Origin of the sequence: Frankia alni ACN14a, assembly GCF_000058485.1 — a bacterium.
Taxonomy (GTDB): Bacteria; Actinomycetota; Actinomycetes; order Frankiales; family Frankiaceae; genus Frankia; species Frankia alni.
On the sequence record NC_008278.1, the window covers coordinates 2,475,216 to 2,705,901 of the forward strand.

Genomic DNA, 230,686 nt, shown 5'->3' on the forward strand with positions numbered 1-230,686 from the left:
CGTGCGCATCACCATCACCGACCGGCTGGCCGGCGGCTCCGGCGGCGCAGACCCCCGGGTGTCGGCGTCCGGCACCCCCCGACCGCGCCAGACCGGCCCGACGACCGCCCCGGGCGTGGTCGCCCCGGGACGCATCCAGGATCACGACCTGGCCGACCTGGTGAACGTGCTGTGGATCTCCGGAGCCGAGGCGATCGCGATCAACGGAGTGCGGCTGACGGCGCTCAGCGCGATCCGGGCGGCGGGGGACATCGTGCTGATCAACTTTGTCCCGGTGCTGGCGCCGTACGCGGTCGAGGCCGTCGGTGACCCGCTTCGGCTGGTGCGGCGGGTGGATCAGTCGGCGGTGGTCGACCGGCTGCGCCACCGTCCCGGCTCTCCCGTGACCTCCCTGACGGCGTCCGCCGCCGCGTCCCTGACCCTGCCCGCGGCGCCGTCACCGGTGCTGCGCCATGCCCGACGGAGCGGATCATGATTGCCCTGCTGGCCCTCGTGCTCGGTGTGGTGGCCGGACTGCTGCTGGGACCGAGTGCCCCGGACTGGTTGGACCCCTATCTGCCGGTCGCGGTCGTCGCGGCGGTCGACGCCGCCCTCGGCGCCGCGCGATCGCTGGTCGAGCGGACGTTCGACGACCGGGAGTTCATCGTCTCCTTCCTCTCCAACGTGGTGATCGCCGTTCTGCTCGTGCTGCTCGGCGATCTGATCGGCTTCGGCGGTGCGCTGTCGACGGCGGTCGTCGTCGTGCTGGGCATCCGGATCTTCACGACCGCGACGGTCCTGCGCCGTGCGCTGATCAGGCTCTGACGATGACGGCGAGCGCGGCGCAGCCCCCGCGACCCGAGTCCGCCGGCGAGTCCTCGGCCGAGCCGCCTGCCGGCGCCCGCACGGACCCGGCGCCGCCGGCGTCCGGCGAGCCCGCCGCCGCACAGTCCGACGCCGCACAGCCCGCTGTCCCGGAGTCCGCCGTCCCGGAGCCCGACAGCCCCGAGTCCGCCGTCCCGGAGCCTGACAGCCGAGAGCCCGCCGCCCCCGAGCCCGCCGCCCCCGAGCCCGCCGCCCCCGAGCCCGCCGGCCCCGAGCCCGCCGGCCCCGAGCCCGCCGGCCCCGAGCCCGCCGGCCCCGAGCCCGCCGGCCCCGAGCCCGCCGGCCCCGAGCCCGCCGGCCCCGAGCCCGCCGGCCCGGGGCCTGAGCCGGGCATCGGCGACGTGGCCGCGGCGGCGGCTGCCGCGCCGTCCGGGGCGGGACCGAGGCCTCGCGGGATGCGGCTGAGCCGGGCGGTGACCCTCGTCCTGCTGGCCGCGCTCGGCTTCGGCGGGGTCGTCGCGGCGCGTTCGGCGGACCCCTCGTTCTCCCTGGCCACGGCCCGCCCGGACGAGCTCGCCGCCAGCCTCGGCGCGATCGGCGCCGAGGATCGGGCGCTCGCGTCGCAGGAGGCGCGCCTGCGCCGCGAGGCAGCCGGCGCGGGTGGGGCGGCATCGCCCGGGGCGTCGCCGGCACCGGGCGGGAGCTCGGGGCCGGGCCGCGGGCCGGGGGCCACAGCGGATGCGGCGTCGGGCGCCGGGGCCGGCGCCGGTGCCGCTGGCGGGGCGGACGCCGAGCGTGCGCGGGCCGACGAGCTGGCGATCCTGGCCGGGACGGTGCCGGTCGGCGGGCCCGGGCTGGAGCTGACCATCCGGGACCCCCACCGGGCGGTCGACGCCTCGGTGCTCGTCGACGCGCTGCAGGAACTGCGCGACGCGGGCGCGGAGGCCATCGAGATCGCCGGGGTGCGGGCGATCGTGTCGACCTACATCGCCGACGAGCCGGGGCACGGGCTGATCGTGGACGGGACGTCGGTCGCCGCGCCGTACGTCCTGCGGGTGGTCGGTGATGCCCACACCCTCGACCAGGCGCTGCGGATCCCGGGTGGGGTGCTCGATACGGTAGCGGCGCGGGACGGGGCGCAGGCCAGCGTCCGGACCTTCGGGCACCTGGAGATCCGTGCGCTGCGGCCCGCGCCCAGTCCCCGCTACGCTCGCCCGGCCGGATAGCTCCGCCGCCGCGCGGGTCGTCTGGCGACGGGGCCGGCTCCACGGCTCCCGCCGGCGCTGGTCGGAGTGATGCGGATCAAGGGGAGGCGATCTCCGGTGTACCCGGACGACCTGAAGTACACCCGTGAGCACGAGTGGATCCGGCTCACCGGGAGCACGGCCCGGGTGGGCATCACCGCCTACGCGCAGGAGGCGCTGGGCGACATCGTGTTCGTGCAGCTGCCCGAGGTCGGCACCACCGCCGCGGCGGGGGAGCCCTTCGGCGAGGTCGAGTCGACCAAGAGCGTCTCGGAGATCTACGCGCCGGCCGGCGGTGAGATCACTGCCTGCAACGAGGCGTTGGTGAACGCGCCCGAGTTGATCAACTCCGATCCGTACGGGGACGGCTGGCTGGTCGAGTTCACGTTCACGGACACCGGCGCCCTCGAGGGTCTGCTGGACGCCGGCGAGTACACGGAGCACGTGAAGGAGCACTGACGGTATCGGCTGTGTCCCGATGGCGGGCGGTGGGTGACGCCACGCCGAACAACACGGGTCGCACCCTTTTCACGAGCGTGCCCCCGATGCACTAGCCTCGGGGTGCACCGGGGCACGGTCGTGGACGGCCCAGCCGTCGGCATGTGATCATCCCGGTGGTGGGGGTGGGCTGAGGACGTCTGGCTACCACCATCGCAAGTGCTGGTAGAGACGTTCCCGCCGCCTGTCCGGCGGCGGCCGAGGCGGCTGGCGAACCTCGCTCACGCGGGGTCCCGGCAGGAAGCGGACGCGACTGTGTTCTGCACGAGGTGCGGACAGCAGAACCCGTCCGACGCGCTGTATTGCGCGCGGTGCGGGTCCCCTCTGGTACGTCCGGGTGAGCCCGTGGCGCCGGAGCGGCCCGCCGAACAGACATCGACGCTGAATCTGGCCGCCGCGCTCTCCGGGATCGAGGGCGATCACGTCGACGAGTCGACGGAGCGCGACGCCGTCGCCGCCGTCGACGCGCTGCCGCCCGGTTCGGCGCTGCTGGTCGTCAAGCGCGGGCCGAACGCCGGCAGCCGGTTCCTGCTGGACGCCGACATGACCACCGTCGGGCGTCATCCCGAGAGCGACATCTTCCTCGACGACGTCACCGTCTCGCGCCGGCACGCGGAGTTCCACCGCTCGCCGTACACCAAGGGCTTCTCGGTGCGCGACGTCGGCAGCCTCAACGGCACGTACCTCAACCGGGAGCGCATCGACTCCGCCGAGCTGACCAGCGGCGACGAGGTGCAGATCGGGAAGTTCCGGCTGGTGTTCCTGACCGGGGCGAGCTACGGGGGGTCAGCGGCGCGGTGAGCGGGAGGGACCCACGGTGAGCGGCTTCGCTGCGGCGTCGCCGGCCCCGCGCCCGAACGGGCCCGGTCGGGACCGGTCCGGTTCGGGCGCGAAGGTGCTCAACATCGGCCAGGTCCTGGAGCGGCTGCGGGCCGACTTCGCCGACATCACCCTGTCGAAGATCCGTTATCTGGAGGCGGAGGGGCTCGTCGAGCCGGCTCGTACGAGCGCGAACTACCGCAAGTACTCGGCCGACGACGTGGCCCGGCTCCGGTACGTCCTGCACGCGCAGCGGGAGCGGTTCCTCCCGCTGCGCGTCATCAAGGAGGAGCTGGCCTCCCTCGACCGCGGGGAGACGCCGGTGCACCGCCCCGGCCCCCGTGCGGTGCCCCCGCATCCGGCTCCTGGCGGCCTGGACGCCATCCTCGGGGTGGAAAGGGTCAGGATGTCCCGCCGGGAGCTCCTGGCGGCCGTGGGGCTCGACGAGGAGGAGCTGGCGGACCTGGAGCGCCACGGCCTGGTCGCCCCGATCGCGGGCGGCGGGTACTACGACTCCGACGCCGTGGTCGTCGCGCGCACGGTCGCGCTGCTCGCCGGGCACGGCGTGCAGGCCCGGCATCTGCGGGCCGCCCGGACGGTGGCCGATCGTGAGGCTGGTCTCATCGAGGCCGCCACCGCTCCGCTGCGGGGCCAGCGCGGCTCGGACAACGCCGGGCGGCAGGCGGAGACCGCCGATGAGCTGGCGGCCTTGCTGGTCCGGCTGCATGCGGCCCTGCTGCGGTCCCGGCTGGCGGCCGGTCGGTCGAGCTGACCGGGTGGTCGGGGCCGGGGCCGAAGTGCCCTGCCGGGCAGCGGAACCGGTGGGCGCGCTGACGCCGGGCGGATGCGGGGATACTGTCTCCCCTGTGGGGTTTTCTGGCTCCGGTCACATCATCCCGCCCTGCCCCACCTGCGCGAGGAGGTAGATCGGTGCATCGGCTGGACATCGTCGGCGTGCGAGTCGAGCTTCCGTCGAAGCAGCCGATCGTCCTGCTCAAGGAGGTGGGCGGTGAGCGGTATCTGCCCATCTGGATCGGCGCCGTCGAGGCGACCGCGATCGCCTTCGCCCAGGAGGGCATCACGACGGCTCGACCCATGACCCATGACCTGATGCGGGACGTGTTGCGGGCGCTGCAGACGGACCTGACCCGGGTGACGATCACGGACCTGCAGGACGGCGTCTTCTTCGCCACCCTCGTGTTCGGCAACGGGGTGGAGGTCTCCGCCCGCCCGTCCGACGCGATCGCGCTGGCGATGCGGATGGGGGCGCCGGTCTACGGCGTCGAGGCCGTCCTGGCGGAGGCCGGGATCACGGTCCCCGAGGAGCAGGAGCAGGAACAGGAGAGCGAGCTGGAGAAGTTCCGGGAGTTCCTGGACACGATCTCTCCCGAGGACTTCAACACGCCCGGCTCCTGAGCCCGCCTCCGCCCCGCGGCGACGAGCTGCCGCGGGGCGGCGTCAGCATGCCTGCGGTCACCTCGGCGCCGGTCCCCGTCCCTGCGCGCCCTTGACCTGCCCTTTCAGCAGCTTCACGGCGGCCCTCGTGGCGCGGGTGGCCCGAACCGGGTGCCCCGTCGGGGGGATGGAGGCGCGCGCCGCACCCCGTTCGCGGGCCCACCGCACCCCGTTCGCGGGTCCACCACGCACGGGGGCGGGTGTGGTCCCGCCCGGGCCGGACCGCGGGCTCCTTTCCCCTGGCCTGGTGGGTTTCGGCGGCCCTTCGCTCCGGGCGGGCGGGCCCGGTGTGGGACGAGTCCGGCCATGACCGCTCCGATGCGATTCCTTTTTGTCCGATCTGGCCAGTGATGTCCGCTGGACTACGGACACGCCGGCTTAGATCATTGAAGGAACCGCACGTCGCTCCTACGGTCGGAGGAACCCGATCCCGGAGCTCGTGGCCGCCCGTGCCCGTGGTGGACGCGTCAGCGGACGAACGTGCTCCGGCACTGACCCTTGCCGGGGAGGTGGTGACGGCGGTCCGTGCCCGGACCTGTGGACCCGCGCCGCGGGAGGCCGGGGCGCGTGCGTCGCGCGCGTCTCGGGCCGGTCCGGGGTCACGTCGCTCGATGGCGACGTGCCGGCCCGCTCGCTCGCGGGCCGGCGGTGGGTGCCGGTGCGGGCTGGTGGCGTCTGGTCGGGACGATCCGGACGTGGCCGTGGAAGTGACTCGACCGGGCTGGGCGTCCGGGATGGCGGGACCGGGTGACCGGCCGCCTGGACCGACCCGGATCGATCCGGAGGATGGGGCTGGCATGGCGGCGAAGTGCGTACGACGATGATCGAACAGGGCCAGCTCTTTCCGGACGAGATCCCCGAACCTCCTGGGGACGATGTCGGATACCGCGGGCCGACAGCATGTGCCGCGGCGGGCATCACCTACCGCCAGCTCGACTACTGGGCGCGGACCGGCCTGGTGGTCCCCAGCGTCCGCGGCGCGTCCGGCTCGGGCAGCCAGCGGCTGTACTCCTTCCGGGACGTCCTCGTTCTGCGGGTCGTCCGCAAGCTGCTGGAGGCGGGCGTCTCGCTGCAGAACATCCGGGTCGCCGTGGAGCACCTGCGCACCCGGGGAGTGGACGACCTGGCCCAGCTCACCCTGATCAGCGACGGCTCGACCGTCTACGAGTGCACCTCGGACGACCAGGTGATCGATCTGGTCCGCGGCGGCCAGGGGGTGTTCGCGATCGCGGTCGGTCGGGCCCTGCGCGACATGCGCGGCCAGCTCGCCGAGCTGCCCTGCGAGCGCCCCGGCCAGCCGCCCGCCACCCACCCGGGCGACGAGCTCGCCAGCCGGCGCACCCGGCGCAGCAGCGCCTGAGCCCCGCCGCGCGTTTCCCCCGGACGCATGAATGTCCGGGATTTGTCGGCCGCGGATTATGTCGGCATCGCTTTTCGCCGATTTCCGGCGAGGGCGAGCCGGTGCGCCGCTGATGGGCAGGAGTCCGGCAGGGGCTGGGCCCGGACAATCACGGGAACTGTCGGTGGGGTGGCATACGGTCCGCACTGTGGCAGACGAACCCGCGGTCCTCGCCGAAGGCCTGCAGAAGAGTTACCGGGGCAAACCGGCGCTGGCCGGGCTGGACCTGCGGGTCGCCTCGGGCACGGTCCACGGCGTGCTCGGTCCCAACGGCGCCGGTAAGACGACGGCGGTCCGCATTCTGTCGACGCTGCTGCGCCCGGACGGCGGGCGGGCCCGGGTACTCGGCGTCGACGTCGTGCGCGAGCCCGACGTGCTGCGGGCTCGCATCGGGCTGACCGGCCAGTACGCCGCGGTCGACGAGCGGCTCACGGGGCTGGAGAACCTGGAGATGTTCGGCCGGCTCTACCGGCTGCGGGCCGGCGTCGCCCGGGCCCGCGCCCGGGAGCTGCTCGACCGGTTCGACCTGGCCGACGCCGCCGGCCGCCAGACGCGCACCTATTCGGGTGGGATGCGCCGCCGGCTCGACCTCGCCGCCAGCCTCATCATCAACCCGCCGGTGCTGTTCCTCGACGAGCCGACCAGCGGCCTGGATCCGCGCAGCCGGGCCGCCCTGTGGCGGGTCGTGGAGGATCTGGTCCGCGACGGCACGACGGTGCTGCTCACGACGCAGTACCTGGAGGAGGCGGATCGGCTCGCCGACCGGATCTCCGTGATCGACGGTGGCCGGGTCATCGCGGAGGGCACCGTCGACGAGCTGAAGGCGCGCATCGGGGGAAGCCGGCTCGACCTCGTCCTCGCCGGGGACGATCCCGCCCAGGTCGAGGCGGCTCGGGCCGTGCTCGACCGGTTCGGCACGGGGCCGGCGACGGCCGACCCGGCGACGCGGCGGGTGGGCGTGCCGGTGGCGGGCGCCGGCGTGCTGTCGGACGTGGTCCGGGCGCTCGACGAGATCGCCGTGCGGATCGACGACGTCGCCCTGCACCGGCCGTCCCTGGACGAGGTCTTCCTCAGCATGACGGGTCGCAGGGCCGGCGGTGCGCAGCCGGCCGTGGCCGGCTCCGCCGTCCCGGCCGCGCGCGACGGCGCCGGCCGCGGCGGCGACGATCGGGACGAGCGGACGGTGGCGGCACCATGACCATCCTGGACACCGGCGACCCACGGGCGGGATCCGTCGAGCTGGTGCCCGTGCGCCGCGGGTCGCTGGCGTGGGCGGTCATCGACGCCTGGGTCATGGCGCGGCGCAACCTCGTCCAGACCTGGCGGATCCCGGAGCTGACCGTCTTCGCGACGGTCCAGCCCGTCCTGTTCGTGCTGCTGTTCACCTACGTCTTCGGCGGCGCGATCAACGTCGGCGGCGGGCTGGACTACGTCGACTACCTGATGCCCGGCGTGTTCACGCAGACGGTGATCTTCGGCGCGATGGTCACCGGGCTCGGCCTGGCGGAGGACCGCCAACGCGGCCTGATGGACCGGTTCCGGTCGCTGCCGATGACCCGCTCGGCGCTGCTCACCGGCCGGACCCTGTCCGACCTGCTGCGCAACGCCTTCATCATCGTGGTCATGCTGGCGGTGGGGCTGGCGGTCGGGTTCCGGTTCGGCGACACGACCGTGCCCGCGGTGCTCGCCGGGTTCGGCCTGATCCTGCTGTTCTCCTACGCGTTCTGCTGGCTGTCCGCGGTGATCGGCCTGTCGGTGCGCAGCGCCGAGGCGGCCCAGTCGGGGGGCTTCGTCTGGATCTTCCCGCTGGTCTTCGCGAGCTCCGCCTTCGCGCCGGTCGCGACGATGCCGGGCTGGTTGCAGGCGTTCGCTCGCCACCAGCCGGTGTCGGTGACCATCGACGCCGTCCGGTCGTTGTTCCTCGGCGGCCCGGTGTCGTCGTCGCTGCTGCAGTCCCTCGCCTGGTGCCTGGGCCTGCTGGCGGTGTTCGCGCCGCTGGCCGTCGGGATCCACCGCAGGTCGGCGTCGGGCTGAGCCGAGCCGTGCCGTCCGGCATGCGGTGCCCCGACCGGTGCCTGCCGTGCCGTGGTCGGCTCAGGTGCGGCCCTCGGACTCCTGGGCGTTGCCCAGGGTGGCCTCGTAGGCGAGCCATTCGGCCCGCAGCACCGGCCAGCCGTCGGCGCGCAGCAGGTCCACCACGGCGGGGTCGTCGTCGACCACGACGGCGACCTGCCGTCGCGCGCCGAGCTGGCGCAGCTCGGCGCGCTTGAACACCCGGGCCGGGCGGCGGTCGTCGTCGGGGCGCATCCGCAGCTCCCCCAGGGGCAGGCCCTGCTCGCCCAGCCAGCGCCAGGTCGCCGCCCGCGACCGTTCCGGCCGGCCGGTCAGCCATACCACCTCGTGGTCGCGGGCGAGCCGGTGGACCAGCTCGACCCCCTCGGCCAGCGGCGGGTCCGCGGGCGCCGCGGCGAAGAACGCCTCCCAGTCGCCGGGGCTCGCCCGCAGGAACCGCAGCCGGTGACGGACGTCGGCCACCACCCCGTCCACGTCGATGACCGCGAGCGGCCGCTGCTCCGGCACCATCGGCTCCCCCCGACCGCCGGCTCTCGCCGCGGCGGAGTCGGCCGGGCCGCCGGGCGGTGAGCCGCCCACCGTGCCGCCGGTCCGGTCGGCCGTGCCGCCGGTCCGTTCGGCCGTGCCGCTGGTCCGGTCGGCCGTGCCGGCGATTCCCGCCGCTTCAGCCGCGTCCGTCACCTGGATCCCCTTCCCGCGTGGCCATCGACGCTGCGCGCCCCCGCCGGGCGGCTCGTCGACGACCCGCCGGGGACGTTGCCCTCGCCCGGCCATTGAACACGCGCCCGGTGCCGCATATCGGTCCCGGTCGTGCGCTGTCTGCCGGATCGCCTCGAACATCGCACCTTCCACCCCGTCGTGGGCGCCACCCGTCGCGGGCCGCGGCGGCCCTGTCATGGTCATGGATCGGCGAAACCGGTTCGACGCCTCGCGACGGTGTCGGGTGGCCCACAGGCCGCAGCGCGCGGACACCCGACCGATCGGGTCCGCGCTGGCGGGCGGGGGTGGTCTCGGCGTCGTCCGTGCGGTGGCGGCGGGTGTGATCCGGGTCCGAACGGCCACGTCGGCGCCAGGTGAGTCGCTAGCGTGGCCATGGTCAGCATCCGGTGCCGCTCGGTGACGGCGCCACCCCCACGGCCGCCCGGCGGGTACGCCGGTTCGGCCGGTCGGCGGGTTCTGGGATGTTTGCTCCCTCGGACGTGTCATGGTCGTCGGGGGAATTGGCGTCGCCGGGTGCCCGACGCGGCGGCGGTCGCCCGGCGCTCCCGGTACTCCCGGTGTGGTGCGGAGATGGTGTGGGGAGGTCGACGATGTCGGGTACCCGGCGGGCGCGCACGCTCGTGGCCGGTATTCAGTCCTCGCTGGGAGCGGCGCTGGCTCTTGCCGACCGGCTGGAGGAGCAGGCGGCCGAGCTCGAACGCGGCGGAGCGCCGGCCGCGACCACGGCGGCGCCGGGCGCCCCGGGGCGACCGGGCACGGCGACCGGGTCGCAGGGCGTCGACGCCGAGCTGGCGCAGGCCAGGATGATCGCTCGCAGCGGGGCCCGTGGTTTCGCCGGTGCCTCCTGGGCCGCGCCCGACTGGCGGCACGGCCCGTTCGGTGCCGCCCCCGCCGCGGCGGGTGGCGCGCGCGGCCGCTTCCGCCCGGGCCTGTGGCAGGTCGGGCAGGTCGTCATCCCGCCGGACGAGCCCGGCGCGCCGCACAGCACGGTGCCGCTGGCGGTGCCCCTGCTCGACGGCCGCAACCTGCGGATCGAGACCACCCCGGCGCGGCGCGCCGCCGCGGTCGATCTCGTCCGCGGGCTGCTCACTCGGATCCTCGCCGCGGTGCCCGCCGGCCGGGTCCAGCTCGTCGTCTACGACCCGCACGAGCTCGGCGCCGGCCTCGCGGGCTTCGCGCCGCTGCGGGCCGCCGGCGTCGCGTCGGCCACCATCACCACCCGGGCCCGGCTGGAGGAACGCCTCGCCGAGCTGTCCGCCGAGGTGGGCCGCATCACCGTCGAGCGGCTCGCCGGCCGGTTCGACTCGCTGCGCGAACGCGAGGACGCCGGCCACGGCCGGCCGGAGCCGTGGCTGCTGCTGGTGCTGCTCGGCGATCCGCGCCTGTACGAGGAGGGCGCCCGGTCGCTGGCGGCCGTCGCCGCGCAGGGGCCCGCCTGCGGCGTCCACGTCCTGTCCATCGTCCAGCTCGTCCCGCAGCCCCACCCGGGCGGCCTGGACGCCGGCGACGACCTCGACGACGTGACCCCGCCCGATCCCGACTTCGAAGATCCGCGCCCGGACGAGGCGGCCGACTCGGTCGCCGAGGCGCTGCCGAACTCGGTGGTGTTCACCGCCGTCGAGCTGCTCGCCGACCGCCCGGACTGGCGCGGTGCGCAGCCCGGCCTGTGGCGCACATCGCTGACCGGCCTGCTGGCCGTCCAGCTCGACCCGCCGCCGCCGGCGGCTCTCGTCACCGCCGTCACCAGGCAGGTCGCCGACGCGGCCGCCCGCGAGGCGTCCCGCCCCCCCGGCATCGCCGAGCTGCTGCCCGGCGCCCTGTGGGAGTCCGACAGCGCCGCCGGCATCAGCGTGCCCGTCGCCCAGGGCCCCGACGGCCCGGTGCGGCTCACCTTCGACGACGACACCGTCCACGCCCTCGTCGGCGGTCAGGCCGGCGCCGGCAAGTCGACCCTGCTGCTGGACATGGTCTACGGCATCGCCGCCCGCTACGCCCCCGACCAGGTCCGCTTCCACCTGCTGGACTTCAAGGAGGGCCTGGAGTTCGCCCAGTTCGCCGCCGGGGCCACCGACCCGTTCTTCCTGCCACACGCCGACACCGTCGGGATCGAGAGCGACCGTGAGTTCGGCGTCGCCGTCCTGCGCGCGGTCCGCGAGGACATGCGGCGGCGCTCGGTGGCGATGCGCGCCGTCGGCGCGCGGGACCTGCGCGGCCTGCGCGCCGCCGACCGCAGTTCCGCCTGGCCGCGGGTCCTCGTCGTCGTGGACGAGTTCCAGGTGATGCTCACCCCGATGGACGCCATCGCCCGCGAGGGCGTCGCCCACCTGGAGGTCCTGGCCCGCCAGGGCCGTGCCTACGGCGTCCATCTGCTGCTGGCCAGCCAGACGCTGTCCGGCATCGACGCCCTCGACTCCACCGCCGGCAAGCGTGGCTCGATCTTCGGCCAGTTCGCGCTGCGGGTGGCGCTGCGCACCTCGATCTCGGAGTCGCGGGTCCTGCTGTCCACGGCGAACGAGGCCGCGGGCGCGCTGTCCGGCGTCGGCGAGGCGATCGTGAACCGGCGCAACGGCCATCCGGCCGGCAACGAGCTCGTCCGGGTCGCCTTCCCCGACCCGGACGTGATCGCCCGGCTGCGGGACCGGCTGGCGACCACCACGGCGCGCAGCCTGCCGTCGGCGCCGCGGCCGCGGGTCTTCGTCGGCCACGCCCCGGCGATCCTCGACGACAACCCGGTCTACCGCGCGTTGGACGGGCGCCCCGCGCCGCCGGCGATCGAGTCCACGGCCGCGCCGATCGGAGACGACCAGCCCATCGCGATCGGCGCGTACCCCTCCGCCGGGTCGGCGTCCCTCGCCCCCACTCCCGACCGGTCCGCGTGGCCCGGCGCCGCCACGTCCGCCGCAGCGATGCCCGGGGTCGGGATGCCCGGGACGGAGACAGCCGGGGCCGAGCTGCCCGGCGTCGAGCTGCCCGGCGTCGAGGTGGCCGGCAGCGCGATGCCCGGCGTCGAGGTGGCCGGCAGCGCGATGCCCGGCGGCGACCCGCTCGCACTGGTCGGGGTGCCCGTCGACCTCGCTCCGGCGGCGGTCGGGGTTCGCCTCGCCGCCTCGCCCGGGCGCCATCTCGCCGTGCTCGGCCCGCTGCGCCGGGAGGCGGTCGGCATGGTGCAGGCGGCGGCGGCCAGCGTCGCCGCCCAGCTCCCGGCCGGCGGCCTCGTCGCGGAGATCGTCGCCGCGGAGCCGACCGCGCTCGGCGCGGCGGAGATCCTCGCCCAGCGGATGCGGCGCGCCGGCCACCCCGTGCGGGTCGTCGACGTCACCGGGCTGCGCGCGGTGCTGGCCGCCGCCGCGGACGCCTGCCGGGCCCGGGAGGAGGCGGCGCTCGCCGGCGCCGGCGGTCCGTTGCCGCCCCTGCGGCTGGTGGTGGTGTTCGCGATGGACGCCGGGCGGGCCGCCCTGGAGGTGCGTGATCCGGCGTCGCGCCGCACCGGCCTCGACGATCTGCGCACGGTCACCCGCCGTGGCCCGGCTACCCGCGTCCACCTGGTCGGCTGGTGGCGCGGGGTGTCCCGGATGGCGGAGGACCTGGGGCCGGTGAACCGGGACGACATCGCGGCCTGGGCGGCTGCGGGCGTGCCGGGCAGTGACCTGTTCGCCCTCGCCGGCCACCGCCCGGTGGCCGGCGGGACGATGCCGAACCGGGCGGTGCTGTTCGACCGGCACACCCAGTCCGAACCGCGCACGGTGGTGCCGTTCGCGCCGATGGTGCGGGGGTAGGCCGGTGGCGATCGGGCAGGAAGATCCAGACGGCGCCGGCTGGGCGGGTGCCCGCCGCGAGGCGGGGCGCGCCCGGCCGGCCGGAGCCGGGGGAGAACGGAACGCGATGATGGCGGGAGCTGAGCCGTTGGACCCCGAGGCCTGGTCCATCGCCGGGTCGTGGCAGCGCGGCGCGACGGCGACGCCGGACCCGCCCGCGATCACGGCCGTACCCGCCCCGGGCCGGCCGCCCGCGACTGCCGACCCCGATCCCGACAGCGATCCCGATCCCGGTCTCGGTCTGGGCCCCGACGATCCGCTGCGGGCGGCGATGCAGTACCGCCGGCTGCTCGGCGCCTCCGACGCCGCCCGCGCCCGCGCGGACCGGGACGCCTACCAGCGACGTCAGGGCGGCCGCGCGCAGGCGCGCCGGCACCGTGAGGCCGCCGCCGACATCCGGGCCCGGGTCGAGAGCGTCTGGGCCCAGGTCGCCGAGCCGCTGGCCCAGTACGGGCTCACCGACCTCGACCAGCTCAGGCCGGCCGCCGCCGAGCCCGCGGTCGCGCTCACGAAGAAGGCCGCCCCGCGTCGCGGCGCCGACGCGCCGGCCCAGCGGCGGGCCGGTCGGCCGCTGGCGAGTTCCGGACGGGACCTGCGCGGCGGGCCGGCCGTCGGCGATGCCGCCGGCCGCGAGGGCCGCCGGCCGGCGGGCGACGGGCGCGAGGCGCGTGGTGCGGGCCGGTCGGGGCGCGAGGGTCGGTCGGGGCGCGGGGAGCTCGGCGCCGTCGGGCAGCCGGCGGCGACCGCCCCGGTCGATCCGCGTACCGCTCCCCGCCAGGCCTACGACCTCTGCCTGGAGGCGATGAGCAAGGCCGCCGAGCTGCGCGCGGTCTCCAAGGCCGCTGGTTCGGCCTCCGCCGGGCTGATGACCGCGCTCGCCTGTCTGCTCAGCCTCGTGTTCGTGGGGGTGCTGCGGGTGTTCACCGAGGCGCCCGGGCTGCCCTGCATCATCGGCGCGGCGGTGCTCGCGGCGGCGCTGGTGGCCGTGGCGGCCGGCTCCGAAGACGGGGTGAAGGCGGTGTTCCGGGCAGGCATGCTGGGAGCGGGCGCCGCCGCGGTGGCGGTGCTCGCCACGTTCCGGCTCGCGCCGATGGCGCCGGTCGACGTGGCCGCCGCGTTGCTCGCGCTCGCGGCCGCGGCCCGGTTCGGCCTTGGGCTCGGCTCGGGCGTCGAGCAGGCGCCGGCGTCCGGCTCGCGGGCCGGTGGCTCCAGGAAGGGATGAGGACGGGTGTCAGGCACGATCGCCGACGTCAAGGCGCAGCTCGACGAGGCGTTCCGGCGCACCGAGGAGGTCGCCGGCCAGCTCGAGGGCGCGCTGAGCATGATCGAAGAGGCGCAGGCGATGGTGATCGCGGCGACCGACGGCAGCGAGCATCGGGCCGTCGAGCAGCTCACCAGTGCGCTCGTCGAGACGCGTGACACATTGCAGATGTCGCTTGCCTCCCTGGGCTCGGCCGTGCAGGAGGTCCGGGACTACCGGGACGGCCTGTAGCCCACCTGTCGTGATCGTCGGCACACTCGATGTCGCCGGGGACGGCCGCCTCTCCACAATGGTGGTACGTGTTGGTTACGGACGGAAATCGCGTCGGTGGCAACAGTGACCAGATGAAGGTCTGGGTAACAACGCTTCAGGCACCCCGCAACGCGGTGCATCCGAAAGCGGGGCTCACTACAGTCCGGATTGTCCCCGTGCGCCCGGGCGCCCGAGCGATCAGGGGCACCGGACGCCGAGTACCGCCCGTGACCAGGAGGCTGCATCCGCCGTGTCGGACTTCATCCCCCTCGACCTGCCTCTCGTACTCCTGTCCAACCGCGGTCCTGTCAGCTTCGACCGGGACGCCTCCGGGCGCACCGTGAACCGGGGCGCGGGGGGCCTCGTGTCCGCCCTGTCCGGACTCGCCGAACACCTCGACGACGCCGTGTGGGTCTGCGGCGCCGCCGGCGAGGAGGACGCCGCCGTCGCGGCGGAGAGCGCGGGCGGGTCCATCCTCGTCCAGACGCAGCCCCAGCCCCACGTGGTGGACGGCGAGCCGGACGGCCCGGCGATCCGGGTCCGTCTCGTCGTCACCGACCCGACCGCCTACGCCGACTTCTACAGCGTGTGGTCCAACCCGATCCTCTGGTTCATCCAGCACGGCCTCTACGGCCGGTCGCTCGCGCCGGTGCTGACCCGGGCCGAGCACGACGCCTTCGAGAACGGGTACGCGGCGGTCAACCGCGCCTACGCCGACGCGGTGGTCGACGAGGTGCGCGCCCGCGGGGGCAAGGCCCTCGTCCTGCTGCAGGACTACCACTTCTACCTGGTCGCCGACTGGGTGCGCGAGCAGTGCCCCGACGTCGTGCTCACCCACTTCGTGCACATCCCCTGGCCGGGCCCGGACGAGTGGCGCATCCTGCCCGGTGACATCCGCGAGCGGCTGCTGCGTGGGCTGCTCGGCAGCGACGTCGTCGGCTTTCACACCCGCCGCTACGCCCGCAACTTCGTCCTGTGCGCCCAGGAGCTCCTCGGCCTGCCCGTCGACCTGGAGAAGCTCACCGTCACCGTCGGAGACCGGGTCGTTCGCGCCCGCTACTACCCGATCTCGGTCGACGCGGCCGCGCTCGACGCCACCCAGGCGTCGGAGGAGGTCGCCGCGCACATCGCGATGCTGCGCTACATCTTCCTCGACGACGATCGCCAGCTCATCCTGCGCGTCGACCGCACCGACCCGAGCAAGAACGTGGTGCGGGGCTTCCTCGCCTTCGGCACGCTGCTCGACCAGCATCCCGAGCTCGTCGGCAAGGTCAGCTTCCTCGCTCTGCTGCAGCCCAGCCGCACCGACGTCCCGGAGTACGCCGACTACATCGCGCTCATCGGCGCGCTGGTCGCCGAGATCAACGCCCGGCACACCAAGGAGGGCCGCCAGCCGATCGACCTGCGGATGGTGGAGGACTTCCCGCTGGCGGTGGCGGCCTACTCGATCTGCGACGTGCTGATCGTCAACGCGATCGCCGACGGGATGAACCTCGTCGCGAAGGAGGTGGCGGTCGTCAACCGCCGCGGCGGCGTGCTGGCCCTGTCCGAGATGGCCGGCGCCCACGAGGAGCTCGGCGAGTTCGCGGTGACCCTTCAGCCGTTCGACGTCCAGCAGATGGCCGACGCCCTCTACACGGCGCTGACGATGCCGATGGAGGAGCGCCACCGCCGGCTCGCGGCCGCCGCCGAACAGGTCCGCACCCACGACGTCCGGCGCTGGCTCGACGACCAACTCGTCGATCTGCGCCGGATCGCCGGGTTCATCTGAGCCGCCATGGTGCCGGGATGAAGGCGCGATGGCGGCGGGACGGGGTCGGACGGGCTGGCGGACCGCGGGCCGAAGGACCCGGTGCGGTCCGGATATCACCCTGCCGACCCGCCCGCCCGGACGGGTCGGAAGAAGGGGCGAATGCACATCGGCCCCGGGCATCCGCCGTCGGTGTTCGCAGGTAGTCTCGCAGCGGGAACGAGGCGCGTCGCGCCGCCGGCCGGCGGCGCGATGACAGGGACAGGAGTGGACGTGAGTGAGACCGGTCACCACAAGGCCAACACGGGTTCGTGGCTGGCGGTGCTGCTGCTGATCGCGGGCTCCGTGATCGGGTGCTTCGCGCTCATCCTTGCCTCGGTGCCGCTGTGGATCGTCACCGCCGTGCTCCTGGTCGGCGGCGGCATCATCGCCCTGGCCTCCCGGATCATGGAGCAGGCGTACTGATCCCGGCGAGCCGCAACCCCGGCGGCCTGCAACCCGGCGAGTCGGGCGGTGCCCGGCGCGCTCAGCTCGAGGCGGCCGGGGGGTCGGCCTGCGCACGCAGCGCGCGGGGAGTGACGTAGGAGACGAGCCGGGTCGAGTCCTGGCCGAGCTCGGCCCACCGCGACACGGCAAGGTCCTCGACCGCGAGCGCGGCGGTGGGAAAGGTGGGGATCCGGAAGCGTTCGTCGGGGGCGAGCAGGGCCACGGCGAGCGTGTGGATACCCGGGTTGTGCCCCACGAGCAGGACGCTCGGCACCCCGTCGTCGACCTCGTGCAGCCGTTCCAGCAGGGCCTGTGCCTCCGCCAGGTAGAGCCGGTCCTCGACCAGCACCGGCACGCTCGCCGGCAGCGCCTCGGCGATGCCCTCGACGGTCTGCCTGGTCCGCAGGGCGGCGGAGCACAGGATGAGGTCCGGGGCCAGCCCGTTGTCGGCGAGGTGGCGGGCGATGAGCCGGCAACCGCGGCGCCCGGCGTCGGACAGCGGCCGGTCGACGTCCGGCAGCGATCCGTCGGCCCAGTCGGACTTGGCGTGACGCAGCAGCAGCAGCCGGCGGGGCGGCCTCACCCGGCACCACCGAGCAGTCTGATACCGCGCGTGGAGAACATGAGGTCACCCGCATTCCGTGCATGGCCGTGGATGGCCGTGTAGCGCTGTTCTGGAATGCGGAAATGTACCAGCCAGGAACCTTGACGGCGAACGGCCCGGCCCCGCGTGGGGGTCGGGCCGTTCGCCGTCAGCAAGCGTCGAGGGTCAGCTCGCGACCGAGGCCGACAGCAGCAGGCGGTCGGCGAACACCAGCGCGTCGTCGGCGCTCAGGCGGCCGCGGGGAACGACGGTGGCACGCTCGTCCGAGGTCAGCCCACCCCACACGCCGTGCTCCTCCTGCCGGAAGATCGCGGTGGCCAGGCAGGGACGCTGCACCGGGCAGTCCGAGCAGATCTTGCGGGCGCGGGTCTCGGCGGCGGCGCGGGCCTTGGTGTTACGGCCGTCCGGCGGGAAGAACGCGTCTGGGTCGCCGTCGCGGCAGGCCGCGTCCTGGCGCCAGTAGGCGGGCCAGCCGGCGCCGAACGGCTGCGGCGGCAGGTCACGACCGGGAAGAACGGGTACCCCGGCGCTCATCGGGCATCACCGCAGACGCAGAGGCACGCGGCGAACAGGAAGATGGGTGCGGCGGAGCTTCTGGCAGATAGCACGCTGGGCTGACTGGGCATACCGTCTCCTGCTGACGTTGCAAAGGCGGACACATGCTTTTGCAGACCGCCAAATCCGGCGTAGCGCGACACCCCAGACAGGCAGGTCAACCTTGTTGCGGCGAGAAGCCCCCTGGGGCTCCGGGAGGAATCCGCCGACGGCGCCATTCGCGTGGCTTACCGGGGGTGGGCTCCGCTCGGAAACGATCCCGTCTCGTCTCGTTAACCGAGGAACGTAGACGTCTCTCGACCGGATAGCAAGGGTTCCGGAACGCGGACGTCCGGAGTGCTCCCGCGGGCCGTCAGGAGGCGCGCCGGGAGGCCGTACGGGCGATCCGCGGCGACGCGAGCCCACCTGAACGATCGTGGCCGGACTGGCGGCCGCGGGCGGGGCGAGGCTGTCCGTCAGGAGAGAGTCGCTGGTGGGCAGCGGAAACGGGCGCCCGGGAGATCGCTGTCCGGTGGCCGACAGGGAACACGGGAGTCCCCACCGAGAGGACTACGATCGCCCACTCGGCGCCGCGCGCGGCCGCGTTGCGGGCAGATGACGAACGGGGGAACCCCGTCCGGGGGGCGCTACCGAGCCGGATTCGGCCGCGAAATGTGCGCAGAACCACATTCGGCGCCTTTGCTGATGCACGGGCCGCTGGTGGGGCCCGGGTACGCGAAAAGTCCCGGTGGCGTACCACCGGGTGGGGCGGTCGGCGTCGGACCGGTCACCCACCGCCGCGGATCGGCAGGCCCGCGGCGGCCCAGGCGTGGTATCCGCCGATCACGTCGGTGGCCCGCCGCAGGCCCAGCTGGCGCAGCGCGTCGGCCGCGAGGCTGGAGGTGTAGCCCTCGGAACAGATCACGATGACCTGCAGGTCGTCACCGGTCGCGATCGGTAGCCGGGCGTCGCTGGTGGGATCGAAGCGCCATTCGAGCACGTTGCGCTCGACGACCACGGCGTCGGGGATCTCGCCCTCGGCGGCCCGTTGGGCGGCCGGCCGGATGTCGACGAGGACACTGCCCGAGCCCTCGGCCAGTGCCTGCGCCGCCTCGGCGGGTTCGAGGCGGCGCAGCCGCGAGCGGGCCGCGGCGAGCATCGCGTCGATCCTGCTCCCGCCGGTGGTCACCGGGCGGCGCCGACGGCCTCGGCGTCCCGCCCGGCCGGGACTGCGGATGCCGGGACTGCGGATGCCGGGACTGCCGGCGTCGGCGCGAAGCGCATCGGCAGCTCCGGCGGGGAGTACGCGTGGATGGTCGTGGCGACCACCTGCCCGCGGTTGGCGACCCGGTGCACGTGCTCCGCGCCGAACCCGACGGACGATCCGGTCAGGTGCTCGCGGACGCGCGTGATCGTCCAGTTCCGGTCGTACCGGTCCTCCTCGACGCGGCCTTCGGCGACCGTCATCGCCCCCAGCGCGCCGCCGTGGTCATGCACCTCGGTCTGCTGCCCCGGATACCACCCGATCAACCACACCTCGACCGTCGCGGAGAGCAGCAGCCGGGTGTACCAACGACGGTCGGGACGGTGGTGGATCACCGGGCGCCAGATCTCCGGCACGCCGGCGAAGGCCGCGGTCAGGTCCCGCAGGGTCGCCAGCTCGACGGTGCCCGGCTCGTCGCTGAGGCACTCGGCCGGCAGGAAGGGCGCCGCCCGCAAGGGGGCCGCCCGCCATGGTGCCGCCCGGAAAGGCGTCGGCAGCGCGGGTCCGGCGTGACGGGCCGGGTCGGCGACGAGCGCCGGGTGCAGAAGAGGCACGGGGGACTCCCAGGGCGGTGGAGGCGAACGGTGCCACCGGGTCGGCCGGGAGAACGGCGGCCGGCGGGGGCGGGTATCGCGCGGGCGACCGTCCGCCCCACCGGGGACGCCGCGAGCCGGGCGGCGGGCGGGGCACGCTCACGGCAACGCGTGGGGGGCGGTCGGCCGGGCCCGGCGCGAGGCGGGACCGGAAGGCGGCGGCGGACGGGGCTGGGCGCGCACCGATCCGCCGGCGACGACATGGCCAGGCGGTGACGGGACTCGTCAGTCAACCCACCCGGGTGGGAACCCGGCGCGGGAGCGGCCGATCGACCGCGGACTGCACCGCGGTGCGCTGGGCACCCGCGGAGACGGCGACGACGAGGCGCCTCAGACCCGCCCGGTACACGCCGCGCTGACGGCCCGACCCAGGTCCGTCACACGGTCGCGGTGCAGGAGAGGACGCAGCACTGCCATGCAGGACACTGTACTTCTGCTGGCGGTCCGCGCTCCACGTTGCGCCCCGTGCAGTGGCGTGGAGAGGCGGACCCGGGCGCCGGCGGCGGAAGGGACCCGGGCCGCCGCCGAGGGTATTCCCCGCCATCGCCGGGGTGGATATCCTGCACGCCAGAGTGATCCCACCTTCGGGTGGCCGCTCTTCGCGAGGGGCCCCGCCTGGGAGCCGCGCGGAGCGAGGAGGAATCACCCGCGATGACCGTTGTGCCCTCCGGTGGACGCCCATGGGCGGTGCCGATCGCGAGCGAACCCTCGCCTCTCGACGACCTGCGCACCCGCCTGTCCGCGCAGGTCGACGAGGTGGCCTCCATGCAGTCGCGGATGCAGGGCCTGCTCGACGCGGTGGTCGACGTCGCCCGCGAACTGAGCCTGCCGGTCACGCTGCGCCGCATCGCGCAGGCCGCCAGCCAGCTCGTCGACGCCGAATACGGCGCCCTCGGGGTCATCGGCGAGGCCGGTGAGATCACCGAGCTCATCCACGTCGGTTTCGCCGACGGCGTGCCCGGGACGATCGGCCGGCTGCCGTTGGGCCGCGGTCTGATCGGGGAGAGTCTGCGCCATCCCCGCCCGCTGCGCGTCGCCGACGTGGCGGGCCATCCGGCCGCCGTCGGCTTCCCGCCGGGGCATCCGCGCTTCGACACCTTCCTCAACGTCCCGATCATGGTGCGCGGGGAGGCGTTCGGCACCCTGTTCCTCGGGGCCAAGCGGGGCGGCGGCGAGTTCAGCCGGGAGGACGAGAGCCTGGCCTGCGCCCTGGCCGCCGCGGTCGGCTTCGCGATCGAGAACGCCCGCCTGTACGAGGCGACGCGTCGCCGCCAGGCCTGGCTGTCCGCCAGCGCGGAGATCACCACGGCGCTGCTGTCGGTGGCCGAACCCGAGGAGGCCCTCGAGCTGGTCGCCCGCCGTGCCCGGCAGGCGACCGCCGCGCGCCTCGCGGCGATCCTCGTTCCCGACGCCGCCGGTCTGGTCGTCGGGGTGGTGGACGGGCCGGGGCAGGAGCACCTGCGTGGCCGGGTCTTCACCGGCAACGAGCGGATGACCGAGGCGATGCGCACCGGGCGGGCCGTGCTCGTCGGCGCCGGCGCGCCCGGCGGCCCGCTGCTCGGCGCGCAGACCCCCGACGCGGCGGCCACCGTGGGGATGGTCGTGCCGCTCATGGCGGGCGGACGGGCGCTGGGCATCCTCGTCCTCGGCACGAACGGCCCGTTCGAGACCTTCAGCGGCCTCGACCTGGAGATGGCCGCCGCCTTCGCCGGTCAGGCGGCCCTGTCGCTCGAACTCGCCCGCATCCACCGCGACCGGGAGCGTCTCGCGGTGTTCGAGGAGCGCGACCGGATCGCCCGCGACCTGCACGACGTCGTGATCCAGCGGCTGTTCGCGACGGGCCTGCAGATGCAGAGCCTCGCCCGCGTCCTGGACGGTCCGGCGGCGGGGCGGCTGCACGCCGCCGCCGACGAGCTCGACCACACCATCGCGGACATCCGCCAGACCATCTTCTCGCTGACGGTCGCCGACCTCGACGGCGCCGACCTGGGCGCCGAGATCCGATCGATCGCCGCCCAGACCGAGCGCGCGCTCGGCATCAGCCCCACGATCCGGGTGGACGGGCCGATCGACCGCCGGGTGCCCGCGGCGATCCGCCCGCACATGCTCGCCGCGCTGCGGGAGGCGCTGTCCAACATCGCCCGCCACGCCCGGGCCACCCGCATCGACGTGCTGCTGCGGGTGACCAGCGTGGACGTCCTCGTCGAGGTCCGCGACGACGGCTGCGGTCCCGGCGGGGCCTCCCGCAGCAGCGGCCTGGCGAACCTGCGCCGCCGGGCGCAGGACCTGGGCGGCCGGATGGGGTTCGGCCCCGGCGAGAACGGTATCGGCACGACCGTGACCTGGCTGGTCCCGCTCATCACCCCGCCGGGAGTGCTGCCCGCGTACTCGCCGGCGGACGACGCGGTCGCCCGCTGACGCCCGCCGGCCGGCGGGCGTCAGGTGTTCAGGCGGGTGGCGAAGACGGCGGCCTGGGTTCGGCTCTCCAGGCCGAGCTTGGCCAGCATGCTGGACACGTAGTTCTTCACCGTCTTCTCGGCGAGGAACATCCGGCTGGCGATCTGACGGTTCGTGAGCCCCTCCGCGATCAGTCGCAGAATGCGCCGTTCCTGATCGGTCAGACCGGCGAGCCGCTCGTCCTCGGCCGGCCCCTCCCGCAGCCGCACCAGCACCCGCGGCGTGACCGCGGGGTCGAGCAGGGACTTGCCCGCGGCCACCTGGCGGACCGCGTCCACCAGGGCCGTGCCCCGGATCTGTTTGAGGACGTAGCCGGCGGCGCCGGCCATGATCGCGGTGAAGAGCGCCTCCTCGTCGTCGAAGGAGGTGAGGATGAGGCAGGCGATGCCGGGGTCCGCCGAGCGCACCTGGCGGCAGACCTCGATGCCGCTGCCGTCCTCCAGGCGCGCGTCGAGCACCGCGACCTTCGGTCGCAGCGCGATGATCTGGCCGAGCGCCTCGTCGGCCCGGCCGGCCTCGCCGACCACCTCCACGTCGGGCTCCTCGGTGAGGAGATCCCGCAACCCGCGTCGTACTACCTCGTGGTCGTCAAGAAGGAACACCCTGATGATTCCGGTGGTCGACGGTGGGGACGCGGCGTCACCGACACCGGACCCGACCGCCACTTCGTCTGACACCGTTGACTCCGCCCGACCTCGCTGTCGTAGAAGACCGTCGCTGTATGTCACGTGCGGCAAGCAGAATATAACGCTCGTGGTCCAACGCCCGGGCTGGCTTGGCGGAACGAACGGGGCGGCGAGCCGCGCCGCGGGCGCCTCGGCGGGGCCGGGAACACCGTCTGCAGAGCCATCCCGAACGGGGTGGCCCGTTGAGGTCGCCACCGACGTGGAACAGCTAGGTAATCATTTAACTGCTATGTGTAGTTTCCGTGTGTGATCATGACCTGATTGTCGCGGCGGAAATCCGCGCCACGCCTCCGGCGATTTTCTGGGGCGGGGCGGCGGGCCCCGCGCGCGCGGTGATCCGTGCCGATGTCCGCGCCGCACCGATCGTTCGCTCCTTGGCGTGCGTCAATCATGTCCGACCTCCCACTAGTTTGCGCCGATATGTCGCCGCTGTGTCGGAACACACCCCGATGCGGAGCGCATCCGGTCTGTCCGTCAGAATGCGGGTCTCGCCCACGCCGACGGCCTGTTGGCCGGGCCGTCCCCGGGGCCGGGGGACGCCGGCGCTGCCGAACGGGCGTGCGGACGATGCCGACTTCGCGAGGAAAGGACGTGCGCGCGTGCGATGGGGTAGGAGCGACGACCCGGTGCCCATGACGGCCGGGGCGAAGATCGCCACGCTGTTGGCCGCCCAGACCGAGAGCTCGCCACTCGAGCCGCCCGCCGGCCGGATCGCCAGCCGGTCGTGGACCGTGACCGAGACGGTGAACCCCACCGTCTCGGCAACCACCTATCGGGTGTCGGCGACGGTCGCGACGTTCCCGGACGCGGATCCGGCCGTCGGTCCGGACGACGCGCACAGCGCGCAGGATGCGCCGACGGCCGTCGCCACGCCGGATCTGACGCTGTCCTACCAGCTGCTCGTTCGCTTCCGTGACGCGCTGAGCGCCGATGGCTACACCGTCACCGAGGTCTTCGAGGGATGGCGCACGGTCGCGCTCGACGTGACGCCGACCGCCGCGGCCGTCGCCCCCACCTCCCGTGGCCGCAAGGCCGCCGCCGAGCCGGTCGCGTCCCACCCGGTCGCCGCCGCGCCGGCCGAGCCCGCGCCGGCCGAGCCGGTCGCCGCGTCGTCGATCGAGCCGGCAGCGGTCGAGCCGGAGGCTGGCCCGGCGCCAAGCGGAGCCGCGGCCGGCGAGACCGTCCCCGGCGCCGCCGGAACCGAGGTCCCGGTCGGCACCGACGAACTCGTCGCACCCGATGGATCCACCCCGGCGACCTCGACGGAGACCCGTACCACCGAGGTGCTGCCCTCGGCGCCCACCGCCGAGACGCCCGTCGCCGAGACGCCCGTCGCCGAGACGCCCACCGCCGAGACGGCCGTTGCCGAGACGGCCGTCGCCGAGACGGCCGCCGATGCCGGTGCCGCCGAGCCCGCCGCCTCGGAGCCGGCTCAGGTAGCCGAATCCGCCGGCGCGGCGGAGCCTGACGACCGGGCTGCGGCGGCCGACATCGCGAAGGTCGTCGACGAGGCTGTGGCGACCGATGTCGCTGTGGCGACCGATGGCGCTGTGGCCGTCGACGGGGGCGAGGCTGCCGACGCGGCCGAGTCTGCGGAGAAGGCCGAGTCTGCGGAGAAGGCCGAGGCGGCTGATTCCACCGAGAAGGCAGCGCAGAGCGGCGGGGACGACCCGACCGTGGTCGCCGCGGCGGGTCGCAAGGGCCGCAAGCGGCGCGGTGACGCCGAGGCGCCCCGTTGCGGAGCCCGGCGCGGTCTGCTCCGTCGCCGGCCCGCCGAGGTCGCCACCGCCGCCGCCACTGCTGCGCCCGCCGCCACTGCTGCGCCCACTTCCGCTGCTGCGCCCGCCACTTCGGGATCGCCGGCGCCCACCGCGGAGATCGCCAGCCCCGCCGACGCCGGGACCGAGGAGGGGACCGCAGGCCAGACTGGCGACGACACCGCCTCCTGAGCAACCTCCAGCGAACCGCCGCCCGGTCCCGACGGTCCGCGGCGAACCGGCCGCCCGGCGAAAGGTCGCCGGGCGGCGGTCGCCGGGTGCACCGTCTCCTGGCGCCGTGAACCGGAACGGTCAGCCGGCGGGGTCGACCGTGGTGATCGCGGGTGCGGTGGTGCTCTCGGGTGCGGAGGCGGGGCGCGGGACGCTGGCCGGGGCGGGGCCATGGGCGTCGACGTCGGGCAGGTACAGGCGCCTGAGCAGGGCCGTCAGGCCGGCGAGCAGGCCCGCGCCCGCCGGCACGAGGTAGCCGAACCGGGCGCCGCCGGCGTCGATCAGCCGGCCGGCCAGCGGGGAGCCCACGGCGAGGCCGCCGACCACCGCCATCGTGAGCCAGGCGAAGCCCTCGGTGCGGGCGTGCGGCGGGACGATCCGCTCCATCATCGCGTTCGCGTTGATCATTGTGGGGGCCACCGTGGCGCCGGCGAGGACGGCCAGCGGGATCATCGTGGCCACGCCGACCCCGGCCAGGGGGAGTGCGAGGCCGGCCGTCAGCAGCGCGATCGAGCGCAGCAGCCGGGCCCGCAGCGGGCGGTCGTGCCTGCGGGCGCCGGTGATCAGACCCGAGATTCCCGACCCGGCCGCGAACATTCCCAGCAGCAGCCCGCCGATGGCCGCCAGCCCCTCCTCGCGGGCGAAGGCGACCATGGCCACATCTATCCCGCCGAAGCCAATCCCGATCGCGAACACGATCGCGACCAGGGTGCGGGCGTCCGGCCGCCGCATGATCCGCTCCGGTGGCGCGGCCGACGCCGGCCGGGGCCCCGGGTCGGTGCCGTGCTGCAGCGCAAGCCCCAGGGCGCCGACGCCGAGCAGGACCGCCGAGGCCAGCAGGCCGGCGGCGGGATCGACGAGGGTGACCAGCGCCGTCACCAGGGTGGGCCCCAGGATGAACACCAGCTCGTCAGTCGCCGCCTCCAGCGCGAGCGCGGCGGGCAGTAGCGCGCCACCACCCAGCAACGCGCTCCACCGGGCCCGTACGCAGGTCCCGACGGGCGGCAGGCAGCCGCCGGCAACCACCGCGGCAAGAAACCACAGCGGTCGGGGGGCGCCGGCCCATACGGTCACCAGCAGTGCCGCCGCCCCGAGCAGGTGCCCGGCGAGCCCGGCGAGCAGCACTCTGGCCTGACCGAATCGATCCAGGGCGCGGCCTACCCGTGGCACGCACACTGCCTCGCTGAGCGCACCGGCGGCGGCGACCGCCCCGCCCACGGCATAGGAGCCGGACCGGTCCTGGACGAACAGCACCGTGCCGAGCGCATGCATCGCGATCGGCAGCCGTCCCACGAACGCCGGCCCGATGAACCGGGCCGCGCCGGGGGTTGCAAGGGTCCGCCGGTAGACGCTTCCGCCCGCGCCGGGTGCGGGGGCCTCGGCACCGCGGGCGGGGGCAGGGGGCGTCGGGAGCAGGTCGGTCATCGCCGGTCAAGCGTGCCGCACCGCAGCGCCGGATTCCAGCGAAATTTTCCCTGGTCAGGGGCGTTCCATGAGCGCTCGGTTGAAGCCCGTCCACCCGGAGTTCCTCACCGCGGTCGGTCCTCAGCCTGCAGCGAGCGGTAGGTGTTTCGAGTGGTAGATCAACATCGCCTGTGGCGTCGGGGAATGCCCTGAACGTCGCGGTGGTGGCGAGGCTCGGATCTGGGTGGGGATCGTCGCGGGCCCGGGGTGCTCCAGACGCGGGCCCCGGTTCCGCGGAACCGGGCGAGCGTCGGGTCCGGGGCGGGTTGGGGAACATCATGATTGCTGGGGCTGGGGCTGGGGCTGGGGCTGGGTGTGGGCTGGAGTCGGTGTGGGGCTGGTTCCGTGGAACCTCGCGGGTGTCGGAGGTGGCTTCGGGTTCGCGGAGCGTCACCCCTGCCAGCGCCGGCGTGCGGTGGGGTTGTGGTCGGATGGTGTGTGGGTGGGGTCGAAAAAGTGTCGGTGGTGGGTGGGAGCATGCCGGTGTCCGATGCTTCCCGACACCCCTGGCCCGGTGATCATGATGGTTGGTTCTGTGGTAGCTCCGACGGCTGTGTCCGGGCCGGTTCCGGACCCGGTCTCCGGGAAGGACCCGGTCTCCGGGAAGGACCCGGTTGCCGGGGAGGGCGCGGGTGGGGAGGTGTCGCTGTTCGAAGGGGATGTGGAGGCGGGTTCGGTGGCGGAGTTGGAGGTGTCGATCTGCCGGTGGGCGGGGCGGCTTGCGGCGGCGACGTGCGGCTGGTTGATGTTGCTGGCGGTGTTTGATCGGCGGGGCGGTTGGTCGGGGGTGGGGGTGCGGTCGTGTGCGCACTGGTTGTCGTGGCGGTGCGGGATCGGGTCGCGGACGGCCCGGCAGTACCTGGCGGTCGCGCATGCGTTGGAGCGGCTTCCCGCGATCCGGGCGGCGTTCGCGGCGGGGACGTTGTCGTATGCGAAGGTGCGTGCGGTCAGCCGGGTCGCGCAGGCCTCGACGGAGCAGGTGTGGTTGACCCATGCCCGGTACTGCACGGCGGGGCAGTTGGAGCGGGTGGTGCGTGCCTACCGGCAGGTGACCGAGGATCGGACGGCCCGGCGGGCGGCGCGCGGGGCGTCCTGGCGGTACGACGATGCGGGGATGTTGCACCTGAACGCGGTCCTGCCCGCCGAGGACGCCGTCCGGCTGCTCGCGGCGTTCGACGCCGCGCACGCCAGCCTGCACCGCACCACACCCCCCACCCCGGCGGCCCAGCCCGGCGAGGTGAGCGGGTCAGACAGGTCCGGCGGGTCGGAGGAGTCTGGCGGGTCGGGCGAGGGGGAGGGACCGCCGGCCGACGGGGAGTCCGTGGCGGCACCGCGGGACCGCCGGCAGGACGCTGATGCGTTGATGGCCCTGGCCGACGGGTTCCTCGACCAGCCCGCGCCCGGCCTGATGACCCCGATCCACACCCTGACCCTCACCGTCGACACCGCCGCCCTGCCGGCTGCCACCAGCCCCGTCCCGGCCCCCGGCGCTCACGAGCCGAGGCCGGCACCGCAGGGAGCAGCGCAGACCGGCAGGGAGACGGCCGGGAAGGCGCAGGGTGAGAGGGCGGCGGGGGAGGAAGCGGGCACCGCAGGGGAGGCGGTGGACGCCGCGGCGACGGGCCGGGTGGGACCACACCTGGTCGGGCTCACCGGCTGGGCGCAGACCGCCTCGGGGATCGAGATGCCCCGCCCGGTCGTGGACCGCCTCGGTTGCGACGGACTACTACGCGTCCTGCTCACCGACCTACACGGCAACCCTCTGAACCTCGGCCGGCGCCGCCGGCTACCGTCCCGCCGGCTCCGAGACGCCGTCTACACCCGCGACCAGGGCGTCTGCCAGTACCCGGGCTGCGACCACACCCACTGGCTGCAGATCCACCACCTCGACCACTGGACCCACGGCGGCGACACCGACGTCGACAAGCTCCTACTACTCTGCTCCGCCCACCATCACATGATCCACGACGACGGCATCACCCTCACCCGAAGCGCCGACGGCACCGTCCACGCCCACACCCCCGACGGCCGCACCCTCACCCCCACCCCACCACTCGACCCCGGCCCCCACCCCACCACCACCCTCGCCCACACCACCCGACACATCGACCCCACCGCCATCCACACCCTCGACAGCGGCCCGCTGAACCTCCACGACTCCATCCACGCCATCCTCCACGGCGACCGACCGTCAAACCCACACGACCAGGCCGCCTGACACCGGCACGGCAACACCAGCGGCCCCGCGGAACCAGGCCATCCCCCTACAGGGAAGGTCAGTAGCTCCGGCGATGCCGGGCGGCGGCGGAGGTTCCGGTCCCGCGGATCCAGCGGTGCTGCGGTATTCGAGGCGGCGTGCCCGGTCCGGCCGCGCGTAGCTGGCGGATGAACGGCGCGACGAGCAGCGCCCCGACGATGAAGCCGACGACGTGCGCGCCGTAGGCGACCGCGCCCCCGTCGGCGACGCCAAATCCGGTGAAGTACACGTACTGCAGCGCGAACCAGAAACCGAGGACGATCCAGGCCGGCAGCCAGAACGGGAGGAAGAACAGCACGGACACCAGGCCGATGACACGAGCTCTCGGGAACAGGAGTAGGTAGGCGCCGAGCACGCCGGCGACGGCGCCCGAGGCGCCGATCAGGGTGCTCGACGACCCGCTTTCGAACAGCGCGAACCCGTAGGTCGCCGCGTACCCGCAGACCAGGTAGAACAGCAGGTAGAACAGCCTACCCATGCGATCTTCAAGGTTGTTGCCGAAGACCCCGAGAAACAGCATGTTGCCGATGAGGTGAAGCCAGCTTCCATGCAGGAACATCGCGGTCAGTACCGAGAGCACCGGAATCTTGTCGAAGCTCGGCGGTGTCTGCACGATGCAGCCGGGACTGCCGGCCGCGTCGACGCCGATGTGGCCGGAGTAGGCGGCCGAGAGCTGCGCGTTGTGCACCAGTTCCCGGGGTATCGCGCCCCACTCCTGGAAGAACCGTTGCTGCTCGCAGACGTTCTGTGGGGTCGAGGTCCCGATCCCGGCGACCGAGCTCACCACGGGCTCGAAGAAGATGAAGATCACTACGTTGGCGGCGATCAGCAGCCAGGTGATGATCGGCCGCCGGCTCAGCGGGTTGATGTCGTGAATCGGGATGACCACGCCGCCCATCCTGCCCGGTGCCCCGGCCGGCGTCGCCGTCGGGCACGCCTGGTGGTCATCGTGGCTGGCGGGCGGCCGGTGGGCCCGGCGGCCGGAGCCCGGTCCGACGTGACCTGCGTCGCGCACGCATCGTCGGGGAAGGCCGCCCGCGTCGCCGATGGACCAGAGTGGGAGGGGTGAAGCACTCCTGCGCCGTCGCCGCCGTGCCAACCTCGACGTCCCCGGGCCTTCCGTCGCCAGCCCGCGGCGGGGCGAGCGGCACGGACGGGGCGGGCGGGGCCGATCTCGTGGCCCGGGACCGGCGGGCCGTCTGGCACCCCTACGCCGCGGCGTCGCACGACGGACCGCTGTTCGCCGTGGCGTCCGCCGCCGGGGTGCGCCTCACGCTGACCGACGGCCGCGAGCTGATCGACGGGATGTCGTCGTGGTGGGCGGCCATCCACGGCTACCGGCACCCCGTGCTCGACGAGGCCGTGCGCACCCAGCTCGGGTCGATGTCGCACGTGATGTTCGGCGGCCTGACCCACGAGCCGGCGGTGCGCCTCGCCGAGACGCTGGTGGCGATCACCCCGGAGCCGCTGCGCCGGGTGTTCCTCTGCGACTCGGGATCCGTCGCGGTCGAGGTGGCCATCAAGATGGCGTTGCAGTACTGGACCGGTCGGGGCCGGCCCGAGCGGACCCGGCTGCTGACCATCCGGCGCGGGTACCACGGCGACACCTCCGGGGCGATGTCCGTCTGCGACCCGGACGCCGGGATGCACCACCTGTTCAGCCAGCTCCTGCCGCGCCACCTGTTCGCCCCGGCGCCGAGGTGCGCCTACGACGAGCCGTGCGAGGACGCAGACGTCGCCGAGTTCGAGCGGCTGTTCGCCCGGCACGCCCACGAGGTCGCCGCGGTCATCCTCGAACCGGTGGTGCAGGGCACCGGCGCCATGAGCTTCTACGCCCCCGGCTGGCTCGCCCGGGTCCGCGAGCTGTGCGACCACCACGGGGTGCTGCTCATCGCGGACGAGATCGCCGTCGGCTTCGGCCGGTCGGGGGAACTGTTCGGCTGCGACCACGCCGGGATCAGCCCGGACATCATGTGCGTCGGCAAGGCGCTGACGGGCGGCTACCTGTCGATGGCCGCGACGCTGTGCACCGACGAGGTGGCCGCCGGCGTGTCCGACTCGCCTGCCGGGGCGTTCATGCACGGCCCGACGTTCATGGCCAACCCGCTGGCGAGCGCCGTGGCGAACGCCAGCGTCGAGCTGCTGCTGTCCTCGCCGTGGCGGGACCGGGTCGCGGAGATCTCCGCGGGGCTCGCCGCGGGCCTCGCCCCGGCGGCGGAGCTGGCGGGGGTGGCCGACGTGCGGGTGCTCGGCGCCATCGGCGTGATCGAGACGCGGGACCCGGTCGACATGGCGGTGATCCAGCCGCTGCTGGTGGAGCTCGGCGTCTGGGTGCGGCCCTTCGGCCGGCTGGTCTACACGATGCCGCCGTTCATCACGTCGCCGGCGGACGTCGCCACCCTGACCGATGCGATGGTCGAGGCGGTCGCCCGCACCACCTGAGGAACTGGTCCTCGACTGGTCCGCGGCTCGGCCGACACTGGTCCCAGACGCGGAGCCATGCCGTTTCCCGGGCGTGTCGTGTGTGGTCTCTCCGCGGGCGTCATGGAGTGGACGGCGACCGGTGGGCCCCGCTGCGGGCCCTTTCGTCAACCCATTCGTCGTCGCAGGTCAGATGCCATTTCCGGAACGAGTTCGGGGCCCGCCGGGGCGGAGGATTGCGGCCGGTCGCCGACGCGGAGCAGTTAGCCGCGCCATTGCGGCGGTTGCGAATGACGCGAACGTCTTCGTACTCTTCGTTCTCAACGATTCACTGTGAGTAGCAACGACGAGGTTGGATTCACCGGGCGGTTCCGGCCCACCACGGCCGCGGACGAGAACGAGGAAGGCCATCCGCCAATGCCGTTACGCCTACGACTGTCACGCCGCCCGGGTCGCGTCCTGCTGGGCGGCGCCCGCCGGGCGTGGCGACGGCTGCGGCTGCGCCCCCCGCGCCCGCCCGCCGCCTGCCCACCGCCCGCCGGTCGGCCCGTCGCCTGTCCGCCGGCGCTGCGCATGGCCGGCCTCGGCCTTCCCGGCGGCTCCGGAGTCGGTGGCTCCCGGGGCGGTGGCTCCCGGGGCGGTGGCTCCCGGGATGAGGGGGGCTCCCGGGGTGAGGCCCCTGGCAACGGCGGCCCGCGGATCGGCCGGGGACGGCGGTCGCGGGCCGGTGGGGACCGACCACCCCGACCACCCCGGCCGTGCCGGGTGCTGCCGCGGCTGGTCGGACGGGGCTGGATGCTGTGGCGTGCGCCGCGGACGGTCGTGCGCCGGGTCGTGGGGGTCACGCTGTGCTGGGCCGCCCTGGTCGGCGTCGCGATCACCGGGCTGCGGCCACGCTGGGTCGACGTGCTCGCGTTCGCCGCGTTCGTCGCCCTCGGGGGGTTCGCGGTGGTCGTGTCCGGGCGGCTGGGAGCCGACCTCACCGTCTCCCCGGCCGCCCGGCACGACCTGCTCGCCACCTGGACCGTGGCCGTCGCCGTCCTGCTGCCGCCGTTCTACCCGACGGTGATCGGCCTGCCGCTGTGCTGGCTGGCCGGCCGTGCCGACCCGATTCGCCCGCCGCACCTGCGGGTGTTCCATGCCGCGGCGCTGGGCATCGCCGGCTTCTGCGCGTCCAGCGTGCACCTGCTGCTCAGCCCGACCACGGGGCCGTTCACCGTCGAAGGCCTGGTCGGCTCGGGTTCCGCGGCGCTGGCGTTTCTGGCCGCGGTGGCCGTGTACCCGCTGGTCGCCAGCCTGCCCGGGGTCGGGATGGCCCGAGCGGGCCGGGGCGACGGCCTCGACGCGTGGCTCGGGGGAGCGCCGGCCGGCGCCGGCGTCCACGGCCCGGCCGGGCTGCCCGGCGCCGGCGTCCACCGCCCGGCCGGGCCCCCCGCGCGGGCGCCGCGGCGCGCCCGACGCGAGCTGGTGCCGGCGCGGGCCGCCGAGATCTGCTCGTCGATCGTGGTGGCGGTGCTGTGGGCGGCGAGCCCGTTCCTCATGCTGGCCGTGACCCCGCCGGTACTGCTGCTGCAACGCAGCCTGCTGCACGCCGACCTGCTGCTCGCCGCCCGCTCGGACGCGAAGACGCGCCTGGCCAATGCCGCCTACTGGCGCCAGGTCGCCGAGCGCGAGATCGGCCGGGCGGCCCGCGCCGGGCGACCGCTGTCGGTGCTGCTCGTCGACATCGACCATTTCAAGCGGGTCAACGACCGTTTCGGCCACCTCATCGGGGACGTCATCCTGCTCGCCGTCGCGGACACGCTGCGGGCCACGGCCCGGCCGCGGGACCTCGTCGGCCGCTTCGGCGGCGAGGAGTTCGTCATCCTGCTCACCGAGGCCGGACGGGAGCACGCCCTCGACATCGCCGAGCGGATCCGCAGCCAGGTCGCCGGCACCCGCTGCCGGTTCGACGGGTGCCCTCCGCTGTCGGTCACGGTGTCCGTGGGCGTCGCGACCCAGGACGGCTCGTCCGGCGACCTGTCCGCGCTCATCGCCCGCGCCGACACCGCCCTGTACCGGGCGAAGGCCGATGGCCGCAACCGGGTCCGCCTCGCCGACCCGCTGTGCGCCCCGGCGTAGCCGTGCGGAGCACGCCGTCAGTCGGCGCGGGCGGCTCGGATCGTGTTGCGCAGCAGCAGCATGGTGGTCACCGGGCCGACTCCGCCCGGCACCGGCGTGAGGGCACCGGCGACGGAGGCGATGGCCGCGGCGTCGACGTCGCCGACCTGGCCGGCGGCGGTGACCGCGGTGCCGACGTCGATGACCGTCGCCCCCGGCCGGACGAACCCGGCACCGACGAGGCCCGGCACCCCCGTGGCGGACACGATGATGTCGGCCTCGTGCGCGATCGTCACCAGGTCCTTCGTGTGGGAATGGCAGACGGTGACGGTCGCGTCCTCCGCGAGCAGGAGCAGCGAGACCGGCTTGCCGACGACCGGCCCGCGGCCGATGACGCACACCCGGGCGCCGGCCATCGGGATGCGGGCGCGGGTGAGGATCTCCACCACCGCGGCGGCGGTCGCCGGGGCGAAGCCCGGCAGTCCCAGGGCGAGCCGACCCAGGCTCTCCGGGTTCATCCCGTCGACGTCCTTGGCGACGGGGATGTGCTCGCCGACCTCCCGGGAGCTCAGCTGCGCGGGCAGCGGCGTCTGGACGATGATCCCGTCGACCAGCGGGTCGGCGGCCAGCGCGTCGACCATGTCGAGCAGCGCCGCCGGCCCGGCGGTGGCCTCGTGCGGCTCGCAGCGGACCCCGACCTTGCCGGCGGTCCGTTCGATGATGTGGGTGTAGGAGCGGGCGGCCGGATCCGCGTTCGGCAGGACCACGGCCAGCGTCGGCGTCTTGCCGGCCAGCATCAGCCGCTCCGCCTCGTCGATCACGTACCGGCCGATCTCGGCGGCCATGGACCGCCCGTCGAGCAACCTCATCCGGTGCTCCGATCTCGTCGTCTTCGTTCGTCGTCGTCGGCGTCGTCGTCAGGCCGGCCCGCGGCGCCGATCGCGCGACCCGCCGCCGGCGCCGGGGGCGCCCGCCGGCGGGGCCGCCGACGTCCCGCCGTCCGCGGTTCACCCGCGGGTGGCGCCGCGGCGGCCCACCGTGAGAATCTGGGGCTTTTTGCGCGGGCGGCTCGGGGCCACGGGCTCGCTCGTACCGTAGCAAGGCCGCGCCGGCCCGTAACCGTCACGGGGTACCCGCCGCGGGGTAGGCCGCCCGTGCCCGGGACGTCCCGCCGCCGATCGTGGGCCCGCCGTGAGCCCGCCGCCACGGCGGAGGGCGACGATCGGGGGACGCCTATCGGGGTAGGTCGCGCAGGATCAGGTCGAGCCCGGCGAGGAACTGCGCCTCGTTGTCCTCCCGCAGGTGCGGGGCGACGTCGGACAGGTCCGGATGGAGCTCCGCCGGCGGGCGCACCTGCGCCACCGGCCCACCGCGGGCGCCGGCCCCCTCCTTCTCCACCGCGCGGGCGAGCTGGCGGGCCTCCGACAGGGTGTGGCCGAGGGTGTAGAACAGCAGCGTCTGGTAGACGTTGGCCGCATCCGCCGGGTCCATGCCGGCGCGGTGGAGCTGGGCGACGGCGTGGTCGGAACGCTCCCAGTAGGCGCCGACGCCCGGCGGGCGGCGCAGCACCAGCGGGGCCAGCGTCGGGTGGGCCAGCAGCGAGCGGCGGAGCTGGCGGAAGTTCGCGCGGATGTCGGCGCGCGGGTCGTCGCTCTCCGGCAGGTCCGCGACCCCGTCCCGGACGACGCTGTCGACGAGCGCGTCGAGCAGGGCGTTCTTGGTGGCGAAATGCCGGTACATCGCCGTCGGGTCGCAGTCGAGGAACCCGCCGAGCGCCCGCATGCTGAACGCCCCCGCGCCGTTGGTGTCGACGACCTCCATCGCCGCCGCCATCAGCACCTCCCGCGACAACGTCCCCCGCGGCGTCCGCCGCGACCTGCCCCGCCGGCCCCGCCGCGCTCCGTCGGCCGGGGCATCGTCGGCCGGGGCATCGTCGGCCGCGGGGTCGCCGTCTTCGGCCGCGCTGTCCTCATCTGCCGGGCCCTCGGGCGGCGTGGGTTCATCGCCGGGTTCCGCCCCGCCCGGCTGATCCTGCTCGATGTCGTCGATGCCACCATGATAATCAACGATGTTGACGTGCTCCCGCGGCGCGCCGAAACAGTCAGGACCATCCGATCAGGGGTGGTTCCGCGGAACCCACCGCCGATCGAGCCGCTTGCGGCCTGTTTTGCCTGCATCTCCCGGCGGGTCACATCGGCGGATCACACCGAGTCGAAGGCCTCGGGATAGCTGAACCGTCCGCGTGGCGAGGGGCCGTGCGCGGTGAGGGTCCGTATCTGGAAATGCGCACCCCACGCGGGTTGCGGTGCGGTGATGCCGCAGGCGTCGCTGGGACGGAAACCGAAGCGGGAGTAGTAGCCTGGGTCGCCGAGCAGACCGACCAGCGGCTCGCCGAGGGCGTCGGCGGCGCCGAGCATGGCATGCATGAGCGCGTGACCGACGCCGCGTCGCTGATGGTCGGGCCGGACGCTGAGCGGCCCGAAGGCGAGTACCGGGCTGAGGTCGACCGCGGCGCGGGTGCACAGGACCTGGCCGATGATCTCGCCCGCGGCGGTGGTCGCGACGAGCGAGAGCGCGGGTATCCACGCGGCGCTGGCACGAAGCTCGTCCACGAGGGTGACCTCGGCCGGGAGCAGGTCCTGTTCGACCGGTCGGGCGAACGCCGTGCCCACCACGGTACGAATCGCTGCCGCATCCCCGGCGATCTCCCGGCGAACCATCATCGGAACACCCTCGGCCGGCGCCCACGGTCCCGGCAACTACTTTTCGCGGTGGTGGTGACGGCTGCGCAGGCCTCGGCCGACCCGGGAGGCCGACCCGGGAGGCCGACCCGGAAGGGGCGCCGGCCAAGCTGGTCAGGTGTCTGCTTCTGCCCAGCTGTCGAGTATTGCGGCGGGGCCGTTGCCGCGGCGTTGGAGGCGCAGGGCCGGGTAGCCGGGGCGCCAGCTTGTCAGGATGATCTCCTCGGCGGGTTCGTCGACGGTGGTGCGGACGATCTCGGTGAGCTCGACCCGGAACAGGTCGAACGGCTCGGGGGGCGACACCTCGGCGGCGAAGTGGGCCAGGGTGGCCGGGTCGTCGACCCAGCGGGCGAGGCCGGAGATCCGGACGTCGCCGCCGGCCATGTCGGTGCCGGGGCCGGGGTTGGCGCACAGCGCGAAGCGGGGGTCGCGGCGCAGGTCGCGGGACTTGCGGGCGTCGGGCATGCTGCCGAGCCACAGTTCGCCGGCGCGGAACGTGACCTCGATGCCGCTGGTGCGCGGGGAGCCGTCCGCGCGGATCGTCGCCAGGATGTGATGACGGAACGCCTCGAAGCGGGTGCGGACGGCGTCGGCGAGGGTGGGGTGGGCGGTCTCGACGTCGCGCCAGGAGTTCGTGGATGAGGTCGTGGATGAGGTCGTGGATGTCGTCACCCGGCCATCCTGCGGTGCAACCCTGCCATCCGCCGTCATGGTTTTCGGCCTAGCATCCCGGGGTGCGATCGAGCCGGTTGACCGCGTTGCTGCTGCATCTGCAGGCCGTGCGGCGGGCGACGGCGGCGCAGCTGGCCGCCGAGCTGGAGGTGTCCGTCCGCACGGTGCACCGTGACATCGCGGCGTTGCAGGACGCCGGCGTGCCGCTGTGGACCGAGCCGGGGCGGGCCGGCGGGGTGCGGCTGATGGACGGCTGGCGGACCAGCCTCGACGGGCTCACCGGCGACGAGGCGGCGGCCCTGCTGCTGATCGGCGCCGGGCCCGAGGTGCTCGCCGGGCTGGGGCTTGCCGGGATCGCCGCGGCCGCGCGCACGAAGGTCCTGGCCACGCTGCCGCCGCGGCCCCGCGTCCAGGCGGGGCAGGTCCGCCAGCGGTTCCTGCTCGACGCGCCGGGCTGGTTCCACCGCGAGGAGGCCGTGCCGCACCTGGCCACGCTCGCCGAGGCGGTGTGGGCCGGGCGCCGCGTCGATCTGCGCTACGCCCGCGTCGGCGACGATCCGGCGGGTGCGGCGGGTGCGGCGGGTGCGGCGGGTGCGGCGGGTGCGGCGGGTGCGGCGGGTGCGGCGGGTGCGGCCGGCGAGGAGGCGGGGCGGGGGGTGGCGCGGCGGGTCGATCCGCTCGGGCTGGTCTGCAAGGCGGGCACCTGGTACCTGGCGGCCCGCCACCGGGGCGACGTCCGCAGCTACCGGGTCGGGCGGATCTCCCAGGCCAACCTGCGGGCCGAGACGTTCGACCGGCCGGACGGCTTCGACCTCGCCGCCTGGTGGCGGGCGGGCAGCGACGAGTTCGCCCGCTCCCTGCTGCGCTGGACCTGCCGGCTGCGGCTGTCCCCGGCGGGGTTGCGCGGCCTGCGGCACGCCGTCGACCCGGTCGCCGCCCGCGCTGCCCTCGCCGGCGCCTCGCCGCCGGACGGCGACGGCTGGCGGGTGGTGGAGCTGGCCACCGAGGGTCCGGAGGTGGCGCTGTCCCAGTTGTCGGCGCTCGGCGACGGGGTCGAGGTGCTCTCGCCGGCGGAGCTGCGCGCCGCCCTCGCCGCGACCGGGCGGCGCATCGCCGCCCGCAACGCCCCGGCTTCCGGCGGCGCGAGTCGGGGTGAGGTCGGGGATCGAGGTCGTGACGGGGAGCGGGGGGAAGGTGGGGAACGGGGCGGCGATCAGGGCGAAGGTGACGAGAACTGCGTGGTCGCACGTTTGTCAGGCGGGCCCGGGGAGGTCGCGGGACCGGTACCTTCTCGGAAAGGCAGTTCGAGGGAGGTCGCGCCATAAGTACCGGTGAGCTGCTCGCCGTGGCCGTGGTGATGGCCGTGGGCCTGGTCGGGATCGTCCTGCCGGTCCTGCCCGGTCTGGTCCTCGTCTGGGGCGCGGGGCTGTGGTGGGTGATCGCGGACGGCGGCGGGGTGGGCCGCTGGATCGTGCTGGCCCTGATGACGGCCCTGTTCGTGATCGGCGCACTGACGAAGTACGTCCTGCCCGCGCGGGCCACCGCCGGGCGGGGGGTGCCCTGGCAGAGTCTGCTCCTCGGCGCCGTCTGCGCGATCATCGGCTTCTTCGTCGTGCCGGTTCTCGGGCTGCTGATCGGCGGGGTCTTCGGCATCTACGTGGCGGAGCTGATCCGCCTCGGCGACTACCGCACCGCGGGCGGCACCACCTGGGCGGCGATCGTCGCGTTCGGCATCGGCGTGCTCGTCGAACTCGTCGCGGGCGTCGCCATGGCGGCCGTCTGGGCCGTCGGCGAGCTCGTCCTCTGAACTTCCCGGTCGGCGGTATCCCGCCCTTGTTCTTCGTGTATTCCGTACAAGGAAATTCCGCTATCTCGGTCGCGGTGCGGACGGGCGTTTGACCGGGTGGGCCGTCGCGGTGACGTGACGAGCTGGCGGGCATCGGCCGCCCGGCCGTTCCCGGCCTTGCATAATGCCGAAATGAAATGTGGCGGCGCGCGGTGAGCGGACCGATGGTGCTCATCCAGAATCCGACCGTCGTGCAGCCCGTGGAGACGTCGGTGTTCCGGCTTGGGCGGCCCGCCTACGATCCGGTCCGGGCCGCGGCGGAGTCGGCCGCCGTGCGGGCGGCGCTCGTCGACCTCGGGGTCGAACCCCGCGCGCCGTCGGAGATTCTCGCCGCCCTGCCCCGCGAGGTCCTGCTCGAACTGGCCGCCCGCGCCGTCAGCGCCGACGACGACGGCCGGCTGTCGGCGGCCCGCGACGTGATGCGCGACTGGTCCGTCCCGGCGCTCGCCCCGGTCGTACTGCGCCAGCCCCGGCTACTGCTCGACCCCGGCGCCGGTGGCGGCGTGATCGGACCCGACCAACCGGACGAGAGCTACGCCCTGCGCCCGCTCGCCGGGCTGATGTTCCCCCGCGACCATTACGTCGACCTCGGCGGGGCGATCGCCGTCGGCCGGCTGCGCCGCCGCGACCGGGCCCGGGAGACGGTCGTGATGGCGGCGGTCCTGCGCGGCCTGCGGGGACGCTCGGCGGAGGTGCGGGTGCCCGAACCGCTGTTCCTGGCCGGCGGCGATGTCGTCAGCTGCGACGGCGTCGCCGTCCTCGGCACCGGCGCGCGGACCAGCCCGGCGGCGTGGGGACTGCTGCGCCCGTACCTGCTCGCCGCGTTCGGCCGGGTCGTGCGGGTCCGCGACGAGCTGCTTCGCGCCGGCGAGCCGCACCTGGATCACTGGCTGGGGCTCGGTCCCGGGATCGCGCTCGTCGCCGCGGACCGGCTGCACGCGCCCGCCGTCGTCGAGAGTCACGGCGCGGCCAGCCGGGAGACGACCCTCGTCGACGCGTTGCGCAGCATCGAACTGGCCGTCTGCCCGCTGGCTCCGGAGATGGTCGCCGCGTTCGCCGCGGGGGTGTTCTTCCTGCCGGGCCCGCGCTCCGGGGGTTGGGCGGCGGGCGGCGACGAACCGGCGGCGCTGGTGTCGACGGCCAGCGCGCCGTGGACCGAGCCGGTGCTGTCCCGGTTCGGCGTGCACACCGTCGCCGTCCCGTTCGACGAGCATCACAAGCAGCTCGGCAGCCTGCACCGCGCGCTCAACACCGTCCCGGGCACGGCCGTCGGGGAGGATCTCGGCCGGGCGATCAGCCGCTGGTCCTCGAACGCTGTCGCCTGAGGCGGCGCGGCAGCCGGCCGGCCAGTCGACCGCGCCGGCTTGCGGCCCGCTCGCCGGCGACGTCCGGCGGCATCGACGTGGTCGCAGCCGCGGTGTCGGGCGAGTCGGGGGGCGTCGGGGGTGGCGCGCTCGCGCCGAGGGCCACCCGGGCCTGGAGCCGGGCGCGAATCTCGTCGGGGGAGTAGGCGCCGCGGTGGCGATGGTCGCGGGCGACCAGGACGCCGGTCGCCGCCACCCCCGCGAGCCCGGCGACGCCGAGCACCTTCCCCCACCGGGCCAGATGCAGCCCGCCGGGCTGACGCGTCCTTCCAGGCTGCTGCACCTCGTCAGGCTACGGCGCGCCCGCCCGGATGGGGCATGCTTGTCGGCATGCCCGATGCGCGGATCGGCCTGACCGACGCCCTGGAGCTGGCCCGCACCGGTGACCTGTGGCTGTTCCGTGGTCGCACGGCGGCGGACCGGGCCATCCAGACGACGACGAACAGCCCGGTCAACCACGTCGGCATGGCGATCGCGCTCGACGACCTCCCCCCGCTGCTGTGGCACGCGGAGCTGGGCAAGGCGTTGCCCGACGTCTGGGCGGGCACGCACCACCGCGGGGTGCAGCTGCACGACCTGCGGGCGGCCGTGGAGGTCTGGGCGCGCCGCTACGGCCAGCGGGCCTGGCTGCGCCAGCTCTCACCGGTGGTGGGCGCCGAACGGGAGGACGCCGCGCTGCGGACGATCGCCCGCCTCGACGGCACGCCGTTCCCGTCCACCGCCCAGCTCGCGACGCGCTGGCTGCGCGGACGGTTCCCGCGCCCGCGCCGGGCGGTGTCCTCGCAGGCGCTGCGGACCGCCTACTGCGCCGAGGTCGTCGCCGTCACCTACGAGGCGATGGGTCTGCTTCCGGCCGGCCGGGCGCCGAACTGGTACGACCCGGGCCGGTTCTGGAGCGGGGACGCGCTGGAGCTGCGCGCCGGCTTCACCCTCGGCGGCGAGATCGCCGTCGACCTCACCGCCGGACCCTGACCCCACCCACCGGTGACGGCCCGCGGTCGCGCGCGGGAGCGCGTTGCGGTGCGGCGGTGCGGTGCGGCTCAGTGCGGCTCGGCTGTACCTGGCTCAGCGGCGGGCCGCGGCGGCGGCGCGGCCCAGGGCGCGGCGGGTCTCGACGACGGCGGTGCGCGCTCCAGCGATGTCGCGGCGCGCGGCGGGGCCGGGTGGGGTGCCGCGGGCGTCGAGCTCGCGGGTCAGCGCGCGTAGGGCCGGTCGACAGGCGAGCAGGGCCTCGACGGCGTCGTACCGATCTGGCCGCAGGGCCCGGCCGGGCCGGCGGTGACGGCGGAGTCGGTGGGGTGGGCGGGTCAACGCACGGTGCGCCCGCAGCGGCGGGGCGACCTGGGCGAGCTGGTCGAAGGCGGACTCCAGCCGGTCGTACGCGTCGGCGAGGGCGGCGCGCATGATCTCCGGTGACGTCCTGTTCGGGCCGGGTGGAGCCGGGCCGCGTGGGCGTGGCACGTGACTGCGGCCCGTCTGGCAGACGACCAGATAGTCCGTCAGGGCGGCGAGCAGGTCGGCGATCCGGCGGCGCAGGACGTCGCCCGTGCGCACGGGCAGGACGACCCAGGCCGCGGCCAGACCGATCGCCGCGCCCAGCGCCACCGCGGCCAGCCGCTCCCGCAGCAGCCCCGTTCCGGCCTGCCCGTAGTACCCGTAGAGCAGGGCGAGCACGCCGGTGACACATGCCGTCCAGTAGGCGTAGGACGCCGAGCGCAGCCACACCCCGAGCGCGAGCAGGACGAAGACGAGCACGATCGACGTGTCGTCGCCGCCGGGGAAGCGGCCCGCGACGACGGTGGCCGCCGCCGTCCCGACCGCCGCGCCGGCCAGCCGCTGCGCGCAGCGGTAGGCGACGTCGCCGCGGCCGCGGTTGCCGCTGTGGACCAGATAGGCGGTGAGAACGAGCCAGGACCGGTGCTCGCCGAACACGTGGCGCCCCACGGCGAAGGCCGTCCCGAGAGCCACCGCGAGCTGGATCGCCATCCTGGTGCTCGCCGGAAGTCGCCGCCTGCGCCCCGCCGGCCGATCCCGCCGGGGCGACGGGTGGGGCGGGCGGTAGGGCGGGCGGGGCGGGCGGGGCTGATCTGGTGCGAACAGGCGGGCCTCGGCGTGTCGACCGATCGTCACCCAGCCGATCGCGACCAGCGCGATCGCGACGAGATCGAGCCGTGACGCCGCGCCCTGCCCGGGCGGCACCGGGGTGACGAGCAGTGCGATGAACGGCAGCGTGGCGAGGCTGCCGGCCCGGGTGCCCACCGGCCCGAACCGCCGTGTCCAGACGGCGCCGCTGACCGCCGCGGTGAACAGGACCTCGCCCACCGTCCGATGCCGGCGGGACAGGTCGGCGACCTCGCTCGCGAGCAGCGCCACCGACGGCGTCACGAGCAGCGGCAGCAGCCACGTGGCCCGCGGGCCGGGCTGCCCGACCCGGCCGCCCTGACCGCCTCGCCCGACCCGGCTGAGCGTCAGCGCGAGGACAACGCCGATGACGGAGAGACCGGCGGACGCGCCGGTCAGGGCACGCAACGCCAGTGACGTGCCGAAGGTGGCCAGCACAGCGCCCATCGTCACCACCGCCGCCCGCAGGTCGGCTCGGCGATCGACGGACCGTGATCCCGGGGCGCGAGCCGCCTGGCGGCCCGCGACGATAGTCGTCACAGCGAACTAATCTCCGTCTCTCGCCAGCGCGAGCCGCATGGTCAACGCATTCGACGGTCCCCCTGAGCCCAAATAATGGTAAGTGATAGCGTGCTAACTGTGCGAGCAGGAGAGGTGGCAGGACAGGTGGAGAGCGCGGCGGCGATCCGGCGGGCGGTGACCCGGCTGGGCCGCCGGCTGCGCGCGGAGCGGCCGGCCGGCGCGCTCAACGGGACCAAGCTGAGCGTGCTCGGCCACCTCTATCGGCTGGGCCCGAGCACCCCGGGGGCGATCGCCGCGGCCGAGCGGCACCAGCCGCAGTCGCTGTCGCGCACGTTCGCCGAGCTGCAGGCCGCCGGGCTGATCAGCCGGCGCCCCGGGGAACGCGACCGGCGGGCCGCGGTCCTGACGATCACGTCGGTCGGGCGGGAGGCGCTCGTCCGTGACATGGCGGACCGCGACGCCTGGCTCGCCCAGGCCCTGGACGACTGCACGGCGGCCGAGGTGAACCTGCTGCGGATCGCCGCCGGCCTGCTCGAATCGCTGGCGGATCGCCCGGTGGACCTGCGCGACCTCGCGGGCGGCACCGACCCGGGCACCGTCGGTGAGCAGTCGGCATGACCACCCACCGGCAACCGCCACCGCCCCACACGTCCCCGTCTCCCGCGTCCCCGTCTCTCGCGTCCCCGTCTCTCGCGTCCCCGTCTCTCGCGTCGGGGTCTCCCGCGTCGTCGAGCGGTGAGCCGGGCTGGGTGCGCCACGCGGTCTGGTGGCAGGTCTATCCGCTCGGGTTCGCCGGCGCCGACACCACGGGAGCCGACCGGCGGCCCACCCGCGGGCTCGCCCGGATCGGCGACTGGCTCGACTACGCGGTGCGGCTCGGGGCGTCCGGCCTCGCCCTGGGACCGATCTTCGCGTCCTCGACCCACGGGTACGACACGGTCGACCACTTCCGGATCGATCCGCGGCTCGGTGACGACGCCGACTTCGACGATCTCGTCGCCCGTGCCCACGACCGAGGGCTGCGGATCCTGCTCGACGGTGTGTTCAACCACGTCGGCCGGGAGCATCCCGCCTTCGCCGCGTCGCCCGGCGGCGGGGACGCGCCACCCCGCCCGGACTGGTTCGTCCCCACGGGCTCGACCGGACCGGAGGGCCGGCCCGAGTACGCCACCTTCGAGGGCCACGGGGGCCTGGTCACGCTGCGGCACGACAACCCGGCCGTCGCCGACCACGTCACCGAGATCATGACCCACTGGCTCGACCGTGGCGCCGACGGCTGGCGGCTCGACGCCGCCTACGCGGTCCCCGCCGACTTCTGGGCGCGGGTGCTGCCGCGGGTGCGTCACGCCCACCCGGACGCCTACCTGGTCGGCGAGGTCATCCACGGCGACTACCCGGACATCGTCCGCCGCACCGGCCTGGACGCGGTCACCCAGTACGAGCTGTGGAAGGCGATCTGGAGCTCGCTGAACGACGCCAACCTGTTCGAACTGGCCTGGGCGCTGAGCCGGCACGACGGCTTCCTCGACACGTTCGTCCCGCTCACCTTCGTCGGCAACCACGACGTCACCCGGCTCGCCAGCCGGCTGCGCGAACCGCGGCACCTGGCCCATGCTCTCGTCGTGCTGTGCACCGTCGGCGGCACCCCGAGCGTCTACTACGGCGACGAGCAGGCGTTCGTCGGCGTCAAGGAGGACCGCATCGGCGGTGACGACGCGGTTCGTCCCGCGTTTCCCGCCGGCGCGGACGAGCTCGCCCCCTACGGCTGGCCGATCTACCGGTTGCACCAGGACCTCGTCGGCCTGCGGCGGCGTCACCCCTGGCTGCACGCCGCCCGCACCCGTCCGCTGCACCTGGCCAACGAGCAGCTCGTCTACGAGGCGAGCGCCGAGGGCCAGCGCCTGTTCGTCGCGCTCAACCTGGCCGACGACCCGGCCGACTGCCCCGCACCCGGCGCCACGCGGCTTCTCGCCGGCCCGGCGGACCTGGTCCACCCCGGCACCGAGCAGGCCCTCGCCCGCCTACCTTCCCTCGGCTGGGCCGTCCTCGCCCCCGCCGACCACTGACCCTCAGCCGCCACTGACCCTCAGCCGCCACTGACCCTCAGCCGCCGCGGGTCGCGGCGCGCCGGCCGCGGGCGCCCAGCGGAGCGTCGGACAGGTCCTCGGCCAGCGACCGGAGGTTCTTGTGCCGGTAGCCGCGCTCGGCGAGCCAGGCCTGCGCGGACGCCTGCGCGCGGGCGGTCGCCGCCGCCAGGTCCTCGGCCCGCTCGCCGTGTGCCAGGAAGCGGAACGTGAAGAACGGCCGGGCGGCGATGTCGTAGGTCAGGCTGCCCTCGGGTGTGAACGCGGCCTGCAGGATGTCGTGCTCCGCCGCCCGGGCCAGCAGTTCGGCGCGCTGGTCGGCGCTCAGCCCGTCGAAGGCACCGCGCACGGTGATGCGGAAGGTACGGGAGCTCACGGGCCGATCCCACCACATCCCGCCGGGATGTCCAGCGCATTCCTCGGCGCCCGGGCGGCGCGGGGAAAACAGGGCGCGGGCGTAACGCACAGGTCAGGAGAACACGACCGTGCGACGGCCGCTGATGAGGACGCGGTGCTCGACGTGCCAGGTCACCGCGCGAGCGAGCGCGCGGCACTCGACGTCGCGGCCGAGCGCGGCGAGGCGGTCGGGACCGTCGGCGTGATCGACCCGGATGACGTCCTGCTCGATGATCGGGCCGTCGTCGAGCTCGGCGGTCACGTAGTGCGCGGTCGCGCCGATCAGCTTCACCCCGCGGGCGTGTGCCTGGTGATAGGGCCGGGCGCCGGAGAAACTCGGCAGGAACGAGTGGTGGATGTTGATCGCCCGGCCGGCGAGCGACGCGCACAGCTCGGGGGAGAGGATCTGCATGTAGCGGGCGAGGACCACGAGGTCGATCCGCTCCCGTTCGATGATCTCCCGGATCCCCTGTTCCTGCCGGTCGCGGGTGGTCGGGTCGACCGGCAGGTGATGGAACGGGATGGCGTAGGAGCCGACGAGGTCGGCGAAGTCGGGATGGTTCGACGCGACGGCCGGGATGTCGACGTCGAGCAGCCCCGACCTGTGCCGGTAGAGCAGATCGTTGAGGCAGTGTCCGAATCGGCTGACCAGGATCAGCACGCGGGGGCGGACCGCCAGGTCATGGATCGCCCAGTCCATCGCGAACGGGTGGGCGACGCGGGCGAAGCCGGCCCGCAGCGCCTCCAGGGTGAGCCCCGCCTCCTCGGCGGCGACGTGCACCCGCATGAAGAACCGGCCCGAGTCGGGGTCGCCGAACTGGGCGGCGTCGGCGATGTTGCCACCGACGCCGGCGAGGTAGGCGGAGACCGCGGCGACGATACCGAGCCGGTCGGGGCAGGACAGCGTCAGGACGAACTCGCCGGCCGCCGTCCGGGCGGAGGGGCCGGTCGGCGGGCCGGGGGAGCGGCCGGGATCGGCGACAGGCGGCGTCACGCCGCGGTCTTCGGGGATGGGCACAGCCCCTTCCTACCTTGGCACGACCGGCCACACCCGGCGCGGCGCACCGGCCCCCGCGCACCGGCCGGAGCCAGGGCGGCGACGACGGCGCCGGCGGAAGGCCGGGCGCCCTACCGCGGCTTGCGGCCCTGCAGGCCTCGGGTGCGCGGCCGGCGGCCGGCGGGGAAGGCGCCGGGGCCGGTGCGCACCGCGGGGCGGCGTCGTCCGGCCGCGAGCGGGCGGCGCCCGCGATGGTGCCTCACGGTGCGGCCTGCGCCGGCGGCACCGGCGTGCCGTCGAGGTGCGGGACGGTGACGGCGGTGAGCAGCAGGCCGCGGTCGGCGAGCCAGTGGCCGTCGAAGCCGGTGAGCTCGCCGCCGTCGAGCGTCGGCCCGGTCACCAGCAGCTTGGCGGTGAACGTGCCGCGGGCCGGGGTGGCGGTGGTCGCCGCCGTGCCCGGGTCGATGGTGAGGGCGGCGTCCTCGAAGCCGAGCCAGCGCTGGGCCAGCGGGAACCACGCCTTGTACACCGACTCCTTGGCGCTGAACAGCAGCCGGTCCCAGTGCACGGTGGGCAGGGTCCGGGTGAGGGTGGCGAGCCAGCCCTCCTCGGCCGGGACGGTGATCTGCGCCGTGACGCCCTGGGGATTGGGTTCGTTCGGTTCGGCGTCGATGCCGATCGTGCGCAGCCGGCCGGCGAGCGCCACCGCCGCCGCCCGGTAGCCGGCGCAGTGGGTGATGCTGCCGACCACGCCGTCCGGCCAGTGAGGGGCGCCGCGATCGCCCGACAGGATCGGTACCGGCGGTAGGCCGAGGCCGGACAGCGCCCGGTGCGCGCAGATCCGGGCGGTGGTGAACTCCCGGCGGCGCTTGTCCACGGCGCGGGCGAGCAGCGCGGCCTCCTCGGGGAACAGCACGGCGTTCGGGTCGTCCTCGAACGCCTCGACGGCGACGGCCGCGTCCGGCAGCAGGCTGGCCAGCATCGCGGTCAGCTCCGCGCCGTCGACGGCGACGCCGCCCGTTCCTGCGCCCCCGCGGCCGGGGCCGGAGCGGGCTCCGCCGGGTAGGGCAGGATCTGGCGGGGGCCGGCGAAGGGCCGGCCGTAGGCCTCCCACGCGACGCGTTCTCGCGGGTACCCCATCGAGACCTCCTCGAAGCGGACGCCGTCGTACCAGGTCGTGCGGGGAATGTGCAGGTGGCCGTAGACGACCGCCGCCGGGCGGAAACGCCGGTGCCAGTCGCCGGTGGCCGTCGTCCCGCACCACAGCGCGAACGTCGGGTAGCGCAGGATGTCGGTGGGTTCGCGGACGAGCGGCCAGTGGTTGACGAGCACGGTCGGCACGGCCGGGTCGAGGGCGGCCAGCCGCTCGGCGGTGTAGGCGACCCGGGCCCGGGACCAGGCGTCGATGGTGGGATGCGGATCGGGGTGCAGCAGCCACTCGTCGGTGCACACCACCCCGCTCTCCCGGGACAGGGCGAGGGCCTGCTCCTTCGTCGCGGTGCCCGCCGGGCGGAAGCTGTAGTCGTACAGGGCGAACAGGGGCGCGACGACCACCGGGCCGCCCTCGCCCGTCCACACCGGGAACGGATCCTCCGGCGTGACCACGCCGAGGCCGCGGGCGATCTCGACCAGGTGGCGGTACCGTTCGTCGCCGCGCAGCTGGAGCGGGTCGTGCTTCGGCGTCCACAGCTCATGGTTGCCGGGCACCCAGATCACCTTGGCGAAACGCTGGGTGAACAGCTGCCAGACCGCCTCGATCTCACCGGCGACCTCGGCCACGTCACCGGCCAGAATCAGCCAGTCCTCCGGCGAACCGGGCTCGATACCCTCGACAATCAGCCGGTTCTCCGAATAGCCGACATGAATATCACTGACGGCCATCAGCCGACCGGGCGGCGCAGGTGAATCCACGGGGGACACGTCGAAAAGCCTACCGGCGCAACGGGGCAGGTGTCCGGCCGACGGTCGAACCTCCGGTCGTCGCCCCCCCGACAACGCCGGCCCGACACCGCCCGCGGCACCCCCGGGCAGCGTGGATGTTCGTATCGGCCGGACATCGGGCATGCCGTCATGGATCATCGCCCCGGGCCGCCGGCCGGCCGCCGCGGGGACCGACCCGGAGTGGAGTGGATGATGGGTGACAGCTTCGGCACGGCGCTGCTCGTCGTCCTCGGTGTGCTGGTGGCCCTCGGCCTCGCGCTGGCGGTGGCCGCCCTCGTCGTCGTCCGCAGGTACGACCTACCGCTGCGCGGCACCGTGGCGACGCTGGCCAGCCTCGCCTACGTCGTCTCGCCGGTCGATGCGGTCCCCGAGATCCCGCTGGGGCCGATCGGGCTGGTCGACGATCTCATGGTGATCATTGCCGCGGTCGTGTACGTCCGCGGCCTGATCGCCGCCCGGCGCGACCTCGGCCAGGCGGGGCTCGACCACTCCGGCCACGCGCCCCGCGACCTGCCTCGCCAGCCGCCGCCGCGGCTGCCCCGCGGACGTCGCGGCATCCGCCGCTGACAGCGGAACATGCCCGGGGGCGCGTCTGTTGCCTCGGGTATGACCTCCGCCACGTTCGCGATCACCTGGGATTACCGCTGCCCGTTTGCGCGCAACGCGCACGAACACGTGCTTACCGGTCTCGCGGCCGGTGCCGACTGGAATGTCAGCTTCATCCCCTTCTCGCTGGGGCAGGCGCATGTCGAGGAGGGCCAGCCCAGCGTCTGGGAGAAGCCCGAGCAGGATTCCGGCATCCTCGCCCTACAGGCCGGCGTCGTGATCCGGGACGAATACCCCGACCTGTTCCCGGCGGCTCATCGCGCGTTGTTCGCGGCGCGCCACGACGAGGGCCGCCATCTCGAGGACCGCGCCGTGATCAGGGAGACGCTCACCGCCGTCGGGCTGCCCGCGGACGAGGTGCTCGCCCGGGTCGACGAGGGGGGGCTGGCCCGGGTCCAGGCCGAGCACGAGCGCTACGTCGCCTCCCACTCGGTCTGGGGCGTGCCCACCTTCATCGCCGACGACCAGGCGGTCTTCGTGCGGCTGATGAACCGGGCTCCGCTCGGTGCCGAGGCCGCACCGTCCGTTCGGGCGGTGGAACGCGTCGTCGACCAGCTCACCGGCTGGCCGGAGCTCAACGAGTTCAAGCACACCTCCATCCCCCGCTGACCTCCCCGCCGACATCTGCGCGGAGCCCGTCTTCGCGTCGGTGCCGTGCCGGGTGCCGTGCCGGGACGGTCGGGTCGCCCACGGGGCGTCTCGGCCGGGCCGGTCTCGGGGTTCAGACGTCGAGACCGTACCCGCGGGCGATCTGCGCCAGACCGGCGATGCCGCCCTCGCCGAGGGCGCGAAAATGCCAGCCGCCGCTGTCGCGGTGCAGCTCGCCGAACAGCATCGAGGTGTCCCGCGCGGCGGTGCTCGACAGGTCGTAGCGCACCAGCTCGTCGCCGGTGTCGGTGTTGACGACCCGGATGTACGCGCCGTGCACGTCACCGAAACTCTGGTGCCGGTAGTCGGCGTTGTGGATGCTCACCGGGAAAACGATGCGGGTGATCGCGCTGGACAACAGGTCGAGCCGCACGTCGATCTGCTCGTCGTCCCCCGCACCCTCGCCCGTGAGGTTGTCCCCGCGGTGCACGATCTCCCCACGCGGGCTGCTCAGATTGTTGTAGTAGACGAAATAGCTCAGGCTGGGCGCCCGGTCGTTCTCCTGCAGGGCGATGGCGCTCGCGTCGAGATCGAACTCCTCCCCGCCTGGACGATTGGGATCCCAGCCGAGACCGACCGTGATGTGTGTGAGGGTCTCGGTGGCTTCGGCAAGAGCGACGCTGCCGCCCTTGGCGAGATCAATGCCCACTGTTCTCCGTTTCCGCGGCTTTCGCCGATCGCACCGATCGCACCGGCCGGACCGGCCGGCGTCCGATCCACGTGATCAGCCAAGCACAGACGGGCGCCGCCGGGGAGCGCATCCGGCGATACTTCGCTGTCGTCGGGGAGACGGCCGCCGGCGCCCGCGGGCCGACCGCGGCGGACAGGTTCGGCGGCCGTGGTGTGAGCGCGGACGGTCGGTCACCGGATGGTGGTTTCCGGCCCTGCTCCGCGGTGATCCGACAGCCGTCGATCACCCTCTGACGGCCGTCGGTCTCCCTGCGCGTCGGATGGCTGCCGCCCGGCACCGGCGAGCCCGGCGTCGCGGGCGCGGCAGGGCCAGCATTGGCTAACGTCGGCAGACGTGGATCACCTACCACTGCTCGTCGGTTCCGGCGACATCGCCCGCGCCCTGGGCCTCACCCGTCAGGCCATCGATCACCGACTGCGGGTCGATCCGGCCGCGCCGAGCCCCGCCGCGGTCGTCAACCGCACCGCGACCTGGGGTGGTACTCGGATCTGGTGGCGGGAGGAGATCGACCGATGGCTGCGCCTCGAACCCGAACACTGGGAAGTGCACTGACGGGGACGTGTGCCGCAGGAAAGGATCCGCGTCGCCGGTTGACGGGAAGCGCCGCCGGTTGACGAAGAGCGCCGTCGGTTGACGGAGAGCAGAGAAGGCGCGGGGACGGGCCCCGGGCGGTGCGGGGTACGCGGAGTGGCGCCACCCCGAGTGATGGCGTGTTGAGGCATCATTGATACTTCCGTGTCGTGGGCATCGCCATCCGGGCGGTCGGCTGATAGCGTTTGGCGACACCGTCCGTCGGATGGCGGTGGGCCCGGGGGCGCGGTGATGGTAATCGAGTGTGCGCGATGAAGAGCTACTTCTTCGTCTCCTATGCCGCCAAAGAGGACCGTCGCTGGGTCCAGCGCTTTCACGCCGATCTGGAGTATGAGCTGGGCCGGCTCGTCGGCTCCGCGGTCGGCGGAATCCTCGATACCAGGCCGCGGCCCGGCATGGACGCGGACCTCGCCCTCGCGGCGGGGGCCGGCCGTATCCGCTCGATGGTCGCCCTCTGCTCCGATCCTTTTTTCAAGGACGGTTGGTGCGGACGCGAATGGGAGGTCTTCGGCGCCCGCGTCGAGAACTTCAGCAAGGCCGGTGCGACCAGGCTGGAGGACGGTTTCCTGCGGGTGTTGTGGCGGTCGACCCACGACCCGGTGCCGCCGGCGGCACGCCCCGCCCTCGCCGACGCCAGGCTCGGGCTGCCCGAGGTCTACGGCCAGCACGGACTGCTGTGGCTCATGCGCAACATGCTGCGCGGGCCCAGCGGCTACTACGCGTTCGTCCGACTGTTCGCGGCCCGGGTCATCGCCGCCCAGCAGATCGATCTCGACCCTCTGCCCGAGCTCGCGATCCGCGCCGCCGGCCCCGCCTTCGGCTCCCACGGTACCGACGGCTCCGGGCATGCCCCGAACGGCGCCTCCGCGGAACCCGCCGGCCGGCCGTCGGCCGGCGGGGTGCTCCGGCGGCAGGAGCCGCCGTCACCCGCGTGGGCCGCGGCTCCGCCCGCTTCCGATTCGCCTGCTTCGGCTGCCCGAGTGTCGGATCCGCCTGCCTCGGCTCCGCCTGCCTCGGCTCCGCCTGCCTCGGGTCCGCCTGCCTCGGCTCTGCCTGCCTCGGCTCCGCCTGCCTCGGCTCTGCCTGCCTCGGATCCGCCTGCTTCGGCTCCCCCCGCCTCGGATCCGCCTGCTTCGGCTCGCGGCCGTGGGGCACGAGACGCCGCCGCGGGCAATGGCGCTGCGGGCAATGGCGCTGCGGGCAATGGCGCTGCGGGCAATGGCGCCGCGGGGGACGGCGCTGGGGGAGCGGGTGCAGCGGGGGAGGGCGCGGAGCGCGGCGGCGGGGATCGGCGCGGCGGTGATCGGGGCGGGAGGGCTGATCGGCCACGGGCGGGCAGCGTCCCGGCGGGCGACGGTGGGGGCCGCGGGGCCGGGGCGTTCGTGACGGCGCCGGTGGACTCGGTGGAGGCGGCCCCGCGGCGGGTCGTCGTCAGCTATGTCGGGGCCGACCAGCAGTGGGCCGACTGGCTCGAGCAGCTCCTGCGCCGCGGCTGCCACGAGGTCCAGCAGGTGCGGTGGGCGCAGAACCGCGGCGAACGGCTCGCCGAGACCGTGGACCGCATCGCCCGGTGGGACCCGGAGATCACGGTCGTGCTGCTGTCAAGGCACTACCGTGCGCCCGTGCCCGAGGACCCCGGCACCACCGAGACCGAGGCCTGGGAGCGCCTCGGCCTGGAGGGGCCGCTGGCCCGCCGTGTCGTACGCGTCACCATCGACCCCCAGCCGTTGCCCGAGCCGCTGCGCACCCTCCGGACGCTGGACCTCAGCGGTCTGGAACCGGCGGTGGTCAACGAGCTCCTGATGGAGGTGCGGGCCGGGGGCGGCTGGTGAGTACCGTGCCCGCCTTCGGTCGCCCGGGCCGCCTGCCCGGGCAGTCCCCGCCCGTGTGGCGCAGCCGCCGGGAGAACGAGCTGTTCGCGGGCCGCGACGACGAGCTGGAACGCGTCTGGGACGGCCTGTGCCGGCACGGCCAGCTCGTCCTCGTCCCCGAGGGGAACCTGCCCGACATCGGGGAGACGGAACTTGCCGGGGAGTACCAGCACCGTTACAAGCTGCGCTACGACGTCGCCTGGTGGGTGGACTGCGGCCAGGGCGCCGACATCGCCGCCCAGCTCGACGAGCTCGCCGACCAGGCCCGCGCGCGGCTGGCCGACTGCGCCGCGGACGGCGCGCCGGTGCCCGGCGAGGGCTGGCTGCTCGTCCTGGCGGGGGCGGGCAGTCCCGAGGAGGTCGAGCCGTATCTGCCCGGCCGCGGCGCGCACTGCCTCATCGTCGCCGACCGGACGGCGGACTCCTGGCGGGAGCGGACGTTGGCCATCGGGCCGCTGCGCCGGCGCGAGTCGGTCATGCTGCTCACCAGCGCCGCGCCCATGGTCGATCCGGCCACCGCCGCCCGGCTCGGCGAGCTGCTCGGCCACCGGCCCGGGCTGCTGGCCGAGCTCGCCGGCTACCTGATCCGGGAGACGGCCGTGACCCCGGAGCTCTGCCAGCGTCTGCTCGAGATGGCGGCCGCCCGGCCGGCCCCGGCCGCCGTTGATTCACCGCCCCCTGCCTCCAGCGGCACCGAGCCCTCCGGCGGCACCGAGCCCACCGTCAGGGCCGGGCCGGCCGGAGAGGGAGGCCTGGCCGTCGGGGGTCGCCCGGTGGTCAGCAGCGAGCCGATGGGCCCTGACGGCGCCGTCGGCCGCTTCGGCGGCCGCCGTGCCGTCGGTGACCAAGGCGCCGCTGCCGGCTCCGGCGCCGCTGCCGGCTCCGGCGCCGCTGCCGGCTCCGGTGCCGCGGATCGTTCGGGTGCCGCGGACGGTCCCGCCGCCGTGGCCGCCAACCCGGCCGTCGGCGGCGGCGGCTCTGCGCACGCTGACGGCCCCGCGCACGCCCAGGCGACGGCCGCCCGGGAGGTCGACGCGTTGGTGGCGGCGCTGATGCGGGTGGAGTACATCGCCGATCCCGGTGGGTTCGAGCACTGGCTGGACGAGCTGACCCGACTGCTTGGGCGCGCCGTCGCGCTGACCTCGCCGTGGCTCGCCGTTCGGCTGACCACGCTGGTCACCGAGGCGGTTCGCGAGCCGGGTCGCGGGATGCTCGACGCGCTCGTCCAGTCGCTCGACCTGGTCGCCCCTCGAGACGATCGGGCGCTCTCCGTCGTCCGCCGGCTCGTCACCGAACTGGTCGCCCGGCGCGCCGGCGGGCCCGAGCCGGCCGCCGATGCGAGGGTCCGGGCACCCGCTCCCCCGTTCGTCTCCTGGCCGCTGGGCGACGGGGTCGCGCCGTCGGCACCGCCGCCGCCCCGCGGGCCGGCCGGCGCCGCCGCGTACTACTTCTTCACCAGCCACGCCCACCGCCATGACCGGGACCGCGTCGTCGCCTTCCACCGGGAACTGGAGGCGGAACTGCGACGCAAGGTCCGCCGGCGGGTCGAGCCGGCGGGATTCCTCGACGCCGAACGGATGGGTGGCGGGGAACACTGGCCGACCGCGTTGCGCGACGCGGTGCGGACCGCGCCGGTGCTGGTCGCCCTGTGGTGCGACGACTACTTCGAGAGCGACTGGTGCGGCCGGGAGTTCGGGGTCTTTCAGGAACGGATTCGCCGGGCGACCGCGCCGGGGGGAAAACCGCCGGCGGGCATCATCCCGGTGCCCTGGCTGGTGCGGGAGGCGGACGTGCCCAAGGCCGCGCAGGAGCTGCATCTCGCACGGATAGATCTTGGTCGGAAATACGACAACATGCCTGTCCTGGACCTGATGCGACACCCCGACGCGTTCGCGGAGTATGTGAGCCTGTTGGCCTACCGGGTCATGGACGTCGCTCGCGACGAACTACCACCGCTGGCGGCCGACGCGACCAAGCTCGTGCGTTCCCCGTTCCACCCCGAGTCGTGATGTACCGCACAGGATCGATGACCTGGCCGTCGGCGCGTCGCGGGTCGGGCACGGAATCCGGGACCGTCGAGGAAACAATGCGGTCCGGCCGGAGCTGGTCGCCGTGGATGTGAGAGGCACGGGTGTGATGGTGGGGCGGGCGCGCTGTCGTGGAATGCGACCCGAGGGGTGCTGGTGACCCCTTTCTTCCTCGTGCATCATGCCCTCGCCGGGGGCGACGGCAGCTATGTGCACCGTTTCGCCGGCGACGTGCAGGACGGCGTCTACGAGCGGCTCGGTCGCCGCGAGGCGTTCACGGGCCGGGTGGCCGGCGCGGAGGCGTCCGCGCCGGGCCTGCCGGGACGGTCGAACCCGCAGGTGCTGCTCTCGCCGGTGCTGGTGGCGCTGTACTCCGACGCGTACTTCTCCGACCCGCAGTGCCGGGTCGAGTGGTCGCTGTTCCGGGAGCGGCTGCGCTGGCACCAGCACTTCACCGGGCGCCGCTCGCCGGCGCTGATCGGCCTCCCGTGGTCCATCCGGGCGGTACCGCCCCCGGTGCCGATCCGGCAGACGGACATGATCGACGACGACTTCGGCGCCGAGTTCGCCGCGGGGGGAGCGCTGCGGCTGATCCGCGCCGCCCCCGCCTCACCCGGCTACCGGCACCTGGTCGAGGCCGTCGTCGAGTTGATCGCGCGAGCTCGGGTGGACGAGCCGCCGTCGCTGTCCGAACGCGACGCCGAGCTCGTCCGGCTCTCCGGGCGGACCGCCTGGGCGGGTGGGGCCGCCGCCGGGGATCCGCGGCGGCCCGCGTCACGCACGGCGATACGCCCCGCCGGGGAGCGCCGGTGGCGGATGGCCGATCCCGAGCACACCCGCCGGCCCATCCTGCGTCGAGCCGGCGTCGCGGAAAGGGGCGAGGACGATGACTGAGATCACCCCGACAGCCGAGGTGCAACCGACAGCCGGGGTCACCCCGACAGGCGGGCTCAACCCGACGGTCGAGGTCGCCGGGGGATCGGACCCCGCCGAGCGGCCGGCGCACATCGTCACCTTCTACTCGTACAAGGGCGGCGCCGGGCGCACGATGGCGGTGGCGAACGTCGCCTGGCTGCTCGCCTCGTCCGGCAAGCGGGTGCTCACCGTCGACTGGGACCTGGAATCCCCCGGCCTGCACCGCTACTTTCGGCCCTTCCTGCAGAACAAGGAGCTCGACAGCAGCGACGGCGTCACGGAGATGCTGGAGGGCTTCATCCGGGAGATCGACCGCCTGCAGAACGCCGGGCACCCGGGGCTGGAGCAGGCCGCGGCCCCGCCGGACGCGGCCGCCATCCGCGAGATCACCGCCCATTACAGCGACTTCCGGCACAATGTCGAGACGATCGAGTGGTCGGGTTTCCCCGCCGCCGGGCGCATCGACTTTCTCGGCCCGGGCCGGCAGACCGCCAAGAACGCCGTCGTCGCGGTGGCACTGCCGTGGCCGGCGTTCTTCGAGGACACCGACGGGCGGGCCTACTTTGCCGCGCTGCGTGACCGCATGCGCTTCGCCGGCTACGACTACGTGCTGATCGACAGCCGGACCGGAACCTCGGATGCCGCCGGCATCTGCACCCAGTTGCTACCGGACACCGTCGTGGTCGGCTTCGCGCTGAACAACCAGTCGATCGACGGCGGCGCCGCGGTGGTGCGCCAGATCCGCGGCGGCGAGCGGCCCATCCGCATTCTGCCCGTCCCGATGCGGGTGGAGGACACCGAACAGCGCAAGCAGGAGCTACGCCGCCGGGCGGCCTTCCAGGCGTTCCGTCCGGCGCTGAGCGACCTGTGCGGACCGGACCTCCAGGCGCAGCGGGCGCGTCTGATCGAGCTGGAGGTGCCCTACAAGGCCGCCTACGCCTACGAGGAGGTGCTCGCGACCTTCCTCGAGGACCCCGCGAGCCGGTCGGGTCTGCAGGCCGCCTATCGGGTGCTCGCCGGCGTGATCACCGGGGATGAGCCGCTGTCCACCCGGCCGGTGCCCGCCGAGGAGCGGGAACGGGTACTGCGCGCCTTCGAGCACTACGGGCCGCCCGCCCCGCGCTCCGTGGCCGTCTTCGGCGCGCCGGAGGACCGGCCGTGGGTCGACTGGCTGGTCTCCGTGCTCGTCCCGACCGGTGTGCGGGTTCGACCCGTGGCCCCGACCTCCGTCACCCAGGAGGACTTCCCCGCGGCCGACGCGCTGGTCGTCGTCGGCTCGCCGAACCTCGGACCGGACACGCCGGGAGAGGCGGCGCTGCGCGCGGTGGTGCGCTCCCGGGGACGTGACGGGGCGGCGCGGGCCGCGGCGAGCATCGTCCAGGTCGGCGTGACGCGGCTGGACGACGACTACGCCACCGCCGAGATCATCGGGCTGACGGCGCTCGCCGAGCGGGAGGCGGCGGTCGAGGTCCTCGAACGCCTGGCCCTGCCCGTCCCCGGGATCGGTCTCGGCGACCTCACCGCGGTCACCGCCCGCTATCCGACGCGCCGCCCGCGGGTCTGGACGATGCCGACGATGTTCAGCCAGCCGTTCATCGGCCGTCACGTCCTGCTCGACACCCTGCGCGACCGGTTGCTGCCCGGCGCTCGGGCCGCCGGGCCGACCGTGCTGGTCGGCGGCGACGGGATCGGCAAGAGCGCGGTCGCGGCCCAGTTCGCCCTTCGGTTCGGGGCGGACTACGACGTCGTCCACTGGATCCCCGCCGGGGAGGAGGCGTCCGTGCGGCGCTCCCTGGCCGACCTCGCCGTCCTGCTGCACCCGGACAGCGACGTGCCGCAGGCCCAGCGCTCCCCGTCGGAGCAGCTCGAACGGGTGGCACTGGACGCGCTGCGTCGCGGCGACCCGTCGGCGCGCTGGTTGCTGATCTACGACGGCGTGGGTGACCCGGCGTCGCTGGCCGGGCTGGTGCCGACGGCCACGTCGAACGGGCACGTGCTGATCACCTCGTCCGAGCCGGGGTGGCACGACCAGCCCGGCGCCCTGTGGGTGGAGCCGTTCACGCCCGAGGAGAGCCTGGCGTTCCTGCGCCAGTGGCTGCCCGCGGTCGACGGGGAACGGCTGGACCTGGTCGCCCAACGCCTCGATCACCGGCCGTCCGGTCTTCGCACGGCCGTGGGCCGGCTGCGCCAGCAGTGGCGCGGGGCGGAGATCGACGACCAGGCGGTCGACGCCTACCTGGCCCAGACCGTCGGCGCCACGGCCGAGACGACGACCTGGACGGTGTCCTTCGAGACGCTGCGGTCCGCGGCGAGTCCGGTGCGACGGGCCGCCGCCCGCCTGTTGGAGCTGTGCGCCTTCCTGTCCCCGCAGGGCGTCCCGCGCGGCCTGCTGGAGTCGCCGGTGATGCTGCGCTACCTCGCCGGGGAGGTCGGCGACGACACGATCGCCGACCCGACCGTGCTGCCCGAGCTCTGGGGGGAGATCCGCAGGCCCCGACTCGCCGAGGTCGACGCCGTGCCGGAGGGCCAGCTGCGGCTGGCGGCCCGCTGGCAGCTGCTGCTCGTCGAGCGGATGACCCCGGGCGCTCGGACGGCGGCGCGCGCGGCGGTGCTCGGGGTCTTCGCCGAGATCGCGCTGGCCGCCCCGCGGGCCGCCGACCCGGCAAGCTGGCCCATCTACCGGATGCTGGAGGAGCAGGTCCTGCCCTCCGGCGCGATCGACAGCCCGTCGCCCGCCGTGCGCCAGTGGCTGGTGTCCCAGGTGTATGCGATGTGGCGGTCGGGCCGGCTGGAACTCGGCCGGGACCTGGCCGAGCGCACCCTGGACCGCTGGCGGGAGCTGTTCGGGCCGGACGACCCGCCGACCCTGCGGATGGCCACCCACCTGGCGATGCTGCTGCGGGACCTCGGCCGGTTCCAGGCCGCCTACGACCTCAACACCGACACTCTCGCCCGCCAGCGCCAGCACCTGGGCGTCTACCACCGGCACACGCTGATCACCGCGATGAGCTACGGCATCGACAGCCGCGAGCTCGGACGGTACGCGATGGCGGCGGCCGAGGACAGCAGCACCCTGCTGGGATTCCGGGACACCCTCGGCGACAACCACCTCGACACCCTCATGGCCGCGAGCAACCTCGCGCTGTCGACGTTCCTGGCGGGCCGCGCCCGGGAGGCGCTGAACCTCAGCGTGGACACGATGGCGCGGCTGCGGCTGGTCGGCGCCGAGAACACCTCGCAGTTCTGGTGGTTGCAGGCGCGGGCGGGCATCTGCCAGCGCGAGCTCGGTGACCTGGAGCAGGCGGAGCGGCTGCTGCGGCAGGCCGCGACGAGCCTGGCCGACATCGAGGGGAGCACCACCCACCTGACGCTGCGCTGCAACAAGCACCTCGCGGTCGTCCTGCGCCTGCGCGGCAGCGCGGATGCCGCCGATCACCTGGCGGCGGAGACGCTGCGGCGCTACGTCGAGATCTACGGCGAGGCGGACCTGGGCACGATCGCCTGCCGCCTCAGCCGCGCGGGTCACCTGCACGCCCTCGGCGAGCATCACCGGGCCGTGGTCGAGGCCGAGTCGTGCCTGCGGGAATATCTCCGGCTGCACGGCGGCGAGCATCCGTTCACCAACATCTGCCGGTCCGATCTGTCGATTTACCTGCGCGCCGACGGACGCCCGGCCGAGGCGCTCGAACTCGCCGAGCAGGCCTATCTCGCGCTCGCCGACGAGCTCTATCTGCACCATCCGTTCGCCCTGGCCGCGGGGGTGAACCTCGCTGCCGCGCGGGTCGCGCTGGACGACGTCGAGGAGGCCGGCCGGCTGGCGGAGGAACTGCTGCAGGAGGCCGAGATGTCGCTCGATCGCCAGCATCCCCATCTGGCGACACTGCGTCATAACGTTGCGGTGCTGGCCGCCGGGAACGTGGCTGCCGGGAACGCGGCCGGCGGGCACGGTCACCGGGACATCGACATCGACATCTCCAGTGTCTGACCCGGTGCCCGCTTCGCATCGGACGCATGCGCCGGCCACCATCCGGCGGGTCCCGGCAGCCGGCAGAAGGAGGAGCTGATGGTGACTGTTCCCGACGACTCCCTTGAACCCCACATCTTCACCGCCCGGCACATCGGCGACGAATACAACGGCATCAGGCGCGAATTTCGCCGGGCGGTCGCGATCGCCGGTGCGCAGCACATCGGCTACTACGATCGCGGACTGCCGACGGTGGCGGCGGATCTGCTCGCCCATCCGGTTCTGACCGAGAACTTCCGTGGTGCCCGCACGGTGGAGCGGGCCCGCCGGGACTACGAGACGATCGGCCGCCAGCTCAACCATCGGATGACCGAACTGAATGCCGCGCTGTTCGGGGTGGGCGGCGGTCGCCTGATCAGGACGGTCTTCGCGGCGCCTGATCGGGCGGTGCTGTACTTCGACGTCGACGAGGGGCAGTACATCGTCGGCGTGAGTCTCACCGCGCAGGCGCTGGAGGCCGCCGACCTGGCGTTGTCGGCGGCGGCGGCGCGGATCCGGACGGCCCGGGGCCTCGCCGACCCCAACTACGGCGGGTACCACCAGGGCGGCTACTACCAGCCGCCGACGGAGCCGCTTGCAACGGGAGCGGTCGACGCCCGCCTGCGGGAGGCGGCCCGGGACGCGGCGGGGGACGCAGCCGGCGGAGAGGTCGGCGGAGAGAGCGGGGGAGAGCCCGGTGGATCGGCCGGGGGAGAGGCGCACGTCTTCGCCTCGCTGCCCCGGCCCTCGGTGCCGGTGTTCGCCAGTCCGTGGGCCACGCTGATCCACCGGCGCTGGTCGCCGCTGCGCGACGGCCGCGAGGAGCTGTTCCAGGCGCAGGCGGTGAACATTCTTCAGCCGGCCGACCTTCAGTACATCGCACTGGTGCGCGAGGGCCGCGTGAGCGCCGCGGACGTGCTGGACCACAGCGATCTGAACGAATTCTTCGTCGGTCCCGGACGGACCGCCCGGCGGGACGCCATCGAGCAGGTCGGCGCCGAGTTCCTGGTCCTCAGCGATCTGCTCGACGGGCTGCTGCGCTCGGTGCTCAACCGCCGCCTGACCCGCACCGTTCTCGATGTCGAGAAGGGCGCGCTGTATTTCCATCGGATCAGCCGGGACGAGGTTCTGCTCGGCGTCACCGTCGACCAGCGTCGGGTGGCCGACGCGGATCGGCGGTTCCAACTGCTCGTGCATAGATTCACCGCCGCCCGCGGGGAGTGACAATCGGTCTCGGCGCCGACGGGAACCCGTCGTTGGACGGGATCGCCGCAGATCCCACCGCGCTATTCTTCGTCGTGCAGGTTCCTGCGCCGCAGGACGCGCACCGGCGTGGTGGGAGGCTCCACCGATGGCACACGATCTGACCCCCCTGCCCGGCGGTCTGGTGGACCTCTGCGGGTTCGACATCGACCGGCTGGACGCGCTGTCCGGCCCGGTGTCCGGGGAATGGCTGCGTCAGGTCGCAGCCTGGGTCGGCCAGCCGGCCGCGCCGCTGCCGCCCGCCCTCGCCGTCGCGTTCAGCGGCTCGCTCACCACCGCCGGATACCAGCCCCGCAGCCGCCTGTACGGCGAGGTGTCGGACGGTGAGGTCCGGCGCGGGCGCGGTGTCGCCGAGCTGTCGCGTCCCGGCGACCCGGCCACGCTCCCGACCGACCCGCACTCGACCGGCCCGCACTCGACCAGTGCCCGCTCGGTGGCCGTGCGCCGGCGTCCTCCCCGTGGCCACGTCCCGCCGGCCGCCGCCGGGACGTGGACGGGATTCAGCGGCTCGCGGGCCGAGCCGCTGCCGCCCTCGGCTCGCCATCGTGTCACCTACGGTGACCTCGACGCGGTGGCGCGCGGGCGGGCCGGTCCCGCCGTGCTCACCGAGCTGCGCCGGGCCCAGATCAGCCGGCGGATGCTGCTGCTCTGGGCCGTCCTGCGCAGTGTGGGCGCCGCTGACCTCGACGCCGAGACGCGGGCCTGCCTGGCCACGGCGGTGCGGGTGCTCACCCGGGCCCAGCGGCGGGCGCCCGGGGAGGTGCACGCCCTGCTGCTGCATCCGACGGTCGGGATCTGGCTGGTGGACAGCCTGCGCCGGTGCTGGCGGGCGGCAGCCCGGGTCGACGCTGCTGGGGTCGACGCTGCTCGGGTCGACGGCGTCGGCGCGGCCGGCGTCGGCGGTCCGGGTTACCTCGACGGTCTGGGTTACCTCGGCGGGATCGCGGTCGCCGCCGCCCTGCGCGCCCGGCAGGCGTGCCAAGTGCCGGTCCGGATCGTCGACGGGCTGGTCGCCGTGCCGACCGTCGGCTGCGCCGTCGTGGAGGCGGCGGGCGGCTGGGCGCTCGCCGTCGTCACGCCGGCCGGCGCCGGGGACGACCGGCCGTCCACGCTGCGGGTGATGCTTCCCGACCGGTGCCTCGTGGTGCGTCCCGGCGATCCGTCCCCGCCGACCGGGGGCGCCTGGCTTCCGGCGCGCTCAGTGTTCGCCGCCGCCGGGGCCGGTCCTGCCGGCGGCTCCGGCGGCGTCGAGCTGTCGCTGGAGGACACCGACCCGTTCCGCGGCGGCGACGCCCTCCCGCTGCCCGCCGCGGCGCGCGGCGGTCCGGCCACGACGGCGCGCTGGCGGCGACTGACCGCCGCGGCCGGCGCCATCCTGGCCTCGACCGATGCCGGCCAGGCGGCCGAGGTCGCCGGCACCCTGCGCGCCCTGGTCCCGCTGCGCGAGGCGGCGGACCGACCGAGCAGCAGCGCCACGGTGACCGACGCCCTCGGAACCATCATGACCACTGCGCCGCCCGACCCGATGCGGCTTGCCGTCGCGTTCGTCCACGAGGCGGCGCACAGCCGGCTGGAGATGCTGGGCGACATCACGCCGCTGGTCCGGGCGGTCGAGGGCCCTCGGGTGCACTTCGCCCCCTGGCGTCCCGATCCCCGTCCGCTGGCCGCCGTCCTGCACGGCGCCTTCGCCTACTCCCGGATGGCCGCCTTCTGGGCGGCCCGCTGGGCGCGTCCGCGGCGCGCCGGCGATCTGCAGGCGGCCTACGAGCTCGCCTGGTGCCGCGGCGCCCTGCGCCTGGCGCTGCCGGTACTACGCGCGGCCGGTGGGCTCACCGCGGCCGGTGACCACCTGGTCGCCGCGATGGAGGCCGACTGTGACGTCTGGGACCGCGTCGAGTTGCCGCCCGCGCTGACCTGCGCCGCCCGGCGCGTGCTGCGCGACGTCTGCGTGGTCTGGCGGCTGCGCAACATGCGCCCGGACGCCGATCACATCGCCGGTTGGGCGCGGGACTGGCTGGCCGGCCGACCCTGCGGGCGCCCGGTGCCGCCGCGCGGCCGGGTGGAGTCCCCGCGCGAGCCGTATCCGGTGCACCGCCACGCCCGGCAACTGCTCACCGCTCTGGCTTTCGTCCCGCCCCGCCTCGGTGGGCCTGCGCCCTGCGCAGCCACGGCCGGGGATCTGGCGGCCGTCGCCGGTGACACCACCCGCGCGGCGGTTGAGTTCCGCCGGGAGCTGCGCGAGCGGCCGGGACGGGTGGAGTCCTTCGCCGGGCTGGCGCTGATCCACGCCGCCCGGGTCGGCGGCGGGCTGGAGCGACGGATCTGCCTCGACCATCCCGAGGCGGTGCTGGCGCTCGGCGAGCGGATCCGTGCCGTCACCGGGCGCACCCCCGACCTGCCCGTCCTCACGGCCTGGATCGCCGCCGGCCCCGCCGCGAACCCCGGTCGGCCGGTCGGGCGCATGGTCACCCGCGTGCAGCGAGTACCCGCCGCAGCCACCTGCTGACAGCGGCGAGGAGGTCCCTCACCGCGTCGCTGTCACGGACAGCGTCTGACCTATGGCCTTCTGCATCCCAATCTTCTACGGTTGGTAGAAGTCGAGGCTGAGGGGTGCGCGATGGCAGCGGACGCGACGCTGGATGTGCAGGATGAGGTGAACGTGCTGGATGTGCTGGTGGTCGGGTACGGGCCGGTCGGCGCGGTGCTGGCGGCGATGCTCGGCCGGCGAGGCCTGTCGGTCGGCGTCGTGGATCCGCAGAAGGAACCCTTCCCGCTGCCCCGGGCGGTGGGCCTCGACGAGGAGACGCTGCGGCTGCTGGTCGGGCTGCCCGGCCTGGCCGGCCTCCTCGACCGGGTGCACGCCAGCGGCCGCAGCGCCATCCTCGGGCCGAACCGGCGGGTGCTCATCGAGCTCGGCCTCGGGGACAGCGAGCTCGGCACCCCGGTCGCGGCGTTCTTCCACCAGCCGTCGTTCGAGCGTGACCTGCGCGCCGGCATCGCCACCCTGCCCGGCGTCACCGTGCACCTCGGCCGGTCGGTGACGGCGCTGCACCAGGACGGCGAGCCGGCGGCCGCGGGCGGCTCAGGCGGCTCAGGCGGCTCGGACGGCTCGGACGGCTCGGGCGCACCGGACGGCCCGGTCGTCGCGGAGCTGGACGACGGCAGCCGGCTGCGGGCCCGCTGGGTGGTCGGCTGTGACGGCGCCTCGAGCTCGGTGCGCGCCATGCTCGGCGTCGACTACGCCGGGTCGACCTTCACCCAGCCCTGGCTGGTCGTGGACGTCGAGACGCCGACGCCGCTGGCACACCTGCCGTACTTCTCGTTCGTCTGCGACCCGCGGCGCCCCGCGGTGACCATGCCGATGCCCGGCGGCCACCGCTGGGAGTGGATGCTGCTGCCCGGGGAGGACCCGGCGCGGATGGCGCAGGCCGACGGCGTCCGCGCGCTGCTGAGCGACTGGGTGGACCCGGACTCGGTGCGGGTCGTACGCACCGCCGTCTACACCTTCCACGCCCGCGCGGCAGCACGCTGGCGGGTCGGCCGGATCCTGCTCGCCGGGGACGCCGCGCACAGCATGCCGCCGTTCGCCGGCCAGGGCCTCGGCGCCGGGCTGCGCGACGCCGCCGCGCTGTCCTGGCGGCTCGCCGAGGTCGTCGGCGGGCTCGCCGGCGAGGACCTGCTCGACGACTACGAGCGTGAACGCCGCCCGCACGTCCAGGCGATGACGTCCGCGGCGCTGCGGGTCGGCCGAGTCGTGCAGACGACGAACCCGCGGCTGTCCCGACTCACCCGGTCCGTGCTGGTCACCCTCGACCACGCTCCCGGCCTGCGCCGTGCGCTGCGGGGCGGCGCGGCCCGACCGCGGCCGCGGCTGCCCCGCGGCGTCGCCGGCAGCCGTCCCGCCGCCGGACGGATCCTGCCGAACCCGCGGCTGCGCACCCTCGGCGGCCACATCGTCCGCCTCGACGACCTGCTCACCGACGCCTGGACCCTGATCGGCCACGGGATCGACCCGACCGCCGACATGGACCCCGCCGCGCGGGACTGGGTCGACCGGCGGGCCGCCACCGCGCTCACCGTCGTCGCCCCCGGCGGTCTGCGGGCCGTCAGCGACGTCTCCTGCCCGGCGGTCGAGGACCTCGACGGCACGCTGCTGCACGCGCTGCGCACCCGCCGCCCGCTGCCGATCGCCCTCGTCCGCCCCGACCGCTACTTCGCCGGCCTGGTGGCCGCCCCGTTGCTGGGTTCCGACCTGCTCGACCCCGCCGGCCACCTCCGACCCTGAGCCGATTCCGGTGTTGCGCGCAGTCGCGCCCCGCGACCGGTTCTGTGTGTCGGTTCCGGCTCCGCCGCCGGTGATCCGCGGTTCCGCGCAACCGCGTCGACCCGGGCCGGCGCCGACGTCCTGCGCTCACCTGCGGGGGCTTTGACTTGGAGTGCGCTCCAGGTCCTAGCGTGGACTCATGGCCACGCTCGAAGCACCCGCGACGACGTCCAGCCCGACCATCGCACCCCGACAGGCACCGCCCCGCCAGACACCGCCCCGCGAGGCATCGAACCGACAGGCATCGAACCGACAGGCATCGAACCGACAGGCACCGAACCGCCAGGCATCGAACCGCCAGGCGTCGGCGCGTCCGGCGTCGTCACCGCAGGCTCCGCTTCGCCAGGTGTCGCCGTGCGCGGTCCCGCCGAGATCCGAACCGGTGGGCGTCGTCGGGGTGGATGACCCGGTTCACGCCTCCTGCGGGGAGCCGGTGGTCGACCCGCTGGCGGGCGAGGACTGCGCCGGCACGCTGACGATCGCCGAGGCCGCCGCGGCCACCGGCGTCAGCACCCACACGCTGCGCTACTACGAACGCGCCGGGCTGATGCGGGATCCGGTCGCCCGGGCCACCTCCCAGCACCGGCGTTACTCCGCCGACGACATCCGCTGGGTGACGTTCCTGACCCGGTTGCGGATGACCGGCATGCCGATCCGGGAGATGGCCCGCTACGCCCGGCTGGCCGGCGCGGGCGAGGGTAACGAGGCCGACCGCCTGGCGCTGCTCACCGAGCATCGGCGCCGGGTGCTGGAGCGCCTCGACGAGGTCCAGCGCAACCTCGCCGCCATCGACAAGAAGATCGCCGTCTACCAGGAGAGGATCGACCGCTGATGCGCAGGGTCGCGTTGGGCAGCCAGGGGCTGGAGGTCTCCGTCCAGGGGCTGGGCTGCATGGGCATGTCCGAGTTCTACGGCGCCGGAGACGACGCCGAGTCCGTCGCCACGATCCACCGGGCGCTCGACCTCGGCGTCACGCTGCTGGACACCGCCGACATGTACGGTCCGCATCGCAACGAGGAGCTCGTCGGACGGGCGATCGCCGACCGGCGCGACGAGGTTGTGCTCGCGACCAAGTTCGGCATCGTCCGCGACCCGGCCGACCCCGCCGTCCGGGGCGTCAACGGCCGGCCGGAGTACGTCCGCTCGGCCTGCGACGCGTCGCTGCGCCGGCTCGGTGTCGACCACATCGACCTGTACTACCAGCACCGGGTCGATCCGTCGGTCCCGATCGAGGAGACCGTCGGCGCGATGGCCGAGCTCGTCGCCGCCGGGAAGGTGCGCTACCTCGGCCTGTCCGAGGCGGCGCCGACCACCATCCGGCGCGCCCACGCCGTCGCGCCGATCACCGCCCTGCAGACCGAGTTCTCGATCTGGTCGCGGGAGCCGGAGGCGGAGATCCTGCCGACGCTGCGCGAGCTCGGGATCGGGTTCATCGCCTACAGTCCGCTGGGACGGGGCTTCCTGACCGGCGCCTTCCGCTCGGCGGCGGACTTCGCCGCCGACGACTTCCGCCGGAACCTGCCGCGGATGAGTGGGGACAACCTGGCGGCGAACCTCGCGGTGCTCGCCGAGGTCGACGAGCTCGCCGCCGAGAAGGGTGTGACACCCGCGCAGCTCGCGCTGGCCTGGGTGCATCAGCAGGGCGACGACGTCGTGCCGATCCCGGGCACGAAGCGGCGTCGTTACCTGGAGGACAACGTCGCGGCGGCCGGGATCGCCCTCACCCCCGCCGAGGCGCAGCGGCTCGGCGCCGTCGGGTCGTCGGTGGCGGGCACTCGCTACCCCGACATGTCGTTGGTCAACGGCTAGCCAGCGCGCCGGGGGCCGGCCGGGCCGGCGCGGTGCGGGCGGCGGCACCGGCCGTGGCGGCCGTGGCTGCCGGCGTCGGGGGTGGCGTCGACACCGGGGGCCGGGCCGAGGCCAGGGGCTGGGGCGAGGCCAGCGGCTGGGGCGAGGCGGGGGCCTGGGGCAGGGGCGAGGCCGAGCAGACGCGATAGCCGATGCCGCGCACGGTGAGGATGTGGGTCGGGGCGGACGGATCCGCCTCCACCTTGCGGCGCAGCCGGCGGACGTGGACGTCGAGCATCCGCGCCCCGCCGAAGTAGTTGTAGCCCCAGATCCGTTCCAGCAGCTGCTTGCGGGTGACGGCCCGCCCGCCCGCCACGGCGAGCTCGCACAGCAGCCGGAACTCGGTGCGGGTCAGGTGCTGGTCCTCGCCGTGTCGGCTGACGACCCCCTCGGCCGGGCGGATCTGCAGGTCGCCAACGCTCAGCGCGCTGGCCGTCGCCTGCCCCGGATGAACGCGGCGCAGCAGGGCCCGCAGCCGCGCGAGCACCTCCGGGGTGACCGGGGGAGCGGTGACGTAGTCGTCGGCGCCGGCCTCCAGGGCCGCGATGACGCCGGCGGGGTCCAGCCGGTCGGCGACGACGACGAGGGGGACGTCGCCGGCGGCGCGCAGCCGGCGACAGAACTCCAGCCCGTCCATCGGAGCATCGGGTTCGGACGGATCACCGCCGGCCGGGCCGAACACCAGCTCGTCCAGCCACGGCACGTCGGAGGCCAGCGGCAGGCAGGTCAGCACGAGATGCGCGCCGCGCGCGGCCAGCAGGGCGAGGGCCTGCTCGCCGGTTGCGGCCGTGTCGATGCCGTAGCCCTCGCCGAGCAGGGCGGGCACCAGGTCGCGCCGCAGGGCGGCCTCGTTCCCCACCAGCAGAAGTGTCGTCCGCACCTTGGCTATTTTCCCGGATCCGGCCTGCTTGTCCCCTCCGGGGCCCGTCCGGACCAGGGCACCCGGGCCCCGTCCGTGCCGGGAAACCAGGGCTGACAGGGCCCTCGACTGCTCCCGTCATGCCATTCGGCACATCCGACCGGTGGCCGAACGGCCCCGGACGGGGGTACCGAAGGTCCGCCCGGCGCGGGCGGCCCGGCCCGGCCCGAACGGGTCAGGTCGGCCCGGCGCCCGCGGAGCCGTCCTCCAGGTCGCCCTCGGTGCGAAGGTAGAGCTCCTGCAGGGCGTCGAGGGTGGCCGGCTCGGGATGCTGCCACAGGCCCCGGGCGGCGGCCTCCAGCAGCCGTTCGGTGATGCCGTGCAGCGCCCAGGGGTTGGACTCGGTGAAGAACTTCTGGCTGTCGGCGTCGAGGGCGTAGGTCGCGGCGAGCCGCTCGTACATCCAGTCGGCGACCACGCCGGCGGTGGCGTCGTAGCCGAACAGGTAGTCGACGGTGGCGGCCATCTCGAACGCGCCCTTGTAGCCGTGGCGGCGCATCGCCGCCAGCCAGCGGGGGTTCACCACCCGGGCGCGGAAGACCCGGGAGGTCTCCTCGGTCAGCGTCCGGGTGCGCACGGCCTCGGGCCGGGTGCTGTCGCCGATGTAGGCGGCGGGGGCCCGGCCGGTCAGGGCCCGCACCGTCGCGACCATCCCGCCGTGGTACTGGAAGTAGTCGTCGGAGTCGGCGATGTCGTGCTCGCGGGTGTCGACGTTCTTCGCGGCCACCGCGATGCGCCGGTAGGCGGCCTCCATGTCCGCGCGGGCGGGGGCCCCGTCGACGCCGCGTCCGTAGGCGTAGCCGCCCCAGGTGGCGTAGACCTCGGCGAGGTCGGCGTCGTCGCGCCAGTTGCGGCTGTCGATCAGGGGCAGCAGGCCGGCGCCGTACGCCCCGGGCTTCGACCCGAAGATGCGCAGCGTCGCCCGCCGCTCGTCGCCGTGGGTCGCCAGGTCCGCGCGGGCGTGGGCGCGGACGTGGTTGTCCTCGTCGGGTTCGTCGAGGCCGGCGGCCATCCGCACCGCGTCGTCGAGCATCGCGACCACGTGCGGGAACGCGTCGCGGAAGAAGCCGCTGATGCGCACGGTCACGTCGATACGGGGACGGCCGAGCTCGGCCAGGCCGATCGGTTCCAGCCCGCTGACGCGGCGCGACGCGTCGTCCCAGACGGGCCGGATGCCGAGCAGGGCGAGGACCTCGGCGACGTCGTCGCCGGACGTGCGCATCGCGCTGGTGCCCCAGACGGACAGCCCGACGGACCGCGGCCAGTCGCCGGTGTCGGCCCGGTAGCGCTCCAGCAGCGACGTCGCCATCGCCTGGCCGGTCTCCCACGCCAACCGGCTGGGGACCGCCTTCGGGTCGACGGAGTAGAAGTTGCGGCCGGTGGGCAGCACGTTGACCAGGCCACGCAGGGGGGAGCCGCTGGGGCCGGCCGGGACGTAGCCGCCGTCGAGGGCGTGCAGGACGCTGGCGACCTCGTCGGTGGTCCGCGCGAGGCGCGGCACGATCTCGGTGGCGGCGAAGCGCAGCACCGCCCCGACCGCCTCCCGCCGCAGGTCCGCGGGCGGTTGCGGTTCCTCCCCGGCGCTTGCTGGCGCCGCCGGCAGGACGGCGCCGAGGACGGCGTCGAGGGCGGCGCCGACGGCGGCGGGCTCCCAGGCGCGGTCCTCCATCGCGGTGACCAGGGCGAGGGCGGTCCGTTCGGCGGCGTCGACGTCGACGCGGGCGGCGGTGTCGTCCTCGGCGAGGCCCAGGGCCTCGCGCAGCCCCGGCAGCGTCCGCTGGCCGCCCCACATCTGGCGGGCCCGCAGCATGGCGAGAACGAGGTTGATCCGCGCCTCGCCGGCCGGGGCGACGCCGAGCACGTGCAGGCCGTCGCGGATCTGCGCGTCCTTGACCTCGCACAGCCAGCCGTCGACGTGCAGCAGGAAGTCGTCGAACTCGGCGTCGTGCGGCCGGTCGGCGAGGCCCAGGTCGTGGTCGAGGCGGGCGGCCTGGATGAGGGTCCAGATCTGGGCGCGGATCGCCGGCAGCTTCGCCGGGTCCATCGCCGCGATCGAGGCGTGCTCGTCGAGGAGCTGCTCCAGGCGGGCCAGGTCGCCGTAGCTTTCGGCCCGCGCCATCGGCGGGACGAGATGGTCGACCAGGGTGGCGTGCGCCCGTCGCTTGGCCTGCGTGCCCTCGCCGGGGTCGTTGACGAGGAACGGGTAGATCAGCGGCAGGTCGCCGAGGGCCGCGTCCGTCGGGCAGGACGCGCTCATCCCCACCGTCTTGCCGGGCAGCCACTCCAGCGTCCCGTGCTTGCCGAGGTGGACGACGGCGTGCGCGCCGAACCCGCCGGCCGTCGCCGGGGCGGCCAGCCAGCGGTAGGCGGCCAGGTAGTGGTGGCTGGGCGCCAGGTCCGGGTCGTGGTAGATCGCCACCGGGTTCTCCCCGAAGCCGCGCGGCGGCTGGACCAGCAGCACGACGTTGCCGGCCCGCAGCGCGGCGAGGACGATCTCGCCGTCGGGGTCGCGGGTGCGGTCGACGTACAGCTCGCCTGGCGGCGGTCCCCAGTGCCGCTCGACGCCGGCCCGCAGGTCGGCGGGCAGCGTGTCGTACCAGGCCCGGTAGGCGGCCGCGGAGATCCGCACGGGGTTGCCGGCGAGCTGCGCCGCGGTGAGCCACGCCGGGTCCTGCCCGCCCGCGGCGATGATCGCGTGGATGAGGGCGTCGCCGTCCTGCGCGGCGACTCCCGGCAGGGCGTCCGGGCCGTCGGCGGGGCCGATGTCGTACCCGGCGGCGCGCATCTCGCGCAGCAGCCGCACGGTGCTCGCCGGGGTGTCGAGGCCCACCGCGTTGCCGATCCGGGAGTGCTTCGTCGGGTACGCCGACAGCATCAGCGCGACGCGGCGCCCGGCGGGCGCGACGTGCCGCAGCCGGCCGTGCGCCACCGCGATGCCGGCGACCCGGTCGGCTCGCTCGGGATCGGCGACGTAGCTGGTCAGCCCGTCGGGGTCGACCTCCTTGAAGGAGAACGGCACGGTGATCAGACGGCCGTCGAACTCGGGGATCGCGACCTGGGTGGCGGCGTCCAGCGGCGACAGCCCGTCGTCGGAGTCCGCCCACGCCGCCCGCCCGCCGGTCAGGCACAGCCCCTGCAGGATCGGGATGTCCAGCGCGGCCAGCGCCCCGACGTCCCACGCCTCGTCGTCCCCGCCGGCGGCCGCCCGGGCGGGCTGGCTGCCGCCCGCGGCGAGCACCGTGACGACGAGGGCGTCGGCCCGGCCGAGCGTGGCGAGCAGGTCCGGCTCGGCGGTGCGCAGCGACGCGCAGTGCACCGCCAGCGCCGTGCCGCCGGCCCGCTCGACCGCGGCGCACAGCTCCTCGACGAACGCCGTGTTGCCGGCGACGTGATGTGCCCGGTAGTACAACACCCCGATCACCGGGCCGGCCTGGCCGGCCGCGGACGGCCGAGCCGCGGCGGCGGGCCGGTCGAGCACGCCCCAGGCCGGGGTGGTGACCGGCGGGGCGAACCCGCCGCCGGTGAGCAGCAGGGTGTCGGCGAGGAAGCGGTGCAGCTCGCCGAGGTTGGCCGGCCCGCCCTCGGCGAGGTAGGCATGCGCCTCGGCGCAGATCCCCGCCGGCACCGTGGAGATGGCCATGAGCTCCGCGTCCGGGGCCCGCTCGCCGCCGAGGACGACCACCGGCCGCGGCCCGGCGAGCAGCCTGGCCAGGCCCTCCTCCCACATCCGCCGCCCGCCGAGGATGCGCACGACGACCACGTCGACGCCGTCGGTCAGCGCGTCGAGGGCGGTGGCGCCGGCGGCGTCGGTGACGTCGAGACGGGCCGGGTTGCCGAGCCGGTAGCGGGCGCCGCTCGCCCGCGCGGAGAGCAGGTCGGTGTCCGACGTCGACAGCAGCAGGACGACGGCGTCGAACTCGCCCTCGGCGGACCCGCCCGCGGCGGTGGACTCGGACGGCGTGCTGGACGCAGAGGTCACGGTGCTGCCTTTCCCGGGCTTCCTCGCCGTGTGCCGCTCGTGGGTGCCTCACGATGGCAGAACGGCCGCCGGGTATGTCAAGCGCTGTGCCGATACCGTCACGACCGACGATCAACCGACAGGGGCCGAGTGGGGCACGTATGCTCCGCCGGTGTCCACCAGCCCGCGGGAGCGCGTCCGCGACGCGTGCCCCGGCGTGCTGCGGACCCATCCGGCGGCGGACGGCGCGCTGGCCCGGCTGCGCATCCCCGGCGGAGCCCTCGACGGCGCCGCGGCCCGAATGCTCGCCGCGTGCGCCCGGGACGTCGCCGACGGCCACCTCGAGCTGACCTCCCGCGGAAACGTGCAGCTTCGCGGGCTCGCCGACGGCGCCGCCGCGGTGCTCGCCGCCCGGGCGCGGTCGGTCGGGCTGCTGCCGTCGGCCACCCACGAGCGGATCCGCAACATCGTCGGCTCCCCGCTGTCCGGGCGCGCCGGCAGGGGCGTCCGCGACATCGCCCCGCTCGTCGACGCGCTCGACCGCGGGCTGTGCGCCGACCCGACACTCGCCGAGCTACCTGGCCGCATGCTGTTCGCCGTCGACGACGGCAGCGGCGACCTGGCCGGCCTGCCCGCCGACTTCACCCTGCGGGCCGAGCCGGCGGGGCAGACCCTGCTGCTCGTCGCGGGCGAGGCGGCCGCGCTGCGGCTGGCGCAGAGCGCCGCCATACCCGCGCTGCTCGCCGCCGCCCGGGCCTTCCTCGACCTGCGCGCCGCCGGGGGCGCCGCGACCGCCGCCTGGCGGGTCGCGGAGCTGCCCGCCGGGCGCGACCGCCTGCTCGCCGCAGCCGCAGCCGCAGCCGCAGCCGTCGACGCCTCTGTTGACGCCGACGCCGACGCGCAGGTCCCGCCCGCCGCCGCGCCCGGCGAGGCCGCCGGCTCGCTCGCCGACGACGGCGGACCGCCGGGCGCCCGGCCGGGTCGGCACCGCCAGCGCGACGGCCGGTGGGCGCTGACGGCGCTGGTTCCACTCGGGCGTCTGCACGCCGACCAGCTGGATCTGCTCGCAACGATCGCCGACGCCGACGGTGACGGCCGGGTGGTGGTGACGCCGTGGCGGTCGGTCGTGCTGCGCGACCTCGACGCCGCGGCGGTGGCACCGGTCCTGGCGCGGCTGGCGGCTGCGGGGCTCGTCGTCGACGCGGACTCGGACTGGGTCGGGGTCACGAGCTGCGCCGGGCGGCCGGGCTGCGCCAAGGCGTTCGCCGACGTCCGCCGCGACGCCGGCCGATCGGCGGGGGCGGGTGGTGCCCCGGGCCGGGCCGGTCCGCCGGGCGGCGGCTCACGGCACCGCCGGGATCGGCTGCCCGTGCACTGGTCGGGCTGCGCCCGCCGGTGCGGCCAGCCGGCCGGCGAGGTCGTCGAGGTCGTCGCCGACGCCACCGGTTACCGGGTTCGCCGCGGCGCCGGAAGTGGCGCCCTGATGCCGTGGTCATCGGGCGGCGCACTGCCCGCAGAGGTGGCGGGCGAGGTGTCGGCCGTCGGCTGGGACGCGCTCATCGACGCGGTGGCGGCGCAGCGCTCGGTTGCCCGCGCGGGTCGGGATGGACGGGAGGCTGGCACATGGAGGTGACGGTGGCGGGAACGCCGCGGCCCGACTACGTCCGGGACGGCGCGGAGATCTACCGTCGCTCGTTCGCGACGATCCGCGCCGAGGCGCGCCTCGACGGGCTGCCCGCCGACGTCGCCCGCGTCGCCGTCCGCATGATCCATTCGTGTGGCATGGTCGACCTCGTCGACGACCTGGCCTTCAGCCCGGGGGTGGTCGCCGCGGCGCGGGCGGCCCTGCTGGCCGGCGCGCCGGTGCTGTGCGACGCCCAGATGGTCGCCGCGGGGGTGACCCGCCGTCGGCTGCCCGCCGACAACGACGTGCTGTGCCTGCTCGGCGATCCGCGGGTGCCCGGCCTCGCCGCCGAGCTGGGCACGACCCGCAGCGCCGCGGCGGTCGACCTGTGGGGCGAGCGCCTCGCCGGCGCCGTCGTCGCGATCGGCAACGCCCCGACCGCCCTGTTCCGGCTGCTGGAGCTCGTCGCGGCCGGCGCGCCGCGGCCGGCGGCCGTCCTCGGCATCCCGGTGGGCTTCATCGGCGCGGCCGAGTCGAAGCAGGCGCTCGCCGACGATCCGGCGGGCCTGGAGTTCCTCGTCGTGCACGGCCGGCGCGGCGGCAGCGCGATGGCCGTCGCCGCCGTCAACGCGATCGCGAGCGAGCAGGAGTGAGCGACGCGCGTGAACCGGCGCAGGTCAGCTCGACGGGCCGGCTGTGGGGCGTGGGTGTCGGCCCCGGTGATCCCGAGCTGATGACGCTGCGGGCGGCGCGGCTCATCCACGACGCCGACGTGATCGCCTACCACAGCGCCCGGCACGGTCGCAGCATCGCCCGGTCGATCGCCGCCGCGCACCTGCGCGGCGACCAGATCGAGGAGGCGCTGGTCTACCCGGTCACCACGGAGACGACCAGCCATCCCGGCGGCTACCGGGGGGCGATCGACGAGTTCTACGAGGACTGCGCCAAGCGGCTGGCGGCCCACCTCGACGCCGGCCGGAGCGTCGTCGTCCTCAGCGAGGGCGACCCGTTCTTCTACGGATCGTTCATCCACCTGCACCGCCGTCTCGCCGACCGCTACCCGACCGAGGTCGTGCCCGGCGTGACGTCGCTGTCGGCGGGCTGCGCGGTGCTCGGCCGCCCGCTCGTCGAGGGCAACGAGGTCCTCACCGTCCTGCCGGGCACGCTGGCGCCGCGGACCCTCGCCGAGCGCATCGCCGGCACCGACACCGCGGTCGTGCTCAAGATGGGCCGGACCTTCCCCGGCGTCCGCGAGGCCTTCACCGACGCCGGCCGTCTCGCCGACACCTGGTACGTCGAGCGGGCGACGACCGCCGGCCAGCGGATCGCCCCTCTCGGCGAGGTCGACCCGGCGACCGTGCCCTACTTCTCCCTGGCCGTGCTGCCGAGCCCGGTGCGCGGCCCGGACGATCCGGCACCACTGCGCGCCGGCCAGGCCGAGTGGGTGCCCGCCGGCGCCGCGAGCCGGCCGGCGCCGTCCCCATCCGCCCCCGCCGGGACCACCGACCGCACCGCGCCGGCGGCCGAGGAGCCCGCGGTGGAGCGGTCCACGGTGGAGCGGTCAACGGTGGAGCGGTCCGCGGGCGAGGTCGTCGTGGTCGGGCTCGGCCCGGGCGCGCAGGACTGGTTGACCCCGCAGGCCGCCGCCGCGCTGGCCGCCGCCGACGACCTCATCGGCTACGGCCCCTACCTCGACCGGGTGCCCGCCACGCCGCGCCAGCGCCGGCACCCGTCGGGCAACACGGTCGAGGCGGAACGCGCCGAGCTCGCCCTGGAACTGGCCGCCGCCGGCGCGAGCGTCGCGGTGGTGTCCTCCGGCGACCCCGGCGTCTTCGCGATGGCGACCGCCGTCGTCGAGGCCGCGGCGCAGCGGCGGTTCGCCCACGTCGACGTGCGGGTCGTGCCCGGGCTGACCGCCGCCCAGGCGGTGGCGAGCCGGGTCGGCGCGCCGCTCGGCCACGACTTCTGCGTGCTGTCGCTGTCCGACCGGCTCAAGCCGTGGGAGGTCATCGAGCGGCGGCTGCGCGCCGCCGCAGCGGCCGACCTCGTCCTCGCGATCTACAACCCGGCGTCGCGGACCCGGCGCGAGCAGCTCGAACGGGCCCGCGCGGCGCTGCTGGAGCACCGCGCCCCGGACACCCCGGTGGTGATCGGCCGTGACGTCGGCGGCCCCACGGAGACCGTCACCGTGACGACCCTCGGCGACCTGGACCCGGCCGGTGTCGACATGCGCTGCCTGCTGCTCGTCGGCTCCTCGACGACGCGGATCGTCCACCGCGACACCGGCCGCGACCTCGTCTTCACCCCCCGCCGCTACCCGGCACCGTGAGATGCGGGGTGCGGAAGAAACAGTAGTGATCTTCCCGCCGGCCGGTTCCGCGGAACCGGCTCTGCAGCCGGGACGAAACCCGACGCGCGACGAACCCCAGCCAGATCTGACCCACGCCGTTACGGCACAGGAGGTGTCCGTGCTGTCACGGCACCGGCGACAGAGCCCGCGCCCGCGTGGCGAGAGGTGGCAAGGTCGGTCAGCCAACGTGTTGCGGGGGCGATGTCGGAGACGACCGGGAATCCGGACGGTGGGGGCGGACGGTCGACCATGAGGACGGGCAGGCCGAGGTCGCGGGCGGCGGTGAGCTTGGCGGCGGTCATCGCGCCGCCGCTGTCCTTGGTCACGAGGACGTCGATGGCGTGGCGGCGCAGCAGCGCGGTCTCGCCGGCCACGTCGAACGGGCCCCGGTCGAGGATCACCTCGAGCCGCGGGGGCAGCGGGCCGGTGGGGGGCTCGACGCAGCGCGCCAGGAACCAGGGGCGGTGCAGGCCGGCGAACAGCGCGAGGTCGCTGCGACCGGTGGTCAGGAACACCCGCGGGCCGGGGTCGGTCGCCGCGCCGCGCCGGAGCGGGACGAACCGGTCGATCAGGTCCGTCAGAGCGGGCAGGGACGGGACCCGGCGCCAGTCGTCGCCGGGCTGGGCCAGCCAGCCGGGGCGACGCAGGACCAGCAGCGGCACGCCGGTGGCCGCAGCGGCCGTCGCGGCGGAGGCGGTCATGCGGGCGGCGAACGGGTGGGTGGCGTCGACCACGGCGTCGATCCGTTCGCAGCGCAGATGCTCGGCGAGGCCGGCCGGACCACCGAACCCGCCGATGCGGACCCGGCAGGACGGCGGCACCCGCGGCTCGCGCACCCGTCCGGCCAGGGAGTAGACGACGTCGAACCCGCCGGCCTCGGTCAGGGCGAGGGCCAGCCGGCGGGCCTCGCCGGTGCCCCCCAGCAGCAGCACCCGCAGTGGCACAGATGCCGCCGCGCGCTGCGGTCCTGCCGCCGGGTCGTCGCCGGCCGTACCGGGCGGCGCGGATCGGGCGGGGTCGGTGCCGGTCACCGTGGTTCGGCGGGGTCCAGCTCGCCGGGTACCGAGGACCAGCCCGTGGCGGGGGCCGGCTGGCAGCCGTCGGGGGCGAAGCGCTGCGGTGAGTAGAGGAAGCTGTCGCGGAAGCCCGCGGCGGCCAGCGCCCGACCGACGATGATGACCGCGGTCTTCGTGAGGCCGGCCGCCCGGGACTGCGCGGCGATGTCGGCGAGCGTGCCGCGCAGCACCACCTCGTCGGACCGGCTGGCCCACGCGACCACGGCCGCCGGGCAGTCCGGGCCGTAGCTGGGCACGAGCTCCTCGACCAGCGTCTCGATGCGGTGCACGGCCAGGTGCAGTACGAGCGTCGCCCGGGACCGGCCGAGCGTCGCCAGATCCTCGCCGGGCGGCATCGGGCTGGACAGCACGGCCGTGCGCGTCAGCACGACGCTCTGGGCGACGCCGGGAACCGTCAGCTCCCGGCGTAGCGACGCGGCGGCGGCGGCGAACGCGGGAACGCCGGGGGTGACGTCGTAGGGGACGCCGGCCGCGTCCAGCCGCCGCATCTGCTCGGCCAGGGCGCTGTAGAGGGACGGATCGCCGGAGTGCAGGCGGGCGACGTCCTGGCCGGCGGCGTCGGCGGCGCACAGCTCGGCCGTGATCGCGTCGAGGGTCATCCGGGCCGTGTCGACGAGACGCGCGCCGGGCGGGCAGTGGGACAGCAGGTCGGCGGGGACGAGGCTGCCGGCGTACAGGCAGACCGGGCAGGCGGCGATCAGGTCCCGCCCGCGCACGGTGATGAGGTCGGCGGCACCCGGCCCCGCCCCGATGAAGTGCACGGTCATCCGCGCTCGCCGCCCCGGGCCCGGCGGCCGGCCGCCGCGGGGGGACGGGCACCGGCGGCGGTGGGCGTGGGAGCGTGGCCCGCGGTGCCTGCGGGTCGTCGCAGGGTGCTCGGCACGACGGGCAACGCTAGCAGGCTGGCCGGGGCGGATCCCCGGATCGTCGCAAGCGGCGTCCAGGTCAGCCGTGGACACGCCAGACGATCCCGGATTCACTACTCAGAGTAATATCTCTGATACAAAAGGCGGGTGATGGTGCCCGGGTCCGGGATCCCCCGTAGCTGGTCCGCGCCGGGGCCGCACGGCCGCCGCACCCTGCACCGCAGCCCGGTGCTCTGGGTGCCGTTGGCGCTGGCCAGCCTGGCGCCCTGGCTCGTCGAGGCGTCCACCGTCCCGTCCGACACCACCCGGGTGAAGCTGCGCTCGGTGGCATTCATGATCCAGAGTGTCGCCTCGCTCGCTCTGATCGGCGCGCGCTACGGGCGTTCGGCCGGGCTGAGTCAGATCCGCGTCGGGCCCTGGTATCTGCTGTGGACCGGAGTCTCGCTCGGCCTGATGACCATGACCTGGCATGCATCGCTGCTCGGCGCCAGATCGCAGATCGACAGTGCGGCCGTGGCCCGGGCGCTCGCGGTGGCCAGCGTCGCACTGCTCTGCTGGACGGCTGGATACCTGCTCGGCCCGGGTGCCGACGCGCTGGCAGTGGCACGGGGGCTTGCGACGGCGGCCGTGCGCGGCGCGGAGTTCCGGGTGCGCAACGCCGCGGTGCCCTGGGTGCTGTGTGGGATCTCCGTCGTCGCCCGTGGCCTCCAGATCGCCCTCGGTCAGTACGCCTACCTCGGCGACGCATCCGCGTTGGTCAGCAGCTCCAGCGCCTACGCGCAGCCCCTCACCCAGCTGGGCAGCTGCGGCCTGCTCGGGTTGCTCGTCGCGGCGGTCGCGCTGGCCCGTGAGGGTGGGCGTCGCTGGACCCTGACGTTCGACGTGCTGCTCGCCGTCGAACTCGCCTTCGCCCTCGTCGGGGGGATGAAAGGCGTGTTCGTGACGACCGTCGGCGCGACGTTCGTGACCTTCGCGGTGGCCCGCGGACGGCTGCCCGTGCGGTGGATCGTCGTCGCAACCGCGCTGCTGCTGCTGGTGATCGTGCCCTACAACGCCGCCTACCGGACCCAGGTTCGCAGCACGGCCGGCCCCATGAGCGGGCGGGCGGCGGTGCTGCTCGCGCCGTCGGTGCTGGCGCACTCCGTCACCGGGGCCGTCGGCACCCTCACCAGGGCCGTCGGCACCGTCACCGACGCCATCAGCACGGGCGCTGCCGGCACCGGCGGGGTCACCTCCGCCTCCGACTCGGCCGACTCGGCCGACTCGGCCGACTCGGCCGACTCGGCCGACTCGGGGGAGTCGAGCTGGCGGTATCTGGCCGATCGGACCGGGGCCGTGGACAGCCTCGCCATCGTCCTGGCGAGGACCCCGGACACCGTCCCGTACCACAGCGCGTCCGAGTTGTTGTTCTCCCCGGTCCGCACGCTGATCCCGCGGGCGCTCTGGCCGGGCAAGCCGCTGCGGATCACCGGGTATGACTTCAAGCAGGAGTATCTCGCCGGCGACGCTCGGGTGTACTCGTCCGCCGCCGTCTCGCCGCAGGCCGACCTGTACCGCTACGGTGGCCTGCTGCCGCTGCTGATCGGTATGACGCTGCTCGGAGCTGGTTACCGCCTCGTCGACGAGGCCTGGCATCCGGCCGTCGACCTGCGCTACGTCGTCCTGTTCGGCCCGCTCCTGCCCAGGATGCTGGGTTCCGAGACCAGTGTTGTGGATCTGCTCGCCGCCCTGCCGATCCAGCTCGCCGTGCTGTTCGCCGTCGCCACGTACGCCTTCGGCGGGGCCGACTCGGGGCCGCGGCGCCCGGGTGGTCGGCCAGGGGCGGGCGTCCGCGGGACCGGGGCGAGACCCCGACCGGATCCCCCGCCGGCCACCGCACCAGAGGCGACGAGCCGGCCGACGATCAAAGTGGCACCTCCCGGCCGTCGCTGACACGGCCCACCAGCAGCCCTGACGCGGCGGAGCCGTGGATCCCGGGCGGTATCCTCAGCACCGGCCGGGCCCGCCTGGACGGGCTCACCCCGGGCGTGGTGCCGGCCACGCCGGGTCGGTCGTCTCCGCTCGGCTGCCCGGCGTCGCCGCTCGGTTCCCCGGCGTCGCCGGACCTGCCGGCGCTGGCCGTCGCGGCTCGGCGGGTGCGCAGGGCCCGAGCCGCCTGCTGCCACAGCAGCAGCGCCACGCCCAGGGTGAGCGCGCCGCGGGCGCTGATCGTGTACAGCACGAGGCCGCCCTCGTACTGCAGGATGCCGGCGACGAGGGCGAGCAGCCCCAGTAGCGCCGCCGGATGGCGTCGGCGCCACAGTGCGCCCTCCGCGCGGGCCAGCAGCAGGCCGCCCAGCCCGGCGAGTAGGACCATCCAGACCGGTCCGCCGATCGGCAGCAGCTCGCCGAGCTGGGTGGGGATCCGGTCGAAGGCGCTGGTGATGCCGTAGGTGCCGGACAGGCGGACCTTCAGCGAACGCGACTCCAGGGCGGTGCTCAGCTTGCCGGGGGCGAGGAAACGCGGGATGGCGATCATCGCATCGTCGCGCAGTGTTACCGGGCCGATCGGCGGTGATCCGGTGCGGAGCTGGTGCAGGATGATCGACGGGTAGGAGTTGCCGTCCAGGCGGACCCCCAGGTCGCCGACGCCGCGCCGGCTGATTCCCCGCTCCGGTTGGGCGAGCGCGCCGCCCAGCGCCGCGACCCGTTCGCCGACGCCGGCCCCGGCGCCGAACGCCTGCCGGCCGGCGTCGGCTCGTGCGCCGTGGATGACGAGGTAGGACAGCAGGATCAGGCCGCTCACCCAGGCCAGTTGCCGGCCTCGCACGGGGATCCCGGTCACGGCGAGCAGGTACAGCACGACCGCCACCGAGATCGCCACCGGCAGCCGCTGACCGGCGAGGGTGTGCAGGGTGCACTGGACGGTCAGCACCAGGACGAGCCAGCGTCCGCGCGTGCGCACCAACACCGCGAAGCTGGCCAGCGCGAGGCCGACGACGAGGAACTGCGTCGCGAACCCGCCGGCGAGGTACTGCCCGCCCGACTCGGCCCCGGGGTCCGGCCCGGCCGTCGTCGCCGCTCGCCCGGCGGCGGTCACGGCGACCGCGGCCACGGCGAAGACGACCAGGAACCGCCAGTCGTAGAAATCCGGAACGCCGGCCCGAAAGGATGCCCGGTCCGGCGCTTCGCGGGTCGCGACCCGATAGGTACCGGCGAAGAAAAGAAGGGCGACGCCGACCAGAATCGCATAGACCGCGACGTCCGAATCGGTCGTCAGCAGCCGGTTGTCGCTGTATACCGGCGCGACGGCCTGGAGAACCTCGGTCGCGCCGTGATAGATGACGGCGATGCCGACGAAAAGCAGCCCGAGACTTCTTTTCGCCTGCTGCCACCGCCGGTACACGAGGAGACCGACGGCGAGCCCCTGCAGCAGCAGGCCCAGGGCGAGCGCAGCCGACACCGATGACCTCTCATCCCCGTTCGCGAGCCTTTCCGGCGAAACCTGACGCCATGCGTCCCGGACGCCGCCCCGAGGTGGTCCGCCGGACCTCGACGAAGGTAGCCGTCGGACACTCCCGGAATGGCGCGGTGGCCGAAGGTCCGGTTTTCGGCGAGTCGGTACAAGGCTCAGGTCGTGCCGGCGGCGCGGTCCACCCGCTGCGACGAGACGTGGGTCGCTCGGCTCCGTTGAAGCGGATTACCAGCCCGATCTGGGTGGTTCGCCCGAAATATTCACCATGCCGTCGATGTGGCCATCCTGGGGTGTCGCGCGGCCGGCTCCGGGATACGCTGGGACGCGTGGACCGGGTCGCCGCGCGTGCCGCGCTCCAACAGCGCAGGGCGGAACTCTACCGGGCGGCCGACGATCTCTTCGCCGATCTCGGCCTGGCCGAGATCTCGCTTCGCGACATCGGGGCCCACGCCGGGGTGGAACCGGTGGAGTCGGTCCGGGACTATCTTGCCGGCACCGTGGAGGGCGAGGTGTGGGAGGTGCCGCTCTCCGTGCTCGTCGACGAATTCTTCCGGGTCATCAACAGCGCGGTGGCGACAGCGGGCCCGTCGGCGGTGGAAAGACTGTCGGCGCTCGTCCGCGGCACCATGAGCTACTACCTTCGTTATCAGACGACCGCATTGTTGCTCCGTTATCGGACGATCATGCGGGTGGGGGAGCGGTTCTCGATCGGCGAGCAGGTGGTCGAGCGCGGCGCCAGCCAGCTTTTCGGCGAGATCATCCAACAGGGGGTGCGGGAGGGCGTGTTCCGCACGCCCTACCCGGCCGACGCGCGGCGCAGCATCGAGGCGGCCGGCACGGCCGCGCTGGAGTGGTACGACCGCACCGGCCCCGTCCAGCCCGACGAGCTGATCGAGCGCTACGTGCGCCTCTCGCTGGCCACCGTCGAGTTCACCGACCTGCGCTGAGCGAGCTTCGGGCTCCGGTCCGCGCCCAGCCGAGGGTCATGATCTCGGGAGCGGATCGCTGGGCCGGAACCTCGACGATGCGCTCGCCCGTCCGGTCGGGCATGATCAGCGGGATCGGCTCGCGGACGGGCATCGGCGCGTCCCCCCGCACCACGACCGTCGCGGCGAGCAGCTCGTCGAGGGCGGGCGCCGCCGCCGGATTCCCGGCGGCCGGTCCGGTGAAGACCGCGCAGAGGAACCAGCGCGAGCCGTCGATGCCGACGATGCGGGCGGGGATCGGACCCGATTCGACGTCGATCGGCAGGTACAGCTCGGGGCCGCGCGGCCCGGGCCGGCAGGCGTCCGGGTCGTCCGGCGCCGCCGCGGCGAGCAGGTCCGCGCGGATCTCGGCCCACAGTTGCTGTCCTCGCGGTGCGGCCAGCACGGACAGCTCCAGGGCGGAGGAGCCGTCGGTCGCGACCAACGCCGGCACCGGCCCGTCGAGTGACAGCCGCAGCCAGGTACCCGTCACGCGGGGAATCAGCAGCGCGCCGAAGTCCGCCCGCTGTCGGCCGTCATCGGGCCGGGTGGCGATGTCGTAAGGTCCCGCGACGTCCGTAGGTCCCGGGGCGTCCGCAGGTCCCGGGGCGTCCGCGTTGTCGACGGAGCCCGGGCGAGGCCCGGTCGGCGGGTCGGCGTCCCCGCGCGTGGCGTCGATCCGGCCGGACGCGCCCGCTCGCGCGGCCTCGCGTCGTCCATCGCGCCTGTGTCGTCCACCGCGCATGAGTCGCCCACCGAGCACCGCCGACCACCTCCTGTCCGAAGCTTGTAGTGATCGGAGCGTGACGTCGGGTAGGCGCGCCGGGATTCTCGTGGGAACGCCGCGCCCCTGCGCCGGCTTCGCCGCAGGCGTGGTCCATCGCCATAAAAATCCGGAAAGGTGCATCCGGCCGGCCCGGATCTGCCAACCTCGGCGTGTGCTCTCGACCTCCGGTCCGCCGCGCTCCATCGAGGACCTGCGGCGTCTCGAACGCCAGGCGGCGCCGCTGCGGTTCCGGTACTTCTGGGGCCAGCGTCAGGCCGTCGCGGACGGCACGGGAGCGGGTTGCCTGAGCCTGCGCTGGCCGGCCCGCTTCGCGGTCGACGGGGTCGACTACCCCAGCGCGCAGCACTACGTGCTGGCGCGCAAGGCCGGGCTGTTCGGCGACCAGGCCGCCGCGGAGGCGGTGCTCGCGCTGCCCGCGCCGATCTCGCTGGCCGCCGTCGGCCGGCGGATCCGCGGCTTCGACGAGGCGGTGTGGGACCGTCACCGCTACGCCGTCGCCCTCGCCGCGAACTCCGCGAAGTTCGCCCAGAACGCCATCCTGCGCACCTACCTCGCCGGCACCGCCGGCCTCGTCCTCGCCGACATCAGCCCGCGGGACCGGGTGTGGGGGATCGGCTGCGACCGCGACGACGATCGGGCCGGCCGGCCGAGCGCCTGGCCCGGGCGCAACCTGCTCGGCTTCGCCCTGATGGAGGTCAGGGACGCCCTGCTGGCGGCGGCCACGGCGAGGTGACCTGCCCCGAACGGCGTGACCTGCCGGCCTAAATCGCGTAACGGGATGGTCGAAACGCGGTGAGTCCGGGACCATCGGAGGCGTGTCAGTTCCCAACCAGAAAGCGTCGCTGCCCAAGTCCTGGACGGTCTCCGAGTCGCTGAGCGGGGGGATGAAGCTCCCGTTCGTCGTCGGCCTCGACGATTCGGACACCCCCTACGATGTCGTCGACGCGCTCGCGCTCGCTCCCTTCACGACCGGTGAACAGCCGTGGGCCCGCAGTGCGCGGGTGGATCGGCTCCGCCCCGGAGCGACCCTGTTGCCTTCCGGAGCGCGGGTGCTGCGCTCCGTCGTGGAAGAGTCCCGTGACTCCCGGCTGGCCGTGGGGGAGGGCTGGACGGTGCGGTCCGTGCGCTGGCGCGGTGGCGGCGGCGAGGTCACCGTGACGGCGGTCAGCGAGCAGCTCGCCCGGGGTGTGCTCGAGGATGTCCTGCGTTCGTCCGCGGCCGAGACCGGCTCGGACAGCTCCGTCAGCATGGGGTTCTGGTACCTGTCCGGCCAGCGTGGGCCGATCCGGACCAGCCGGCGGACCGCGACGACGAGGTGGTCGTCGATCCGGGACAACTACGCCTCGGCGGCCCGGGACTCCCTCGACAAGCTCATGGCGATCCGCCGCGACAACGTGATCGGCCGGCTGATCCTGCTGCACGGGCCGGCCGGGACGGGCAAGACGACGGTGCTGCGCGCGCTGGCCAACGAGTGGCGCTCCTGGTGCCAGGTCGACTGCGTGCTCGACCCGGAGTCCCTGTTCGCCGACCCGGCCTACCTGATGGAGGTCGCGATCGGCTTCGACGACGACGGCGACCCCGACAGCGACTCCGCCGACGCCGACCACTCCGACGCCGCCGGCCACGCTGCCGGCGTCGGTGACGCCGCGGGCGTCGGTGGCTTCGACACCGCCGCGGACGGTGCCGTCGGCGGCGGGCAGGACGGCGAGGGTGACCGAATGGGCCAACCCGCCGTGCGCCGCTGGCGGCTGCTGGTGATCGAGGACTGCGACGAGCTGATCCGCGGGGACGGTCGCGGCGCCGCCGGACAGCAGCTGTCCCGGCTGCTCAACCTCACCGACGGGCTCGTCGGCCAGGGCCGGGAGGTGCTCGTCGCTTTGACGACCAACGAGGACCTGTTCCGGCTGCATCCCGCGGTGGTGCGCCCGGGCCGGTGCCTGGCCCAGATCGAGGTGGGCGCCCTGCCCCACGCCGAGGCCGTCTCCTGGCTCGGCTCGACCGACGGGGTCGGCTCGACGATGACGCTCGCGGAGCTGTTCGCCCTGCGCGACGGCCGCGGTCTGCCCCGCCCGAGCGGCGGTGACACCCGCCACGGCCTCTACCTGTGATCGGACCGGGGGTGTCAGGCCGCCCGGCGTGGCACCCCCGGTGTACCAGGGCCCGTCCCGGTCAGGTCCGCCGGGCCTGGTCCGCGTGGACCAGGCGGCGCAGGGCGGCGCGGGCGAGCGGTGCGTAGGCCAACAGGACGGGCAGGGGTCCACGCAGCCGCAGCCAGGTGGAGGTACCGCCGTCCAGACAGGGCTCGACGCCGTGGTCGAGGGTGAGGTGCAGCGGGCCGAGCGTCACCCGCCAGGACCAGGTGCGGGCCAGTTCGTCGACGGCGGTGACGACGAAGCCGGCCGCCGGCGGTAGGAAGGACCGCACCTCACCGGTCATCCCGGGATGGATCCGGGTCTCCCCTCCGTCGACGCGTACGCCCACGACCTGCGGCGCCCACGCCGGCCAGCGGTCCGGCTCGGCGTAACGCCTCCAGCTCTCCGTCACCGGCGCCGGCCCCGACGCCTGGAGGAACAGCGTGGCCATGGCAGGCAACGTTAGTGTGCCGGCAGGCGTCCTTCACGGTGAGCGCCGCAGATCGCGGCACCCGACGGGCCGGATCGTACCGAGCTACCCGCCGAATCCGGGTACCACCGCTAAGGTAAGCCGCAGTGGGGTCAACCGGTGCATTTCGGGTCGGCGGCGGGTGGTGCCGGTATCGGCGCGTCCGATTGCGCGGCCGGCGTGCCCGTATGCGGCGGCCGCGCAATCGGAGCGGTCGCGGCCGTCTCGGGTTGGAACGCGCCGACCTGGGGAAACGTCGCATTTGGCAACCTTGTGTTCAGCTTTGTGGGGAGTGATTGTGACGGCGGTGCGCAGCGGATCCATCGCCGGGCAGCGGTCCGCCGAGGTGCGCCGCGCCTCGGCGATGCCGGTCCTGGCCAGCCGGGTGGATGCCACCGGCGAGCAGGCCCGGCGCAACGCCGAGGGGCACTGGCACGCCGTGACCGATCTGCAGGAGCGCCTGGCAGTCGCGGCCGTCGGCGGTTCGCAGCAGGCCCGGGCGCGGCATGTCGCCCGCGGCAAGCTGCTGCCCCGGGACCGCGTCGACACGTTGCTCGACCGCGGCAGTCCCTTCCTGGAGCTGTCCCCGCTCGCCGCGAACGGGCTGTACGACGACCCGGTGCCGGGGGCGGGCATCATCACCGGGATCGGCCGGATCGCCGGCCGGGAATGTGTGGTCGTCGCCAACGACGCCACCGTGAAGGGCGGCACCTATTACCCGCTGACGGTGAAGAAGCACCTGCGCGCCCAGGAGGTGGCGCTGCACAACCGGCTGCCCTGTGTCTATCTGGTGGACTCCGGCGGCGCCTTCCTTCCCCTGCAGGATCAGGTGTTTCCGGACCGGGAGCATTTCGGGCGCATCTTCTTCAACCAGGCGCGGATGTCGTCGCTGGGCATCGCCCAGATCGCCGCGGTGCTGGGGTCCTGCACGGCCGGCGGCGCCTACGTCCCGGCGATGGCGGACGAGGCGGTCATCGTCCGCGACCAGGGGACGATCTTCCTGGGCGGCCCGCCGCTGGTGAAGGCCGCGACCGGGGAGGTGGTGACGGCCGAGGAGCTCGGCGGCGGCCTGCTGCACGCGCGCACCTCGGGGGTGACCGACCACCTGGCCGAGGACGACGCGCACGCCCTGCGGATCGTCCGGTCGATCGTGGCGAACCTGGCGCCGCGTGCCCCCCGGCCGTGGACGGTCGAGCCCACCGAGGAGCCCGCCGTGGACCCGGCCGGCCTTTATGCGGCGGTGCCGACGGACTCGCGGACGCCGTATGACGTGCGGGAGGTGATCGCGCGGATCGTGGACGGGAGTCGGTTCGCGGAGTTCAAGCGGGAGTACGGGTCGACGTTGGTGACCGGCACGGCGCGGTTGCATGGTCATCCGGTGGGGATCGTGGCGAACAACGGGGTGTTGTTCGGGGAGTCGGCGTTGAAGGGGGCGCATTTCATCGAGTTGTGTGACCAGCGGGGGATTCCGTTGGTGTTCCTGCAGAACATCTCGGGGTTCATGGTGGGGCGGGAGTACGAGGCGGGTGGTATTGCGAAGCACGGGGCGAAGATGGTGACGGCGGTGGCGTGTGCGCGGGTGCCGAAGTTCACGGTGGTGATCGGGGGTAGTTTCGGTGCGGGGAACTACTCGATGTGTGGGCGGGCGTATTCGCCGCGGTTTCTGTGGATGTGGCCGAACGCGCGGATCTCGGTGATGGGTGGGGAGCAGGCCGCAGCGGTGCTCGCCACCGTCCGCCGGGACCAGGTCGCGGCGGCCGGCGTCGACTGGAGCGACGCGGACGAGGCCGCGTTCCGCGGGCCGGTCCTGGACCGTTACGCGGAGCAGGGTAGCCCCTACTACTCGACGGCACGGCTCTGGGACGACGGAGTCATCGACCCCGCCGACACCCGTATGGTGCTGGGTCTGGGGCTGTCGGTGGCCGCGAACGCCTCGCTGGAGCCGGTCCGCTACGGCGTGTTTCGGATGTGAACGAAGAGGCGAGGACGTGGTCGGCCGGTGGGCGAGGGGACTACAGACGTGAGGATCAAGGGTGTCAGCCGCTGACCCGTCGACCTGGAACCACGCGGGCGCCGTCGCGACCGGTCCGGCCCCCGCACAGCGCCGCGCCGGACCGGGCCCGTCCACCCGGGGCGCCGGACTGCCGGGGCTGGCGTTCTCGTCCGTGCTCGTCGCCAACCGCGGGGAGATCGCCGTCCGGATCATCCGCACCCTGCGCGATCTCGGCATCCGCTCGATCGCCGTGTACTCGGACGCGGACGCCGGCGCCCGCCACGTCCGCGAGGCCGACGTCGCGGTGCGCCTGGGGCCCACGCCGGCCCGGGAAAGCTACCTGGACATCGACGCGATCGTCGAGGCCGCGCAGGCCTGTGGGGCGCAGGCCGTCCATCCCGGCTACGGCTTCCTCGCCGAGAACGCCGCCTTCGTCCGGGCCTGCGAGAACGCCGGCCTGTTCTTCATCGGCCCGTCGGTCGCCGCCGTCGAGGTGATGGGTGACAAGATCGTTGCGCGGCGGACCGTCGCCGAGGTCGGCGTGGCCGTGGTGCCGGGCCGGTCGTCGCCCGCCATGACCGACGACGCCATCACCGAGGCCGCGGGCCAGCTCGGCTACCCGGTCCTGGTCAAGCCGTCGGCCGGCGGCGGCGGCAAGGGCATGCGGGTCGTGCGCGCACCGGGGGAGATGGCCGCCGCCCTCGCCTCGGCCCGCCGGGAGGCCAGCGCCGCCTTCGGTGACGACACCCTGTTCGTGGAACGGCTCATCGCCCGTCCCCGCCACGTCGAGGTGCAGGTCCTCGCCGACACCCACGGCACCGTGCTGCACCTGGGGGAACGCGAGTGCAGCCTGCAGCGGCGCCACCAGAAGATCGTCGAGGAGGCGCCCTCGCCGCTGCTCGACGCGCGTACCCGGGAACGGCTCGGTGCCGCGGCCGTCGCGGTGGCCGGCGCCGTCGGCTACGTCGGCGCCGGCACGGTCGAGTTCATCCTGTCCGCCGACGCGCCCGACGAGTTCTACTTCATGGAGATGAACACCCGCCTGCAGGTGGAGCACGCGGTGACCGAACTGGTCACCGGGGTGGACCTGGTCGCCGAGCAGATCCGGATCGCGGCCGGCGAGCCGCTGCGCTTCGCTCAGGCCGACGTCCGCCTCACCGGCCACGCCATGGAGGCCCGCGTCTACGCGGAGGACCCCGCACGCGGCTTCCTGCCGACCGGCGGGGTCGTCCTCGCCTTTCGCGAGCCCGCGGGGCAGGCCATCCGCGTCGACGCCGGTATCGCCGCCGGCGACACCGTCGGCACTGCCTACGACCCGATGCTCGCCAAGATCATCGCCTGGGGGCCCGACCGGCCGGCCGCGATCGCCCGGCTCGACGCCGCGCTCGCCGCCACCGTGCTGCTCGGCGTGACCACCAACATCGGCTTTCTGCGCGCGCTGCTCGGCCATCCCGACGTCGTCGCCGGCCGCCTTGACACCGGTCTGGTCGAACGCGACCTCGTCGCGCTCACCGTCGACGAGCTGCCCGGCGAGGCCATCCTCGGCTACGCCCTGGCCCGGCTGCTCGCGCTGCAGCCGGTCGGCCCGCTCATCGACCCCTGGGACATCCCCTCCGGCTGGCGCCCCGGCGAGCCCGCGTGGCTGAGCTGGGACGTGCTCATCCCGGGTCGCGGTTCCCACCCGGGCGGCGGCACTGATCTGGTTGGCGGCACTGATCTGGCTGGTGGCACAGATGTGGCTGGTGGCACAGATGTGGCTGGTGGCACCGATCTGGCTGGCGGGTCGGGCCCGGTCGGTGGCGCCGCTGCTGGCGGGTTCGGCCCGGCTGGCGGCGCCGCTGCTGGGGGCGGCCCCGGCGAGGTCCTGGCGGGCGGCGGTGCCGCCGGTGGTGGCCCTGGCGGTGGTGGCTTCGCGGGTAACGGCTCTGTCGGCGGTGGCATCGTCGTCGACGGTGCAGCGCCGGGACCCGGCGCAGGTCGGCTTCTCGCTGGAGCCGTGCCGGCCGTCCCGGTGGGGGAGGGTGATCCGGCGGCGTTGAGGCCGACCGGCGGTGGCGCCCAACCCGGTGGCGCCGCGGCCAATGGCGCCGTGCCCGGTGGAGTCGCGCCGGGAGGTGTCGTGCCCGGTGGTGCCGCGCCGGGAGGCGTCGAGCCCGGCGGTGCCGTGGCCGGGCCGCGGGCGGCGACCGTGCGGGTCAGCGCCCGGGGCACGCCGGGCGCCGCGCGGGTCCGCCTCGCCGACGGGCCACCGGTCGCCGCGTCGGTTCGCCAGATCGGCGACGATCTGCTGGTCACGATCGGTTCGGTCACCACCCGCTGGGCGTTCGCGTGGGCGGCCACCGAGGGTGAGCAGGGTCCGGCGGATCCCCTGCACTCCGCCCCGGCCGGGGCCGGGGCCCGCGGACTGAACGCCGCCACGGGCGGACCCTCCCCCGCCGGGGAGCTGCTCTGGCTGGGGCGGGAGGGACGGGCCTGGGAGTTGGCCGAAGCGGTGCCCGTGGCCGGAGCGGAGGTGGCCTCGGCCGCGGGCGGCCAGGCGCGCAGCCCCATGCCGGGCACGGTGATCGCCGTCCTCGTCGAGCCGGGCATGTCCGTCACCGACGGGCAGTCGCTGGTCGTCGTCGAGGCGATGAAGATGGAGCATCCCGTCTCGGCGCCGACCGCCGGAGTCGTCGCCACGGTACTGGTCCGCCCCGGCGACCTCGTCGCTGTCGACCAGGTTCTGGCGGTCGTCTCGGCGTCACCGGATTCCCCCGATCCGTCCGCCGCGATTCCCTGACCGCTGGAACGACTTCGGACCTGCTCGTTCAGCCTGCCCGGCGCCCGGTGCGTTCGTCGCCGTCGCGCAGAGCGGTCATCCGGTCGACGAGCGTTGCGCGGGCCTCGTCCTCACCGAGCCCGACGAGGTCCACCGACGCGACGAGGCCCAGCCAGCCCGGCGGATCGCAGTGCTCGACCCGGATCGTGACCAGCCGGCTGCCACGGGCCGTGGTCGTCGCCGGAAAGGCCTCCCGCCACTCGGCGCTGCGCTGCACCTCGCGCAGATAGGCGGGGGAGAGCACGACGAGCGTTCGCGGCGCCTGGGCGACGGCGTCCGCCAGGGAGACGGCGGTGCCCGACCCGAGGTCTTCGTCCGCGCCGCCAGGGCTGCCGTGATCATCGTGGTTGGGGTCGTCGGGGCCGTCGGAGCCGGCGTCATCGGGGTCGGTGTCATCGAGGTCGGGGTGCGGCAGGACTCGCCAGCCCGCCGCCTCGAGATGCCAGCTGATCCAGTCCGCCCACGCGGCATCGGCCCGGGCATGGGAGAGGAGCAGGTCGACCGAGGATCCGCCGGCACGCGCGCTGCCCGCGACGCCGTCCGCGCTGGGCGGGGATGAGCGGAATCCGCCGATGGCGGCGCCCTCGGGTCCGCCGTTCGCGGTGCGGGCGACCGGCGGTTCGGGGGTTGGCGGGGCGGCCCCGTCCGCGGCGGCCCGCGGCACGCTGTGCTGCCCCCGATCGATGTTCTCCGGGGCGCAGGGCTGGCGGCGGGAACGCCCGTTACCAGCGTTGCCCGGGTCGGCGTTGTCCGGGTCGGCTGGCTGCGCCTGGCCTGGTAGGTCGAGGGTGTGTCGGTCGGGGCCGGTCGGGGCCGGGCTGGGCTGGTCGGGGCTGGGCCGGCCGAGGGTGTGCTGGTCGAGGGTGTGCTGGTCGAGGGTGTGCTGGTCGAGGGTGTGCTGGTCGAGGGTGTGCTGGTCGAGGAAGGCGGCGGCGGCGTTCGCGGCGAGGCGCAGGAACCAGCCTCGGTCCTCCTCGCGGGTCGACGTCCGGCCGAGACAGGTCAGGGCGCAGGCCAGCAGGGACAGCGGTAGCTGGTCGCGCCACTGCTCGACCAGGTCGGCCGCTCGGGCCCACCGCTGCCCGGCGGCGCGGACCCGGTCGATGAACAGCCACAGCCACTGGGGCAGCAGGGCCCCGTCGAGGTCCGGGTCGAGCAGCACATCGATCGTGGCGGTGCGCTGGGCCGGGGAGAGTTCGACGAGCGTCCGGGCGAGGACGTGCAGCACGAGATGGGTGGGATCGCGGGTGAGCACGGCGTCGGCGGCGTAGCGCGACAGGTCGATGAGTTGGAAGGCCGCGTTCGCGTCGCGCAGGTCGGTCGGGATGAGGATGTTCTCGACGTGCAGGTCCCCGTGGGCGCGGCCGACGAACGTGGGCAGCCGCAGGCCTGCCGTCCGACTGGAGTCCAGGACCAGCGCGAACGGGTTGGGCAGGGGGTGGTCCTCCGCCTCGACGGTGATGGTGGGCCCGGGATGCGCGGCGGCGAGGCGGTGCAGCCGGCTGCCGGGGGCCAGCCGGTCGCCGAGCTGGCGGCCGAGGATGGTCGGCACGTCCATCGACGGCAGGTGCGTCCGTCCCGCCCAGTCGGTGAGAACGGATCCGACGACCGCGGCGCTGACGTCGGCGAAGGCGGCGGCGGCGTTGGCGGCCGGCCGGGGGAAGGCGGGCTGGGGGCCCCAGGACCGGGTCGGCCCCGCCCCGCGGACCGGGCGGGGCGGATGCAGGACGGCGTCCAGCACCGTGTGCAGGGTGATCGGGTCGCGCAGGCTGCCGCCGGCCACCCGCTGGAAGACGAACCAGCGCCCGTCGCCGACCGGGACGGGCTGGTGGACGGGCTGGGTGAGGTGGTTCCGGGCGAAGTCCCGGGATTCGGTCAATGCGCGGCGGTGGCGGGCGAACTCGCCGGGTTGGGGATCCTCCGCGGTGCCCGGCGCCCGGTCCAGCTTCATGATCAGCTGGCGGGCGCCCTCGTGGGGGTCCTCCGCGAGGACGGCGGCGACCAGCGCCGCGGACCGACCGCCGATGAGCCAGCGGACCAGCCGCATGGTGGTTTCGGTCTGGGAGCACCACTGCCGCAGCGCGGTCACGGCGGCGTCGTCCAGCTCGGTCTGCAGTGGCTCGTCCAGCCAACGGGAGGACACCATGACTCCTGGGAACACGTGTTCGCGGATTACGGGATTGCTTCCTGGTGACGCGCCGAGAATACCGCCCGGATTCTCGGTCGCCGCCCCGCGATCGGCGACAGGTCAGTTTTTGGCGCTCATCACGGACGTCCCCGCTGGCCGTTTTTCCGGCGACGGGTGACAGCGGTGGAAGCCAGCCGTGACGGCGGGACAACCGGGCGTGTGGGGTCGGCTCACGTGACCGCCCGCCGTATACGACGGGTTCCCGGTCGGCCGTGATGGTTACCGGCCGCCTCTTCCTGGCGGCCGTCCTTCCGAACTTGTTCGCAACATCGAACCGTCGTGTACGACGTTGTACGGATTTGCCGCCCGGGTCTTTTCGAGCAGTCCGGCACGCGGTTGTCTGGAGCCGCCGAAGGGTCGCTGCCGCCGCAGCCGCATGATCTGCACCTCCGCGGCACCGGAGGTGGCTGGTCGACGGCCGCGCCCTCGGTTCGCCGCCGGAGCGGACCTGCCTTCGGGGGGAGGCCCGCTCCGGCGGTCGGCGTCGACGGTCGCCGCGGCCGCGCTGCGGCGACCGGGTCGATGTTCGCCGTCGCCGCGGACCTTGCAGCGAGACGTCCGGCCGGGACATTGCCAGGCCGGGACACTGCCACGACCCGCGGTCTTCTTCGGTAGCGCCCGTGAACCCGGCGAATGATCGGCGGCGCGTATCGAAGCGGTCACCTTACTGCAATAAGCCTCGGCTCGTCGCCACTTCCGGTGGGACGCACGCGAGGTGTTGCGGCGCGCACTCGCCGCTGTCTGTACGACCTTGTACGGCGATGCGCGACCGCCTTTCCTCGCTGTCCCCAATGGGTTTTCCTCGACAGGCTGCGATCGCCCGTGAGCGCAGTGCTCGGGGGACGCGAGAAACGGTCGTGAGGTCGGATGGGAAGCCGTGCCGCCGGATCGCCGGCGGGCCGGGCAGGGACGGCGCGGCGGTGCCGGCCCACGGCCGGCCGCCTGGCGGACGTCCGGGCGCTGACCCGGCCGGGAACCGCGCTGGCGGACGCCGTCCCGTTCGCCGCCGGCGGCCTCGCGGTGGCGGATCCGCGGGTCGGTGCGGTGCTACTGCTCGTCCTCGCCGGGGTGCTGGTGTCGGTGTGCGGTCGCCTGCTCGACGCGGTCGCCGGGCTCGACGCCGATCGGATCAACCCGGTGCGCCGGGACGGTCCCCTCGTCCAGGGCAGGGTCGCACCCGGCTGGGCCACCGGCTGGGCGGTGCTGGCCGGGACTGCGGTGCTGGGCGGCGGCTGGCTGTGGGCGGCGTCCCTGCCCGCCCGGATCGGCTTCGTGGCGCTCATCGGCCTGCGGGCCTGGCTGGCCCTGTCCCGAGGGCGGTCGCGGTTCGGCCCACCGCTGCGCCGCCCGCTGGTCGCCGCCACGCTCGCCGGCGGGCTGCCGCTGGGCGTCGCCGCCACCGGGGGCGAGGTGGGCGTGGGCGCGGGCGTGCTCACCGCGGGATTCGGCCTCGCGGTGATCGTCGCCGGTTGGACGGTCACCGACCTGCGTGATCTGCCGATCGACCGGGTCTGCGGGCGACGCACGCCGGCGCTGGCCACCGGCGTGCACCTGCGCCGACCTCGCGGTTTCGTCTTCCCGCGGCGGTATGTCGCGATCGTGCTCACCGCGCAGGTCGGGATCGTCGCCGTCGTGTCCACGGTGGGCGGGCTCGCCCTCGCCGCCGCCGCCGCCGCCGACGCCGCCGCCGACGTCGACGGCGCCCCCACGCTGTCGGCGGCCGTGCCCCGAGGGCCGGCCGCGCTCGCCCCGGTGACGCCCGGGCCCTCCGATGGCCACGTCTGCCTGGCCGGCCGAGGGCTCGCCGCGGCCGCGGCCGTCCTCGCCGCGCTGGTCGCCACCGCCGGGCTGATCCGGCTGGTCCGGTCGGGCGCCCCGGGCCTCGATCCGATCCGGTCACCCCGTCCCCGCGGCGGCGGCTTCATCCTGGCGAACCTGCTCGCCTGCCAGCTTGCGAGCGTCGCCTGGCTGCTGACCGAGCCGTCCGGGCTGCCGTTGTGGGCCCTGCTGCCCGCCCTCGGCGGCTGGGCGGTCGGCCTGCCGGTGCGGTTGCTGGCCGAGCGGAACGGCGGCGGGTTCCCATCGGTGCGCGCGGCCGGCACCCCGCAGCTCCCGGCGCTGCCCGCCGGCTCGACCGCGGCCGCGTCCGCCCCGGCCGGGGCGCGTCAGGACGACGGTGAGCGGCCGACGAGCCGCTGAAGCCGCCGGGTGGTCCCGTGCTCCGGGCCCAGCACCCGCAGGCTGCGCCGGTACGCGTCCGCCACGTCGGCGCGCCGCGCGGCGAGCCGGCCGAGCTCCTGCTCGATCTCGCCGTGCAGGCAGATCGCCGCCAGCGTGCGGGGATGATCGGGGCCCAGGACGCGCCGGCAGACCGCCACCAGCTCGGCGGCCCGGCCCGCGGCCCGGGCATGCTCGCCGCGACGGTGGTCGAGCCGAGCGAGGTGGTAGCGGGTCACGAGGGTCGCCGGATGCTCGGGTCCGAGCGTGTCGACCCGATCGGTCCACACGGCGCTCAGCAGGTCTTCGGCCGCAGTCCACTGCTGCTCGTCGACGAGCATGTCCGCGACGTTGTTACGGGTGGTGAGGGTGTCGCGGTGACGGTGGCCGAGGACCCGTTCCCGGCTGGTGAGCGTTCGCCTGAGCCACCCGAGCGCCTCGGGGTGGTGGCCCGACTCGCGCAGGGTGCGGCCCAGGTAGTGCTGCGTCGTCAGGGTGTCGGGGTGCTCCGCGCCCAGGACCCTGGCCCGGTCGTCGAGGACGGCCCGCAGCCCCTCCTCCGCGTCGCCGGGCCGGCCCTGCGCGGCGCGCACCCGGTACAGGTCGTGGGCGGCGGACAGCACGTCGGCGTGGTCGTCGCCGAACAGCTGCCGCCCGGTGCGCAGCACGCCCTCGTAGGCCTCGGCGGCCTCGGCGAGGCGTCCGGTCGCGCGCAGGAAGCGGGCGGCGACGGTGGCGGGTACCAGCAGCTCCGGCGGCAGCCGCCCCTCGGTCAACGCCGGCAGTCCCCACCGGTGCCGGGCGCGCAGCATCGCCAGGCCCGCGTCCGCGTGCCCGGCGAGCATCGTCCAGTGGGGCCAGGTCTCGGGGTCGCGCGGGTCGAGCCGCCGGGCGGCGTGGACCAGCAACGCGGTGATCGTCTCCAGGTAGTCCTCGACCCGACCGGAGACGTGCGCGGCCCGGCCGAAGCTGTCCCGCACCAGGGGATGCAACCAGATCCGGTGCGCGGTGTCCGCCTCGCCGGGCGCCGACGCGTCGGCCCGGGCCGCCGGGCCGGCTGACCTGGTCGGGTCGAGGGTGTGCTCGATCAGGCCCTGGCCGGCGAGAGCCCGGACCAACCCCCACAGCTCGGTCGCCGTCAGGGCGCCGAACAGGGGCGAGGCGGTGAGCACCTCGGCGTTGACAAGCACGTCGACGGGGATCGGATCGCCGCCGAGGCAGGCGAACAGGGTCAGCAGCTGCTGGGCCCGGTCGTGCCCGCGCAGGGCGAGCAGGTTCAGCGAGAGATCCCAGGTCGGCCCGACGAGCTCGCGCTCCCGACGCCGGCCGGGCATCCCCGCCGCCGCCCCGCCGCTCAGGCCCGTGCCGGGGTCAGCCCGGGTGTGGGGATCGGTCGGAGTGCGGACGTCCGGCGGCGTGGCCGGGGGCTGCGGGCGCGGATGCGGGGCCGCGGACCGTGGGTTCGCTGCCGCGAAGTCCGGCAGCAGCGACCACGGCCCACCGGTACGCAGGAACTGTTCGTACGCCGGATAGGTCCGGGGGATGACCGCGCCGCCGAAGCCCGGCGGCATCCGCCGCGCCTCGGCCAGGAACTGGCCGGCGAGCGAGAGCGCCAAGGGCAGGCCGCCGAGGCGGCGGCCGAGGCTCTGCGCGGCCTGCGCGGACCCCGGGCCGTCACCGGCGAGGTCGAGCAGCGCCTGGCCGGCGTCGCGGTCGGTGAGGGGCGCGAGCCGGTGCAGGCGTAGCCAGGGCGGGACCCGATCCCCGGCGGAGCCGAGCGACCAGGCCGCGCCGTCGCGGGTGGTCACCACGACCATCCCCTGCGCCCCGGTGACGGGGCGCAGCCAACCGGTTCCGTCAAGTACATCGCCCGCCGACGGGCCCAGGTCGTCGGCGGGATTGTCGGCGTTGTCGACGACCAGCAACCATGGTTGGTCGAGGGCACCGAGCAGCCGCCAGACCAGGTCGGGCAGGCTTGCCCGGCGCAGTTGATGATGGGTGGCGCCAAGCTCGACGGCGAGCGCCCCCATCGCCGCGGGCACCGCGCCGGGACGGGTGGCGCTGATCCACCAGGTCCGCACGCCGCGATCGAGCGCGGCCGCGGCGAGGGCGAGCGCCACGGTGCTCTTGCCGATCCCGCCGAGCCCGTGCAGGACGTGCACCCGCCCGCGAACCCGCGTGTCGTTGCCCGACCCCGCCAGCCCCGCCGGTCTACCTGGCCCGACCGGCCCAACCGGCCTCGTCGGCCCCTCCCCGGTGGCATGACCGGCGGCGGGGAGCCGTCCGGTCAGCAGGGTGAGGATCTCCTCGCGGCCGCGCACGGCCGGCAGCCGGTCCAGCCGGGCCACGGGTGGTGCGATCGTCAGGGCGGCCGCGTGCTCGTCGCCGCGGACCCGGTCGACGGGCCCCCGCGGGGAACCATGCTCGTCGAGCCTCCGGGCGGCGAGGTCGCCGAGACCCCACCCGCCACGGGCGGCGTCCCGCTCTGGGGCGTCGCGCTCGGTGGCGTCGCGATCGGTGGTGCCCCGCTCGTCGTCGGGCGAGCCCCGGCGGGTGCGCCGGATCCGGCTCCAGGTCTCGACCCAGCGGCGCAGCTCGACGGGGTCGGTGACCCCGCAGGTGCGCAGCATGTTCTCGACGAGGTTCGCCGGCTTCAGCCCCGGCAGGTGCGATCCGCCGAAGTAGCCGCCGACGGTGCTGGGCGGGACGTTCACCCTGCGGGCGACGTCGCGCACGCTGAGCCCCGCCCGCTCCCGGACGACCGTCAGTACACGTCCGAACTCCGCGCAGGTGGTGACGGCGGTCAGGTCGAACTCGTCGGACACGCGCGAACCTCGGTGCAGGGCGGTGAGCGGGGCGGATCGTGATGCAGTGCGCCAATCTTGCCGTGGTCGGTCGATGGCGGATAGACCGCCGGCCCCTCGAACACGCCGGGCGATCGTCGGGAGCGAAAACCGTGGTCGGGCGCCCGCCGGGTCAGCCCTCGTCCCGCCCGGTGAGCCCTCGTCCCGCCCGGTCAGCCGTCGCCCGGGCGGTTCAGCCGTCGCCCGGGTGGTTCAGCCGTGAGACAGCGGTACGACGTCGGCGAGGATCTCGTGCCGGTGCCAGCGCCGCCGCGGGGCCGGGCTGTCGTGCACCACCAGCAACGACGACGGATCGCCGGGCAGCAGCGCGATCCCCTCCGGATGGTCGTCGCCGACCCCGACCGGCAGGTCCAGCACGGGCTCGATCGCCTCGTCCGTGACGACGACGCTTGTGCGCGCGTGCGCGGCGCCCCGCCAGCGGTAGATCCGCACCGGCCCGTCGAGATCCATCGTCGGGCCCGCGAGCAGCAGCAGATCGTCGCCGTGGGCGAGGATGTCCCGCACGCCGAGCCCGTCGAGGTCGAGGAAGTGCTTGCGGTAACGGGGACCGCCGTTGCCGTCATCGCCGTTGCCGTTGCCGTCGCCGAGCGGGGCGAGCACCAGGTCCTGGCCGTCGCCCTCGGTGAGGCGCAGCTCGAGCACCACCGCCCAGCCGCGCAGCACCGGACCGCGCAACCCCAGGTAGATCCGTTCGCCGACGACCGCGAGCCCCTCGATGTCCAGGCCGTTGTCCTTGCTCGGGATCTTCAGGAACAGGCCGAGGTGCTCGTCGTCCCGCAGCGCCCGCGTGAGCCGGTTGCGCTTGGACAGGCCGAGCGCGGCGGCGGTCAGCTTCGCCCCGCTCGGCGAGGCCGGCGCCGGGGCGCTGGGAACGAGGGTCGGCGCCCCGTCGATGTCCACCACCGGGATGCGGCCGAGCAGGCAGCGGTTGGCGTTGCTGCTCACCCTGGCCAGCCGGGCCAGCGCCTGCTCGGTGGCGTGGTGTGGCTTGACCCGCTTACGGGTCCGGGCGTGCGAACCGACGAACCAGAGGTAGTCGCCGTGCCGGTCGATGCCCTCGATGTCGATCTCGAGCTGGCTGCCGTCCGGTTCCGGCGGTTCGGGCAGCGGGAGGAAGTCCGCGACCGAGAAGCTGACATGGTCGACGAAGCCGTCCCCGCTCGGCGACAACGTCGTCCGCTCGATGGTGATCGTCTCGTCGCCGGCGAGCCAGAGATGGCGCCCGTCGCCCTTGAGGGCGGACAGCGACTCCGCGATGTCGGTCACTCCGGCGTCGTCGGTGAAACGGATCGGAATCGTCCTCGCCGTCATCGTTCCCTCGCTGCTGATCTCCACGGGCGCCACGCGACGCCGTGGGGGAGCGTAGTGCGCAACCGCGCCCCGTCGCCGCCGCTGTCGAGCAGCCGATACGCGACGAACACCGCAGGTCGGATCGGACCGGACCGGGCCCGTCGTCCATCAGCCGTCGCGCGTCAGCCGGCGTCCGACGGGCGCCCGTCCGGGGCGCGCAGCAGGTCGTCGATGTGCCCGGAGTTGACGTGGACGTCCGTGCCGGCGGAGCCGACCGCGCAGCCGGCGACGAGGACGGCGCGCCGGGCCGCCGCGTCGGGATCGCCGGTGGTGAGCCAGTAGTGCAGGAAACCGGCGCACAGCGCGTCCCCGGCGCCGGTTGTGTCGAGCACGCCGTGCGGGGCGCGGGCGGGCAGGTGGCACGGCGGACGGTCCCGGACGGCGAGCAGACAGCCGTCGCCGCCCATCCCGACGAGCACGATCTGGGCCGGGTAGCGGCTCAGCAGCGCGGCGGCGGTGTCGGCGGGGCTGGCCGCCAGGCGCTCGGCGGAGCAGAACACGATGGTCGCCGCGGCCAGCCAGGGCCGGCTGTAGGCGTCGTGCGCGTCCACGATGGTCTGCACGTCGACGGCGATCGGCACGCCGACGGCCTGGGCGACGCCGATCAGGTCGCGGACGAAACCGGCGGTCGTCAGCACGGCGAGACGTGCCCCCGCGAGCAGGTCACGGAACACCGACGGCGGATAACGGGCCGTGGCGAGATCAGCGAGGTCGGTGTGCACCTGCCGGGTGCCGCGCGGATCGACCAGGACGGGGGACATCGCGCTGTTCGCCGTCGGCAGCACCCCGGCCCCCCGATCGTCCGGCTCGTCCTCGCCGGGCGCGCCGAGCAGGCCAAGACGTCGCAGCTCGGCCCGGATCACCGTCCCGGCCGGATCGTTCCCGACGAGGGTGGCCAGGGACGCAGGCGTGCCGAGCGCGTCCAGCGTCCGGGCGACGTTCAGCCCGACCCCGGAGACCGCCAGCCGCAGCCGTCCCGTCGCATACCGCACCGGCGCGTAGGCGACGGGAAACCCGTCCACCGGCACCGTCTGCTGCACGTTCACCACCCCGGCCACGACGACATCGGGCATGTGCAAGGCGACCTTTCGAGACGACGTCCCGCGGCGGCGTCAGGCCGGGCGGGCGTAGCGGGCGGGGCTGGTGGCGAGCATGCGGCGGAAGTGCCTGGTCAGGTGGGCCTGGTCGTAGAAGCCGGCGAGCGTGGCGACCTCGGCCGGGCGGTGGCCGGCGAGCAGCAGGCGGCGGGCCAGGTCCACCCGCCGGCCGGTGAGGTAGCGGTGGGGCGGCAGACCAAACTCCTGGTGAAAGGCGCGGATCAGGTGGGTCGGATGGGCTCCGAGCAGCTCCGCGGCGGTGGCCAGCGTGATGCCCTCGGCGATCCGGCTGTCGATGAGGTCGCGCAGCGCGTGGGCGGCGGTCGGGTCCCGGCGGGGTGGTGGCGCACCGTCACGGCGGGCGGGCGAGCTGCCGCGGCGGGCCAGGTGGGCGCGTAGTCGTTCGCCGACGAGGGCGAGGCCGCTCTGGGCGGCGAGGTCCTCGCCGGGGGTCAGCAGGAGGTCGTGCAGCCGCCCGACGCGCCGGCGCAGGGCGGGGTCGGCCAGCGTCGGGGCGTCGACCGCGGTGCCGATCAGCTCGTCGCCGAGGAGGTCCCGATCGAGGTAGAGGACCCGCTTGCGGAAGCCGCCGGGCCGGGCCGAGCGGCCGTCGTGGGGGACGTCCGGCGGCAGCAGCGTCACCTGCGAGCGCAGCGTGCCGTGCTCGTGGCGGTCCAGGCCGTAGCGGACCGCGCCGGTGTCGACGATGAGCAGCGTCCACGAGTCATGGGTGTGCGGCGGGTAGACGTGCGAGATGAACCGGGCGTGGAACACCTCGCGGACGCCCGCCACCGCCGGCCGCCAGGCGGCGACCGTCTGACCTTCCCCGACCCTGCCCGCCGCGGCGAGGTCCGCCGCGGGCGTGTGCGCCTCGGACACGTCAGGAACGTACAAGACCGTCATGCCGGCTGCCGCCGAGACTTGGCGGTGTGGATACTGATCTTCACCGCGACCGCGCCATGGACGGCGACGGGTCGTCGGAGCCTGCCCCGGTACGCTTCACCACCAAGATCGCCGTGCTCCTGCGCGACGACCTGCTGGACTGGCAGCGGCTCAACGTCACGGCGTTCCTCGTCAGCGGGATAGCGGCGAGCAACCCGGAGCTGGTCGGCGAGCCCTACGCGGACGCGGACGGCCACGGGTACCTGCCCATGTTCCGCCAACCGGTGCTCGTGTTCGCCGGCTCGCGCGAGACGCTGACCTCGTCGTTCGCCCGCGTCGCCGGCCGGGGCCTGGCCATGTCGATCTTCACGTCCGACCTGTTTGCCACCGGCAACGACCGCGACAACCGGGCCGCCGTCCGAGCCGTGCCGCGCGACGCCCTCGACCTGGTCGGCCTCGCCCTGCACGGCCCGCGCAACGCCGTCGACAAGGCGCTCAAGGGCGCCCGCATGCACCCGTGACCGGGCCATCCGCGACAACCGGTGGCCAGGACGAAACGGGCGCCCGAGGGTGGTGGCCGGTCCCGCGTCGTTGGTTTCGGGACGCGGTACCCGCGGGCATGGCAGTCCGCCAGGTCCACGGTTTTGTCCTCGACGAGCTGGGGCGGGTCGTTCTTCAGGAGGACGAGGGAGTCTGCAACTTGCCGGGGGGCACCCCGGAACCGGCGGACGCCGACCTGGCGGCGACCCTGGCCAGGGAGTGCGCGGAAGAGAGCCAGCTGCGGCACGGGCCGCCGGTGTTCGTGGGCCTCACCGACTGATCGCGTCAGTTCCCGGTGGCGTCCGTGGGGTCGGCCGCGCGGTCGGACTCGCCCCGCGTGGCCGTCGCGGAGGCCCGTGTCGGTGCCGGGCGGTGCCGCGCCGGGACGTCGACACGCTGGTTGCGCCGAACCATGTCGACGATCTGGGTGACGGGGCCGACGACGAGCAGCTCGTCGCCCGGTCGCAGGCGGGTGTGCCGGCCCGGCCGGTAGTCCGGCTCGACGACCGCCCGGTCATCGTCACGGCGGTCATCGTCACGGCCGTCATCGTCACGGCGGTCATCGTCACGGCGGTCATCGTCGCGGCGGTCATCGTCACGGCCGTCATCTCCGCGGCCGTCATCGTCGCTGCGGCTGTCGTCGGCGCCGAGACTGGCTGTGGCTGTGGCTGTGGCTGTGGTGACGGCGAGGACGCGGGTGCCGGTGGACAGCTCCCGCAGGGTAGGGCCGACGAGTGCCCCGCCGGCGTTGACGGTCATCCGGGCGACGAGGAAGGGGGTGCGCTCCACGTAGAAGGTGCTCAGCACGTCGTAGCCGAGCGCGGCGCCGACGAAGTACGGGGTGGCCAGCGCCGAGGCGCTGCGGGCGGTGTGGATGCCGAACCGGCGCTCGACCTCGTCGGCCATCGTCGTGTCGAAGATCCGCAGCACCACCCGCAGGCCGGCTTGGCGCGGCTGCGCCTCGGGCGACCGGCCCCGGCCGTAGGAGCGACCGCCGGCGCGGCGCGCCGCCTCCCTGGCCGCGCGAGCGCCGCGAAGCTCGACGTGGGCCTCCCGGGCAGACAGCACCGTCTCCAGGTTCGCCACCCCGTCGCTGGTCAGGGCGGCGACCGTGGTCGCGTGGGCGAGGCCGGCCTCCAGCAGGGTGGACCGCACCGTCGCATCCCCGATGATCACCGGGACCCCTTGTTCGCGGGCCACGGGCAGGTACCGGTTGTTCTCGTCCCGTTCGATCACCACCACCTGGCGGCCGGCGCGGACCAGGCCGTCCATCGTCGCGACCCCGACCGAGCCGAGGCCGGACAGGATGACATGCCCGCGTACCGCGCCGGCCCGGCCGCGGCCCAGCGCGCGTTCGAGTCGACGACTGATGATCACGTTGGTGATGAAGGCATAGACGACCGCGATCGACAGCGCGCCGGCCAGCATCAGCCCGATGCCGAAGACCTGCAGCCACTTGTCGGCGGCGCCGAAGTTGAAGTCGCCGTAGCCGACCGTGACCATCGTCTCGACGGTGAGGTAGAGGGCGTCGAGCGGGCCGAAGTCGGGCGGCGCGGCCTGGTTGTGATCGGTGTAGGTCAGCGACAGCACCACGGTGCTGACCAGCAGGATCGCGGCGACGGCGACGAGGGCGAGCCGGAAGGGCCGGTCCAGTTCCCCGCGGATGATGGACCGGAATTCCCGCAGCCGCGCGGTCGTGCCGCGCCGGGCCCGGGACACGCCACCGCGTTCGGCGGTGCCGGCGCCGAGGGTCGCGAACAGGCGTGCGTCGTGCAGACCGGAGACGGTCATGCCGCGCTCGTCGAACTCGGCGAGGCGGCCGAGGACGGTCAGTCGGTCACCCGGTCGCAGCGAGGTGTCCCGCGGCGGGAGCATCTCGGCGTGTCGGGCGCCGGCGCGGCGCAGCGCGATCGGGGTGAGGTCGCCGTAGCGGGCCCGGAAGTCGCCCCGTCCGGTGATCTCCTCCTCGATCACCGCGAACACCTCGGCGTCGGCGCGGGCGTCCATCGTGAAGGCGTGCGTGACGTCGGAGCGCACGCAGGCCTCGACGAAGCTCGGCCCGGCGAGCTCCCCCAGGTTCAGCACCCGGACCTGGGCGAGTGCGTCGGCGAGCTGGCCGCCGAGCTGCGGGTTGTGGACGCTGACGACCAGCCGGACGGCGGGGGCGATATCGGCGGCGAGCAGCGCCGTCTCCAGGTTGTCGAGGTCGGCCTCGTGGCAGATCACCACGGCGAGCGACGCGGCGATGCCGGCCTCGCGCAGCACCTCGGGCAGGTGCGGGCTTTCGCGCAGGACGCGGACCCCGCAGCGTTCCAGTCGGCGCCGCGCGGTGGCGGAGAGCCGGTCGTCGACCGCGACCACCGCGACGCCGGACGCCTGCAACTGCTCGGCGAGGCGCAGCCCCATCGCGCTGAGCCCGGCCACGATCACGTGCTCCGACAGGTCGGCGTGTCCTGTGGGGTCGGCGCGATCGGACTCACCGGAATCCGTCGACATGCCTCCCTCTTCCCGCGGGCACCTGGTCCAGAACGATCCACGGCGACGGAATGCCGCGTTGCACTGGGTCGATGCAACCGATCCCGTGAGGGCTCAGTCTCGCATGCGGGCGCCGACTCGTCCGGGTCGGGAGTTTGTCTGGGTCAGGAGTTGATGTCGGCCGGGTAGGGGGCGAAGGTGCCGCGGTTCTCGTCGAGGGCGAGGCTGCGGCCGATCTGCGGGAAGGCCCGCTGCGCGCAGCCGACGCGCTCGCACACCTTGCAGCCGATTCCGATCGGTACCGCGGCCGCCGGATCATCCAGATTGAGCCCGGTCGAATACACCAGCCGGCTGGCATGGCGCAGTTCGCAGCCGAGCCCGATGGCGAACGTCTTGCCCGGGCGACCGAAACGGCCATAGCCCCGACTGACCGTGCGGGCAATCCAGAAGTAACTGCGTCCGTCCGGCATCGTGGCGATCTGGGTGTGGATTCTTCCGGGGGCGGCGAGCGCCTCGTACACATTCCACAGCGGACACGTTCCGCCGGCGCGGGAGAAATGGAATCCGGTGGCCGACTGGCGTTTCGACATGTTGCCCGCGCGGTCCACCCGGATGAAGGAGAAGGGAACGCCCCGGGCCCGGGGGCGCTGCAGGGTGCTCAGCCGGTGGCAGATCGTCTCGAAGCCCATGCCGAAATGCTCGGAGAGCCGTTCGATGTCGTAGCGGAACCGTTCGGACGTGGTGTGGAACACATTGTAGGGCAGGATGAGGGCGGCGGCGAAGTAGTTCGCCAGCCCGATCCGGGTCAGCGTGCGGGCCGGGGGGCCGCTGAGCATGCCCTCGTCGGTGAGCCGGGTGACCAGGTCGTCGAACTCGGCGAAGGCGAGCTGCAGCGCCATCCGGAAGGCCCGCTGGCCGGGCCGCAGGTGGCTGGAAAGGGTCAGCACCCGGGTCTGCGGGTCGAAGCGGTGCAGCACGTCGACGTCGAGCTCGCGGTCGAGGTCACGCCCGTCCTCGCGCCCGTCGCGCCCGCCTTCGCGCCCGTCGTCGCGAGGGCCGGCGAGGTCGGGGCCGGGCTCGCGGCTGTGCACGCGGATGCCGTGGTAGGCCAGCCGCTCGACCAGCACCGCGTGCACCCGGCCGCGGGTCAGGCCGATCTCGCCGGCGAGCCGCTCGGCGGCGTCGTCGAGCTCGCCGACGTAGTTCTGGCGCTGGTAGAAGAAGTCGCGGACCTCCTCGTCCGGCATCGGCGCCGGTGCGGGCCCCGCCGGTTCCGGCCCGCGGGCGCCGGTGAGCGCGGCCAGGCGCTCGTTGGCCTGGCGGTAGCGGCGGTGCAGCGTGATCAGCGCGTGGGCGGTCTGCGGGAGCTGCTCGGCGAGCTGGGCGGCGTCGGTGGCCGGCACCTTCAGGCCGATCGTGCCGTCGGAGAGGACCTCCCGGACCTCCGCGATCAGCCGGGTCACGTCGTGCGCGGCGAAGAAGCCGGCGTCGACGCCGAATGCCTCGGTGATGCGTAGCAGGACCGGTACGGTGAGCGGCCGGGAGTTGTGCTCGATCTGGTTGAGATAGCTGGGGGAGATGCCGAGCAGGCGCGCCAGCTCGACCTGGCTCATGGCCCGTTCCTCGCGCAGTTCCCGTAACCGGGTCCCGACAAAAGTCTTCTGCATCCGCTCTCCCTCGCTGGTTGGGAGGATAGCCGACCAGCTGCCAACATGCCATTCGCAGGGTTCGCAAAGGCGGCCCGGAAGATTCGCAGGACTTGGCTCGTTGGGCCGCTCGACCAGGCTGAATCGCTGTGACAGCTTCGAGAGGGAGGGCGATCCGCGCTATTCCGACTCCAGGGCAGGGAGAGATCGACATGGCCGAGGCGAAGACGACGACGGCGACGACGGGGACGACTACCGCGGCGAACGGGGCGAACGGGGCGACGCAGGCGGCCGAGGAGCTGGCCGCCCGGTGGGCGACGGACCCGCGGTGGGCGGGCATCGAGCGCACCTACGGCGCCGCCGAAGTGATCAAGCTGCGCGGCAGCGTCCTGGAGGAGCACACGCTGGCGCGCCGCGGCGCGGAGAAGCTGTGGGGCCTGCTGCACGACACCGACTACGTCCACGCCCTCGGCGCGCTGACCGGCAACCAGGCCGTGCAGCAGGTCAAGGCCGGGCTCAGGGCCATCTACCTGTCCGGCTGGCAGGTCGCCGCGGACGCGAACCTGTCCGGCCAGACCTACCCGGACCAGAGCCTCTACCCGGCGAACTCGGTCCCGGCGGTGGTCCGTCGGATCAACAACGCGCTGCTGCGCGCCGACCAGATCACCTGGGCCGAGGGCGTCGCCGACGCCCCCGACTGGCTGGTCCCGATCGTCGCCGATGCCGAGGCCGGCTTCGGCGGCGTCCTCAACGCCTTCGAGCTGATGAGCGCGATGATCACGGCCGGTGCCGCCGGGGTGCACTGGGAGGACCAGCTCGCCTCGGAGAAGAAGTGCGGCCACCTCGGCGGCAAGGTGCTCATCCCGACCGGGCAGCACATCCGCACCCTCAACGCCGCGCGCCTGGCCGCCGACGTCGCCGACGTCCCCTCGGTGATCGTCGCCCGCACCGACGCGCAGGCGGCGACCCTGATCACCAGCGACGTCGACGAGCGCGACCTGCCCTTCGTCACCGGCGAGCGCACCGCCGAGGGCTTCTACCGGGTGCGTGACGGCGTCGAGCCGTGCATCGCCCGGGGCCTGGCCTACGCCCCCTACGCCGACCTGCTGTGGATGGAGACCTCCACGCCGGACCTGGAGATCGCCCGCCAGTTCGCCGAGGCGATCAAGGCGCAGTACCCGGACCAGATGCTCGCCTACAACTGCTCGCCGTCGTTCAACTGGCGGGCGCACCTCGACGACGCCACCATCGCGAAGTTCCAGCGCGAACTCGGCCACATGGGCTACAAGTTCCAGTTCATCACCCTGGCCGGATTCCACGCGCTGAACCACTCGATGTTCTCCCTCGCCCACGGCTATGCCCGCGAGGGCATGACCGCCTACGTCGACCTGCAGGAACGCGAGTTCGCCAGCGAGGCCGACGGCTACACCGCGACCCGTCACCAGCGCGAGGTCGGCACCGGCTACTTCGACCTGGTGAGCACCGCCATCAACCCGACGAGTGACACCGTCGCGCTGCGCGGTTCCACCGAGGAAGCCCAGTTCACCGCGACCGGCGCCGGCGCGGGGCACTGAGATGCCGGCACCGCGCGGCGGTCGGATCGAGGTCATCGGCGAGCCCGGTGAACCTCGGGAGCGTTTCCGGGAGATCCTGACGCCGCAGGCGCTGGAATTCCTCATCGCGCTGGACACCGTCTTCGCCGCGCGGTGGGCCGGCCTGCTCGCCGCCCGGCGCGAGCGGCGCCTGCTGCTCGCCTCCGGGGCGGCCGTCCTGGACTTCCTGCCCGAGACGGCGGCCATCCGCGCCGACGAGTCATGGCGGGTCGCGGGCGCGGCGCCCGGCCTGACCGACCGGCGGGTGGAGATCATCGCGCCGACGCAGCGGACGGCGACGGTCACCGCGCTGAACTCCGGCGCCCGGGTGTGGCTGGCGGACTTCGCCGACACCACGGCGCCGACCTGGTTCAACGTGATCGCGGGCCAGCTCAACCTGCTCGACGCGATCGAGGGCCGGCTCGAGGTCACCACGCCGACCGGCCGGCGCCACCGGGTCGGGCCGGATCCGGCGACGATCGTCGTCCGCCCTCGTGGCTGGCACCTCAGCGAGCACCACCTGCTCATCGACGGCCGACCGATGTCGGCGAGCCTGGTCGACTTCGGCCTGTACTTCTTCCACTGCGCCCGCCGCCAGCTCGCCCGGGGCAGCGGACCGTACTTCTGCCTGCCGAAGCTGGAGGGTCATCGCGAGGCCCGCCTGTGGAACGACGTGTTCGTGTTCGCCCAGCAGCGGCTCGGCCTGGCGCAGGGCACGATCCGGGCGACCGTGCCCATCGAGACGGTCCCCGCGGCCTTCGAGATGGAGGAGATCCTCTACGAGCTGCGCGAGCACTGCGCCGGCCTGAACGCCGCCGGACGCTGGGACTACGTGTTCAGCCTCCTGAAGACCGTCGGCGCCCGGGGCGAGGCGTTCGTGCTCCCCGACCGGGATCAGCTGACGATGACGGCGCCGTTCCTGCGGGCCCACACCGCGCTGCTCGTGCGGACCTGCCACCGCCGCGGCGCGCACGCGATCGGGGCGACGGCGGCGTTCGTCCCCGGCCGGGATCCCGAGGTCGACGCCCGCGCGCTCGACCAGCTCCGCCGGGACACGCAGCGGGACGCCGACGACGGGTTCGACGGCTCCTCGGTGGCCCATCCGGGGCTGGTGGCGGTGTGCGAGGCGGCGTTCGACGCCCGCCTCGACGCCCGCCTCGGCGCCGTGCCCCGCCAGCGCGACCGGCCGCGTCCGGACGACGAGCCGGTGACCGCGGCCGACCTGCTCGACGTCGCCTCGGCCGCCGGCACGGTCACCGAGGCGGGGCTGCGCGGCAGCATCGCGGTGGCGCTGCGCTACCTCGATGCGTGGCTGCGCGGCACCGGCGCGGTGGCGATCTTCGACGTGATGACGGACGCCGCCACCGCCGAGCTCGCCCGCTGCCAGGTCTGGCAGTGGATCCACCACGGCACGCGGCTCGCCGACGGCCGCCCGGTCACCCGGGAACTCGCCGAGCGCCTGCTCGCCGAGGAGCTGACCGTGCTGTGCGCCGAGCGCGGCAGCGCCCCGAACCGCCTCGACGAGGCCCGCGAGGTGTTCGTCGAGACCGCCCTGGGCGAGACGCTGCCCGAGTTCTTCACCACCGTCGCCTACACCGACTACCTGACGAAGCGCCCCCGCGCCCTCGTCCGGCTCTGACCCGCCATCCACCACCCGCCTTGGCCGTCATACCCGTCACACCCGTCGGCCGCGTGTCGCCGGCCTGGGCCGAGGCCGCGCGGAGCCGGTTGCGGTGCGTTCTGCACGGTCCCAGCCGTGAGTCCGGGCAGAACGCACCGCAATGTGCTCCGCGTGCGCCGTGCTCCGCGTGCGCCGTGCTCCGCGTGCGCCGTGCTCCGCGTGCGCCAGCAGGCTGCGATCGACGGACGCGGTCGGGCTCAGTCGCGCAGGACGGTCTTGGTGCGCATCAGGAACTCGCCGAGGTAGCCGTCGTGCGGGACGTCGGGGCGCATCCAGTAGGTGGGGTGGTCGCCGACGTAGACGTTGCTGATCGTCGGATCGGCGACGAGCTGGTCGAGGAGGTGGTCGTCGTCGGTGAGGGCGGTCAGGACGAGGGAGTTGCGCAGCGGGCGGATCCCGTCGGCGGGCGACCAGGGGGCCACCCACACGCAGGGGAAGCCGAGCTCGATGCCGGTCTGCGCCGCGTCCGCCCGGTCGACCTGGAACACCGCCGGGCGCAGCGCGACGCCGCCGCCGGGCACGGGGTCGGTGATGCCGCCGCCGCCGAGGCGCGGCGTCGTCCCCGCCGCGTGGTCGAGCAGGTAGCGTTCCAGCGCCGCGCCCTGCTCGGCCGGCTGGCAGGGCAGCACCGCCCGGTCGTCTTCGGGAGGCAGGGTCGGGATGGCGCCGAGCCGCTCGGCGAGCGCCGCCGCGAGACCGCCGGGGTCGGCGTCGGTGAACACCGCCGTCGCGTTGACGCAGGCGGTGCCGCCCTCGTCGCCGACCGAGTCGACCAGGGTGCCGAGATGGCGGTGCCAGTCCTCGCCGGCGAGCAGGATCTTCGAGCGCCCGGGTCCCTGCACGAGCACCGTGGGGTCCGCGCCGTACTTGGCGACCACGTCGTCCCCGCCGTAGACCATGGACAGGTCGGCGGCGGAGATGATCTCGTCGGCGACGGCGTGGTCGGTGGGCAGGTACGCCACCTGGTCGGCGCCGAACCCGGCCGCCCGCAGCGCCGTGATCAGCCGGTGCGCGGTGACCGGTTCACGCCGCGACGGGCGCACCGCAACCCGGTAGCCCAGCGCCAGCGCCTGCGGCCACAGGGCGTGCACGCCGGGATGGTTGCCGGACGCGTGCACCGCGAAGACCTCCCCGCGCCGCGTCCACACCGCCCGTCCGCCCTGGGTGGCGGGGTCGTGCCAGTCGTCGACGCTCGCCCGGGGCCGGGCCTGGCGCGCGTCGCGGCCGGCGCCGAGCAGCGCCCGCCAGGTCGTCTCGGTGGCGTGGCGCACGACCGAGATCGGCATCCCCGAGATCCGGCTGACCGCGTGGCAGTACTCCTCGACGGACAGCCCGGCGACGGTCTCGGTCGCGAACGCCTCCCCGGCCCGGGCGAGCGCGGCGAGCCGGTCGGCGGCCGGCAGCGGCTCGGCGGCGCGCAGCGCGGCGATGGTGCGGTGCACGTACAGCGACGGCACCAGGCTCAGCTCGGCGAGCGCGACGCCGGCCACGTCGGTGATCGGCAGCCGGTTGCGGGACCGGAAGGGACCGGCGGGGCCCAGCGCGTCGAGCTCGATCAGCTCGGCCCGGGTGGTCGCGGCGGCCGGGCTCCCGGCCGGCATCAGTACACCCCCTCGATCACGGGGGAGTCGCCGAACACGGCGACCGGCGAGACGTCGGCCACGGAGTCGCCGACTCGCCCGGGTGGCGGTGGGATCCGGGTCGCCTCGTCCCGCTCGAGGTTGTTGGGCAGCAGCGCCGACTTGCTGACGTGGTTCATCACCACGCGCCCGCGGCTGCCGTAGGGCACCGGTTCGCCGGTCTCCGGGTCGACCACCCGGAACGTGACGAACGGGGAGAACGAGTCGAACACGCAGGGGTCGTCCGGGGCGAGTCCCTGGCGTTCGACGGCGCTCGCGAGGATCATCGTGCTGCCGTACCGGCCGACGAGCCGGGTGTGGGGGAGAACCTCCGTGCGCAGCAGGTACCGGGTGTCCGGGTCCATGTGCGCGCCGCCCCACTCGACGAGCCGCACCCGGTCGGCGATCAGCCGGCGCAGCTCCTCGTCGCGGACCAGCCGTTCCAGCAGCGGCGGAGTGGTGATCAGCACGCCGATCTCCTGGGTCTCCAGGACGGTGCGGGCCTGCGCCACGATGTGGTCGGCGTACTGGTCGGCCTGCTCGGCCCGCCCGGCCGCGATGCACTTCTTCACCCAGCGGGGATCGAGGTCGACGGTGAAGCTCAGCCGGCCGCGCAGCCGGACCGTCTCGCGGACGATCGCGCCGAACATGTGCGGCCCGCTCGGCGCCACGGCGAGCCAGTCGACCCCCTGCGGGTAGTCGCGTGCGTCCATCTCCTGGTCGGTGTGGACGAGCAGGCGGGTCATCCAGTCCGTCATGACAACCACGCGCTTCGGCGGCCCCGTGGTGCCGCCCGAGTCGTAGACGCCGTACACCGTGTCGTCCTGGCCCGCGTAGCCCCGGGGGATCAGGTCCGCGGCGGGCACGTGCCGCAGCCGATCGACGATGTTGGGGAACCTGGCCAGGTCGTCGACGGTGTGGATGTCCTCGCGCGGGTCGAAGCCGAGGGTGTCGGCCTGCTCCAGCCAGAAGGGCGAACCGGTCGCGGGGTCGAAGTGCCAGCGCATCGCCGCTTCGATCAGTTCGGTCTCGGTCGGGATGAGGTCGACCGGGCCGTCGAGGACCGGATCGCGGTGCAGTGTCGTCATCTGATGCAGCCTCCTGCCGCCTGCGCGTGCCGTGGCGGGCGCCCGTGGCACGGCCCGCGCGGCCGCCCAGCGGCGGACGCCCTGCCTATGAGTGCAGGTCGAACGGGTGCGGCTGTCAACCGCAGTGATCGCGTGGGGGAGCGGTGATCGAGCGGGGAGGCGGGCTGGTCAGCAGCCGGGGCCGAGGGGGCCGGCCTTCACGGCGGCCATCGCGTCGTCGATCAGGGGGGTGAGATCGGTACCGGTGGGCATCGTCGCCCAGGCCTCCAGGACGATGTTGAGCGCCGCCAGGGCGCAGCCGGCGGCCACCTGGGTGGACAGATCCGCGGCGGGCCGGCCGAGGCGGGGCGCCAGGGCCTCCGCCAGGGCGTACTGGCCGCTACGGGACGCCTCGACGAGCAGCCCCCGCATCCGGGGAAGTTCGGAGATGAGCCGCAGCAGGGTGCGGACCTCCTCGGGGTCCTTCTCCATGTTCGACCACATGTGCACCATCGCCCGGCCGAGGGCGTCCGCGGGATGCTCGTGCGCCGGTCGGTCCCGCAGCGCCGCGATGAGCTCGGTCAGCTCGAAGTGCACGGCCTCGCGGAGCATGTCCTCCTTGAACGGAAAGTAGCGGAACACCGTGCGCGGGCTCAGATCCACCGCGGCCGCCACATCCTCGACCGTGGTCGCGTCGTAACCGCGGGACATGAACATGCGCAGGGCCGCGTCCGCAATGGTCGCGCGAATCCGCGCGCGCCGCCGCTCGGCCCGCGTCCGCTCGGCTCCACCGTCGCCGACCTCGGAGGCGACCTCGAGGGAGCCCGACGCCGGCGCCTCCCCGATCCTCGTCGTCACGGGTGTGATCGTAGCGCGGAGGAACGTGATTGTCATCTCTGACAGATTGGCAGAACTGACATTGTGGCATTGAATGTCAGTGAGCCGATCACCGTCGGCCGAGGTGGAGGGGGTCAGAACATGGCAACAGCTACGGACGCGGCGCAGGCGCCGCGCCACGCGGCCGGCGGGAGCGGCTCGGCTGGGGGGAAAACCAGCAGGCGAGGACATCCATGGCTCACCCTGGTCAGCGTCGCGCTCGGCGTGATCATGGTGGGTCTCGACGGGACCGTGGTGTCCATCGCGAACCCGCGGATCGCCGAGGATCTACACGCGTCGCTGTCGGATCTGCAGTGGGTGACCAACGCCTACCTGCTGGCGCTCGCGGTGCTGCTCATCCCGGCGGGCAAGCTGGGTGACCGGTTCGGCCGGCGGCTGATCTTCCTGATCGGCGTGGTCGGGTTCGCCCTGACGTCGCTCGCGGTCGGCCTCGTCGGGTCGATCGAAGGTGTGATCATCTTCCGGACGCTGCAGGGCGTCGCCGGAGCCCTGCTCATGCCGAACACGCTGGCGATCCTGCGCTCGGCCTTCCCGCCGGAGAAGCTGAACTCGGCCATCGGGATCTGGGGCGGCGCCTCGGCGATCTCGATCGCGGGCGGCCCGATCATCGGCGGTCTACTCGTCGAACACGTGTCCTGGGAATCCGTCTTCTACATCAACGTCCCGGTGGGCGCGATCGCGCTGATCGTCGGGCTGTTCGTGCTCGCCGAGAGCCGTGACGAGTCGGGGTCGCAGCGCTTCGACGCCCCCGGCCTGCTCACCCTGGGCGGTGGCCTGTTCGCGCTCGTCTTCGGGATGATCAAGGCGCAGGGCTGGGGCTGGGGCTCCGGCAGGACGATCGGCTTCCTGGTCGCCGCCGTCGTGTTGCTGGTGCTGTTCGTGGTCATCGAGACCCGGGTCCGCGCGCCACTGCTGCCGATGCGGCTGTTCCGCAACCGCTCGCTCAGCCTGAGCACGCTCATCGTGACGCTGACCTTCTTCGCGATGTTCGGGGTGCTGTTCTTCCTCACCCTGTACCTGCAGAACGTGCACGGATACTCCGCCGTCCAGGCCGGCGTGCGCACCCTGCCGCTGTCGGCGGTGTTCATGGTCTCGAGCCCGCTGGGCGCCGCCCTCAACGGCCGCTTCGGCCCGCGGGTCCCGATCACCATCGGGATGGCGTTGATGCTCGCGTCGTTCGTCGTGCTCACCCAGCTCGAACCCGACTCGTCCTTCAACCTGCTGTGGCCGCCGTTCGTCGCCGTCGGCGTCGGCGTCGGACTCATCATCACCGCCGCGTCCGATGCGATCATCGGCAACGCGCCGATCGAGGACTCCGGGGTCGCCGGCGGCCTGCAGTCCACGGCGACGCAGCTCGGCGGGGTGCTCGGCACCGCGGTGCTCGGCTCGGTGCTCGCCAGCCGGGTCGGATCGGTGCTGGTCGACCGGCTGGTCGGCGCCGGGGTGCCGGCGGAGCAGGCCGGCAGGCTCGCGCAGGCCAAGGAACTCGTCGGCCAGGGTCTGGTGCCCCCGGCCACCGGCTCGTCCGCGAGCGTGCAGGGCGCGATCGAGGCCGGCAGCCATGCCGCGTTCATGAGCGGGCTGCACGTCGCCATGGTGATCGGCGCGGTGCTGTCCGGCGTGGCGATGGTGCTGGCGCTGTTCATCCGCCCCGGCCAGAACGCGGGCAACGCCGTCGCCCACGTCTGAGCTCCGCACCGCGGCGGGATCCGGATCGCCCTGCTCGGGGCCCCGGATCCCGCCGCGTCGCGTTCCTGAACGGGTCAGCGACCCTCGGTGTGCGCCAGGATGTCCCGACCGACCGTGACGGCGTCCTGCAGCGGGCCGAAGTGGCCGAGATGGCCGTAGGAGACGTGCCGGGCGGCCGGCAGCGCCGCGGCCAGCCCGGGGGCCGCGGGGATCAGCTCCGAGTCGGACAGCGCACCGGTGGCGACGACGGTGGGAAGCGCCGCCTTCGCCACCGTCGTCCAGGTGATGCGGCCGCTGGCCTCGAAGAAGCGCGCCTCCTGCTCGGCCCGGCAGCGCAACCGCACGGTGCCGTCGGGAAGGTCCTCGAAGCCGTGCTCGACGTAGGCGGCGAGCGCGCCGGCGGTGAGCTCGCGCAGCGGCGGCCTGGCCGCGTAGCGGGCCAGCGCCGCCTCCCGGGAGGGGAACACCTCCCGCCGCTGGCGGGCGGCGGCGGCCATCAGCGTCGATCGGGCCGGGGGCGGGACGGGCGGGGCGATCACCGGTTCGTAGACGTAGGCCGAGGCGAACGTCCCGGGATGGTCCGCCTCGGTCTGCAGGCCGACCGCACCGCCCATGGAATGACCCGCCAGGTGCACGGCACCGGGGGAGCCATCCGCGGCCGGGACGGCCGCGGCCACCGCGAGCGCCGCGGTGAGCACGTCGTCGACCATGCTCGCCCAGGTCACGTCGCCGTCGTCGGAGGCGGGGGACTCGCCGTGCCCGCGCAGGTCGACTGCCCAGACCCGCCGCGCCGTGGTGAGCACGCGGGCCAGCGGCTCGTAGGCGCGCCCGCAGAACCCGGTGGCGTGGCAGAGCAGGATGGCCGGGCCGGCGCCGCCGAGATCGTGCACGGCGATGGTCCGGCCCTGCCCGGTCGTCAGTCGCATGGGAGAAGACGGCCGCTCAGGCGGGCCCCTCCAGCGCGAGTGAGCGGCCGATGACCTCCTTCATGATCTCGCTGCTGCCGCCGAGGATCCGGCTGATCCGCACGTCCCGGTACATCCGGGCGATCGGGTACTCCTCCATCCAGCCGTAGCCGCCGTGCAGCTGGACGCCAGCGTCGACCGCGTCGAACTCCAGCTCGGTGGCGAGCAGCTTCGCGGCGGCGGCCTCCTCGATGGTCAGGTCGCCGTCGACCTTGCCGCGCAGGCAGGTGTCCACGAAGCTCTGCACCGCCTGGGTACGGGCGTGCAGCGCGGCGAGGACGAACCGGGTGTTCTGGAAGCTGCCGATCGTGGTGCCGAACGCCTTGCGGCTGCGCACGTACTCGGCGGTGAGCTGCTGGGCCCGCCGGGCGCTCGCGACGCTGCTGATCGCGATCGACAGCCGCTCGGAGGCGAGGTTGCGCATGAGGTAGTTCATCCCGCGGAACTCCTCGCCGATCAGGTTCGCGGCCGGCACGCGGGCGTCGGAGAAGAACAGCTCGGAGGTGTCCTGCGAGTGGGCGCCGACCTTGTCGAGCTTGCGGCCACGCTCGAAGCCCGGGGTGCCGCGCTCGACCGCGATGAGGCTGAGCTTGGTCGGCTGCTCCTGCGGCTGCGTCTTGACCGCGACGACGACCAGATCCGAGATCAGGCCGTTGCTGATGAACGTCTTGGCGCCGTTGAGGACGAAGTGGTCGCCGTCGCGGATCGCCGTCGTGCGCATGCCGCGCAGGTCGCTGCCCGCGCCGGGCTCGCTCATCGCGACAGCGGTGATGATCTCCCCGGAGGCGTAGCCCGGCAGCCAGCGGGCCTTCTGCTCGTCGTTGGTCAGGTCGAGCATGTACGGGGCGAGCAGCTCGTTGTGCAGCTGCAACGCGAGGCCGCTGACGCCGGCGAGCGCGAGCTCCTCGGTGATCACCGCATCGTAGCGCGGGTCGGTCATCCCGGCGCCGCCGAACTCCTCGGGCACCCGAAGGCCCAGCAGGCCCATCTCGCCCGCCTTGGTCCAGGCCGCACGGTCGACGATGCCGTTGCGCTCCCACTCGTCGATGTGCGGCAGGCACTCCTTCGTGATGAAGGTCTGGACCAGCTCGCGGAACTCCTCGTGCTCGGGCTCGAAGATCGTGCGCTTCACAGGTCGGCTCCCGTTCTGGTCCGTGCGGCTCGACTCGCATCATGGCAAATAGCGGACCCTGACGCCCGTTTCGTGAGATCAACGCCCGGTCGCCCCGGTCGCCCCGGTCGCCCCGGTCGCCCCGGTCGCCCCGGTCGCCCCGGGCAGGCCAGCCGGACGGTTCGGTCAGGCCAGCCGGACGGTTCGGACGGTCACGGATGCGCGCAGTCGGGGGTGCACGGTGCGGTGCGCCTCGCAATCGGTCCGCCGTGCCCGGAGTGGCCGGCGGTCATGTCGTCACCGCACGGTCCTCACGGCGGTCCGCGGGGTGCGGCGCGCGGGTCTGCCCGCAGCCGCGCGGATTTGATTTCCGGGCGGAATCCCCACGTCACGCGATCGCACTGGCCTGAAGGCGCCATACGTCCCCGGGGAGTTACTTGCGCATATCGGACGTAAACGGATAGACCAGGGCCCGTCAGGGGTGGGGATGACCGATGGGAGACCTGAGAAAATGCCTTCGTGGCACGGGCGCGCCGACCACCGACCGCCCCCTCGCCAATTCCGGCCGTCCATCGCACTGTTGTCGACGGCGCTGGTGTTGGGCCTCCTTCTCTGTGCCGTGGCCGTCGGCCTCGGTCGCGGGCATGATGCGTCTCCCGCCGGCCTGGTTCCCGCCGCGGCGCCGATGGCCGGCGTCCCGGCGGCACCGTCCTCCACGCTCGACCCGTCGACGGCCGCCGCCCCGAACGCCCGGCCGCCGGGCGGATCGCTGATCCCCACCGCGGCGCCCGCCGCGCCGACGAGTACCGCGCCGACGAACCAGGTCACGATCCGGACCGCGGACGGCACGACCCTGACCGCGATCACGGGCGTGCCGTCCGGCGGCGGCGCGCATCCCCTCGTCGTGATCCCCGCGGCCTGGGGATTCCAGGACACCAGCATGCAGACCCAGGTCGACCTGCTGGTGCAGCGCGGTTACGCCGCCGTCGCCTACACGACCCGCGGCTTCTACGGCTCCGGCGGCACGGTGGACGTCGCCGGTCCGCTGGACGTCTCGGACGTCTCGGACGTCATCACGTGGGCGAGCAACCACTTCGCCGTCGTCGGGGATCGGATCGGCGTCGCCGGCCTGTCCTACGGCGGCGGCATCGCCCTACTGGCCGCGGCCGCCGACACCCGCATCCGGGCGGTCGCCTCACTGAGCGGCTGGGTGGACTTCGGCACGTCCCTCTACGACGCGAACACCCGGCACAAGGCGGCGCTCGACCTGATGACGTCGCTGCAGGAGAAATCCGGCCGTAGCAGCGCGGAGTTCCGCGGGATCGTCGACGACTACCGGGCTTTCCGCAACATCCCGCGGGTGTTGTCCTGGGCGAGGACGCGCGGCGCCACGGCGTACCTCGACCGGTTCAACGCCCGCCGGCCGGCAATTTTCATGTCGACCTCCTACAGCGACGGTTATTTCCCGCCGGCCTCCCAGCTTGCCTTCTTCGACCGGCTGACCGGGCCCAAGACGATCCGCCTCAGCCCCGGTGACCACGCCACGAACGAGATCGGCGGGCTGTTCGGCATTCCCAACGAAACCTGGACGGCGGCCTGGGACTGGTTCGACCGTTTCCTGATCCCCACGTCGGCCGCCGCGAAGGGAACGGCTCCCGCGCCGGTCCGGCTGCTCACCGACGGCGGCGCCGTCGAGACCTACCAGAGCGTGGCCGGCATCACCGGCAACCACACGACCCTGCAGCTCGGCCCCGCGGTGCTCGGCACGGGTGAGCTCTCGGCCTCGGCCCCGACCGGGGACTGGTCGACGACGTTCAGCGCGGACGCGGACACCACGGCGAACGCCGGCACGATCCTGGTCACGAAGTTCCTGGAGGGACTCACTCATCGGCCTGACGAGCTGAACCTCGGCACGGTCGACCGCAAGCACGGCGCGGTGTGGCAGGCGGCGCCGACCTTCGCGACCCAGCAGGTCCGCGGCGCGCCGGAACTGCACCTGACCGTCACCCCCAACTCGGACGCCGGCACCCTGGTCGCCTACCTGTACGACACCGACGGCCAGGGCCGCTCGACGCTGATCGCCAAGGCGGTCGACAGCTATCAGGAGGCCACCCCGAACGTCGCGTTGCCGCTGCGGCTGACCTTCGACCCGGTCGCGCACGATCTGTCGTTCGGCCATCGGCTGTCGCTGGTCGTCGACACCCGGGACGCGCTGTTCTACGACATGAACCGCGCTGACGGGACCGCGGCGATCAGTTCGCCCGCCGCCGACCCGTCCGAACTGGTGGTGCCGCTCGCAGCGTCACGCTGACCGGACGGGGGACCATGCCTTCGTCTCGCGGCGGCTGCGCAGTCGGACGAGCTGCCGGCCGTCCGGATCACCGGCCGCGAAACGACCGCCGTAGCTGATGCGGTATTCGCCGTGCTTGCGCCAGGACCAGCGAATGGGATGGCTGGCCCGATGCAGCGAGCGCCAGCGCTCCCGGTTGCCGTTCCACAGCGGCCTGCGCAGCACCAGCCGGCCGGCCGTGCGCCGGATGACCTGCCACTCCACGAGCCACCGCGGCAGGTCCAGCCAGACGATCGTGTCCGCCCGCGCCCACACGAGCTCCCGGACCGCGGAGTAGTTCCCGTCGACGACCCAGGCGGGCGCCGCCGTCGCCGCGTCCACGTCGGCGGCGAAGGTCGGCCGCACGGTCCAGCCGGGACCGTGATGCAGGGCGTCGAGCTCGACGTGCGGGACGCCGAGCGTGGCGGCCACCCGCCGGGCGAACGTGCTCTTACCGGAGCCGGACGCGCCGAGGACGAGGATTCTGGACACTCGGCCGATCTTAGGAGATCAGGCGCCCTCCGCGGCGCGGCGGAGCTCCGCGATGTCGATCTTCTTCATCCGCAGCATCGCCTCGGTCGCCCGTCGCGCCCGGTCCGGATCGGGATCGCCGAGCAGCTCGCCCAGCGCGGTCGGCACGATCTGCCAGGACAGCCCGTAGCGGTCCTTGAGCCAGCCGCACTGGCTCTCCTCGCCGCCGTCGGTGAGCCGCGCCCAGTACTCGTCGACCTCGGCCTGGGAACCGCAGAACACCTGCAGGGAGATGGCTTCCGTGAAGGTGAACGCGGGCCCGCCGTTGAGCGCGACGTACTCCCGCCCGTCGAGCTCGAACTGGACCGTCATCGCCGTGCCCTCCGGACGCATGCCGCCCGGACCGTAGCGGGCGATGTTGGTGATCTTCGAGTTCGGGAAGATCGACGTGTAGAACTCCGCGGCCTGCTCGCCCTGATCGTCGAACCACAGACACGGGGTGATGGAGGACATGGGCTGAGCCCTTCTGTAGGACCGGGGTGGCCGGGTGGACGACGGCGGCGGCGCACGCCGTTCGCCGGCGATGCGTCCCACAGCCCGGAACCGTAGCCACCCCCACCGACAGTTTTCGCCAGGCTGCGCCGGCGACATCGGCCCCGGTCGGGTCAGCGCGGCCCGCGTGCTCCCCCCGACCCGCCGCCAGGGCGCCGCCCGGGGTCGTCGCCGGGTGCTGGGCCGGTCGCCGACGCCGCCGCCGGCCCGCCGGTGAGGCGCCGCGAGTCCGGATGCGGCGGCGGTGGCGCATCCAGACAGCAGTGGCTCCACCGCGGCACCGGGGTGAGCGGTTCCCGCGGCGCGGCGGGGCGGGTCGCCGCGTCCGCCGTGGCCGGCCGGGGCGGGTTGCGGATGGTCAGTGCGGCGATGACGCCGCCGAGCGCGCACAGCCCGGCCGCGAGGAGCACCGCGGTGTGGAAGCCGCGGGAGAACTCCGCCGGGCGCAGGTAGGACGCGCCGGTGATGCCGGCGGCGGCCGGCAGGACCGCGACGGCGATCAGACCGGCCGCGCGGGCCACGTCGTTGTTCACCGCCGAGGCGATGCCCGCATGCCGCGCGGGCACGGCGGACAGGGCGGTCGAGGTCAGCGGCGCCACCGTCACGGCCAGGCCCAGGCCGAACACGGCCACGGCGGGTAGGACGTCGGTCAGGTAGCTCCCGGCCGCGTCTACTCGGCGCAGCAGCGCCAGGCCCACGCCGACGAGCACCGGCCCGACGCTCATCTGCAGCCGCGGGCCGATCCGGGCGGCGAGCGCCCCGGACCGGGCCGACAGCAGCAGCATGATGACCGTCACGGGCAGCAGCGCGACCCCGGACCGCAGCGCGCTGTAGCCGCAGACCTGCTGGAGCTGGATCGGCAGCAGGAACAGGGTGCCGCCGAGCGCCGCGTAGACGGTGAAGGTCACCAGGTTCGTCGCGGCGAACTGGCGGGCGGCGAACAGCTCCAGCGGCAGCATCGGCGCCGGTGTCCGACGTTCCCAGCCGACGAAGGCGACGAGCAGCAGCGCGCCGGCGACGAGGGCGACGAGCACGGGCGGCCCGGTCCAGCCGGCGCCCGGTCCCTCGATGAGCCCGTAGGTCAGCCCGACCAGGCCGAGGGTGACCAGCGCCCCGCCGACCACGTCGACCCGCCCACCGACCTGCGGGTCGCGGGACTCGGGCACGTGCCGCCAGGCCAGCACGATGACCGCGGCGGCCACCGGCAGGTTGATCAGGAAGATCAGCCGCCACGACCAGACCTCGACCAGCCACCCGCCCAGGAACGGACCGACCGCGGTCGCCACCCCGCTGAGCCCCGACCAGGTGCCGATCGCCCGACTGCGGTCCTGCGGCGCGAAGCTCGCCTCCAGGATCGCCAGGCTGCCCGGGGTCAGCAGGGCAGCCCCCACCCCCTGCAGGGCACGGGAGCCGATGAGTACCGGCCCGCTCGGCGCCACAGCGCAGCCCATCGAGGCGACGACGAACCACACCACGCCGACGAGGAACGTCCGACGCCGCCCGTAGCGGTCTCCGAGGTCCCCGGCGACCAGCAGCAGTCCGGCCAGGGTCAGGGTGTACCCGGTCACGACCCACTGCAGCGACGACAGGCCGGCGTGCAGGTCACGGCCGATCGCCGGCAGCGCGATACCCACCACGGTCGCGTCGATCGAGGCGATCGCCGAGCCGAGCACCGTGGCCGCAAGGACCCACCGGCCGGCCGGGCTGTCGACCCGCAAGCCGTCCATCCGGCCACCTCCCGGCTCCCTGCCTACACCACGACCCGGAAGTGGTCGGGGTCGGCCGCGGCCCAGTCGACGGCCCAGCCCGCGGGCGGCTCGGCGAGCAGCTCGCCGGGCTCCAGCCAGGAGTAGAGCTCGGCGTAGCTGCGGGTGTCGGTGTGGGTGAGCCGGCGCATCAGCATCCCGGGATGCAGCTCGTCCGGGTGCGCACAGCCCAGTGAGGCCATGAGCTGCACGGCGGTGGCGACCGTGGCCTGCTGGTAGCGGCGAACCCGCTCGCCCTTGTCCGCGACGTCGAGGGCGCGGGCGCGGCGCGGATCCTGGGTGGCGACCCCGGTCGGGCAGGTGTTGGTGTGGCAGCGCAGCGCCTGGATGCAGCCGACCGCCATCATCATCGCGCGGGCCGAGTTGGTGTAGTCCGCGCCCTGCGCAAGCCGCTTGACGATGTCGGTGCCGGTGGCGACCTTGCCGCTCACCCCGATCCGGATCTGGTCTCGCAGCCCGACGCCGACCAGCGCGTTGTGCACCATGATCAGCCCCTCGGTGAGCGGGGTGCCGACGTTGTCCTCGTATTCCAGGGGCGCGGCACCGGTGCCGCCCTCGGAACCGTCGACGACGATGAAGTCCGGGGTGACGCCCTCAGCCAGCATCGCCCGGCAGATCGCGAGCAGCTCCCGGCGCGACCCCACGCACAGCTTGAACCCGGTCGGCTTGCCCCCGGCGAGTTCCCGCATCCGCGCCACGAACAGCACCAGTTCCCGCGGGGTGGCGAACACCCGGTGCCCCGGCGGACTCTCGCAGGTCACCCCGGCCGGCACGCCGCGGGCCGCGGCGATCTCGGCGCTGACCTTCGCCGCGGGCAGGATGCCGCCGAGCCCCGGCTTCGCGCCCTGGCTCAGCTTGAGCTCCACCATTTTCACGGCCGGCAACGCCGCCTTGTCCTTGAACATCGCCGGGTCGAAGTCGCCGTCCCGGGTGCGCGCGCCGAAGTAGCCGCTGCCGATCTCCCAGACGAGATCGGCGCCGTAGCGCAGGTGATGGTCGGTCAGCCCGCCCTCGCCGGTGTCGTGGGCGAACCCCCCGGCGGCGGCCCCACGGTTCATCGCCAGCACCGCGTTGCCGGACAGCGAGCCGAAGCTCATCGCGGAGACGTTGAGCAGGGCGATGTCGTACGGCTGGGTGCAGTCCGGGCCGCCGACGCGCACCCGCGGTGGCGGTGCGTCCGGTGGGACGGGGACCGGGACGGTCGTGTGCGGCAGGAACTCGTAGCCGACGGCGTTGACGTCCCGCTCGGTGCCGAAGGCCTGATCGCTGTGGATGCCCTTGGCCCGCTCGTAGATCGTCGTGCGGATCTCCCGATCGAACGGACGGCCGTCGACGTTGCGCTCGACGAAGTACTGCTGGATCTCGGGCCGGATGCTCTCCAGCAGGAAGCGGAAGTGCCCGGCCACCGGGTAGGTGCGCAGGATCGCGTGCCGGCGCTGGACGACGTCGTGGACCGCGAGCGCCAGCAGCGCGGCGAACACCGCGACCGCCACCCACCAGCCCGCCGACCAGAACAGCGCGGCGACCAGCGCCGCCGCGGTGAGTATGGCCAAGCCCGACAGCATCCCCAGCGGGAACATCGCGCGTCCTCTCCTGCGCCGCCGCCGAGCGGCGCGGGGGCCGGCCGAGAGCCACCCCGAGGTTTCGCGCCGTCGCGACGGGTTCGACGCTATACGCCGCGACAGTCAGGCCTGCTCCGATTCGCTCCGCGCATCGGGGGTGCGCCGCTACGCCCAGCTCGGACGTCCCGCCCGACTCGACCGGCCGCGATCCGTGGCGGCGGGGCGCAGGGGAGACGCCAGCGTCAGGCGTGAGGTCGCGTGGCCGCTGCCGACGTCAGCCGGTGACGAAGCAGAACTCGTTGCTCTCCGGGTCGGCCAGGACGAGGACGCCGCTGGTGTCGTCCTCGACCACGTCGCCGAGGTGGGTGGCGCCGAGGGCTTCGGCCGCCGCGGCGGCGCGCCCAGCAGCGCGGACTAGAACCTGAGTCCTCGCATCGTACGGATCTGATGACCAACAAGGCGCATAAAAGCGCGGAGCCGCTCGGCTGTCACAGAATCGTCTTCCGGGATGGAAGTCAATTGGCCTTGGAGGTTCTCATCCCACACCGCCGCGGCGAGACGGACGGTGGGACGCAGCAGACGTGGCTGCGGGTTTCGTACGAGGCACACCACAATGTTCTGCAGCCGGGAACGATACGCTTCGATGTCGACGGAATTTGCGATTCGAGACATCAGCTTCGATTTCATGTATCCCGACCGAAAACACCACGGATCGGCTTCGAGGAACAGGACTGCCGTCTCCAGCTCCGTCGGAGCACCGGCTCGGAGGGCGGCTGCGGCAGCCTCGAAAGGCGCATAGTAGTCTCTTACCGATGCTTTGAAGAGGCCGGCCTTCTGTTCCCATCTCCGCCATGATTCCTGGTCGAGGTTGCGCAGGGCACACAGTGTTCTGACCTCAGCTCGAAGCCCTTCCAGTGCCTGGGCGTCAGTTGCGATGCGATCCGTCGAAAAAAGGGTCAATCCGCATCCTTGTGTTTGGTGGAATTCTGGTGTCGCGCTGGGTTCCTGCTGTCGCCGTCGTGCGCGGAGTCAGCTGCGGAAGGCGGTGACGGGCGTTCTTCGGCCGCTGTCGAGGACTGATTACGCGGGCCCTCGCTCCATCCTTGCCAGATCCAGACGCACAGGGCTGCAACGATGAGAACCATGCCCGCTGCGAAAGGGACGATCGATGTCCAACGTCGCCCTCCAGGCGAGAGCTCGACCTGATTGAGTGCCAGGCCGGCACACAGAAATGCCCTCGCGAGCGATGTCGATCTCCGGGCTCCACCGACAATGGGTCGCCCTCGGATCACCTCGATGAGAGAGTAAAGAGCGACCGCGCCAAGTACGGGCGACAGCCCAAGGGTGTACGCCATCCCACCAGTATGGCCCGTCGGCGGCGCGGCGCGGACCGAATTCCCATGTAGACGAGGCCGGCAGACTCGGCGTTGTCGTCGCCTTGGGATTGCAATGCTGCTGTGATGCGTCTAGCCGGACCTTCGGACGCGTTCCAACACCCAGTCCGGCACGGCTGGTGGACCCTGTTCGACGGTGCCCATCCAGCCGATTCCATGTCGATCGAGTACAAGACGGAAAGCCCTCCAGTCGAGGGGCTCCTCGACGAACTGAGATACTAGTTCGAAGGCCATTTCCGCTGGCGATTCGAGGGAATCATCATCGCTGTTCCTCGGATTTCTGTGAACCTCCCACCTGACTCCGACCAGCACGTCTCGGCTGACGTATGACCAGCTTCGAAAGACGACGCAGACCGCTGAAGCCTCGCTCTCACCGTCAAGCCAGCTGGCAAGTGAGTTGCCCGCTGATTGCGGGTCGACCAGCGCGGCCTGCAGTGCCACCAGAACTTCGTGTGCCCGCACCGGAAGCCCTTCCTTCTCTGAACGGGTAAGTGGCTGCTAGTGTTCAGTTCTGTTGGTGAGGGCTGCCTTTTCTGGGCTCTTTGCCTGTCGATTCCATCTCCCTTGCATCCCTTCGCCGGGTCTCCGTGGCGGCACAACAAGATCGTGGCTGCATTGTATCGGCGTCGTTTGCAGATGTCGTGGACAGGCGATTCGATCAGTATAGCGGGATCCGGCCTGCTTACGCCGTGGTTGCGGCAACTGCTGCGGGATCCGCCGTGGCTGACCGTGCCGTCCACGGGGGCCGGCTCGCCGGAGGTCAGTGCGGCGTCGGTGGTTCCTGCACCTGGCGCCGTTCCGTGAGGAGTGATTCGAGGTCCGAGAAGACAGCCTCCATGAATCCAGCCCGCCGCAACATCATGCTGATGTTCGACCGCACGATCGCCGAACACCGGATTTCGGGTCGGCCGGCGGGCTGGACGTAGATTCGATCGTCGAGTCGAAGGCCTGCTATCTCGCTCCAGCGAAGCCGGTAGGATCTCAGTGGATTCCTGATCGTCAGGGATGTCTCGGTTGCGATTACGCAGGCGTGAACCCCGGTACGCCAGATGAAGGTCGCCCCCGCAAGATACACAAAGGGCATGGTGCAGGAGTACTCGCTCGGAAACTCATGTACCATGTGCCTGCTGTCGACGCCGGCAATAACCGCTGTCAACGCTGTACACAGACCCGCGAACCACGATGTTGAGAGGCTGCGAAAGACGTGAGCACCTGCGTCCCTCGACTTTCGCACCCGACCCCCTCTGGTCCGCTCCCGGGTCTCGGATGCGTCGATCACGATCGGCAGACGGTCAGCTCGGCTGCCGAGCCTCACCGTCGACAGCGGCCAACTCGGCAAAAGCCGCCTGGAAGATCTGGGCGAAGGCCGCGGCGGCGGCACGGCCGAAGAGCTGTCGGTGGTAGCCGAACGCGAGGTGAAGACCGGCGCCGTACCTGGTCGCGCCGATGAACAGCCCCTGGGGCATGCCGGCGGTGCCGGTGAAGAAGACCGAGGAGATCTTCGGGTTGTCGGAGGCGATGGCGGCGAGCGGCCCGAGGTTGCTGACGGCGGCGGAGGGGGTGATGAGCGGGCGCGCCGTGCGCACCCCCCACCGCAGCAGCGACCCTCGCCAGGGTCCGGGGATCCGTGCGGTGGTGGCCGCGCCGACCCTGCCGGCGACTCCCGCGATGGCGGGCGCGGCGGACTCCTGCTTCGCGCGCTCGGTCTGATCGACGATCCGGACAGCCAGTCTGACCAGGTCCGCCCGGTCGGCCGGCTCGCTGACAATCACCACCTGGCCGGTGTTGTTGCCACTCGTGCCGGGAGCGATTCCCAGACTGATGGGCATTCTGACGCGCAGTGTCCCGGCTTCCCCGCCGCGCCGACGGTTCCACCGGTCGATGGCGAGATGGGCCGCCGCGACGAGCAGGTCGTTGACGGTCATCCGACGACCGCCGGGCAGCAGCACGCGCCGCGCGGGCACCGGCAGGGTCAGGGGGTGGTAGCCATAGCCGGCGTCCCGGCTCGCATCCATGGGTGTGATGTGCCGGCCGGAGCGCTGGCTGAAGGCGGTCCAGCCGTGGGCCGCCGCCCGGGGAACGGGCGGCACACCGGCGGGACCGCCACCGGTGCGGGCCGCGACCGCGGTCTCGTCGGCCACCGCGGACTCTTCGGTGACCCCGTACGCGGAGAAGATCTCGGCCACGACGGCGGCGAGGCTCATGCCGTCGACCGCGAGGTGGTGCGCGACGACGGAGAGCTGGTCGCCGTCCGGCCGGTGCACCAACGCTATACGCAGGGGCGGGCTGGCGCGCAGGTCGAAGGGCGCCGACATCAGCATCTCGTGGATGCGCCAGCCGTCGCCTCCGCCGTCGACCCGCCAGACGGGATCTGCCGACGGCGCGGCGGTGAACCGCCATGCATGCTGGCGCGCGCCGTAGAGGCTCGCTCGCATCATGGGATGACGGTCGATCGCCGCACGCACCGCGAGCCGAAGTCGCGTCACTTCCACGGTGCCCATGGTCTGCACGAACAATCCGCAGGTCAGCGGCGCGCTGGCCCGGTCGGAGGCAGCCAGGATCTGCTCGCTCGGCGTGAGGGTCCGATCAGGAGCAGGCGCCGGCCAGTCGCCCCGATGCTCTACTTCTACGTGCACTGGCCCCCAGCCCCCCAGAACTAATCAGCACACGATATATGCATCGTGGAAGATCCCGTGGCCGGGTGCCGGCAGACCGCCGGCCGGGTGTGACCTGCCGTCCGCGCCCCGGTGGCAGGTCGTGGGGTCGGACGCGACGGCGCGCAGCCGCCCGCACCAGGCGATCAGAGTCCCGTGACGAGGGTGCTCACGATGGCCGGGGTGTCACTGGTGCCGAAGGCGCCGTTCGCGACGGCGGTCTGCGGTTCGCGGAAATTCCGGCAGGTCCACATCCGCGCGTCGGCGCCCGGCCTGCTCGGCGTCGTCGGGGGCCGGGCCGCCGACCGGCTGGATCGGGACCAGCCCGCTGCCTGGCGCGCCCGGATCTGGGCCGTCCCGATCGACCTTCCGCGGTCTACAACAGCACCGACAATTTGTCCGGAAGAATCTTGCAGGCGGTGCGGTGCGGTGCGGTGCCGGGCGGTGCGGTCCGGGCTGGAGTCCGAGCCGCACCGCCCGACCTGACGGAACTGTTGTCGCCGTGTTAGCTAGCCCATCCTTAGAGCGGACGACAGAGCAGGACAGTCAATTTCGGATGGACATTGGTCGGAGGCATAGTGATCGTTCATGCGCCTGTCGAACCGGCCGCTCGGTATCGCGCGGCGAACGAATTCGATCGCATGGCTCCTCGGCTCCCTGGTCCTCCCTTCTGGTGGGCTCGCTTATCTCCTTTCCGGATGGTTCCGGTCAAGAACTATCGCGACCACGCTTCCCACCATTATGCCGATAGGAATTCCGAAAACCAGGTTCGAGAGTTCGCGGTCGATGGCAAGGTCAACTGCCGGTAGAGTGATGGCGGTCACCAGCCCTGCCGTGAGTGCGCGACGATTATGCAGGACGCGTCCCAGTATCTGCCGCTGCCGGCGATCCCGAAAGTAAGTCACGATCGCGAATGCAATTGCCCCAAGAGGCAGAATCAGTGGACCGACGATACTAGGCACGAACTTCCCTTCAGCGACGGTGGCTGTCGCGGTAGAGGCCGACCGAACACGGTATTCTGATCTTCAAGCGGTTCCGTGATTCTCCGCGATCGCGGCTTCCGCGGAAAGGAGGCCCAGTGATGCGGCAAATACCACGTTGAAGGATGGGGGAGGGTGCCGGAGACCGCCGCGGCACCACCGAGTCCGTACGCTATGTCCCGTGTCTCCCTCCGATTGAAGTAGATCGTGCAGGAGATGTAGCCGTAGTTCCGATACCACTGGCCGGATGGATCCGAGTTGTAGGTGGGACCATCCCCCGCGTAGCTGTACAGGTTGCTCTGGTGGAGGCTTAGCTGGTTCGCCGGATCGGTCTGGGTGAAGCGGGCAAGGCTTGGGTCGTAGTAATTGTGGGTGTCGACGACGGTGGCCCCGCCGACCGTGTTGGTGATGTTAGCGCGGGTCCGCCGATTGAGGTTGTCGTAGCTATACGCCGTGGTGTGGGTACTGCCGTCGCCTCGGGGGGGTGGACGGGGGGAGGGGCCCAAGTCGGTCGGCTCGTTCCTTGGGAGGAGCGACACGACGAGCAGTGAGCTGCTGGGCCTGACGGTGGGGACGTCCGCCGGATGGTCCGCATCGTCGGCCGCGGCCCTCGGCGTAGGGGCGGGAGTGACGCGGGGCGGGGCGCGCCGCTCCAGGCCTCGCCGCCGGGGCGACCGTGCTGGGATCGGCGCCGGACGCCCGGGTGGGGGAGGCGGATCCGGCCGGGGTGGGGACGGGGGTGACGGGCAGGCTCGGCGAGGCGGGAACGGATGGGGACAGGGACGCCCGCGAGGTTGGTGGCGGTGCTGTCGGTGCCGCAACGGCGGCAGGTGGCGAGGCCGTGGTGGGGCGGGGCGGGGTGGCCTGCGCTGATGTGGGGGTCGCTCCGTCGGCGGTGTAGCCGGCGGTCCAGGCGAGGACGGCGTGCACGTAGCTGGTGGAGGGGTTGTAGCTGTAGATGGCGGCGCGGAGTTCGGTGGGGTCGGCCAGGTCCCGCTGGGAGCGGCAGAGGTAGCAGCCGCCGGGGGCGAGCGTGGCATCGTCGATGTTGGGGGGGCCGTGCGGGTCGCCGGAGTTGTCGCGGCCAGCCGTGCGCCAGGTGGCGGGGATGAACTGTATGGGGCCGACGGCGCGGTCGTAGGTGGTGTCGTGGTCAAGGGCGCCGTGATCGGTGTCGCGCACGAGGGCGTGGCCGTGGCGGCCGTCCAACGGTGGGCCGAGGATGGGCGAGGTGATGGTGCCGTCGGGGGTGAGGGGGCGGCCGATGGCGTGGCGGAGTCAATCTTGCCGATGCCGGCGAGAAGCTGCCAGGACAGGTGACAGCCGGGGCGCTCGGTGGCGGTGCGGGTTGCGGCGCTGTGATACGCGGCCAGAACGCGAGCGGGGGCGGCCCGATCGCGGGCGGTCAGGACGACGGTGGCGGCGGTGGAGCGGCCCACCGCAGCGTCGGCGAGGGCGTGATCGTCGGGGAGTGCGGGTGCTGGTGTCGCCGTGATGGTGGGTGGCGCGGCGGTATCGGTGGAGCTGGCAGGAAGGAGCGGCGGGATGACGAGGGATAACGGATAGGTGTGGGTGGCGGCCGGGGTGCACGGCCGGGACGGGCTCGAGGTTCTGCCCGGGGATTGCCGCCGCCGGACCGAGGCAGAGGGCGACGAGCAGGCCGATCACGGGTACGGCGGTGGCCGTACCGGGTCGGGCGGGAGCGCGGCCCCCGCCCGAACCAGGCGATCAGAGTTCGGTGACGAAGGTGCTCACGATGGCCGGGGTGTCGCTGGTGCCGAAGGCGCCGTTCGCGACGGCGGTCTGCGGTTCGCGGAAATTCCGGCAGGTCCACATCCGCGCGTCGGCGCCGACGCCCTTCCACGCCGTGATCACGGTGTTGCCCACGTAGGCCGCCGACGGTCCGGTGCTCGTTCCGCCGGGGGAGGGCCGCTGGGCCGACCAGCGTCCGTTCTGGAACTCCGCATGCCAGATTCCCGCGTCGTTTCCCGAGCCCTTCCAGACCAGGAAAAGGCCCTGCGGTGACGCGGCGAGCGCCGGGCCGTGGGTGGAGCCGCCGGGAAACGGATGGGGTTGCGCCCAGGTGTGCCCGTCGTACGTCGTCCAGTAAAGCCCCTGATCGCCGCCGGACCCCTTCCACGCCATGTACAGCAACCCGCCGTACGACGCGAGCGCCGGCCCGTGGGTCGACGAGGCCAGCCCGCCGGCGACTCGCTGCGGCCCGAGGTTCTCGGAGAACCAGATCGTCTGGTCGGGGCCGACCCCGCGCCACGCCATGACCGTGCGACCGTCATGGAAGGCCAGCGCGGGCCGGTCCTCGGTGCGGGGGGCGTCCGCCGGGGTCTGCTGGTCGGACCAGCTGTCGCCATACCAGTCCGCCGTCCAGATCCGGCTGTCGTCGTCGGCGCCGCGCCACGTCGCGCGGCCGGTCAGTCTCCCGTCGGAGGCGGCCCCGATCCCACCCCTGTTGGTGGCGAAATACCGCACCTGCTGCTGGTCGCGCCAACTGCCATCCGAATGCGCCCGGGACCAGAAAAGCCGCTGGTCGGCGTTCTTGCCCTTCCAGATCAGCATAGGATCGCTCACCAGACCGCCCCCGTCCGTAAATTCCCCGACCGGTTTTCGTCTCGCTTCCCGGCAAGGAACGACGCCCGGCCGCCGTGGTCGAGTCGTCGACAGAACCGATCCTACCCGGGTAAACACCGGGATGAACAGTCCGCGGTTTCGGCGGGCAGTGTCGCCCAGGCGACGGCATTGGCGCACCGAAAAGCGGCATGCGGATTCCGTAGCCCATCCGTACGCGTTGCGGATTCGGGCGACGGGACCGGCTACGGCGACGGGACCGGCTGTGGCGCGGGTGGGCCGACGTAACGGGCCGAGGGTCGGATGATCTTGCTGTCGGTGGCCTGTTCGAGGATGTTCGCCGTCCAGCCCAGCGTGCGGGCGACGGCGAACGTCGGGGTGAACATGTCCCGTGACAGCCCGCAGAGTTCCATCACCACCCCGGCGTAGAACTCGACGTTCGTGTGCAGCTCCCGGCCCGGCTTCAGCTCGGCCAGCAGCTCCACCACCCGCCGCTCGACCTGGACGGCGAAGGCGACGAGGTCGCCGCCGAAGTCCTCGGCGACGGCGCGCAGCAGCCGCGACCGTGGATCCTCGGTCCGGTAGACGGCGTGGCCGAAGCCCATGATCCGATCGCCGGCGAGGACGTGCTCGCGGATCCACGGATCGATCCGCTCGGGGCTGCCGATCTCGTCGAGGGTGTCCAGCGCCCGGCTCGGGGCGCCGCCGTGCAGCGGCCCGGACAGCGCGCCGATCGCCCCGACCACGCAGGCCACCAGGTCCGCCCCGGTCGACGCGATCACCCGGGCGGTGAACGTCGAGGCGTTGAAGCCGTGGTCGACCGTGCAGATCAGGTAGCGCTCGATCGCGCGCACCTGCGCCGCGCTTGGCTCCGCACCGGTGACCATGTACAGGTAGTTGGCCGCGAACGGCAGGTCGTCGCGGGGCGCCACCGGGGCGAGCCCGCGGGCCAGCCGGTGCAGCGCGGCGACGATCGTCGGGGTGACCGCGCCGACGAACAGGGCGTCGTCGACGCGGGCCGCCTCCTCGGTGTCGTACAGCGGGGCGGTGCCACGGGCGGCGCCGGCCAGCGACAGGGCCGTGCGCAGACCGTCGAGTGCGCCCCCGGCCCCACCGGCCCGGGCCAGCCCCGGCAGCAGCTCGCCGAGACCGGCCGGGAGCCGGCGCAGCGGCGCCACCCGGGCGGCGAACGCTGCTCGCGTCGCGGTGTCCGGCAGCTCACCGAACACCATCAGGTGCCAGACGTCCTCCAGCGAGCGGCGCTCGGCCAGCTCCACGGCCGAGTACTCCCGATAGTGGAAGAAGCCCTCGCGCCCGCGGACGTCGCCGAGCGCCGTCTGCGTGACGACCACCCCCTTCAGCCCCCGCGGGACGTCGGTGCCCGCCGGCGGGGTGGGCGGCGATGCCGCCGTCTTCGCCGCGTCCGCCCCGTCCGCCGAGCCGGTGCGGGCCGTGCTGCCAGTCATGATCACCATGGTTAGCCTCCTCGCCGTCCATGGTTGATCCTGTATGGATGCATTGTCAACGTTGATTTCAATCAACGTGAACCAGTACACTCGGCGGGGCGGAAGGGGGCGTGGATGGCTCATGGTGAGCGGCTGACGTCGCGCGAGGTCGCCGAGCGGCTCGGGGTGAAGCTCGAGACGGTCTACGCCTACGCCAGCCGGGGCCTGCTGCACAGTCAGCGGGCTGCCGGCGGCCGGGGCAGCACCTTCGACCCGGCCGAGGTCGAACGGCTACGCACCCAGGGCCACCCGCGAGGCCGTGCCGCGGTTGCCGGCGGGCTCGTCGCGGCTGGGGGGCTCGTCGCGACCGACGCGACCGTCGCAGTCGACGCGACGGCCGCGGTCGGCGGGATCGCCGCAGTCGACCGGACGGGCGCAGTCGACCGGACGGCCGCGGCCGGCGGGCTCGTCGCAGCCGACGATCGTGCGCGGGAGGCTGATGCCCCGCGCGGCGGGGACCTGCCGGCCGTGCGCACCCGGCTCACCCTCGTCGCGGAGGGGCACCTCTACTACCGCGGTGTCGACGCCGTCGAGTTCGTCGCCCGGCACCGCTTCGAGGAGGTGGCCGGCTGGCTCTGGCGCGGCCGGACGGACCCGGCGCCGGTGTTCATCGTCCCGCCGGATCTCGCCGCCACCCTGGAACGGGTCGGCGGGATCCTGCCCGCCCGCTCCAGGCTCACCGATCGGATGCGGGTGGCCGTCTCGGTCGCCGCGTCGAGTGACCCGCTGCGCTTCGACCTGCGCGAGGACAGCGTCCTGCTCACCGCCTGCACCCTCGTCGCGTCGCTCGTCGAGGCTCTTCCGGCGCCACCCGAGGCGTCCCAGGCAGTCGGGGGGCGCGCGACGGCCGGGGCGTCGCAGAGGACGGGTACTGCGGAGTCGGTGGGGGAGCGGGCGGGGATCGCCACGCGGCTGTGGGGCCGGCTGGCCGGTGGGGCGGGCGATGTGGTCGCGATCGCGTGCCTCGACCGGGCTCTCGGCCTGCTGGCCGATCACGATCTCGCCGTGTCCACGTTCGCCGCCAGGGTCGCGGCCTCGGCACGGGCGGACCCGTATGCCGTCGTCTCCGCCGGGCTCGCCGCCCTCGACGGGCCCCTGCACGGTGGCGCCAGCCGGCTGGCATACCGGCTGCTCGCCGAGGTGCTCGACCGGGGGGACGCGGTGGTCGTCGTCTCCGAGCACCTGCGCGCCGACCAGCGGATCCCCGGATTCGGCCATGGGCTCTACCCCGACGGCGACCCGCGTGCCCGCGCGTTGCTCGCGGCGCTCGCGGCGCTGCCGGCCGCCGAGCCCTTCCTGGCCGCCGCCGGCGAGATCGCCCGGGTGGCCGGGCGGGAGCGCGCGCTGAGGCCGAACGTGGACCTGTCGCTCGCGGTGCTCACCATGGCCGCGGGCATGCCCGCCGAGGCCGGCGAGGTGATCTTCGCGGTGGCCCGCACGGTCGGCTGGCTCGCCCACGCCCTGGAGGAATACCAGGAGACGCCGCTGCGCCTGCGCCCCCGCGGCGTCTACGCCGGCCCGCCGATCACCGGTCCACAGGCCTGACCCGTCGGCGCCGCAGCACCCCGGCACCCGCGGCACCCCGGCACCCGCGGCACCGGTGGGTCACGAGCCACCACGCTTCTTCGTATCTCTCCGTGGCCGTCTGTGTGCAGAATAGCGCCGAGGAGTAATGCCACTTTTCGAGCAAAAAACCGTACCGAAGCCTCGGCATGATGTGGCCGCGTTCCGGCCGGAAACCGAAGGGGGGCTCCCCGGTGATCGCTTTGTCATGGTTCGGCGGTAGTGTGTGCCAGCCCCACCGCTCAGCCTTCTTGCCTGCTCAGCGCGCCCCCACCCGGGTGGGGCTCCCTCGGAGGTCTCCGATGCCACGCCCACGGCGTCTCCCCGTCCTCGCCCTGGCCGCCGCGGCGCTGCTCGCGCTGGCCTCCTGTGCCGGCTCGTCGGGCGGCGGCTCCTCGCCGGACGGCCTGCACCTGGTCAAGTCCGGGCAGTTGACGGTGGCCACCGACTCGCCCGCCTACGCGCCGTGGTTCTCCGACGGCAAGCCGGCGAACGGCAAGGGCTTCGAGAGTGCGGTCGCCTATGCCGTGGCCGCCAAGCTCGGCTTCACCCCGGACAAGGTCCACTGGGTCACCGAGCCGTTCACCAGCTCGTTCGCGCCCGGCCCGAAAAAGTTCGACTTCGACATCAACGAAATCTCGATCACCCCGCAGCGTCAGCAGGCCGTCGACTTCAGCACCGGCTACTACGACGTCAGCCAGGCCGTCGTCGCGCTCAAGTCCTCCCGGATCGCGAACGTGACGACCCTCGCCGGGCTGAAGGGCGCGAAGTTCGGCGCCCCCGTCGGCACCACGAGCCTCGACGCCGTCACCCGGCAGGTGGCGCCCGTGCAGCAGCCGGCGGTCTTCAACGACCTCAACGACGCGAAGACCGCGATGGAGAACGGGCCGATCGACGGCATCGTCGTCGACCTGCCGACCGCCTTCCAGCTGACCTCCGCAGAGATCCCCGACTCGCTGATCGTCGGGCAGTTCCCCACCGTCGGGACGCCGGAGCAGTTCGGGCTGCTGTTCGAGAAGGGCAACCCGCTGGTCGGCAAGGTCAACGACGCCCTCGCCCAGCTCACCAGCAGCGGGGAGCTGCGCCGGATCACCGAGCAGTGGCTCGGTTCCCAGGCGGGGGCCCCCGTCCTGCGGTGACGGTCGCCTGGGAGCCCAGCGAGCGCGAGCGGGACCGCCGGCGGCTGCGGCGGCGCGCCCGGATGCGCGCGGGAGTGATCGCCGCCGCCAGCACCGCGATGGTAGCCGCGACCGCGGGCGTCGGGATCACCCACACGTCGGGCTGGCCGCGGGTGCGCCAGCGGTTCTTCTCCTGGTCGGAGATCGCCGACGCCTGGCCGGCCGCGCGCACCGGGATGATCGTCAACCTGGAGCTGTTCGCCGTCTGCGGGGTCGCGGCGGGTGCCCTCGGGCTGCTGGTGGCGCTGCTGCGGACCCTGACCGGCCCGGTGTTCCTGCCGGTGCGGCTGCTGGCCGCCGCCTACACCGACCTGTTCCGCGGCCTTCCCGTCATCCTCGTGCTGTACCTGGTCGGGTTCGGCGTGCCCGCCCTGCGGCTGCGCGGCCTGCCCACCGATCCGCTCGTCCTCGGCGGCGCGGCGCTCGTGCTCACCTACTCGGCCTACGTGGCCGAGGTGTTCCGGGCGGGCATCGAGTCGGTGCATCCGAGCCAGGTGGCCGCGGCCCGGTCGCTCGGCCTCACCCACGCCCAGACGATGCGCCGCGTCGTGTTGCCGCAGGCCGTCCGGCGGGTGACGCCGCCGCTGCTCAACGACGCGATCAGCCTGCAGAAGGACTCCAGCCTCGTCTCCGTGCTCGGGGTCGTCGACGCGGTCCGGGCGGCGCAGATCGCCACGTCCGCGAACTTCAACTACTCGCCCTACGTGCTGGCCGGCCTGATGTTTCTCGCGATCACCGTGCCGCTGACCCGGGTGACCGACCATCTCGCCGCCCGCTCCGCCCGCCGCCGCGGCGGCGGCCCCGGTGCCGGAGCCGGAGCCGGCCCCGGTGCCGGCGGCACGGCCGGGAGCGTGCGGTGACGGCGGCCGGCGACGGGGTCGGGCCGCCCGCGGCGGCGCCCAGCGGGCCGGCGTCGCCCGACGCGGCGGCGGTGCTGAGCGTGCGCGGGCTGGTGAAGCTCTACGGGGACGCCGTCGTGCTGCGCGATGTCAGCTTCGACGTCGGGCCCGGCCAGGCCGTCGTACTCGTCGGTGGCAGCGGGTCGGGCAAGTCGACGCTGTTGCGCTGCCTGAACCTGCTGGAGACCGTCGACGACGGCGAGATCCTGCTGGCCGGCGAGGAGATCACCGATCCGCGGGTGAACGCCGATCGGATCCGCCGCCGTATCGGCGTCGTGTTCCAGGCATACAACCTGTTCCCGCACCTGACGGTGCTGCAGAACGTCACCCTCGCGCCGGTCCTGGTCCACCGGGTGCCCCGCGCCGCCGCCCGCGACCGGGCCCGCGGGCTGCTCACCCGCATCGGGCTCGCCGACAAGCTCGACGTCTACCCCGACCGGCTCTCCGGCGGCCAGCAGCAGCGGCTGGCGATCGTGCGGGCGCTGGCGACCGGGCCGGACCTGCTGCTGCTCGACGAGATCACCTCGGCGCTCGACCCGGAACTGGTCGGTGAGGTGCTCGACCTCGTCGGCGAGCTCAAGCGCGACGGCCTGCCGATGGTGCTGGCGACCCACGAGATGGCGTTCGCGCGGGAGATCGCCGACGAGGTGCTCGTCCTCGACGGCGGTACGGTCATCGAGCGGGGCGCGCCGCGACGGGTTCTCGACGACCCCCACGAGGAGCGGACCCGCCGGTTCCTGGCCCGCCTCCGGGAGCCGGGTCCGCGGGGAGGCGCTGCGGGCCCGGCGCCGCGGCCGTGAGGTCGAGACTGGCCAGCAGCTGGAGGTTCTCCGCCGACGCCGAACCGGGCTCCGCGGTCATCACCACGATCCGCTGGCCGGCGTCGGGCAGCCGCATGACCTCCTCGAACAGCGTCAGCCGGCCGACGAGCGGATGCCGGAACTCGCGGACGGTGTTCGTGCAGTCCCGGACCGGGTGGCGCGCCCACAGCGTCGCGAACAGCTCGCTCTTCACGCACAGCTCGCCGATGAGGGCGTTGAGCTTCGTGTCGTCCGGGTGCATGCCGGAGGACAGCCGCAGGTAGGCGACCACGTCGTCGACCTTGCGCCGCCAGTCGACGAACAGGTCGCGGGCGTGGGCCTCGAGGACGAACTCGCGGGCGAGGTTCGGCCGGCCGTGGCAGCGCTGCGGGGCGTCGGCGGGCAGATGCGAACACAGCAGGGCGTGCCCGAGCCGGTTCCAGGCGAGGACGTCGTTGCGCCGGCCGATCACCAGCGCGGGGGAGTTGCGCAGCTCGTCAAGCAGCAGGCGGATGCTCGGCCGCACGTGCTCGGGCCGGCTCGCGCGCCGGGCGGCCGCCGGCCGGGTCAGCCCGTGCAGGTAGGCGGTCTCCTCGTCGGTGAGGCGCAGCACCCGGGCGAGGGCGTCGAGCACCGCGTCGGAGGCGTTGCGGCTCTGGCCCTGCTCCAACCGCGTGTAGTAGGTGACGCTGACCCCGGCGAGCTGCGCGATCTCCTCGCGGCGCAGGCCCGGCACCCGCCGCCGCTCGCCGTACCGGGACAGCCCGACGTCTTCGGGGGTGAGCTGGGCGCGGCGCGAACGCAGAAAATCTCCCAGTTCGGTCATCCGTCCAGTGTTGCCGGCGCGGTCGCGGTGAACCACACCTCGCCGGTGCTAGTCACGCGATGGGTGGCAACCAGGTGGTCTGGGCGGATCGGCGATGTTCGCCGAGCGTGGCCGGCATGAGTGTTTCGACCGACGCCGCCGCCGCGACCCGGGTTCCCCCGGTGGTGGCCGACGACGTGATGACCGCCCGCCAGCGAGTCATCCTCGTCCTGCTGCTCGGCAGCCAGTTCATGCTGGCCGTCGACTTCTCCATCCTCAACGTCGCCCTGCCCTCGATCGGCGCCGGCGTCGGACTCACCGACGCGCACCTGCAGTGGGTGGCGACGGCGTTCGCACTGCCGGCCGCCGGCTTCACGCTGCTGTTCGGCCGGGTGGCCGACCTGGCCGGGCGGCGACGGATGCTGCTCGCGGGCCTCGCCCTGCTGGTCGTGTCGTCCCTGGTGGGCGGCCTTGCCACCAGCCCGGCCGTGCTGCTGGGCGCCCGCGTCGGCCAGGGACTCGCCGCCGCCATGACCACCCCGGCGGCCCTCGCGCTGCTGCTGACGAGCTTCCCGCCGGGACGGCTGCGCCAGCGCGCGCTCGGCATGAACGGTGCGCTGATCTCGGCGGGGTTCACCACCGGTGCGCTCGCCGGCGGACTGCTGACCGGCCTGCTGAGCTGGCGCTGGGCGTTCCTCGTCAACGTGCCGGTGGCCGCGGCGATCCTGCTCGCGGCGCCGCGGCTGCTGCCGGCCGGGGGCGCGTCCGGCCCGGTCCGCCTCGACGTGCCCGGCGCACTCACCGTCACCGGCGGGCTGCTCGCGTTCGTCTACGGCATCGCCACCGGCGGCAACGACGGGTGGGCCGACCCGGTCGTGTGGGGCTGCACCGCCCTCGGCGTGGTGCTGCTCGCCGCGTTCTGGCGGATCGAGTCGACCAGCGCCCATCCGCTGGCCTCGGTGGCGATCCTGCGCCGGCGCGCCGTCGGCTGGGGCAACGCGGGTGGTTTCGCCGTGTTCGCGCTGGAGTCCTCGGTGGTGTTCCTGCTCACCCTCTACCTGCAGCAGGTCCTCGGCTTCTCGGCGACGACGGCCGGGCTGGTCTTCGGCCTGCCCGGCGCGGCGGCGTTCGTCTCCGGCATGGTTGCGCCCCGGCTGATGAGCCGCCGCGGCAGCGCCGTGAGCCTGGTCGCCGGCCTCGCCGTGCAGGGCCTGTCCAACGCCGCACTCGCCTTCGTCGGACCGGACCGCAACTGGGTGTACCTGGTCCTCGCGGCCTCGGCGATCGGCTTCTTCGGGCACGTCCACGGCATCGTCGCCTACCTGGCGACGGCCACCGGTGACCTGCCCGATCACGAGCAGGGGCTGGCCACCGCCCTGACGACCATGACGCAGCAGGTCGCGCTCACCGTCGGCATCCCGATCCTCAGCACGGTCGCGACGGCGCGGTCGTCGGCCCTGGCCGGCCACCTGTCCGCGGTCCGGGCCACGCTGGCCGGCATCCGGCTGGCCCTGGTGGTCGACGCCGCCCTCACCCTCGTGGTGGCCGCGGCGATCGCCGCGGCGCTGCTGCCCCGCCGGCGGTCCGCGCCGCCGCCGCCGACGCCGTTGCGGGCCCGCGACGGGGTCACCCCGGACACCCGGTCCCACGCACCCGAGCAGTGCTGACGTGACCGGCGGGACAAGATCGGGACAGTATTCGGCCATGGCCCGCCGGCCCGTCGGGGACTATGGCAAAAAAGGCGCCATCCGAATGTTGCGAAACGTCCGCCCAGCCGTAACCATGAGCCCCGTGATGTCCTATGAAGACGTGGTGGCGATCTCTGATCCGGTGGAGCGGGCAGCGCTCGCCGACAAACTGATGTGGGCGGACCATCCTCGGCGCCTTGAGCTACGCACAGTGCGTGGCATCGCACTTCGGGCGGCGCTGGATTCCGGTGTGCCGGCCGATGCCATCGCCGGGCGGCTGGTCGTCAACGTGGCAGACCTGACCTGGATGGCCGCGCCGGCGTCGCCGGCCGCGGCCTGATCCACAGGGACGGTCGGACAACGGCGTCCGTCCGCCCTCCTACTGACCGCTGTTCCGAACCGATCGGCCCGACGATGGTTTCCGGCTGATTTCTGGCTGGTTTCCCGCAGGCTGGTCGCGTGGTTACCGTGAGTACGGTGTGAATACGCCGCCGTATCCGGTCCCCGGCCGACCACGGTGGTAATCCTCTCTCGGCCGGCCCCGCCCACTCTCGCCGCCAGGCGGCCGACGGGCTCCGCGCCCACGCAGCCCCCCTCGTCTCCGCGGGACCAGGTTCGAGACCCCCGTGCGGCGGGTCGGGGAGACCGCATCGGCCGGCCGCGTCTGCGAGGCGTCCCCGCGGGGTACGGACCCCTCGACGCACGCCGGGCGCCACCGCCGCGTGCCCGGCGCGCCGACGCCGTCGGGGAGCCTGCATGCACGAACTGGCCATCACGCAGAGCGTCGTCGACGCGATCGTGGAGCGGACCGGCCCGGCGCGGGTCACCGCGGTCCGGCTGGTCGTCGGACGGCTGTCGGGTGTCGTGCCGGAGTCCATCCGGTTCTGCTTCGACCTGGTGACCGCCGGCACGCCGCTGGCGGGTGCGGCCCTGACGATCGACGAACCCGCGGGCCGGGCCCGTTGCCGGCGGTGCGGCGCCGAGTTCGTGGCCGACGACGTCCTCGTGCTCTGCGGCTGCGGCTGCGCGGATGTGGCGGTGGACGGCGGTGACGACCTGCGGATCGCCTCGGTGGGCCTGGTGCCCACGGCGGAGGGGGTGCCCACAGGGCAGGGGGTGCCCACGGGGCAGGGGGACTGACTGATGGGGGGACTGACCGATGTGCGAGACGTGCGGCTGCGACGACCCGACCGCTGCGCCCCGGCTGACCTCGTTTCCGGCAGACACCGGGGCGGCGGCGGTGGCTACCGGGGCGACCGTGGCAGCCCTGGCGGACACCGGGGCGGCCGCGGCGGACACGGGGGCGGCGGGGAGCCCGGGACGTGAGCTGCTGCTGGAGCAGCGGGTGCTGGCGAAGAACGACGAGCTGGCCGGGCAGATCCGCCGGCGGCTGGCCGCCCGCGACGTGCTCGCGGTCAACCTGATGAGCTCGCCCGGTTCCGGCAAGACGACCCTGTTGGAACGGACCGTGCGCGACCTCGCCGGGCGGTGGCCGCTCGCGGTGGTCGAGGGCGACCAGGAGAGTGTGCGCGACGCCGAGCGGATCCGGGCCGCGGGCGTCCCGGTCGTGCAGGTGAACACCGGGCGTGGCTGCCACCTTGACGCGGACATGGTCGACCGCGCGCTGCGCGCCCTCGACCCGCCCGCGGAGGCGGTGGTGTTCGTCGAGAACGTCGGCAACCTGGTCTGCCCGGCGCTGTTCGACCTGGGGGAGAGCGCTCGGGTGGTCCTCACCTCGGTCACCGAGGGCGAGGACAAGCCGCTGAAATATCCGCACATGTTCGCCAAAGCGGATCTTATCCTGCTCACCAAATGTGACCTCGTTCCGTTTCTCGCGGTCGACCTCGATCATTGCGTCGGGTTGATTCGCCGGATCAACCCCGCGGCCCACGTGCTCGCCCTGTCCGGACTTCACCGGCCGGCCGACACTGCCGGCGTCGAACCAGAGTCCGGCCTGGCCGCCTGGTACGCCTGGCTGCGTGCGCGGCGCGATCGCCCCGACGCCCGACCGCGGGCGGGGGCGGCGGGACGGGTTTGACGCGGCCGGTCCCGGGCAGCTCGTCTGGGAACAACTAAGAGTGCTTTGAAGGACACATCGAGTTATTACTCGACCGAGTCTTACGTGGTGGAGGTGCGCAGGTCGGCCGCGTCGCGACCCCACCGGGAGGGACACCGTCATGGGCAGCCTGGAGCCAGCCTGTCGCGGGTCACGGCCGCGATGACGGCGACCGGCGTGACGACCCGATCGGGCCCGCGGTCGGCCGACGTACCGGCCGGGTTCGACGCGGCGCGGGCGGTCGCCGACGCGGTGCTCTACGAGGGCTACCTGCTCTACCCCTACCGGCGCTCCTCCGGGAAGAACCGGGTGCGCTGGCAGTTCGGGGTGCTGGCACCGCCGGGATGGATCGCCGAACAGCCCTCGTCGGGATCGCCGGGTGTCTCGGGCTCGGCCGACGGATCGTTCCAGCAGGCCGAATGCCTGGTGGAGGCGACGGGTTCGGCGACGGTGTTCCTGCGGTTGCGGTTCCTCCAGGTGATGCGGCGTCGCGTCGAGCGCCGGGCGGCGGACGGGCGGTTTGCGCCGGTCGACGAGCTGGAGCTGGGCGACACCCGCGAGCTGAGTTTCGACGAGGCGCGGCCGTGCGAGTTCGATCTCGCCGTGTCGCTGTCCGACCTGACCGACCGGGCCGGCCGGCTGTCGGTGCCGTTGCGCGCCTCGGGCGGCGTCGACGTCGAACCGCTGGGTCCGCGGCCCGCGGCGGCCCGGGTGGTCCGCCACCGCTGGCCCGTGACGGCTGCCGTCCACCTGTCCGTGACGCGGGCCGAGGCACCGTTCCGGCTCCATCGCCTGCGGGCGGTTGTGGAGAACACGGTGACCGACCTCGGCGCGGGTCGGCCGCGCGGCGAGGCGCTGCGCCGCTCGCTCGTCGCCGCGCACAGCCTGCTCGGCGTGCGCGGCGGCCGGTTCCTGTCGCTGCTGGACCCGCCCGTCTGGGCGGCGGGGGCGGCCCGCGGATGCGAGAACCTGCGGGTTTTCCCCGTCGTGGCCGGCGGGGCCCGGGACGTCATGCTGTGTTCACCGATCATCCTCTACGACGATCCCCGAACGGCTCCGGAGAGCCCGGGGGATCTGTTCGACGCCACCGAGATCGACGAGATCCTCTCGCTGCGCACCCGCGCGCTGACCGACGAGGAGAAGCGGGAGGCGCGGGCCACGGACCCGCGGGCCGCCGAGATCATCGACCGGGTCGACGGGATCCCGCGCGCCATGCTCGACCGACTGCACGGCGCCGTGCGGTCGCTGCGGCCGGTCGAGCCACCGACCGTCCCGTCCGCACCGGAGCCGGCGTCCGGCCCGAAATCGCCATGTGGTCCGGAACCGCCATGTGGTCCGGAGTCGCCATCCGGCCCGGAGCCGGCGTGGTGGGAACCGGAGGCCGACAGGTCGGTCCATCCGGGCCGGGACAGCGTGCGGGTCGGCGGCGTCACCGTCGCCCGTGGCAGTCGGGTCCGGCTGCGTCCGCGCGCTCGGGGCTCCGACGCCCATGACATGTTCCTCGCCGGCCGCATCGCCCGGGTTGAGGCGATCTTCCTCGACGTCGACGGCGGCCGGCACGCCGCGGTGACCCTCGACGGCGACGAGACCGGCGACCTGCACCGGGCGGCCGGCCGTTACTTCTACTTCGCTCCCGACGAGCTCGACCCGCTCGGCGACCCGGCGGACGACGCGCTCGACGACCCGGCGGACGCGGATCGGGCGGGTGCGCCGTGAGCGCCGCCGGCCCCCGCCCGCGCGAGGGAAGGACGCTGGTCGCCGGCGTCGGGAACATCTTCCTCGGCGATGACGGATTCGGGGTCGAGGTGGTTCGCCGGCTCGACCCGGCGAACCTGCCCGGCGAGGTCGACGTCGCCGACTACGGCATCCGGGGCCTGCACCTTGCCTTCGCGCTGCTCGACGGCCGGTACGACACGGTGATCCTCGTCGACGCGTTGCCGTCCGACGAGCCCCCGGGGACCCTCACGGTCCTGCGACCCGAGGTCGGCGACGCGCCGACCGGGGACGCGGCGGCGGTGGTGGACGCGCACGGCATGTCCCCGGACGTCGTGCTGCGGCTGGTGCGCGATCTCGGCGGCGAGATCGGCCAGGTCGTCGTCGTCGGGTGCAGACCCGCCGTGGTGGCGGACCGGATGGAGCTCTCCGGCGCGGTGCGCGCCGCCGTCGACGGGGCGGTCGACCTCATCGGCGACATCCTCCGGCACCCCCGACTCGTGGGAGCCGGACACGGCATGTGAGGGAAGGGAGAGGTCGACATGACAGCCACGGACGAACGGCCGGCCGGGCAGGCGCGGCCAAGTGGCGTCGACGAGGTGCACATCCTCTGGATCTCCGAGGGGATGAGCTGCGACGGCGACACGGTCTCGGTGACCGCGGCCTCGCAGCCGGCCATCGAGGACGTGATCACCGGTGTCATCCCGGGCCTGCCGACGGTCCACCTGCACAACAAGGTGCTCTCGCCGACGCTGGGGGGAGAGGAGTTCCTGGCCCCCTTCCGCGCGGCGGCCCGCGGCGAGCTGGAACCGTTCGTCCTCGTCATCGAGGGGTCCATCCCCAACGAGAACATCAACGGTGAGGGCTACTGGACGTCGTTCGGCAACGACCCGGACACCGGCCAGCCGCTGACCATCAACTGGTGGATCGACCGGCTCGCGCCACGGGCCTGGGCGGTCATCGCCATCGGCACCTGCGCCGCGTACGGCGGCATCCACGCCATGGCGGGCAACCCGACCGGCTCGATGGGCCTGCTCGACTACCTGGGGCGCGACTTCACCTCGGCCGGCAACCTGCCGATCGTCAACGTCCCGGGCTGCCCGGTGCAGCCGGACGACTTCATGGAGACGCTGACCTGGCTGCTGTACCACGCGGCCGGCACCGCCCCGCCGCCGCCGCTGGACGACCAGCACCGACCCCAGTGGATCTTCGGTCGAACGGTGCATGAGGGCTGCGACCGCGCGGGCTACTACGAGCAGGGCGACTTCGCGAAGGACTACAACTCGCCGAAGTGCCAGGTGAAGATCGGCTGCTGGGGCCCGGTGGTGAACTGCAACGTCCCCAAGCGAGGCTGGATGGGCGGCGTGGGCGGGTGCCCGAACGTCGGGGGTATCTGCATCGCCTGCACGATGCCCGGGTTCCCCGACAAGTTCATGCCGTTCATGGACATGCCGCCGGGGGCGAGCCTGTCCTCGCTCGCGGTGAAGCCGTACGGGTCGGTCATCCGGCGGCTGCGGGGCATCACCAACGCCACGGTGAACCGGGAGCCGAGGTGGCGGCACAACCGGGATCTGCTGACCACCGGTTACGACCCGAGTTATCGGCCGAAGGGACGGGTGTGATGACGGCCACCGAACAGCTGCGGGCCGCGGAGAAGCCCGGCCAGATCGTCGAGATGGCGTGGGACCCCATCACGCGCATCATCGGCAACCTCGGCATCTACACGAAAATCGATTTCGCCAACCGGCGGGTGACCGAGTGCCACAGCACCTCCTCGCTGTTCCGTGGCTACTCGGTGTTCATGAAGGGGAAGGATCCACGCGACGCCGGCTTCATCACCAGCCGGATCTGCGGCATCTGCGGGGACAACCACACCACCTGTTCGGTCTACGCCCAGAACATGGCCTACGGCATCGCCAATCCGCCGATGGCGGAGTGGATCATCAATCTCGGGGAGGCCGCCGAGTACCTGTTCGACCACACGATCTTCCAGGACAACCTGGTGTTCGTGGACTTCTGTGAGGCGATGGTCAAGGAGACCAACCCCGGCGTGCTCGCGCGGGCCGAGGCCACCGCCTGCCCGCACGCCGAGGTGCACGGCCTGCGGACGATCGCCGACATCATGCGGGCGCTCAACCCGTTCGAGGGCCAGATCTACAACGAGGCGCTGCGGGTCAGCCGCATCACCCGGGAGATGTTCTGCCTCATGGAGGGCAGGCACGTCCATCCCTCGACGCTGTATCCGGGTGGGGTCGGCACGATGCCCGAACCGACCGTCTTCACCGACTACCTCACCCGACTGATGGAGATTCTCGACTTCGTCAAGAAGGCCGTGGCGCTCAACGACGACCTGTTCGACTTCTGGTACGACGCACTGCCCGGCTACGAGGAGGTCGGCCGCCGGCGCGTGCTGCTGGGCTGCTGGGGGGCCTTCCAGGATCCCAACGTCGTCGACTACCGGTACGAGAACATGACGGACTGGGGCCGCGCGATGTTCGTGACCCCCGGCATCGTCGTCGACGGAAAACTGCTCACCACCGATCTCGTGAAGATCAACCTGGGTATCCGCATCCTGCTGGGCAGCTCCTTCTACAAGGACTGGGTCAACGAGGAGCCGTTCGTCGAGCGGGACCCGCTCGGTAATCCCGTCGACATGCGCCACCCGTGGAACCAGACGACCTTCCCCGAGCCGCAGAAGCGTGACTTCGGCGAGAAGTACAGCTGGGTGATGAGCCCGCGCTGGCTCGACGAGGGCACCGGCGACCATCTCGCGCTCGACACCGGCGGCGGCCCCTTCGCCCGCCTCTACGTCACGGCGCTCGCGGGCCTGGTCGACACGCCGTACGTGACCGCCGGCGACGGCGCGGTGAAGATCTCGCTGCCGCGCAGCCGCACCCTGCCCGCCATGGACCTGAAGTGGTCCCCGCCCGCCTGGTCGAATGCGATCGAGCGAGACCGGGCCCGGGTGTACTTCGTCGCCTATGCGGCGGGGATGGCGCTGCACTTCCTGGAACGGGCGATGGCACGGGTGCGCTCCGGCGACACCCGGACCTTCACCGACTTCGAGGTGCCGGACGAGACGATCGGCTGCGGCTTCCACGAGGCCGTCCGCGGGGTCCTGTCGCACCACATGGTGGTCCGGGACGGGAAGATCGCCAACTACCATCCCTACCCGCCGACGCCGTGGAACGGCAGCCCCCGGGACTCGTTCGGCACGCCGGGACCCTACGAGGACGCGGTCCAGAACATGCCGATCTTCGAGGAGAACGGCCCGGAGTCGTTCAAGGGTGTCGACGTGATGCGCGCGGTGCGCAGCTTCGATCCCTGCCTGCCCTGCGGGGTGCACATGTACCTGGGACACGGCCGCACACTGCGCACCGTGCACGCGCCGATGTTCGGGGCGAGCCATGGCTGATCCGGCCAGCGACGATGGCCGACGCGGCGAGGACGGCCGACGCGGCGAGGACGGCCGACGCGGCGAGGATGGCCCACGCGCCGAGGGCGGGCACCGCCTCGACGACCGGGCGGTGCGCGCCCGGCTGACCCACCTCGACGAGGCGCTCGCCGAGGTGGAGCGGATCCCGGGGCCGAGCGGCGAACTGGCCCTGGACGCGGTGGCCACGCTCGCGTCGGTGTACGGCGAGGCGCTCGCCCGGGTGGCCGGGTACGCCGCCGGCGCCCCCGACGTGACCGCCGCGCTGACCGCCGACGAGCTGGTCGGCCATCTGCTCGTCCTGCACGACGTGCACCCCGAGCCGGTGGACCGGCGGGTGGCCCGGGCGATCGAGCGGCTGCGACCGGCCGTACGCGACCGGGGTGGCGAGATCGAACTGGTGGGCATCGAGCGGGGCGTCGCCGAGATCAGCCTCACGCTCGGCGGGTGCGGCTCCGCGGCGGGCGAGGTCCTGGCGGCGGTCCGCGAGGCGGTTCTCGCGGTCGCGCCCGAACTGTCCGACGTCCGGCGCCAGGCCGCTGTCGCGGGTGACGCGCACCAGGCCGCCTTCGTCCCCCTGGACGCGGTCCTCACCTCGCCGCTCACCCCGCCGCTCGCCAGGAGCGCGCGGCCGTGACGACCGACCTGCGTCCCGCGCCCGGCCCCGGCGGCGCCCCGCGCGCCGTGCCCGGCACCGGAGCCGGCCCGCCTGCCGTGCCCGGCGCCGGCGGTGCGCTGGACCGGGTGGTGCGGGCGGGCCTCGTCCGGGCCGGGCCGGACGGGGAGCGGTGCGACCTGTGCGCCGCCCCCGTGCCGAGCGAGCACCGCCACCTGCTCGACGAGTCGAACGACCTGCTGCTGTGCCTGTGCCGGGCCTGCGCGCTGCTGTTCGACCGGGACGCCGCCGCGCGCGGCCACTACCGGCTCGTCCCGCAGCGGCGGCTGCGCGTCGTCGACCTTGACCGCGTCGCCGACCAGGACCGCGTCGCCGACCAGGACCACGTGGCCGACCAGGACCGCGCGGCCGACCAGGACCGCGTGGCCGACCAGAACCGCCTGGCCGACCAGGACCGCATGACCGACCCGCGCCGGGACGGGTCCGATCCCCGCGCGCTGGGTATCCCTGTCGGGTTGGCGTTCGTCGTGCCCGGCGACGACGGCGCGGTGCGGGCCCGGTACCCGAGCCCGATCGGCGCCACCCACTGGGACCTGGAGCCGGCCGCCTGGCGCCGGCTCGTCGCCCGGGCGCCGGTGCTGGCCGGACTGACCCCCCGGGTCGAGGCGCTCCTGGCGAACACCGCGCGGGGCCGCCGGGAGTTCTGGATCGTCCCGATCGACGACTGCTATCGGCTCGTCGCGATCGTCCGGCGCGAGTGGACGGGGCTGTCGGGGGGCAGCCGGGTCTGGCCCGCGGTGGACGACTTCTTCGCCGCGCTGCCCGCACGTTCCCGCCGCGGCTCCCCGTTGGGCCGCGGCGCTGCGGGCAACTGACCCGCGAGGGCGACCGGCCCAGCGGGGGCGACAGACCAGGGAGAGAGGACACCATGGCACCGATCCGAGTCGGCGAGCCGGACGTCCGTCCGGATGCGACCGCGCATGTGGCGGGCGTCCGCGAGGGCAACGCCGTCGGTTCCTACGAGAGGGAGCCGGGTCACCACGGCGACGGCACCGCCGACGCCCGCCGCTCGACCGGCATCCGACCACACGACCGCGACCCGATCTCGCCGAGCATGCCCAACCTGTCACCGGGCTAGCCGGCGCGCGGCGCAGGCGTCGCGCACCGCGACGTCGTCCGGGGTCGTCTCCGAGGAGGGAAGCCGATGAGCAACCGTACGAAGTTCCTGGCCGCCACCGGCGCCGGCGTGGCCGGCATGATGTGGCGGGAGTACCCCGCCATCGTCCGGTACCTGCGCATCAAGCGGATGTGACGGTGAGCAGCCCGCCCCGCCCCGCCCCCGCCCCCGCGCCGGCCATGCCCGCCGGGCGCGCGGCCGGCCCGGCCGGGTCCGGGTGCTCCGACGGTCGGCGGCGACGGCGGATCACCGTGCGCGGCCTCGTGCAGGGCGTCGGCTTCCGGCCCTTCGTCCACGCGGCCGCGACCGATCTGGCGCTGTCCGGCTGGGTGTGCAACGACAGCGACGGGGTCATCGTCGAGGTCGAGGGCGCGCCCGGCGCGGTGGCGGAGTTCGGCCGCCGGCTGACCGCCGAAGCGCCGCCCCTGGCCGTGATCGAGCAGGTCACGGCGACCGACCTGGCGCCCCGCGGCGACGCGGCGTTCACGATCGCCGGCTCCCGCGCGGGCGACGCCCCGCACACGATGGTCTCCCCGGATGTCGCGACCTGCCCGGACTGCCTGCGTGAACTCGCCGATCCGGCCGATCGCCGCCACCGCCACCCGTTCATCACCTGCACCAACTGCGGACCGCGGTTCACGATCATCATCGGGCTGCCGTACGACCGGCCGGCGACGACGATGGCCGGCTTTCCCCTGTGTCCCGCCTGCGCGCGGGAGTACCGCGATCCGGGGGACCGCCGCTTCCACGCTCAGCCGATCGCCTGCCCGCAGTGCGGGCCCCGCCTGGAGTTCGTCCCCTCGACGGCACCGGCGGTCCCGGGCGAGACGCCGGTCGGCGAGGATGCCCTGGCGGCGGCGGCCCGGCTGCTGGCCGGCGGCGGTGTCGTCGCGGTGAAGGGCATCGGCGGCTACCACCTGGCCTGCCTCGCCACGGACGAGGCGGCCGTGGCGACGCTGCGGCGGCGCAAGCGGCGGGGGGACAAGCCGTTCGCCGTCATGGTCGCCGACCTCACCGCCGCCCGGCGCCTCGCCCAGGTGGACCAGGCGGAAGCGGCGCTGCTGGCCGGGACCGCCCACCCGATCGTCCTGGCCTCCCGGCGCGACGACGGCCGTCCCGCGCTCGCCGCTGCGGTCGCGCCGAACAGCCCCGACCTGGGTCTGCTCCTGCCGTACACCCCGGTGCACCACCTGCTGCTCGCCGCGGTGGCGGCGGCCGGTGGTGCTCCGGCGCCGCTGGTGATGACGTCGGGCAACCTCGGCGGCGAACCCATCGCCGCCGACGACGCCGACGCCCGCCGCCGGCTCGCCCCGCTCGCCGACGCGTGGCTGCGCCACGACCGCCCGATCCACGTGCCCTGCGACGACTCGGTCATCCGGGTCGTCGACGGGGAGCCGCTGCCGCTGCGCCGCTCCCGGGGCTTCGCCCCCCTGCCGGTGCGGCTGCCGTTCGCCGTGGAGCCGACCCTGGCGGTGGGCGCCGACCTGAAGAACACCTGCGCGCTGGGCGCCGGCCGCTCCGCCTGGCTCAGCGGTCACATCGGGGACATGGACGACCCCGACACGCTGCGGACCTTCACCGCCGCCGAACAGCACCTCGAACGGCTCACCGGCATCCGACCCGCCGTTCTGGTCACCGACGACCATCCGGGCTACCGCTCCCGACAGTGGGCGCGCCGGCACGCGGCCGGCCGGCCGGTGCGCTCGGTGCAGCACCATCACGCGCACGTCGCGGCGGTGATGGCCGAGCACGGCCTGGCCGGCGACCGTCCCGTGCTGGGCTTCGCCTTCGACGGCACCGGCTACGGCACCGACCGGGCGGTGTGGGGCGGCGAGGCGCTGATCGCCGACTACCGCGGCTTCGCGCGGTTCGCCCACCTCGCCTACGTCCCGCTGCCCGGGGGGGACGCCGCCGTGCGCCGCCCCTACCGGATGGCGCTGGCGCACCTGTGGGCCGCCGGCATCGGCTGGGATGCCGGTGTCGGCGGGGACGGGGACGGGGACGGGGGTGTCTGCTGGGACGAGGACCTGCCGCCGGTGGCCGCCTGCCCGGCGGCGGAGCGGCGCGTCCTGACCCATCAGCTCGCCACCGGGCTGGCCTGCGTGCCCACCGCCAGCATGGGGCGGCTGTTCGACGCGGTGAGCTCCCTGCTCGGCGTCCGCCACCGCGCGGACTTCGAGGCCCAGGCGGCGATCGAGCTGGAGGCGCGCGCCCGCCGCTGCCCGGACGGCCCCGACGCCTGGCGCCACCGGTACGCCTTCGCGGTCCACCGGGCGCAGCCGCCGGGCGGTCCGCTGGTGGCCGACGCGGCGCCCGTGATCCGCGGGCTCGTCCGCGACCTGCGGGGCGGGCTCGCCGTCGAGGCGATGAGCGCCGGCCTGCACGGCGCCGTGGTGGCCCTGGTCGTCGACCTGGCCCGGCGGGCCCGGGCCGAGCGGGGGCTCGACGTCGTGGCACTGACCGGCGGGGTGTTCCAGAACGTGCTGCTCGCGACGGCGGCCGCCCGGGCGCTGCGCGCCGCCGGCTTCACGGTGCTGCGGCACCGACGGGTGCCGCCGAACGACGGCGGTATCGCGCTGGGCCAGCTCGTGATCGCCGCGGCCGGCGCGGCCGGCGCGCGGGGGAGCGGATGACCAGGAAGCGAGGGGGTGAGCGCCGTGTGTCTCGCGGTTCCGGGACGGGTCGTCGCCATCGGGGAACGGGACGGCACCCGCATGGCCGAGGTGGATTTCGGGGGGGTGCGCAAGGACGTCTGCCTGCAGTACCTGCCGGACACCACGGTAGGCGAATACGTGATCGTCCACGTCGGGTTCGCCATCCAGCGGCTCGACGAACAGTCCGCGCTGGAAACGCTGGACACCATCGCCCGGATGGGCCTGCTCGCCGAGGAACTCGGCGGCGGGTCGGTCACGTCCGCCGGCGACGCCCAGCCTGAGGGGGTGCACCGGTGAAATACCTCGAGGAGTTCAGCGACCCCGCCCTGGCCGGTCGACTGCTGGACCAGATCCATGCGGTGACGACCAGGCCGTGGGCGATCATGGAGGTCTGCGGCGGGCAGACCCATTCGCTCATCCGGCACGGGATCGACCAGTTGCTGCCCGCGGGCGTCGAGATGATCCACGGCCCCGGCTGCCCCGTCTGCGTCACCCCGCTGGAGATCATCGACCGGGCGCTCGAGATCGCCTCCCGGCCGGGGGTCATCTTCTGCTCGTTCGGTGACATGCTGCGGGTTCCCGGTAGCGGCCGGGACCTGTTCCGGGTCAAGAGCACCGGCGCCGACGTGCGGGTGGTGTACTCGCCGCTGGACGCGTTGACGATCGCCCGGCGCAACCCCGACCGGCAGGTGGTGTTCTTCGGGATCGGCTTCGAGACGACGGCACCGGCCAACGCGATGACCGTCTACCAGGCGAAGCGGTGCGGGGTGCGCAACTTCTCGCTGCTCGTCTCACACGTCCTGGTCCCGCCGGCGATGGCCGCGATCATGGAATCGCCGAGCTGCCGGGTCCAGGGGTTCCTCGCCGCCGGCCACGTGTGCAGCGTGATGGGCACCGGGCAGTACCCGGAGCTCGCCCGCCGGTACCAGGTGCCGATCGTGGTCACCGGCTTCGAGCCCCTCGACCTGCTCGAGGGCATCCGCCGGACCGTGACGCAACTGGAGGAAGGCCGCCACGAGCTGGACAACGCCTACCCGCGGGCCGTGCCGGCGGCGGGCAACCCGGCCGCCATCGCGATGCTGCGGGACGTCTTCACGGTGACCGACCGGGCCTGGCGCGGCATCGGGGTGATCCCGGACAGCGGCTGGCGGCTGTCGGCGGCCTACGCGCAGTTCGACGCGGAGACCCGCTTCGCCGTCCGCGACATCCACACCGAGGAGTCCTCGGTGTGCCGCTCCGGCGAGGTGCTGCAGGGCCTGATCAAGCCGCACGAGTGCGCCGCCTTCGGACACCGGTGCACGCCGCGGACGCCGCTCGGCGCGACGATGGTGTCCGCCGAGGGTGCCTGCGCGGCCTACTACCTCTACCGGCGGCTCGGCCAGTCGACCACGACGGCCCCGGCGGCTGCTCCGACGGCTGCGACGGCGGCCCCGGCGGCCACGGCGGCCCCGGCGGCCACGTCGGCCTCGGCGGCCCCGGCGGACGTCCGGCCCGCGCGGGAGGTGGCCTGTGCCTGACCTCGCCGCCTGGACCTGTCCCGCCCCGCTGGCGGATTCCCCCACGATCGTCATGGGGCACGGCGGCGGCGGTGCGATGTCCGCCGAGCTCGTCGAGCACCTGTTCCTGCCGGCCTTCCGGAGCCCGGCCGACGCCACCGGGCCGGCCGACGCCACCGGGCCGGCCGGCGCCACCGGGCCGGCCGGCGCCACCGGGCTGGCCGGCGCCACCGGGCTGGCCGGCGCCACCGGGCTGGCCGGCGCCACCGAGCTGGCCGACGCCGCGGTCGTCACGCTCGGCGGCGCGCGGGTGGCCTTCACCACCGACTCCTTCGTCGTCCGCCCGCTGTTCTTCCCCGGCGGCTCCATCGGCGATCTCGCCGTCAACGGCACCGTGAACGATCTGGCCATGGTGGGCGCGACCCCGTGCTACCTGTCGACCGCCTTCATCCTGGAGGAGGGCATCGAGCTGGCCGAACTCGCCAGGGTCGCCGACGCCCTGGGCGCGGCGGCCAGGGCGGCCGGGGTCCGGCTGGTCACCGGGGACACGAAGGTCGTCGACGCCGGCCACGGTGACGGGGTCTACATCAACACGACCGGCCTCGGACTGGTGCCCGACGGCGTCGACATCAGACCGGGACGGGCTCGCCCGGGGGACGTCGTCCTCGTCAGCGGCGAGATCGGGGCGCACGGGGTCGCCGTCCTGAGCTGCCGCGAGGGGCTGGAGTTCGCCACGCTGGTCCGCAGCGACACCGCGCCGCTGGGCGGCCTCGTCGCCGCCATGCTCGCCACCGGCGTCGACATCCACACGCTGCGCGACCCCACCCGCGGCGGCCTGGCGGCGACCCTCAACGAGATCGCTCGCGGCGCCCGGGTGGGCATCGCCGTCACCGAACGGGACGTCCCGGTGGCGGCGTCGGTCGCGGATGCCTGCAGCGTCCTCGGCCTGGACCCGTTCGCCATCGCCAACGAGGGGAAGCTCGTGGCCGTCGTCCCGGCGGCGGACGCTGATCGGGTACTGGAGGTGATGCGGGCGCATCCGCACGGCCGGGACGCCGCCGCGATCGGCACCGTCACCGAGGACGACGCACCGATGGTGGTCGCCAGGACCGGGCTCGGCGGAAGCCGCGTGATTGATCTGCCGACGGGCTCGGAGCTTCCGCGAATCTGCTGAGGCGGTGGAGACCGGGAAACGCGCTCCGGGGTTGTTTTCTCGCGGAAGTGGTTGTGTCGGCGAAGAATTCGTCGGCCGATCGGCGATGAACCCCGCGCTGCCCTACCTGGGCTGGCGGTCGGTTTTCGCCGCCCGGTGCCGGGCACGGTGGGTCGGGGTCCGTGTGGTGCGGCGCCGGGTATGATTGGCGGCCTGGTCCCGGTTCTGCCGTGTGGCTGTTGGGTGGACGGGGGCGTCATTGCCGAGATGATGGTCTTTCTGGTGCTGTTGAGGTGAGTCGTGAGTACAGGTAAGGTCCTTAGGTTCGATCACGTGCGGGGTTACGGTTTCATCGCGCCCAGTGACGGTGGCGACGATATTTTTCTGCACGCAAACGACCTGCTCGTCGAGAAGAATCTCGTCGTTCCCGGAACCTTCATGGAGTTCGAGGTGGAGGAGGGGGAGCGTGGCCTGAAAGCCAGTTCGGCGCGTATCGTCGGTTCCGCTTCCCCGGCTCCCTCCGCCGCACCGCGGGTGGCCGTGCACGCCGATGATTCCGACGGGCTCTGCGACGTCCTTCCGGTGGGTGAACTCACGCAGGAGGTGACCGAGACGCTGCTGCGGATCGAACCCACCCTGACCGGGACGCAGATCATCCGGATCAGGAGTGAACTCATCCGGATCGCCGAGAAGTACGGCTGGGTGGAGAACTGACCGGTGGCGCGTTCCGGCGTCGGGCGGCAGGATCCGGGACCGTCCGGTCAGCGCGCGGGGGTGATCACAGCTCGGCGGTGCCGGACAGGCAGGTGACCGTCGCACCGGCCACCCAGATCGTGCCGTCGGCGTCCGTCGAGAGGTGGATCCGGCCGGTCCGGTGCAGCGCGGAGCCCTGGCTGGCCGTGTAGGGCGCGCTCGCCCGCCCGGAGCCCAGCAGCCACTGCGCGAGCGAGGCGTTCAGGCTGCCGGTCACCGGATCCTCGATCGTCACGTCGCCCATCGGCACGAACGCCCGCACCTCGAACGCCGCCGCCGAGCCGGGCGGCCACGGCCCGACCACCCCGACGGGCAGGTCGACGCCGCGCGGTCGCAGGGCCAGGACCGCGTCGGCGTCGGCGAGCAGGACCGCGACCCAGCCCGGACCGTTGTCCACCCACTCGGCCGCGACGACGTCGGCGGGGCCGATGCCGAGCATCGTGCTGATCCGCGCGACGAGCGGGGCCTCGACCGGCCCGGAGCGGCGCAGCGGCGGCGCCGCGAAGGCGAGCCCGTCCGGCGTCTGCCGCAGGTGCACGAGGCCCACCCCGCACTCCTGGACGATCTCCGCCGGTCGAGCCGACGCCGGCTGCTCGGCGAGCCAGGCGTGGCAGGTGCCGAGCGTGGGATGCCCGGCGAACGGCAGCTCGAACGCCGGGGTGAAGATGCGGACCCGGTAGTCGGCCGCCGGTGAGGTCGGCGGCAGGACGAAGGTGGTCTCCGACAGGTTCGTCCAGCGGGCGAACCGGCGCATGGCGTCGTCGTCGAGCCCCGTCCCGTCCAGCACCACCGCAACCGGGTTGCCCTGGTACGGGGTGGTCGTGAACACGTCCACCTGACGGAACGGGCGGCTCATCCGCGATCCTCCGGTCGGTCCCGATCGGGATCCCGGTCGGGGTGCCCGGCGTCGCGGCCCCCATCGAGACTCTTGTGCGCGGTTCCCGTGTGCCCGGTGGCCTTCGTCCGCCGCGGCGGTTTGCTGCGCACCTCGACACCTCCCATCACCGCGATCGCCCGGACGCGCACGACGGGCGTTCCCGGCCGCCGCGGCGCGTCGGCGACCTTGACGGAGCGGCCGCCCATGACCGACACGCCGGTCACCTCGACCTCCACGCCCTCGGGAACGATGATCTCGATGCCGCCCATGACGGCGACCGCCGTGATCAGCAGCGTGTCGGTGGGGAAGGCAATCTCCCGCAGGTCCAGCTCGCATCCGCCCATCACGGCGACGGCGCGGGTGTGGCGGCTGGGACGCCACCGGCCGGCGCGCTCGTTGCCGCTCATCACGGCGACCGTCCAGTCCACCCCGCCCGGCTCGCGCCGGGCCGGATCGGGCGTTCGGCCGGCCCCGCCCGGCCTGGTCGCACCGTCGCCGACCGTGCTCGGCGCGGACGGCTGCGCGGGCTGGGCCACCGCGGCGAACAGGTTCGGCTGGTTCGGCAGGTCGATCGTCAGAGGGGCAAAGTCCGCGCGGGCCCGGGCGGCGTAGGCGGCTCCGACCCGCTCGTCGTATTCCGTGAAGGTCAGGCGGCCCTCGGCGAGCGCCTGGCGCAGGAGCTGCGCGACCTCCTCCCGCTCCGCGTCGGAGACGCGGAGGTCCGGCGCCGGCGGGGGATCGGGGATCTCGGCGGTCATGTCCTGCAGAGTAGCCAGCGGGCAGTCGGACCGGCAGTCCCCGGATGATCCCGCTTCCCGTGGCTCGCCCGCCGCTTCGCCGCGAGGTGCTCGGTTTCGACACCCCCGACTGTTACCGTACGTCGCGATCAGATGCGGACCGTGACTGTCGGAAGGTGTGGCGGGCGGATGAGACGGTTCCTGAGCTCGATCGCCGCTGCGGTGATCCTGCTGGTCGGTGGGGCGTCGGCGGCGTCCGCGGCGTCCGCGGGGCCCGCGACCGCGGCGGTGCGGGCGTCGGTCGGGGCGGAGCGGGCGTCGACCGGGGCGCCGGGGGCGTCGACCGGGGCGGTGGGGGCGTCGACCGGGGCGGTGGCGGCTCCGAAGAAGGTCGTGGGGCCGGCGCCGCGCGGCCCGCTGGACACCTGCTCGGCGGAGCCGTTTCGCGGCGATCCCCGACTGGGACCGGCGGACCTGCCCCTGCTCGGTGAGGTCGGCCGCCAGCTACGGCCGTGGTGGCGCACCGGTCCCTACCAGCCCGCGCAGTTCCTCGACCTCTTCTGGGACCCGGCGAGCCGCAGCTGGCGCTACCCCCCGCAGGACGGGTTCGTGCTGCGGACGGACGCGACGCCGCAGAAGGCACCCACGGATCTACGGCCCGGGCAGGAGATAGACCGTTACGGCGCCGAGGGCGGCCGCTTCCTCGCCCCGGACGACACGCCCTACGCCCGTCGGGCGATCCCGCCGTCGAACCTGGTCGGCGTGCCCGCCGCCGCGTGCGATTACCACGAGTACCGGGTGCTGCGCCCGTTCACCGTCTGGGGCGGACCCATCGCGCCCTGGTTCGGCCAGCCAGGCGGAGGGGTCCAGTACCAGCTCGACGGGTCGCTCATCCCCGGCGCGCCCGCCCGGGTGGACGTCACCTGGCTGCTCGCCCACGGCTACCTCGCCCGCGTCCGCTGACCGCCGCGTCCGCGCATCGCTCCGTCCACCGCCCCGTCCGCGCACCGCCCCGCCCCGTCCACCGCCCCCCGCCCACCGCACCGCCCCGTCCGCGGACCGCACTGCACCGCCCGCCGGCTGCCGGTATCGGCGATGTTCCCTCTCCGAGCATTCGGTCTGCGTGCTACTTTTCTTCCGCACCTGCGGAACAATGTGCCTCCTCGGCTCCGCAGATTCTGGTTACTGGTGCGGCCGGAGGGTGGGCGGGTCATCGAACGCGGACTGGGCGACGGCGTCGCGAATGCCGGCGGGTCGCCGCGCCGGCGATCCGTCCACGGTGAGCGGGCCGTGCTCGTCCTGCTGGTGACCGTCGTGCTGCTGGCGTCCTCGGCCTACGGGGTGTTGCTGCTGCTCGGACCGTTCGTGAAGACGGTCGGCGGCAGCGAGGCGACCTACGGCGCGTTGACCGCCGCCGCGGCGGTGCCGACCGCGGTCGCGCTCGCCCTGCTGCTGCGATTCCCGCGCACCGTGCCGCCGAACCTGCTGCTGGCCGGCTCCTGCCTGGTGTACGCGGGCGCCGCGCTCCTGATGACCGGGGTGCATTCCCGCAACGCCGTGCTCGTGGTCGCGGCGATCGTGCTGGGCACGGCCTGGGCGGTCACCTACACGGCGGCGCCGATGATCGCCTCCGATCTTGCCACCGACCGCAACCGGGCCACGCTCATCGGCTACGCGACCGGGACCATCCAGGCCGGGTTCGGCATCGGCCCGGTCCTCGGCAATGCCCTGCGGGACGCGGGGCTGAGCTACCAACAGGTGTTCGCCGTCGGGGCCGCGCTCGCGGCCGCCGCCGCCGTGCTGGTCATCCCGCTCACCGTCGAGCTGCGGCGCCTGCCCGGCGGCGGCTCGCCCGGCCCGCAGCGGGATCCGGCCGACGCGGAGCCTCTGCTGGCATCCGAGCCGGGCAGCCCAGGTAACCCCCTGGGTAGCCCGGGCAGTCTGGACAACCCGGGTGGGCCTGTGCGCGTGGCGGAGACCGGCTGGCGGGGCGCGCTGCGATCGCCCAGCGTGGTGCCGCTCGCGATGGTGCTGCTGAGCGCGTGCGTGTTCACCACCATGAACAGCTTCCAGACCACCTTCGCGGACAGCCGGCATCTTGACTTCGACGTCTTCTACGTGACCTACACGGTGGCGGTCATCGCGGTGCGCCTGGGGCTCGCCCGCATCCTGCCCGACAGCGCCTCCGACCGGGTGGTCGCCGTGACGACGGTGGGGATGACCGCGGCGGCGGTGGCGTTCGTCTTCGTCGGGTCGAGTGCGGTGCTGTACTGCCTGGCGTCGCTGCTGCTCGGGTGCACCTACGGCCTGGGCCTGCCGGCCTTCCAGGCCCGTGCGGTCAACCTCGCCGGGCCCGCGGAACGCGTCCGGATGCTGCCGATGGCGGGCCTGCTGTTCGAGGTCGCGATCTGCGTCTTTCCGCTCGTCGCCGGCGCGGTCGTCCACACCTCCGGTTACCGGGGGCTGTTCGTGCTGCTCATCGTGATCACGAGCGTGGTGATGGCGCTCGGCCAGGTTCGCGGCCGGCCCCGGCCCGCATTCCGGCCGGCAGGCGGCGACGCACCCGGGGTCGGCGTACGCGGCGACGGCGCCGAGGCGGCCGCGGTGCCGGCCACGAGTCCGTCGGAACACTGAACCAACCACGGCGCAGGGGGACAGATGTACTTCTCCGCGAACTACGAACAGGCGCGGCAGCGCTTTCTCGCGGCCGCCCGTGATCGTGGCGCGCACCTCGAGTCGTTCCCGCTCGGGGAGCTGCGGGGCGCCCGGGGCGAGTCCCTGAGCACGGACGTGGCGCGCATCGGCGCCAGCCGCGGGCGGTCCGTGCTTGTCTTGGTCAGCGGCACCCACGGCGCGGAGGGATTCGCCGGGTCGGCCTGCCAGCTTCGGGCCCTGCACGAGGCCGCCTGGACAGGGTTGCCGGTCGTCCTGGTGCACGCGCTCAACCCCTTCGGCTTCTCCCACCGCCGCCGGGTGAACGAGGACAACATCGACGTCAACCGCAACTTCGTCGACCACGCCTCGCTGCCGCCGGAGCGCGGCTACGGCGAGCTGCACCCCACGCTGCTGCCCGCCGACTGGGAGGGGCCCGCGCACGCCGAGGCCGATGCCGCCCTGCTGGCGCACGCCGGCCGGCTGGGGGTGCGAGAGGTGCAGCAGATCGTCACGTCCGGTCAGTACACCCACCCGGACGGCCTGTTCTATGGCGGTTCGGCGCCCTGCTGGTCCCACCGGACCTGGCACACGATCATCAACGAGTACCTGACCGGCTACGAGCGGGTCGCCTACATCGACCTGCACACCGGACTCGGCGAGCGCGGCGCCGCCGAGCCCATCTTCCGCGGAGGGGTGGACCCGGGCGCCCCGCGGCGGGCCCGGGCCTGGTACGGCGACGCGTTGACGAACTCCGACGAGGGGACGTCGAGCTCGACGCCGATCGGCGGCAACTCCGCCCGCGCCCTGCTCCAGGATCTCGTCGACGCCGAGATCACGGCCATCACCTGCGAGTTCGGCACCCAGGACGGCCTGACCGTGCTGCGCGCCCTACAGGCCGACAACTGGCTCTGGCAGCAGCGCGGCCCGCTGTGGCAGGGCGGCCCGGAGCAGCAGGATGATCCGGAGCAGAGCGGCCCGGTGGACCCCGAGCAGGTCGCCCGGATCGGGCTGCTCATGCGCGAGGCGTTCGACCCGCCGGACGAGCAGTGGCGCACCGAGGTGCTCGACCGGGGGACGGCTGTGATCGGCCAGGCTGCTGCAGGGGTCCTCGCCGAGTCGATCGGGAGCTGACGGATCGCGCGGCCCGCGCTGCCAACGCCCGCCCCGCCCCCGCCGCCGCGGCTCCCGCCGCCGCGGCCCCCGCCGTCCTGCCCGCCAGCCTGGGTTCCGGCCACATTGCGGCCAGATCATGCCGAGGCTTCGGCACGGTTTTTGGCCCGAAAACCGTGCTTACCCCTCGGCTCGAATCCGTTCGCTTCTGATCGCGGGGAGTTACTGAGGGTCTGGTGACTGGTGGGCCGGCCCAACCCCGAGGAACGCCGCCACTCGAACGCGACAGCGGTGTCGGCCGGGAACTGCTGGAGTCTGATGAAGGTCGGAGACCGGCGGACCGGAATCGCCTCCGGCAGCTGGTGGCCGTCACGCGGCATCGATTGGCCGCCACGCGGCATCGATCTCGCGGTTCCGCGGAACCGCGCCGCCCGCTGTTCTACCGAACCGCGCCGCCCGCCGCGGAGATCGTGACTCGTCGGCAGGCGACACCGGCCGACCAGATCGTGTGTTCAACTGTGATCGGACGGCTTTTTTGCGTCACGTGATCCGGGTCGTCGAGGAGCGGAGGTGGGAAGACGTCGTGATCATGGGTCTTGGGTTCGTCGCGACGCCGGGCTCGCGTCCCACGGCACGGCGCGGCCACACGGCACCGTGATCACGCTGTGGCACAGGTGGATACGCGCTCCAACCTTCGAGTGGCGCTCTACGCCACGACCACGTCGTGCTGGGCGCGGGCCACGGTGGGCGCCTCGGCGGCGGGAACGAGTCGGTGTTGGAGCCGTCCGTCCGGGAACAGCGTCGTGACCAGGCGGAGGTCCGCCCGGTGGCGCAGGCCCCGGGGACGCAGATCACGCGCCGCGTCGGCCAGCACGAGATGGGCGACGGTGCCGCCGACCGGTTCGCCGACGGCCGCGGTCCCCGCGATGCCGGCGGTCGCCGCGGCGGCGGCGACTTCGGTGACCGCGACTTCGGTGACCGCGACGTCGGTGACCGCGACGTCGGGGACGGCGGCGACTTCGGGGACGGCGGCGACTTCGGTGACCGCGACTTCGGGGACGGCGGCGGCTTCCGGGATGGCGACGGCGTCCGAGCCGAGCTCGGCCAGCGTCGCCCGCACCAGGTCCGGATCGCCGGCCCAGACCGTGCCCGTGCCGTGCACCAGGACCGCGGCGGCGCTCGTCCGACCGGCTCGGACGACCGAGTACACCGCACCGTCCGGGAGCAGGGACCGGCAGCGGATCTCCACGCCGTGTCGCTGGGCCCAGGCGACCGCCGAGTGGTGCAGCACCTTCGCGCCGTGCCGCGACATCGTGATCATCGTGTCGTAGTCGACCGCGGCCAGGGTGCGCGCGTCCGGCACGAGCCGCGGGTCGGCGGTGCAGATCCCCGGCGAGTCGGAGAAGATCTCGCAGGCCCGCGCCCCGACGGCGATCGCGGCGGCGATCGCCGAGAGGTCCGAGCTGTTGCGGCCCAGCATGATCGGCCGGCCGTCGCCGTCCACGGCCTGCCCGCCGGGGACGACGAGCACCGTGCCGGCGGGCTCGACGAGGCTCGCCAGCACGCTGCCGTCGATGCGGCGAAGGTCGGCGCAGTGCGGTTCGCCGGCGCCGACGAAGCCGGTGTCGGCCGCGGTCAGCGCCACCGCCGCGAGCCCGGCGTCGCGCAGCGCCGCCGTCATGAGGGCGACGTTGACGGTCTCGCCGGTCATGAGTGCCGCGGCGAGCAGATCGCGGTCGGGAGCGGGGCTGACCGCCCGCAGGGCCGTCCCGAGCCGGTCGGTCTCGCCGGCCACCGCGCTGACGACGACGATGGCCCGCGCGCCGCCGGGCGAGGCGGACGACCCGCCGGCGCGCAGCCGGTCGGCGACGTGGCGGGCGATGCCCTGGTGGGCGCCGGGCGCCGCGAAGGCCGCCCCGCCGAACTTCAGAACGACGACGTCCCCGGCCACCGGCACATCTGCTGGCCCCATCAGAGCCAGGACTTCCCGGCGGCCAGGCTCACGATCTCCAGCGCGTTGAGCGCCGCACCGACGGTGAGGTTGTCGGCGACGACCCACAGCCACAGGGCGCAGGGGTCGTCCTCGTCGGCCCGTACCCGTCCGACGTGCACCAGCCGGCGTTCGGTGGGTGACGCGCAGACCGGTTGCGGCATCGGGTAGCCGTCCGCGGGGTCGTTGCCGTAGACCCGCAGGCCCGGGGTGTCCCGCAGCGCGGCGAGGGCGTCGTCGGGGCTGACGGGGGCGGTGAAGCTGACGTGCACCGCCTCCGAGTGGCCGTTGACGACGGCGACCCGAACGGCGGTGGCCGCGACCCGCAGCCCCGGCATGCCCAGGATCTTGCGGGGTTCCCGGCGCAGCTTGCGCTCCTCGTGGGAGTGCCCGTCGGCGTCGCGCAGGCCGATCTCGGGGATCAGGTTGAACGCCAGCGGCTGGCCGAACTTCCCGGGCCGGGCGGCCGCGGGGTCGGCGCCGTCGAGCAGCGCCCGGGTGGTGTCGGCGAGCTCCTCGAGTCCCCGCAGGCCGCCGCCGGAGGCGGACTGGTAGCTCGACACGATCACCCGGTCGATCTCGCCGATCGCGCGCAGGGGGTGCAGCGCCCGGACGAGCTGGATCGTGGAGCAGTTCGGGTTGGCCACGATGCCCCGGGCCGGACGCGCCTCCAGCATCTGCGGGTTGACCTGGGGGACGACGAGCGGGACGTCGTCGTCCATCCGGAAGGCGGAGCTGTTGTCCACGACGAGCGCGCCCGCCGCGGCGAAGACCGGCGCCAGCCGGGTGCTGATCGGCGCGCCGGCGCTGAAGATCGCGACGTCGACGCCCGCCGGATCGACGTCCTCCAGCGCGACGACCGGCTCGATCTTCAGGTCCAGCCCCTGCTCGGCGCCGAGATCGCGGCCCGCCGAGGCCGCGGACGCGACGGGGACGACCCGGCCCACGTCGGGCAGGATCCCCCCGTCGAGCAGGGCCAGGCACTCCCGGCCGACGACACCGGTCGCGCCGATGACGGCGATGTCCACTGCGCTTTCCCCCTTTACTGCGCGTGCTCTACTCGTCCTTGCGCTGGTCCGCCGCGCCGCGGGTTCAGGGGGAGCCGACGGCGCTCTCGTCCGCGAACTGCGCGTCGAGGTCCACCCAGCCGCCGTCGACGAACAGGACCTCGCCGTTGACGTAGGTGGCGGCGTCCGAGGCCAGGAAGACCGCGGGGCCGGCGATCTCGGCGGGCCGTGCCCAGCGGCCGACGGCGACCTTCTGCGCGTACGCGTCCGCCCAGGCGGCGCTGGAGCGGATCGGCACCGTCAGCGCGGTCTCGACCGGTCCGGGGGCGATCGCGTTGACCCGCACGCCGGCCGGCCCGAGCTCGGCGGCGAGCACGCGGACCATCTGCGCCAGGGCCGCCTTGGTGCCCGCGTAGATGACCTGGCCGGGTTCGACGGCCCGGCTGCTGATCGAGGAGATGACGATGATGCTGCCGCCGCCCTGCTTCGCCATGATCCGTCCGGCGCCGCGCAGGACGTGGAAGCTGCCCCGCAGGTTGACGTCGGTCACCGCGGTGTAGTCGTCGTCGGTGTAGTCGATCAGGGGCTTGCGGATGTTGATGCCGGGGGTGCCGACGGCGATGTCCAGGCGGCCCCGGTCCGCGACCACACGGGCGAACAGGTCGTCCACCTCGGCGGAGACACGCACGTCGACGGTGGACGCCTTCGCGGTGCCGCCGGCGGCGACGATGGCCGCCACCGTCTCCTCGACGCCGGTGGTGTCGACGTCGGCGCATTCGACGACGGCGCCCTGTTCGGCCAGGGCGATCGCGATGGCCTGGCCAATGCCCGACGCCGCGCCGACGACGGCCGCGACCCTGTCTGTCAGTTCCAGCATCTACAGCTCCCGAAGCCTTCGGTCTCGTGATGGGTCCGCCGCGGTCGGCGGGTAGGGGTTCGCGCGCAGGGGTCCCGTCAGGGGGGCGGCGCGGCCGGATCGGCCGGAGTGGCGACGCCCGGCGCCGAGCGCGTCGTGCGGCGGACGAAGTTGTCGACGATCGCGTCCACCGTCGCCGTCTCGCGGATGTGCACCACGCAGAGGATGCGGTCGCCGGGCACGGTGTGCCGCTCGAAATGCTCGTTGACGGCCTCGTCGTCGCAGCGCGGACGGCCGCGGTAGAGGTCGCGCGGGACACCGATCCCCGCGATGCGGCCGCTGGCGGGGTCGAACGGTGCGCCCGGGGCGAGCGTCGCCGAGATCTCGCCGGCCAGCCGGGTCACGTCGGGGTCCTGGTCGACCGGCCCGACCTCCGGGTACATCACGGCGCCGGGCAGCCGCCCGTAGGCCCGCATCGCGCAGTAGGCGACCGGGTTGTAGGTGCGCAGCGCGGACAGCAGCGGGAATCCACCCGCGGCGACGACGTCCTCGAGCAGCGCCAGCCAGCTCGTGCTGAACACCGGGCCGCGGCGCAGCCGGGCATCGACGAACTGCACGCCGATATGCAGGAATCGATCGCCGGCCGCGGTCGCGGTCCAGCTCGCGCCCAGGGCGGACACCGGCTGCCCGCTGACCCGGTCGACGCCGACGATGAGATGGTCGGCCTCGCGGAACAGGTTGGGGCGCGCGGCGAACAGCTCCGCCATCCGCAGATCGGGCAGGGCCGCCGCGAGCCCCGCCTGTAACCAGCGGTCCTCCGACGGGCGCAGCTCGCAGTCCCGGGAGAACCGGACGACCGCATGGCCGTCCGGCGCGCCCCCCGTGGCCGCCCCGGCCGTGGCCGCCCCGGCCGTGGCCGCCCCGGCCGTGGCCGACGCGGCCGCGGGAGATGCCGCCGCAGGCGATGCGGTCGACGGCGGTACGGACATGATTCCCCCGTTTCCGTACGGCGCCGTGATGCTCAGGCGAACCGGGCCGCGACGCTGCCCGCGGCCTCGAGCGCGCCGGTCGCGGGGGCCACCACCGCCTGGTACAGCTCGATGAAGTACGCCACCCACAGGTTCGCCACCGTCTTGACGTGCGCGATGACCTTGGCCTCGTCCTCGGGCGAGCCCACCAGCGAGGTCAGCACCCCCCAGACGAAGTCGGCGTGCTCGTCGGCGATGTCGGTGCCGACGTGGCGCCGCGCACCGGCGAGCTTCTCCCGGCCGAGCTGGTCCTCGAGGTTCTTCACCCACGACGGCTGGGTCTTCGTCGTCGTGTACTCGACGAAGTAGACGCTGCACAGCAGGGCCAGCGGGCTGCCCTCGAACTCCATGCCGTACTGCAGATAGCCGGTGAGCAGCTTGGTGGCCTGGAACGGCTCGGTGGCGTAGATCTCCGCCTTGGTCACGCCGACCTTGCCGAGGTCGCCGGCGAACCACTCGTCGTGGAGCATCTCGTCCTCGACGTAGTGCGCCCACGCCGCGCCGCGCACCGGGTCGCGCTTGGTGAAGTAGCCGATGGCGAGGGCGTCGATGGTGCGCTTGCGGCGCAGCCGGAGGATGGTCTCGATGTTGTGGCGCTTGTAGTACGCCATGTTGATCTCCTCGCCGCGGGCCTGGTGGTCCGCGTACGGGATCTCGGCGTAGAACTTCTCGATCATCGTGTCGAGCATGGTGTCGACCTGCGTGCGCAGGTCCGACAGGTCGGCCGTGCGGGCGGCGGCGGCCGCCCTCGGGTCCCCGTACCAGGTGCGCGGGTCGTCGGTCATCGCTGGGCTCCTTCCCGTTGGGCGGTGTGCGGCCGGTTCGCCGGGGCATCGGCATGTCCGCGGCGGGCGGCGTCGTGGTGGTGGGGGTGACCGTCGGCCGGTCAGCAGCCGCAGGTCGGGGTGCGTCGCCGGCGCATCCGCCGCGGGGCGGGGCCGGCGAGCCGGGTCCCGGCGGGGTCGGACAGGACCGTGTCGGCGCAGGTGAAGGTGAGCGCGTAGCGGGTTGTCGGGGTCAGCCCGAAGCCGAGGTGGACGATCCCGTCGGCCGCGCCGTACATCTCGTTCATCCCGCAGTTGCCCGGCTGCTGCTCGAACACCGGGTTGAGCCCGATGCCGAACTCCCACACGACCCGGTAGGCCTCGTCGGCGGCGAACAGCTCCGCCAGAGCGTCGACCGCGCGCTTGCCCGCGGCGTTTACCGCGTGGCAGTCGGTGACCATGCCGTCGGCGAGGTGGAGCACCACCGTGGCCGTGCGCAGGACGTCGAGGTCGTCGAAGAGCCGAGCCTGTTCGGCGAGCACCGCGGGGTCGTCACCGCGGTGCACGATGGGGGCGCCGCGCAGGGCGATCTGCCCGTCCAGTCCCAGCCGGCGGCTCGTGTCGAACCGGTAGAGATCCGTGGGGACGGCGCTGGCCTCGCCGGCCGGCGCGATCTGCTGCTCGCCCGCCGCCAGCGCGCCGGCCTGCTGGTTCCACTCGTAGTCGCCGGAGATGACGAACCGGGCCGAGGCGTGCCCGGCGAGGTCCGCCAGGGTGACGTGGTCGGCCTCGCCGAGCGCCTCGAACAGCGTGTCGGCGCGGGTCTCCAGATCGGCCGGGTCGGTCTGCTCGACCACCGACAGGAAGTAGGCGACCTGGGCGTCGGTGACGGGCGTCGAGCCGCACGGCATCACCGCGATCCGCCGCTGCGCCCCGACCAGCGCGGGCTCGGGGGAGACGAGGAAGCGGTCCGGGCACACGACGAACACGTCGGCGTCGGCGGGAATGCGCTGGTCGCCCAGGGCGTCCTGGAGGCTCTCGTCGGCCTCGAGGGTGCGGTGCACGACGCTGCCGTAGCGGCTGCTGGGCGCGAGGGTGAAGTCCGTGGCCCGGTCGGCCTGGGTCAGCAGGCAGAACGTCGAGTGCGGGCCGGTGAACTCCCGATGCAGGTCGGGACGCACGAGGAACTGTGCCATGGGGACCACCAGGGGGCGCGGCGCGAGAGGACTGGTTTGGCGGGATAACGAGGGAACCGACCGGTGCTGGTGCTGGTGGGGACGTCGGCCGGCAGGCGGCCTGGTCGGGGTGGGTCGGCCCGGTCCAGCCGACCCACCCCTTCTCCACGGCATTAGCCGAGGAGGGTGCCCAGGTAGCGGTCGTTCTTCTTCACCTGGATCTTCTTCTGCGCGACCTTCTCCACAGTGATCACCTCCTTCCGTCAATCCGTTGGAATGCGGTGGGCAGACGAGAACGTTCCTCGTCCGGACCGATCAGTTGGCCAGGCCGACCGGACTCTTGAGGGGCATCGCGGACGGAATCCGCGTGCCGAGCAGGACATCACCCTGGTCGTTCGTGACAAACGTTCCGGGAGAGATGATGTCGAGGTGGTACTGCGTGAACGGCGTGAGCCCGATTCCCCAGTGCAGACAGCCCTGGGTGGACCCGTAGACCTCGTTCATCGCGTGATTACCGGGAAGCAGATCGAGGGTGGTGTTCAGCGCGTGGCCGATCTCCCAGACTATGCGGTACCGGGAATCTACCTGGAAGAGCGCCTCGAACATCTCCACAATAGCATGGCCGGGGGGCTCGGGGGAAGTCATTTCGGTGATGAGACCGTTTTCGACCCGGCACACGACCGCGTACTCGTGCAGCGGCCAGAGTTCGCTGTGGATGCGCTCCTGGTCGCGCCGGGAGAATGACGGCGTGCCGGAATGCAGAATCGGGTAGCCCTGGATCACGATCTCGCCGTCCAGGGGCAGCCGGAGATAGTCCTCGAACTCCCGGATCTCGATGGGGAGCACACTGATCTCGCCTGCGGGCACGATCTGCTGCTCGCCCCAGCCGACGAGACCGGCCTGTTGGTTCCAGACCAGCTCGCGGTCGAACAGGCGCAGGGTCGCGACCGTGCCGTGGCGCGCGTCGTGGTACTCCAGCGTCTCGCCCCGCTCGGCCAGCTCGAAGAACCGGTCGGAGAAGTCCTCCTGGGCCTGTGGGTCAGTGGCCTCGACGCAGCGCAGGAAGTGCCGCAGCGTCGCCCGGTCGGTCGGGGTCGAGTTGCAGGCCATCCCGAGCAGCTTGCGGCGGGGGCCGAGGACGTCCACCGGCGGCGACTGGAAGAAGCAGTCGGGCGACATGACCAGCACGTGGGCCTGCTCCGGGACTTCCTCCCGCATGAGCCGGGCGAACTCGTCCTCACCTCCGCGGAACTCCAGGATTCGGTAGTCCAGGTACGGAGCAGTCCGGACGAGCCGGATGTCGTCCAGCAGGGAGGCGTTCGTGACGAGACAGAACACGGTGTCGGTCGGATCCCCGAACTGCCGTATCCTGGCGGGATCGACGACGAGCTCGGACTCGGGCATCTTGTGCTCCTCCTGACGCGCACGGGCCTGGGCGTTGGATGCCGCGGGGGCCGGTGGAATGTCGGGCGAGGCCGGGCCGGTTCGAGCGCCGGAGGATGGTCCCGAAATAGTCCCGGAGGGCCTCGTGAAGACGGTGCGCTGGTACGTGGAGTTCCGTGCCAGACGAGATTTCACGGTGACGATGAATGATGTGGGGGGCGGCGCCCGACACAACCCGTTGACCGGACGGATTGCCGCGCCTGCCGCTATGGTCCGTGGACCGGAACGGACCGGCAGAGTGAAACTATAACGTGCCGCCAGGTGCCCGGGAAGCTCTTTCGAAGAAATTCCCGGGACGGGGCGGGATTACTCCGGTCACACGATTGTCCTTGGGCGGATTGCGGGGCACCGGCGGCGGGGGCAGGGCCGCGTGATCCGTGTCCGGGGAGGGCGGGCACGGCGTGCGGGCTCAACGGGTCGGGATCCGGATGGGCTGGGTGGGTGGGCTCAGCGGATGGACTCGGCGGATGGACTCGGCGGGTGGGGATGCGTGCTCAGTGGCTGAGGAGAGGGGCGGAGTGGGGCGCGGGGATGGGGACGCAGGTCCGTACCTCGCGGCGGTCGTGGCCGGGGGGCAGGGTCACGCCGGTGACGTGGACGGGCACGCCGTAGAGGTCGCTGAGGCGCTCGCCGGTCACGACGTCGTCGGGATGCCCGTCGGCGATGACCAGGCCGTCGCGCATGAGCACCGCCCGGTTGGAGTACGTCAGGGCGTGCGAGGGCTGGTGGGTGGTCATGATCACGGCATGCCCCTCCCGGGCCAGCTCGGCGACGACATGCAGGGTGCGCACCTCGTTGCCGTAGTCCAGCGCGGCGGTCGGCTCGTCGAGGATGAGGATCGCCGCCTCCTGGACGAGTGCGCGGGCGAGCAGGACGAGCTGGCGCTCGCCGCCGGACAGCGCGGCGAACGAGCGGTCGGCCAGGCGCGCGATCCCGAGTCGGTCGAGCTGCGCCAGGGCACCGCGGCGGTCGGCGGCACCCGGCGCCTCCAGCAGGCCGAGGTGGGGCGTGCGCCCCATGACGGCGATGTCGAGCGCGGTGAACGGGAACGGCGAGGAGGTGCTCTGCGGAACGTAGGCCACCCGCCGGGCGAGCTCCCGCGGCGCCAGGGTGTCGATGTCCCGGCCGGTGATGCGCACCGAGCCGCTCTCGGGGCGCAGCAGGCCGAGAAGGCAGCGCAGCAGCGTGGTCTTGCCGGCACCGTTGGGGCCGAGCAGGCAGCAGACCTCGGTCGACCGCACACTCAGGGAGACGTCGGTGATGCGGTGGCCGCCGCGGCCGTAGCCGAAGGACAGCCCCGTGACCTCGACGTCTGCCGGGTCGCTCACAGCCATTGACGACCCGCCTTGGCGAGCAGGGCCACGAAGAACGGGGCGCCGATGAGCGCGGTGAGGATGCCCAGGGGAAGGTCGAGCGAGGAGGCGGTGCGGGCGACGTCGTCGACGGCGAGCAGGTAGCCGGCGCCGATGAGGGCGGTCACCGGCAGCAGCCGGTTGAACGACGGTCCGACGGTGAACCGCGCCAGGTGCGGGACGACGAGCCCGACCCAGCCGATGATGCCGGCGACGCTGACCGCGGTCGCCGTCATCAGCGTCGACGCGCCGATGGTCAGGGCCCAGATCCGCGTGCGGTTGACCCCCAGCGAGCGGGCCTCGTCGTCGCCGGTCGCAAGGACGGTGAGCTGCCAGCGCACCGCGTACAGCAGGGTGAGGCACACCGCGACGATGATCGCGGGCACGATGAGGCCGTGCATGCTGGCCCGGGCCAGGCTGCCGAACAGCCAGAAGGTGATCTCCGGCAGGGTCGTCTCCGGGTTGGCGAAGTACTGCACGCTGGAGATGAGCGCGTTGAACATGGCGCCGATGATGATGCCCCCGAGGACCAGGATGATCAGTGATCCCTTCCCGACCACCCGGGCGATGGTCAGCGACAGCACCGCGGCGAGCAACCCGCAGCCGAACGAGATGACCTGCAGCAGCGTCGTGTCCAGGCCGACGAGGATCGACACGGAGGCGCCGAAGCCGGCCCCCGCCGCCACCCCGAGGATCTCGGGGGAGACCAGCGGGTTGCGGAACATCGTCTGGTAGGCGGCACCGGAGGAGGCCAGCGCCGCCCCGACGAGCAGCGCGGCGAGGATCCGGGGCATCCGGATGTCCATCACCACGGCCCGGTCCTGGCCGGCGACGGGGTTGCCGAGGCCGAACAGTTCGTGGGCGAGAACGCGCACGACGGTCGCCGGGCTCAGTGAGTACCGGCCCAACCCGAAGGAGATGATGATCAGGACGAGCAGGCCCACGGCGAGCAGGACGACCCGCAGGTGGTCGCCGAGCGTCGCGCGGACCCGAGCGGTCGCGGCCGCCCGGACACCGGGCCCGCCGCGGCCACGACCGGCCGGGCTGGCACCGCCGCCGGTGCTCGCGCCGCCACCGTCCTGCTCGCTGGTCACGACCGGGTCCGTGCCGACCGGGTCCGTGCCGACCGGGTCCGTGCCGACCGGGTCCGTGCCGACCGGGACTGCGGGACGGGTCACGAGGTGACCCTCCGGACTGCGGGCTGCGCCAGCATCGGGGCCACCTTCGCGGCGAACATCCGCACGGTGCTCTGCTGCAGAGCCAGCGACGCGGTGCCGCTGAACGACGGGCGCAGGTTCACGTGCTGCACGCCGAGCTCGTCGCGAAGCTCGGCGAACCGGCGGGCGACCGTCGCGGGCCCGCCGATGACGGCCGTCTCGTCGTGGAAGCGGAACGGGTCGAGGTCGGACGTCCCGACCGACTGGTGGCCGTGCTCGTCGCTGCCGAGCGCGGCCAGCCGCCGGGTCAACCGGACGACGATCGGGGTGGCGCGTTCCCGGGCGGCGGCATCCGACTCGGCGACGAGGCAGAACCGTTCCACCCGGACGTCGCCGGCCTTCCCGCCGTGCGAGGTGTAGAGCTCCAGGCAGGCGGTGAGGGAGGCGACGGTCTGCGTGGCGGACAGCAGCAGCCCGTAGCCGCGGCTGGCCGCCCAGACGATGGACTCGTCGGTGTGGGCGGCCACCTCGATCGGCGGGTGGGGATGCTGGGCGGGGGTCGGCTCCACCCGGAACTGCGCGCCGTCGGCCGCGCGGGTGCGGCCCCGCCAGTAGCCGACGAGTGTGTCGAGGGCGTCGGGCAGGTCGACCTGGGGCGGGCCGGCGCCCTGGTAGGCCCTGGTGTAGGGGGCGATCGGCCAGCCGACCCCGAGGGTGACCCGCCCGCCGGAGAGCCGGTCGAGCGTCGCGAGGTCGGCGGCCAGCCGGATCGGGTCGTGCAGGGTGAGGTGCAGGGCGGTGAAACCGATCCGGATCCGGCTGGTCGACGCGGCGACGGCGGCGGCCAACGGGATCGGCGAGGAGCGGGCTCTCATCGTCCGGGAACCGACGGAACTGAGGTGGCCGTCGGTGAACCACAGGCTTTCGTAGCCGAGAGTCTCGGCGACGCGGGCCAGTTCCACCGTGGAGGTGGCACCAGCCCCGTCCAGATCGCCGCGCCCTCCGGGCAGGCCGAATCGCATGGAGATGGTCATCACTGCGCCGGCGGGCGCGGTCCTTTCAGGTCCAGGAGTGGTGCCGTGGCGACGAGCTGTGCCGTGGCCGAGATCGGCGCGACTACTTGCTGCCGACCTGGAGGATCTGATCGAGATCCGCCTCGGTGGTGTGGTAGTTGAAGAACTTCTGGTAGAAGCTGCGGGTCTCGGAGCGGATGTCGACGTCGGTGAACAGATCGGGGTGCAGCACCTTCGCCGCCCACTGGATCTGCAGGGCCTCCTCCGGACCGAACCGGTCCCACGGGTAGAGACCCTGCGGGTTGAGGTAGACCCGATTGGCCTTGACCGCCTTCAGGTCGGCCCAGCCCGGTGACTTCGCCAGGTTGTCGACGACGGACTGGGCGGAGTTGGCCGCCAGTCCCTGGTCACCACCCGGTGTCTCGATGATCAGCACATCCGGGTTCCACTGCAGGAGCTGCTCCATCGACACCGTGACGTGCGTGCCCTTCACTCCGCTCGCGGAGTCGGTACCGCCGGCGATCTTGATCCAGCCGTCGATGAGGGACTTCCCGCCGTCGACGACCACGGGCGGGTAGCTGGCGATGTGCACCACGCTCGGCTTGTCCGTCTCCGGCAGCTTCGCCAGCCGGGACTGCACCATGGCCAGCTTCGCGTTCACGTAGTCGGCGTATTCCTTGGCCTTGGTGACGGCCGTTCCGCCGTACACCCTGCCGGCGAGCTGAATGGACGGGGCGAGCTGCGGGAAGGTGTCGAATGCCATGTTGACCGCCGGCAGTCCGGCCTGGGTGAACGGCGTCATGGTGTCGCCGCCGCTGATCGTGGAGACGACGTCCGGCTTGAGCTTGAGAAGCTCCTCCATGTTCACCTTGCCGCCGTTCCGGAAGAGCTCCGGAAGGTCGTTGACCCCCGGGAACACCTTTCGCAGGAACGGGATCGTCTTGACATTCTGCGGGATGGCCACCAGCTTGTCGCCGGCGCCGAGCATGATGTCGGTGACGGTATGGGCGGGGAACTGCTCGGCGATCCGGTCGACCTTCAGCGGGATGGTCGTCTTCTCTCCGGACACGCTGGTCACCACCTGGGTGGTGGGCGCGGGCGGGCTGGCGTCCGAGGAGGAGCTGCCGCAGCCGGCGGCCAGCGCCGCCACCGTGGCCGCCACTCCCAGGGCCAGCACCTGCCGGGACGCGACCGGCCAGGCCGCGACCGGCCGGAACAGGGCGCGGGTCGCCGATCCCGGCGTGCCGGTGCGACCGCTGCCGGGGTGAGGCTCGTTGGACGGGAGATGAGGCGAGCCGTGGGGACCGCCGCGATGGGTCGGCAAACCCGTCATGATGCGTCGCGAAAACACTGCCGAGCGTGATGCCACGTTCTTCCCCCGCCGGGCGAATAGGTTTCTGGAAACGAAACGTAATTACCTGCACACGGACGGTGTGTGCAACGATGCCAACCACGAACGAGCGGGCGATGCTTCGGCGCACCAGGACTCCGCGGAAGCGGCTGGAATGCACCATAGCCCCCGCATGTGCGCCTGTCACGCAGACAGGAACCCTGATCTGCGGAACTAGCCGGACTGCTGCCGAGCAGAAGCGGGGCTCGGGTAGCTGCGGTGCTGGTCCGGGGCGGTCCCGGCAGATGAGGGTGGCAGGCCGGATCGCGCCAAAAATTTTCCAGATTCGGATCCATAGGAAGATGAACTGCGGTCATCTGTCACCTGGACCGAAGATCTCACGGTATGTGGCCGACCTGTCGCCGCTGTCCTGGTGTGACGGTCGCGTGACGCGTAACAAATTCGTTTTTTACGAGTGCGCTGAACGTAACGTGCACAGCGGGATAGTCCGGGATGTGTTCGATCCCGTTCTCGTCCGGCCAGGACAAGATGGTCGCCGTTGACGATGCCTCGGGTCCGCCGCGCGCACGGGCCGGACGGGACGTCACGTCCGCATCTGCGGCCCGCGTCCGCATCTGCGGCCCCCGTCCGCGCCTTCGGCCCGCGTCCGCGGCCCGCGCCCACGGCCGACCTTCGCCAACCTGGCGGTCCCGCCCGGCGGGTGCCTCCACCGCCGGGCGCGGGTCAGCCGGCGGTGGCCTGGATGCCCCAGGTGCCGCCGACGGTCTCGGCGGGCTCGAGGACGCGCAGACCGTCCCCGCTGTTGAACGCGTTCGCCGGGCAGGTCAGCGGTTCGACGGCGATGCTGCGCCGACGCTCCTGCGGGCTCAGCGTGTCTCCCGTGAAGACCTGCACGTAGGGCCAGGTCTCGTCCATCCACACCGTCACCGAGCCGCCGCCGGGTGCGCCGAGCCGCACGCGCGCCCGCCCGTCCGGATCGCGGGCGAGGCCCGTGTAGCAGGTGTCCAGGGCGAGGGAGCCGACCGCGTGGGGGCGGCGGAAGTCGACGGGTGCGCCGGCGACCTCGCGCGCGCCGACCGGGATCGAGCGGTCGTCGGTCTCCAGCCACGTCGTCGCCGGGACGGTGAGTTCGACGTCGTCGGCCCGCACCGTGGCGCCGTCCGCCCCGACCGTCATCAGGTAGGGATGGGCGCCCATCCCGACGGGCGCCGGCTGGCCGCCCAGGTTGGTGGCGGTCATCGTGACGGCCAGGCCGTCGTCACCGAGGCGGTACTCCGCGGTGAAGCTCACGGTGAAGGGGTAGCCGCTCTGGGCGCGCAGGATGAACGAGGCGCGGGCGGCGGCCGGGCCGAGGCGGTCGAGCTGCCAGGCCGACCAGCGGGTCAGCCCGTGGCTGGCGTTGCCGAGCGGCACCTCGTTCACCGGGAGCTGGTGGTCGGTGCCACGGAACGTGTAGCGGCCGTTCGCGATCCGGTTGGGCCAGGGGAGCAGCAACTGCCCGCGCCCGCGGCTGGCCATCGCGTCGGCGCCGTAGCCGTCGAGGACGGGCACGCCGCCGATCCGGTACTCGCGCAGCCCGCCGCCGACCTCGGTGATGGTCACGCTGCTCTCGCCGTGCACGAGCTCCACCTGCCGCCCGGACGGCGCCAACGCCTCCACCACGTCCTCCTCATGCCCGCGCACCGCCGACACCGACCGGTCGGCGGCAGGGAGCGTCCTTACACATCCAACCAAGGATGAGCGCCGTCGGCCCGCCGGCACGGCACCCACGGGTGCCCCGGGACGTCGGGTGCGGTGCGTTGTGCACGGTCTGTGGGCTCAGACCGTGCACGACGTGCCGCAACCCGCCGCACCCCTGGTCCACTAGGGTCGACGGCGTGGAGACCTGGGATGCGATCCGTGCTCGTCGCAACGTCCGCAGCTACCAGGACCGGCCGGTGCCGGCCGAGGACCTGGAGCGGATCCTGGAGGCCGGCTGGCGGTCGCCGTCGGCGTCGAACCGCCAGCGGTGGGACTTCGTGCTCGTCACCGATCGGGCGGTGCTCGGCGAGCTGGCGACGATCTGGCGCGGCGCCGGTCACATCGCGAGTTCGGCGGCGACGATCGTGCTGGTGCTTCCCGAGCCGGAGTCGGACCGCTACCGGCTCATGGACGAGTACGACCTCGGCCAGGCGACCATGTTGATGCTGCTCACCGCGACGGATCTCGGCATCGGTGGCGGGCACTCGGCCGTCGGTGACCAGGAGGCCGCCCGCCGGATTCTCGGCGTGCCCGCCACCCACCGGGTGGCCTACATGATCGGTCTGGGCTACCCCGACGACGGGCCGCTGCGGCCGGTGGAACGCCTCGACCGTCGGCCCTACGACGAGGTCGTCCACCGCGGACGGTGGTAGTCCACCGCCGTCGGAGGTGGCCGTGCCGGCCGCTCCCGCTCGGTCGGTTGCTCCCCTGCGTTCGGGTGTTCCCCTGAGTTCGGGTGTTCCCGTCCGGTCAGGTACTCCCGTGCGGTCAGTGGCGGCCGGTGGCGAGTCGGGCGGCGATCGTCGGGAACAGGGCGAGTGCGTTGTCGCGGGCGATGGCGCGGCGGGTCGCCGGGTTCAGCGCCGGGTCGGCGAGGAACGCGTTGCGGCCCGCGAACACGGTGTCGGCGGGCACGGCGTTGTAGTCAGAGCCGTACAAAATCCGGCCGGCTCCGATGGCGGCCAGCAGGGACGGCGTGCTGTACGGGGACATGGGCCCGGCGGTGTCGACGAAGAAGCGGCGCAACGTCCGGTCGACGGTGGCGAGGTCGGTGCCGTAGCCGAGGCTGCGGCCAAGGGCGAGCCGGGCCGCCTGGTACGGAAAATAGCCACCACCGTGGGCGAGGATCCACCGTATCCGCGGATACCGGTTCAGCACCCCGTTGACGACGAGCTGGACGGCGGCGCGGGTCGTGTCGGCCAGGAAGTCGGCGACGAACGCCGGAACGGCGATGCCGGTCACTCCGGGCAGGGCGAACGGATGCACCAGGGCCACGGCGCCGCGCGCGTTCAGCTCGGCCATCACCGGCTCCAGCGTGGGATCCCCGAGATAGGTCAGGCCGTCGTGGGCCATGAGCAGGACACCGTCGGCGTGCAGGTCGTCGTAGGCGTGGCGGATCTCCGCGACGGCGATCTGCGGGGTGGCCCGGGGAACGTACGCGAGCAGACCGAACCGGGTGGGGTGGCCGCGCACGACGCCCGCGATCGTGTCGTTGGCGAGCCGGGCGAGCTGCGCGGCGAGCGCGGGCGTCGGCGTGAACTCGCTCGGGATCGCCGCGGACAGCACGGCCGTCGCGATGCCGGCGCGGTCCATCGTGTCGAGCGCGGCCGGCAGGGACCAGTGCGCGAACGGCGGTCCGCCCACTGGCGGTAGCTGGCCGTGTTCGACCAGCCAGGAGCGCACCTCGGCCGGCATCGCGTGATGGTGCACGTCGATCCGCCCGGTGGCCCCACTGGTGGCGTGGTCGGCCGTGCCGGCCTCGGTCGTTCCGGGCCCGGTTGTTCGCGTGTCGGTCGTTCCCGTGCTGGTCGTTCCGGTGCTGGTCGTCGCCGCCGCGACCGGGGCCGCCGCCGCGGCGCCGGCTCCGGCGACGACCGCGGTGCCGGCCCCGGCGACGACAGCAGCGAGGCCGACGGCGGCACGCCGGCTCGGCCCGCGACGCGAGCCCGGGCTCGGGCCCGGGCCGTCGTCTGCCTGGCTTCCGCCCCGTCCCCCGATTGCACTGGACATTTCCGCTCCGCTCCGTGTGATTCCGCCCGCTCTGCGGGCATTACGGCGCGCTCGCCGCCGGCGGCCTGACGGCGTTCGTCGAAAGCCGTCGAAATACCGATTCCTCGATCGGCGGAGATCTGCGCGTCGACGTTTCCCGGACCCGAACCCTCCTGGTCGGCGCGCGTGCCGAGGTAGGGAACGGGCTGTCGGGATTCGACAGGAATCACATTAGATCTGGCGGCGGATGGGGGCGAAAAATGTCGCCTACGGTACGCGTGGTCGGCCTTTGGCGGCCATCTCGGTGCTTACCGCTACGGATTTGGTCGCATCCGAGCCGTTCGCCCACATTGTGATGGTTGAGAGGTGTGACGGCACGACGCCGCCGGACAGCCCGGCCGCCGACGCGCTGGCCCTGCCCGCCGGGCCGCGTGGCTCGGGCGGAGGCGGGGACGGCGCCGGCTGGCCGACCCGTCTGACGATTCCGTGCGCGTGGACCACGGCCCGACCGGTCACTCGACGCGGGACACGTCCGGGACCGTGGGACAGGGCTGCTGCACTCTGGTCGGTTCGCTGCTCGACGTGCGGCCCCTGCTCGACGCCCCGAGCAACGACCGGAACTCCAGCAGGTCGTCGATCAGTTTGGCCGTGGTCGTGTCGCGAGAAAGCCGCCGCAGTTCGTTCAGCATCGCGTCAGTTTCCTCGACGGTGGGAAACTCATCGATCGAGGCGACCATCGTGACAATATCGGTCATAATACCCGCCACCTTTGTGATCCGCCAATGAGATCAGCCCCGGCACGTCGTTGGGCGGGACGCGACAAAGTAGGATCATACCCCGGTGTGGCGGGGTTCACTCCTCGTCAGGGCCGCCGATGCCGGCCACGACCGTGAACCTCAGCCGGCTGTCGGGGAGTCCGGTCGGCCACCCGGCGGCACCACGCTCGCCGAGCCGAACGCGGGGCCGTCGAAGGTGTCGATGCGGGTGAAGGTGCCGACCGGGTGGCGGGTCAGCCGGGTCGTGCGCCGGGCCGGATAGCCGAGGGCGAGCACGGCGGCGATGCCGTGGTCGGGCGGGAGGTGCAGCAGGGCGGCCGCCGCGGGCTCGCGCCGGGCGGCGAAGGTGGTCAGCGTCCCGCCGAGGTCGGCGTCGCGGGCCGCCAGCAGGATGTTCTGCGCGAATGGGTAGATCGACGCGCCGCCGACGACGCTCTGCCGGTCGAGGTCGACATCGGTCACCGCGAGCGCGGTGAGCCGCACGGCGAGGACGAGCAGGACGGGCACCTGGTCGAAGGCGTCGACGAACGCACTCGGCGCGGGGGTTCGGGCGGCGGCGTCGAGGTCGATCGCGGGGCCGTGCCAGCGGCCGTCCGGGCCGGGCGCGAACGGCCGCACCCCGGCGCGCTGTTGCGCCACGTACTCCCGCCAGCCCTCGCGAACCAGGTCACGCAGTTGCCGGCGCAGCTCGGGGTCGCGCACGACGAGCACGGCCCACGGCTGCTGGTTGCCGCCGCTCGGGGCGAACCGGGCGGCGTCGAGAACCTGTTCGAGCACCTCGTCCGGCACCGGCTCGGCGGTGAACTCCCGCACGGCACCGGCGGTGCGCATCACCTCACGCAGCTCCACGCCCGCGAGCCTAGCGCCGTTTTCCGCATAAGCCACACCTTCGCATGGCTGGCGCGGTGGCGCGGTCGGTCGTTGGTTGCCGTTCGTCGGCCAGCCGTCAGTCGGAGCGACGGCGGCGCAGGGTGAAGCGCTCCAACAGGGTGTAGGCGGGCGCCGGGTCGCCCGCCTGGACGCGGGGCGCGTGATGATAGCTCACGGTGATGGTGGTGGGCCCGCCGGGGCGGCTGCCGGGGTCGAGGTCGAACACGGCGATGCCGTACGGGTGGCCGCTGGCGTCCGGGCGGGCCGACCACACCGCTTCCTCGACCGCGTCGGCGGGCGATTTGGCGTAGGTGCCGGTGGAGGCGTTGCGGGTGATCTCCGTCCGCCTCGTGATCACCTTGCCCTGTCGGGCGCCGGTCGGGGTGGCGCCGTAGCTGTCGGTGGGGCCGCTGGTCCCGCCGCCGCCGAGGACCAGGTAGACGGTGCCGGCGTCGGTGTCGAAGGTGTCGGCGGTCGGGTCGGTGACGACGGGCCGCGGGCGCAGGGTGTCGACGGTCGCGCCGCCGGCGACCTCGGTCCCGCGGTCGCGGTCGAAGCCGCGGACCGGGAACGTCCGCTCGTAGTCGTGGTCGTGCCCGGAGACGACGAGGTCGACCTGGTAGCGGTCGAACAGCGGCAGCCACGCCTGGCGCAGACCGAGGTCGGAACCGTTGCCGGTGGCGGAGCTCGACAGCGGGCACTGGTGCGTCTGGACGATGATCCAGTCGATGGTGCGGTCGGCCCGGGCGGCGGCGAGGGTGCGCTCCAGCCAGCGGGTCTGCAGGTTGCCGCCGGGGGTGAGCGTGCCGTTCGGGCCGGCGGCGAGCGGGCCGGTGTACAGCCGGTTGTACTGGCTGTGACCGGCGGGGATCGTCGCAGCGCCGTTCGGCGGGACGACGTCGGTCGCCGCGAAGGCGCCGCCGTCCTGGTAGATGACGTCGTCGGCGTCCAGGGAGACGAACAGCGCCGAGCCGACCCGGTAGCTGTAGAAGTTGCCGGCCAGGCCGCGGATTCCGTTCGACGGCAGGCTGAACCGGGTCAGATACGACTCGTAGCCGTGCGGGCCGTTGCCGAACTCGATCTCGTGGTTGCCCAGCGCCGGCATCCACGGCCGGTTCGCCGCGGAGCGGGCCACGTTGACGCCGAAGTCGCGCCACACCGCCGGTTGCTGCGCGAACGTCAGGTTCGCGTAGCACAGGTCGCCGTTGAGCAGGTGGAACAGCGGCGCGAAGCGTTCGACCGCGTCCACGGCGTGAAACGCGTTGGGGGACGAGATGGTCCACGCCTTGTCGGTGGCCAGGTCGCCGTAGCTGGTGAAGCGGAACGGGAACCGGCCGCGGCGAGCGGTGGTGAACGTCCCGCCGGGGCCGCCAGAGCCGCCGGGGCCGCCAGGGCCGGCGGTGGACGGCCCGGCCGGGACCGGACCGTCGGCGGTGTCGACCTGGTAGACGTAGGCGGTGCCCGGGTCGAGGCCGCGCAACTTCGCGTGGTAGGTCACGACCCGCTGGCCGTTCAGGCCGTCGACGTAGGTCCGCTCCTCGGCGTCGACGAACCGGCCGAACCCGCCGGCCGCGGTGCCGAGCCGCACCCGCGGCCGGCGCACGGCGGCCGGCGACACCCAGGACACCGTCACCGCCGTCGCCGGGTCGTCGCCCCACCCCAGGTGCACCTGCTCGGGGGCGGTGTCCGGCCCGGTGCCCGCGAACGCCGGCTGCCGCCACAGGGTGGGGCCGGCGGCGACGGTCAGCCCGCCGCCGATCGCGGCCGTGCGCAGCATGGTGCGCCGGGACGGCCCGGCCGAGCTGGTCGTGGGGTTCGCGTCCATGGGCCGTGATGCTGTCGGGTCCGGCGGACGGTGAGCGGACGTGCACATGGCGACAACGGGACCATCAGGTGAACCTGGCCGTACGGTGCGACGGCGACGGCAACGGCAACGGCGGCGGCAACGGTGACGGCATCGGCGACGGCATCGGCGGCGACGGGGCGTCGGTGTCGCGGGGAGCGCCTGCTTCGGGGCGGGTTGCTGGCGTAAAGTCGGCGCTGCGTCGGCCGCGGTCACGCGGTCGGATCCCGTGGCGGGGCGGGAACGGCGGGGTTCGTGGCGGGGCGGGAACGTCGAGGGCCGCCAGGGCCGGGACGCGCAGGCGTGCCCGCCGCCCGCGAGCAAGGAGCGCGCATGCCCGGACTGCTGCACCTGGACTCCTCCGCCGACCTCACCGGCTCGACGACGCGGGCGCTGACCCGGACCTTCGCCGATACCTGGCGGGGGCTCGGCCCGCAGCACACGGTCACCTACCGCGACCTGCACACCGATCCGCCGCCGCATCTCAGCGACGCCGCGCTGCACTGGGCGCCGCGACTGCGCCGTCCGGGGGAGACGCCCGATCCCGCTGCCGCGGCAACGCAGGAGCGCCTGCTCGCCGAGCTGCTCGCCGCCGACGTGCTGGTCATCGGCGCGCCGATGTACAACTGGTCGATCCCGTCGACGCTCAAGGCGTGGATCGATCAGGTGCACGTCCTCGGCGTCACCGCGCCGTTCGACACCCGGGAGCAGCCGCTGGCCGGCCGCCCGGCCGTCGTCGTCTCCGCCCGCGGCGCGCAGTACGGCCCCGGCAGCCCGACGGCGGGCTGGGACCACGCGGTCCCGCCCGTCGAGCTGGTCCTCGGCCGCTCCCTCGGGATGGCGGTGACGGTCGTGTCGACCGATGCGACGCTGGCCTTCCGGGTGCCGGCGATGGCCGAGCTGCGCACGACGGCGAAGGCGGAACTCGACGCCGCCCACCGCTCCGTCATCGAGCTCGCCACCCGCCTCGGTCACCAGTCGGCCCCTGTCCGCTAGGCCACGGTCAACGTGGGGCCGCGGGGGCCGAACAGCGCCCTGTGGAGAGCGAGACGCTCTTGTCCTCAAACGCCGGCACATACAGGGGACCGCGCAGGACGTCGGGTTGGTCGTGCTTTTCACTCTGCAGGAGACGCCCTTGTCCGCCGGACCCGGGTCGCCACGAAGTGGTGCGGAATTCCGTGTCCGGGTAGAGTGATGTCATCCGGAGCAACGGCCTCGAATCTCTCCCGTTGTCATACACAGGTCGATCATCGGGTGGGAGCGTAGCCGAACGGAAGACTCCGTTCGGTGCGGGGGGCGGCGTTGCGAGGAGTTAGCGAGTCGATGGCGATGATTTATACCGGAAACACCATGTATGCCAGGGTCGGGGACCGGCTGATTCAGCAGGGCAGGCCGGGCCATGGCGAGCGCCACGGTGTGATCCTTGAAATTCGGGGGGAAGGGGGGAAGGCTCCGTACGTGGTCCGCTGGGACGACGGACGCCAATCGTGGTACATACCCGGCACGTCCCCGCCGACCGAACTGCGTGCGAGCCGCGACAGATGACCACGAATGTCACGTCGCCGGGGCCGTCGACCGCCCAGCAACGGTCGGAGCCGGCCCCGAAGCGGAGCGGGCAGACGATTCTCGTCGCGGATGACGAAGACGCCATGCGCGAGATCATGCGCCGGGTCCTCACCCGCAACGGATATCACGTTCTTACTGCCCCGTCCGCGGTCGAGGCGTGCACCATCGCCATCGAACATGTTGGTGAGATCGATCTCCTCCTCACCGATGTCATCATGCCGCGCATGCAGGGCAGGGAACTGGCCAACCGGATCAAGGCCGGGCGGCCGGCCATCCGCGTTCTCTACATGTCCGGGTATCCCCACCCCGTCCTCACGGCGCAGGGAAAACTGGAGGCAGACGTCTACCTGCTGGAGAAGCCCTTCACCGGACCGGTCCTGCTGGACAAGGTACGAGAGGTGCTCGACGGATCGCCACCCGCCTCCACGTGACCTGTGACCGGACAGCCCACAACAGGATGGTGGCCGGGTCGGCCTACTTGTTGGTCACGTCCGCGTTCTTCTTGGTTACGTCCAGGTTCGACAGGTTCCACACCTGGTGGGCCCTGGCCACGATCCTGGCCCCCTCCTTGTTCATCGCCTGAACAGTCTCAAGCGCACGGGCGGCGCTGTCGCCGACTCGGCTCATCACAGTGCTGATGGTCTGCAGGGCCGATGCCTGGTCGGACAGTCGCTTCGTGAGATCCTCGAGCAGCCGCTGATTTTGCAGAAGCAGCCGGGCATTCGCCACCGAAACAGCCGCCGGATCGGCGAACAACTCCCCGACCCGGACCGCGTCCTCGGCAAACGCGTCCCGTCCTGTCCCATACACGTTCAGGGACCCGATCAGGTCGCCCTCCACCTCCAGCGGCAACGAAAGCGCGCTTTCCACCCCTAGGCGGGCGGCCTCGACACCGAAACGGGGCCAGCGTGGTTCCGCCCCGAGCCTGGTCGAGATCTGGGTGCGCCGGTCCTTGCAGGCCTGGAGGCATGGCCCCTCTCCCAGCCTGTACTGCGCGTCGTCGACATCGCGGACGAACGGCGCACTCGCCACCACGGTGTCCGGCTGGCGCTCCTCTATCAGAGCCAGGCCGGCACCGTCGGCGCCGGGAATCGCCTGCGCCGCAAACATTGCAATTTTCGTCAGGACCGCCCGCAACGGCTCCGTCAGGGCTACCCCGGAGAGATCGGCAAGGCTCTTGCCTAGCTGATCATCGTCCGACATCGCGACCTCCAACTGATCGGGCGGCTACCGCTCTTCGAGCATAACCATCTGTTCGCGTACCACAACTTGATCTACCCGCCTCTGCTGTGGCCGCAGGGGAAATGGCAGCCGAAATCGACGAACTCCGATCGTTGGTCAATGAACATCGAAAAGGCCGTGGCCGGTCCAGAAGGATGGCTCGGCGCCGCTCCCGACGCGCGGCGAATCGTCTACGCACCTGCTAGCGTCGATCGCCGTCCACGTGAAGTAGGTGCGCGGATACCTGAGGGTGGAGTGTGATGGAGGATTCACCGACTGACCTGGCAAGCGGCTTTCTGGAGGCGGCGCCGGATGCGATTGTCGGGGTCCGGCCGGATGGGCGGATTGTTCTGGTCAACGCGCAGACCGAGCGTCTGTTCGGCTATGGCCGTGATGAGCTGGTCGGTCAGTCGATCGAGATTCTGGTGCCCGATGCCGCCCGCGGCGCGCATCCGGCACATCGTCGCGATTATCTGGCCGATCCGCGGCCACGGCTGATGGGGGCCGGCCTGGAGCTGGCTGCGCGTCGCCGTGATGGCAGTGAGTTCCCCGTGGAGATTGCGCTGTCCTCCATCGACACTCCCGACGGTCTCATCGTCGCCGCGGCCGTGCGGGATGTGACCGATCGTATTCGCGCGGAGGCGAGGTTTCGCGGTCTGTTGGAGGCGGCGCCGGATGCGATCATCGGAGTACGGCCGGATGGGCGGATTGTTCTGGCCAACGCGCAGTCCGAGCGTCTGTTCGGCTATGCTCGTGATGAGCTGGTCGGTCAGTCGATCGAGATTCTGGTGCCCGACGCCGTCCGCGCCGCGCATCCGGCACACCGTCGTGACTATCTGGCCGATCCGCAGCCACGGCTGATGGGCGTCGGCCTCGACGTGGCTGCGCGTCGCCGTGACGGCAGTGAGTTCCCCGCGGAGATCTCGCTGTCCTCCATCGACACCCCCGACGGTCTCATCGTCGCCGCGGCCGTGCGGGATGTGACCGGCCGCCTGGATGCCCGCCTCGAAAAGGAACGGCTGCGCGCCGAGGCGCAGCGCGGCCGCCTTGAGAGCCAACTCCACCAGTCGCAGCGACTCGAGAGCCTCGGTCAGCTCGCCGGTGGGGTGGCGCACGACTTCAACAACCTGCTCGGCGTCGTCATCAACTACGCCACGTTCGTCGCCGAGGAGATCGCTCAGGCCGCGGCGGCGGACGCAGACAAAGAGCGGTGGAGCGACGTCCAGCGCGATATCGACGAGATCCTACGTGCCGCCGATCGCGCCACCACCCTGACCCACCAGCTCCTCGCCTTCGGTCGCCGCGAGACCGTACAGCCCAGGGTCATCGACCTGAATCAGGTCGTCACCGACATGGAGCACCTGCTGCGCCGTACCCTGGGCGAACACATAGTGTTGCAGACCAGTCTCCATCCCGACCTGTGGCCTGTCATGGCCGACCCCGGCCAGATAGAGCAGGTCCTGACCAACCTCGCGGTCAACGCCCGCGACGCCATGTTCGGCGGCGGCGTCCTGACCATCGACACCACCAACGTCGACGCGGATTACGAGTACGCTGCCGAACGGCCAGACGTGAAAGTCGGCCGCTACACACAGTTCCGCGTGTCCGACAGTGGAACCGGCATGTCACCCGAACTCGTCGCCCGGGTCTTCGAGCCGTTCTTCACCACCAAGCCGAAAGGTGAGGGATCGGGCCTCGGACTGGCCACTGTCTACGGAATAATCAGTCAGGCCGGCGGACACTCCGCGATCTACTCCGAGCCCGGAGTCGGCACCACCATCAGATGTCTCCTTCCTGCTACCACCGCCAGGACGGTCACCGTCGACGAGGAGGCCACCCCCATAACCCCCGCGCGCGACGGGGAGACGGTTCTCCTCGTCGAGGACCAGTCCGCCATCCTCGAGGTCACCCGGCGCCTGCTCACCCGTAACGGCTACCAGGTTCTCACCGCAGGCTCCGCCCACGATGCCATCCCCATCGCCGCGGAGTACCCCGGCGAGATACATCTGCTCCTCACCGACGTCATCATGCCGCACATGCAGGGAAAGGAACTCGCCGACCGCATCCGCACCGTCCGGCCGGGTATCCGAGTGCTCTACATGTCTGGCTATGCGCACCCCGTTCTCACCACCCAGGGAAAACTCGACCCCGGTGTCATCCTGTTGGAGAAGCCCTTCTCCGAACATCTTCTCCTCGCCAAGGCCCGGGAAGCCCTCGACCTCGCTCCGGTGTGAGTCCCGGCCGGCGGTAAGGGCCCGGAGAAGCCTGGCAACCGCCTGGCGACGGCCGAGCCGCGCGGCCACGACGAAGGCGACGTTCGATGCCGCCCACCGCCGCGTCGTCATGCTCAACCGCCCGCCCCGGGCACCAGGGGGCCCGTCGTCCGTCAGAGCTTGCGGAAGTCCCAGCTGGTGATCTTCTCGGGGGTGAGGCGGAGCCAGCCGTGGCGGCCGTCGGGCTCGGTCGTGCCGCCGCCGGCGTACTTGGCGGCGAACAGGCGCTCCGGGACCTCCAGGTCGGGGTTCGGCACGTCGGCGCGCGGCGCCTCGCCGACCGGGGCGAACCGGCCGCGCAGTTCCACCCCCCGCAGCTCGCCGTAGCCGATCCCCGCGTCGACGAGCACGGCGGCGCGCGGGTCGCGGGCGAGGTCGGTCCACCGCTGGCTGCGCACGATCGACCACAGCCACAGCGCCTGGCCGTCCCACACGAACCACAGCGGCGTCAGGTGCGGGCCGTCGGGGCTGGCCGTCGCCACCCGGCAGACCCGCTCCTCGGTGAGGAAGGCGTCGATCTCCGCCCGCTCCATCGCGATCTTCCGGCCGCGTCGCTGTTCCTGCATGCGCACATCCTCTCGGGCGGACCGCGCCGACCGCGGCCGGAGCGCAAACATCGTTCCTGCAAGGCCAGAAGGCTATTCTGTGTCTCCAGCCGGCGCCGGTCATCCGCTCGGCGACGGCCCGGAGAGCCGGACCGGCCGGGCAGTTTGACGGGCGGGGCAGTTTGACGGGACGGGCAGCTTGACGGGACGGGGCGTGGAGCGGGCGATGACGGACCGGGACGCGCAACGGGTGGACGTCCACCGCGAGGGCCATGTGCTGATCGTGTCGATGCGCCGCGAGAGTCGGCGCAACGCGGTCGACCGGGCGATGGCCGACGCCCTCGATGACGCGCTGAACCTGCTCGACGACGATGACGACCTCTGGGTCGGCGTGCTCACCGGCACCCCGACGGTGTTCTGCGCGGGCAGCGACCTGACCGCCGGCGGCGACTACGTCACCGAGCGGGGCGGGGAATACGGCGTGGTCCGCCGGCGTCGTCGCACCCCGCTCATCGCCGCGGTCGAGGGCCCGGCGCTCGGCGGCGGCCTGGAGATCGTGCTGGCCTGCGACCTCGTCGTCGCGGGCGCGGGCGCCCGGTTCGGCCTGCCGGAGGTGACGATCGGCGTCGTCCCCACCTGCGGCGCGCTGTTTCGCGGCCCGCGGGCCCTGCCGCTGAACCTGGCCCGCGAGCTCATCCTCGTCGGCGATCCCTTCGATGCCCGGCGTGCCTACGAGGCGGGCCTCGTCAACGTGCTCGCCGAGTCCGGCGGGGCACTCGACGCCGCCCTGACGCTGGCCGAGCGGATCTGCCGCAACGCGCCGACCGCCGTGCGGGCCTGCCTCGCGGCCGTCGACGCCGCGGTCGCCCCGGCCGCCGACGCCGCCGGTTGGCAGGCCACCGCCGGCGCCCTCGACGCGATCCGCGACTCCGCCGACGCCGCCGAGGGCGTCCGCGCGTTCCTGGAGAAGCGCCCACCCGCCTGGACCGGCCGGTAGGCCACCGGAAGCGGGTCTCCTCAGGAGCTCTCGCCACCAGAGCCTCAGTAGTGGTACCTGCACTGGGCTATGCGAATCTGATCGTCACTGATCTTGTAGATCAGTCGATGTTCATCGTTGATGCGCCGAGACCAGTAGCCCTGGAAGCCATGCTTGAGCGGTTCGGGCTTGCCGATGCCGTCGTTGCCGTTCCGGGCTGTGTCCTGGATCAACATGTTGATGCGCTTGAGGATTTTACGGTTCTCCGTCTGCCACCAGACGTAGTCCTGCCACGCGTTCTCGTCCCAGACGAGCTTCACTCGGCGAGGTCGCGTACGGTGCCGGCGCCGTTTTCGAGGCGATCGATGGCGGCCAGCAGCCGGCGGGCGTTCTCGGGGCTGCGGAGAAGGTACGCCGTCTCCTTGAGGGACTGGTAGTCATCCAGAGAGACGATGACGACCGGCTCGTGACCGGCCCGGGTGATGACGATCTCCTCCCGGTCGTCCGCCACCGCGGTGAGGACCTCGGCATAGCGTGCTCGTGACTCCGAGTAGCTCATCGTCTTCACCGGACCTCCTTTGTACAAAAAGTTGTACGTAGGTGCGAGTGTACGTCCGCCCGGCAGTCATGGCGGCGGAGGCGGGGTGGCCGCGCGGTGGCCGCCGGCCCGGCCCGGCAGGCGCTGGTGCTGGTGGTGTCCGGCGTCGATCGCGAGGATGGTGGAGGTCATGGGTAGCGGCGGTGGGGACCTGGAGGATGACGACGCCCGGTTGCGGGTGGGGGCGCCCGCGTCGTCGGCGGCGGGGCTGCCGGGGGTGGGGCACGCGCTCGCGCAGTCGTGGGAGCGGATGGGGCCGGGCCGGGCGGTGCGGACGCTGCGGCTGGTCAACCAGGACCACGGGTTCGACTGTCCGGGGTGTGCGTGGCCGGAGCATGCGCCGGGGGAGCGGTCCGTCGTCGAGTTCTGCGAGAACGGCGCGAAGGCGGTGGCGGAGGAGGCGACCCGCAGCCGGGTGACGCGGGAGTTCTTCGCCGCGCATCCGGTGTCCGACCTCGCCGGTCGCTCCGGTCACTGGTTGGGCAGCCGCGGTCGGATCGTGGAGCCGATGTACCGGGCGCCGGGTGCGGATCGTTACGTCCCGGTCGGCTGGGACGAGGCGTTCGGGATCGTCGCCGCCGAACTGGCGGGGCTCGACAGCCCGGACGAGGCCGCGTTCTACACCTCCGGGCGGACCAGCAACGAGGCGGCGTTCGTGTGGCAGCTGTTCGCGCGGATGTTCGGGACGAACAATCTGCCGGACTGCTCGAACATGTGCCACGAGTCGTCGGGGGCGGCGTTGACCTCGACGATCGGAGTGGGTAAGGGGTCGGTGACGTTGGCCGATCTGGAGTCCGCGGACCTGGTGCTGGTGGTGGGGCAGAATCCGGGGACGAATCATCCGCGGATGCTCAGCTCGTTGGAACGGGTGAAGCGGGCCGGCGGCAGCATCGTCGCAGTCAACCCGTTGCCGGAGGCGGGCCTGCTGCGTTTTCGGAACCCGCAGCAGGTCCGGGGGATCGTGGGGCGTGGCACGGCGTTGGCCGACCAGTTCCTGCAGATCCGGCTGAACGGGGACATGGCGCTGTTCCAGGCGTTGTCGCGGCGGCTGCTCGACGCGGAGGACGCGGCCCCCGGCACGGTGCTCGACCATGCCTTCCTCGCCGAGCACACCAGCGGATTCACCGAGTTCGCCACACACGTTCGTGGGCATCTGTCCGAGGCCGACGTCGCCGCGGCGACGGGGCTCGCCGCCGCCGAGATCGACGAGCTGGCCGGCCGGGTGCTGGCCGCCGACCGGGTGGTGGTGTGCTGGGCGATGGGCCTGACCCAGCACGCCAACGCGGTCGCGACGATTCAGGAGGTCGTGAACTTCCTGCTGCTGCGGGGGAACATCGGCCGGCCGGGGGCGGGGGTGTGCCCGGTGCGCGGGCATTCCAACGTCCAGGGCGACCGCACGATGGGAATCTGGGAGAAGATGCCCGACGCGTTTCTCGACGCGTTGGGCGCCGAGTTCTCCTTCGCTCCGCCGCGGGCGCACGGCCACGACGTGGTGGAGACGATCCGGGCTATGCGCGACGGTCGGGTGCGGGTGTTCCTCGGCCTCGGTGGGAACTTCGTCGCGGCCGGGCCGGATTCGGCGGTGACCGAGGCGGCGATGCGGGCGTGTCGGCTGACGGTGCAGGTGTCGACGACCTTGAACCGTTCCCACGCGGTGACGGGGCGGGCGGCGTTGATCCTGCCGACGTTGGGGCGCACCGAGGTCGACGTGCGGGCCGGTGGGGCACAGCAGGTCAGCGTCGAGGATTCGATGGGCATGGTGCACGCCTCCCGGGGCACGCTGCCGCCGGCCGGGCCGGACCTGCGCTCGGAGGTCGCGATCGTCTGCGGGCTGGCCGAGGCCACCCTCGCCCGCCGGGCCGACGACTCGGTGGACTGGGCGGGGCTGGCCGGGGACTACCGGCGGATCCGCGGCCACATCGCCCGGGTGGTGCCGGGGTTCGAGGACTTCGACGCCCGGCTCGCCGCCCCGGGTGGCTTCCAGCTTCCGCATCCGCCGCGGGACAGCCGCACCTTCCCGACGCCGGACGGCCGCGCGGCGTTCACCGAGAACGTCTGCGAGGTGCTGCGCGTCCCGCCCGGGCACATGCTGCTGCAGACGGTGCGCTCCCACGACCAGTACAACACGACGATCTACGGGATGGACGACCGTTACCGCGGGGTCCGCCGGGGCCGTCGCGTCGTCCTCGTCCACCCGGACGACCTCGCCGCGCTCGGCCTCGCCGACGGTGTGCACGTCGACCTCGTCGGCGTGTGGACGGACGGCGAACGGCGGGCGGAGAACTTCCGGGCGGTGGCGTACCCGACCGCGCGGGGCTGCGCCGCCGCCTACTTCCCCGAGACCAACGTCCTGGTCCCGCTGGACTCCACCGCCGCCCGCAGCAACACCCCGACCTCCAAGTCGCTGCTCATCCGGCTGGAGCCGGCGCGCGGCCCGGTGGCAGGGGCGCGCTGATGGGGCGGGCGACAGCCCGGCGCAGGGTGACCCGGGTCCGGGCCGGGGTCGCGACGGCGGTCCGCCCGGACACGGTGGTCGGCGAGGAACCGCTGGAGATCCGGGTCGGCGGGCGGGCACTGGCGGTCACGATGCGCACCCCCGGCGACGACATGGACCTGGCGCTGGGCTTCCTGCTCGGCGAAGGCATGATCGCCGGAGCCGCCGACGTGGCCTCGATGCGCTACTGCGTCGGGAGAAGCGAGGCGTCCGGGAGAAGCGAGGCGTCTGGGAGAGGCGAGGCGTCTGGGAGAGGCGAGGCGTCCGGGAAGGGCGAGGCGGCTGGCGGGGACGGTGCGGTCGACGCCGACGGGCGGCCGACCTACAACGTGCTCGACGTGGCGCTGGCCCCCGGGGTCGCCCCGCCCGAGGTCGACGTGACCCGCAACTTCTACACCACCAGCTCCTGCGGCCTGTGCGGGAAGGCCAGCATCGACGCGGTCCGGCTGCGCAGCCGGTTCACCGTCGCCGACGACCCGCTGCTGCTCGACGCGGCGACCGTGACCGGCCTGCCCGACGCGCTGCGGGCGGGGCAGCGGCTGTTCGCCACCACCGGCGGGTTGCACGCGGCGGCGCTCGCCGGCGTCGACGGCGTGCTGCGGGCCGTGCGGGAGGACGTCGGCCGGCACAACGCGGTCGACAAGGTGATCGGCGCGGCGGTGCGCGACGGTCTGGTGCCGCTGAGCGGCCACGCGCTGGTCGTCAGCGGCCGGGCGTCGTTCGAGCTGGTCCAGAAGGCGTGGATGGCCGGCGTGCCGATGCTCGTCGCGGTGTCCGCGCCCTCGACGCTGGCGGTGGATCTCGCCGAGGAGGCGGGGATGACCCTCGCCGGGTTCGTCCGCGGCGACTCGATGAACATCTACACCGGCGCCCACCGGGTCGCGCTGGCCTGACCGCCGTGACTCGCCACGCGGTCCCACCTCGTGCCGGCAGGGTTTTTCGGCCGCGGGCCGGGCATCAGTGCGCTGATCGCACCGGATGGAGGCCAGTCGTGGCAGTGACGCATGAGGTCGAGCGCAAGTTCGCGGTGGACGAGATGTTCGCGCTCCCCGCCTTCGACAGAGTGCGGGGGGTCGCCTCCGTCGCCGAGCCGGACGAGCGGCACCTCGACGCCGTCTACTACGACACCGACGACCTGCGCCTGGCCCGCAACAGCCTGACGCTGCGCCGCCGGGAGGGCGGCGCCGACGAGGGCTGGCATCTGAAGATCCCCACCGCAGACGGGGCCCGCGACGAGATCGGCCGCCCGCTCGGCGAACCGTCGCAGATCCCGCCGGAGCTGCTGGACCTCGTCGCCGTGCGGCTGCGGGGCGCCGCGCTTCGACCGGTGGCGTCGATCACGACGGTCCGGCGCACCCGGCGGTTGCGCGACGCCGCCGGCCACGACCTCGTCGAGGTCGCCGACGACCAGGTCAACGCGCGGACGATGGGGGAGCGCACCATCGTGTCGCGGTGGCGGGAGGTCGAACTCGAGGCGCTCGTCCCGGCCGGGGTGGACGTGCTGCCCGCCGCCAGCAAGGCCCTGCACCGGGCCGGTGCGCGGCCCGCGCCGTCGCCGTCGAAGCTGCGGCGCGCCCTCGCCGTCGAGCTCGGCGCGCCCGACGTCCAGCCCGGCCCGGCCCGGCTCGCCGCCTCCGACACCGCCGCCCAGGTCGTCCACGCCTACCTGGCGGAGCACACCGCGGCGCTGCTCGACCGCGATCCGGCGGTGCGCGTCAACGCGCCCGAGGCCGTCCACGACATGCGGGTCGCGGCCCGGCGGCTGCGCAGCACCGTCCAGACCTTCCGGCCGCTGTTCGACGCCGAGCGCGCCGCCGAGATCGAAGCCGGCCTGCGCGAGATCGGCGAGGTGCTCGGCCGGCCCCGCGACGCCGAGGTGCAGCTCGCCCGCTTCACCGGCGAGCTCGCCGGGCAGCCCGTCGAGCTGCTGCTCGGCCCGGTGGCCGCCCGCGTCCAGGAGTCGCTGCTCGGCGAGCGGCTGCGCAGCCGGGAGGAGGCGCTGGCCTACCTGCGCGGCGAGCGGTACCTCGGGTTCATCGAGGCGCTGCTCGCCTTCGTCGCCGACGTCGGGCAGACCGAGCGGGCCCGCCGCCCCGCCGGCACGGTGCTGCCCAAGCTCGTCGCCAAGGCGGACCGTAAGCTCACCCGGCGGGTCGCACGCGCCCGGCGGGCCCCCGCGGGCTCCGAGCGCGACCTCGCCTACCACGGTGCCCGTAAGGCCGCGAAGCGGCTGCGCTACGCCAGCGAGCTGATGGTGCCCGTCCACGGCCGCGACGCGGCGGCGCTCGCGACGGCGGCGAAGCGGATCCAGAACGAGCTCGGCGAGCACCAGGACTGCGTCGTCGCGCAGACCCGCCTGCGCGCCTTCGCCGTCGCCGCGAACCTCGCGGGCGAGTCGTCCTTCACCTACGGCCTGCTCGCCGGGGACGAGCGAGCCCGCGCGGCCGCCACCCGGGCCGCCTTCGACGCCACCTGGGCGCGGGCCTCGCGCCCCCGCCTGCGTCGCTGGCTGCGCGGCTGACCGTTACGCCGAGAGCGTTGCATTGCGGTGCGGTGCGGTGCGGTGCGGTGCGGTGCATTGCGGTGCGGTGCACGCGGTCTGCTCGGCTCAGACCGCGCTGCACGCACCGCAACCCCTGGCCTGGCCCGCGCCGGGGCGGAACAGGCGGCGAGGGCGGGGACGGGTGGCACGGAGGTGCCGTCCGGCGGTGTCCGGGCCGGTCGTCGGCGCGGGCTGACGCCGGCCGCTGCGATGCGCGGCAGTCGGCGCGGGCGGGACCGTCCGGGCCGCCGTCCCGGCCGGCCGGCGCCGGCTGTTCGGGGGTGTGACCGGGGCAACCACCGCCGACCCGTGGTGACCGCGGGTCGGTGCGTGGCGTGCACCGGGGTCCGACCGTGCCCGTCGGACCGGGTCCGGATGGCCCGCCGGACGTGACGTTCGACTGATGGTGTGTGCCCCGCCACGGATGTCCACTGGGTTACGGGCTCGAGTCGATCGCGTGCGGTCCACCTCGACGGCCCTGGACGCAAGGTTGGGAGGGGTGCCATGACGCGAGCTCTGGTGGCGTTCGGAACCGGGTGTGGCGGGGCCGGCGACCTGGCCGCGATGATCGGTGCGGCGTTGAGCGCCCGCGGTCTCGACGCCGACGTGCTGCCGGCGCGGCAGGTGCGGGAGGTGGCGTCCTACGACGCGGTCATCGTCGCCGGGGCGCTGTTCGCCGGACGGTGGGCCTGCGACGCGCGCCGGCTCGTGCGCCGGCGCCGCGCCGGGCTGTCCCGGCTACCGGTGTGGCTGGTCAGCAGCGACCCGCGCGCCGACGCCGCCGTCACCTGGCCCGGCAGCCACGGCGGGCCGAGCGGGCCGAGCGGGCCGGCCGAGTGGGGCGCCCCGGCCGGATCGCAGGGCGCGGGCGCGCGGCTCGGCGGGGCGGAGGCGGTCGGTCCGCAGCCGGCCGCGCAGGTCGCCGAGCTCGCGACGCTGATCGGCGCCCGGGGCATGGTGACCTTCGACGGCCCGCACCGTTCCGGTCGCGCCGCCCAGCCCGCCGCCGCTGCCGCCCGGGCGGCGGCGGGCAACCGGCACCGCCCGGCGCAGCTCGCCGCATTCGCCGACGCCGTGATCGCCGCGGCCCCGCCGCGTGTCCTGCGGGCCGTGCCGGCCTGGGGTCCCGGGTCCGGGCAAGCAGGGGCCGGTCGGCGTAACCACCGGTCGGCCCGGATGCGGCTGGTCGGCGCGGCCCCCCGCCCGCGCCCGTCGTCCGACGCGCTCCAGGGCTCCGCCGACGACGCCGACTACTGGGTCACCGGCTAGCCGCTCGTAGGCGGTCAGTCCTTGGCGAGGATGATCTCCTCGCCGAAGCGGCGCACCGTCTCCTCGGACGCCCCGGGATCGTCGCCGATCACGTTGAAGATGAGCCAGTCCACGCCGAGACGCTCGTAGGCGGCGACCTCGGCCCGGACCTGCTCGGTGTTCCAGCCCTGCCGGACGTCGATCAGGGACAGGACCCCGCCGAGGACGACGGTGACCTCCTGCGGGTCGCGGCCCGCGGCGGTCGTGGCGTCGCGCAGCCTGTCGATGCGCTCGCCGACGGCGGCCGCATCGGGCACGTGGGCGGTGCGGATGGTGCCGGCCAGCGTCTCGGTGGTGAGGGTGAACAGGGCGCCGCCGCCGAAGCGGGCCGCCCGCTCCAGGCCCCACCTGCTGTTCGCGTGCACCCACAGCGGCGGGTGCGGTCGTTGGATCGACGGCGGCCGCAGCGCGGTGCCGGACGTCTCGAAGCCGATTCCCCGGTGGGAGATCTCCTCGATGTCGGTGTCCGCCGTGAGGATCTCCAGCGCCTCGTCGAACAGCTCGCGCCGTCGGTCGAAATCGGCGCCGGAGGCGCGGAACTCACCGCGCAGATAGCCGGTGCCGACGCCGACGACGAGCCGCCCGCCGCTGAGCCGGTCCAGCGTGCGGATCTGGTGCGCGGTGAATAACGGATTACGGTAGGGCAGCACGGTGACCAGTGTGATCAACGTGATGTCCTCGGTCAGCGCGGCGCAGAAGGCCAGGGACGAGAAAGGTTCGGAACTGCCCTCGCCGCCGGCGTGCGTCCATTTCGTGGACGGGGCCGGGTGATCGGTGAAGGCGATGCCGGACCACCCGCTCTCCTCGACCGCCCGCACCCACGGGGTGATGTTCCGCTGGTCCAGCACCTCGGGCCGCCACCGCGGGTCACCGATGCCGTGTTGCACGCCGAACTTCATGGGTCCGCCTCCTCGATCTTCCTGGTTAGGTCGCGTCCTTTCCGGGATCGGGCCGGTGCTGCACGCCGATGGCCCGGCTCAGGAACTCGTGGATCGTGGCCCTGACGGTTTCGCCGTCATTGGTCTCGATCCCGTCGCGACGCCGCAGGAGGACATTGTTCACAATGTCCTGGATCATGATCGAATCGGTGGTCGGCCGGGTGTGCCGGAAGATGCCCGCCGCGGCGCCGGCCTCGAGGGCCCGGACCAGCGGAGCCCTGTTCAGCTCCTGATGCCGCGCGAGCGCCTCGGCATAGCCGGCGACGCGGTGAAGCTCGAGCGTCTGCATGACGAGGGTCCGGCGATGCCGCCGGGGTTCGAAGGCGAGCTGGATGTGGAAGCGGATCCAGGCGCCGACCGCCGTGTACGGATCGGGTGTGCTGGCCAACCGCTGCGTGAGCTGGGCCGTGGCCCGTTCGCTCTCCTCTTCGAACATCGCCAGCAGGAGCTGGTCCTTCGACGTGAAGTGCCGGTAGAACGCCCGGGTCGACAGCTGCGCCTCGGCGAGGATCTCGCTGACGGTGACGGAGCCCGTATCCGCCCGAGCCAACACCCGGTACGCCGCCCGAATCATCATCGAGCGTTCTTCCTCGGGTGGGTGGGCGAGCGGCCGGCCGATGCGGCGCCGAGGGGTGTCCGCCTGCGTACCCTCGACGGACCGCGAACCGCCGTCGGCCCGCACATCCCCGTCGGCCCGCACATCCCCGTCGGCGGGCGCATCCCCGTCTACACGCGCATCTTCGTCGGTCGCCGTCAGGTTCTGCGCACGGGGCATGGCAGCCCTGCCTCCTGCTGGGGACCGTCGGCGCTCGTCGGAAGGGGTTCGGGACGCCCGATGCTATCGAATCGCCCACCGTGGCGGACCCGTCCCGGACGGCCCGGACGGGGGCCTACCCACGGGGAAGATGCTGGACCTGGGGCGAGCGGCGCCGTCAGCGGTCGCCGCTCGACGCTTCCCCGGAGCCCGCCGACGCGCGAAGGCGGCGCGCCTTGGCGGCGGCGGTCCCCTCCGTGGCCTTCCGGTGCAGGCAGCCGCCCAGCCACCCGAACGGGGCGGAGAAGAGCACGATGATGCCGTCGGCGATCGCGTCGCCCCATGAGTCGCCGAACACGAGCGCCATGAGTGGCACCTCCCCTGCCGCGATCAGCAGGATCAGCAGCACGATCAGCCGCCGGCGTGGCGCCCTGGCCCCGCGGGAGCGTGCTCCTCCCCCCGGCTGCCCGGGCGGCGAGGCCGCCCGCTGCGCACCACCACGCCAGCCCAGTCCCCGCCAGCCCAGTCCATGCCGCCTTCGTCCGCCGTCCGCGCTCTCGCCGTCCCCACCGGCCACCCGGCGTCTTCCCATGCTCGACCGCCCGCCCAACGCGACTGATGTGGCAGGGGACATTCCCGCCCTGTCCGCGACGAACACCCTGATCGCGCAGCGTCGTGCCGGGGGCTGAGACCGGGTCGGGCGGCGCGGTGCGGCGCGGTTCCGCGGAACCGCGCCGGCGGGCGCGACCAGTGGGGGCGGCCGTCGCGCCACCCCGGAGCGCTGACCGTGACCGACGCGCGGCGGCGGTCCGCAGTCCGCTGCGCCGACGAGCCCGGATCGGCGGGGGATCGGGCGCCGCGGACGCTCGGCTGACGGCGCGCGGCGCGGCGACAAGGATCGGTCGGCAGCCGCTGTGGCCGCTGTCGCTGTGCCAGTCGCCCTCGTCACCGTCCTCTGTCGTCAGCCGCCGTCGCCGGCGCCGGCCGTGTCGCCGGTCTCGGCCGTGTTGTCGGTATTGGCCGTGTTCGCGGGGTCGGCGCCGACGAAGTCACGGAGGATCCTGGCGAGCTCGGCGGGCTGATCCAGGGGGATGAGGGTGCGGGTGTCGGCCACCTCGACCAGCCGTCCGCGGGGGAGGAGTTCGGCGAGGCGGCGGCCGTGCTCGGGCGGCATCACCCGGTCCTCGGCGGCCCAGACCACCAGCGCGGGGCCGGTGAAGCTCGGCAGGTAGGCGGGCGCGTCGAGCAGGAGCTCCCGCGCCGGGCGCAGTGAGCGCAGCACCCGCACGGTGTCGCGGCGGATCCCGCCACGGTTCTCGCCGCGGCGCAGCAGCGGTTGCATCCACCGGGCGGTCGCGGCGTCCCCGCGGGCCGTCAGCCAGCCGAAGGCGATCGGCGCGCGGCGCATCGGCCGCAGCCGCATCTGCTGCATGACCAGGCCGAGCAGCGCCGGTGGCAGCGCGCCGGCCAGGGCCAGCGTCCGCCCCGTCAGGCTCGGCGGCATGTTGTCGAACGCCTCGCAGGAGACGAGCGCGATCCGGCCGACCCGCGCGGCGCCGTCCCGCGCGGCGCCGTCCCGCACGACGAGCTGCACCAGCGCCCCGCCGGTGTCGTTGCCGACCAGGGTGACGTCGTGCAGGTCCAGCCGGTCGAGCAGCTCCACGACGAGGCGGGCGAGTCCGGGCAGCGAGAGGTCGGCGTCGGGATGCACGGGATGGCGGTGCGCCCCCATGGGCAGGGTCGGGACCACGCAGCGGTGGTCGCCGGCGAGCTCCGCGACCGGGCCGGCCCACAGGGACGCATCCATCAGCAGGCCGTGCAGCAGCACCAGGACGGGCCCGGGCCCGCCGGTGTCCTCGTAGTCGATCGTTCCGGTGGACAGCTCGATCTCCGCCATGCCGGCCGCCTTCCGCGTGTCCGGAGCCCGCGCCCCGAGCCTGTGTCCGGAGCCACAGCTTCTACGTCTTGTAGAAGAGAACCACGCGCCTCGCCGTACGTCCAGCACGGATCGCATCCGCGTCGGGACCCGATGCTGGGATCACTGCTCGGACAGTTGGCCGGGTGGCTGGCCGGGTGGATCCGTTCGGGCCTGGCGGGCGCCTCGTAGGCTGGGCGGATGGACCGCGACCCGCCCGGCGCGCGGGGCGCCCGCACCGTCGAGACTCGAACCCCCCGCCAGGGCGTCCTGCACGAGGCCGAGATCGTTGCGTCCGCGCTGTCGATCATCGAGCGGGACGGCGTCGAGGGGCTGACGATGCGCCGCCTCTCCCAGTCACTCGGGGTGTCCCTCGGCGCGACCTACAAGCACGTCGCGACCAAGGACGATCTGCTCCGCCTGGTCACCGCCGAGCTGTACACGCGGGTCCTCGCCGCCGACACGCCCGACGCGGACTGGCGCCCCCGGCTGCGCTCGTTCCTGCTCCGGATGCACGAGGTGGTCGGCACCTGCCGCGGTCTCGCGGCCCATCTCGCCGCCCACGCCGACGACCCCGTCACCGCCCGCCTGTACTACCCGTTGCACGCGGCGCTCACCCAGGCGGGCTTCACCCCCGCCGGCGCCGATCGGGTGCTACGAACGCTGTTCTTCTACACCTCCGGCGCGCTGCTGACGCCCGCATCGGACCCGGCCCGCGAGCGCGCCGCCGCCGACTTCGCCGCCGGCCTCGACATGGTGCTCGACGGCGTCGCCCACGCCCTCCCCGCCGAAGGCGACCCGGCATCCTGATCCGGCCTTCGGCCGCATCCCGTCCGCGTGCGCAGTGATGCGCAGCAGGGCCTCTCGCTACTGAAGCCCGAACCATCGTGGGTGTCGTCTCCGCACATCGGGGAATCCGCGGGCCCTGCTCTTTTGGGTGAGATCTCAGTGAACGTCGTTGACCGACGTTTCGGGGCGCCATACGCTGTGCCCGCGCGGCGGCGATCAACGTTCGGGACGACCGGTCTCCCGCGCTTGTGGTTCTCCGCATGTGGATTTCCGGCCGTGTACGGGACGTTCGTTCTGGCTTTCCGGCGTCTGCGTGCGGAGGGAGTCCGAGCCGGACGCCGCCTGCGGGCGTCCCGGCTGGGAATCGTCCCCCGACCCCAGGGAGATGCACCGTGTCGAGACGACACCCGATGCGCTGGACGAGACGTGGCCGGAGCCACCTCCTCGCCCGGTCCTTTCACCCTCGCGAACACCGCCTGTCACCGGCCGCACCGGCCGCGGGTTCACCTCCGCGTGCACCCGTCGACTTACCCCCGGCCGCGCCGCCCCCACCCCCGCCCTCCCGCGCGGTCCGCACCCTGCTGACAGTCGGAGCAACCCTCGTCCTCGGCGTGGGCGCGGGCGTCGCGCCGGCGCTCGCCGCGGAACCCGCAACGTCCGCGGCGGTCCCGGCAGCGGCGGTCCCGGCAGCGGTGGCACGGCCGGGCTGCGACGCCGCGGCGCTGCAACGCACGGTCGGCGCCGACACGACGATCACGGCGGCCGCGTCCGCGACCACGCCGAACACCGCCACCCGCTACTGCAAGGTGGACGGCTACGTCGCCACCTCCGGCCCCGCGGGCAGCAACCACGTCAACTTCTCCGCGGCGCTGCCGGACAGGTTCGTCGGCCGGTACCTGTTCAACGGCATCGGCGGCGCCGCCGGCTCCATCCCGCCGATCGACGAGGCGCAGCTTGCCGCCGGCTGGGCCCAGGCCGGAACCGACGCCGGCAACCAGGGCTCGGTCCTCGACTACCGCTTCGCCGTCGACCGGACGAAGGCCCTCGACTGGGCCAGCCGCGGCGTGCACGTCACGACCGTCGCCACCCAGGCGGTCACCCGCGCCTACTACGGCCTGCCCACCCAGGCCGGGGCCCTGCACCGCTACATCAGCGGCTGCTCCGGGGGCGGGCGGATGGGCCTGGTCGAGGCGTCGCTGTATCCGACCGAGTACGACGGCGTGCTGGCCGGTGCCCCCGGCTCGAACAGCCTCAACATCCTCAAGTTCGGCCAGATCGTCTCGTACCTGCTGGCCCATCCCGACGCGTGGGTGTCGCCCGACCAGCTCGGGCAGCTCGAGAAGGCGCTGATCGCGAAGTACGACGCCCGTGACGGTGCCGCCGACGGCTTCATCCGGGATCCCGGCGTCGTCGACACCGACTTCGCGCCGTACGGCCTGTTCACCCCGGCACAGCTCGACCTGCTGCGCCTGATCACCGGTGAGTTGAAGGTCGGCGACCGTTCCTACCCCGGCTTCTCCGCGTCCAACGTCACCGGTTGGTCGGCGTTCCTGACCGGCACGCAGCCGCCCTCGACGTGGGGGACGCAGCCGCCGCCCGCCCTGATCCTCTTCGACACCGTGACCCGGGCGCTGTTCGGTGCCGACTACGACTTCCGCACCCAGTTCGACTTCGCCGACCCGGCCGACCCGCAGTCCTGGGCGACGACGTTCGACCAGGTCTTCCCCGGCCAGAACGCCGCCGCCGACTCCTACGACCGGTTCCGTGACGCCGGGGGCAAGCTGCTGATCTGGCACGGCGCCAGCGACAACGGCATCTCCGTGTTCGACACGATCGGCCTGTACGGCAAGGTGGCCGCCCACCAGCACGGCTACGCCGACACCCAGCGCTGGGCCAGGCTGTTCACGGTCCCCGGCCTGTTCCACTGCTTCGGTGGCCCCGGCGCCCAGGACACCCCGGCGCAGGGTCTCGCCGCCCTCGCCGACTGGGTCGAGCACGGCCAGGTCCCACGGACGATCGTCGTGCACTCGGCCGCCGACCAGCCGAAGGCCGACTTCCTGCTCTGCCCGTACCCCGCCCACCCGATCTTCCTCGGCGGCGCCGACAACCCCCGCCACCTCAACGCCCTCGACGCTGAGAACTGGCGCTGCTCCGCCTGATCCCTGACGGCGATCGCGGCCAGTAGGCGATCCTGGCCGCGATCGCCGGGCGCGGACCCGTCGGTCCCGGGCGGTCCCCGGCGCCTTGCCGGCGGTTGCGGGGACTACCGGCGGTTCGCGGGACCATCGCAGGACGGGGGGTCACGGCGCCCCGGTCAGCCGGCCTTCGTTGATCGGCAGCTGCCACGCGGCCACCCGGAGGCCCGATCGGCCGGCGTTCGGGTCACTGAGCAGGGCGGTGCGGGCGAGCTGCACGCGCAGATGCCTCGCGGGATCGGCTGTGCCGTGCCCGCGGTCGAGAAGCATGGCGGTCTGGCCGGTACTCGTGGTCACCACCGCATCGGCCGGATAGCCGCCGACGGTCTGACCGAACTGGGCAGCCGTCTGCGGGTAGGTCACGGCCAGCAGCTCGGCCAGTCGCAGCCGGTACTCGTACTGCGCGTCTGCGACCGCGTCGCGTTGCGTGGTCCCGGGGCCCTGCTGGGCCGCAGCCAGCAGACTGCCGCCGAGTCCACCGCGCGAGTGCCAGTAGTGGCTGTCGCCGACGACGATCAGATGCGAACGAGCCCGGGTGATGGCGACGTTCCAGAGGTTGGCCTGCTGCTCGAGCCAGGACGCAGTACCCGGTCTGATGCCGTCGGCGGCGACGAGCGAGAAAACCATGGCGTCACGTTCACCGCCCTGGAAGGTGTGCACCGTGCCGACCTTGACCCGCTCGGGCTCGCGGGCGGCCCAGATCGTGGAGATGGCCGCGCTCTGCGCCCTGAACGGGGTGACCACCCCGATGGTCCCCGTCGGCGGCAGCTTGCCGAGCAGCAGCGCGATCTGGTCGTTGACCGCGTCGATCTCCGCCCGGTTGAGCCAGGAGCCGTCGGCCGGATTCTCGGCCCGACCTGCGACGTCGACCCAGCACAGCGGATCCATGTCAGCGGACCGCTGGGCACGGACGTTGGTGAGCACCGTGAGCCGGTCGGCGTAGAAGAGCCGGTTCGCCAGACCTGCGATGGCCGGGTGGCACCGATAGTGCTCGTCGAGCAGCAGGCTCGCGCCCTCGACGGTGCGGTCGAAGGCGTGGAAGCTCGAATACCGCAGATAGGACAGGCAGCGGTCGGCCAGCCAGTCCGCGTCCAGGCCGGCTTCGGCCCGGATCTTCCCCTCCTTCGCGGGCGGGAGGGTGGCGATGTGGGGAAGCTGCATCGCATCGCCGATGATCAGTGCGCGCTTGGCGCGGAACAGCAGCGGCAGGACGGCCGGGATGGAGCACTGGCTGGCCTCGTCGACGATGACCAGGTCGAACAGTCCCGGAGCCGTTGGGAAACGGCGCGCCGACAGTGCGGTGACCGCCCAGCCCCGCACATAGGGCAGAACGGCCCGCAGTTCGGACCAGTCAGGCCGGCCCGGCGCGGTCTGCAGAAGCGCGTCGATCGCGCGTTGACCCGCGGCGGACGCGTGTCCGAGATCGACCTCCACCAGCTCTCGTGAGGCGGCGAGCACGTCGTGTTCGCGCTGGCGCAGATCGGTGAGGAGTCCGGAATCGACCGGCATGCCCTCCAGGCTCGCCAGAAGTCCTGCCCGCCTGGATTCGAGGTCGGCGAACTGCGCCACGAGTGCGCAGCGCTCGGCGGTCGGTTCACCGTCGACGCCGAGCTTCGTCAGGAGTCGGGAGCGTCGAGGCTTGCCGAAAAACCAGGCCTTCGCCGTCCGGGCGGCCTGCGCCGCCCACCGCGCCGCCTCGCTGCCGAGCCGCTGCGCCAGTCCCGCCGAGTCCACGTGCAGCTGGCCCGCAACGCGTCCCTGCTCCTCGGTGAGGTCGAGCAGGTCCTGCTCCAGCCGAGCCTTCCCCGCCAGCTGATCATGCAGTGTGGTCTCGGCCGACCGGGCCAGGTCCAATCGGATGGCGCAGGTGGTCGGGGTCTGGTGCGGCGTTGCCCGGTTCCTGAGTTCTTTCAGCGACTGGAGCTCACGCTGTCGGTTGTTCGTCGGGCCGGAGGCGCTGCCGGTGCGAACCAGCAGGCCCGGAAGCTCGTTCTCGCAGCGTTCCCACACCTCGTCCACGGCGCGGTTGTTGGTCGAGGCGACAAGCACGCGCTGTCCGTTCGCGACCGCGGTGGCGACGAGATTGGCGACCAGCTGGCTCTTGCCGGTCCCGGGTGGTCCGGTGGCGACGGTGACCCGGCTGGTCATCGCGGAATGGAGCACGCTGCGCTGGGCGTCGTTCGACTGCCACGGCGTCACGAGGCGCACGGCCGGGGCTGCACCGGCCGACCCCGCAGGCGGCGCGGGAGCCGAGTCGGGCCGCAGGGCGTCGAGGGCAGTCTCCGCGATCTGTGACGAGTGCGCGGAGATGTACTGCAGGTCATCGAGCAGTTTCCGGGTGGCGGTGTCCTGCGGGGCGCGGAGAAGCGCCGCGACGTTCCGTGCGCCCACCACCGGCGTCCGCACGTCAATGTGCTCCTCGAGCGCGAGCGGCTGCAGTTCCTGGACCACCGCAAGTGCGTAGTCGTTCAGCAGCAGGTGGCGCGCCTCGGCCGCCAGCCTCTCGGGTTGGCCCGCGTGCCAGGTGGCCTGGTAGGTCGTCAGCAGGTCGGCGGCCTCCTGTTCGCCGAGAACCTCCCGCGCGAGCGTCGGGTCGGGGCTCGCGACCGAATCCAGCTTCAGGCGCCATCCGGAGCCGTCCTGGACGATCTCGACGCGGCGGGTCAGCAACGGCGCGACCTGTGGCTTCCGCCGCCCTCGGGCGCCCGACGCGGGAGCCAGCACGACCATCGGGTAGCCGGCGACCAGCTCGCCGCCCTCGGCATGGACGCGGGCCACGAGCTCGGCGGCCTCGGGGGGCACGGGGAGGTAGCCCTCGTCGTCCGCGTCCCCGGACAGGAAACGCTCCCGCCCACGCAGGCAGACGTAGTCGGGGCTGGCGGCGCGCAGCTCGTAGATGCCCCCGGCGGACTCCCCGCGCAGGCATGCCCGGTAGTAGTCCAGCAGCCGGACCCAGCCGTCGGGCTGCCGGCGCGGATCGCCGCCCGAGTTCGCTGCCCGGTCTGCCGTCGGAGCCGTCGCCGGGCCCGGTTGCCGGGACCGTGCGGCGCTGGTTCGCGGGTTGTCCGCGACAACGATGCGACCGTTCACCCCGATGGCCGACTTGACCGGGATCTGGCGGGTCGCCCCGTCGCGCAGCCGCAGCCGGCTGTTCACGTGGTCGAACAGCTCGTCCACGGAGATCCTGCCGTCACCGTCGTGATCGGCAGCACCGGTCCGCAGCGCCTCGACCAGTTCCCCGGTGAAGACCGAAGGGGCCTGGCCGTGTGCCCCGACCGGGCCCGCGTAGGAGTTCTCGCCGGGGCCGGAGGAAGACAGTACGTAGACTCCGCGACTGGTCAGCGGGGCGGCCGAGGCCGACCCGCCGGACTTCGCCTCCTGGGTGCGGAAACCCATCGCGAAGCCACCACTGAGGCAGCAGTCGAGAATCGCGATCTTCTGCGGTGCCCGGCACGATTCGAGCTGGTCGTTGACGAAGGTCGCGGACACGGTCGTCTGCGCACCGACGTTCGCATGGTCGGAGTCGTGCGTGATGAAGAAGAACTCGCCGGTGCCGGCCACGTCCCGGACCCCGTGCCCGCTGACATAGAGCAGGGCGAGGTCGTCCGGGCCGGCCGAGCCGAGAAAGTCGTCGATGGCCAGCCGCATCTCGTCCGCGGTCGGGTCGGTGATCACCTGGACCGGTTCGAAGCCGCCGATCGTGCGGTGTTCCAGCACGTCGGCGAGCTGTCGGAGGTCCTCGTGAACGCAGGGCAGGGGGCCGAAGTGACCGTCGATGTAGTCGGCCACACCGATGAGCAGGGCGCGGCGGCGACTCGGCCGGTTCACGATCCGGTGTCCCGAAGAAAATTCTCGATGATTCTTTCCTGCGCGGCGTCCGGCCGTCCGGTGACCTCGACCGACTTTTCCCCGTTCACCAGTCGGACCGTGCGATGTCGATCCCGGGCACACCACGCCTTCACAACGTCGACCACCATGCGCGACAACGTGCCTACAGCGGTGGCGCTGAAGATCCACAAAGTGGGGTCGGTGGGGACCGCGGGCCCCTTGGTCTGCGCCTTTGCCTGCGCCGGGGGAGTGCCGGCCGGTCCGGGCCCGAGGATCAGGCCCGGAACCGGGGCAAGGTCCGCACGCAGCGACCGGGCCAGCCGTTCGGACCGGAACACGTCGCCGTCGTCGGGAATCTCGATCTTGAGTATGGGCTGCGCGGAAGATGCTGTCGAAAATGCGTCGGCCACCTACACTCCTCCCAGTCGAAGGATCAGTCCGCAGGAAGATCGATGGAGTGTTACTGGTCAGCTCGAAAGCGGATGCCGGCTCGAGTGACAACTGATGGCGAGCATACCGAGAACCGTCGGCAGGTCTTCCGACGCTTGCTGCGAAGAAGTCTTCTCCTACCGCGCCGGGTTCGCGTTGACGCCGGGGATGAGCAGGTGGCCGGCGTCGACGGGGATGGTCACACCGGTGACGTTCGCGGCCAGGTCGGAGTTCAGGTAGAGCGCGGTGTCGGCGATGGCCTGCGGGTCCAGGAACGTCGTGCCCTTCAGCGCGCCGTAGTGATAGCCGCCCTCGATCATGTCGGCCTCGGTGCCGCCGGGGTGGCCGGCGAACATGTCCCAGGCGGCCTGGTGGTCGGTCATCGGGGTCAGGATCGCGCCCGGGTTGATGGAGTTGCAGCGAATCCCGTAGCGGGCCAGCTCCAACGCGATGTTCTTCATCAGGCCGATGACGCCGTGCTTCGCGGAGACGTAGTGGGCGTAGTTCTGGCCGGGTTCCAGGCCGTTGACCGACGAGGTGATGACGATCGAGCCGCTGCGGCGCTCGATCATGTGCGGGGTGACCGCCTTGGCGGACTTCCACACTCCGGTCAGGTTGACACCGATCATCTGGTCCCACTGGTCCTCGGTGAGTTTCCAGAAGGGTGCCTGCGTCCAGATGCCGGCGTTGGCGATCAGGATGTCAATCTTGCCGAATTCGGCGATGCCCTGCGCGACCGCGTCATCGAGTTCCGACTGCGACCGGACGTCCGCCTCGATGGCCAGCGCCCGCCGGCCGAGGGCCTCGACCTGGGCCACGGTCTCGTCGACGTCGGCCTGGACCGCCATCTTGTACGCCACCGTCGAGAGCTGCTCGGTGATGTCGACGATGACGACGTCGGCGCCCTCGCGTGCACAGGTGACCGCGTGCGCCCGGCCCTGCCCGCGGGCACCACCGGTGATCAGGGCGACCTTGCCCTCGAGCATTCCCATCTCGGCCACTCCTTGCGTCTTCATCGGCGTTGGTCTGTTGTTCGGATGTGCGGGCTCGGCGTCCGCGCCGCGGCCCGACCTGGGTCAGCCGGCGGTCAACCAGCCCGGCAGGCAGAGCACGAGCGCGTCGATCAGGCGCTCGGGCGGCCAGCGTTGCGGTGGATCGGCGAGCCAGCAGCCGATGACGCCGAGCACCCCGCCCGCGAGAAAGCGCGCGGTGAGGGTGATGTCGACCCCCGGCGGGCGGTTGTCCATCCGCCCGAGCGTCTCGACGGTGTGCTCGGTGAACGCGTCGGCGATCGCCTGCACCAGCCGGGGCGCCGCCCCGGGCCCCAGCAGGCGGGCATAGACGACGCGATGGGAGTCGACGAAGCGGACGATGTCCCGCAGCGCGCGCCGGCTCGCCTCGGCGGCGCTGACGCCGTGCCGCGTGCGCAGTGCGATGTCGGCGCCCTGGACCACGTCGAACACCTCGCCGAGCGCGTAGATCGCCAGATCCTCCGGCGAGGCGAAGTGCGTGTAGAACGACGTGCGGTTGATCCCGGCCGCGCGGGCGAGGGCGCTGACCGACATCTCGCTCGGGTCCGCCACCCGGACCGCCTCGTGGAAGGCGGCCACCAGCCGCTCCCGCGTGCGCACCGCCCTCGGGTCCGTGTTGTCGATCATCGGACGCCGGCGTGCGTCGCGGCCGAGGTCGCTTTCCGGGCTCACCCGCCCGACGCTAGCCCTAACGGACACCTGTCGTCTACCGGTCCGTACTGGACCAATGCTGGTCGGTACCGGTCGTCCGTGGGCAGATCGGTCCGCCGAGGCCTGCGGTCAGCCGCGGGGAACCACCGGAGCGTCGCGGCCGGTCCCCGTGATCATCCTGCTGGTGCGGCTCGCGGGCCTTTCCTCGTGGTACTCCTGTTCGACGTTGACGGTCCAGACGTCGTGCTTCGCGCCGTCGAGGATGTTCTCGACGGTGAGCATCGCCGTCAGCATCGAGTGGTCGGCGTTGTTGTACCGGTGCATACCGTTGCGGCCGACGGGATGCACGTTGGGTGCATGCTCGGCGAGCCATTTCCGCATGATCTCTACATTGCGTCGATAGTGCTGATCGTAGGTCGGATACGCCTTGGGGACCCGCACGACGTAGCCGGCCTCGACGGCGCCCGGGCGAATCAGGCGCAGGGACTCCAGTTCGGCGGTCGCCTGGGCGATGAGCTGGTCATCTGGTTTCGTCCACATGTCGTCGCCCTCGAAGACGAAGAACTCCAGACCCAGGCAGGTCCGTCCCTCCTTCACGAGGAAGGGTGACCACGAGCCGTAGTTCTGGATCCGGCCGACCCGCACACCCGGGTCGTGGATGTAGATCCAGTTGTCCGGGAAGCTGAAGTCGCCGGGGACGACGAGGGCGACGGTCAGGTAGTCGCGATAGTGCAGGTCCCGGGCTGCTGCGAGGACCGCCGGGGGTGCGGGCGGGTCCATGCTGGTGACGAGGGTTGACAGTGGCATCGAAGAGATCACGTGGTCGGCGGCCAGCCGGCGCTGCTCCCCAGGCCCGGAGGTGACGGTCACGGCGACCGCGCGACCGTTCTCCCGGTGCACCGCGGTGACCGCGGTCTTCATCGCCAACGCCCCGCCCATCTTCTCGACCCTGCGGGCGGCCTCCTCCCACATCATCCCCGGTCCGTACTTGGGATAGTGGAACTCCTCGATGAGGCTCGTGATCTCCTTCCGGCCCCGGCCGGGACGAACCGCGTCCAGGATCGCCGCCGCAAGGGAAAGGTTCTTGACCCGCTGCGCCGCCCAGTCGGCGGGCATCTGGCTGACCGGAATCCCCCATACCTTCTCGGTGTACGTCTTGAAGAAGGTGCGATACAGCCGCCAGCCGAACCGGGCCACCAGCCAGGATTCGTAGTTGGCGTCCTGGTCCCGCGGTGGCCGGATGCGCGCCCGCAGATAGGAGCCGATGGCGAGCCCGGCCTCCCCGGGGCCCAGGTTACGCAACGCGTTCAGGGGCTTCAACGGGTAGTCGTAGAGCTTTCCCTGGTAGTAGATCCGGCTCATCCGGGGACGGAGCAGGAAGTCCTCCCCGGGCAGGATCTCATGCCAGAGCGCGTCGACGCGGGCCACCTTGGTGAAGAACCGGTGCCCGCCGATGTCGAAACGCCAACCGTCGCGCACGACGGTCCGGCTGATCCCGCCGACCACATCGTCGGCCTCGAACACCGTGACGGGCGCGCCGCGACCCGCGAGCTGGTAGGCGGCCGTCAGTCCGGCTGGACCGGCTCCGATGACCACAGTGTGGGGCGCTTCGGGTGTGGGCACGTGATCTCCTTGATCGACGACTGCGTCGACCCGCGAGGTCCAGCCCCGGAGGATGGACGATGCCGTCTAGAGAGTTGGACATGACCGTCCAAAGATAGCCTGGGTGGGTGTCAGCCGATGCCACCAGGTCCTCCCGGCCGTCCCGGCGCGGGCTTCCCGCCAAGCGGGAGGCGATCATGGATGCGGCGCTCGGCCTGTTCGTCCGGCAGGGATACGCGGCCACGACCCTCGACGAGATCGCCACCGCGACTCCGGTGTCGCGGCAGACCGTCTACAACCACTTCGGGGACAAGGAGACGCTGTTCCGCGCCGTCGTCGACGCGCATCTGGCGGCCACCCTCGACGTGCTGCGCGAGGCGAGCTCGGGCTTGCACGGGCCCCTGCCCGACGCCGAGACGTGCCTCCACGACCTCGCCCGCCGGCTGATCGCGATCGCCGGCAACCCGCGCGCTGCGTCGCTGCGCCGCCTGCTGCAGGCGGAGGGCGAGCGCCAGCCGGAGCTGCTCGCGCTCTGGCGCGACCAGGTCGCGGCGCCCGTCTTCGCCGAGGTGACCGGCCTGCTCGCCCGTCTGGCGCACGGCGGTGCGCTCCACCTCGACGATCCCGTCCGCGCCGCGGGCCAGTTCATCGCGCTGGTGTGGGGGACCGGCTGGCAGCTCACCTCGCTCGGCACCGTCGCCGGCGCCGCCTCGGCCGACCCGGACGAGCGTGAACTCGATGTCGCGCTGAGATCCTGCGTCCGCCTCTTCGTCCGCGGCTACGGCCAGCCCTGATCGCGCATTCTGGTAGGTCCGCATGTCGGGGCTCCGCCGTCGCGGGCGGGGGCTGGTCCGACGGGAAGGGGAGACGAGTGGAACTGCGTCCGCGGCTGGTGAGCGGGGAGGTCACGGTGCGCCCGGGTCGGCCCGAGGAGGTCGCCCCGCTGCGGGAGATCCTCGGCGAGCCGTCGGTGGCCCGGTGGTGGGGCGAGCCGGCCCCGGCGGCGGAACTCGCCGTGGACCTGGCGGGCGAGGGCGGTGCGGTCCTGCTCGTCGTGGAGGTCGCCGGCGAGGTCGCGGGCGGCATCCAGTACGACGAGGAACAGGACCCGCAGTACCGGCACGCGGGCATCGACATCTTTCTCGGCGGGCGCGTCCAGGGGCGCGGCGTGGGGACGACGGCCGTGCGCCTGCTGGCACGCTTCCTGTGCGGCCCGCGGGAGCATCACCGGCTCACCATCGACCCGGCGGCGGCAAACGGCCGGGCGATCCGCTGCTACGAGAAGGTCGGATTCCGCCCGGTCGGAATTCTGCGCCGGTACGAACGCGGGCCCGACGGCACCTTCCACGACGGGCTACTCATGGATCTTCTCCGCGAGGACCTGCGGCCCGATCCGGCCACCACCTGACGACACCGCACCGGGGACGGCAACCCCCACCGCCCCGCACCCCGCGGCGAACCCGACGGCCGGACTGCCGGGCCGACGGGAGGTCAGTGGTGCCGATGCCGGTGGGGTCCCGTGGCGTGGTGATGGCGGTGGTGCGCCTTGCCGGCGATCATCCCGACGACGACGAGGGGCCAGGGGAACCACAGGGCGCCGTGCGTCACGACCGACAAGGTCAGGAAGAGGGCGAGGATCGCGACCGGGATCACGGCGTACGGCGAGCCCACCAGGTCGCGCCCGTGCAGCCGATCATGCAGGCCGGCACGCTTTTCCGGCGGTGGCGGGGCGGCGGCCTGCGGCCTGGGCTGCAGGTCCGTCGTGAGCGTGGCCAGCTCGTCGAGGGTGCGGGCGGCGTAGGCGCGGGCCAGGCGCTCGTCCGCCTCGTCCAGGGTGAGCTGCCCGGTGCCGGCCGCCCAGGCAAGCCAGTCGGCGGTGCGCGTCCGGTCCGCGTCGCTGGCCCGTACCGGCCCGGGGGCCGGTGCGGCGCCGTTGGCCGGCACAGCTCCGGTGGCCCTTACTGCGCCGTCCGGTCCGTTCTTCGAGGTGCCGAGATCCCGTGTGTCGTCCGTCATCGCCGCTCCTCCGCCGGAGGTTGCACCACCCACACCCCACGTTATGTCGGATGCCGCGGCTTCGCCGCGGGTGTAGCCAACCGGGTTACCGAGCGCCCGATGCTCGGACCGCCGGGTGGGGCGGGATGCTCGGCGGCCAGCCGGGGCGGGAGAAGTGCTCGCCCTGCACATGCAGGCGGACGATCTCTCTGGTGTAGGGCAGTGTCCGCTCCGGCAGCCCGTCGGGTGCGCACCACTGCAGCGCCGAGCAGAGTTCGGGCTCCCGGATGGTCGGTTCGCCCGTCCAGCGGGAGACGAGGAAGCCGAAGCCGATCCGGGCGCCGCTGTCCGGCGGCAGGGCGTGGGTGACGCCGACGAAGACGACGTCGTCCTGCTCGACCCGCAGCCCCAGCTCCTCGTCCAGCTCGCGGACGGCTGCGGTCACCACGTCCTCGTCCGGCTCGAGACGCCCGCTGGGCAGCGCCCACCACCCACTGCCGTAGACGTCGCCGGCCCGCCGGGTCAGCAGCAGCCGCCCCTCGCGGACCACCACCAGCAGCACGTCCACCGGCGTCCGGTGCTCGTCGCGGGCAGCATGCCCGCCGTCTGCGCTCACCCGTCGACGCTATCCGCCGTCAGCGGCCGGGAATCGTGTAACGCTGATCACGTGTCCTGGGAAAGTCGGGACGTTGCGGATCCCGGCTGGTTGAATTTCGCGCCAACACTGCCGGGATGGCTGACGGCTAAACCGGCAGATGGCCGGCGGATGAATGGCAGGGAACCGGAATTCGACGTCTCCGGTGAATCCTCTTCCCGTTTGCGGGGCTGGTGTCCGTCGCGTGCGGGCGGCGACATCCTGATGACGGCTACTTGGTATGGTTCGCTCCGGTCTCTGCCTTTCTGTTCGACCCGCGGACCGTCACCCGTGATGCATGTGGCGATGCCATATCTTCCAGCGCCCGTTCTCGGGTCGCGTTCTCTCCTGTCACGACGACCGCTCAGGGGGTCCCGTGTTCTCGCCTCGCCGGACGTCCGCTCGCCGCTGCCCGCGCGCCTGGGCGGTCGTCACCGCGCTTGCCGTCGCGGGGGTCACGCTCGTGGGATGCGGGCCGGGCGACACGTCGTCGGTCGCGGCCTGTGCCAGCCCGGGGGTGAGCGACGACCGGATCGATCTCGGCGTGCTGTACCCCGACTCGGGGCCGGTCTCGCCGATCTTCGAAGCGGTTCGGGCGGGGATCGACGCGCGCCTCGGGGCGGTGAACGCCGCGGGCGGTGTCCACGGGCGCCACGTCGTCTACCAGTGGCGCGACGATCAGGGCTCGCCGATGGCGAACGGCATCGCCGCGCGTGACCTCGTCGAGCAGCGGCGGGTCTTCGGCGTCGTCGAGCTGTCCGTCGCGGCGTCGGGCAGCGCCGGCTACCTCGCCCAGCAGGGCGTCCCCGTGACGGGCCTGGCCTCGGAACGGGTCTGGGCGCAGGACCGGAACATGTTCGCCGCCACCACGGCCGCCGACTCGGCCGTCGACACCCAGGGCCGGTTCGTCCGGGACCAGGGGGGCAGCCGCGCGGTGATCCTGCAGACCGCGCTGTCGGCGGGTATCTCCACCACCGCCTCGACGTACGCGCGCAGCCTGGCGGCGGCCGGCGTCCAGGTCCTGGGCACGGTCACCTTCACCACGGGCGTCGACGATCCGGTGGCGGTCGCCCGGCGGATCGTCGCCGCCCGCGCGGACACCATCGTCGGCGTCATCGAGCCGAAGGACCTCGTCGCCGTCCTGACCGTGCTGCGAGGCGCGGGCCACAACCCGAAGGTCGTCCTGTCCGCCAACGGGTACGACCACGCATTGCTGCGTTCCGTCGGTCCGCAGGCGGCGGGAGTCTCCGTGCCGGTGTTCTACAAGCCTTTCGAGATCGGCGGACCGGGGATCAACGCCTATCTCGCGGCGATGCGTCAGTTCGCCCCGCAGGTCGCCCAGCCCGAGCAGGACATCGCGGTGATCTCCTACATCAGCGCCGACATCTTCCTGCGCGGTCTGCAACTGGCCGGGAGCTGCCCGACCCGACAGGGATTCATCGACGGCCTGCGCGCGGTGAACAGTTACGACGCCGACGGACTGATCAGCACGATCAGTTTCCGCCCCGGCACCGCCCGCTCCACCACGTGCTATTCCTTCGTCCAGGCCAACACGGCCGGCAGCGGATTCGTCGTGGTGGAGCCGAACCTCTGCGGCCACGAGCTCAGCCCCTGACCGTCGCCTTCGCGACATCTGCCTGATGGCGCCGGCTGTGGTGCGAAAGGGTCGTCGCCATGGTGGACGAACAGGTCGCTCGGGAGTATCTGGCGTCGGTGGAGGCCCGGCTGGCGGCCGACGCCTGCGGTCCGCGCTGGGAGGACTGGGCCGGGACGCCGGTTCTCGTCGGACGACGCGCGGACTTCCGGCTGCAGTGGGCGGCAACCAGGCTGCACCTGTTCACCATCGCCGCGGCCGTTCCCGAGATCACCGTGGCCACCATCGACACCTTCACCGCCCAGGCGCTGGACTATGCCAAGGCGAACAAGGGTGGGCTGCCGGTGGGGTTGCAGACCGGGGTCGCGGTGTTTCCCCTCCTGGTCAGCGACCGGGTCGACCCGGCTGCCGCGGCCTGGGCCGCGGACCGTCAGCGAGTCCGGTTCGCCTGCATGGCGCGTCCCGTGGTCGCCGACGCGGCGCAGCGCCGGGTGGGCTTCTACCGCGGCCGGCCGGCCATCGGGCGTCTCTACGCGTCGTACCTCATCACCAGGGGCGAGCGCTACTTCGGCTCCCCGGGCTGGACCCTCGTCTGAGTCGCGGCGGCCCTGCTGCTGACCGCGGGGCCGCGGCGCCTCGGCATCCCGGCGCTTCGGCGCCGATCCGGGCCCAGGGGGTGTCGGGGCTCAGAGGGTGTCCGGGCTCAGGGGGTGTCCGGGCTCAGAGGGTCGAGTAGAGCCGCTCGGCCTGGTCGCGCTTGGTGTAGAGCTCCCAGTAGATTTCGGCGATCGTGTCCGGCTGGGTCTCGGGGCCGCCGCGGCCGATGAACGTCGCGAGCGGCACGTGGGCGGCGTACACGCCCTTGTCGGCGAGGGCGGCGTTGAGCGCCAGCACCCAGTTGCGCAGCCCGGCGGTCGCCAGGCCGACGTTGCCCATCCGGGGGAAGACCAGCGCGGACGACGCCCCGGTGGTGACCAGCAGCGTTCCGGTGCCGCGCTCGATCATGCCGGGCAGCACGTGCTGGACCGCGGTGACCGCCCCGTACACGTAGTACTCGATCTCCGGCTGGATGCTCTCCACCGTCACGTCGAGCGCCTCGACGATCGGGTTCAGGGCGTTCTGCCGCCCGGCCGGCGCGGGGGAGTACTCCAGCACGTCGATCGGGCCGAGCTGCGTCTCGGCGCGGGTGAGCGCGTCGACGAGGGACGGCCGGTCGAGGACGTCGGCGGCGAACCCGGCCGCCGTGATCCCGTCCTGGGCGAGCTGGGCGGCGAGGCCGTCGAGCGTCGTCTGGTTGCGGGACAGCAGCGCGACGGCGAAGCCCTCCCGGCCGAAGCGGCGCGCGATGGACAGCCCGAGCCCGGGCCCGGCCCCGACGATGGCGATGGTCGGCATGTGCCTTCTCCTTGCGTCGTGGAAAGCGGTGCGGCGAGGGAGCCGCGGGTCACTGTAGCGGATGCTCCGAGCTCGGAACGTCCGAGATGGGAACGTCTTGCCCTGGACGGTCTCCGATAGGATCACCGTCATGCCCACGCCATCGCCTTCCTCCGCGAAACCGCGGGTGGAACCGTCGGCAGGGCCTGCTGCGGGCCGGGTTGCCGAGTCGCCGCCCGGCGGTTCGCAGCCCGTGGATCTCACCTGGCTGCTGAACCGGGCGGCCGCGCGCATGCGGGGGGAGCTCGACACGGTCGCCCGCGGGCACGGCCTGGCCGGCGTGCGCGACTGGATCGTGCTGACCGCGCTCGGCGTCGAGGCCGGCCGCACCCAGCTCCAGCTCGGCCGGGAGCTCGGCGTCGACAAGACCACGCTGACGTCGCTGTTGGACCGGCTCGAAGGCGACGAGCTCGTCATCCGCCGCCTCGACCCGCGCGATCGGCGCGCCCGCATCCCCGAGGTCACCGCGGCGGGCCGGCGGCTGCAGGCGCGCATCGCCGCGGCCCGCGACGAGGCCGAGACCCGGCTGCTCGCCGCGTTCAGCCCGGACGAGCAGAGCCTGCTGCGCGCGTTGCTCACCCGGCTCGCGGACTCCACGGCCGCGTCCGGCCCCTGCCTGTGAGGGCCCGGACTCCGGGTGGCGGTTTGGTGGGTGGCTGTTCGGCGGGCGGCTGTTCGGCAGGCGAAGTGCCGCGCCTGCAGCGCCTGCTGCGTACGGTGGTCCTGACCGTCTGTTGCCGCCGGCTCGGCTGCCGGCATCCCGTCCGGTAAGCAGGAGGACAGTTGACCGTCAGCAATCCGTCCGTCTCGTTACCCGCCGCTGCCACCGCCACCGCCACCGCCGTCGGGCCGCCGCCGCCGTTCGACCCGGAGCTGGCCGCGGCCCTCGAGCCGCTCGCGAAGTTCCTCACCCCGTCGATCACCCCCGAGATGCTGCCGGGGTTACGGGCCGCCTCGGTGGCGCCGTCCGTTCCCGACGAGCAGCTCCACCGCGACGGCGCGTTCACGGTGCAGGAGCTCTCGGTGCCCGGCCCGCCCGGAGCGCCCGAGGTCGGGTTGCTGGTCTGCCGGCCGACGGCGGCCGGCACGCCGGCGGCGGTCGTCTACCACGTCCACGGCGGCGGCATGATCATGGGCGACAACCGGGCCGGGGTGACGGAGATCCTCGACTGGGCCGAGGCCCTGCACCTGGTAGTCGTCTCGGTCGAGTACCGGCTGGCTCCGGAGCACCCGCACCCGGCGCCGGTGGAGGACTGCTACGCGGGCCTGCTGTGGACGGCCGCGCATGCCGGCGAGGAGCTGGGCGTGGACTCCGGGCGCGTCGTCCTCGCGGGCACCAGCGCCGGTGGCGGCCTCGCGGCGGCGATCGCGCTGCTCGCCCGCGACCGCGGCGGCCCGGCGCTGGCCGGCCAGCTTCTGATGTGCCCGATGCTCGACGACCGCGGCGGCACGGCGTCCACCGCGCAGATGGCCGGGCTCGGCGTCTGGGACGACACGTCGAACCGGACGGGCTGGGCGGCCCTTCTCGGCGACGACGTCGGCGGACCGGACGTCTCCCCCTACGCGGCGCCGGCGCGCGCCGGCGACCTGACCGGCCTGCCCCCGGCGTTCGTCGACGTCGGCTCCGCCGAGACGTTCCGCGACGAGGACATCGACTACGCCACCCGCCTGCTGCGGGCCGGGGTGCAGACGGAGCTGCACGTCTGGCCCGGCGGCTTCCACGGCTTCACCCTGTTCGCGCCGCAGGCACGGATCTCCCAGGAGTGCGCCGCCGCCCGCCTGAACTGGCTTCGGCGCCTGCTGACCGCCGCCTGACGCCCGCCGCCCACCCGCCGTCACGCCCACAGCGCGCCCGTAGGACGCCGTTGGAAGAGTTCGCCGGTGAACAAGGTTGTGAAGGTCGCGCCGGCGTCTCAGCCTGACCGAGGAGATCGAGGAGATCAACGTGACCGAGTACGGACTGCGGGTCGGCCGGGCGGAGCTCGGCTCGGCGGGCCCGATCACCTTCGGCCCGGCGGGGATCCTGTTCCTCGCCGACAACGCCGCGGCGACCGTCTTCGCGGTCGACGTCGCCGACCCGGGTGGCCGCCCGGCCGGCTCGGGGCCGTTCGACCTGGCCGACGTCGACGCGCGGGTCGGCTCGCTGCTGGGCGTCGACGCGGCCGACGTCGCCATCCGCGACCTCGCCGTCCACCCCGACGCGGGCACCATCTACCTGTCGGTCCAGCGCGGCCACGGCGAGCAGGCCCAGGCGGTGCTGGTGCGCATCGACCCGGCGGACGCCTCGATCGGCGACGTGCCGCTCACCGACGTCCCGGTCGCGTCGGTGGCGATCGCCGACGCCCCGGCCCCCGACGACGAGCGCGTCGACGTCGTCCTGCCCCTCGGCGACGAGGGGGAGGAGATCACGGTCGGCTCGCGCACGATCCGCATCCTGCGCCGCCCGATCCGCACCTCGACGGTCACCGACCTCGCCTACGTGGACGGGTCGCTGCTGGTCGCCGGGCTGTCCAACGAGGAGTTCTCCTCGAAGCTGCGGCGGATCCCGTTCCCGTTCACCGACGCCGCCGACGCGGCGGGCAACAACCTGGAGATCTTCCACGTCTCGCACGGCAAGTGGGAGACGGCGGCGCCGATCCGTACGTTCGTGCCCTTCGACGGCGGCCGCGCCATCCTGGCCAGCTACACCTGCACGCCGGTCGTGCACTTCCCGCTGGCCGAGCTGGCCCCGGGCACCAAGGTGGTCGGGCGCACCGTGGCCGAGCTCGGCGCGATGAACCAGCCGCTGGACATGGTCTCCTTCGTCCAGGGTGGCGAGGAGTACCTGCTTGTCGCGAACACCTCGCACGGCCTGATCAAGATCGCGCGCAGCGACATCGACGCCCAGGCCCCGCTGACCGAGCCCACCGAGCCGGTCGGGGTGCCGCGGGAGACCGCGGACCTCCAGGGCATCACCAGGCTCGCGAACCTCGACGACGAGCACGTGCTGGCCCTGCAGACCGACCCCGACGGGCGCCGGCACCTGCGCTCGCTGAAGTCCGCCTCCCTGTAGGGGTGGGCGGGGGCGTACATCGAGTGAGCTGTGGGCGGTCGGGCTGACGGCGGGCGGTTGTAGGAGGGCGGACGTGGTCGACCGCAGCGGGGTCGCCGTGTCGTGGTCGCGGCACGGCGGGGCGGACTGCCTCCGGCTGGCGGGGCTGGCCGGGCTGGAGCTGGAGGCGCGGGTGCGGATCCGGCCGGCCACCGCCGTGGCGCTCGGCACCGCCCCGCCGACGGCCGGGCGGCTGCTGCGCGACGGCCCCGACCTCTGCTTCCTGCCGCGCTTCCCCTTCCTCGACGGCACCGCCTACGTCGTCACCGTCGACGGCGCCGCCGTGGCCGAGCTGACCCGCGCCGGCAGCGACGCGGCGGCCACCACCGAGGTGCTCGCGATCCACCCGAGCGCGGCGACCGTGCCCCGCAACCTGCTGCGCGCCTATGTCTGGTTCAGCGCGCCGATGAGCGAGGGCCAGGCGGCGGGCCACGTGCGGCTCGTCGACGACGCCGGCGACGTCCTGGCCGGGGCGCTGCTGGCGACCGACCAGGAGCTGTGGGACGCCGCCCGGCGCCGGCTCACCGTCCTGCTCGACCCGGCGCGGATCAAGCGGGGTCTCGCCCCACACCGCGAGGCCGGCTACCCCCTGCGGTCCGGCGCACCGTTCCGGCTGGTGGTCGACGGCGGGTTCCGCGATGCCCGCGGTCGCCGCCTGCGGGCCGGGGCCGAGCGGCACTACCAGGTCGCCGACGACGAGCGCCGGCACGTCGACCCGCAGGCCTGGACCCTGCGCGTCCCGCCCGCCGGCACGACCGCACCGCTTCGGGTCGGGTTCGACCGCCCGCTCGACCACGGCCTGATCGCCCGCTGCCTGCGCGTCGTCGGGCCCGAGGACTGGCCCGTCGACGGCGTCGCGGACGTCGGCGCCGAGGAACGGTCGTGGCGGCTGACCCCGCGGCACGGCTGGGCGCCCGGGCCGCACCGCCTCGTCGTCGACCCCGTCCTGGAGGACCTGGCCGGCAACTCCCTCGGCCGCCTCTTCGACCGGGACCTCGCCCGCCCCACCGACGACCCCCGCGGCGCCCGTGGCGTCATCGTGCCGTTCCGCCCGGCCTGAGCCGACCGTCATCGTCGCCGCGACCGGCGGCACGCCCAGTGAGCACAGGGGGATGGCCGGCCGGTCGGCCTACCGTCGGGAGGTGGTCAGGGGAAGCGGGCCGGACTGCACGACCTCGCCGAGGATGCCGGTGTCGAGGCCGAGTGCGGCGGTGACCTCCTCGACCGCGGCCACGTCCTTGCGCAGGTAGGGGCCGGCCATGGCGAAGAGCTCCTCGACGCCCCCGATGGCCTGCAGGTGACGGAACACCGCGCTGTCGGCACTACAGGCGGTGATGGCGGTGAGCAGGTCGCCGCTGCGGATGCCGAGCTTCTCGCCGAGCTGGACGGCGGCGACCGCGGTCTGGACGTGCGCCGCGAAGGTCAGGTTGTTGATCAGTTTCACGGTCGTGGCGGAGCCGACGTCGCCGGTTCGCACGATCGTCGAGGCGTAGGCGGCCAGCAGCGGCTCGACGCGGTCGGCCGCCGCGGCGGCCCCGCCGATCAGTACGGTGAGCCGGCCGGCCAGGATGGTCGCGGATGTTCCGCTGATCGGGGCGTCGAGCACGGTGACGTCCTGCGCGGCCGCGTCCGCGGCGAGCCGCCGGATGGCCTCGGTCGCCACGGTGGCGTGCTGCACGACGACGGACCCGGGCGTGGCGTGAGCGAGCAGACCGCCCGGCCCGCCGGTGATCTCGGCGAGCTGGGCCGCGGAGAAGGGGCACACGATCAGCACCCCGGCCGCGGCGGCCACCGCCTCCAGCGAGGGCTCGACGATCGCGCCCAGCCCGGCGAACCTGGCCCGGACCTCGGCCCGGCGGGCATACAGGTGCACGGGAACGCCGGCCGCCAGCAGGCGCTCGACCATCGGCGCCCCCATGGAACCGGCCCCGACGAACCCGACGGGGGGTAAGGTCCCCGACCCCGCTGCGTCCGCTGGCGGCATCTGTTCGACCATGTCCTCTGCACCTCTCGTCGTCGACGGGCTCAGCCGCCCCCGTCGGCAGGCTCGGCTCGCATCGAGGGGGCGCCGACGTCATCATCCGCCCTCGGCGCCCGTCAGGTCCGCCTTGCGCGGGTACACCGGGAGGGTGGATCCGATGCCGGTGCTGCTCACCGTCGGGCACGGCACGCTGGCTGCGGACCGGCTGGCCGGGCTGCTGCGCGACGCCGAGGTCGCCCTGCTGGTGGATGTGCGGTCGGCGCCGGGGAGCCGGCACAACCCGCAGGCGGCGCGCAGCAGCATCGAGCGATGGCTGCCCGTGGCCGGGGTGCGGTACCGCTGGGAGCCGCGGCTGGGCGGCCGGCGCCGGGCCCCGGCGGACTCCCCGGATGTCGCGCTGGTCAACCGGTCGTTCGCCGGTTACGCGTCGTGGATGCGCTGCGCCGAGTTCGCCGGGGCGATCGACGAACTGCTGGCCGAGGCGGCGGCGGCCCGCACGGCGGTGATGTGCGCCGAGACGCTGTGGTGGCGCTGCCACCGCCGGATGATCGCCGATTTCGTCACCCTTGCCCGCGGCGGCACGGTGTCCCACCTGTACCACGACGGTCGCCTCGACCCGCATCGCCCGACCGCCGGCGTCCGCCGCCGCGACGACGGTCTGCTCGTCTACGACGCCGGCACCCTGTTCGCGACATGACCGAGTCCCCTGCCATGACCGAGTCCCCTGCCGTGACCGAGTCCCCTGCCGTGACCGGGTTCTTCGCCGTGGTCAGGGTCGCCAGGGCGGTGCGACGCCCCATCCCCATCGGGGCACCGGGGCGTGCGGCATCGGAGTGGCGTCGGGTCTCGAGTTCTCGACGGCGATGCGGGTTCCCCACTCGACGTAGCTCATGAACGCCGCCCGGAACTCCGGATCGCCGGGCAGCCCGACCTCGTCGGCGGCATCGACCAGGAGGCTGACCCAGCGCCGGCGCTGCTGTTCGGTGATGGCCTTGCCGAGGTGGTGGGCGAGCATGTTCTCGTAGCCCCCACGGAGCTCGGTGTAGACGGCCGGGCCGCCGAAGACCTCACCCAGCCACATGGCGACGTGATGTGCGTGGGCCGGATTCATGCCGGCGAAGAGCGGCGCGAGCAGTTCGTCGTCGGGCACCGTCTCGTAGAACCGGGTGAAAAGCCGCTCGAAGGCCTCCTCACCGCCGGCCCAGTCGTAGAGACTGGGTGGCCGTGCCGTTCCGGCGCCGACACCGACGACGGCGGTCGGCTGGTAGTGACGCATCTCCTCGACAGCGTCGACGTAGGGTCCGACCTGGGCGAAGAACGCCTGGAACAGTTCGCCCTTCCGGAATCCTTCCAGGTGTCCCTCGAGGGAATCCCAGCGTATCCTCAGGGTGTACTGATCGGTACTTTCAACGCCGCGGGAGAGCTCGAAATCGAGGCAGTTCGGCGACTCCCGCAACGAGTCCGCCGCCCGCTCGTAGGCTGCTCGGAACTCGCCCTCCTGGGATTCTGGAATCCTGTAGCGGATGTACTCAAGGATCATTTCTCGGACCTCCCAGGGCAACGCTACCAGGAACTTGCCGTATCGTTGGTACGCACTATTTGGTGCGTACCGACGGCACCGTCCGGTGCCGTCCGGTGCCGCGAGAGGGGATCCGATGGCGGAACGCATCTATCACTGCCCGGTGGAGGTGACCATGGAGGTCGTCGGCGCCAAGTGGGTGCCGGTGATCCTGGCTCATCTCAAGGAAAACGATCATCTCCGCTTCGCGCAGATCCGTCGGCTGGTGCCCGGCATCACCGAGAAGATGCTGACGCAGCGGCTACGGGAACTGGAAAGCATCAGGATCGTCGACCGCACCCTGGTGAGCTCCACGCCTCCGCACGTGGAGTACCGCCTCACCGCGGAGGGCCGGTCCCTCACGCCCGTACTCCAGGCGATGTACGACTGGGGTCGACAGTGGGCAACCACTCGGCGACTCACGGTCGCCCCCGTCCTGGACTGAGCTTCGATCGCCGGCCGCCGCCACCGGCCAGCAGGCGAGGCTTCTCCTGACGCACCCGTGGAAGGAGCCAGGCGGCCTGTCCCGGCCTGCCGTCCTTCTTCGCCGCGTGACCATCCGGCCCTGGGGCCGAACGATTCTCCTGGGGTTCAGTGAACCCATCGGATCGTAAGCGGCGCAGCCATGCGGAAAATGGTGGTCACCGATCTCGCATCGGGCCACTCTTGCGAAAGGGAGATCTCTGATGAGTATCTACCAGGATATTGGTGGCGCGAAGGCCGTGAAGGCCGCGGTCGACGAGTTCTACGTCCGGGTGCTGGCCGACCCGGACCTCGTCCGGTTCTTCGAGGGCCGGGACCTGGCCAGCCTCAAGGCGAGCCAGCGGGAGTTCATCGGCGCGGCGCTCGGCGGTCCCGAGATCTACCAGGGCGACGCGATGTCCCAGGTCCACGCCTCCCTCGGGGTCGGCAACGCGCAGTTCGACGGGGTGGTGGGCCACCTGCTCGCGGCCTTCGCCAGCGCCGGCGTCCCGGCCGAGGCCGCCGGCCAGATCGCCGCGGTGCTCGGCCCGCTGCGTGGCGAGATCGTGACCGCCCCGTAGCGGCCGGTCCTGGGCGGAACAGGGGGTGCCGCGGGCAGGGGCGGCGCGCCCACCGTCCGGCCCGCACCACCGCCGGTCAGCGCCGGCCGGAGTACCCGCGCCCGCGGAGCCCCCGCCGGGCGCGGCTCAGGCGCCGGCCGTGGTGTCCGTCTCGGCCGGGGGCTGTGGGTCGGAGGCGGCCGGTACCGGGCGCCAGACGCCGTCGGCCTGGTCCCAGCCGTGGCCCCGGTCGTAGGCGGCCTTGAGTTCGCTGGACAGCCGCGGCCCCCGCTCCGGCACGGTCAGTCCGTGCTCGTCGGCGTGGTCCCGCAGCCACGCGCGGACCTCGCTGACGGAGGTGCTCTGGTGGGGGCGACGGACCTTGGCCCGGGCGGGCGCCGGGCGGCTCGCCTCGCTGCGGACCTCGGGCGTCGTGATCGCGTCGTTCTGCTCGACCGCCGTCCACGCCGTATCGATCCTGGCGTTGCGGGCGACGTCCACCGTCTCACCGTATTCCGCGTACTCGCCGAGCACGGACGCCACCTCGTCCCGGCATTCATCGCACAGATCCAGCTTGACCAGTCTTCCGTCGTATGCCAGCGCCGCCGTATGCGTCGCGGCGACCCTGTCCTTGGCGTGGCGACCGACATTGTCGCACCACACATTTATGAGCGAAATGACCTCGCGCGCCATCCAGGTTGCCTCATTCCGTGTCCGGACGCCCACTATTCGGGCTTTGATGCCAGCTTAGTGGGACCGCAGACGCCTGGCAAATCAAGTATTTCCGTGGCGTCACGGACCGGGCCGACCGGATTCGAGCGGGGCCACCGACAGTCGTGACAGTTCACCATGGTTGCCGCCGGCCGACCGGTACCCGATTGACTTTCCTCGGATCACACTCGCTTTCGGTGGCACCCTGCCCGGCGACTTCCTGTCGGGCGACGCGATCCTGTCGTGGGAATCCGACCGCGAGAGCACCGGTCACCAGGGCGTCGGAGGCCCGGGTCGGCGTCCCGGTCGGCGCGTGCCCGCCAGTGATGCCAGACCCCGGTCGTCACGCGTGGCGGGCCGAGCGAGTAGGTATACAGGGGTGAGCACACCCGAGACGGCCGAGTTCCCGGCCTCCCACCGCGACCTGCTCGACTCCGCGCTGACCGCCGTGTTCGTCACGATCGGCGCCGACGGTCGGCCGCAGGCGACCGCGGTCTGGTACCTGCCCGACGGACCGACGGTCAAGGTATCGATGATCAGTACGCGGCGGAAGCTGGTGAACCTTCGCCGGAATCCGGTGGCCACCCTGTTCCTGGTCGACCCCGCCAACCCGGGACGCACCCTGGAGATCCGCGCCGACGTCGAGCTTGTACCCGACCCGGACAAGACCGTCCTGCACCGCATCACCGACCGGTACAACGTCGACTTCGCCCGGTTCAGCGCCCTGGACTCCGAGCGGACCACCGCCGTGCTGCACCCGCGGCGCGTCGTCGTCCTCGGCTGAGCGGCCGGTCACCCTCCACCGTGCGGCCGCCCCGCGCCCGGTCGGCCGCCGCTCGCCTCACTTCTGCGGCGCGCCACGCGCAGCTCGGTGAGGTAGCGCTTGGTGATGGCACCGCCGTAGTCGTGGTCGATCAGGCTCTCGATGCAGCGGAGCAGGCCGCGTCGGGCGGCGGGCTCCAACGCGCGGTGCCCGGAATAGGTGCGCAGGACGTCGAGATACTCCGCGCTCGTGTAGGGCAGCTCCCATTCGTAACGCAGGAAGACTGCCTTGTCGAAACGGCCGGATCGGGCGATCTCCTCGTCGTCCTCGGCGATGTCGTGGGCGGCCTGCAGCCGGAGATTCGGCGGGGTCTTCGGATCGAAGTGCTCGTAGCAGTTCTGCACCTCGGCGAAGAACCGTTCGGTGCCACCGGCGACATGGTGGGTCGCGACGGTGGCCAGGGCGCCGCCGGGACGCAGCGCCGCCGCGGCCTTCTCGACCCGCACGGCCGGGTCGATCCAGTGGAACGCGGTCGCGGCGAGCACCACGTCGAACGGCTCCGGCGGCAGCGGCCAGTCCTCGAACACGGCCTCGAGAACATGCACGTCCTCGTGACCGGCGAGATGGCGGCGGGCCACGGCGGCCATCTCCGGACCCAGCTCGACCGCCACGATCCAAGCTCCGCGCCGCGCGATCGGCACCGTGGCCTTCCCGGTCCCGCAGCCGATCTCCAGCACCCGGCATCCCGGCCCGAGCCCGACCATCCCGGCGAGATCGTCGAACATCTCGGGTGGATATCCCGGCCGCGCCCGGTCGTAGAGCTCGGCGTCCTCGGTGAAGGTGGCCCGCAGCCGTTCACGGTCCGAGCCGGTCATGGAGCGGAGGTTGCCGGGGTCCAGCCGAGGTGAGGGGCGACGGTCTCGGCGAGGTCCTCGAGCAGCCGCAGGTTCTCCCGCAGTCCGAACGCGGGCGGCAGGAACGCGATGAGCTCGTCGGCGAGCGGGACGCTGGGATCCGCGAGCAGCTCGTCGACGACGGCGGCGGGGTCCCCGTGGTGCACGGGGCTCATCGTGAACCGGGCGGTGGGGGCCGCGACGGGCGCCAGCGCCCCGGCCGGCCGGGAGGCGGCGGGCCCCTGGGTGCGCCGCTCGGCGTCGTAGGCCGCGTAGACGCGGGCGAGCTCGGGGGTGGTGGCGGGCAGCACGGAGCGAGCGACGGCGACCCGCGACGGCGACGTCCCGGGATGAGCGCCGCGGTAGGCCTCGATGGCCCGGGCGAGCTCCGCGCCGTAGTCGTCGATCTGCCCGCTGAGGATGGTGCTCAGCAGCAGCCGCAGCCCCTGCCGCCCGACTCGTTCGGCGGAGGCGACCGAGCCGCCGCCGTACCAGATCCGCTCGGGCAGCGTCGGGCTCGTCGGGCGGACGAACAGCTCGGTGCCGACGGGCAGCAGCCCCTCGGGGTCGGTGATCTCGCCGACCCGTTCGCCGCGCACGGCGCGCAGGAACGCCGCGAGCCGGTCCTGGGACTGCGCGCGCCCGTCGTTCGGCGCCTGGCCGAAGACGGCGTCGAAGCCGCCCTGGCCGGTGCCGAGGCCGAGCTGCAACCGCCCGCCGCTGAGCAGGTCGGCCGTGCCGGCGGCCTCGGCCAGCAGCACCGGGTCCTCGTAGCGGACGCCGATGATGGCCGTGCCGAGCCCGATGCGCTCGGTGTGCTGCGCGACGGCGGCGTGGAACACCATCGGAGCGGCGAGGTAGTTGTCGAAGTGCCGCTGGTAGACCCATCCGGCGTCGTAGCCGAGCTGCTCGGCGACGCGGAACAGCTCGATGCCGTCGCGCAGCGCGGCACCGGCCTGCCCGGTCGGGAAGGCGATCCGCGCGTTGAAGCCGAGCCGGAGCCGGCGCGGCGCAGGTGGCTCCGCCGGGCTCGCGCGGTGCGCCGGGGCGACGGCGGCGGTGACGGTCGCGGGGGCTGTCATGGGGTGTGCTCCTTCTGCCGGTGGACGGTCTCGTGGGGTTCGGCGCCGGCGGCGGTGTGCTCGACCCAGGCGGCGTGCAGCTCGGCGTAGCGGCCGGGGACGGCGACGAGGTCGGCGTGGCGTCCGCTCTGGACCAGGCGTCCGTGGTCGAGGACGAGGACGCGGTCGGCGTGTTCGGCCGTCACCATGCGGTGGGCGATCGAGACGGTGGTGCGCCCGACCGTGAGCGCGCCGAGCGCACGCTGGATCCGGACGTCGGTGGCGGGGTCGACGCCGCTGGTCGCCTCGTCGAGCACGAGCAGGTCGGGGTCGACCAGCGCGGTGCGGGCGAGGGCGACGAGCTGGCGCTCGCCGGCCGACAGGCGTTCCCCCCGCACCCCGACGCGGGTGTCGAGCCCGTCCGGCAGCGTGTCGAGCCAGGGGCGCAGGCCGAGCGAGGAGACGATCTCGTCGAGCACGTCGGAGTCGTCGCGCACGTCGGAGTCGTCGAGCAGGTCGGGGCTGCCGCGCAGCCCGACGCCGATGTTCTCGGCGATCGTGGCGTCGAACAGGAACGGGTCCTGCGGGACGATGGCGACGCGACGCTGGAACGACGCCTCCGACACCCGGCCGACCGGGACGCCGCCGAGCAGGACGCGGCCGCGGCTCGCCGGGATCTGGCGGGTCAGCAGCTTGGCGAACGTGCTCTTGCCGGAGCCGGTCTCGCCGACCACGGCGACGTGCTCGCCGGGGGAGACGGCGACGGTCAGATGCTCCACGACCAGCGGGCCCGCCCCGTACGCGGCCGCGACGTCGGCCAGCTCGACCGCGATCGGCCCCGGTGGCAGCTCGCGGGCGTCGGCGCCGTCGACCACGCCCGACGGCGTCGCGAGGATCTCCAGCGCGCGGCGCCAGCCCACGACTGCGTTCTGGATCTCTCCCAGGTTCTGTACGAGGGCCTGCAGAGGGCGGACGAAGAAGGTGACGAGCAGGAGCATGGCGACCAGCTCGCCCGCGGACAGGTGCAGCGCCGGTTCCCACCGGGTGTGCGCGGTCGACCAGCGGGTCCCGGCGACGACGACGAACACGGTCATGACCGAGATGGCGACTTCGCCGAGGGCGGTGTTGGTGTGCAGCGGCACGAGGGTGCGGCGCTGGGCCGCCGCGGTGTTCTCGACGGCCCGGTCGAGGCCGAGCCGGGTCCGCTGCTCGGTGCCGGTCGAGCGAACGATCCCGATGCCGGTGACGGCCTCGCCGACGGTGGACTGCAGGGCCGAGACGCTCGTGCGCACGGCGGCGTAGCGACGGGCGACGAGCATCTGCAGGCGACGCATGCCGACGAACAGCAGGGCGGCCAGGCCCAGCACGGGCAGCGCCAGCTGCCAGGAGTAGAGCGTCACGAGGGCGCCAGCAATGATCATTTGGGTGACGTTGACGAGCAGCAGGACGCCGCCGTTCTGCACGAAGGTCGTGACCGCCTCGGGGTCGCTGGTCAGGCGGGTGACGAGATCGGCACCGGAGAGTCCCGCGAACGTCTCCGGGGCGATCTCGTGGATGCGGGCGATGCCGTCCGTGCGCAGCTCGGCGAGGGCGGCCTCCGCGCGCCGGTAGAGCCGCTGGTTGAGCCACCAGGAGGCGAGGATCGCCGCGACGGTGGCCGCCGCGCCGACGAGCACGGCGTGGGCGACGACGTCGCTCGCGCCGCGGTCCGGGCTGAGCAGTCCGTGGTCGAGGGCGTACTGGACGGTCAACGCCGTCACGATGCGCCCGGCGCCGGCGACGACCGCCAACAGCAGGGTCAGCGGCAGGCCGGCCGTCACCACGGGGGTGGTCGACCGGACCAGGCGGGCGAGTTCGCGCGCCCCGACCGAGCCCAGGTCGGCAAGCCCAGGTTCGGCAAGCCCAGGTTCGGCGAGCCCAGGTTCGGCGAGCCCGGGCTCGGCGGGCTGCCGGCCGTCGCGGCCGCGGTCAGTCATGGATCGCCTCCGCCGTTCCGTAGGCCTGCAGGATTCGCCGGTAGTCGGGCTCGGTGTCGAGCAGCTCGGCGTGGGTACCCACGGCGACGAGCCGGCCCGCGCGCAGGAAGGCGACCCGGTCGGCGACCAGCACCGAGCTGGGGCGTCCGCCGACGATGAGCACGGTGGTGTGCCCGCGCAGGGCCGCCACCGCGGCGAGCACCTCGCGTTCCACGGCCGGGTCGAGGGCGGAGGTGGCGTCGTCGAGCAGGATGGCGCGCGGCGCGCGCAGCAGGGCGCGGGCCAGGCACAGGCGCTGGCGCTGCCCGCCGGACAGCCGGGTGCCGCGCTCGCCGACCCGGGTGTCCAGCCCGTCGGGCAGGTCGCGCACCAGCGTGTCGGCACCGGCGGCGGCGAGTGCCCGCCAGAGCTCGGCGTCGGAGTAGGGGCGACGCTCGCGGGGGTGGCCGTCGAGGTGCAGGTTCGCGCGGATGCTGCCGCCGGCCATCCACGGGGTCTGCGACACCACGGCGAGGTGCGCGCGGATCTGCCCGCGGGCGAGCTCGGGAGCGCGGATCCCGCCGATCTCGACGACCCCCTCGGCCGGGTCGACGAGCCGACCGAGCAGGTCCAGCAGGGTCGACTTACCGGCGCCGGTCGCCCCCACCAGCGCGACGATCTCGCCGGGGGTGATCTCCAGATCGATGTCGGCGAGCAGGTGCCGCCCGCCCTGGACGTGCCCGACGCCCCGCGCGGCCAGGCTCAGCGGGCCCGCGCCGGCCAGGGCACGGGTGCCGTAGTCGGTGGTCTCGGTGGACCCGAGGACGGCGGCGATCCGGGACCGTCCGGCCGCCGACAGGGGCAGCATGCCCAGGAAACGGCTGATGACGGCGAGCGGGATGGAGATGGTGAGCAGCAGGTAGACGATCTCGACGAGCACGCCGACGCTGAGGTCGCCGCTTTCGACCCGCCGGGATCCGACGACGAGGACGGCGAGGATCGCGCCGGTCGGCAGCAGCTCCAGGATCGGGTCGAACAGCGAGCTGACGGCGCCCATCGAGGTGGTGGCGCGGCGCAGCCGATCCGCGGCGGCGCCGACGCGGGCGCGTTCGCGGTCGGCGAGGCCCAGCGTCCGCACGACCTGGGCGCCCTCGATGCTTTCCAGGGCGAGGGTGGCGAACTCGCCGCGGCTGTCCTGCACGGCCCGGGCGCGGGCGGCGAGCAGGCGCTGGTAGAGCAGATTCAGGCCGAGGACGGACCCGACGAGGGCGACGCCGACGAGCCCGAGTGCCAGGTCGTGACGGAACATCTGGCCGATCGCGACGACCAGCATGACGACCATGCCGAGGGCGAAGTACCAGACGACCATCGGTGACCACAGGGCGTCCACGTCGGAGACGGCGGTCGACAGCAGGCGGCCGGGCGCGTGCCGACGGTGCCACGACAGGTCCAGCTCGAGGTAGCGGCGGACGACGGCGCGGCGGATGCGGGCCTGCGAGCCGTACTGGACGTGGCCGGTGGCGATGCCCCGCACGAGGATCGTCGTCCAACGCACGGTGGACACGCCGAGGATCGCGCCCGCGGCCAGCCACCAGGTGGCGCGGGCGACGTGGCCGCCGGCGAGGGCGGGGACGATCAGATGGTCCGTCGCCCAGCCGATCGCCGCCGCGGAGAAGATCATGGTGACCCCGTTGACGACACCGGTGACGGCGCCGACCACGGCCGCCTTCGGATGGGCGAGGGAGCCGTCCAGCATCGTGCGCAGCCCCACCCAGAACGTCCCGGCCCCGCCGCGAACCCGCTCCCGCCCGTCGTGTCCCCGCGTCACCGTGGTCTCGGCGCGTGGTGGCGGTCGACCCGCCACGGGATGACCGCCACCGCCGCCGTCATGCTTCGTCCACTCCCGTCATCGTCATCGTCATCGTCGTCGCCGCTCGTCGCCGCTCGTCGTGCCGGCCGTCGTCGTGCCGGGCCGCTGCAGTGCCGTCCGCCGTCGTGCGGTCTGCTGTCGTGCGGTCTGCGGTCGTGCTGGTCGTCCTCAGCGGGCGCCGGCGAGCGTGGCGGGGTCGAAGCCCGGGGCGAGGGCGCCGGGGTGGGCGTCCTGAAGGGCGCCGCGCTGCCCGGTGGCCGCCCGGTGCGCGATCTCCTGGCGGACCAGCGGCAGGACGTGTCGGCCGTAGTCGACGGCGTCCGCGAGGGTGTCGTAGCCGCGGATCGACACCAGGCTCGCGCCCTGGTCGACGTAGTCGAGGATCGCGGCGGCGACGGTCTCCGGGCTGCCCACCAGCGCGGTCGACGCACCCAGCCCGCCGGTCGCGGCCGCCGTGCGGGTCCACAGCGCGCGGTCGTAGACCTCGGACTTCGCGGCGAACGCGAGGGCGCGCTGCGAGCCGACGTTCTGCGGGGCACCCTTGAGGAAGGCGCGGGCCGGGCCGGCGTTGAAGGTCTGCTCGATACGAGCGGCGTAGTCGAACGCCTTGCGCCAGGCCAGCTCGTCGGTCCTGGCGATGATCGGACGGAAGGTCACCCAGATGCGCGGGCGGTCGGTACGGCCGGCCGCGGCGGCGATGCCGTTGACCCGGTCGATCTCCTTGCGCAGGTCGGCCAGCGGCTCGCCCCAGAAGCTGAAGATGTCCGCCTTGGCGCCGCCGACGCCGAACGCGGCGTCGGACTGCCCGCCGATCGAGATCGGGATGGTGCTGCCGTACGGCGCGAAGCCGGGGCCGAACTCGTCGAACTTGTAGAACTCGCCCTCGTGGCTGAACGGGCTGGTCTCCGTCCAGGCGCGGCGCAGCAGGTCGATGAACTCCGACGTGCGCGCGTAGCGGCGGTCCTTGGGCAGGTAGTCGCCCTGACGGGCCTGCTCGGCGTCGTTGCCCCCGGAGATGAGGTGGACGACGGCGCGGCCCTCGGTCAGCTGGTCGAGGGTGGCGAGCTTCTGCGCCGCCACCAGCGGGAACGTCGTGTTCGGCCGCAGCGCGACGATGGGGCGCAGGCGCTCGGTGAGCTGGCCGACGGCCGAGGCGAGAACGAAGGAGTCGGCGCTGTTCGAGCCGTAGGGCAGCAGGGTGTAGTCGTAGCCGGACTCCTCCAGGGCGCGCACGTACTTCTTGAAGTACGGCAGGTCGATGCCGCGGCTGGGTACCGGGTTGAGTTCGGTCGACGGGTTGAGGTGCGACAGGCTGATGAACTCGACCTGCGGGGACGCGGTCTCGGGGATCGCGGTGGGATTGGTCATGCCGGAGTCCTTTCGAAGCTGTCGTAGGAGTCGAGCCGGCGTACGGGAGTCGAGCGGGCGTTCGGGAGTCGAGCCGGCGTTCGGGAGTCGAGCCGGCGTTCGGGGGTCGGGCCGGCGCATGGAGGTCGGGCCGGTGCCAGGGGCGCGGCCGTCCCTCGGCGGTTGCCGTCGTGGTCGTCCGTCTGCATCGCTTCCGGGCACGCGGAAGGCCGTCGTGTGCGGATCGGGGCGCGCTCGCGCCGCAGGGAGCGCGGGAACAGGTCCGACCAGGCGGCCGGGGCGCCGTGGCCCGGTCCTTTCCCGGTCAGGGCGGCGGTGCTGCGGGGGAGCGGCCGGCCCGGGCCCTCGCCCCCGCGCCGAGCGCACGGTCGGACATCGCCCAGGTGTGGGAGCGGCTGAGGTCGGTGGCGTGGCTGACGTGCGGGCCAGGACCGGGCGGGGGACACCGGGTCCGGCAGGCGGGCCGGGACGGCCGGACGGGCAGGAGCGGAAGAGGACCCGATCAGCAGGGACGACAGCAGGCGGAGGCGAGGATCCCGTAGTCGACGAACCGCCGGCGGGTGAGCACCCGCCTCGGGGCGGTCACACGCGCCGGGCGGCGGACACGCGCGGGAACCAGCCCGCCCGCGTTCCCACCCAGAATCCCAGACATGTTTGTCAGGATGATGGGAACTTGTTGGGCTGTCCAACGCCTATCCGCGATCGCACTGATCGGGTTTCGTCATCGATCGAATCGGACGGGACGCCGGCGTGATCAGGCCGACACCCGGGACGAGTGCCCGGACCGGCTGCCGACCACCGGTGTCGCCTTCACCGACCATGGGGTTCCGCGGAACCGGGTCGCGCGTCCCCGCCTGCCGGATATGCTCCCGGGAGCCTGGTCGTCGCCGATGACGTCGGGACGCCGCCCACCGGGCACGAGGTCGGCGAGGCGCTCCGCCGGCTGACCGATACCGCCCGCAGGCGGCGCGGCGCCGTGGGCCACGTCCACCATCACCATTCTCATCGCCGGGCCGATGCTCCGCGTGGTAACGGCGTCGACGTGCCGAACCGGCCACGTCCATTTCCTGATGCGGCGCGTCCCTTCGTATCACGGCGGGGGACTCGCCGCCTTCGTGGGCAGCCGCCGAAGGAGGGTCTGGCACCGTGAGCACATCCGACGATTTTGTCGCCATCACCGGCGGCCCCGGGGCCGGTAAGTCCACGCTTGTCGAGGAGCTTCACCGGCAGGGATTTCCCTGCATCCCGGAAGCCGGCAGGTGCATTCTTCAGGATCAGATCGTCATCGGCGGCAGGGCCCGCCACGAAAGGGATTCCCTGCTCTTCGCCGAGATCATGCTGTCCTGGGACATGCGCTCTCACCACGACGCCACCCGACGGGCGGGGACGGTCTTCTTCGACCGGGGCATACCCGACGTCGTCGGCTACTTGCTGCTGCTCGGCCGGCCGATTCCGGCGCACGTCACCGCCGCCGCGCGGACGTTTCGCTACCACCAGCGGGTCTTTCTCGCGCCGCCCTGGCCCGAGATCTACACCCACGACCGCGAACGCACCCAGGACCTCGACGAGGCCGTCCGCACCCACGATGCGATGGCCGAGGCCTATACCCGCCACGGGTACCAGCTGATCAACCTGCCCAGGACCGACCCCGAGTCCCGCGCCGCGTTCATCCTCCGGCGTCTGTCTCCCCAGCCGGAGAGCTGAACCGGATGGCGCCGGCGATGGCCGTGCTCACGACCGAGCGGACGGCGTCGGCATCCGGGGCGGTGCCGTCCCGGCCGGCGAAGAGCAGGTGCCCGCCGCCGATCAGCATGAGCGCAAGCGTGTCGGTGTCGGCATCCGCGGCGAGGCGGCCGAGGTCGCGCTCGGCGGCGAGGTAGGC

197 protein-coding genes and 2 pseudogenes (2 of these 199 only partly in view) are annotated in these 230,686 nt (G+C 73.3%); 103 read left to right on the top strand and 96 right to left on the bottom strand.

Annotation, left to right across the window (positions count from 1 at the left end; translation table 11 throughout):
- From FRAAL_RS09895 to FRAAL_RS09940, 10 genes are all read left to right on the top strand, one after another.
- A protein-coding gene (locus tag FRAAL_RS09895) for a DUF881 domain-containing protein (RefSeq protein ID WP_055751924.1) crosses the window boundary here: on the top strand, positions 1 to 475 show its 3' portion. The gene continues 386 nt to the left of window position 1, outside the view; the window shows 475 of its 861 coding nt (coding positions 387-861); the start codon falls outside the window, past its left edge; its stop codon occupies positions 473 to 475.
- Complete coding sequence (locus FRAAL_RS09900; protein WP_011603434.1) at positions 472 to 804, top strand: DUF1290 domain-containing protein; 333 nt, start codon at positions 472 to 474, stop codon at positions 802 to 804. Before FRAAL_RS09895 ends, FRAAL_RS09900 begins: the two co-directional genes overlap by 4 nt.
- Before the next feature lie 2 nt (positions 805 to 806).
- Positions 807 to 2,030 carry a DUF881 domain-containing protein gene (locus tag FRAAL_RS34750; protein ID WP_083866743.1) on the top strand — a complete coding sequence of 408 codons (1,224 nt, stop codon included), beginning with the start codon at positions 807 to 809 and terminating at the stop codon, positions 2,028 to 2,030.
- Between the two features lie 96 nt (positions 2,031 to 2,126).
- On the top strand, positions 2,127 to 2,507 hold the full coding sequence (gene gcvH, locus FRAAL_RS09910; protein ID WP_041939094.1) for a glycine cleavage system protein GcvH: 381 nt from the start codon (positions 2,127 to 2,129) through the stop codon (positions 2,505 to 2,507).
- A 294-nt stretch (positions 2,508 to 2,801) separates the two neighbouring features.
- The gene (locus FRAAL_RS09915; RefSeq protein WP_009739506.1) at positions 2,802 to 3,347 is read left to right on the top strand and encodes an FHA domain-containing protein; all 546 of its coding nucleotides are present in this window, start codon (positions 2,802 to 2,804) and stop codon (positions 3,345 to 3,347) included.
- A gap of 16 nt (positions 3,348 to 3,363) precedes the next feature.
- Positions 3,364 to 4,137, top strand: coding sequence for a transcriptional regulator FtsR (gene ftsR / locus FRAAL_RS09920; RefSeq protein ID WP_011603439.1), 774 nt, complete (start codon positions 3,364 to 3,366; stop codon positions 4,135 to 4,137).
- 158 nt (positions 4,138 to 4,295) lie between these two features.
- Positions 4,296 to 4,781 (top strand): bifunctional nuclease family protein, encoded by a 486-nt coding sequence (locus FRAAL_RS09925; protein ID WP_009739504.1) that lies wholly within the window; start codon positions 4,296 to 4,298, stop codon positions 4,779 to 4,781.
- A gap of 859 nt (positions 4,782 to 5,640) precedes the next feature.
- Positions 5,641 to 6,180 (top strand): MerR family transcriptional regulator, encoded by a 540-nt coding sequence (locus FRAAL_RS09930; RefSeq protein WP_041939095.1) that lies wholly within the window; start codon positions 5,641 to 5,643, stop codon positions 6,178 to 6,180.
- 187 nt (positions 6,181 to 6,367) lie between these two features.
- Complete coding sequence (locus FRAAL_RS09935) at positions 6,368 to 7,417, top strand: daunorubicin resistance protein DrrA family ABC transporter ATP-binding protein (RefSeq protein WP_011603442.1); 1,050 nt, start codon at positions 6,368 to 6,370, stop codon at positions 7,415 to 7,417.
- On the top strand, positions 7,414 to 8,253 hold the full coding sequence (locus FRAAL_RS09940; RefSeq protein ID WP_011603443.1) for an ABC transporter permease: 840 nt from the start codon (positions 7,414 to 7,416) through the stop codon (positions 8,251 to 8,253). The genes FRAAL_RS09935 and FRAAL_RS09940 overlap by 4 nt, the downstream gene beginning before the upstream one ends.
- Before the next feature lie 60 nt (positions 8,254 to 8,313).
- Here the strand turns inward: FRAAL_RS09940 and FRAAL_RS09945 are convergent, their stop codons facing one another.
- Positions 8,314 to 8,973 carry a phosphatase domain-containing protein gene (locus FRAAL_RS09945; protein WP_157734445.1) on the bottom strand — a complete coding sequence of 220 codons (660 nt, stop codon included), beginning with the start codon at positions 8,971 to 8,973 and terminating at the stop codon, positions 8,314 to 8,316.
- 629 nt (positions 8,974 to 9,602) lie between these two features.
- On the opposite strand from FRAAL_RS09945, the gene FRAAL_RS09950 reads away from it, so the two are divergent.
- From FRAAL_RS09950 to FRAAL_RS09970, 5 genes are all read left to right on the top strand, one after another.
- Complete coding sequence (locus tag FRAAL_RS09950) at positions 9,603 to 12,788, top strand: FtsK/SpoIIIE domain-containing protein (RefSeq protein ID WP_041939096.1); 3,186 nt, start codon at positions 9,603 to 9,605, stop codon at positions 12,786 to 12,788.
- Between the two features lie 4 nt (positions 12,789 to 12,792).
- Positions 12,793 to 14,049, top strand: a complete 1,257-nt coding sequence (locus FRAAL_RS09955; RefSeq protein ID WP_157892029.1) for a hypothetical protein — start codon at positions 12,793 to 12,795, stop codon at positions 14,047 to 14,049.
- A gap of 6 nt (positions 14,050 to 14,055) precedes the next feature.
- The gene (locus FRAAL_RS09960; RefSeq protein ID WP_009739496.1) at positions 14,056 to 14,319 is read left to right on the top strand and encodes a hypothetical protein; all 264 of its coding nucleotides are present in this window, start codon (positions 14,056 to 14,058) and stop codon (positions 14,317 to 14,319) included.
- A gap of 271 nt (positions 14,320 to 14,590) precedes the next feature.
- Positions 14,591 to 16,111, top strand: coding sequence for an alpha,alpha-trehalose-phosphate synthase (UDP-forming) (locus FRAAL_RS09965; protein WP_011603448.1), 1,521 nt, complete (start codon positions 14,591 to 14,593; stop codon positions 16,109 to 16,111).
- A gap of 252 nt (positions 16,112 to 16,363) precedes the next feature.
- Positions 16,364 to 16,555, top strand: a complete 192-nt coding sequence (locus FRAAL_RS09970) for a hypothetical protein (protein ID WP_308203131.1) — start codon at positions 16,364 to 16,366, stop codon at positions 16,553 to 16,555.
- Between the two features lie 61 nt (positions 16,556 to 16,616).
- Here FRAAL_RS09970 and FRAAL_RS09975 read toward each other — a convergent pair whose 3' ends face one another.
- The 4 genes from FRAAL_RS09975 to FRAAL_RS09990 all read right to left on the bottom strand — a co-directional run bounded on the left by FRAAL_RS09975 (position 16,617) and on the right by FRAAL_RS09990 (position 19,532).
- On the bottom strand, positions 16,617 to 17,159 hold the full coding sequence (locus FRAAL_RS09975) for a SixA phosphatase family protein (RefSeq protein ID WP_011603450.1): 543 nt from the start codon (positions 17,157 to 17,159) through the stop codon (positions 16,617 to 16,619).
- Between the two features lie 186 nt (positions 17,160 to 17,345).
- Positions 17,346 to 17,714: a WhiB family transcriptional regulator gene (locus tag FRAAL_RS09980; protein ID WP_011603451.1), complete on the bottom strand. Its 369-nt coding sequence runs from the start codon at positions 17,712 to 17,714 to the stop codon at positions 17,346 to 17,348.
- 787 nt (positions 17,715 to 18,501) lie between these two features.
- Positions 18,502 to 18,873, bottom strand: a complete 372-nt coding sequence (locus FRAAL_RS09985) for a rhodanese-like domain-containing protein (protein ID WP_011603452.1) — start codon at positions 18,871 to 18,873, stop codon at positions 18,502 to 18,504.
- A 26-nt stretch (positions 18,874 to 18,899) separates the two neighbouring features.
- Positions 18,900 to 19,532 (bottom strand): cysteine dioxygenase, encoded by a 633-nt coding sequence (locus FRAAL_RS09990; RefSeq protein WP_157734446.1) that lies wholly within the window; start codon positions 19,530 to 19,532, stop codon positions 18,900 to 18,902.
- A gap of 690 nt (positions 19,533 to 20,222) precedes the next feature.
- On the opposite strand from FRAAL_RS09990, the gene FRAAL_RS09995 reads away from it, so the two are divergent.
- The gene (locus FRAAL_RS09995; RefSeq protein ID WP_231861598.1) at positions 20,223 to 21,989 is read left to right on the top strand and encodes a sensor histidine kinase; all 1,767 of its coding nucleotides are present in this window, start codon (positions 20,223 to 20,225) and stop codon (positions 21,987 to 21,989) included.
- Between the two features lie 20 nt (positions 21,990 to 22,009).
- Here FRAAL_RS09995 and FRAAL_RS10000 read toward each other — a convergent pair whose 3' ends face one another.
- Positions 22,010 to 22,705, bottom strand: a complete 696-nt coding sequence (locus tag FRAAL_RS10000; RefSeq protein WP_041939098.1) for a response regulator — start codon at positions 22,703 to 22,705, stop codon at positions 22,010 to 22,012.
- A gap of 608 nt (positions 22,706 to 23,313) precedes the next feature.
- Here FRAAL_RS10000 and FRAAL_RS10005 point away from each other — a divergent pair.
- Positions 23,314 to 24,663: a hypothetical protein gene (locus FRAAL_RS10005; RefSeq protein ID WP_157892030.1), complete on the top strand. Its 1,350-nt coding sequence runs from the start codon at positions 23,314 to 23,316 to the stop codon at positions 24,661 to 24,663.
- A gap of 120 nt (positions 24,664 to 24,783) precedes the next feature.
- Here FRAAL_RS10005 and FRAAL_RS10010 read toward each other — a convergent pair whose 3' ends face one another.
- Entirely contained in the window at positions 24,784 to 26,127 is a 1,344-nt protein-coding gene (locus FRAAL_RS10010) for an MFS transporter (RefSeq protein WP_011603457.1), read from the bottom strand.
- 562 nt (positions 26,128 to 26,689) lie between these two features.
- Here FRAAL_RS10010 and FRAAL_RS10015 point away from each other — a divergent pair.
- On the top strand, positions 26,690 to 28,384 hold the full coding sequence (locus FRAAL_RS10015; RefSeq protein ID WP_443985214.1) for an HNH endonuclease signature motif containing protein: 1,695 nt from the start codon (positions 26,690 to 26,692) through the stop codon (positions 28,382 to 28,384).
- Between the two features lie 58 nt (positions 28,385 to 28,442).
- On the opposite strand, the gene FRAAL_RS10020 is transcribed toward FRAAL_RS10015, so the two are convergent.
- A complete protein-coding gene (locus tag FRAAL_RS10020; RefSeq protein WP_011603459.1) occupies positions 28,443 to 29,312 on the bottom strand; it encodes a rhomboid family intramembrane serine protease in 870 nt (289 codons plus the stop codon).
- A 287-nt stretch (positions 29,313 to 29,599) separates the two neighbouring features.
- On the opposite strand from FRAAL_RS10020, the gene bioA reads away from it, so the two are divergent.
- Entirely contained in the window at positions 29,600 to 30,865 is a 1,266-nt protein-coding gene (gene bioA, locus FRAAL_RS10025; protein ID WP_041940352.1) for an adenosylmethionine--8-amino-7-oxononanoate transaminase, read from the top strand.
- A 774-nt stretch (positions 30,866 to 31,639) separates the two neighbouring features.
- Positions 31,640 to 32,965 (top strand): GGDEF domain-containing protein, encoded by a 1,326-nt coding sequence (locus FRAAL_RS10035; protein ID WP_041940353.1) that lies wholly within the window; start codon positions 31,640 to 31,642, stop codon positions 32,963 to 32,965.
- A 17-nt stretch (positions 32,966 to 32,982) separates the two neighbouring features.
- On the opposite strand, the gene FRAAL_RS10040 is transcribed toward FRAAL_RS10035, so the two are convergent.
- The 4 genes from FRAAL_RS10040 to FRAAL_RS10055 form a co-directional block, all read right to left on the bottom strand.
- Positions 32,983 to 33,813, bottom strand: a complete 831-nt coding sequence (locus tag FRAAL_RS10040; protein ID WP_011603462.1) for a bifunctional 5,10-methylenetetrahydrofolate dehydrogenase/5,10-methenyltetrahydrofolate cyclohydrolase — start codon at positions 33,811 to 33,813, stop codon at positions 32,983 to 32,985.
- A gap of 364 nt (positions 33,814 to 34,177) precedes the next feature.
- On the bottom strand, positions 34,178 to 34,777 hold the full coding sequence (locus FRAAL_RS10045; RefSeq protein WP_041940354.1) for a TetR/AcrR family transcriptional regulator: 600 nt from the start codon (positions 34,775 to 34,777) through the stop codon (positions 34,178 to 34,180).
- A gap of 368 nt (positions 34,778 to 35,145) precedes the next feature.
- The gene (locus FRAAL_RS10050; RefSeq protein ID WP_041939101.1) at positions 35,146 to 35,667 is read right to left on the bottom strand and encodes a GNAT family N-acetyltransferase; all 522 of its coding nucleotides are present in this window, start codon (positions 35,665 to 35,667) and stop codon (positions 35,146 to 35,148) included.
- 132 nt (positions 35,668 to 35,799) lie between these two features.
- Positions 35,800 to 36,357, bottom strand: coding sequence for a pyridoxamine 5'-phosphate oxidase family protein (locus FRAAL_RS10055; RefSeq protein WP_011603465.1), 558 nt, complete (start codon positions 36,355 to 36,357; stop codon positions 35,800 to 35,802).
- Between the two features lie 62 nt (positions 36,358 to 36,419).
- Between FRAAL_RS10055 and FRAAL_RS10060 the strand changes: the two genes are divergently transcribed.
- From FRAAL_RS10060 to FRAAL_RS10070, 3 genes are all read left to right on the top strand, one after another.
- Positions 36,420 to 37,682, top strand: coding sequence for a helix-turn-helix transcriptional regulator (locus FRAAL_RS10060; RefSeq protein WP_011603466.1), 1,263 nt, complete (start codon positions 36,420 to 36,422; stop codon positions 37,680 to 37,682).
- A 20-nt stretch (positions 37,683 to 37,702) separates the two neighbouring features.
- Positions 37,703 to 38,164 (top strand): DUF456 domain-containing protein, encoded by a 462-nt coding sequence (locus tag FRAAL_RS10065; protein ID WP_011603467.1) that lies wholly within the window; start codon positions 37,703 to 37,705, stop codon positions 38,162 to 38,164.
- Between the two features lie 191 nt (positions 38,165 to 38,355).
- On the top strand, positions 38,356 to 39,528 hold the full coding sequence (locus FRAAL_RS10070; protein WP_231861599.1) for an arginine deiminase family protein: 1,173 nt from the start codon (positions 38,356 to 38,358) through the stop codon (positions 39,526 to 39,528).
- On the opposite strand, the gene FRAAL_RS10075 is transcribed toward FRAAL_RS10070, so the two are convergent.
- Positions 39,497 to 39,850: a hypothetical protein gene (locus FRAAL_RS10075; protein ID WP_231861600.1), complete on the bottom strand. Its 354-nt coding sequence runs from the start codon at positions 39,848 to 39,850 to the stop codon at positions 39,497 to 39,499. The genes FRAAL_RS10070 and FRAAL_RS10075 overlap by 32 nt on opposite strands.
- A 47-nt stretch (positions 39,851 to 39,897) precedes the next feature.
- On the opposite strand from FRAAL_RS10075, the gene FRAAL_RS10080 reads away from it, so the two are divergent.
- Entirely contained in the window at positions 39,898 to 40,539 is a 642-nt protein-coding gene (locus FRAAL_RS10080) for a hypothetical protein (protein ID WP_011603470.1), read from the top strand.
- Positions 40,540 to 40,632: 93 nt separating this feature from the next.
- Here FRAAL_RS10080 and FRAAL_RS10085 read toward each other — a convergent pair whose 3' ends face one another.
- Positions 40,633 to 42,228, bottom strand: a complete 1,596-nt coding sequence (locus tag FRAAL_RS10085) for an FUSC family protein (RefSeq protein WP_011603471.1) — start codon at positions 42,226 to 42,228, stop codon at positions 40,633 to 40,635.
- A 114-nt stretch (positions 42,229 to 42,342) separates the two neighbouring features.
- Here FRAAL_RS10085 and FRAAL_RS10090 point away from each other — a divergent pair, with 114 nt between their 5' ends.
- Together FRAAL_RS10090 and FRAAL_RS10095 are read left to right on the top strand one after the other, a co-directional pair.
- On the top strand, positions 42,343 to 42,828 hold the full coding sequence (locus tag FRAAL_RS10090) for a MarR family winged helix-turn-helix transcriptional regulator (protein WP_197537256.1): 486 nt from the start codon (positions 42,343 to 42,345) through the stop codon (positions 42,826 to 42,828).
- A 131-nt stretch (positions 42,829 to 42,959) separates the two neighbouring features.
- A complete protein-coding gene (locus FRAAL_RS10095) occupies positions 42,960 to 44,276 on the top strand; it encodes an alpha-amylase family protein (RefSeq protein WP_011603473.1) in 1,317 nt (438 codons plus the stop codon).
- Between the two features lie 37 nt (positions 44,277 to 44,313).
- Here FRAAL_RS10095 and FRAAL_RS10100 read toward each other — a convergent pair whose 3' ends face one another.
- The 4 genes from FRAAL_RS10100 to FRAAL_RS10115 all read right to left on the bottom strand — a co-directional run bounded on the left by FRAAL_RS10100 (position 44,314) and on the right by FRAAL_RS10115 (position 47,607).
- On the bottom strand, positions 44,314 to 44,670 hold the full coding sequence (locus FRAAL_RS10100; protein ID WP_011603474.1) for a DUF6204 family protein: 357 nt from the start codon (positions 44,668 to 44,670) through the stop codon (positions 44,314 to 44,316).
- Between the two features lie 93 nt (positions 44,671 to 44,763).
- Entirely contained in the window at positions 44,764 to 45,708 is a 945-nt protein-coding gene (gene purU, locus FRAAL_RS10105; protein WP_011603475.1) for a formyltetrahydrofolate deformylase, read from the bottom strand.
- Positions 45,709 to 45,946: 238 nt separating this feature from the next.
- Positions 45,947 to 46,669 carry a 4'-phosphopantetheinyl transferase family protein gene (locus FRAAL_RS10110; protein ID WP_011603476.1) on the bottom strand — a complete coding sequence of 241 codons (723 nt, stop codon included), beginning with the start codon at positions 46,667 to 46,669 and terminating at the stop codon, positions 45,947 to 45,949.
- Positions 46,670 to 46,674: 5 nt separating this feature from the next.
- The gene (locus FRAAL_RS10115) at positions 46,675 to 47,607 is read right to left on the bottom strand and encodes a metallophosphoesterase family protein (RefSeq protein WP_063822625.1); all 933 of its coding nucleotides are present in this window, start codon (positions 47,605 to 47,607) and stop codon (positions 46,675 to 46,677) included.
- Between the two features lie 210 nt (positions 47,608 to 47,817).
- Between FRAAL_RS10115 and FRAAL_RS10120 the strand changes: the two genes are divergently transcribed.
- Both FRAAL_RS10120 and FRAAL_RS10125 read left to right on the top strand, forming a co-directional pair.
- Positions 47,818 to 48,195: a YkvA family protein gene (locus FRAAL_RS10120; protein WP_063822693.1), complete on the top strand. Its 378-nt coding sequence runs from the start codon at positions 47,818 to 47,820 to the stop codon at positions 48,193 to 48,195.
- Positions 48,196 to 48,234: 39 nt separating this feature from the next.
- Positions 48,235 to 48,843, top strand: a complete 609-nt coding sequence (locus tag FRAAL_RS10125) for a DsbA family protein (RefSeq protein ID WP_041939104.1) — start codon at positions 48,235 to 48,237, stop codon at positions 48,841 to 48,843.
- Between the two features lie 112 nt (positions 48,844 to 48,955).
- On the opposite strand, the gene FRAAL_RS10130 is transcribed toward FRAAL_RS10125, so the two are convergent.
- Positions 48,956 to 49,531, bottom strand: a complete 576-nt coding sequence (locus FRAAL_RS10130; RefSeq protein WP_011603480.1) for a TerD family protein — start codon at positions 49,529 to 49,531, stop codon at positions 48,956 to 48,958.
- Positions 49,532 to 49,906: 375 nt separating this feature from the next.
- Between FRAAL_RS10130 and FRAAL_RS10140 the strand changes: the two genes are divergently transcribed.
- From FRAAL_RS10140 to FRAAL_RS10185, 10 genes are all read left to right on the top strand, one after another.
- Entirely contained in the window at positions 49,907 to 50,125 is a 219-nt protein-coding gene (locus FRAAL_RS10140) for a hypothetical protein (protein ID WP_011603482.1), read from the top strand.
- Positions 50,126 to 50,415: 290 nt separating this feature from the next.
- The gene (locus FRAAL_RS10145; RefSeq protein ID WP_041939105.1) at positions 50,416 to 51,996 is read left to right on the top strand and encodes a toll/interleukin-1 receptor domain-containing protein; all 1,581 of its coding nucleotides are present in this window, start codon (positions 50,416 to 50,418) and stop codon (positions 51,994 to 51,996) included.
- Complete coding sequence (locus tag FRAAL_RS10150) at positions 51,993 to 54,044, top strand: TIR domain-containing protein (protein WP_157892032.1); 2,052 nt, start codon at positions 51,993 to 51,995, stop codon at positions 54,042 to 54,044. Before FRAAL_RS10145 ends, FRAAL_RS10150 begins: the two co-directional genes overlap by 4 nt.
- A gap of 174 nt (positions 54,045 to 54,218) precedes the next feature.
- Complete coding sequence (locus FRAAL_RS10155) at positions 54,219 to 54,956, top strand: hypothetical protein (protein WP_041940359.1); 738 nt, start codon at positions 54,219 to 54,221, stop codon at positions 54,954 to 54,956.
- Positions 54,949 to 58,962 (top strand): FxSxx-COOH system tetratricopeptide repeat protein, encoded by a 4,014-nt coding sequence (gene fxsT / locus FRAAL_RS10160; protein ID WP_011603486.1) that lies wholly within the window; start codon positions 54,949 to 54,951, stop codon positions 58,960 to 58,962. The genes FRAAL_RS10155 and fxsT overlap by 8 nt, the downstream gene beginning before the upstream one ends.
- 78 nt (positions 58,963 to 59,040) lie before the next feature.
- On the top strand, positions 59,041 to 60,204 hold the full coding sequence (locus tag FRAAL_RS10165; RefSeq protein ID WP_011603487.1) for a hypothetical protein: 1,164 nt from the start codon (positions 59,041 to 59,043) through the stop codon (positions 60,202 to 60,204).
- A 127-nt stretch (positions 60,205 to 60,331) separates the two neighbouring features.
- Positions 60,332 to 62,749 carry an HEXXH motif domain-containing protein gene (locus FRAAL_RS10170; RefSeq protein ID WP_011603488.1) on the top strand — a complete coding sequence of 806 codons (2,418 nt, stop codon included), beginning with the start codon at positions 60,332 to 60,334 and terminating at the stop codon, positions 62,747 to 62,749.
- Positions 62,750 to 62,956: 207 nt separating this feature from the next.
- Positions 62,957 to 64,528: an FAD-dependent monooxygenase gene (locus FRAAL_RS10175; protein WP_372667025.1), complete on the top strand. Its 1,572-nt coding sequence runs from the start codon at positions 62,957 to 62,959 to the stop codon at positions 64,526 to 64,528.
- Between the two features lie 436 nt (positions 64,529 to 64,964).
- Positions 64,965 to 65,399 carry a MerR family transcriptional regulator gene (locus FRAAL_RS10180; protein ID WP_011603491.1) on the top strand — a complete coding sequence of 145 codons (435 nt, stop codon included), beginning with the start codon at positions 64,965 to 64,967 and terminating at the stop codon, positions 65,397 to 65,399.
- Entirely contained in the window at positions 65,399 to 66,376 is a 978-nt protein-coding gene (locus FRAAL_RS10185) for an aldo/keto reductase (RefSeq protein ID WP_011603492.1), read from the top strand. The genes FRAAL_RS10180 and FRAAL_RS10185 overlap by 1 nt, the downstream gene beginning before the upstream one ends.
- On the opposite strand, the gene FRAAL_RS10190 is transcribed toward FRAAL_RS10185, so the two are convergent.
- A complete protein-coding gene (locus tag FRAAL_RS10190; protein ID WP_011603493.1) occupies positions 66,366 to 67,295 on the bottom strand; it encodes a response regulator transcription factor in 930 nt (309 codons plus the stop codon). The two genes, FRAAL_RS10185 and FRAAL_RS10190, sit on opposite strands and share 11 nt — an antisense overlap.
- 214 nt (positions 67,296 to 67,509) lie before the next feature.
- Positions 67,510 to 71,313, bottom strand: a complete 3,804-nt coding sequence (cobN, locus tag FRAAL_RS10195) for a cobaltochelatase subunit CobN (RefSeq protein WP_011603494.1) — start codon at positions 71,311 to 71,313, stop codon at positions 67,510 to 67,512.
- Between the two features lie 151 nt (positions 71,314 to 71,464).
- Between cobN and FRAAL_RS35775 the strand changes: the two genes are divergently transcribed.
- The 3 genes and pseudogenes from FRAAL_RS35775 to FRAAL_RS10210 all read left to right on the top strand — a co-directional run bounded on the left by FRAAL_RS35775 (position 71,465) and on the right by FRAAL_RS10210 (position 75,245).
- On the top strand, positions 71,465 to 72,925 hold the full coding sequence (locus FRAAL_RS35775) for a ferredoxin-like domain-containing protein (protein WP_050997352.1): 1,461 nt from the start codon (positions 71,465 to 71,467) through the stop codon (positions 72,923 to 72,925).
- An 8-nt stretch (positions 72,926 to 72,933) separates the two neighbouring features.
- A pseudogene (locus FRAAL_RS10205) lies at positions 72,934 to 73,569 on the top strand (precorrin-8X methylmutase); the annotation flags it as partial.
- Positions 73,566 to 75,245, top strand: a complete 1,680-nt coding sequence (locus FRAAL_RS10210) for a precorrin-2 C(20)-methyltransferase (protein WP_011603497.1) — start codon at positions 73,566 to 73,568, stop codon at positions 75,243 to 75,245. The pseudogene FRAAL_RS10205 and the gene FRAAL_RS10210, both read left to right, overlap by 4 nt.
- A gap of 119 nt (positions 75,246 to 75,364) precedes the next feature.
- Here FRAAL_RS10210 and FRAAL_RS10215 read toward each other — a convergent pair whose 3' ends face one another.
- Together FRAAL_RS10215 and cobM are read right to left on the bottom strand one after the other, a co-directional pair.
- Positions 75,365 to 76,198, bottom strand: a complete 834-nt coding sequence (locus FRAAL_RS10215) for a cobalt-precorrin-6A reductase (protein WP_011603498.1) — start codon at positions 76,196 to 76,198, stop codon at positions 75,365 to 75,367.
- 95 nt (positions 76,199 to 76,293) lie between these two features.
- Entirely contained in the window at positions 76,294 to 77,109 is an 816-nt protein-coding gene (cobM, locus tag FRAAL_RS10220) for a precorrin-4 C(11)-methyltransferase (protein ID WP_041939107.1), read from the bottom strand.
- Between the two features lie 249 nt (positions 77,110 to 77,358).
- Between cobM and FRAAL_RS35780 the strand changes: the two genes are divergently transcribed.
- Entirely contained in the window at positions 77,359 to 79,140 is a 1,782-nt protein-coding gene (locus tag FRAAL_RS35780) for a DUF8712 domain-containing protein (protein ID WP_050997062.1), read from the top strand.
- Here FRAAL_RS35780 and FRAAL_RS10230 read toward each other — a convergent pair.
- Complete coding sequence (locus tag FRAAL_RS10230; protein WP_011603501.1) at positions 79,112 to 80,650, bottom strand: hypothetical protein; 1,539 nt, start codon at positions 80,648 to 80,650, stop codon at positions 79,112 to 79,114. The genes FRAAL_RS35780 and FRAAL_RS10230 overlap by 29 nt on opposite strands.
- Positions 80,651 to 80,988: 338 nt before the next feature.
- Between FRAAL_RS10230 and FRAAL_RS10235 the strand changes: the two genes are divergently transcribed.
- Positions 80,989 to 81,609, top strand: a complete 621-nt coding sequence (locus tag FRAAL_RS10235; RefSeq protein WP_011603502.1) for a TetR-type transcription factor C-terminal domain-containing protein — start codon at positions 80,989 to 80,991, stop codon at positions 81,607 to 81,609.
- Here FRAAL_RS10235 and FRAAL_RS30320 read toward each other — a convergent pair.
- On the bottom strand, positions 81,593 to 82,597 hold the full coding sequence (locus FRAAL_RS30320; protein WP_308205977.1) for a DUF3710 domain-containing protein: 1,005 nt from the start codon (positions 82,595 to 82,597) through the stop codon (positions 81,593 to 81,595). The two genes, FRAAL_RS10235 and FRAAL_RS30320, sit on opposite strands and share 17 nt — an antisense overlap.
- Between FRAAL_RS30320 and ybiA the strand changes: the two genes are divergently transcribed.
- Both ybiA and FRAAL_RS10250 read left to right on the top strand, forming a co-directional pair.
- A complete protein-coding gene (gene ybiA, locus FRAAL_RS10245; protein ID WP_011603504.1) occupies positions 82,566 to 83,147 on the top strand; it encodes a riboflavin biosynthesis intermediates N-glycosidase in 582 nt (193 codons plus the stop codon). The two genes, FRAAL_RS30320 and ybiA, sit on opposite strands and share 32 nt — an antisense overlap.
- A gap of 82 nt (positions 83,148 to 83,229) precedes the next feature.
- Positions 83,230 to 84,522 (top strand): DUF5925 domain-containing protein, encoded by a 1,293-nt coding sequence (locus tag FRAAL_RS10250; RefSeq protein ID WP_011603505.1) that lies wholly within the window; start codon positions 83,230 to 83,232, stop codon positions 84,520 to 84,522.
- A gap of 61 nt (positions 84,523 to 84,583) precedes the next feature.
- On the opposite strand, the gene FRAAL_RS10255 is transcribed toward FRAAL_RS10250, so the two are convergent.
- The gene (locus FRAAL_RS10255) at positions 84,584 to 84,997 is read right to left on the bottom strand and encodes an SRPBCC family protein (protein ID WP_041939108.1); all 414 of its coding nucleotides are present in this window, start codon (positions 84,995 to 84,997) and stop codon (positions 84,584 to 84,586) included.
- A gap of 382 nt (positions 84,998 to 85,379) precedes the next feature.
- Between FRAAL_RS10255 and FRAAL_RS10260 the strand changes: the two genes are divergently transcribed.
- Together FRAAL_RS10260 and FRAAL_RS33960 are read left to right on the top strand one after the other, a co-directional pair.
- Positions 85,380 to 86,987 (top strand): carboxyl transferase domain-containing protein, encoded by a 1,608-nt coding sequence (locus FRAAL_RS10260; RefSeq protein WP_041940366.1) that lies wholly within the window; start codon positions 85,380 to 85,382, stop codon positions 86,985 to 86,987.
- Between the two features lie 61 nt (positions 86,988 to 87,048).
- A complete protein-coding gene (locus FRAAL_RS33960) occupies positions 87,049 to 89,787 on the top strand; it encodes an ATP-binding protein (protein WP_011603508.1) in 2,739 nt (912 codons plus the stop codon).
- A 28-nt stretch (positions 89,788 to 89,815) separates the two neighbouring features.
- Here the strand turns inward: FRAAL_RS33960 and FRAAL_RS10270 are convergent, their stop codons facing one another.
- Positions 89,816 to 91,972, bottom strand: coding sequence for a toll/interleukin-1 receptor domain-containing protein (locus tag FRAAL_RS10270; protein WP_231861601.1), 2,157 nt, complete (start codon positions 91,970 to 91,972; stop codon positions 89,816 to 89,818).
- Positions 91,973 to 92,881: 909 nt separating this feature from the next.
- Between FRAAL_RS10270 and FRAAL_RS10275 the strand changes: the two genes are divergently transcribed.
- Positions 92,882 to 94,213, top strand: coding sequence for a UbiA family prenyltransferase (locus tag FRAAL_RS10275; RefSeq protein WP_011603510.1), 1,332 nt, complete (start codon positions 92,882 to 92,884; stop codon positions 94,211 to 94,213).
- Here FRAAL_RS10275 and FRAAL_RS10280 read toward each other — a convergent pair.
- From FRAAL_RS10280 to FRAAL_RS10295, 4 genes are all read right to left on the bottom strand, one after another.
- Positions 94,180 to 97,056, bottom strand: coding sequence for a helix-turn-helix transcriptional regulator (locus tag FRAAL_RS10280; protein ID WP_011603511.1), 2,877 nt, complete (start codon positions 97,054 to 97,056; stop codon positions 94,180 to 94,182). The genes FRAAL_RS10275 and FRAAL_RS10280 overlap by 34 nt on opposite strands.
- Before the next feature lie 231 nt (positions 97,057 to 97,287).
- A complete protein-coding gene (locus FRAAL_RS10285) occupies positions 97,288 to 98,406 on the bottom strand; it encodes a DUF3616 domain-containing protein (RefSeq protein ID WP_041940367.1) in 1,119 nt (372 codons plus the stop codon).
- Positions 98,407 to 98,567: 161 nt separating this feature from the next.
- Complete coding sequence (locus tag FRAAL_RS10290) at positions 98,568 to 99,518, bottom strand: carbohydrate kinase family protein (protein WP_041939109.1); 951 nt, start codon at positions 99,516 to 99,518, stop codon at positions 98,568 to 98,570.
- Between the two features lie 39 nt (positions 99,519 to 99,557).
- Positions 99,558 to 100,421, bottom strand: a complete 864-nt coding sequence (locus FRAAL_RS10295) for an AraC family transcriptional regulator (RefSeq protein WP_231861602.1) — start codon at positions 100,419 to 100,421, stop codon at positions 99,558 to 99,560.
- Positions 100,422 to 100,471: 50 nt separating this feature from the next.
- Between FRAAL_RS10295 and FRAAL_RS10300 the strand changes: the two genes are divergently transcribed.
- The gene (locus FRAAL_RS10300) at positions 100,472 to 100,945 is read left to right on the top strand and encodes a DUF2000 domain-containing protein (protein WP_197537259.1); all 474 of its coding nucleotides are present in this window, start codon (positions 100,472 to 100,474) and stop codon (positions 100,943 to 100,945) included.
- A 98-nt stretch (positions 100,946 to 101,043) separates the two neighbouring features.
- Complete coding sequence (locus FRAAL_RS10305; RefSeq protein ID WP_050997064.1) at positions 101,044 to 101,244, top strand: NUDIX domain-containing protein; 201 nt, start codon at positions 101,044 to 101,046, stop codon at positions 101,242 to 101,244.
- 5 nt (positions 101,245 to 101,249) lie between these two features.
- Here the strand turns inward: FRAAL_RS10305 and FRAAL_RS10310 are convergent, their stop codons facing one another.
- Positions 101,250 to 103,460 (bottom strand): potassium channel family protein, encoded by a 2,211-nt coding sequence (locus tag FRAAL_RS10310; protein ID WP_011603517.1) that lies wholly within the window; start codon positions 103,458 to 103,460, stop codon positions 101,250 to 101,252.
- 143 nt (positions 103,461 to 103,603) lie between these two features.
- Complete coding sequence (locus FRAAL_RS10315; RefSeq protein ID WP_011603518.1) at positions 103,604 to 105,106, bottom strand: short-chain fatty acyl-CoA regulator family protein; 1,503 nt, start codon at positions 105,104 to 105,106, stop codon at positions 103,604 to 103,606.
- A gap of 191 nt (positions 105,107 to 105,297) precedes the next feature.
- Between FRAAL_RS10315 and aceA the strand changes: the two genes are divergently transcribed.
- Together aceA and aceB are read left to right on the top strand one after the other, a co-directional pair.
- Complete coding sequence (gene aceA / locus FRAAL_RS10320) at positions 105,298 to 106,659, top strand: isocitrate lyase (RefSeq protein WP_157892035.1); 1,362 nt, start codon at positions 105,298 to 105,300, stop codon at positions 106,657 to 106,659.
- Between the two features lies 1 nt (position 106,660).
- Positions 106,661 to 108,316 (top strand): malate synthase A, encoded by a 1,656-nt coding sequence (aceB, locus tag FRAAL_RS10325; RefSeq protein WP_041939110.1) that lies wholly within the window; start codon positions 106,661 to 106,663, stop codon positions 108,314 to 108,316.
- A gap of 239 nt (positions 108,317 to 108,555) precedes the next feature.
- On the opposite strand, the gene FRAAL_RS10330 is transcribed toward aceB, so the two are convergent.
- From FRAAL_RS10330 to FRAAL_RS10340, 3 genes are all read right to left on the bottom strand, one after another.
- Positions 108,556 to 109,959 carry an aldehyde dehydrogenase family protein gene (locus tag FRAAL_RS10330; RefSeq protein ID WP_011603521.1) on the bottom strand — a complete coding sequence of 468 codons (1,404 nt, stop codon included), beginning with the start codon at positions 109,957 to 109,959 and terminating at the stop codon, positions 108,556 to 108,558.
- Positions 109,959 to 111,065: an AMP-binding protein gene (locus tag FRAAL_RS10335; RefSeq protein WP_041939111.1), complete on the bottom strand. Its 1,107-nt coding sequence runs from the start codon at positions 111,063 to 111,065 to the stop codon at positions 109,959 to 109,961. The genes FRAAL_RS10330 and FRAAL_RS10335 overlap by 1 nt, the downstream gene beginning before the upstream one ends.
- Positions 111,066 to 111,233: 168 nt before the next feature.
- A complete protein-coding gene (locus tag FRAAL_RS10340) occupies positions 111,234 to 111,902 on the bottom strand; it encodes a TetR/AcrR family transcriptional regulator (RefSeq protein WP_011603523.1) in 669 nt (222 codons plus the stop codon).
- Positions 111,903 to 112,022: 120 nt separating this feature from the next.
- On the opposite strand from FRAAL_RS10340, the gene FRAAL_RS10345 reads away from it, so the two are divergent.
- A complete protein-coding gene (locus FRAAL_RS10345) occupies positions 112,023 to 113,630 on the top strand; it encodes an MFS transporter (RefSeq protein WP_041939112.1) in 1,608 nt (535 codons plus the stop codon).
- Positions 113,631 to 113,704: 74 nt separating this feature from the next.
- Here the strand turns inward: FRAAL_RS10345 and FRAAL_RS10350 are convergent, their stop codons facing one another.
- Positions 113,705 to 114,556, bottom strand: coding sequence for an alpha/beta fold hydrolase (locus FRAAL_RS10350; protein WP_011603525.1), 852 nt, complete (start codon positions 114,554 to 114,556; stop codon positions 113,705 to 113,707).
- A gap of 16 nt (positions 114,557 to 114,572) precedes the next feature.
- Positions 114,573 to 115,727 carry an acyl-CoA dehydrogenase family protein gene (locus FRAAL_RS10355; protein ID WP_011603526.1) on the bottom strand — a complete coding sequence of 385 codons (1,155 nt, stop codon included), beginning with the start codon at positions 115,725 to 115,727 and terminating at the stop codon, positions 114,573 to 114,575.
- A 598-nt stretch (positions 115,728 to 116,325) separates the two neighbouring features.
- On the opposite strand from FRAAL_RS10355, the gene FRAAL_RS10360 reads away from it, so the two are divergent.
- A complete protein-coding gene (locus tag FRAAL_RS10360) occupies positions 116,326 to 118,017 on the top strand; it encodes a CocE/NonD family hydrolase (protein ID WP_231861603.1) in 1,692 nt (563 codons plus the stop codon).
- Here the strand turns inward: FRAAL_RS10360 and FRAAL_RS10365 are convergent.
- From FRAAL_RS10365 to FRAAL_RS10400, 12 genes are all read right to left on the bottom strand, one after another.
- A complete protein-coding gene (locus tag FRAAL_RS10365) occupies positions 118,009 to 118,527 on the bottom strand; it encodes a P-loop NTPase family protein (protein WP_011603528.1) in 519 nt (172 codons plus the stop codon). The genes FRAAL_RS10360 and FRAAL_RS10365 overlap by 9 nt on opposite strands.
- Positions 118,528 to 118,545: 18 nt before the next feature.
- A complete protein-coding gene (locus tag FRAAL_RS10370; protein ID WP_011603529.1) occupies positions 118,546 to 119,019 on the bottom strand; it encodes a VOC family protein in 474 nt (157 codons plus the stop codon).
- 152 nt (positions 119,020 to 119,171) lie between these two features.
- Positions 119,172 to 120,785 (bottom strand): MFS transporter, encoded by a 1,614-nt coding sequence (locus FRAAL_RS10375; RefSeq protein WP_011603530.1) that lies wholly within the window; start codon positions 120,783 to 120,785, stop codon positions 119,172 to 119,174.
- Positions 120,786 to 120,808: 23 nt separating this feature from the next.
- Entirely contained in the window at positions 120,809 to 122,404 is a 1,596-nt protein-coding gene (locus FRAAL_RS10380) for an FMN-binding glutamate synthase family protein (protein ID WP_011603531.1), read from the bottom strand.
- 256 nt (positions 122,405 to 122,660) lie between these two features.
- Positions 122,661 to 122,906, bottom strand: coding sequence for a VOC family protein (locus FRAAL_RS36050; RefSeq protein WP_157892330.1), 246 nt, complete (start codon positions 122,904 to 122,906; stop codon positions 122,661 to 122,663).
- Positions 122,801 to 123,346 (bottom strand): hypothetical protein, encoded by a 546-nt coding sequence (locus tag FRAAL_RS32880; RefSeq protein ID WP_011603532.1) that lies wholly within the window; start codon positions 123,344 to 123,346, stop codon positions 122,801 to 122,803. Before FRAAL_RS32880 ends, FRAAL_RS36050 begins: the two co-directional genes overlap by 106 nt.
- A gap of 506 nt (positions 123,347 to 123,852) precedes the next feature.
- Positions 123,853 to 124,221 (bottom strand): hypothetical protein, encoded by a 369-nt coding sequence (locus tag FRAAL_RS32885; protein ID WP_157892036.1) that lies wholly within the window; start codon positions 124,219 to 124,221, stop codon positions 123,853 to 123,855.
- Positions 124,222 to 124,540: 319 nt separating this feature from the next.
- On the bottom strand, positions 124,541 to 125,059 hold the full coding sequence (locus FRAAL_RS31540) for a PH domain-containing protein (protein WP_157892037.1): 519 nt from the start codon (positions 125,057 to 125,059) through the stop codon (positions 124,541 to 124,543).
- Between the two features lie 13 nt (positions 125,060 to 125,072).
- The gene (locus FRAAL_RS10390) at positions 125,073 to 126,416 is read right to left on the bottom strand and encodes a condensation domain-containing protein (protein WP_041939114.1); all 1,344 of its coding nucleotides are present in this window, start codon (positions 126,414 to 126,416) and stop codon (positions 125,073 to 125,075) included.
- Between the two features lie 1,442 nt (positions 126,417 to 127,858).
- Entirely contained in the window at positions 127,859 to 128,623 is a 765-nt protein-coding gene (locus FRAAL_RS32890; RefSeq protein WP_011603538.1) for a lysozyme family protein, read from the bottom strand.
- 519 nt (positions 128,624 to 129,142) lie between these two features.
- Positions 129,143 to 130,000: a hypothetical protein gene (locus tag FRAAL_RS10395; RefSeq protein WP_011603539.1), complete on the bottom strand. Its 858-nt coding sequence runs from the start codon at positions 129,998 to 130,000 to the stop codon at positions 129,143 to 129,145.
- Between the two features lie 242 nt (positions 130,001 to 130,242).
- The gene (locus tag FRAAL_RS10400) at positions 130,243 to 131,472 is read right to left on the bottom strand and encodes a citrate/2-methylcitrate synthase (RefSeq protein ID WP_197537260.1); all 1,230 of its coding nucleotides are present in this window, start codon (positions 131,470 to 131,472) and stop codon (positions 130,243 to 130,245) included.
- Positions 131,473 to 131,577: 105 nt separating this feature from the next.
- Here FRAAL_RS10400 and FRAAL_RS10405 point away from each other — a divergent pair, with 105 nt between their 5' ends.
- The 4 genes from FRAAL_RS10405 (at position 131,578) to FRAAL_RS10420 (ending at position 135,942) form a co-directional block, all read left to right on the top strand.
- Entirely contained in the window at positions 131,578 to 133,047 is a 1,470-nt protein-coding gene (locus FRAAL_RS10405; RefSeq protein ID WP_157734335.1) for a citrate/2-methylcitrate synthase, read from the top strand.
- 320 nt (positions 133,048 to 133,367) lie between these two features.
- The gene (locus tag FRAAL_RS10410; protein ID WP_011603543.1) at positions 133,368 to 134,204 is read left to right on the top strand and encodes an ABC transporter substrate-binding protein; all 837 of its coding nucleotides are present in this window, start codon (positions 133,368 to 133,370) and stop codon (positions 134,202 to 134,204) included.
- Entirely contained in the window at positions 134,201 to 135,103 is a 903-nt protein-coding gene (locus FRAAL_RS10415; protein WP_063822626.1) for an amino acid ABC transporter permease, read from the top strand. The genes FRAAL_RS10410 and FRAAL_RS10415 overlap by 4 nt, the downstream gene beginning before the upstream one ends.
- The gene (locus FRAAL_RS10420) at positions 135,100 to 135,942 is read left to right on the top strand and encodes an amino acid ABC transporter ATP-binding protein (protein WP_011603545.1); all 843 of its coding nucleotides are present in this window, start codon (positions 135,100 to 135,102) and stop codon (positions 135,940 to 135,942) included. The genes FRAAL_RS10415 and FRAAL_RS10420 overlap by 4 nt, the downstream gene beginning before the upstream one ends.
- Positions 135,943 to 135,967: 25 nt before the next feature.
- On the opposite strand, the pseudogene FRAAL_RS10425 reads toward FRAAL_RS10420, so the two are convergent.
- Positions 135,968 to 136,768 (bottom strand): annotated as a pseudogene (locus FRAAL_RS10425) (helix-turn-helix transcriptional regulator); the annotation flags it as partial.
- Between the two features lie 116 nt (positions 136,769 to 136,884).
- Between FRAAL_RS10425 and FRAAL_RS10430 the strand changes: the two are divergent.
- The 17 genes from FRAAL_RS10430 (at position 136,885) to FRAAL_RS10505 (ending at position 153,447) form a co-directional block, all read left to right on the top strand.
- Positions 136,885 to 138,414, top strand: coding sequence for an MFS transporter (locus FRAAL_RS10430; protein WP_083866749.1), 1,530 nt, complete (start codon positions 136,885 to 136,887; stop codon positions 138,412 to 138,414).
- Positions 138,415 to 138,451: 37 nt separating this feature from the next.
- Complete coding sequence (locus FRAAL_RS10435; protein WP_231861604.1) at positions 138,452 to 138,775, top strand: hypothetical protein; 324 nt, start codon at positions 138,452 to 138,454, stop codon at positions 138,773 to 138,775.
- A 416-nt stretch (positions 138,776 to 139,191) separates the two neighbouring features.
- Positions 139,192 to 139,575: a hydrogenase maturation nickel metallochaperone HypA/HybF gene (locus FRAAL_RS10440; RefSeq protein ID WP_011603549.1), complete on the top strand. Its 384-nt coding sequence runs from the start codon at positions 139,192 to 139,194 to the stop codon at positions 139,573 to 139,575.
- A gap of 19 nt (positions 139,576 to 139,594) precedes the next feature.
- Positions 139,595 to 140,473: a hydrogenase nickel incorporation protein HypB gene (gene hypB / locus FRAAL_RS10445; protein WP_050997066.1), complete on the top strand. Its 879-nt coding sequence runs from the start codon at positions 139,595 to 139,597 to the stop codon at positions 140,471 to 140,473.
- A gap of 180 nt (positions 140,474 to 140,653) precedes the next feature.
- Complete coding sequence (locus FRAAL_RS10450) at positions 140,654 to 142,207, top strand: hypothetical protein (RefSeq protein ID WP_050997067.1); 1,554 nt, start codon at positions 140,654 to 140,656, stop codon at positions 142,205 to 142,207.
- Positions 142,204 to 142,728, top strand: a complete 525-nt coding sequence (locus tag FRAAL_RS10455) for a hydrogenase maturation protease (protein WP_011603552.1) — start codon at positions 142,204 to 142,206, stop codon at positions 142,726 to 142,728. The genes FRAAL_RS10450 and FRAAL_RS10455 overlap by 4 nt, the downstream gene beginning before the upstream one ends.
- Positions 142,729 to 142,746: 18 nt before the next feature.
- On the top strand, positions 142,747 to 143,826 hold the full coding sequence (locus FRAAL_RS10460; RefSeq protein ID WP_011603553.1) for an NADH-quinone oxidoreductase subunit B family protein: 1,080 nt from the start codon (positions 142,747 to 142,749) through the stop codon (positions 143,824 to 143,826).
- A complete protein-coding gene (locus FRAAL_RS10465) occupies positions 143,826 to 145,619 on the top strand; it encodes a nickel-dependent hydrogenase large subunit (RefSeq protein ID WP_011603554.1) in 1,794 nt (597 codons plus the stop codon). Before FRAAL_RS10460 ends, FRAAL_RS10465 begins: the two co-directional genes overlap by 1 nt.
- Positions 145,612 to 146,274: a NifU family protein gene (locus FRAAL_RS10470; protein ID WP_041939117.1), complete on the top strand. Its 663-nt coding sequence runs from the start codon at positions 145,612 to 145,614 to the stop codon at positions 146,272 to 146,274. Before FRAAL_RS10465 ends, FRAAL_RS10470 begins: the two co-directional genes overlap by 8 nt.
- Positions 146,271 to 147,128 (top strand): DUF5947 family protein, encoded by an 858-nt coding sequence (locus FRAAL_RS33965; RefSeq protein ID WP_011603556.1) that lies wholly within the window; start codon positions 146,271 to 146,273, stop codon positions 147,126 to 147,128. Before FRAAL_RS10470 ends, FRAAL_RS33965 begins: the two co-directional genes overlap by 4 nt.
- 53 nt (positions 147,129 to 147,181) lie before the next feature.
- Positions 147,182 to 147,391, top strand: coding sequence for a hypothetical protein (locus FRAAL_RS10480; RefSeq protein WP_011603557.1), 210 nt, complete (start codon positions 147,182 to 147,184; stop codon positions 147,389 to 147,391).
- A gap of 66 nt (positions 147,392 to 147,457) precedes the next feature.
- A complete protein-coding gene (locus FRAAL_RS36055; protein WP_372666776.1) occupies positions 147,458 to 147,565 on the top strand; it encodes a DUF6893 family small protein in 108 nt (35 codons plus the stop codon).
- A gap of 44 nt (positions 147,566 to 147,609) precedes the next feature.
- Positions 147,610 to 150,063 carry a carbamoyltransferase HypF gene (gene hypF, locus FRAAL_RS10485; protein ID WP_050997354.1) on the top strand — a complete coding sequence of 818 codons (2,454 nt, stop codon included), beginning with the start codon at positions 147,610 to 147,612 and terminating at the stop codon, positions 150,061 to 150,063.
- A 15-nt stretch (positions 150,064 to 150,078) separates the two neighbouring features.
- Positions 150,079 to 150,381 (top strand): HypC/HybG/HupF family hydrogenase formation chaperone, encoded by a 303-nt coding sequence (locus tag FRAAL_RS10490; RefSeq protein WP_011603559.1) that lies wholly within the window; start codon positions 150,079 to 150,081, stop codon positions 150,379 to 150,381.
- Positions 150,378 to 151,601, top strand: a complete 1,224-nt coding sequence (gene hypD / locus FRAAL_RS10495) for a hydrogenase formation protein HypD (protein ID WP_011603560.1) — start codon at positions 150,378 to 150,380, stop codon at positions 151,599 to 151,601. The genes FRAAL_RS10490 and hypD overlap by 4 nt, the downstream gene beginning before the upstream one ends.
- A gap of 52 nt (positions 151,602 to 151,653) precedes the next feature.
- Positions 151,654 to 152,754 (top strand): hydrogenase expression/formation protein HypE, encoded by a 1,101-nt coding sequence (gene hypE, locus FRAAL_RS10500; RefSeq protein ID WP_011603561.1) that lies wholly within the window; start codon positions 151,654 to 151,656, stop codon positions 152,752 to 152,754.
- Positions 152,755 to 153,033: 279 nt separating this feature from the next.
- On the top strand, positions 153,034 to 153,447 hold the full coding sequence (locus tag FRAAL_RS10505; RefSeq protein ID WP_011603562.1) for a cold-shock protein: 414 nt from the start codon (positions 153,034 to 153,036) through the stop codon (positions 153,445 to 153,447).
- Between the two features lie 64 nt (positions 153,448 to 153,511).
- Here FRAAL_RS10505 and FRAAL_RS10510 read toward each other — a convergent pair whose 3' ends face one another.
- A complete protein-coding gene (locus FRAAL_RS10510) occupies positions 153,512 to 154,342 on the bottom strand; it encodes a PhzF family phenazine biosynthesis protein (RefSeq protein ID WP_041939119.1) in 831 nt (276 codons plus the stop codon).
- Positions 154,339 to 155,121, bottom strand: a complete 783-nt coding sequence (locus FRAAL_RS10515; RefSeq protein WP_011603564.1) for a DUF1707 SHOCT-like domain-containing protein — start codon at positions 155,119 to 155,121, stop codon at positions 154,339 to 154,341. Before FRAAL_RS10515 ends, FRAAL_RS10510 begins: the two co-directional genes overlap by 4 nt.
- 168 nt (positions 155,122 to 155,289) lie before the next feature.
- Between FRAAL_RS10515 and FRAAL_RS10520 the strand changes: the two genes are divergently transcribed.
- The 3 genes from FRAAL_RS10520 to FRAAL_RS10530 all read left to right on the top strand — a co-directional run bounded on the left by FRAAL_RS10520 (position 155,290) and on the right by FRAAL_RS10530 (position 158,886).
- A complete protein-coding gene (locus FRAAL_RS10520) occupies positions 155,290 to 156,063 on the top strand; it encodes a TNT domain-containing protein (RefSeq protein WP_083866750.1) in 774 nt (257 codons plus the stop codon).
- A 225-nt stretch (positions 156,064 to 156,288) separates the two neighbouring features.
- Entirely contained in the window at positions 156,289 to 157,734 is a 1,446-nt protein-coding gene (locus FRAAL_RS10525) for an MFS transporter (RefSeq protein ID WP_041939120.1), read from the top strand.
- 24 nt (positions 157,735 to 157,758) lie between these two features.
- Positions 157,759 to 158,886, top strand: coding sequence for a M14 family metallopeptidase (locus tag FRAAL_RS10530; RefSeq protein ID WP_011603568.1), 1,128 nt, complete (start codon positions 157,759 to 157,761; stop codon positions 158,884 to 158,886).
- A gap of 685 nt (positions 158,887 to 159,571) precedes the next feature.
- Here FRAAL_RS10530 and FRAAL_RS30325 read toward each other — a convergent pair.
- From FRAAL_RS30325 to FRAAL_RS10590, 12 genes are all read right to left on the bottom strand, one after another.
- Entirely contained in the window at positions 159,572 to 160,837 is a 1,266-nt protein-coding gene (locus FRAAL_RS30325) for an amino acid kinase family protein (RefSeq protein ID WP_083866752.1), read from the bottom strand.
- Positions 160,837 to 161,883 (bottom strand): aspartate-semialdehyde dehydrogenase, encoded by a 1,047-nt coding sequence (locus tag FRAAL_RS10540; RefSeq protein WP_011603572.1) that lies wholly within the window; start codon positions 161,881 to 161,883, stop codon positions 160,837 to 160,839. Before FRAAL_RS10540 ends, FRAAL_RS30325 begins: the two co-directional genes overlap by 1 nt.
- Positions 161,884 to 161,947: 64 nt before the next feature.
- The gene (locus tag FRAAL_RS10545; protein ID WP_011603573.1) at positions 161,948 to 162,739 is read right to left on the bottom strand and encodes an SDR family NAD(P)-dependent oxidoreductase; all 792 of its coding nucleotides are present in this window, start codon (positions 162,737 to 162,739) and stop codon (positions 161,948 to 161,950) included.
- Positions 162,740 to 162,816: 77 nt separating this feature from the next.
- Positions 162,817 to 163,707: a hypothetical protein gene (locus FRAAL_RS10550; RefSeq protein WP_011603574.1), complete on the bottom strand. Its 891-nt coding sequence runs from the start codon at positions 163,705 to 163,707 to the stop codon at positions 162,817 to 162,819.
- 32 nt (positions 163,708 to 163,739) lie between these two features.
- On the bottom strand, positions 163,740 to 164,531 hold the full coding sequence (locus FRAAL_RS10555; protein WP_011603575.1) for a hypothetical protein: 792 nt from the start codon (positions 164,529 to 164,531) through the stop codon (positions 163,740 to 163,742).
- A gap of 101 nt (positions 164,532 to 164,632) precedes the next feature.
- On the bottom strand, positions 164,633 to 165,706 hold the full coding sequence (locus tag FRAAL_RS10560; RefSeq protein WP_011603576.1) for a hypothetical protein: 1,074 nt from the start codon (positions 165,704 to 165,706) through the stop codon (positions 164,633 to 164,635).
- Positions 165,707 to 166,000: 294 nt separating this feature from the next.
- Positions 166,001 to 167,089, bottom strand: coding sequence for a hypothetical protein (locus tag FRAAL_RS10565; RefSeq protein ID WP_041939121.1), 1,089 nt, complete (start codon positions 167,087 to 167,089; stop codon positions 166,001 to 166,003).
- 533 nt (positions 167,090 to 167,622) lie between these two features.
- Complete coding sequence (locus tag FRAAL_RS10570) at positions 167,623 to 168,462, bottom strand: ABC transporter ATP-binding protein (RefSeq protein WP_041939122.1); 840 nt, start codon at positions 168,460 to 168,462, stop codon at positions 167,623 to 167,625.
- Positions 168,453 to 169,658, bottom strand: a complete 1,206-nt coding sequence (locus tag FRAAL_RS10575; RefSeq protein WP_011603581.1) for a FecCD family ABC transporter permease — start codon at positions 169,656 to 169,658, stop codon at positions 168,453 to 168,455. The genes FRAAL_RS10570 and FRAAL_RS10575 overlap by 10 nt, the downstream gene beginning before the upstream one ends.
- Positions 169,655 to 170,659, bottom strand: a complete 1,005-nt coding sequence (locus tag FRAAL_RS10580; RefSeq protein ID WP_157892039.1) for an LLM class flavin-dependent oxidoreductase — start codon at positions 170,657 to 170,659, stop codon at positions 169,655 to 169,657. Before FRAAL_RS10580 ends, FRAAL_RS10575 begins: the two co-directional genes overlap by 4 nt.
- 94 nt (positions 170,660 to 170,753) lie before the next feature.
- Positions 170,754 to 171,974 carry an ABC transporter substrate-binding protein gene (locus FRAAL_RS10585; protein ID WP_231861605.1) on the bottom strand — a complete coding sequence of 407 codons (1,221 nt, stop codon included), beginning with the start codon at positions 171,972 to 171,974 and terminating at the stop codon, positions 170,754 to 170,756.
- A gap of 750 nt (positions 171,975 to 172,724) precedes the next feature.
- Positions 172,725 to 173,660, bottom strand: a complete 936-nt coding sequence (locus FRAAL_RS10590; RefSeq protein ID WP_011603584.1) for an aldose 1-epimerase family protein — start codon at positions 173,658 to 173,660, stop codon at positions 172,725 to 172,727.
- A gap of 218 nt (positions 173,661 to 173,878) precedes the next feature.
- Here FRAAL_RS10590 and FRAAL_RS10595 point away from each other — a divergent pair, with 218 nt between their 5' ends.
- Positions 173,879 to 174,394, top strand: a complete 516-nt coding sequence (locus FRAAL_RS10595; RefSeq protein ID WP_011603586.1) for a nitroreductase family protein — start codon at positions 173,879 to 173,881, stop codon at positions 174,392 to 174,394.
- Between the two features lie 115 nt (positions 174,395 to 174,509).
- On the opposite strand, the gene FRAAL_RS10600 is transcribed toward FRAAL_RS10595, so the two are convergent.
- The 4 genes from FRAAL_RS10600 to FRAAL_RS10615 all read right to left on the bottom strand — a co-directional run bounded on the left by FRAAL_RS10600 (position 174,510) and on the right by FRAAL_RS10615 (position 179,201).
- On the bottom strand, positions 174,510 to 175,751 hold the full coding sequence (locus FRAAL_RS10600; RefSeq protein ID WP_083866753.1) for an amidohydrolase family protein: 1,242 nt from the start codon (positions 175,749 to 175,751) through the stop codon (positions 174,510 to 174,512).
- Between the two features lie 491 nt (positions 175,752 to 176,242).
- Positions 176,243 to 176,485: a hypothetical protein gene (locus tag FRAAL_RS10605; RefSeq protein ID WP_162137442.1), complete on the bottom strand. Its 243-nt coding sequence runs from the start codon at positions 176,483 to 176,485 to the stop codon at positions 176,243 to 176,245.
- Positions 176,486 to 176,626: 141 nt separating this feature from the next.
- Complete coding sequence (locus tag FRAAL_RS10610) at positions 176,627 to 177,355, bottom strand: nitroreductase family protein (RefSeq protein WP_157892040.1); 729 nt, start codon at positions 177,353 to 177,355, stop codon at positions 176,627 to 176,629.
- Positions 177,356 to 177,452: 97 nt separating this feature from the next.
- Positions 177,453 to 179,201 (bottom strand): purple acid phosphatase family protein, encoded by a 1,749-nt coding sequence (locus FRAAL_RS10615; RefSeq protein ID WP_041939125.1) that lies wholly within the window; start codon positions 179,199 to 179,201, stop codon positions 177,453 to 177,455.
- 351 nt (positions 179,202 to 179,552) lie between these two features.
- On the opposite strand from FRAAL_RS10615, the gene FRAAL_RS10620 reads away from it, so the two are divergent.
- The 3 genes from FRAAL_RS10620 (at position 179,553) to FRAAL_RS10625 (ending at position 181,216) form a co-directional block, all read left to right on the top strand.
- Positions 179,553 to 180,215, top strand: coding sequence for an FMN-dependent NADH-azoreductase (locus FRAAL_RS10620; protein WP_011603593.1), 663 nt, complete (start codon positions 179,553 to 179,555; stop codon positions 180,213 to 180,215).
- A 354-nt stretch (positions 180,216 to 180,569) separates the two neighbouring features.
- Positions 180,570 to 180,764 (top strand): DUF1918 domain-containing protein, encoded by a 195-nt coding sequence (locus FRAAL_RS31550; protein WP_083866992.1) that lies wholly within the window; start codon positions 180,570 to 180,572, stop codon positions 180,762 to 180,764.
- On the top strand, positions 180,761 to 181,216 hold the full coding sequence (locus tag FRAAL_RS10625) for a response regulator (RefSeq protein WP_011603595.1): 456 nt from the start codon (positions 180,761 to 180,763) through the stop codon (positions 181,214 to 181,216). Before FRAAL_RS31550 ends, FRAAL_RS10625 begins: the two co-directional genes overlap by 4 nt.
- Before the next feature lie 43 nt (positions 181,217 to 181,259).
- Here the strand turns inward: FRAAL_RS10625 and FRAAL_RS10630 are convergent, their stop codons facing one another.
- On the bottom strand, positions 181,260 to 181,988 hold the full coding sequence (locus tag FRAAL_RS10630; protein WP_041940384.1) for a GAF domain-containing protein: 729 nt from the start codon (positions 181,986 to 181,988) through the stop codon (positions 181,260 to 181,262).
- 278 nt (positions 181,989 to 182,266) lie between these two features.
- Between FRAAL_RS10630 and FRAAL_RS10635 the strand changes: the two genes are divergently transcribed.
- Positions 182,267 to 184,240, top strand: coding sequence for a hybrid sensor histidine kinase/response regulator (locus tag FRAAL_RS10635; RefSeq protein ID WP_041939126.1), 1,974 nt, complete (start codon positions 182,267 to 182,269; stop codon positions 184,238 to 184,240).
- Positions 184,241 to 184,392: 152 nt separating this feature from the next.
- Here FRAAL_RS10635 and FRAAL_RS10640 read toward each other — a convergent pair whose 3' ends face one another.
- On the bottom strand, positions 184,393 to 184,845 hold the full coding sequence (locus tag FRAAL_RS10640) for a pyridoxamine 5'-phosphate oxidase family protein (protein ID WP_011603598.1): 453 nt from the start codon (positions 184,843 to 184,845) through the stop codon (positions 184,393 to 184,395).
- A gap of 205 nt (positions 184,846 to 185,050) precedes the next feature.
- On the opposite strand from FRAAL_RS10640, the gene FRAAL_RS10645 reads away from it, so the two are divergent.
- Positions 185,051 to 185,821: an enoyl-CoA hydratase-related protein gene (locus FRAAL_RS10645; protein ID WP_041939127.1), complete on the top strand. Its 771-nt coding sequence runs from the start codon at positions 185,051 to 185,053 to the stop codon at positions 185,819 to 185,821.
- Between the two features lie 44 nt (positions 185,822 to 185,865).
- On the opposite strand, the gene FRAAL_RS10650 is transcribed toward FRAAL_RS10645, so the two are convergent.
- Positions 185,866 to 186,120 (bottom strand): Txe/YoeB family addiction module toxin, encoded by a 255-nt coding sequence (locus tag FRAAL_RS10650; protein WP_011603600.1) that lies wholly within the window; start codon positions 186,118 to 186,120, stop codon positions 185,866 to 185,868.
- Positions 186,117 to 186,359, bottom strand: coding sequence for a type II toxin-antitoxin system Phd/YefM family antitoxin (locus FRAAL_RS10655; RefSeq protein WP_231861697.1), 243 nt, complete (start codon positions 186,357 to 186,359; stop codon positions 186,117 to 186,119). Before FRAAL_RS10655 ends, FRAAL_RS10650 begins: the two co-directional genes overlap by 4 nt.
- Positions 186,360 to 186,528: 169 nt before the next feature.
- Here FRAAL_RS10655 and FRAAL_RS10660 point away from each other — a divergent pair, with 169 nt between their 5' ends.
- The 4 genes from FRAAL_RS10660 to FRAAL_RS10675 all read left to right on the top strand — a co-directional run bounded on the left by FRAAL_RS10660 (position 186,529) and on the right by FRAAL_RS10675 (position 192,703).
- Positions 186,529 to 188,853: an FdhF/YdeP family oxidoreductase gene (locus FRAAL_RS10660; protein WP_011603602.1), complete on the top strand. Its 2,325-nt coding sequence runs from the start codon at positions 186,529 to 186,531 to the stop codon at positions 188,851 to 188,853.
- Positions 188,853 to 189,785 (top strand): formate dehydrogenase accessory sulfurtransferase FdhD, encoded by a 933-nt coding sequence (fdhD, locus tag FRAAL_RS10665; RefSeq protein WP_041939129.1) that lies wholly within the window; start codon positions 188,853 to 188,855, stop codon positions 189,783 to 189,785. Before FRAAL_RS10660 ends, fdhD begins: the two co-directional genes overlap by 1 nt.
- A gap of 98 nt (positions 189,786 to 189,883) precedes the next feature.
- The gene (locus FRAAL_RS10670; RefSeq protein WP_041939130.1) at positions 189,884 to 191,413 is read left to right on the top strand and encodes a CYTH and CHAD domain-containing protein; all 1,530 of its coding nucleotides are present in this window, start codon (positions 189,884 to 189,886) and stop codon (positions 191,411 to 191,413) included.
- A 525-nt stretch (positions 191,414 to 191,938) separates the two neighbouring features.
- On the top strand, positions 191,939 to 192,703 hold the full coding sequence (locus tag FRAAL_RS10675; protein ID WP_041939131.1) for a flavodoxin domain-containing protein: 765 nt from the start codon (positions 191,939 to 191,941) through the stop codon (positions 192,701 to 192,703).
- A 14-nt stretch (positions 192,704 to 192,717) separates the two neighbouring features.
- On the opposite strand, the gene FRAAL_RS10680 is transcribed toward FRAAL_RS10675, so the two are convergent.
- The 4 genes from FRAAL_RS10680 to FRAAL_RS10695 form a co-directional block, all read right to left on the bottom strand.
- A complete protein-coding gene (locus FRAAL_RS10680; RefSeq protein ID WP_011603606.1) occupies positions 192,718 to 193,641 on the bottom strand; it encodes an LLM class F420-dependent oxidoreductase in 924 nt (307 codons plus the stop codon).
- 25 nt (positions 193,642 to 193,666) lie between these two features.
- Entirely contained in the window at positions 193,667 to 194,455 is a 789-nt protein-coding gene (locus FRAAL_RS10685) for a TetR/AcrR family transcriptional regulator (protein ID WP_063822627.1), read from the bottom strand.
- Positions 194,456 to 194,612: 157 nt separating this feature from the next.
- Positions 194,613 to 194,843, bottom strand: coding sequence for a hypothetical protein (locus tag FRAAL_RS10690; RefSeq protein WP_011603608.1), 231 nt, complete (start codon positions 194,841 to 194,843; stop codon positions 194,613 to 194,615).
- Positions 194,844 to 195,395: 552 nt separating this feature from the next.
- Positions 195,396 to 196,331: an alpha/beta fold hydrolase gene (locus tag FRAAL_RS10695; RefSeq protein ID WP_050997069.1), complete on the bottom strand. Its 936-nt coding sequence runs from the start codon at positions 196,329 to 196,331 to the stop codon at positions 195,396 to 195,398.
- A gap of 219 nt (positions 196,332 to 196,550) precedes the next feature.
- Here FRAAL_RS10695 and FRAAL_RS10700 point away from each other — a divergent pair, with 219 nt between their 5' ends.
- Positions 196,551 to 197,159, top strand: coding sequence for a TetR/AcrR family transcriptional regulator (locus tag FRAAL_RS10700; protein WP_011603610.1), 609 nt, complete (start codon positions 196,551 to 196,553; stop codon positions 197,157 to 197,159).
- 590 nt (positions 197,160 to 197,749) lie between these two features.
- On the top strand, positions 197,750 to 199,297 hold the full coding sequence (locus FRAAL_RS10705) for a tannase/feruloyl esterase family alpha/beta hydrolase (protein ID WP_041939132.1): 1,548 nt from the start codon (positions 197,750 to 197,752) through the stop codon (positions 199,295 to 199,297).
- 141 nt (positions 199,298 to 199,438) lie between these two features.
- Here the strand turns inward: FRAAL_RS10705 and FRAAL_RS10710 are convergent, their stop codons facing one another.
- From FRAAL_RS10710 to FRAAL_RS10730, 5 genes are all read right to left on the bottom strand, one after another.
- Positions 199,439 to 203,161 (bottom strand): caspase, EACC1-associated type, encoded by a 3,723-nt coding sequence (locus FRAAL_RS10710; protein ID WP_050997070.1) that lies wholly within the window; start codon positions 203,159 to 203,161, stop codon positions 199,439 to 199,441.
- Positions 203,158 to 203,571, bottom strand: a complete 414-nt coding sequence (locus tag FRAAL_RS34775) for a hypothetical protein (protein WP_011603613.1) — start codon at positions 203,569 to 203,571, stop codon at positions 203,158 to 203,160. The genes FRAAL_RS10710 and FRAAL_RS34775 overlap by 4 nt, the downstream gene beginning before the upstream one ends.
- Positions 203,572 to 203,727: 156 nt before the next feature.
- Positions 203,728 to 204,582 carry a mycofactocin-coupled SDR family oxidoreductase gene (locus FRAAL_RS10720; protein ID WP_041940389.1) on the bottom strand — a complete coding sequence of 285 codons (855 nt, stop codon included), beginning with the start codon at positions 204,580 to 204,582 and terminating at the stop codon, positions 203,728 to 203,730.
- An 84-nt stretch (positions 204,583 to 204,666) separates the two neighbouring features.
- Positions 204,667 to 205,293: a TetR/AcrR family transcriptional regulator gene (locus FRAAL_RS10725; RefSeq protein WP_231861606.1), complete on the bottom strand. Its 627-nt coding sequence runs from the start codon at positions 205,291 to 205,293 to the stop codon at positions 204,667 to 204,669.
- A gap of 108 nt (positions 205,294 to 205,401) precedes the next feature.
- Positions 205,402 to 206,895 (bottom strand): NAD(P)/FAD-dependent oxidoreductase, encoded by a 1,494-nt coding sequence (locus FRAAL_RS10730; RefSeq protein ID WP_011603616.1) that lies wholly within the window; start codon positions 206,893 to 206,895, stop codon positions 205,402 to 205,404.
- 107 nt (positions 206,896 to 207,002) lie between these two features.
- On the opposite strand from FRAAL_RS10730, the gene FRAAL_RS10735 reads away from it, so the two are divergent.
- Together FRAAL_RS10735 and FRAAL_RS10740 are read left to right on the top strand one after the other, a co-directional pair.
- Positions 207,003 to 207,668, top strand: coding sequence for a TetR/AcrR family transcriptional regulator (locus FRAAL_RS10735; protein WP_011603617.1), 666 nt, complete (start codon positions 207,003 to 207,005; stop codon positions 207,666 to 207,668).
- Positions 207,669 to 207,745: 77 nt separating this feature from the next.
- Positions 207,746 to 208,282: a GNAT family N-acetyltransferase gene (locus FRAAL_RS10740; RefSeq protein ID WP_011603618.1), complete on the top strand. Its 537-nt coding sequence runs from the start codon at positions 207,746 to 207,748 to the stop codon at positions 208,280 to 208,282.
- An 83-nt stretch (positions 208,283 to 208,365) separates the two neighbouring features.
- Here FRAAL_RS10740 and FRAAL_RS10745 read toward each other — a convergent pair whose 3' ends face one another.
- Complete coding sequence (locus tag FRAAL_RS10745) at positions 208,366 to 208,890, bottom strand: DUF1707 domain-containing protein (RefSeq protein WP_063822628.1); 525 nt, start codon at positions 208,888 to 208,890, stop codon at positions 208,366 to 208,368.
- Positions 208,891 to 208,975: 85 nt separating this feature from the next.
- Positions 208,976 to 209,485, bottom strand: a complete 510-nt coding sequence (locus tag FRAAL_RS10750) for an NUDIX domain-containing protein (protein ID WP_050997076.1) — start codon at positions 209,483 to 209,485, stop codon at positions 208,976 to 208,978.
- 394 nt (positions 209,486 to 209,879) lie between these two features.
- On the opposite strand from FRAAL_RS10750, the gene FRAAL_RS10755 reads away from it, so the two are divergent.
- Positions 209,880 to 211,118 carry an ABC transporter substrate-binding protein gene (locus FRAAL_RS10755; protein WP_050997078.1) on the top strand — a complete coding sequence of 413 codons (1,239 nt, stop codon included), beginning with the start codon at positions 209,880 to 209,882 and terminating at the stop codon, positions 211,116 to 211,118.
- A 59-nt stretch (positions 211,119 to 211,177) separates the two neighbouring features.
- Positions 211,178 to 211,693, top strand: a complete 516-nt coding sequence (locus tag FRAAL_RS10760; protein ID WP_011603622.1) for a hypothetical protein — start codon at positions 211,178 to 211,180, stop codon at positions 211,691 to 211,693.
- Positions 211,694 to 211,817: 124 nt separating this feature from the next.
- Here the strand turns inward: FRAAL_RS10760 and FRAAL_RS10765 are convergent, their stop codons facing one another.
- The gene (locus FRAAL_RS10765) at positions 211,818 to 212,492 is read right to left on the bottom strand and encodes an SDR family NAD(P)-dependent oxidoreductase (protein ID WP_011603623.1); all 675 of its coding nucleotides are present in this window, start codon (positions 212,490 to 212,492) and stop codon (positions 211,818 to 211,820) included.
- A gap of 232 nt (positions 212,493 to 212,724) precedes the next feature.
- Here FRAAL_RS10765 and FRAAL_RS10770 point away from each other — a divergent pair, with 232 nt between their 5' ends.
- The 4 genes from FRAAL_RS10770 to FRAAL_RS10785 all read left to right on the top strand — a co-directional run bounded on the left by FRAAL_RS10770 (position 212,725) and on the right by FRAAL_RS10785 (position 216,682).
- Positions 212,725 to 213,153, top strand: coding sequence for a MarR family winged helix-turn-helix transcriptional regulator (locus tag FRAAL_RS10770; protein ID WP_011603624.1), 429 nt, complete (start codon positions 212,725 to 212,727; stop codon positions 213,151 to 213,153).
- 161 nt (positions 213,154 to 213,314) lie between these two features.
- Entirely contained in the window at positions 213,315 to 214,346 is a 1,032-nt protein-coding gene (locus tag FRAAL_RS10775) for an alpha/beta hydrolase (protein ID WP_011603625.1), read from the top strand.
- Between the two features lie 130 nt (positions 214,347 to 214,476).
- A complete protein-coding gene (locus tag FRAAL_RS10780) occupies positions 214,477 to 215,583 on the top strand; it encodes a hypothetical protein (protein WP_011603626.1) in 1,107 nt (368 codons plus the stop codon).
- Positions 215,584 to 215,656: 73 nt separating this feature from the next.
- Positions 215,657 to 216,682 carry a hypothetical protein gene (locus FRAAL_RS10785; protein WP_011603627.1) on the top strand — a complete coding sequence of 342 codons (1,026 nt, stop codon included), beginning with the start codon at positions 215,657 to 215,659 and terminating at the stop codon, positions 216,680 to 216,682.
- 69 nt (positions 216,683 to 216,751) lie between these two features.
- On the opposite strand, the gene FRAAL_RS10790 is transcribed toward FRAAL_RS10785, so the two are convergent.
- Positions 216,752 to 217,618, bottom strand: coding sequence for an NAD(P)-dependent oxidoreductase (locus FRAAL_RS10790; RefSeq protein ID WP_083866757.1), 867 nt, complete (start codon positions 217,616 to 217,618; stop codon positions 216,752 to 216,754).
- A 142-nt stretch (positions 217,619 to 217,760) separates the two neighbouring features.
- On the opposite strand from FRAAL_RS10790, the gene FRAAL_RS10795 reads away from it, so the two are divergent.
- The gene (locus FRAAL_RS10795) at positions 217,761 to 218,300 is read left to right on the top strand and encodes a DUF488 domain-containing protein (protein WP_041939135.1); all 540 of its coding nucleotides are present in this window, start codon (positions 217,761 to 217,763) and stop codon (positions 218,298 to 218,300) included.
- Between the two features lie 72 nt (positions 218,301 to 218,372).
- On the opposite strand, the gene FRAAL_RS10800 is transcribed toward FRAAL_RS10795, so the two are convergent.
- The gene (locus FRAAL_RS10800) at positions 218,373 to 219,143 is read right to left on the bottom strand and encodes a group II truncated hemoglobin (protein ID WP_011603630.1); all 771 of its coding nucleotides are present in this window, start codon (positions 219,141 to 219,143) and stop codon (positions 218,373 to 218,375) included.
- Positions 219,144 to 219,258: 115 nt separating this feature from the next.
- On the opposite strand from FRAAL_RS10800, the gene FRAAL_RS10805 reads away from it, so the two are divergent.
- Together FRAAL_RS10805 and FRAAL_RS10810 are read left to right on the top strand one after the other, a co-directional pair.
- Positions 219,259 to 219,606 carry a winged helix-turn-helix transcriptional regulator gene (locus FRAAL_RS10805; RefSeq protein ID WP_041939136.1) on the top strand — a complete coding sequence of 116 codons (348 nt, stop codon included), beginning with the start codon at positions 219,259 to 219,261 and terminating at the stop codon, positions 219,604 to 219,606.
- Positions 219,607 to 219,847: 241 nt separating this feature from the next.
- Entirely contained in the window at positions 219,848 to 220,204 is a 357-nt protein-coding gene (locus FRAAL_RS10810) for a group I truncated hemoglobin (RefSeq protein WP_011603632.1), read from the top strand.
- 126 nt (positions 220,205 to 220,330) lie between these two features.
- Here the strand turns inward: FRAAL_RS10810 and FRAAL_RS10815 are convergent, their stop codons facing one another.
- Complete coding sequence (locus tag FRAAL_RS10815) at positions 220,331 to 220,876, bottom strand: Lsr2 family protein (RefSeq protein ID WP_041939137.1); 546 nt, start codon at positions 220,874 to 220,876, stop codon at positions 220,331 to 220,333.
- Between the two features lie 397 nt (positions 220,877 to 221,273).
- On the opposite strand from FRAAL_RS10815, the gene FRAAL_RS10820 reads away from it, so the two are divergent.
- Positions 221,274 to 221,678, top strand: coding sequence for a PPOX class F420-dependent oxidoreductase (locus FRAAL_RS10820; protein WP_041939138.1), 405 nt, complete (start codon positions 221,274 to 221,276; stop codon positions 221,676 to 221,678).
- A gap of 8 nt (positions 221,679 to 221,686) precedes the next feature.
- Here the strand turns inward: FRAAL_RS10820 and FRAAL_RS10825 are convergent, their stop codons facing one another.
- The 7 genes from FRAAL_RS10825 to FRAAL_RS10850 all read right to left on the bottom strand — a co-directional run bounded on the left by FRAAL_RS10825 (position 221,687) and on the right by FRAAL_RS10850 (position 229,798).
- The gene (locus FRAAL_RS10825; RefSeq protein WP_011603635.1) at positions 221,687 to 222,532 is read right to left on the bottom strand and encodes a class I SAM-dependent methyltransferase; all 846 of its coding nucleotides are present in this window, start codon (positions 222,530 to 222,532) and stop codon (positions 221,687 to 221,689) included.
- Complete coding sequence (locus FRAAL_RS10830) at positions 222,529 to 223,632, bottom strand: LLM class flavin-dependent oxidoreductase (protein WP_011603636.1); 1,104 nt, start codon at positions 223,630 to 223,632, stop codon at positions 222,529 to 222,531. The genes FRAAL_RS10825 and FRAAL_RS10830 overlap by 4 nt, the downstream gene beginning before the upstream one ends.
- Complete coding sequence (locus tag FRAAL_RS10835; protein WP_011603637.1) at positions 223,629 to 225,587, bottom strand: ABC transporter ATP-binding protein; 1,959 nt, start codon at positions 225,585 to 225,587, stop codon at positions 223,629 to 223,631. The genes FRAAL_RS10830 and FRAAL_RS10835 overlap by 4 nt, the downstream gene beginning before the upstream one ends.
- Entirely contained in the window at positions 225,580 to 227,322 is a 1,743-nt protein-coding gene (locus FRAAL_RS10840) for an ABC transporter ATP-binding protein (RefSeq protein ID WP_173402743.1), read from the bottom strand. Before FRAAL_RS10840 ends, FRAAL_RS10835 begins: the two co-directional genes overlap by 8 nt.
- Before the next feature lie 282 nt (positions 227,323 to 227,604).
- A complete protein-coding gene (locus FRAAL_RS10845; protein ID WP_011603639.1) occupies positions 227,605 to 228,804 on the bottom strand; it encodes an LLM class flavin-dependent oxidoreductase in 1,200 nt (399 codons plus the stop codon).
- Between the two features lie 502 nt (positions 228,805 to 229,306).
- The gene (locus tag FRAAL_RS33515; protein ID WP_162137465.1) at positions 229,307 to 229,456 is read right to left on the bottom strand and encodes a hypothetical protein; all 150 of its coding nucleotides are present in this window, start codon (positions 229,454 to 229,456) and stop codon (positions 229,307 to 229,309) included.
- A 102-nt stretch (positions 229,457 to 229,558) separates the two neighbouring features.
- On the bottom strand, positions 229,559 to 229,798 hold the full coding sequence (locus FRAAL_RS10850; RefSeq protein WP_157892041.1) for a hypothetical protein: 240 nt from the start codon (positions 229,796 to 229,798) through the stop codon (positions 229,559 to 229,561).
- Positions 229,799 to 229,950: 152 nt separating this feature from the next.
- Between FRAAL_RS10850 and FRAAL_RS10855 the strand changes: the two genes are divergently transcribed.
- Complete coding sequence (locus FRAAL_RS10855) at positions 229,951 to 230,508, top strand: AAA family ATPase (RefSeq protein WP_011603642.1); 558 nt, start codon at positions 229,951 to 229,953, stop codon at positions 230,506 to 230,508.
- Here the strand turns inward: FRAAL_RS10855 and FRAAL_RS10860 are convergent.
- Positions 230,471 to 230,686 carry the 3' end of a TetR/AcrR family transcriptional regulator gene (locus FRAAL_RS10860; RefSeq protein WP_011603643.1) on the bottom strand. 408 nt of this gene lie beyond the right edge of the window, so 216 of the gene's 624 nt are visible here — the last part of the coding sequence; the start codon falls outside the window, past its right edge; it ends in the stop codon at positions 230,471 to 230,473. The two genes, FRAAL_RS10855 and FRAAL_RS10860, sit on opposite strands and share 38 nt — an antisense overlap.

Coding starts and splice junctions, on each gene's coding strand:
- FRAAL_RS09900 (WP_011603434.1), top strand. CDS start 472: ATGATTGCCCTGCTGGCCCTCGTGCTCGGTGTGGTGGCCGGACTGCTG.
- FRAAL_RS34750 (WP_083866743.1), top strand. CDS start 807: ATGACGGCGAGCGCGGCGCAGCCCCCGCGACCCGAGTCCGCCGGCGAG.
- FRAAL_RS09930 (WP_041939095.1), top strand. CDS start 5,641: ATGATCGAACAGGGCCAGCTCTTTCCGGACGAGATCCCCGAACCTCCT.
- FRAAL_RS09940 (WP_011603443.1), top strand. CDS start 7,414: ATGACCATCCTGGACACCGGCGACCCACGGGCGGGATCCGTCGAGCTG.
- FRAAL_RS09950 (WP_041939096.1), top strand. CDS start 9,603: ATGTCGGGTACCCGGCGGGCGCGCACGCTCGTGGCCGGTATTCAGTCC.
- FRAAL_RS09980 (WP_011603451.1), bottom strand. CDS start 17,714: ATGAGCGCCGGGGTACCCGTTCTTCCCGGTCGTGACCTGCCGCCGCAG.
- FRAAL_RS09985 (WP_011603452.1), bottom strand. CDS start 18,873: ATGCTCGCCGCGGCCCGCTCGCGGCTGCGCCGCCTCGAACCCGCCGAG.
- FRAAL_RS09995 (WP_231861598.1), top strand. CDS start 20,223: ATGACCGTTGTGCCCTCCGGTGGACGCCCATGGGCGGTGCCGATCGCG.
- FRAAL_RS10010 (WP_011603457.1), bottom strand. CDS start 26,127: ATGACCGACCTGCTCCCGACGCCCCCTGCCCCCGCCCGCGGTGCCGAG.
- FRAAL_RS10015 (WP_443985214.1), top strand. CDS start 26,690: ATGGTTGGTTCTGTGGTAGCTCCGACGGCTGTGTCCGGGCCGGTTCCG.
- FRAAL_RS10035 (WP_041940353.1), top strand. CDS start 31,640: ATGCTGTGGCGTGCGCCGCGGACGGTCGTGCGCCGGGTCGTGGGGGTC.
- FRAAL_RS10040 (WP_011603462.1), bottom strand. CDS start 33,813: ATGAGGTTGCTCGACGGGCGGTCCATGGCCGCCGAGATCGGCCGGTAC.
- FRAAL_RS10045 (WP_041940354.1), bottom strand. CDS start 34,777: ATGGCGGCGGCGATGGAGGTCGTCGACACCAACGGCGCGGGGGCGTTC.
- FRAAL_RS10050 (WP_041939101.1), bottom strand. CDS start 35,667: ATGATGGTTCGCCGGGAGATCGCCGGGGATGCGGCAGCGATTCGTACC.
- FRAAL_RS10080 (WP_011603470.1), top strand. CDS start 39,898: ATGCCCGATGCGCGGATCGGCCTGACCGACGCCCTGGAGCTGGCCCGC.
- FRAAL_RS10110 (WP_011603476.1), bottom strand. CDS start 46,669: ATGCTGGCCAGCCTGCTGCCGGACGCGGCCGTCGCCGTCGAGGCGTTC.
- FRAAL_RS10120 (WP_063822693.1), top strand. CDS start 47,818: ATGATGGGTGACAGCTTCGGCACGGCGCTGCTCGTCGTCCTCGGTGTG.
- FRAAL_RS10125 (WP_041939104.1), top strand. CDS start 48,235: ATGACCTCCGCCACGTTCGCGATCACCTGGGATTACCGCTGCCCGTTT.
- FRAAL_RS10145 (WP_041939105.1), top strand. CDS start 50,416: ATGAAGAGCTACTTCTTCGTCTCCTATGCCGCCAAAGAGGACCGTCGC.
- fxsT (WP_011603486.1), top strand. CDS start 54,949: ATGACTGAGATCACCCCGACAGCCGAGGTGCAACCGACAGCCGGGGTC.
- FRAAL_RS10165 (WP_011603487.1), top strand. CDS start 59,041: ATGGTGACTGTTCCCGACGACTCCCTTGAACCCCACATCTTCACCGCC.
- FRAAL_RS10170 (WP_011603488.1), top strand. CDS start 60,332: ATGGCACACGATCTGACCCCCCTGCCCGGCGGTCTGGTGGACCTCTGC.
- FRAAL_RS10175 (WP_372667025.1), top strand. CDS start 62,957: ATGCTCGGCCGGCGAGGCCTGTCGGTCGGCGTCGTGGATCCGCAGAAG.
- FRAAL_RS10185 (WP_011603492.1), top strand. CDS start 65,399: ATGCGCAGGGTCGCGTTGGGCAGCCAGGGGCTGGAGGTCTCCGTCCAG.
- cobM (WP_041939107.1), bottom strand. CDS start 77,109: ATGACCGTGCACTTCATCGGGGCGGGGCCGGGTGCCGCCGACCTCATC.
- FRAAL_RS35780 (WP_050997062.1), top strand. CDS start 77,359: ATGGTGCCCGGGTCCGGGATCCCCCGTAGCTGGTCCGCGCCGGGGCCG.
- FRAAL_RS30320 (WP_308205977.1), bottom strand. CDS start 82,597: ATGGAGCGCGGCGGACCGGAGGTCGAGAGCACACGCCGAGGTTGGCAG.
- FRAAL_RS10255 (WP_041939108.1), bottom strand. CDS start 84,997: ATGGCCACGCTGTTCCTCCAGGCGTCGGGGCCGGCGCCGGTGACGGAG.
- FRAAL_RS10260 (WP_041940366.1), top strand. CDS start 85,380: ATGCCGGTCCTGGCCAGCCGGGTGGATGCCACCGGCGAGCAGGCCCGG.
- FRAAL_RS10270 (WP_231861601.1), bottom strand. CDS start 91,972: ATGGTGTCCTCCCGTTGGCTGGACGAGCCACTGCAGACCGAGCTGGAC.
- FRAAL_RS10275 (WP_011603510.1), top strand. CDS start 92,882: ATGGGAAGCCGTGCCGCCGGATCGCCGGCGGGCCGGGCAGGGACGGCG.
- FRAAL_RS10285 (WP_041940367.1), bottom strand. CDS start 98,406: ATGACGGCGAGGACGATTCCGATCCGTTTCACCGACGACGCCGGAGTG.
- FRAAL_RS10290 (WP_041939109.1), bottom strand. CDS start 99,518: ATGCCCGATGTCGTCGTGGCCGGGGTGGTGAACGTGCAGCAGACGGTG.
- FRAAL_RS10305 (WP_050997064.1), top strand. CDS start 101,044: ATGGCAGTCCGCCAGGTCCACGGTTTTGTCCTCGACGAGCTGGGGCGG.
- FRAAL_RS10310 (WP_011603517.1), bottom strand. CDS start 103,460: ATGTCGACGGATTCCGGTGAGTCCGATCGCGCCGACCCCACAGGACAC.
- FRAAL_RS10315 (WP_011603518.1), bottom strand. CDS start 105,106: ATGCAGAAGACTTTTGTCGGGACCCGGTTACGGGAACTGCGCGAGGAA.
- aceA (WP_157892035.1), top strand. CDS start 105,298: ATGGCCGAGGCGAAGACGACGACGGCGACGACGGGGACGACTACCGCG.
- aceB (WP_041939110.1), top strand. CDS start 106,661: ATGCCGGCACCGCGCGGCGGTCGGATCGAGGTCATCGGCGAGCCCGGT.
- FRAAL_RS10330 (WP_011603521.1), bottom strand. CDS start 109,959: ATGCCGGCCGGGAGCCCGGCCGCCGCGACCACCCGGGCCGAGCTGATC.
- FRAAL_RS10335 (WP_041939111.1), bottom strand. CDS start 111,065: ATGACGACACTGCACCGCGATCCGGTCCTCGACGGCCCGGTCGACCTC.
- FRAAL_RS10345 (WP_041939112.1), top strand. CDS start 112,023: ATGGCAACAGCTACGGACGCGGCGCAGGCGCCGCGCCACGCGGCCGGC.
- FRAAL_RS10350 (WP_011603525.1), bottom strand. CDS start 114,556: ATGCGACTGACGACCGGGCAGGGCCGGACCATCGCCGTGCACGATCTC.
- FRAAL_RS10370 (WP_011603529.1), bottom strand. CDS start 119,019: ATGTCCTCCATCACCCCGTGTCTGTGGTTCGACGATCAGGGCGAGCAG.
- FRAAL_RS10375 (WP_011603530.1), bottom strand. CDS start 120,785: ATGGACGGCTTGCGGGTCGACAGCCCGGCCGGCCGGTGGGTCCTTGCG.
- FRAAL_RS10380 (WP_011603531.1), bottom strand. CDS start 122,404: ATGTTCCCGCTGGGGATGCTGTCGGGCTTGGCCATACTCACCGCGGCG.
- FRAAL_RS10400 (WP_197537260.1), bottom strand. CDS start 131,472: ATGGTGATCATGACTGGCAGCACGGCCCGCACCGGCTCGGCGGACGGG.
- FRAAL_RS10405 (WP_157734335.1), top strand. CDS start 131,578: ATGGCTCATGGTGAGCGGCTGACGTCGCGCGAGGTCGCCGAGCGGCTC.
- FRAAL_RS10410 (WP_011603543.1), top strand. CDS start 133,368: ATGCCACGCCCACGGCGTCTCCCCGTCCTCGCCCTGGCCGCCGCGGCG.
- FRAAL_RS10430 (WP_083866749.1), top strand. CDS start 136,885: ATGAGTGTTTCGACCGACGCCGCCGCCGCGACCCGGGTTCCCCCGGTG.
- FRAAL_RS10435 (WP_231861604.1), top strand. CDS start 138,452: ATGGCCCGCCGGCCCGTCGGGGACTATGGCAAAAAAGGCGCCATCCGA.
- FRAAL_RS10440 (WP_011603549.1), top strand. CDS start 139,192: ATGCACGAACTGGCCATCACGCAGAGCGTCGTCGACGCGATCGTGGAG.
- hypB (WP_050997066.1), top strand. CDS start 139,595: ATGTGCGAGACGTGCGGCTGCGACGACCCGACCGCTGCGCCCCGGCTG.
- FRAAL_RS10450 (WP_050997067.1), top strand. CDS start 140,654: ATGACGGCGACCGGCGTGACGACCCGATCGGGCCCGCGGTCGGCCGAC.
- FRAAL_RS10460 (WP_011603553.1), top strand. CDS start 142,747: ATGACAGCCACGGACGAACGGCCGGCCGGGCAGGCGCGGCCAAGTGGC.
- FRAAL_RS10465 (WP_011603554.1), top strand. CDS start 143,826: ATGACGGCCACCGAACAGCTGCGGGCCGCGGAGAAGCCCGGCCAGATC.
- FRAAL_RS10470 (WP_041939117.1), top strand. CDS start 145,612: ATGGCTGATCCGGCCAGCGACGATGGCCGACGCGGCGAGGACGGCCGA.
- FRAAL_RS10480 (WP_011603557.1), top strand. CDS start 147,182: ATGGCACCGATCCGAGTCGGCGAGCCGGACGTCCGTCCGGATGCGACC.
- FRAAL_RS36055 (WP_372666776.1), top strand. CDS start 147,458: ATGAGCAACCGTACGAAGTTCCTGGCCGCCACCGGCGCCGGCGTGGCC.
- hypF (WP_050997354.1), top strand. CDS start 147,610: ATGCCCGCCGGGCGCGCGGCCGGCCCGGCCGGGTCCGGGTGCTCCGAC.
- hypE (WP_011603561.1), top strand. CDS start 151,654: ATGGGGCACGGCGGCGGCGGTGCGATGTCCGCCGAGCTCGTCGAGCAC.
- FRAAL_RS10510 (WP_041939119.1), bottom strand. CDS start 154,342: ATGAGCCGCCCGTTCCGTCAGGTGGACGTGTTCACGACCACCCCGTAC.
- FRAAL_RS10515 (WP_011603564.1), bottom strand. CDS start 155,121: ATGACCGCCGAGATCCCCGATCCCCCGCCGGCGCCGGACCTCCGCGTC.
- FRAAL_RS10520 (WP_083866750.1), top strand. CDS start 155,290: ATGAGACGGTTCCTGAGCTCGATCGCCGCTGCGGTGATCCTGCTGGTC.
- FRAAL_RS10530 (WP_011603568.1), top strand. CDS start 157,759: ATGTACTTCTCCGCGAACTACGAACAGGCGCGGCAGCGCTTTCTCGCG.
- FRAAL_RS30325 (WP_083866752.1), bottom strand. CDS start 160,837: ATGGGGCCAGCAGATGTGCCGGTGGCCGGGGACGTCGTCGTTCTGAAG.
- FRAAL_RS10545 (WP_011603573.1), bottom strand. CDS start 162,739: ATGCTGGAACTGACAGACAGGGTCGCGGCCGTCGTCGGCGCGGCGTCG.
- FRAAL_RS10550 (WP_011603574.1), bottom strand. CDS start 163,707: ATGTCCGTACCGCCGTCGACCGCATCGCCTGCGGCGGCATCTCCCGCG.
- FRAAL_RS10555 (WP_011603575.1), bottom strand. CDS start 164,531: ATGACCGACGACCCGCGCACCTGGTACGGGGACCCGAGGGCGGCCGCC.
- FRAAL_RS10560 (WP_011603576.1), bottom strand. CDS start 165,706: ATGGCACAGTTCCTCGTGCGTCCCGACCTGCATCGGGAGTTCACCGGC.
- FRAAL_RS10565 (WP_041939121.1), bottom strand. CDS start 167,089: ATGCCCGAGTCCGAGCTCGTCGTCGATCCCGCCAGGATACGGCAGTTC.
- FRAAL_RS10570 (WP_041939122.1), bottom strand. CDS start 168,462: ATGGCTGTGAGCGACCCGGCAGACGTCGAGGTCACGGGGCTGTCCTTC.
- FRAAL_RS10580 (WP_157892039.1), bottom strand. CDS start 170,659: ATGCGATTCGGCCTGCCCGGAGGGCGCGGCGATCTGGACGGGGCTGGT.
- FRAAL_RS10600 (WP_083866753.1), bottom strand. CDS start 175,751: ATGTCCAGTGCAATCGGGGGACGGGGCGGAAGCCAGGCAGACGACGGC.
- FRAAL_RS10605 (WP_162137442.1), bottom strand. CDS start 176,485: ATGACCGATATTGTCACGATGGTCGCCTCGATCGATGAGTTTCCCACC.
- FRAAL_RS10615 (WP_041939125.1), bottom strand. CDS start 179,201: ATGGACGCGAACCCCACGACCAGCTCGGCCGGGCCGTCCCGGCGCACC.
- FRAAL_RS10620 (WP_011603593.1), top strand. CDS start 179,553: ATGCCCGGACTGCTGCACCTGGACTCCTCCGCCGACCTCACCGGCTCG.
- FRAAL_RS31550 (WP_083866992.1), top strand. CDS start 180,570: ATGTATGCCAGGGTCGGGGACCGGCTGATTCAGCAGGGCAGGCCGGGC.
- FRAAL_RS10625 (WP_011603595.1), top strand. CDS start 180,761: ATGACCACGAATGTCACGTCGCCGGGGCCGTCGACCGCCCAGCAACGG.
- FRAAL_RS10630 (WP_041940384.1), bottom strand. CDS start 181,988: ATGTCGGACGATGATCAGCTAGGCAAGAGCCTTGCCGATCTCTCCGGG.
- FRAAL_RS10635 (WP_041939126.1), top strand. CDS start 182,267: ATGGAGGATTCACCGACTGACCTGGCAAGCGGCTTTCTGGAGGCGGCG.
- FRAAL_RS10640 (WP_011603598.1), bottom strand. CDS start 184,845: ATGCAGGAACAGCGACGCGGCCGGAAGATCGCGATGGAGCGGGCGGAG.
- FRAAL_RS10645 (WP_041939127.1), top strand. CDS start 185,051: ATGACGGACCGGGACGCGCAACGGGTGGACGTCCACCGCGAGGGCCAT.
- FRAAL_RS10655 (WP_231861697.1), bottom strand. CDS start 186,359: ATGAGCTACTCGGAGTCACGAGCACGCTATGCCGAGGTCCTCACCGCG.
- FRAAL_RS10660 (WP_011603602.1), top strand. CDS start 186,529: ATGGGTAGCGGCGGTGGGGACCTGGAGGATGACGACGCCCGGTTGCGG.
- fdhD (WP_041939129.1), top strand. CDS start 188,853: ATGGGGCGGGCGACAGCCCGGCGCAGGGTGACCCGGGTCCGGGCCGGG.
- FRAAL_RS10675 (WP_041939131.1), top strand. CDS start 191,939: ATGACGCGAGCTCTGGTGGCGTTCGGAACCGGGTGTGGCGGGGCCGGC.
- FRAAL_RS10680 (WP_011603606.1), bottom strand. CDS start 193,641: ATGAAGTTCGGCGTGCAACACGGCATCGGTGACCCGCGGTGGCGGCCC.
- FRAAL_RS10685 (WP_063822627.1), bottom strand. CDS start 194,455: ATGCCCCGTGCGCAGAACCTGACGGCGACCGACGAAGATGCGCGTGTA.
- FRAAL_RS10695 (WP_050997069.1), bottom strand. CDS start 196,331: ATGGCGGAGATCGAGCTGTCCACCGGAACGATCGACTACGAGGACACC.
- FRAAL_RS10700 (WP_011603610.1), top strand. CDS start 196,551: ATGGACCGCGACCCGCCCGGCGCGCGGGGCGCCCGCACCGTCGAGACT.
- FRAAL_RS10720 (WP_041940389.1), bottom strand. CDS start 204,582: ATGGGAATGCTCGAGGGCAAGGTCGCCCTGATCACCGGTGGTGCCCGC.
- FRAAL_RS10745 (WP_063822628.1), bottom strand. CDS start 208,890: ATGACGGACGACACACGGGATCTCGGCACCTCGAAGAACGGACCGGAC.
- FRAAL_RS10760 (WP_011603622.1), top strand. CDS start 211,178: ATGGTGGACGAACAGGTCGCTCGGGAGTATCTGGCGTCGGTGGAGGCC.
- FRAAL_RS10765 (WP_011603623.1), bottom strand. CDS start 212,492: ATGCCGACCATCGCCATCGTCGGGGCCGGGCCCGGGCTCGGGCTGTCC.
- FRAAL_RS10790 (WP_083866757.1), bottom strand. CDS start 217,618: ATGGTCGAACAGATGCCGCCAGCGGACGCAGCGGGGTCGGGGACCTTA.
- FRAAL_RS10795 (WP_041939135.1), top strand. CDS start 217,761: ATGCCGGTGCTGCTCACCGTCGGGCACGGCACGCTGGCTGCGGACCGG.
- FRAAL_RS10800 (WP_011603630.1), bottom strand. CDS start 219,143: ATGATCCTTGAGTACATCCGCTACAGGATTCCAGAATCCCAGGAGGGC.
- FRAAL_RS10805 (WP_041939136.1), top strand. CDS start 219,259: ATGGCGGAACGCATCTATCACTGCCCGGTGGAGGTGACCATGGAGGTC.
- FRAAL_RS10810 (WP_011603632.1), top strand. CDS start 219,848: ATGAGTATCTACCAGGATATTGGTGGCGCGAAGGCCGTGAAGGCCGCG.
- FRAAL_RS10815 (WP_041939137.1), bottom strand. CDS start 220,876: ATGGCGCGCGAGGTCATTTCGCTCATAAATGTGTGGTGCGACAATGTC.
- FRAAL_RS10825 (WP_011603635.1), bottom strand. CDS start 222,532: ATGACCGGCTCGGACCGTGAACGGCTGCGGGCCACCTTCACCGAGGAC.
- FRAAL_RS10830 (WP_011603636.1), bottom strand. CDS start 223,632: ATGACAGCCCCCGCGACCGTCACCGCCGCCGTCGCCCCGGCGCACCGC.
- FRAAL_RS10835 (WP_011603637.1), bottom strand. CDS start 225,587: ATGACTGACCGCGGCCGCGACGGCCGGCAGCCCGCCGAGCCCGGGCTC.
- FRAAL_RS10840 (WP_173402743.1), bottom strand. CDS start 227,322: ATGCTGGACGGCTCCCTCGCCCATCCGAAGGCGGCCGTGGTCGGCGCC.
- FRAAL_RS10845 (WP_011603639.1), bottom strand. CDS start 228,804: ATGACCAATCCCACCGCGATCCCCGAGACCGCGTCCCCGCAGGTCGAG.
- FRAAL_RS33515 (WP_162137465.1), bottom strand. CDS start 229,456: ATGTCTGGGATTCTGGGTGGGAACGCGGGCGGGCTGGTTCCCGCGCGT.
- FRAAL_RS10850 (WP_157892041.1), bottom strand. CDS start 229,798: ATGGTGGACGTGGCCCACGGCGCCGCGCCGCCTGCGGGCGGTATCGGT.